General features: G+C 72.5%; 140 protein-coding genes, 2 tRNA genes and 4 pseudogenes (2 of these 146 cut by a window edge). 94 read left to right on the forward strand and 52 right to left on the reverse strand.

Annotated elements, in window-relative coordinates:
• The 17 genes from ACERZO_RS22615 to ACERZO_RS22695 form a co-directional block, all read left to right on the forward strand.
• Window positions 1–1,003: the 3' portion of a PhoH family protein gene (locus ACERZO_RS22615; RefSeq protein ID WP_372666717.1), read on the forward strand. 71 nt of this gene lie to the left of the window's left edge; the window shows 1,003 of its 1,074 coding nt (coding positions 72–1,074); its start codon lies beyond the left edge, outside the window; the stop codon is at window positions 1,001–1,003.
• Window positions 1,000–1,560, forward strand: coding sequence for an rRNA maturation RNase YbeY (gene ybeY, locus ACERZO_RS22620; protein WP_372666718.1), 561 nt, complete (start codon window positions 1,000–1,002; stop codon window positions 1,558–1,560). The genes ACERZO_RS22615 and ybeY overlap by 4 nt, the downstream gene beginning before the upstream one ends.
• A gap of 9 nt (window positions 1,561–1,569) precedes the next feature.
• Window positions 1,570–2,916: a hemolysin family protein gene (locus ACERZO_RS22625; protein WP_372666719.1), complete on the forward strand. Its 1,347-nt coding sequence runs from the start codon at window positions 1,570–1,572 to the stop codon at window positions 2,914–2,916.
• Window positions 2,909–3,247, forward strand: a complete 339-nt coding sequence (locus ACERZO_RS22630) for a cytidine deaminase (RefSeq protein ID WP_086679058.1) — start codon at window positions 2,909–2,911, stop codon at window positions 3,245–3,247. Before ACERZO_RS22625 ends, ACERZO_RS22630 begins: the two co-directional genes overlap by 8 nt.
• On the forward strand, window positions 3,244–4,140 hold the full coding sequence (gene era / locus ACERZO_RS22635; protein ID WP_372666720.1) for a GTPase Era: 897 nt from the start codon (window positions 3,244–3,246) through the stop codon (window positions 4,138–4,140). Before ACERZO_RS22630 ends, era begins: the two co-directional genes overlap by 4 nt.
• A 1-nt stretch (window position 4,141) precedes the next feature.
• Entirely contained in the window at window positions 4,142–4,447 is a 306-nt protein-coding gene (locus tag ACERZO_RS22640; protein ID WP_372666721.1) for a CD225/dispanin family protein, read from the forward strand.
• A gap of 32 nt (window positions 4,448–4,479) precedes the next feature.
• Complete coding sequence (locus ACERZO_RS22645) at window positions 4,480–4,794, forward strand: CD225/dispanin family protein (RefSeq protein ID WP_372666722.1); 315 nt, start codon at window positions 4,480–4,482, stop codon at window positions 4,792–4,794.
• A complete protein-coding gene (locus ACERZO_RS22650; protein WP_372666723.1) occupies window positions 4,791–5,240 on the forward strand; it encodes a DUF2752 domain-containing protein in 450 nt (149 codons plus the stop codon). The genes ACERZO_RS22645 and ACERZO_RS22650 overlap by 4 nt, the downstream gene beginning before the upstream one ends.
• A gap of 184 nt (window positions 5,241–5,424) precedes the next feature.
• On the forward strand, window positions 5,425–6,468 hold the full coding sequence (locus ACERZO_RS22655) for an RDD family protein (RefSeq protein ID WP_372666724.1): 1,044 nt from the start codon (window positions 5,425–5,427) through the stop codon (window positions 6,466–6,468).
• A gap of 70 nt (window positions 6,469–6,538) precedes the next feature.
• Window positions 6,539–7,003: a CD225/dispanin family protein gene (locus tag ACERZO_RS22660; RefSeq protein ID WP_372666725.1), complete on the forward strand. Its 465-nt coding sequence runs from the start codon at window positions 6,539–6,541 to the stop codon at window positions 7,001–7,003.
• A 60-nt stretch (window positions 7,004–7,063) separates the two neighbouring features.
• Complete coding sequence (gene recO / locus ACERZO_RS22665; protein ID WP_372666726.1) at window positions 7,064–7,825, forward strand: DNA repair protein RecO; 762 nt, start codon at window positions 7,064–7,066, stop codon at window positions 7,823–7,825.
• A 41-nt stretch (window positions 7,826–7,866) separates the two neighbouring features.
• Window positions 7,867–8,682 (forward strand): isoprenyl transferase, encoded by an 816-nt coding sequence (locus ACERZO_RS22670; protein ID WP_372666727.1) that lies wholly within the window; start codon window positions 7,867–7,869, stop codon window positions 8,680–8,682.
• Window positions 8,679–9,104, forward strand: a complete 426-nt coding sequence (locus ACERZO_RS22675; protein WP_372666728.1) for a YbjN domain-containing protein — start codon at window positions 8,679–8,681, stop codon at window positions 9,102–9,104. The genes ACERZO_RS22670 and ACERZO_RS22675 overlap by 4 nt, the downstream gene beginning before the upstream one ends.
• A 118-nt stretch (window positions 9,105–9,222) precedes the next feature.
• Window positions 9,223–10,224 carry a permease gene (locus tag ACERZO_RS22680; protein ID WP_372666729.1) on the forward strand — a complete coding sequence of 334 codons (1,002 nt, stop codon included), beginning with the start codon at window positions 9,223–9,225 and terminating at the stop codon, window positions 10,222–10,224.
• On the forward strand, window positions 10,221–11,012 hold the full coding sequence (locus tag ACERZO_RS22685; protein WP_372666730.1) for a TIGR03943 family putative permease subunit: 792 nt from the start codon (window positions 10,221–10,223) through the stop codon (window positions 11,010–11,012). The genes ACERZO_RS22680 and ACERZO_RS22685 overlap by 4 nt, the downstream gene beginning before the upstream one ends.
• Window positions 11,013–11,058: 46 nt before the next feature.
• Window positions 11,059–11,874 (forward strand): alpha/beta fold hydrolase, encoded by an 816-nt coding sequence (locus ACERZO_RS22690; RefSeq protein WP_372666731.1) that lies wholly within the window; start codon window positions 11,059–11,061, stop codon window positions 11,872–11,874.
• A 9-nt stretch (window positions 11,875–11,883) separates the two neighbouring features.
• The gene (locus ACERZO_RS22695; protein ID WP_372666732.1) at window positions 11,884–12,711 is read left to right on the forward strand and encodes a helix-turn-helix domain-containing protein; all 828 of its coding nucleotides are present in this window, start codon (window positions 11,884–11,886) and stop codon (window positions 12,709–12,711) included.
• Between the two features lie 6 nt (window positions 12,712–12,717).
• Here the strand turns inward: ACERZO_RS22695 and ACERZO_RS22700 are convergent, their stop codons facing one another.
• On the reverse strand, window positions 12,718–13,131 hold the full coding sequence (locus ACERZO_RS22700) for a Fur family transcriptional regulator (RefSeq protein WP_364456119.1): 414 nt from the start codon (window positions 13,129–13,131) through the stop codon (window positions 12,718–12,720).
• A complete protein-coding gene (locus ACERZO_RS22705) occupies window positions 13,131–13,493 on the reverse strand; it encodes an ArsR/SmtB family transcription factor (RefSeq protein ID WP_372666733.1) in 363 nt (120 codons plus the stop codon). The genes ACERZO_RS22700 and ACERZO_RS22705 overlap by 1 nt, the downstream gene beginning before the upstream one ends.
• 266 nt (window positions 13,494–13,759) lie before the next feature.
• Here ACERZO_RS22705 and ACERZO_RS22710 point away from each other — a divergent pair, with 266 nt between their 5' ends.
• The 12 genes from ACERZO_RS22710 (at window position 13,760) to ACERZO_RS22765 (ending at window position 26,974) form a co-directional block, all read left to right on the forward strand.
• The gene (locus ACERZO_RS22710) at window positions 13,760–14,845 is read left to right on the forward strand and encodes a hypothetical protein (protein ID WP_372666734.1); all 1,086 of its coding nucleotides are present in this window, start codon (window positions 13,760–13,762) and stop codon (window positions 14,843–14,845) included.
• Window positions 14,846–15,484, forward strand: coding sequence for a class F sortase (locus ACERZO_RS22715; RefSeq protein WP_372666735.1), 639 nt, complete (start codon window positions 14,846–14,848; stop codon window positions 15,482–15,484).
• A gap of 188 nt (window positions 15,485–15,672) precedes the next feature.
• Window positions 15,673–16,320: a class F sortase gene (locus ACERZO_RS22720; protein ID WP_372666736.1), complete on the forward strand. Its 648-nt coding sequence runs from the start codon at window positions 15,673–15,675 to the stop codon at window positions 16,318–16,320.
• Between the two features lie 83 nt (window positions 16,321–16,403).
• Window positions 16,404–17,792 (forward strand): glycine--tRNA ligase, encoded by a 1,389-nt coding sequence (locus ACERZO_RS22725; protein WP_372666737.1) that lies wholly within the window; start codon window positions 16,404–16,406, stop codon window positions 17,790–17,792.
• Window positions 17,793–18,056: 264 nt separating this feature from the next.
• Window positions 18,057–18,989, forward strand: a complete 933-nt coding sequence (locus ACERZO_RS22730; RefSeq protein WP_372666738.1) for an ABC transporter ATP-binding protein — start codon at window positions 18,057–18,059, stop codon at window positions 18,987–18,989.
• Window positions 18,986–19,723, forward strand: coding sequence for an ABC transporter permease (locus tag ACERZO_RS22735; RefSeq protein ID WP_372666739.1), 738 nt, complete (start codon window positions 18,986–18,988; stop codon window positions 19,721–19,723). The genes ACERZO_RS22730 and ACERZO_RS22735 overlap by 4 nt, the downstream gene beginning before the upstream one ends.
• Before the next feature lie 17 nt (window positions 19,724–19,740).
• Window positions 19,741–20,946 (forward strand): sensor histidine kinase, encoded by a 1,206-nt coding sequence (locus ACERZO_RS22740; protein WP_372666740.1) that lies wholly within the window; start codon window positions 19,741–19,743, stop codon window positions 20,944–20,946.
• A complete protein-coding gene (locus tag ACERZO_RS22745) occupies window positions 20,943–21,548 on the forward strand; it encodes a response regulator transcription factor (protein ID WP_372666741.1) in 606 nt (201 codons plus the stop codon). The genes ACERZO_RS22740 and ACERZO_RS22745 overlap by 4 nt, the downstream gene beginning before the upstream one ends.
• Window positions 21,549–21,572: 24 nt before the next feature.
• Complete coding sequence (locus ACERZO_RS22750) at window positions 21,573–22,226, forward strand: YdcF family protein (protein WP_372666742.1); 654 nt, start codon at window positions 21,573–21,575, stop codon at window positions 22,224–22,226.
• A 34-nt stretch (window positions 22,227–22,260) separates the two neighbouring features.
• A complete protein-coding gene (locus tag ACERZO_RS22755) occupies window positions 22,261–23,535 on the forward strand; it encodes a deoxyguanosinetriphosphate triphosphohydrolase (protein WP_372666743.1) in 1,275 nt (424 codons plus the stop codon).
• A 539-nt stretch (window positions 23,536–24,074) separates the two neighbouring features.
• Window positions 24,075–25,166 (forward strand): serpin family protein, encoded by a 1,092-nt coding sequence (locus ACERZO_RS22760; RefSeq protein ID WP_372666744.1) that lies wholly within the window; start codon window positions 24,075–24,077, stop codon window positions 25,164–25,166.
• Complete coding sequence (locus ACERZO_RS22765; RefSeq protein ID WP_372666745.1) at window positions 25,163–26,974, forward strand: glycosyl transferase; 1,812 nt, start codon at window positions 25,163–25,165, stop codon at window positions 26,972–26,974. Before ACERZO_RS22760 ends, ACERZO_RS22765 begins: the two co-directional genes overlap by 4 nt.
• On the opposite strand, the gene ACERZO_RS22770 is transcribed toward ACERZO_RS22765, so the two are convergent.
• Window positions 26,975–27,661 carry an alpha/beta fold hydrolase gene (locus ACERZO_RS22770; protein WP_372666746.1) on the reverse strand — a complete coding sequence of 229 codons (687 nt, stop codon included), beginning with the start codon at window positions 27,659–27,661 and terminating at the stop codon, window positions 26,975–26,977. It abuts the gene before it with no gap.
• 50 nt (window positions 27,662–27,711) lie between these two features.
• Here ACERZO_RS22770 and ACERZO_RS22775 point away from each other — a divergent pair, with 50 nt between their 5' ends.
• On the forward strand, window positions 27,712–28,251 hold the full coding sequence (locus ACERZO_RS22775) for a DinB family protein (RefSeq protein ID WP_372666747.1): 540 nt from the start codon (window positions 27,712–27,714) through the stop codon (window positions 28,249–28,251).
• 30 nt (window positions 28,252–28,281) lie between these two features.
• On the opposite strand, the gene ACERZO_RS22780 is transcribed toward ACERZO_RS22775, so the two are convergent.
• The 3 genes from ACERZO_RS22780 to ACERZO_RS22790 are packed head-to-tail and all read right to left on the reverse strand — an operon-like array spanning window position 28,282 to window position 29,642.
• Complete coding sequence (locus tag ACERZO_RS22780) at window positions 28,282–28,659, reverse strand: VOC family protein (protein ID WP_372666748.1); 378 nt, start codon at window positions 28,657–28,659, stop codon at window positions 28,282–28,284.
• Between the two features lie 4 nt (window positions 28,660–28,663).
• Window positions 28,664–29,008 carry a VOC family protein gene (locus ACERZO_RS22785; RefSeq protein ID WP_372666749.1) on the reverse strand — a complete coding sequence of 115 codons (345 nt, stop codon included), beginning with the start codon at window positions 29,006–29,008 and terminating at the stop codon, window positions 28,664–28,666.
• A 31-nt stretch (window positions 29,009–29,039) separates the two neighbouring features.
• A complete protein-coding gene (locus tag ACERZO_RS22790) occupies window positions 29,040–29,642 on the reverse strand; it encodes a TetR/AcrR family transcriptional regulator (protein WP_372666750.1) in 603 nt (200 codons plus the stop codon).
• A 101-nt stretch (window positions 29,643–29,743) separates the two neighbouring features.
• On the opposite strand from ACERZO_RS22790, the gene ACERZO_RS22795 reads away from it, so the two are divergent.
• A complete protein-coding gene (locus ACERZO_RS22795; protein ID WP_372666751.1) occupies window positions 29,744–30,421 on the forward strand; it encodes a carboxymuconolactone decarboxylase family protein in 678 nt (225 codons plus the stop codon).
• On the opposite strand, the gene ACERZO_RS22800 is transcribed toward ACERZO_RS22795, so the two are convergent.
• Entirely contained in the window at window positions 30,418–30,864 is a 447-nt protein-coding gene (locus ACERZO_RS22800; protein WP_372666752.1) for a MarR family winged helix-turn-helix transcriptional regulator, read from the reverse strand. The genes ACERZO_RS22795 and ACERZO_RS22800 overlap by 4 nt on opposite strands.
• A 24-nt stretch (window positions 30,865–30,888) precedes the next feature.
• On the opposite strand from ACERZO_RS22800, the gene ACERZO_RS22805 reads away from it, so the two are divergent.
• The 3 genes from ACERZO_RS22805 (at window position 30,889) to ACERZO_RS22815 (ending at window position 33,670) form a co-directional block, all read left to right on the forward strand.
• The gene (locus ACERZO_RS22805) at window positions 30,889–32,247 is read left to right on the forward strand and encodes an MFS transporter (protein ID WP_372666753.1); all 1,359 of its coding nucleotides are present in this window, start codon (window positions 30,889–30,891) and stop codon (window positions 32,245–32,247) included.
• A gap of 22 nt (window positions 32,248–32,269) precedes the next feature.
• Window positions 32,270–32,836, forward strand: a complete 567-nt coding sequence (locus tag ACERZO_RS22810; protein WP_372666754.1) for a carboxymuconolactone decarboxylase family protein — start codon at window positions 32,270–32,272, stop codon at window positions 32,834–32,836.
• A 63-nt stretch (window positions 32,837–32,899) separates the two neighbouring features.
• Window positions 32,900–33,670, forward strand: a complete 771-nt coding sequence (locus ACERZO_RS22815) for a hypothetical protein (protein WP_372666755.1) — start codon at window positions 32,900–32,902, stop codon at window positions 33,668–33,670.
• Here the strand turns inward: ACERZO_RS22815 and ACERZO_RS22820 are convergent.
• A complete protein-coding gene (locus ACERZO_RS22820; protein WP_372666756.1) occupies window positions 33,642–34,595 on the reverse strand; it encodes a sigma-70 family RNA polymerase sigma factor in 954 nt (317 codons plus the stop codon). The genes ACERZO_RS22815 and ACERZO_RS22820 overlap by 29 nt on opposite strands.
• Before the next feature lie 32 nt (window positions 34,596–34,627).
• Here ACERZO_RS22820 and dnaG point away from each other — a divergent pair, with 32 nt between their 5' ends.
• From dnaG to ACERZO_RS22835, 3 genes are read left to right on the forward strand one after another with little or no spacing between them, the layout of a single operon-like run.
• Window positions 34,628–36,547 (forward strand): DNA primase, encoded by a 1,920-nt coding sequence (dnaG, locus tag ACERZO_RS22825; protein ID WP_372666757.1) that lies wholly within the window; start codon window positions 34,628–34,630, stop codon window positions 36,545–36,547.
• A gap of 1 nt (window position 36,548) precedes the next feature.
• Complete coding sequence (locus tag ACERZO_RS22830) at window positions 36,549–37,070, forward strand: hypothetical protein (protein ID WP_372666758.1); 522 nt, start codon at window positions 36,549–36,551, stop codon at window positions 37,068–37,070.
• A 48-nt stretch (window positions 37,071–37,118) separates the two neighbouring features.
• Window positions 37,119–37,880 carry a trans-aconitate 2-methyltransferase gene (locus ACERZO_RS22835; protein WP_372666759.1) on the forward strand — a complete coding sequence of 254 codons (762 nt, stop codon included), beginning with the start codon at window positions 37,119–37,121 and terminating at the stop codon, window positions 37,878–37,880.
• Here ACERZO_RS22835 and ACERZO_RS22840 read toward each other — a convergent pair.
• Window positions 37,870–38,040, reverse strand: coding sequence for a hypothetical protein (locus ACERZO_RS22840; protein ID WP_257919844.1), 171 nt, complete (start codon window positions 38,038–38,040; stop codon window positions 37,870–37,872). The genes ACERZO_RS22835 and ACERZO_RS22840 overlap by 11 nt on opposite strands.
• Before the next feature lie 167 nt (window positions 38,041–38,207).
• Here ACERZO_RS22840 and ACERZO_RS22845 point away from each other — a divergent pair.
• Window positions 38,208–38,280: transfer RNA gene (locus ACERZO_RS22845), tRNA-Asn, on the forward strand.
• A gap of 304 nt (window positions 38,281–38,584) precedes the next feature.
• Here the strand turns inward: ACERZO_RS22845 and ACERZO_RS22850 are convergent.
• Window positions 38,585–38,998 (reverse strand): GlcG/HbpS family heme-binding protein, encoded by a 414-nt coding sequence (locus ACERZO_RS22850; protein ID WP_372666760.1) that lies wholly within the window; start codon window positions 38,996–38,998, stop codon window positions 38,585–38,587.
• Window positions 38,999–39,444: 446 nt separating this feature from the next.
• Between ACERZO_RS22850 and ACERZO_RS22855 the strand changes: the two genes are divergently transcribed.
• Window positions 39,445–39,747 (forward strand): putative quinol monooxygenase, encoded by a 303-nt coding sequence (locus tag ACERZO_RS22855; RefSeq protein WP_372666761.1) that lies wholly within the window; start codon window positions 39,445–39,447, stop codon window positions 39,745–39,747.
• A 219-nt stretch (window positions 39,748–39,966) separates the two neighbouring features.
• Here the strand turns inward: ACERZO_RS22855 and ACERZO_RS22860 are convergent, their stop codons facing one another.
• The gene (locus ACERZO_RS22860; RefSeq protein ID WP_372666762.1) at window positions 39,967–40,227 is read right to left on the reverse strand and encodes a pentapeptide repeat-containing protein; all 261 of its coding nucleotides are present in this window, start codon (window positions 40,225–40,227) and stop codon (window positions 39,967–39,969) included.
• Between the two features lie 246 nt (window positions 40,228–40,473).
• Window positions 40,474–41,592 (reverse strand): hypothetical protein, encoded by a 1,119-nt coding sequence (locus ACERZO_RS22865; protein WP_372666763.1) that lies wholly within the window; start codon window positions 41,590–41,592, stop codon window positions 40,474–40,476.
• 130 nt (window positions 41,593–41,722) lie between these two features.
• Here ACERZO_RS22865 and ACERZO_RS22870 point away from each other — a divergent pair, with 130 nt between their 5' ends.
• Window positions 41,723–41,989: a hypothetical protein gene (locus tag ACERZO_RS22870; protein ID WP_372666764.1), complete on the forward strand. Its 267-nt coding sequence runs from the start codon at window positions 41,723–41,725 to the stop codon at window positions 41,987–41,989.
• A gap of 3 nt (window positions 41,990–41,992) precedes the next feature.
• Here the strand turns inward: ACERZO_RS22870 and ACERZO_RS22875 are convergent, their stop codons facing one another.
• From ACERZO_RS22875 to ACERZO_RS22885, 3 genes are all read right to left on the reverse strand, one after another.
• Complete coding sequence (locus ACERZO_RS22875; protein WP_372666765.1) at window positions 41,993–43,309, reverse strand: DUF4474 domain-containing protein; 1,317 nt, start codon at window positions 43,307–43,309, stop codon at window positions 41,993–41,995.
• Complete coding sequence (locus ACERZO_RS22880) at window positions 43,306–43,614, reverse strand: hypothetical protein (RefSeq protein ID WP_372666766.1); 309 nt, start codon at window positions 43,612–43,614, stop codon at window positions 43,306–43,308. The genes ACERZO_RS22875 and ACERZO_RS22880 overlap by 4 nt, the downstream gene beginning before the upstream one ends.
• Before the next feature lie 178 nt (window positions 43,615–43,792).
• The gene (locus ACERZO_RS22885) at window positions 43,793–44,719 is read right to left on the reverse strand and encodes an alcohol dehydrogenase catalytic domain-containing protein (RefSeq protein ID WP_372666767.1); all 927 of its coding nucleotides are present in this window, start codon (window positions 44,717–44,719) and stop codon (window positions 43,793–43,795) included.
• 96 nt (window positions 44,720–44,815) lie between these two features.
• On the opposite strand from ACERZO_RS22885, the gene ACERZO_RS22890 reads away from it, so the two are divergent.
• On the forward strand, window positions 44,816–45,388 hold the full coding sequence (locus ACERZO_RS22890; RefSeq protein WP_372666768.1) for a TetR/AcrR family transcriptional regulator: 573 nt from the start codon (window positions 44,816–44,818) through the stop codon (window positions 45,386–45,388).
• Window positions 45,389–45,392: 4 nt separating this feature from the next.
• Here ACERZO_RS22890 and ACERZO_RS22895 read toward each other — a convergent pair whose 3' ends face one another.
• Window positions 45,393–48,071, reverse strand: a complete 2,679-nt coding sequence (locus ACERZO_RS22895; RefSeq protein ID WP_372666769.1) for a glycoside hydrolase family 9 protein — start codon at window positions 48,069–48,071, stop codon at window positions 45,393–45,395.
• Window positions 48,072–48,185: 114 nt separating this feature from the next.
• Window positions 48,186–48,929, reverse strand: coding sequence for an AraC family transcriptional regulator (locus ACERZO_RS22900; protein ID WP_372666770.1), 744 nt, complete (start codon window positions 48,927–48,929; stop codon window positions 48,186–48,188).
• 87 nt (window positions 48,930–49,016) lie between these two features.
• On the opposite strand from ACERZO_RS22900, the gene ACERZO_RS22905 reads away from it, so the two are divergent.
• Window positions 49,017–49,946 carry an NADP-dependent oxidoreductase gene (locus ACERZO_RS22905; RefSeq protein ID WP_372666771.1) on the forward strand — a complete coding sequence of 310 codons (930 nt, stop codon included), beginning with the start codon at window positions 49,017–49,019 and terminating at the stop codon, window positions 49,944–49,946.
• On the opposite strand, the gene ACERZO_RS22910 is transcribed toward ACERZO_RS22905, so the two are convergent.
• Complete coding sequence (locus ACERZO_RS22910) at window positions 49,936–50,634, reverse strand: TetR/AcrR family transcriptional regulator (RefSeq protein WP_372666772.1); 699 nt, start codon at window positions 50,632–50,634, stop codon at window positions 49,936–49,938. The two genes, ACERZO_RS22905 and ACERZO_RS22910, sit on opposite strands and share 11 nt — an antisense overlap.
• An 82-nt stretch (window positions 50,635–50,716) precedes the next feature.
• Between ACERZO_RS22910 and ACERZO_RS22915 the strand changes: the two genes are divergently transcribed.
• The 3 genes from ACERZO_RS22915 (at window position 50,717) to ACERZO_RS22925 (ending at window position 51,956) form a co-directional block, all read left to right on the forward strand.
• The gene (locus ACERZO_RS22915; protein ID WP_372666773.1) at window positions 50,717–51,259 is read left to right on the forward strand and encodes an RNA polymerase sigma factor; all 543 of its coding nucleotides are present in this window, start codon (window positions 50,717–50,719) and stop codon (window positions 51,257–51,259) included.
• Window positions 51,256–51,384: a hypothetical protein gene (locus tag ACERZO_RS22920; protein WP_372666774.1), complete on the forward strand. Its 129-nt coding sequence runs from the start codon at window positions 51,256–51,258 to the stop codon at window positions 51,382–51,384. Before ACERZO_RS22915 ends, ACERZO_RS22920 begins: the two co-directional genes overlap by 4 nt.
• A gap of 131 nt (window positions 51,385–51,515) precedes the next feature.
• Window positions 51,516–51,956 carry a hypothetical protein gene (locus tag ACERZO_RS22925; RefSeq protein WP_372666775.1) on the forward strand — a complete coding sequence of 147 codons (441 nt, stop codon included), beginning with the start codon at window positions 51,516–51,518 and terminating at the stop codon, window positions 51,954–51,956.
• A gap of 154 nt (window positions 51,957–52,110) precedes the next feature.
• On the opposite strand, the pseudogene ACERZO_RS22930 reads toward ACERZO_RS22925, so the two are convergent.
• The 5 genes and pseudogenes from ACERZO_RS22930 to ACERZO_RS22950 all read right to left on the reverse strand — a co-directional run.
• A pseudogene (locus ACERZO_RS22930) lies at window positions 52,111–52,257 on the reverse strand (flavoprotein); the annotation flags it as partial.
• A complete protein-coding gene (locus ACERZO_RS22935; protein ID WP_372666777.1) occupies window positions 52,258–53,895 on the reverse strand; it encodes a beta-1,3-glucanase family protein in 1,638 nt (545 codons plus the stop codon).
• Between the two features lie 421 nt (window positions 53,896–54,316).
• A complete protein-coding gene (locus tag ACERZO_RS22940) occupies window positions 54,317–55,105 on the reverse strand; it encodes an NAD-dependent epimerase/dehydratase family protein (RefSeq protein ID WP_372666778.1) in 789 nt (262 codons plus the stop codon).
• Window positions 55,105–56,103: a Gfo/Idh/MocA family protein gene (locus tag ACERZO_RS22945; RefSeq protein ID WP_372666779.1), complete on the reverse strand. Its 999-nt coding sequence runs from the start codon at window positions 56,101–56,103 to the stop codon at window positions 55,105–55,107. Before ACERZO_RS22945 ends, ACERZO_RS22940 begins: the two co-directional genes overlap by 1 nt.
• A complete protein-coding gene (locus ACERZO_RS22950; RefSeq protein ID WP_372666780.1) occupies window positions 56,082–57,527 on the reverse strand; it encodes an NDP-hexose 2,3-dehydratase family protein in 1,446 nt (481 codons plus the stop codon). The genes ACERZO_RS22945 and ACERZO_RS22950 overlap by 22 nt, the downstream gene beginning before the upstream one ends.
• Before the next feature lie 165 nt (window positions 57,528–57,692).
• Here ACERZO_RS22950 and ACERZO_RS22955 point away from each other — a divergent pair, with 165 nt between their 5' ends.
• Together ACERZO_RS22955 and ACERZO_RS22960 are read left to right on the forward strand one after the other, a co-directional pair.
• A complete protein-coding gene (locus tag ACERZO_RS22955) occupies window positions 57,693–58,913 on the forward strand; it encodes a macrolide family glycosyltransferase (RefSeq protein ID WP_372666781.1) in 1,221 nt (406 codons plus the stop codon).
• Between the two features lie 8 nt (window positions 58,914–58,921).
• Window positions 58,922–69,043: pseudogene (locus ACERZO_RS22960) on the forward strand (SDR family NAD(P)-dependent oxidoreductase); the annotation flags it as partial.
• A 74-nt stretch (window positions 69,044–69,117) separates the two neighbouring features.
• On the opposite strand, the gene ACERZO_RS22965 reads toward ACERZO_RS22960, so the two are convergent.
• Complete coding sequence (locus tag ACERZO_RS22965; protein ID WP_372666782.1) at window positions 69,118–69,333, reverse strand: hypothetical protein; 216 nt, start codon at window positions 69,331–69,333, stop codon at window positions 69,118–69,120.
• A 279-nt stretch (window positions 69,334–69,612) separates the two neighbouring features.
• On the opposite strand from ACERZO_RS22965, the gene ACERZO_RS22970 reads away from it, so the two are divergent.
• Together ACERZO_RS22970 and ACERZO_RS22975 are read left to right on the forward strand one after the other, a co-directional pair.
• The gene (locus ACERZO_RS22970) at window positions 69,613–70,584 is read left to right on the forward strand and encodes an ABC transporter ATP-binding protein (protein ID WP_372666783.1); all 972 of its coding nucleotides are present in this window, start codon (window positions 69,613–69,615) and stop codon (window positions 70,582–70,584) included.
• Between the two features lies 1 nt (window position 70,585).
• Window positions 70,586–71,416 (forward strand): ABC transporter permease subunit, encoded by an 831-nt coding sequence (locus tag ACERZO_RS22975; protein WP_372666784.1) that lies wholly within the window; start codon window positions 70,586–70,588, stop codon window positions 71,414–71,416.
• Between the two features lie 66 nt (window positions 71,417–71,482).
• On the opposite strand, the gene ACERZO_RS22980 is transcribed toward ACERZO_RS22975, so the two are convergent.
• Entirely contained in the window at window positions 71,483–72,655 is a 1,173-nt protein-coding gene (locus ACERZO_RS22980; RefSeq protein ID WP_372666785.1) for a macrolide family glycosyltransferase, read from the reverse strand.
• 86 nt (window positions 72,656–72,741) lie between these two features.
• Between ACERZO_RS22980 and ACERZO_RS22985 the strand changes: the two genes are divergently transcribed.
• Complete coding sequence (locus ACERZO_RS22985) at window positions 72,742–73,872, forward strand: acyl-CoA dehydrogenase family protein (RefSeq protein ID WP_372666786.1); 1,131 nt, start codon at window positions 72,742–72,744, stop codon at window positions 73,870–73,872.
• Window positions 73,872–75,290, forward strand: coding sequence for an amino acid adenylation domain-containing protein (locus tag ACERZO_RS22990; RefSeq protein ID WP_372666787.1), 1,419 nt, complete (start codon window positions 73,872–73,874; stop codon window positions 75,288–75,290). The genes ACERZO_RS22985 and ACERZO_RS22990 overlap by 1 nt, the downstream gene beginning before the upstream one ends.
• Window positions 75,291–76,015: 725 nt before the next feature.
• Here the strand turns inward: ACERZO_RS22990 and ACERZO_RS22995 are convergent.
• Entirely contained in the window at window positions 76,016–76,735 is a 720-nt protein-coding gene (locus ACERZO_RS22995; protein ID WP_372666788.1) for a class I SAM-dependent methyltransferase, read from the reverse strand.
• 8 nt (window positions 76,736–76,743) lie between these two features.
• Entirely contained in the window at window positions 76,744–78,336 is a 1,593-nt protein-coding gene (locus ACERZO_RS23000; protein WP_372666789.1) for a beta-N-acetylhexosaminidase, read from the reverse strand.
• A 243-nt stretch (window positions 78,337–78,579) separates the two neighbouring features.
• On the opposite strand from ACERZO_RS23000, the gene ACERZO_RS23005 reads away from it, so the two are divergent.
• Window positions 78,580–79,242 (forward strand): GOLPH3/VPS74 family protein, encoded by a 663-nt coding sequence (locus ACERZO_RS23005; RefSeq protein ID WP_372666790.1) that lies wholly within the window; start codon window positions 78,580–78,582, stop codon window positions 79,240–79,242.
• Window positions 79,243–79,455: 213 nt separating this feature from the next.
• Here ACERZO_RS23005 and ACERZO_RS23010 read toward each other — a convergent pair whose 3' ends face one another.
• Window positions 79,456–80,517, reverse strand: a complete 1,062-nt coding sequence (locus ACERZO_RS23010; protein ID WP_372666791.1) for an LLM class flavin-dependent oxidoreductase — start codon at window positions 80,515–80,517, stop codon at window positions 79,456–79,458.
• 221 nt (window positions 80,518–80,738) lie between these two features.
• Here ACERZO_RS23010 and ACERZO_RS23015 point away from each other — a divergent pair, with 221 nt between their 5' ends.
• The 9 genes from ACERZO_RS23015 (at window position 80,739) to ACERZO_RS23055 (ending at window position 88,877) form a co-directional block, all read left to right on the forward strand.
• Window positions 80,739–81,698: a hypothetical protein gene (locus ACERZO_RS23015; protein ID WP_372666792.1), complete on the forward strand. Its 960-nt coding sequence runs from the start codon at window positions 80,739–80,741 to the stop codon at window positions 81,696–81,698.
• A 14-nt stretch (window positions 81,699–81,712) separates the two neighbouring features.
• Entirely contained in the window at window positions 81,713–82,783 is a 1,071-nt protein-coding gene (locus tag ACERZO_RS23020; RefSeq protein ID WP_372666793.1) for a hypothetical protein, read from the forward strand.
• Window positions 82,783–83,841 carry an NAD(P)/FAD-dependent oxidoreductase gene (locus ACERZO_RS23025; RefSeq protein WP_372666794.1) on the forward strand — a complete coding sequence of 353 codons (1,059 nt, stop codon included), beginning with the start codon at window positions 82,783–82,785 and terminating at the stop codon, window positions 83,839–83,841. The genes ACERZO_RS23020 and ACERZO_RS23025 overlap by 1 nt, the downstream gene beginning before the upstream one ends.
• A 56-nt stretch (window positions 83,842–83,897) precedes the next feature.
• Window positions 83,898–83,976 (forward strand) — tRNA-Trp (locus tag ACERZO_RS23030).
• A 55-nt stretch (window positions 83,977–84,031) separates the two neighbouring features.
• The gene (locus tag ACERZO_RS23035; protein ID WP_372666795.1) at window positions 84,032–84,901 is read left to right on the forward strand and encodes an alpha/beta fold hydrolase; all 870 of its coding nucleotides are present in this window, start codon (window positions 84,032–84,034) and stop codon (window positions 84,899–84,901) included.
• 20 nt (window positions 84,902–84,921) lie between these two features.
• Entirely contained in the window at window positions 84,922–85,788 is an 867-nt protein-coding gene (locus ACERZO_RS23040; protein ID WP_372666796.1) for a VOC family protein, read from the forward strand.
• The gene (locus tag ACERZO_RS23045) at window positions 85,785–87,149 is read left to right on the forward strand and encodes a M20 family metallopeptidase (RefSeq protein ID WP_372666797.1); all 1,365 of its coding nucleotides are present in this window, start codon (window positions 85,785–85,787) and stop codon (window positions 87,147–87,149) included. Before ACERZO_RS23040 ends, ACERZO_RS23045 begins: the two co-directional genes overlap by 4 nt.
• Complete coding sequence (locus ACERZO_RS23050; protein WP_372666798.1) at window positions 87,146–88,297, forward strand: Rieske 2Fe-2S domain-containing protein; 1,152 nt, start codon at window positions 87,146–87,148, stop codon at window positions 88,295–88,297. The genes ACERZO_RS23045 and ACERZO_RS23050 overlap by 4 nt, the downstream gene beginning before the upstream one ends.
• Window positions 88,290–88,877, forward strand: coding sequence for a UbiX family flavin prenyltransferase (locus tag ACERZO_RS23055; RefSeq protein WP_372666799.1), 588 nt, complete (start codon window positions 88,290–88,292; stop codon window positions 88,875–88,877). The genes ACERZO_RS23050 and ACERZO_RS23055 overlap by 8 nt, the downstream gene beginning before the upstream one ends.
• Before the next feature lie 80 nt (window positions 88,878–88,957).
• Here ACERZO_RS23055 and ACERZO_RS23060 read toward each other — a convergent pair whose 3' ends face one another.
• Window positions 88,958–90,370, reverse strand: a complete 1,413-nt coding sequence (locus ACERZO_RS23060) for a UbiD family decarboxylase (RefSeq protein WP_372666800.1) — start codon at window positions 90,368–90,370, stop codon at window positions 88,958–88,960.
• Between the two features lie 190 nt (window positions 90,371–90,560).
• Here ACERZO_RS23060 and aceA point away from each other — a divergent pair, with 190 nt between their 5' ends.
• The 15 genes and pseudogenes from aceA (at window position 90,561) to ACERZO_RS23135 (ending at window position 184,473) form a co-directional block, all read left to right on the forward strand.
• Window positions 90,561–91,856 (forward strand): isocitrate lyase, encoded by a 1,296-nt coding sequence (gene aceA / locus ACERZO_RS23065; RefSeq protein WP_372666801.1) that lies wholly within the window; start codon window positions 90,561–90,563, stop codon window positions 91,854–91,856.
• A gap of 109 nt (window positions 91,857–91,965) precedes the next feature.
• On the forward strand, window positions 91,966–92,586 hold the full coding sequence (locus ACERZO_RS23070; RefSeq protein ID WP_372666802.1) for a hypothetical protein: 621 nt from the start codon (window positions 91,966–91,968) through the stop codon (window positions 92,584–92,586).
• Window positions 92,587–92,630: 44 nt separating this feature from the next.
• Complete coding sequence (locus ACERZO_RS23075; RefSeq protein WP_372666803.1) at window positions 92,631–92,903, forward strand: acyl carrier protein; 273 nt, start codon at window positions 92,631–92,633, stop codon at window positions 92,901–92,903.
• Window positions 92,904–92,933: 30 nt separating this feature from the next.
• Entirely contained in the window at window positions 92,934–94,283 is a 1,350-nt protein-coding gene (locus tag ACERZO_RS23080) for an NAD(P)/FAD-dependent oxidoreductase (RefSeq protein WP_372666804.1), read from the forward strand.
• 90 nt (window positions 94,284–94,373) lie between these two features.
• Window positions 94,374–95,801, forward strand: coding sequence for a cation:proton antiporter domain-containing protein (locus ACERZO_RS23085; protein WP_372666805.1), 1,428 nt, complete (start codon window positions 94,374–94,376; stop codon window positions 95,799–95,801).
• 8 nt (window positions 95,802–95,809) lie between these two features.
• Window positions 95,810–97,006, forward strand: coding sequence for a macrolide family glycosyltransferase (locus tag ACERZO_RS23090; RefSeq protein ID WP_372666806.1), 1,197 nt, complete (start codon window positions 95,810–95,812; stop codon window positions 97,004–97,006).
• A complete protein-coding gene (locus ACERZO_RS23095; RefSeq protein WP_372666807.1) occupies window positions 97,003–98,211 on the forward strand; it encodes a cytochrome P450 in 1,209 nt (402 codons plus the stop codon). Before ACERZO_RS23090 ends, ACERZO_RS23095 begins: the two co-directional genes overlap by 4 nt.
• A gap of 112 nt (window positions 98,212–98,323) precedes the next feature.
• Window positions 98,324–109,691: pseudogene (locus ACERZO_RS23100) on the forward strand (type I polyketide synthase); the annotation flags it as partial.
• A gap of 231 nt (window positions 109,692–109,922) precedes the next feature.
• A complete protein-coding gene (locus ACERZO_RS23105) occupies window positions 109,923–124,130 on the forward strand; it encodes a type I polyketide synthase (RefSeq protein ID WP_372666809.1) in 14,208 nt (4,735 codons plus the stop codon).
• Window positions 124,131–125,520: 1,390 nt separating this feature from the next.
• Window positions 125,521–138,846: a type I polyketide synthase gene (locus ACERZO_RS23110; protein WP_444843225.1), complete on the forward strand. Its 13,326-nt coding sequence runs from the start codon at window positions 125,521–125,523 to the stop codon at window positions 138,844–138,846.
• A gap of 47 nt (window positions 138,847–138,893) precedes the next feature.
• A complete protein-coding gene (locus ACERZO_RS23115) occupies window positions 138,894–163,217 on the forward strand; it encodes a type I polyketide synthase (protein ID WP_444843226.1) in 24,324 nt (8,107 codons plus the stop codon).
• A complete protein-coding gene (locus ACERZO_RS23120; protein ID WP_444843227.1) occupies window positions 163,214–172,213 on the forward strand; it encodes a type I polyketide synthase in 9,000 nt (2,999 codons plus the stop codon). Before ACERZO_RS23115 ends, ACERZO_RS23120 begins: the two co-directional genes overlap by 4 nt.
• 16 nt (window positions 172,214–172,229) lie before the next feature.
• Window positions 172,230–182,456, forward strand: a pseudogene (locus tag ACERZO_RS23125) (SDR family NAD(P)-dependent oxidoreductase); the annotation flags it as partial.
• Complete coding sequence (locus ACERZO_RS23130; protein ID WP_372666811.1) at window positions 182,453–183,211, forward strand: thioesterase II family protein; 759 nt, start codon at window positions 182,453–182,455, stop codon at window positions 183,209–183,211. The pseudogene ACERZO_RS23125 and the gene ACERZO_RS23130, both read left to right, overlap by 4 nt.
• An 11-nt stretch (window positions 183,212–183,222) precedes the next feature.
• Window positions 183,223–184,473 (forward strand): activator-dependent family glycosyltransferase, encoded by a 1,251-nt coding sequence (locus ACERZO_RS23135; RefSeq protein WP_372666812.1) that lies wholly within the window; start codon window positions 183,223–183,225, stop codon window positions 184,471–184,473.
• 53 nt (window positions 184,474–184,526) lie between these two features.
• Here ACERZO_RS23135 and ACERZO_RS23140 read toward each other — a convergent pair whose 3' ends face one another.
• On the reverse strand, window positions 184,527–185,720 hold the full coding sequence (locus ACERZO_RS23140) for an aminotransferase class I/II-fold pyridoxal phosphate-dependent enzyme (protein ID WP_372666813.1): 1,194 nt from the start codon (window positions 185,718–185,720) through the stop codon (window positions 184,527–184,529).
• A 264-nt stretch (window positions 185,721–185,984) separates the two neighbouring features.
• Between ACERZO_RS23140 and ACERZO_RS23145 the strand changes: the two genes are divergently transcribed.
• Both ACERZO_RS23145 and ACERZO_RS23150 read left to right on the forward strand, forming a co-directional pair.
• Window positions 185,985–187,199: a macrolide family glycosyltransferase gene (locus tag ACERZO_RS23145; protein WP_372666814.1), complete on the forward strand. Its 1,215-nt coding sequence runs from the start codon at window positions 185,985–185,987 to the stop codon at window positions 187,197–187,199.
• Window positions 187,196–188,254: a ketoacyl-ACP synthase III family protein gene (locus ACERZO_RS23150; RefSeq protein WP_372666815.1), complete on the forward strand. Its 1,059-nt coding sequence runs from the start codon at window positions 187,196–187,198 to the stop codon at window positions 188,252–188,254. The genes ACERZO_RS23145 and ACERZO_RS23150 overlap by 4 nt, the downstream gene beginning before the upstream one ends.
• Window positions 188,255–188,446: 192 nt before the next feature.
• Here ACERZO_RS23150 and ACERZO_RS23155 read toward each other — a convergent pair whose 3' ends face one another.
• The 4 genes from ACERZO_RS23155 to ACERZO_RS23170 form a co-directional block, all read right to left on the reverse strand.
• A complete protein-coding gene (locus ACERZO_RS23155; protein WP_372666816.1) occupies window positions 188,447–188,668 on the reverse strand; it encodes a hypothetical protein in 222 nt (73 codons plus the stop codon).
• Between the two features lie 15 nt (window positions 188,669–188,683).
• Window positions 188,684–189,376: a helix-turn-helix transcriptional regulator gene (locus ACERZO_RS23160; RefSeq protein WP_372666817.1), complete on the reverse strand. Its 693-nt coding sequence runs from the start codon at window positions 189,374–189,376 to the stop codon at window positions 188,684–188,686.
• 352 nt (window positions 189,377–189,728) lie between these two features.
• A complete protein-coding gene (locus ACERZO_RS23165; RefSeq protein WP_372667213.1) occupies window positions 189,729–190,844 on the reverse strand; it encodes a cytochrome P450 in 1,116 nt (371 codons plus the stop codon).
• A gap of 85 nt (window positions 190,845–190,929) precedes the next feature.
• Window positions 190,930–192,153 carry a macrolide family glycosyltransferase gene (locus tag ACERZO_RS23170; protein WP_372666818.1) on the reverse strand — a complete coding sequence of 408 codons (1,224 nt, stop codon included), beginning with the start codon at window positions 192,151–192,153 and terminating at the stop codon, window positions 190,930–190,932.
• 142 nt (window positions 192,154–192,295) lie between these two features.
• Here ACERZO_RS23170 and ACERZO_RS23175 point away from each other — a divergent pair, with 142 nt between their 5' ends.
• Both ACERZO_RS23175 and ACERZO_RS23180 read left to right on the forward strand, forming a co-directional pair.
• Window positions 192,296–193,267 (forward strand): ATP-binding cassette domain-containing protein, encoded by a 972-nt coding sequence (locus ACERZO_RS23175; RefSeq protein ID WP_372666819.1) that lies wholly within the window; start codon window positions 192,296–192,298, stop codon window positions 193,265–193,267.
• A 4-nt stretch (window positions 193,268–193,271) separates the two neighbouring features.
• Window positions 193,272–194,111, forward strand: coding sequence for an ABC transporter permease (locus ACERZO_RS23180; RefSeq protein WP_372666820.1), 840 nt, complete (start codon window positions 193,272–193,274; stop codon window positions 194,109–194,111).
• Window positions 194,112–194,199: 88 nt separating this feature from the next.
• Here the strand turns inward: ACERZO_RS23180 and ACERZO_RS23185 are convergent, their stop codons facing one another.
• The gene (locus tag ACERZO_RS23185; RefSeq protein ID WP_372666821.1) at window positions 194,200–195,426 is read right to left on the reverse strand and encodes a macrolide family glycosyltransferase; all 1,227 of its coding nucleotides are present in this window, start codon (window positions 195,424–195,426) and stop codon (window positions 194,200–194,202) included.
• A gap of 205 nt (window positions 195,427–195,631) precedes the next feature.
• On the opposite strand from ACERZO_RS23185, the gene ACERZO_RS23190 reads away from it, so the two are divergent.
• Complete coding sequence (locus ACERZO_RS23190; protein WP_372666822.1) at window positions 195,632–197,086, forward strand: ArnT family glycosyltransferase; 1,455 nt, start codon at window positions 195,632–195,634, stop codon at window positions 197,084–197,086.
• Between the two features lies 1 nt (window position 197,087).
• Here ACERZO_RS23190 and rfbB read toward each other — a convergent pair whose 3' ends face one another.
• The 3 genes from rfbB to ACERZO_RS23205 all read right to left on the reverse strand — a co-directional run bounded on the left by rfbB (window position 197,088) and on the right by ACERZO_RS23205 (window position 200,472).
• Entirely contained in the window at window positions 197,088–198,059 is a 972-nt protein-coding gene (gene rfbB / locus ACERZO_RS23195; protein ID WP_372666823.1) for a dTDP-glucose 4,6-dehydratase, read from the reverse strand.
• A gap of 19 nt (window positions 198,060–198,078) precedes the next feature.
• On the reverse strand, window positions 198,079–198,966 hold the full coding sequence (rfbA, locus tag ACERZO_RS23200; protein WP_372666824.1) for a glucose-1-phosphate thymidylyltransferase RfbA: 888 nt from the start codon (window positions 198,964–198,966) through the stop codon (window positions 198,079–198,081).
• Between the two features lie 225 nt (window positions 198,967–199,191).
• Entirely contained in the window at window positions 199,192–200,472 is a 1,281-nt protein-coding gene (locus ACERZO_RS23205) for a sensor histidine kinase (RefSeq protein ID WP_372666825.1), read from the reverse strand.
• 407 nt (window positions 200,473–200,879) lie between these two features.
• Between ACERZO_RS23205 and ACERZO_RS23210 the strand changes: the two genes are divergently transcribed.
• From ACERZO_RS23210 to ACERZO_RS23220, 3 genes are read left to right on the forward strand one after another with little or no spacing between them, the layout of a single operon-like run.
• Window positions 200,880–203,444: a LuxR C-terminal-related transcriptional regulator gene (locus ACERZO_RS23210; protein ID WP_372666826.1), complete on the forward strand. Its 2,565-nt coding sequence runs from the start codon at window positions 200,880–200,882 to the stop codon at window positions 203,442–203,444.
• Complete coding sequence (locus ACERZO_RS23215) at window positions 203,428–206,241, forward strand: AAA family ATPase (protein WP_372666827.1); 2,814 nt, start codon at window positions 203,428–203,430, stop codon at window positions 206,239–206,241. Before ACERZO_RS23210 ends, ACERZO_RS23215 begins: the two co-directional genes overlap by 17 nt.
• Window positions 206,242–206,243: 2 nt before the next feature.
• The gene (locus ACERZO_RS23220; RefSeq protein WP_372666828.1) at window positions 206,244–208,991 is read left to right on the forward strand and encodes an ATP-binding protein; all 2,748 of its coding nucleotides are present in this window, start codon (window positions 206,244–206,246) and stop codon (window positions 208,989–208,991) included.
• Window position 208,992: 1 nt separating this feature from the next.
• On the opposite strand, the gene ACERZO_RS23225 is transcribed toward ACERZO_RS23220, so the two are convergent.
• The 5 genes from ACERZO_RS23225 to ACERZO_RS23245 form a co-directional block, all read right to left on the reverse strand.
• Entirely contained in the window at window positions 208,993–209,640 is a 648-nt protein-coding gene (locus tag ACERZO_RS23225) for a response regulator transcription factor (protein WP_364462079.1), read from the reverse strand.
• A 104-nt stretch (window positions 209,641–209,744) separates the two neighbouring features.
• Window positions 209,745–210,638 (reverse strand): TIGR03619 family F420-dependent LLM class oxidoreductase, encoded by an 894-nt coding sequence (locus ACERZO_RS23230; protein ID WP_372666829.1) that lies wholly within the window; start codon window positions 210,636–210,638, stop codon window positions 209,745–209,747.
• Window positions 210,639–210,717: 79 nt separating this feature from the next.
• A complete protein-coding gene (locus tag ACERZO_RS23235) occupies window positions 210,718–211,485 on the reverse strand; it encodes an SDR family oxidoreductase (protein ID WP_372666830.1) in 768 nt (255 codons plus the stop codon).
• A 10-nt stretch (window positions 211,486–211,495) separates the two neighbouring features.
• Window positions 211,496–212,386, reverse strand: coding sequence for an NmrA family NAD(P)-binding protein (locus ACERZO_RS23240; protein WP_372666831.1), 891 nt, complete (start codon window positions 212,384–212,386; stop codon window positions 211,496–211,498).
• Between the two features lie 17 nt (window positions 212,387–212,403).
• A complete protein-coding gene (locus ACERZO_RS23245; RefSeq protein ID WP_372666832.1) occupies window positions 212,404–212,703 on the reverse strand; it encodes a putative quinol monooxygenase in 300 nt (99 codons plus the stop codon).
• A gap of 93 nt (window positions 212,704–212,796) precedes the next feature.
• Here ACERZO_RS23245 and ACERZO_RS23250 point away from each other — a divergent pair, with 93 nt between their 5' ends.
• The 6 genes from ACERZO_RS23250 (at window position 212,797) to ACERZO_RS23275 (ending at window position 219,661) form a co-directional block, all read left to right on the forward strand.
• On the forward strand, window positions 212,797–213,297 hold the full coding sequence (locus ACERZO_RS23250; RefSeq protein WP_372666833.1) for a winged helix-turn-helix transcriptional regulator: 501 nt from the start codon (window positions 212,797–212,799) through the stop codon (window positions 213,295–213,297).
• Between the two features lie 65 nt (window positions 213,298–213,362).
• Complete coding sequence (locus tag ACERZO_RS23255) at window positions 213,363–213,725, forward strand: DoxX family protein (protein WP_372666834.1); 363 nt, start codon at window positions 213,363–213,365, stop codon at window positions 213,723–213,725.
• Window positions 213,722–214,600: an RNA polymerase sigma-70 factor gene (locus ACERZO_RS23260; RefSeq protein ID WP_372666835.1), complete on the forward strand. Its 879-nt coding sequence runs from the start codon at window positions 213,722–213,724 to the stop codon at window positions 214,598–214,600. Before ACERZO_RS23255 ends, ACERZO_RS23260 begins: the two co-directional genes overlap by 4 nt.
• Before the next feature lie 383 nt (window positions 214,601–214,983).
• Window positions 214,984–215,439, forward strand: coding sequence for a hypothetical protein (locus ACERZO_RS23265; RefSeq protein ID WP_372666836.1), 456 nt, complete (start codon window positions 214,984–214,986; stop codon window positions 215,437–215,439).
• 70 nt (window positions 215,440–215,509) lie between these two features.
• A complete protein-coding gene (locus tag ACERZO_RS23270; protein WP_372666837.1) occupies window positions 215,510–217,804 on the forward strand; it encodes an ATP-binding protein in 2,295 nt (764 codons plus the stop codon).
• A 153-nt stretch (window positions 217,805–217,957) separates the two neighbouring features.
• Complete coding sequence (locus ACERZO_RS23275) at window positions 217,958–219,661, forward strand: SdrD B-like domain-containing protein (protein ID WP_372666838.1); 1,704 nt, start codon at window positions 217,958–217,960, stop codon at window positions 219,659–219,661.
• Between the two features lie 64 nt (window positions 219,662–219,725).
• Here the strand turns inward: ACERZO_RS23275 and ACERZO_RS23280 are convergent, their stop codons facing one another.
• From ACERZO_RS23280 to ACERZO_RS23315, 8 genes are all read right to left on the reverse strand, one after another.
• The gene (locus tag ACERZO_RS23280) at window positions 219,726–220,532 is read right to left on the reverse strand and encodes a hypothetical protein (RefSeq protein ID WP_372666839.1); all 807 of its coding nucleotides are present in this window, start codon (window positions 220,530–220,532) and stop codon (window positions 219,726–219,728) included.
• On the reverse strand, window positions 220,529–221,158 hold the full coding sequence (locus ACERZO_RS23285) for a hypothetical protein (RefSeq protein ID WP_372666840.1): 630 nt from the start codon (window positions 221,156–221,158) through the stop codon (window positions 220,529–220,531). The genes ACERZO_RS23280 and ACERZO_RS23285 overlap by 4 nt, the downstream gene beginning before the upstream one ends.
• Window positions 221,159–221,206: 48 nt before the next feature.
• A complete protein-coding gene (locus tag ACERZO_RS23290; protein ID WP_372666841.1) occupies window positions 221,207–222,136 on the reverse strand; it encodes a hypothetical protein in 930 nt (309 codons plus the stop codon).
• A gap of 313 nt (window positions 222,137–222,449) precedes the next feature.
• On the reverse strand, window positions 222,450–223,028 hold the full coding sequence (locus ACERZO_RS23295; RefSeq protein WP_208608335.1) for a GTP-binding protein: 579 nt from the start codon (window positions 223,026–223,028) through the stop codon (window positions 222,450–222,452).
• Window positions 223,009–223,380, reverse strand: a complete 372-nt coding sequence (locus ACERZO_RS23300; RefSeq protein ID WP_086680729.1) for a DUF742 domain-containing protein — start codon at window positions 223,378–223,380, stop codon at window positions 223,009–223,011. Before ACERZO_RS23300 ends, ACERZO_RS23295 begins: the two co-directional genes overlap by 20 nt.
• Window positions 223,377–223,802 carry a roadblock/LC7 domain-containing protein gene (locus ACERZO_RS23305; RefSeq protein ID WP_364461841.1) on the reverse strand — a complete coding sequence of 142 codons (426 nt, stop codon included), beginning with the start codon at window positions 223,800–223,802 and terminating at the stop codon, window positions 223,377–223,379. The genes ACERZO_RS23300 and ACERZO_RS23305 overlap by 4 nt, the downstream gene beginning before the upstream one ends.
• Before the next feature lie 52 nt (window positions 223,803–223,854).
• Window positions 223,855–226,266, reverse strand: coding sequence for a sensor histidine kinase (locus ACERZO_RS23310; protein WP_372666842.1), 2,412 nt, complete (start codon window positions 226,264–226,266; stop codon window positions 223,855–223,857).
• Window positions 226,267–226,783: 517 nt separating this feature from the next.
• Entirely contained in the window at window positions 226,784–227,077 is a 294-nt protein-coding gene (locus ACERZO_RS23315; RefSeq protein ID WP_372666843.1) for a hypothetical protein, read from the reverse strand.
• A 118-nt stretch (window positions 227,078–227,195) separates the two neighbouring features.
• On the opposite strand from ACERZO_RS23315, the gene ACERZO_RS23320 reads away from it, so the two are divergent.
• The 4 genes from ACERZO_RS23320 to ACERZO_RS23335 are packed head-to-tail and all read left to right on the forward strand — an operon-like array spanning window position 227,196 to window position 230,554.
• Complete coding sequence (locus ACERZO_RS23320) at window positions 227,196–228,587, forward strand: fatty acid desaturase (RefSeq protein ID WP_372666844.1); 1,392 nt, start codon at window positions 227,196–227,198, stop codon at window positions 228,585–228,587.
• The gene (locus ACERZO_RS23325; protein ID WP_372666845.1) at window positions 228,587–228,775 is read left to right on the forward strand and encodes a ferredoxin; all 189 of its coding nucleotides are present in this window, start codon (window positions 228,587–228,589) and stop codon (window positions 228,773–228,775) included. The genes ACERZO_RS23320 and ACERZO_RS23325 overlap by 1 nt, the downstream gene beginning before the upstream one ends.
• Complete coding sequence (locus tag ACERZO_RS23330) at window positions 228,772–229,926, forward strand: NAD(P)/FAD-dependent oxidoreductase (protein ID WP_372666846.1); 1,155 nt, start codon at window positions 228,772–228,774, stop codon at window positions 229,924–229,926. Before ACERZO_RS23325 ends, ACERZO_RS23330 begins: the two co-directional genes overlap by 4 nt.
• A 1-nt stretch (window position 229,927) precedes the next feature.
• Window positions 229,928–230,554 (forward strand): TetR/AcrR family transcriptional regulator, encoded by a 627-nt coding sequence (locus tag ACERZO_RS23335; RefSeq protein ID WP_372666847.1) that lies wholly within the window; start codon window positions 229,928–229,930, stop codon window positions 230,552–230,554.
• 1 nt (window position 230,555) lies between these two features.
• Here the strand turns inward: ACERZO_RS23335 and ACERZO_RS23340 are convergent, their stop codons facing one another.
• Window positions 230,556–230,686, reverse strand: partial view of a haloalkane dehalogenase gene (locus tag ACERZO_RS23340; protein ID WP_372666848.1) — the 3' portion only. 697 nt of this gene lie beyond the right edge of the window; the window shows 131 of its 828 coding nt (coding positions 698–828); its start codon lies off the right edge, out of view; its stop codon occupies window positions 230,556–230,558.

Consider the following 230,686-nt stretch of genomic DNA (forward strand, 5'->3'; position numbering starts at 1 on the left):
CTCCGTTCAGGCTGCGCAGTCCCGGTTCCCCATCCCAGATGCCGCCGCCCTCAGCCTGCTCGGCTCCCGCGACGAGAACCTCCGGGTCGCCGAGGAACTCCTCGCCGCCGACGTGCACGTCCGCGGCAACGAGGTCACCCTGACCGGCACCCCCGCCGACGTCGCCTTCGCCGAACGCGTCTTCGCCGAGCTCGTGCAGCTCGCGGGCGGTGGCCAGCAGGTCGGCCCCGACACCGTCCGCCGCACCATCGGCATGCTCTCCACCGGGGACGCCTCGCCCGCCGAGGTCCTCAGCCTCAACATCGTCTCCCGCCGCGGCAAGACCATCCGGCCCAAGACGCTCAACCAGAAGCGCTACGTCGACGCCATCGACAAGCACACCGTCGTCTTCGGCATCGGCCCCGCCGGCACCGGCAAGACCTACCTCGCCATGGCCAAGGCCGTCCAGGCCCTCCAGGCCAAGCAGGTCACCCGCATCGTGCTGACGCGCCCCGCCGTCGAAGCCGGCGAGCGCCTCGGCTACCTGCCCGGCACCCTGAACGAGAAGATCGACCCGTACCTGCGGCCGCTGTACGACGCGCTGCACGACATGGTCGAGCCGGAGTCGATCCCGCGGCTGATGCAGGCCGGCACCATCGAGATCGCGCCGCTCGCGTACATGCGTGGCCGTACGCTCAATGACGCCTTCATCATCCTCGACGAGGCCCAGAACACCACGCCCGAGCAGATGAAGATGTTCCTCACCCGGCTCGGCTTCGGCTCCAAGATCGTCGTCACCGGCGACATCACCCAGGTCGACCTGCCCAGCGGCCAGCGCAGCGGCCTCCGCGTCGTCCGCGACATCCTCCACGGCGTCGAGGACCTCCACTTCGCCGAACTGACCAGCCAGGACGTCGTCCGGCACCGGCTCGTCGCGAACATCGTCGACGCCTACGAGAAGTGGCAGGCCGTGCAGGACGCGCAGGAACAGCAGGGCAACGGCTGGAAGGGCACCCGGCGGTGAGCATCGAGATCGCCAACGAGTCCGGCGTCGACGTCGACGAGACGTCCATCGTCTCGGCCGCCCGCTACGCCCTCGACAAGATGGAGGTCAGCCCGCTCGCCGAGCTGTCCATCCTGCTGGTCACCCTCGACGTCATGGAAGACCTCCACGAACGCTGGATGGACCTCCCCGGCCCCACCGACGTCATGGCCTTCCCCATGGACGAGCTCGACTCCAGCCGCCGGCCCGACGCGCCCGACGCGTCCCCGGCGCTGCTCGGCGACATCGTGCTCTGCCCGGCGTTCGCCAAGGACCAGGCCAAGACCGCGGGCCACGCCCTGATCGACGAGCTGCACCTGCTCACCGTGCACGGCTGCCTCCACCTGCTCGGCTACGACCACGCCGAACCCGCCGAGGAACGCGAGATGTTCGCTCTCCAGAAGCGGATCCTCGGCGAGTACCAGGACGCCGTGGCCGCCCTCCAGAAGCAGGACGCCCAGCGCAGCTCCGACGACCGCGTCCTCGGCTTCGCCGGGCTCGACGCGTCCGCGGAACCCCCCGCCGGGGAAACGCCCTAGGCGTCAGCCATGGTCCAGCTCCTCTTCGCGATCGCGCTCGTGCTCCTCGCGGGCGTGTTCGCCGCGGCCGACGCCGCCATCAGCACCGTCTCGCAAGCCCGGGCCGACGGCCTCGCCCGGCTCGGGCTGCCCGGTGCCCGCCAGCTCTCCGCCGTCGTCGCCGAACGCCGCCGCCACATCAACCTGCTGCTCCTGCTGCGCCTCGGCTGCGAGCTCACCGCCACCGTCCTCGTCACGGTGTTCGTGGGCACCCGCCTGGCGCCGCTCGGCGTGGCCGTGCTCGTCGCCGCCGTCGTGATGGTCGTCGTCAGCTACGTCCTCATCGGCGTCGGCCCCCGCACCCTCGGCCGCCAGCACCCCTACCGCATCGGCCGCTACGTCGCCGGGCCCGTCCGCGTCCTCGGTTCCGTCCTCGGCCCGCTGTCCCGGCTGCTCATTCTCATCGGTAACGCCATCACCCCCGGCCAGGGCTTCCGCGAAGGCCCGTTCACCTCCGAAGTCGAGCTGCGCGAGCTGGTGGACATCGCCCAGGAACGCGGCGTCGTCGAGGACTCCGAGCGCGAGATGATCCACTCGGTGTTCGAGCTCGGCGACACGGTGGCCCGCGAGGTCATGGTGCCGCGCACCGAGATCGTCTGGATCGAGCGCACGAAGACGGTCCGCCAGGCCCTGGCGCTGGCGCTGCGCACCGGTTTCACCCGGCTTCCGGTGATCGACGAGTCCGTCGACGACATCGTCGGCGTCGTCAACATCAAGGACCTCATGGCCGGGTACATGGACCCGGACGGCGCGAGCACCGTCGTCAGCACGCTGATGAACGAGGCCTCCTTCGTCCCGGACTCCAAGCGGCTGGACGAGCTCCTCAAGGAGATGCAGCGTTCGCACAACCACATGGCGATCGCCGTCGACGAGTACGGCGGCACCGCCGGCCTGCTCACCATCGAGGACGTCCTCGAGGAGATCGTCGGCGAGATCACCGACGAGTCCGACGCCGACGAGCGCCCCGAGGTCGAGGAGCTGAGCGACGGCGCCGTCCGCGTGTCGTCCCGGATGAGCGTCGACGACCTGGGCGAGCTCTTCGGCATCGACCTCGAAGACCACGACGTGGAGACCGTGGGCGGGCTGCTCGCGGAACGGCTGGGTAGGGTCCCGCTGCCGGGGGCCGAAGCCGAGGTCGCCGGCCTTCGGCTGTTCGCCGAAGGGGGCAAGGACCGGCGCGGCCGCATGCGGATCACCACCGTGGTCGTCCACCCGGCCGACGCCGAGGCGATGACCGACCCGGCCGACCGCACGACCCGGCGCCGCACGCGCCTGCCCCACCCCGACGAACGCGACAGGAGCGTCGAACATGCCTGACCTCGAGGCGGAGGACCAGAAGCTGGTCGTCCTCGCCCGGTCCTCGCGCGCCCGCATCCAGGCCCCCGAAGGCGCCGCGGTCCGCGACACCGACGGCCGCACCTACGCCGCGGGCACGGTCGACCAGCCGTCGTTCAAGCTCACCGCGCTCCAGGCCGCGGTCGCCGCCGCGCTCTCCAGCGGCGCCGAAGGCATCGAAGCCGCCGCCGTCGTCAGCGAAGAAGGCCTGCTCAAGGGCGCTTCCGTGCACGCGGTGCGCGACATCGCGAAGTACGCGCCGATCATCCTCGCCGCCCCGGACGGCACGGTTCTCGAGGTGCTCGAGCGATGACGGAACACCGCTCCGGCTTCGCGTGCTTCGTCGGCCGCCCCAACGCGGGCAAGTCGACGCTCACCAACGCCCTCGTCGGCACCAAGGTCGCGATCACCTCCAGCAAGCCGCAGACCACGCGCCACGCGATCCGCGGGATCGTCTCGCGCGAAGACGCCCAGCTCGTCCTCATCGACACCCCCGGCCTGCACCGCCCCCGCACCCTGCTCGGCGAGCGGCTCAACGACATCGTGCACACGACGTGGTCCGAAGTGGACGTCGTCGGGTTCTGCGTGCCCGCCAACGAAAAGATCGGGCCCGGCGACAAGTTCATCGCCTCCGAGCTGCAGAAGATCGCCAAGCGGACGCCGGTCATCGGCGTCGTCACCAAGACCGACCTCGTCCAGCCCCAGCAGGTCGCCGAGCAGCTGCTCGCGCTGCAGGAGGTCATGGAGTTCGCCGAGCTGATCCCGGTGTCCGCGGTGGACGGCTTCCAGGTCGGCGCGCTCGCGGACCTGCTCGTCGGCAAGCTCCCCGAAGGCCCGCAGCTCTACCCGGGTGGTGAGCTCACCGACGAACCCGAGCAGACGCTGGTCGCCGAGCTGATCCGCGAGGCGGCGCTGGAAGGCGTCCGCGACGAGCTGCCGCACTCGATCGCCGTCACCGTCGAGGAGATGCTGCCCCGCGAAGGCCGCGACGACCTCATCGACGTGCACGCGTTCCTGTTCGTGGAACGGCCCAGCCAGAAGGGCATCATCCTCGGGCACAAGGGCGAGCGGCTGCGCGAGGTCGGCGCCGCCGCGCGCAAGAACATCGAGGCGCTCCTCGGCTCCAAGGTCTACCTCGACCTGCACATCAAGGTGGCCAAGGAGTGGCAGCGCGACCCCCGGCAGCTGCGCCGGCTCGGGTTCTGACGTGGCCGAGCAGCCGCGGCCGCCGGCCGACTACAACCCCGGGCCCCCGCCCGCGAGCCACCTGGTGTGGGGGATCGTCAGCGCGATCCTGTGCTGCCTCCCGTTCGGTGCCCTGTCGATCTACCAGGCCGCCAAGGTCGAAAAGCTCTGGGCACAGGGCAACCCGGAAGCCGCGCACGAAGCGGCCCGGGACGCTCGGCGGTGGGCGATCGTCGCCGCCGTCGCCGGCGCCGTCCTGTGGGTCGCGGCGATCGTGACCGTCGTGCTGCTCTTCGGAACGCTGACCGACGACACCGCGTCGAACTGACGCAGGCTCGGCGGCAGCAGGAGGCGATCCCGGTGTACCAGCAGTACCCGCCCTACGGCTGGGGACCCCACTACGGACCGCCGCCGGACAACAACATGGTCTGGGCGATCCTGTCGACGGTGATGTGCTGCATGCCGTTGGGTATCGTCTCCATCGTGAAGGCGAGCCAGGTCAACTCCCTGTGGTTCCAGGGCTTCCACGCCGAAGCGCACCGGGCCGCCGACGAAGCCCGCAAGTGGGCGATGTGGTCGGCGATCTCCTTCGCCGTGCTGATCGGGCTCTACCTGGCGGTCGTCTTCGCCCTGGTCGCCTTCGTCGGCGTCTCCGCCTGGACGCTGGTGCCATGACGACCGTCTACACGGGATACCCGGCCCGCGGAACCCGAGCGAAGCTGCGCGCCCTCGGCGCCCCGATGGCCGTCGTCGGCGGGCTCGGCGCGTGCTGCGTGGCCGTCTGGATCGGCGACCCGACGACCCCGGGCGGCTGGCTCCCGATCTGCCCGACCAAGGCGCTGTTCGGCATCGACTGCCCCGGCTGCGGCGGCATGCGGATGGCCTACAGCCTGATGCACGGCGACCTCCCCGCGGCCCTGCACTACAACGCCGTGTCGCTCGTCTTCGTCCTCCTCTTCGTCTGGAGCACGGTCGCCTGGACCGTCGGGCGGCTGCGCGGCCGCTGGGTGAACAGCTGGCTGCACTGGCGCTGGACGCCGCTGACCGCCGGTGTCGTGTTCGCCGTCTGGTTCGTGATCCGCAACCTGCCGTTCGCCCCGTTCACCAGCCTGCACGTCTGATTCGGACGGACGGGAACCGCTTCGCCACGCTCCGCGTCGGAGGCTCGTCCGGTTCACCCGGACAGTGGATGCCTGGGCAGCGCGGCCGCAGGTGAACCGAGTACGCTCCCGCGGACCAGTGCCGTATGTCCGGTGCGGTCCCGCGCGGAGTGCGTGGTGGAGTGACCAGCGAGGGGGAGACCCAATGACCGATCCCTACGGTCAGCCGTCCTTCGGGCAGCAGCAGCCCGGCGGCCAGCAACCGTTCGGACAACCGCAGCCCGGTCAGGCGCCGCCGCCGTACGGGCAACCCGCGCCCTTCGGGCAGCCGGCGCCGTTCGGCCAGCCGGGTACCCCGTTCGGTGCACCGCAAAACTACGCGAACTGGGGCCAGCGCGCCGTTGCGCTGCTGATCGACCAGGCGCCGGTCCTCGTCGTCTACCTCCTCGCGCTGATCCTCGTCCTCGCCGGCGCATACGGGCTCGGCGGGGCCCTCTACGGCCTGGGCGCGCTCGCCGGCATCGGCTGGTCCGTCTACAACCGGTGGATCCAGCAGGGCAACACCGGTCAGTCGCTGGGCAAGCGGATCGCCGGCATCAAGCTGATCAGCGAGCAGACCGGGCAGCCGATCGGCGCCGGGTCGGCGTTCCTGCGCGACCTCTGCCACATCGCCGACGGCGCGGCCTGCTACATCGGCTTCCTGTGGCCACTCTGGGACGACAAGAGCCAGACCTTCGCCGACAAGATCGTCGGGACGGTCGTGGTGCAGGCCGACGCCGCGGCCGGCCAGACCCCGTTCGGGCAGCAGCCCGGCGCGCAGCCCTTTTCGGGCGGCTTCCCGCCGCCGGGCCAGCAGCCCGGTCAGTTCGGCCAGCCCGCCCAGCCGTCGTCCGGTGGGTTCCCGCAGCAGCCGCAGTCCGGTGGCTTCGGCCAGCCCGCGCCGGGTGGTTTCCCGCAGCAGCAACCCGCTTCCGGTGGGTTCCCGCAGCAGCCCCAGCCGGGCGGCTTCGGCCAGCAGCCGGGCCAGCCGCTCGCCCCGCCGCCGGGTGGGGGGTCCGCCTTCGACGAGGTCGAGCGCACGCAGATGCTCCGCCCGGACTCCGCCGGGGGCGGCGGGTCCGCGTTCGACGAGCAGGCCGAGCGGACGCAGATGCTGCGCCCGGAAGGGCAGGGCGACGCCGGGGAAACCCAGAAGATCCAACCGGGCCAGTTCGGGCAGCCGCCGAACGACCAGCCGCCGCACCACTGAGGCACGCCTTTTTTCACACCACCGCCGGGGTGACCCGGCGGACGTTCACGAATAGTTGGGGTACCAGTTCATGACCAATCCCTACGGCCAGCAGCAGCCGCCCTACGGCCAGCAGCCCCAGTCCGGCGGGTTCCCGCAGCAGCAGCCCGGTTACGGCACGCCGTCGGGCGGGATGCCCGCGCCCTACGGCCAGCCCGCGCCGTACGGCCAGCCGCCGTCCGGTGGCTTCGGCGCGCCCGGCTACGGCATGCCCGGCGGCGGCGACATCAACGCCATCAAGGACTACAAGGGCTGGGCGATCGCCTCGCTCTTCCTGGGCGGCCTGATCCTCGGCATCTTCGCGATCATGAAGTCGAACGAGGTCGGCACGTACAAGATGCAGGGCAACTACATGATGGCGGAGCAGGCGTCGCGCACCACCAAGACGCTCTGCCTGATCTCCACCATCCTGGGCAGCATCGGCTGCGTCGTCGCGATCGTGGCGATCATCATCTCGGCGGTGGCCGTCAGCACCTGCTACGGCTACTACTGCTGACACCGGCTTTTCCGCGGGGCGCTCCACCCCGGCATCACCCCGAAGTGGGACGATGTCGGGGTGGTGAACCTCTACCGCGACACCGGGGTGGTGTTGCGCACGCACAAGCTGGGTGAGGCCGACCGGATCGTCACCCTGCTGACCCGGCGGCACGGCAAGGTCCGCGCCGTCGCGAAGGGCGTGCGGCGGACGTCGTCGCGGTTCGGGGCCCGGCTGGAGCCGTTCGGCCACGTCGACGTGCAGTTCTACACCGGCCGCACGCTCGACGTCATCACCCAGGTCGAGACCGTCGACGCGTTCCAGCTGCCGCTGGTCGCCGACTACCAGCGCTACACCGCGGCCAGCGCGATCGCCGAAACCGCGGACCGGCTCTCGGCCGAAGAGGGCGAGCCGGTGCTCAAGCTCTACCTCCTCGTCTGCGGCGCGCTGCGGTCCCTCGCCGCCGGGGAGCGCGACCCGTCGCTCGTGCTCGACGCCTTCTTCCTCCGCGCGATGTCCTACGAAGGCTGGGCGCCCGCGCTCACCGAGTGCGCCCGCTGCGGCCTGCCCGGCCCGCACGTCGCGTTCAGCGTTCCCGCCGGCGGCTCGATGTGCCAGGACTGCCGCGTCCCGGGGTCCGTGCACCCCGCGCCCGAGGTCCTGGACCTGCTCACGGCCCTGCTGCACGGCGAGTGGACGATGGCCGAGTCGACCCTCCCCGGCACCCGCCGCGACGCGAGCGGCCTGGTCGCGGCCCACCTGCAGTGGCATCTGGAGCGTCAGCTCCGGTCCCTTCCGCTGGTCGAGCGACGCGCCCGGGAGAGCGTGGTGCCCGGGCAGTAGGGTCGGGCCTGATCGGTTTCACCCATCCAGGGAGGCTCGCAGTGCTGCGCAGGGGACGCGAGAGCAAGGCGTCGCGGTACGAGCTGCGGGCCCCGGATCCGCACCCGTCCGGCGCGAAGCCGCCGGAGATCCCGCGCGAGCTGGTCCCGAAGCACGTCGCGCTGGTCATGGACGGCAACGGCCGCTGGGCCAACCAGCGCGGGCTGCCGCGGATCGAAGGACACAAGCGCGGCGAAGCGGTGATGATCGACGTCGCCGCCGGCGCGGTCGAGATCGGCGTCAAGTGGCTCTCGGTGTACGCGTTCTCGACGGAGAACTGGAAGCGCAGCCCCGAAGAGGTGCGGTTCCTGATGGGCTTCAACCGCGACACCATCCGCCGCCAGGTCGACTACCTCGGCTCGATCGGCGTGCGCATCCGGTGGGCCGGGCGGCGGCCGAAGCTGTGGGCGTCGGTGATCAAGGAGCTGCAGGCGGCCGAAGAGAAGACCAAGCACAACACGGCGCTGAACATGACGATGTGCGTCAACTACGGCGGCCGCGCCGAACTGGGTGACGCGATGCAGCGGATCGCGCGGGACGTCGCCGACGGCAAGCTGAACCCGGACAAGGTCACCGAGAAGACCATCGGCAAGTACCTGTACCAGCCGGACATGCCCGACGTGGACCTGTTCCTGCGGCCCTCGGGCGAGCAGCGGACGTCGAACTTCCTGCTGTGGCAGTCGGCCTACGCCGAGATGGTCTACCAGGACACGCTGTTCCCGGACTTCGACCGGACGCACCTGTGGCGCGCCTGCCTGGAGTTCGCGAAGCGGGACCGCCGCTTCGGCGGCGCGGTCGACCAGGCGGCTTCGTCGTGAGCGCGACCGAGGCGGCGGAGACCGCGGAACTGCTGACGCAGGCGAAGGACGCGCTCGAGCGGTACCTCGAGGTGCGGGTCGACGACGATGGCGCGCTGACGTTCGCCCACGGCGACGTCCCCTGCGTGATCCAGGCGACCCGGCTCGGCGAGGGCCTCACCGTGCTGTCGCTGACCTGCGTGGTCGGCTGGGACCTGCCGGACCACCCGGACCTGTCGGTCGCGGTCGCCGAGCGGGCGGGCCAAGGGCTCTTCGGCACGCTCGGCGTCGGGCATTCGGACGGCGGGCTCGACGTGACGCTGCGGTACGCGTTCCCGGCCGCGGGCCTGGACGCGGCGGCGCTCGGGACGTTGCTGATGCTCGTGGTGTCGACGGCGTCGCAGCTGCGCACCGATCTGCCGGGGATCGTGCCCGGCGAATAACCCACACGGGGCTTTTCGGCGCCGCGAAAGGTAAATTCCGGTCGGAAAACGGCTCTTTTCGACCGTTCGCGGCTGTGCGGTGCTCTCGGTGTCGGACCCGGCTGGCATCATCGCCGTCGTGAACATCGTTTCCGACACGCCCCGGCGCACCCGCCGGTTCCGGATCAGCTCGGTCGAGGTGCTGTGCGCGATCCTGCTGGTCGCGATCCTCGGCCAGGGCTGGCTGCAGCAGGCCTTCGACGTGCCCGCGCTGCGCACGGGCTCGACGGTGTTCGTCGCCGTCTGCGTGCAGGCGCTGCCGTTCCTGGTGCTGGGCGTGCTGATCAGCGGGGCCATCGCCGCGTTCGTGCCCGCCCGGGTGCTGGAGAAGGTGCTGCCCAAGCGGGCCGGGGCGGCGGTCGGCGTGGCGGGGCTGGCCGGCGTCGCGCTGCCGGGGTGTGAATGCGCTTCGGTGCCGGTGGCGCGCCGGTTGATGGGCCAGGGCGTGGCCCCGGCGGCGGCGTTGACGTTCCTGCTGGCGGCGCCGGCGGTGAACCCGGTGGTGCTGGTGGCGACGGCGGTGGCCTTCCCGGGCAACCCGGAGATGGTGCTGGCGCGCTTCGCCGGTTCGCTGGCGACGGCGATGGTGATGGGCTGGCTGTGGGCCCGCTGGGGCAAGCTGGAGTGGATCACTTCCCGGGCGTTGCGGCGGCTGCCGGAGGTCGCGGGCGGGCAGCGGTGGCGGGTGTTCGCGGAGACGGCCCGCACGGACCTGGTCGAGGCGGGCGGCTTCCTGGTGCTGGGGGCGCTGATCTCGTCGGCGCTGAACGTGCTGGTGCCGGCGCGCTGGTTCGGGGTGCTGGGCGACCAGCTGGTGCTGGGCATCGTGGTGCTGGCGGTGCTGGCGGTGGTCCTGGCGTTGTGCAGCGAGGCGGACGCGTTCGTGGCGGCTTCGCTGACGGCGTTGCCGCTGCTGCCGAAGCTGGTGTTCCTGGTGGTGGGGCCGGCAGTGGACGTGAAGCTGTTCGCGTTGCAGGCGGGGACGTTCGGGAAGTCGTTCGCGGTCCGGTTCGCGCCGGTGACGTTCGTGGTGGCGGCGGCGTGCGCCGTGGCGGCCGGACTGGTGGTGGGGCTGGCGTGAAGCGCGAGACGCAGAACATCCTGCTGGTGCTGCTGGGCGGCGCACTGGTGAAGATCGCGGTCAACGGCGACTACCTGCGGTACGTGAAGCCGGCGCAGCAGCCCTGGATCATCGCGGGCGGAGCGGTGATGGTGGTGCTGGGCGCGGTGGCGATCGTGCGCGATCTGCTTGCGGCGCGGGCGAAAGCGGCCGCCGTCGCCGAGCCGGATGCGCCCTCCGACCACGACTCCGGGCATGACCACGGTGGGCCTGGCTCTGCCGGCCACGACCACGCCGGCCACTCCCACGCGACGCGGTCCGCTTGGCTGCTGCTGGTGCCGGTACTGGCGGTCTTCCTCGTCGCACCGCCGGCGCTGGGCGCGGACTCGGTGATCCGCACGGAGGCCCGGGTCCCGTCGAGCGCGGCGGCCGCCAACGCCGCCGCGTTCCCGCCCCTGCCGGCCGGGAACGTCGTGCCGCTGACGGTCAACGAGTTCGTCAGCCGCGCGGGCTGGGACGCATCCGGCACCCTCGACGGCCGCACGATCTCACTGACCGGCTTCGTCGTGCACACGGGCGGCAACACGCTGCTGGCACGCTTGGTGATCAGCTGCTGCGCGGCGGACGCGTTCCCGGTGACGGTCCACCTCCGAGGCGGCGAAGCCGACCACCTCCCCAGCGACGCGTGGATCCAGGTGACGGGCCAGGTCGTCCCCGGCACGGCCACGAAGAACAACAGCTACACCCCGGACTTCACGGTGGCGTCGATCTCGACCGTGCCCGCGCCGAAGGATCCCTACGAATACTGACATTCGTCCAAGACGGGCGGCCGGCCGCACCCTTACCGTCCGGCGCATGGGTCTTCACGAAAGCACGGGTATGCACGTCGTCCACGACGGTCCGCGGGACGCGCCGCCCCTGGTGCTCGTCCACGGGTCGGGTGCTTCGAGCGCGTCCTGGGGTCCGGTGGCCGGCGTCCTCGCCGCCCGCCACCACGTCATCCGGGTCGACCTCCCGGGGTGCGGCCAATCACCGCCCGCGCCGTCGTACGCAGTGCCCGGGCAGGCCGGCCGCGTAGCCGCGCTGCTCGACGACCTCGGGCTGCGGCAGGTCGCGGTCGCCGGGCACTCCAGCGGCGGCTACGTCGCGACGTCGCTGCTGGAGCAGCGCCCCGATCTGGTGCGGTCGCTGGCGCTGGTCAGCACCGGCCCGAGCCTCGGCGCGCTCCTGCCGCAGCCGTGGATCGTCCGGGCCCTGTCGGCCCCGCCGCTCGGCCCGCTCCTCTGGCCACTGCGCTCGGATGCGTTGATCCGCAAGGGAATCCGCGCGACGACCGCGCGCCCGGTGGCCGTCCCGGACGACGCGGTCGCCGAGCTGAAGCACATCGGCTACCGCACGTTCCGGAAGATCCTGCGCGCCAACTCCGCGTACATCGCCGAGCGAAGCGTGCCCGATCGCCTCGCCGGGCTCGGCCGGCCCGTGCTGGTCGTGTTCGGAGCAGCGGATCCCCGCTGGAACCCGAAGTCGGCCCGTGAATACGACCGGGTGCCGGGCGTGCGTGTCGAGCTACTGCCCGGCGTCGGGCACATCCCCCTCCTCGAAGCCCCCGAGCCGACGAGCGACCTCCTGTTGCGCTTCGCGGCGACCGCCGAAGACGCTGCGCCGGCCTAAACTGCGAAGGTGATCGGCTGGCAGTGGGCGGACGTGGACATCGCCGTGCCGCGCCCGGAAGCCCGCCTCCCGGGGGTCGCGATGGCCGGGTTCCGGCAGCGGGTCGGCGGGAACGGGCGGATCGCGATGGTCGCGCATCCGTCGGTGACGCTGTTCCTCGACCTGAGCGAGGCCGGCGGCATCGTCCGTGAGACCGGCGGGACGACCCGGCAGGGCAGCTTCGTCACCGGGCTCCTCCCGGGCGGCCTCCGGACCGGTGGACGAGCCGGCGATTGCCTCCAGATCCGGCTTTCCCCGGCGGTCGCGGTGGCGGTGCTGGGTGTCTCGGCCGAGCTCACCGGCGCGGTGGCCACCCTGGAAGAGGTCTGGGGCCGGGACGCTGAACGAATCGAGGAGCGGCTGCGCGCGGCCTCTACGTGGGACGAACGCTTCACCATCGCGACGGACCTGCTCGCCCACCGTCTGGCGGAGGCTCCACGCCGGGTCGAGCCGGAGGTCGCCCGGGTGTGGCACCGGACGCTGGCCGCACGCGGCCGGGTGCGGATCGACGGCCTGGCCGAGGAGGTCGGCTGGAGCCGCCAGCGCCTGTGGTCCCGCTTTCGCACCCAGCTCGGGTTGACGCCCAAGCGAGCGGCCGGGCTGGTCCGCTTCGATCACGCAGCCCACCTCCTGGCGGCCGGAAATCCGGCGTCGAGTGTGGCAGTCCTGAGCGGCTACGCCGACCAGTCCCACCTCCACCGGGAGGCGCGGGCGATCACCGGCCTGACACCGGCCACGCTGGCCACGGCCCCCTGGCTGGCCATCGACGACGTGGCCTGGCCCTCGCCGACGCGCTGAACCGCGCTAGTGCTCGGCGCAGGTCCCGGTGATCTCCACCGTGTGCGAGATCTGCGAAAAGCCGTGCTCCGCCGCGATCTTCTCCGCCCAGCGCTCCACCGCCGGCCCCTCGACCTCTACCGTGCGGCCGCACAGGCGGCACACCAGGTGATGGTGGTGGTGCGCCGAACACCGGCGGTAGATCGCCTCGCCCGAATCCGTGCGCAGCACGTCGATCTCGCCGGCCTCCGACAGCGACTGCAGCGTGCGGTACACCGTCGTCAAGCCGATGCCGTCGCCGCGTTTGCGCAGCTCGTCGTGCAGTTCCTGGGCCGAACGGAAGTCGTCGATCCTGCTCAGCAGCTCGACGACCGCCGCCCGCTGGCGGGTCGATCGGCGGCCGGGCACCGGGGCCTGGCTGCGCGGCGCGGCGGCGTTCATCACTTTCCTTCCTGCACGTGCGCGACGGCGTCGACGACGATGTGGGCCAGGTGGTCGTCGGCGAGCCGGTAGACGACCTCGCGGCCGCGGCGCTCGCCCTGGACCACCCCGGCCGTCTTCAGCACCCGCAGGTGCTGGCTGATCAGCGGCTGCGCGACGTCGAGGGCGTCCACCAGCTCGTGCACGCACCGGTCGGCCGCGCGCAGCTGCAGCACGATCGCGATCCGGACCGGCGCCGCCAGCGCCCGGAGCAGGTCGCCCGCGTCCGTCAGGACCGACGCCGGCGGGTGCGCCGGTGCCGCGGCCGCCGGGGCGCACTCCGCGAGCCCCGGCTCGGCGTCACTCCCGGTCACCGTGGCCATTCCCGCCTCCACCCTCGTTGCCGCGACATGAATTCCGTAGTCATTGCCGATAACGGCTCGGCCCATCCTAGTGTTCCCCCGGACGCGCTCCCTTTCCGTCACCTCGCCTGCGGACTACGGCCGGTCGTACTACCCCATTCGGGTGAGTTCGTGGGATATTGCCTCTTCGGCTTCGCATGTAGTGGCCGACGGTGCAAGGTTGTCGCGGAGCGTTTCGTCGCTTCTCGTACGCTGGCGACCCGCCCGAGCAGACGCAGTGGGGAGACATGACCCGTTTCGTGACGAAAGCAGCCGTCCTGACGGCCGTCCTCTTCCCGCTGGCCGGCACCGGGGTCGCCGGGGCGCAGAGCCAGGCCGTCGACGAGAAGACCGGTCCCGTCTCCTTCGCCAACATCGCCTCGGTCCGGATCGGCAGCGAGGGCCAGCGCGGCGGCGCCCTGATCACCGAGACCCAGCGCTCGCCGCTGCTGCCCGGTCAGTCCAAGCTCGGCACCGACCGGGTCACGGTGCCCAAGGACGACGGCGAACGCGCCACCTTCGGCGGGCACTACCAGATCGACCTCGGCCGCTACAGCGGCGGCAACCCGTACCCGGCGGGCGTCGCGAGCCGGGACCACAACGTCGTCGCCGCGTTGCAGGCGACCACCGTGCCGACCGCCGTCGCGGAGACGAACTACGCGCTGCGCGACACCTGGCAAGGCGGCGCGAAGCCGTCCGACAACACCGTGCTGGTGCTGGAAGGCGCGAAGACGTCGGTGGACTGCACCGCGCCGGGCAAGCTCACCGGCACGTCGGCGGTGAACCGGCTGTGGGTGCGCCAGGGCGGCGGGCTCGGCATCGTCCCGATGCCCGGCGGCAACGCCGGCCTCGAGCTGAAGAACCTGCGGCTCGGCCCGCCCGGGGACATCACGAACGCCAGCAAGGACACCACCGTCTCCGACCTGCGGCTGACCCGCGTCGCCGCGTTCGACCAGCTGATCCGCCAGGACGGCTGGCGCGGTGGCGACTACACCGCCGTCGCCGGCTGGCGCGTCGAGATCACCACGCACGTCAAGGACGCCGCGGGCGCCGCGCTGCAGGACGTGCAGACGAACATCGTCCTCGGCGGGGTCAGCTGCTCGGTGCCGAAGGGCTTCGTCGCGAAGGCCGCGGGCAGCACCGGCGGCGGCACGGGCGCGACGCAGGCCCCGGTGCCGACGCAGGTCCCGGCCGGGTACCTGGGCGCGGCCGCGCCGGACACCGGCGGGGACGGCTCGCGCCTCCCGCTCGGCATCGGCCTGCTGTTCGGCGGGGTGTTCTTCGCGGCGGTCGCGCTGCTGCTCGGCAGGCGGCGCAAGACCGGGACGGACTAGGTGCTGCGCACCGGGCTGGCCGCCGTCTCGGCGGCGCTGGCCGTGGCCGCGTTCGCGGCCGGCGTCATCGTGCTGACCTGGCTCCCGCCGACGGCCACGCAGGCCGCCGCGCCGCCGCCCGGCTCGCTGCCGGGGGAGAACGCGGCCCCGGCCGTCCTGCCCGCCGACAGCGAGTCCGCCGCGCAGCAGCGCCCGGGCACGGTCCGGCTGCCCGACGGCGCGACCGCCCGCCTGGTCCGCACGGAGCTCACCGACCGCGGCGTGCTGCCGATCCCGCGCGGCCTGGGCGACGCGGCCTGGTGGGGCGCGAAGCTGGGCGCGGCGCAGGGGGCGGCGCTCCTGTCCGGGCACGTGAACTGGGAGGGGCAGCGAGGCCCGTTCGACGAGCTGTGGCGCATGCGCGACGGCGACGAGGTGAGCGTGGTCGACGCCCGCGGCGGCCGCTGGGTGTACCGGGTGGACGACGTGGTGACGCTGCCGAAGGAGACGCTGCCGGAGCAGGCCGCGAAGTGGTTCGCCCAGACCGGCCCGCACCGCCTGGTCCTGGTCACCTGCGGCGGCGACTACGTGGGCGGCACCGAGGGCTACGACGAGAACCGCCTGGTCACGGCCAGGTTGGTGACGCGCCCGACGGGCTGACCCGAGTCGCCGGGACCGGAGGGGCTCGCAGTCACTGCGGCGCCCCGGCAGCGCCGGACCGCCCCGGCTGCGCCGAAGCCGCCGCGCTACCCGCCCCGCGATCCCACTGCCGCGCCGATCCGCTGCAACCTCCCGCGCCCGCCACCGCATGTGAACCTTCGCAACGGCACGACCAGCGAAGGAGCAGCATGCAGGAGCGGAACCCGGCGGAGAAGAACGGCTCCGGCCGCTGGTGGATCGTCGGGGTCGCCGGCGCCTTCGTGGTCGCGGCGCTCGTCGCCACCCTGCTCATCTTCACCGGAAAGGATGAACCCGCCGGCGCGAACGGCACGCCCACGCCCGCCGCGCCCACCGCGGTCGCGGAGCAGCCCGCCACAACCGACACCGACCAGGCACCCGCGAACCTCGCCCTCCCCGGCGGCGGCACCGCGAAGCTCGTCCAGGAAGACCTCGACTCCAGCGGCGCCCTCAAGATCCCCGAAGGGCTCGACGAAGCCGCCTGGTGGGGCGCGAAGCTCGGCGCCGACCACGGTGTCGCCCTGCTCTCCGGGCACGTCAACTGGAAGGGCAAGAAGGGCCCGTTCACCGAGCTTTGGCAGGTCAAGCAGGGTCAGGAGGTCAAGCTGACCGACGCCGCCGGCGGGGTGTGGGTGTACCAGATCGACGCCACCGAGACCGTCCACAAATCCGAGCTCGCCGGGCGCTCGGAGCAGCTGTTCGACCCCGACGGCCCGCACAAGCTGCTCCTCGTCACCTGCGGTGGCGAGTACGTCGGCGGCAGCGAGGGCTACGAGGACAACCGGGTCGTGACGGCGTCGCTGGTGACCCGGCCCTAGCCTGCGCGAAAAGGGCTCGGCCCCGGCGGATACCCTGGACGTTCCAGTCGATAACCGTCCCCGCAAGCTTCCCGGAGCGTGGAGTGCCCACGAACACCATCGATACCGTAGTCAGCCTGTGCAAGCGCCGTGGTTTCGTCTTCCCCAGCGGGGAGATCTACGGCGGTACCCGCTCGGCGTGGGACTACGGACCGCTCGGGGTCGAACTCAAGGACAACATCAAGCGCCAGTGGTGGAAGACCGTGGTCCAGGGCCGCGACGACGTCGTCGGCCTCGACTCCTCGGTCATCCTGCCGCGCCAGGTGTGGGTGGCTTCGGGGCACGTCAACGTGTTCACCGACCCGCTGATCGAGTGCCTTTCGTGCCACAAGCGGTTCCGCGCCGACCAGCTCGCCGAGGAGTACGAGGCGCGCAGCGGCAAGCAGACGTCCGAGGACGACCTGTCCGACGTGCCGTGCCCGAACTGCGGCACGCGCGGCGAGTACACCGCGCCGCGGGACTTCAACATGATGCTGAAGACCTACCTCGGCCCGGTGGAGTCCGAAGAGGGCCTGCACTACCTCCGCCCGGAGACCGCGCAGGGCATCTTCGTCAACTTCTCGAACGTCCAGACGACGTCGCGGATGAAGCCGCCGTTCGGCATCGGCCAGATCGGCAAGTCGTTCCGCAACGAGATCACGCCGGGCAACTTCATCTTCCGGACGCGCGAGTTCGAGCAGATGGAGATGGAGTTCTTCGTCGAGCCGGGCGAGGACGAGAGCTGGCACCAGTACTGGATCGACGAGCGCACGAAGTGGTACACCGAGCTCGGCATCAAGGCCGAGAACCTGCGCCACTTCGAGCACCCGAAGGAAAAGCTCTCGCACTACGCGAAGCGCACCGTCGACATCGAGTACCGCTTCGCGTTCAACGCGGGCCAGGAGTGGGGCGAGCTGGAAGGCATCGCCAACCGCACCGACTTCGACCTGACCACGCACTCGAACCACTCGGGTCAGGACCTGTCGTACTTCGACCCGACGTCGAAGCAGCGGTACCGCCCGTTCGTCATCGAGCCGGCGGCCGGTGTCGGCCGGTCGATGATGGCGTTCCTGATCGACGCGTACTACGAGGAAGAGGTGCCGAACGCCAAGGGCGGCACCGACAAGCGCGTGGTGCTGAAGCTCGACCCGCGGCTGGCGCCGTTCAAGGCCGCGGTGCTGCCGCTGTCGCGCAACGCCGACCTCACGCCGAAGGCGAAGGCCGTCGCCGAGCTGCTGCGCAAGCACTGGAACGTCGACTTCGACGACGCCGGCTCGATCGGCAAGCGCTACCGCCGGCACGAGGAGATCGGCACGCCGTACTGCGTGACGGTCGACTTCGACAGCCTCGAGGACAACGCCGTGACGGTCCGCGACCGCGACACCATGGCGCAGGAGCGCGTCGCGATCGACAAGCTGGAGGCGTACCTCGCCGGCCGCCTGATCGGCTGCTGACACCGGAGTAGGTGGTCAGAGCCGGGCGCGGCGATTTCCAGCGGCGCCGGAGGGTGCGCTCGTGTCTTGAATGAGTCATTCAGGACGTCCGAAGACCTGAATGACTCATTCAAGACCTCTGCTGCCGAGCCGCTCGCGCTCGGGTAGAGGGCCGCCTGATCGGCTGCTGAACCACCCGGAGCCCGGGTACCCCTGACACCTGTCACGGTCAGTTCGTGACGCACGGTCTGGGGACCCGGGCTTCGTGCGCGGCAGCCTGGGGGCATGCGAGAAACAGACTCCCAGGCGGTGGCGGCGGGGGCCGCGGTCCACCTCACCGGCCTGCGCAAGCACTACGGCGACGTGCCCGCGGTCGACGGCGTCGACCTCACGATCGCCCCGGGCGAGGTGGTCGCCCTGCTCGGCCCGAACGGCGCCGGCAAGTCCACCACCGTCGACATGGTCCTCGGCCTGACCACGCCCGGCGCCGGCGACGTCCGCGTGTTCGGGCGCAAGCCGATCGACGCCGTCCGCGCCGGTCTGATCGGGGCGATGCTGCAGGGCGGCGCCCTGATGGACGACCTGACCGTCGCCGAGACCGTCGGCATGGTCGCAGGCCTGCACCGCAAGCCGCTGCCGGTCGCCGAGGCCCTGCGCGCCGCCGGTGTCGAGGAGCTGGCCGGCCGCCGCGCGAACAAGCTCTCCGGCGGGCAGAAGCAGCGCGTGCGCTTCGCCGTCGCCCTGGTCAGCGACCCCGACCTGCTGATCCTCGACGAGCCGACCGCCGCGATGGACGTCGGCACGCGCCGCGAGTTCTGGCAGTCGATGTACGCGTTCACCGAGTCCGGCCGCACGGTCCTGTTCGCCACGCACTACCTGGAAGAGGCCGAGGAGTTCGCCGACCGGGTGGTGCTGATGCGGCGCGGCCGGGTCGTGGCCGACGGGAGCGTCGCCGAGGTCCGCGCGCTCGCCGGCGGCCGGACGTTGCGGGCCGCGGTTCCGGGCGCCACCGACGCCGTCATCGCGGCGCTGCCCGGCGTCAAGGAGTTCGAGCTGCGCGGCGACCGCGTCGCGATCTCCAGCGGCGACTCCGACGCGACGCTCTGGGCGCTCAAAGCCGCCGTCCCGGCCGTGCACGACGTCGAGATCGGGGCCGTCGGCCTCGAAGGCGCCTTCCTCTCCCTGACCGCCGACGAGACCGCGGAGCCCGTGCGATGACTACCTACCTGCTCACCGAAATCCGGCGCAACTTCCGGCAGCCGCGGTTCCTGATCTTCGTCGTCGCGTTCCCGGTGCTGATGTTCCTGTTGCAGGCCAACGTCTTCACCAAGGCGGACGCGCCGGATCACGCGCAGATCGCCGCCGTGATCATGATCAACATGATGACGTTCGGGACGTTCGCCGCGGCCAACACCAGCGGCGGCAGGCTCGCCCTGGAACGCGCGCTCGGGTGGCAGCGGCAGCTGCGGCTGACCCCGCTCACCGGCACCGGCTACCTGGCGGGCAAGGGCCTTTCCGGCATGCTCGTCGGGCTGCCCGCGCTGATCCTCGTGCCGCTGCTGGCCGTGACCGTCGAGGGCGTGCACCTCGACGCCGCGGGCTGGGTCCGGATCTTCGCCGGCGTCTGGCTCGGCACGATCCCGCTGGTCCTGCTCGGGCTGCTGCTCGGCCAGTTCGGCACGCCCGATTCGATGCAGCCGGTCACCATGATCGTCACCCTCGGCATGGGTTTCCTCGGCGGCCTGTGGATCCCGATCGAGTCGATGCCGGGCTGGATGCACGACGTCGCGCAGCTCATGCCGACGTACTGGGTGCTGCAGGTCGCGCGACCCGCCGTGACCAGCGACATGGTGGTCTCGCTCCCGACGGCCGCCGGTGTGCTCGGGGCGTGGGCGGTCGTGCTCGGAGCGCTGGTGATCAGGCGTTACCGTAAGGACAGCGCCCGGGTCTGAGGGGCCGGAGGGGACAGATGGCCGAGGACGACGTGAACCAGCGGTTCGGGCTGGGCAACCACGCCACGTGGTGGGAGGACCCGCCGCCCAACCGGGGCCGGAGCGGGCCGGACAAGTTCCGGTGGCCGTTCCTATCGATTGTGTTCACCTTGCCCTACCTCATCCCCGTGACGAAGAAGCTGCTGGCCGTCGACCGGGTGACCTTCGGCGTGGTGGTGCTGTGGGTGCTCGTCTACAGTGTCGCGATCTCCTACGCGCTCTTCCCGGTGGCGTTCGACCGCGGCCGCCCGTTCCGGTTCGCCTACAGCGGGTGGATGCTCGTCCTGGGGCTCGCCGTGGTCGCCACGACGCACGCCAGCCCGTTCGTCCTGCTCTACGGCACCGCCGCGCTGGTGTTCCTGCTGCCGCTGGCCTGGGTGGTGCTGCTCGACGGCGCCGCGTTGCTGGTCGCGGCGGTGATCCTGCTGATCGGCGGCCGGTTCGCCGACAACTGGGGGGACCTCGTCACCGTCGGCTCGGTGACGATGGCGATGTTCTTCATGTCCAGCCTGGTCCGGGCAGTCCGACGGCTGCAGCAGGCCAACGAGGAGATCGCGACGCTCGCCGTGGCGAACGAACGCGAGCGCGTCGCCCGCGACCTGCACGACCTGCTCGGGCACAGCCTCACCACGATCACCGTGAAGGCGGGGCTGGCCCGGCGGGTGCTGGAGAGCTCGGGGGACATCCCGCGGGCGGTCGAGGAGATCCGCGAGGTCGAGGGCCTCACCCGCAGCGCGCTGTCCGACGTCCGCGCCACCGTCTCGGAGTACCGGGAGGTGTCGCTGTCGGCCGAGATCGTCGGCGCCCGGGCCGCGTTGCGGGCCGCGGAGATCGACGCCGACCTGCCGCACGCCGTCGACAACGTCCGGCCGGAGTTCCAGACGACCTTCGGGTACGTGCTGCGCGAGGCCGTCACGAACGTGCTGCGGCACTCCGGCGCCAAGCAGGTGAAGGTCCGGCTGGGCGGCACCTGGCTGGAGGTCGAGGACGACGGCACGGCCACCGAGGTCGTCCCGGGCAACGGCCTGCGCGGGCTCACCGAGCGGCTCGACGCGGTCGGGGGCACCCTGCGGGCGTCGGCGCGGCCCGGGGGAGGATTGCTGGTGCGGGCCGAGATCCCGCAGCCGGAACCCCGCGCGGCCGCCCCGGCCGTGCGCGCCGAACCCGCGGGAGGACTCGCTTGATCCGGGTGTTGCTGGCCGACGACCAGGCCATGGTGCGCGGTGCGCTGGCCACCGTGCTCGGCCTCGAGAACGACATCGAGGTGGTCGGGCAGGTCGGCTCGGGCGACGAGGTGGTGGCCGCCGCGCGCGAGACCAAGCCGGACGTCGCCCTGCTGGACGTGCAGATGCCGGGCAAGGACGGGCTCGAAGCGGCGGCCGACCTGCGAGCCGCGCTCCCGTCGTGCCGGGTGATCATCTGCACGACGTTCGGCCGGCCCGGCTACCTGGCCCGCGCGATGGCGGCGGGCGCGGCCGGGTTCGTCGTCAAGGACGCCCCGCCCGAGCAGCTCGTCGAAGCCGTCCGTCGAGTCCACAGTGGACTTCGGGTGGTGGACCCGGCGCTGGCCGCCGAATCGCTGGCCACCGGCGCCAGCCCGCTCACCGCGCGCGAGCGGGACGTGTTGCGGGAAGCCAAGGACGGCAGCACGGTGGCCGACGTCGCGCGCGCGGTGCACCTGTCCGAAGGGACCGTGCGCAACCACCTGTCCGCCGCGATCGGCAAGACCGGCGCCCGGACGCGGGCCGAAGCCGTGCGTGTCGCGGAGGAGCGTGGCTGGCTCTGAGCCGCCTCTGAAAGAATGGGCCGGGTGGGTACCGCTGAACGCACCGAACCGTCGCTCGCGAGCTGGGTCCGCCGGATCGCCTTCGGCACGGTCCTCGTACTGCTCGCGCTGGTCGGCGGCACGGCGTTCCGCGTCTGGCAGGTCGCGCGCGAGAACGACCGGACGCCCGCCGACGTCATCGTGGTGCTGGGCGCGGCCCAGTACAACGGGAAGCCGTCGGACATCTACGCGGCGCGGCTGGTCAAGGCGAAGCAGCTCTACGACGCGGGCGTCGCGAAGACGATCGTCACCGCCGGCGGCAAGAAGGCCGAGGACAACTTCACCGAGGCCCGCGCCGGCCAGCTCTGGCTGACCCGGCACGGCGTCCCGTCCGCCGCGACGCTGGCGGTGGGCGAGGGCAGCGACACGCTGCGCAGCCTCCGCGCGGTCGCGGAGCAGGTCCAGGGGCGCGGCTGGCACACGGCGGTGCTGGTCAGCGACCCGTGGCACTCGTTCCGGGCCCGCACGATGGCCGACGACCTGGGCCTGGACGCCTGGACCGCGCCGACGCACAGCGGGCCGATCGTGCAGGAGCGCGTCACGCAGGTCCGCTACATCGTCCGCGAGACCGGCGCGCTGCTGTACTACCGGCTGACGAAGACCCCGGCCGACGATCTCTTCGCCACGTTCCTGGGCTGAGATTTTTGTCGGTACCGCCGTTTAGGCTGGTCGGGTGGACTACACCGAGCACGACACCGCCCGCCTGCTGCCGGAGCCGGCGAAGGGCGCGGCGCTGCCCGGCACGCGTGAAGACGGGCGCAGCGCGTTCTCCCGTGACCGGGCCCGCGTGCTGCACTCGGCGGCGCTGCGGCGGCTCGCCGGCAAGACCCAGGTGGTCGGGCCGGGGGAGGGCGCCGAGGTCACCGGCGTCCCGCGCACGCGGCTGACGCACTCGCTGGAGGTCGCGCAGATCGGCCGCGGCATCGCCGACGAGCTGGGCGCGGACCCGGACCTGGCCGACACGGCGGGCCTGGCGCACGACATCGGGCACCCGCCGTTCGGGCACAACGGCGAACGCGCACTCGACGAGGTCGCGGCCGCGTGCGGCGGCTTCGAAGGCAACGCGCAGACGCTGCGGATCCTCACGCGGCTGGAGCCGAAGCTGCTGTCGGCCGAAGGTGACCCGGTGGGGCTCAACCTGACGCGCGCGTGCCTGGACGCGACCACGAAGTACCCGTGGCCGCGCAAGCCGGGGCAGGCGAAGTACGGCGTGTACGGCGACGACGTCCCGGTGTTCACGTGGTTCCGGTCCGGGGCGCCGGTGGAGCAGACCTGCCTCGAAGCCCAGATCATGGACTGGGCGGACGACGTCGCGTATTCGGTGCACGACGTCGAGGACGGGGTGCTGGCCGGCCGGATCAAGCTGCGCGTGCTAGCCCACCCGGACGAGCGCGCGGCGGTCGCCGAAGCGGCGGCCAAGCACTTCTCGTCGCTGTCGGTGTCCACTTTGGAGGATGCGGCGGCGGAGCTGCTGGCGTTGCCGGTGGTGGCGGAACTGGCTTCGGCGGAACCGGACGGCTCCCCGGGCGCGCAGGTGGCGTTGAAGAGACTGACGAGCGAACTGGTCGGCCGCTTCACGACGGCGGCGGTCAGCAGCACACGCGCGGAGTTCGGCGAGGGGCCGCTGGGGCGGTACCGGGCGCGGCTGTGCGTCCCGGACCAGGTGGCGGCCGAGGTGGCGCTGCTGAAGGCGCTGGCGCTGCGGTACGTGATGAGCGACCGCCGCCGGTTGGCGATGCAGGAGGGACAGCGGGAGCTGCTGGTGGAACTGGTTCACGCGCTGGCGAGGCGGGCGCCGGAGTCGTTGGACCCGTTGTTCGTGCCGGCCTGGGAGTCGGCGCGGGATGACGCCGGGTTGCTGCGGGTGGTGATCGACCAGGTTGCGTCTTTGACGGACGCGCAGGCCCACGCGTGGCATTCGTGGCACGTGACCCGCCACCACCGCTGACGGGCGCGGCCGGCCGCAGTGGGGGATTGAGGCCTGCCGTGCCGGATTGTGATCGGCCGCTGCTGTGGCGGGCTGCGGTGCGGGGTTGCGGGTGGCCGCTGCCGCGCCGAGTTGCGGTGGGCCGCTGTCGCGCGGGGCTGCTGCGGCGGTCGGCTGCTGCCGTTCCGGGCTGCCGTGCCGGGTTGTGATCGGCCGCTGCTGTGGCGGGCTGCGGTGCGGGGTTGCGGGTGGCCGCTGTCGCGCCGAGTTGCGGTGGGCCGCTGTCGCGCGGGGCTGCTGTGGCGGTCGGCTGCTGCTGTGCCGGGCTGCCGTGCCGGGTTGTGATCGGCCGCCGGCCCCGGTCGCGACGGTTGCCCGCAGCCAGAGCGGCGCCGCCGGGTGGCAAACCAGCGCGGGCCCTGGTCCGGGCGTCCTGCGTACCTGGCCGCGCGGTGGTCTTGGCACCCGGCTGTGCGATCAGCCGTGGGGGATTTGTCACCCTTGGGCGGAGTTCCGCGTGGTCGCCCGGCGGGGTCACGCGTTCCGGTACTCTCGCCCGCATGGCCACGGACAGCCACCTCCGGTTCGCCCTCGCCGTCCACCGGGCCCTCGGTGCCGAGGGCGGGAACACCTGTTTCTCCCCCTACTCGGTGGCCAGTGCGCTGACCTTGGCCGCGCGCGCCGCCCAGGGACAGACCCGGGAGGAGCTCGTCGCGCTGGTCGGCGATCCCGACGCACAGACCGTCCTGCTGCGCGAAGCCGCCGAACTCGTCGAAGAGAGCCGCGGCGAACAGGCCGAACTCGCCGTCGCCAACACCCTGTGGGCCGACGACCGGCTCCCGCTCGAAGACTCCTTCAAGGCGGCGCTGTCCGAGTGGCCCGGTGCCGCCGTCTCGAGCGCGCCCTTCGAGAAAGACCCCGAAGGCGCGCGTGCCCTGGTCAACGCCGATGTCGAGCGCACCACGCGTGGCCTCATCCCGCAGCTGCTGCCGCCCGGCTCGATCGACCGGGACGTCGCCGCCGTGCTCGTCAACGCGCTCTACCTCAAAGCCGCGTGGAAGCTGCCGTTCCGCGAGGCGAACACCTCCGACGCGCCTTTCCACGCGCCGTCCGGCACGCGGGACGTGCCGACGATGTGGCTCGGCGAGCGTGTCGGCTACGCGCACGCCGCCGGCTGGCAGGCCGTGCAGCTGGTCGCCGCGGGCGGGCTGCAGGCCGTCGTGTTGCTGCCCGACGGCGACCTCGCCGACGCCGAAGCTGCCCTCGACCAGGCCACGCTGACCAGCCTGCTCGACCAGGTCAAGGTCAAGCCGGTCGAACTCGCGCTGCCGAAGATCACGCTCGACATCCCCAGCTCGCTCACCGGCGTGCTGCGCGGGCTCGGCGTCCGCACGATGTTCACCGACGAGGCCGACCTGAGCGGGCTCTCCCCGGATCCGCGGCTCACCGTGTCCGAGGTGCTGCACCAGGCCGTGCTGCGGGTGGACGAACAAGGCTTCGAGGGGGCCGCGGCGACCGCGCTCACCATGCGCCTCACCTCGATGATCATCGACGAACCGGTCACCGTGACGGTGGACCGGCCGTTCCTGCTGCTGGTCCGGCACGCCGGCACCGGGGCCCTCCACTTCTTCGCCAGGGTGGTCGAACCGTGAGCTTGAAGTCCGAAGCCGTCCCCGAACTCGTTCCGCCCGCACCCGAACCACCCGAAGGCCCGAAGCGCTGGGCGTGGCAGGACTCCGCCATCACCGGCGGCTTCCTGCTCTTCACGATCCTGCTCTACAACGGGCTCTGGTTCGACCTCAAGCGCGGCTACCTCTGGAACGGCGCCGCCGACCAGAGCCAGTGGGAGTGGTACTCGACGGTCGTCGCGAAGTCCGTCCTGCACTTCCAGAACCCGTTCACGACGGACCTGCAGAACTACCCGCTCGGCGTCAACATGGCGGCCAACGCGGCGATGTTCGGCCTCAACATCCCGCTCGCCCCGATCACGCTGACCTTCGGCGCCACGCTGACGTGGGCGATCGTGCTCACCGCGGGCCTCGCCGGCACCGCGACCGGCTGGTACTGGGTCTTCTCGCGCCACCTCGTGCCGAACCGGACGGCGGCCGCGATCGGCGGCGCGTTCTGCGGCTTCGCGCCGCCGATGATCTCGCACGGCAACGCGCACCCGAACTTCGTCGTGCTGTTCGTGCTGCCGTTCATCGCGCTGAAGACGATCCAGATCGCGCACGGCGAACGGCCGGTCCGCAACGGCGTCTTTCTCGGGCTGCTCGTCGCGTGGCAGATCCTGCTCGGCGAAGAACCGCTGGCCATCTTCGCGCTCACCTTCATCGTCTTCGCCGTCGCCTACCTGATCCCGCACCGCGCGGAGATCCGCGGGATGCTGGCGCCGCTGGGCAAGGGGATCGGTGTCGGCGCGGTCATCGCGTTGCTGATCGCCGGGTTCCCGTTGTACTGGCAGTTCTTCGGCCCGCAGAGCTTCCACTCGCTGCTGCACGGATCGGCGGGCAACGACACGGCGGCGTTCACCCGCTTCGCGACGCAGTCGATCGCCGGCGCGCCGGAGGCGGCCGCGGACGTGTCGATGAACCGCACCGAGGAGAACGCGTTCTTCGGCTGGCCGCTGATCGTCCTCATGGTGGTGCTGACGATCTGGCTGTGGCGCGACGTCGTTTCGCGCGCGCTGGCGATCACGATGTACGTGATGGCCCTCCTTTCGCTGGGCATCGAAATCACGGTGGCGCACGACGACACCGGCATCCCCGGCCCGTGGAAGTGGCTGGGGCAGCTGCCGCTGCTGGACTCGCTGCTCGAGTCCCGGCTCGCGATGGGCTGCATCCCGGTGGTCGGCGGGCTCCTGGCGATCGCGACGCACCGCGTGTGGACGGCGGCGGCCGAACAACCGGAACCCCTCGAAGGCAAGCAACGGTTCCCCCTGAAGATGGTGTGGATCGGCGCGGTGGTGGCGGTGCTGCTGCCGATCGCGCCGACGGAGCTGGTGACGCACGAACGCCCGCTGTCGCCGCCCTTCTTCGCCGACGGGATCTGGCGTCAGTACGTCGGCCCGGGCGGCTCGCTGGTGCCGGTCCCGCTGCCGAGCACGGGCGAGGCCGAGCCGTTGCACTGGCAGGTCGACGCGGGCCTCGGGTACCCGATGCCGGAGGGGTACTTCGTCGGCCCGACCTCGCCGACCGACCGCCGCGGCCGCTACGGCGCCGTGCCGCTGCCGACGTCGGACCTGTTCGCCGAGGTGGAGAAGACGGGCCAGGCCGCGGACGTCACCGAAGCCGACCGCACTCAGGCCCTGGCCGACCTGCGCTACTGGAAGGCCGACGTGCTCGTGGTCGGGCCGCGGCAGAACCAGGAAGCGTTGAAGTCCACTGTGGAGCTCCTCCTTCGGAAGCCGGCGGAGTTCGTCGGCGGGGTGTGGATCTGGGACGTGCGTCCGCTGACGCCGTGATCACGCCTTCGCGGCGCCGAGCAGGATCGTGGTCAGCTCCTTCGGCTGCGAGAACATCGGCCAGTGCCCGGTGTTCAGCTCCACCAGCTCCCAGCGGTCGCTTTCCAGCAGCGCGACGACGTCCGGGCTCGGCGTTTCCCCGTCGAGCAGGCACTTGACGTAGGTCGCCGGCAGCTCGCCCAGCGGCCGCGCGAGCTCGGCCGGCTCGGTCAGCGCCGCAGCCGGGTGCGGGGTCGAACCCTCGACGAACCGGGCGATCTCGGCGTCCGAGAGTCCTTGGCCCGCACAGTCTTCCGCGGTCAGCGGTGGCCAGAAGCCGCGCTCGGTGAGCGCCGCGACCTGCGCCTCGGACCAGACGGACGTGAACGACTCCCCGTCCGCGGGCACGTTCGAGTCGACGAACACCACGCGCCGCAGCCGGTCGCCGATCCGCTCGGCCGCCTGCCCGGCGGGGATGCCGGAGTAGCTGTGCCCGACCACCACGACGTCCCGCAGGTCGCCTTGCGAGACGACGTCGACGATGTCCTGCACGTGCCTCGCTTGTCCCGCGGGCACTCCGCGTTTCTCGGCGACGCCGGACAACGTCACCGCGTGCGCACCGTGGCCCGCTTCGCGCAACCCGGGGACGACGTCGTCCCACGCCCACGAACCGAGCCAAGCGCCTGCCACCAAAACGAATTCAGCCATGCCGGGAAACCTAGCGGAGGGGTCCGACAATTTCGGTAGAGTCGGCGCCCGTGACCTCAGTGGACGACCAGGGGCGGACCGAGCCGCCCGTCGACGGCGACGAAGCCGCGATCCTGCTCGGCTTCCTCGACTTCCACCGCGACACGCTGGCGTGGAAGTGCGCCGGGCTGGGCGAAGCGGCCCTGCGCGCGACGCACCCACCGGCCACGCTGACGCTGGGCGGGCTGCTCAAGCACCTCGCGTACGTCGAGGACTACTGGTTCTCCTGCGTCTTGTTCGACCGCGAGCCGGCGCCGCCGTGGAACACCGTCGACTGGCGCGAAAACCCGGACTGGGACTGGGATTCCGCGGCGCAGGACTCGCCGCAGCAGCTCCGCGAGCTCTGGGCGGCGGCCGTCGCACGGTCCCGCGAGCGGTACGCGGAGGCGCTGGCGAACGGCGATCTTTCGCAGCCCTCGAAGCACACGCGGCGGGACGGGACCTCGCCGAGCCTGCGCTGGATCCTGGTCCACCTGATCGAGGAGTACAGCCGCCACAACGGTCACGCCGACCTCATCCGCGAGTCGATCGACGGCAGCACCGGGGAGTAGCTCACAGGGCTCCTCACGGGCCTGGCGGAATCAGCCGACGAAGAGGCAGAACGGGTGGCCCGCCGGATCGGCGTAGACGCGCAGCGGTTCTTCCGGGTCGTCCGCGTGGTCGGCCAGCAGCCGCGCGCCCAGGGAGAGCGCTCGTTCGTGCTGGTCGTCCAGCTCGGCGCGTGTTTCCACGGTCAGGTCGAGGTGCAGCATCTGTGGCCGCGGGCCGGCCGGCCACGTCGGCGCCGGCAGCGACGGAACCTGCTGGAACGCCAGCCGCGCAGTACCCGACGGGTCGAGCAGGACGGCCCAGTCGTCCGGGTCGCCCGGGCGGAGCGTGAACCCCAGCAACCGCCTATAGAACTCGGCCAGCGCGCGGGCGTCCGGCGCGTCGAGGACGACCTGGCGCAGCCGCGGCACGCGGTCACCCACGGCGGTGCGCGATCTGGAAGACGTTGCCGAACGGGTCGCGGACCATCGCGCGGCGGTCACCGTACGGCGTGTTCGCGGGTGGCTCGAGGCTCGTCGCGCCGCAGTCGAGGGCTCGGCGGTACGTCGCGTCCGCGTCGGGGACGTACACGTACAGGAACGCCGGGAACAGCGCGCGCTCGCCTTCGGCCGACACCATGACGAGCGAGTCGCCGATGCGGATCTCGGCGGGCCGCCCGCTTTCGACCTCGCCGGTGGCGCCGAACACCGACCGCAGGAACGCGACGGCGGCGACGAGGTCGCGCACCACCATCCGGGGGACCACCGTCTGGAGGGTCATACCCGCCCACCCAAGCCGGTTCCCCCGCTGATCACAAGTGCAGGCCGACCAGCTTCACCAGGAACCGGTCGACCTGCTCGACGGCCGGCGGCCACGGCAGGTCCGGCTCGTTGATCCGCTGGGCGAGCATGCCGTTGACGGCGGTCCGCAGGTCGATCGCGACGGTCGCGGCGTCGTCGGCCGGGGCGAGGCCCGCGTCCATGCACGCCTGGACCGCCTCGGTCGTGCGGGCGACCATGACCTCCTTGAACGGCATGCCGTGGCGCCGGTGGACCGCGCTTTCGTGCAGCACCTTGTAGAGCCCGGGGTGCTCGCGCGCCCACGCCGCCTGCGCCAGGATTCGGGCCCGGAGCGCGGCCGCCGGGTCCGGTGCTGCCGCCGCGGCGGCGTCGCCGGTGCCGACGAGTTCCTCGTGGCAGCGCCGCATCGCGGCCAGGACCAGCGCGTCGCGGTCCGGGAAGTGCAGGTAGACCGACGTCGCCGCGATCGACACCTCGCGCGCGACGGCTCGCAGGGAGAGCGCTTCGTCGTCGCCCAGCTCCTCGAGCATCCGCACGGCGGCCGTGACGATCTCGTCGCGCAGCAGTTCGCCTTGGCCGCGCGCGTTCGGACGGCGGCGGGTCGTCTCTTCCATCGAGGTCAGTGTAGCTGGACACCCATCGCGCTACAGGTGTAGCGTCAATTGCACTACAGCTGTAGCGCTACGTACGTTCAGCACACTGAGGGAGCACGATCTTGACCACCACCGAAACGAATCTCGACCGGCTCGCCGCGCTCGACCCGGCGTTCGCCGGGCTGGTCGGCGCCACCGCGCGCTACGTCCGGGCGATTCCCGAGCTGACCGAGCGGGAGAAGACGTTCCTCTGCGTCACGGCCGACGTCTGCCAGGCGAGCCTGGGCCTGGCGTTCACGGCCCACGTGCGAGCCGGGCTGGCCGCCGGAGTGTCCACTTCGGACGTTCGTGAGCTGCTACGGTTCGTCTCGTACGACTGCGGCTACCACGCCGCGACGGCCGGCGTCGAACGGATCACCGAGCTGGAAGCGGAGCTGGGCATCGACCCGGAACTGCCGGCGCCCGAACCGGTGCCGGACGGCCCCAGCCCCCTGCCGGAGGAGGTGCGGGCGCGGCTGAACGAGCTGGACCCGCACTTCACCGGGTTCTTCGAACTCCAGTCGCGGATGCGCGGCGGCCACGGGCCGGGCACGCTGAGCGAACGGGAGCGCGGCCTGGTCAGCCTCAGCGTCGACGTCCATTACCAGACCTTGCAAGACACGTTCCGCATCCACGTCGGACGCGCGCTCCGGGGCGGCGCGTCGCCGGAAGACGTGCGCGCGGCGCTGCGGTTCAACGCCCAGTTCGGCGTCACGCGGGCCTGGCACGCCTGGGAAGCGCTGAACGCGATTCTCGGCTAACCGAGGACTTCGTCCGCGAGCCGCGTCAGGTAGCCCGCGAAACGGTCGCGATCTTCCGCGTCCCAGTGGCCCACCAGCGCCTCGAACGCCTGACGCTGGTGGGCCTGCGAAGCCGCGAGAAACTCCTTCGCGGCTTCGGTGAGCGTCAGCACCGCGCGGCGGGCGTCGCGGGGGGACGTCGAGCGCACCACGAAACCGTCCCGGCCCGCTTCGGCGACCATCCGGCTGGCCACCGAGCGGTCGATACCCAGCTGGCGGGCCACGTCGGCGACCGTCACCTCGTCGCGCGCCGCGCTGTCGATCGCCTGGATCACGAAGAGGTTCGGCACCGTCCACGCCGGCGGGGCGTCCGCGTCGAAGCGTTCGACGACGTCCGGGGCCCACTGGCGGGCCCAGTGCCGGACCAGGCGGAAGAGTGCGGGACCCGCGCTTGATGCGTGCATAAGGCACGTTATAACGTGTGCTTTATGCACGCATCTCGGAACCTCGCCTTCTCCGGCCTGCTGCTCGGCATGGCCATGGCCCAGCTCGACGGCCTGATCGTCACCGCGGCCCTGCCGTCGATCGGCGCCGACCTGCACGCCCGCACCGGACTCGTCGCCGTGACCGCCGCCGGCCTGCTCACCCTGACCGTCGCGACGCCGCTGCACGGACGGCTCGGCGACCTCTACGGCCGCCGGGTCTCCTTCGCGGGCTCGGTCCTCGTGTTCGCCGCGGCCTCGGCGTGGTGCGCCGCCGCGCCCGACCTCGGCTCGCTGATCGCCGCCCGCGCGCTGCAGGGGCTCGGCGGGAGCGGCCTGATCGTCACGGCGATGAGCGCGCTCGGCGAGCTGTTCGAACGCGACGAGCTGCTTCGCCGTCAGGGCTGGCAGACGGCGGTGTTCGCGGCCGCCACCCTCGGCGGCCCGCCGCTGGGCGGCCTGCTCGCCGCGGGGCCGGGCTGGCGCTGGATCTTCCTCGTCAACCTGCCGTTGTGCGTGCCGGCGCTGGTGCTCGGCTTGCGCGGGTTGCCCGCGAAACCCCGTCGCGCAGGCGAAAAGTTCGACGTCGGAAGCAGCGCCCTGCTCGTGGCCGCCGGGTCGGCCGTCGTCGCGCTCGGCACCGTCGACGCCCTCGCCCATAGTCCACTGTGGACGCCGCTGCTGGCCGCAACCGCCGTGGCGACGGGCTTCCTGTTCGTGCGCAGGCAGCGTCGCGCGAAGAGCCCGCTGATCTCGCCGAAGGTGTTCGCGGACGCCGTCCTGGCGCGCGCGGTGCTGGTCAACGGACTGGCGGGCGCGGCGCTCTACGGCACCTTCACCTACGTCGCGCTCGTCGCGGCTTTGGGAGCCGACGCCGCCGCGACCGGGTTGCTGCTGGTCGCGATGACCGCCGGGCAGCTCGCGTTGTCCGCCTCCTTCGCCACGCTGGCCCGCCGGCACCCGGAAATGGCGGCGTGGGGCCGGTTCGGCTGCCTCGTCGGCACGGCCGGGCTCGCCGCGATCGCCGTCGCGGCTGCGACGGGTGGCAGCCCGTGGCTCCTCGCGCCGGGCCTGTTCGCGATCGGCGCGGCCTTCGCGGTTTGCACGTCCGCCTACACCGTCCTGGGCCAGACGCGGGCCCGGCGCGACCTGCTGGGCGTCACGCTCGGCTCGCTCACCTTCGCCCGGCAGGCCGGCGGGCTGGCCGGGGCCGCGGTGTTCGGCTGGCTCGCGCTGGCCACGACCGGCGGGCTCGGCGCCGCCGGCCTCACCGTCGTGTTCGCCTCCGCCGCCGCGATCATGCTCGTGGCCTGCGTCACCGCGCCCGCTGTCACGTCTTCCGAAGCGGTCTCGTCCTCCTCATGACCGCGAACGAAGGAGAACGCCGATGCCTCGCATCCCCGCGAAGAAGACGTCCGAAGCCGGCCTCGTGCTCAAGCTGATGTACCGGTTCGCGGGCCGCCGCTACGGCGCCGTGCCCGAGCCGATGGCCGTCGCCGCCCACCACCCGGCCCTGCTCCGCACCTACGCGGTGCACGAAACGCTGGCCGAGCGCGCGTCGAAGAAGGTGCCGGCGAACGTGCGCGAGCTCGCCGTCTACCGCGTCGCCACCCGGATCGGCTGTTCGTGGTGCGTCGACTTCGGCACCATGCTGCAGAAGCACGACGGCCTCGACATCGAACGGCTGAAGAAGATCGACGACTACGCGACCTCGCCCGCGTTCAGCCACCAGGAACGGCTCGCGATCGCCTACGCCGACGCGATGTCCGGCGAGCAGGTCACGGTGACCGACGAGCAGGTCGCCGAGCTCGAGCGCGAATTCGGCCGCGCCGGCGTCGTCGAGCTGACCTACCAGATCGCGCTGGAGAACTCGCGCGCCCGGATGAACAGCGCGCTCGGCATCGTCGACCAGGGCTTCACCTCGGGCGACGCCTGCCGCGTCCCGCTCCCGTAGGACACCGGGGATCGGACCCCGGGGGGACGCGCTGCCGGGGTCCGCCGCGGGACCGTTCCGGGCATGCACCTCGTCGCCAGTGAACGGATCAAGCTCTTCAGCATCGCCACGCCCTGGGTGTGCGGCGTCTTCGCGCTCGTCGCGCTGGTCTTCCCGGCCGCGCTCACGGCGCTCACCGCCACCGAGTCGCGGCTGCCGCCCACCGTCGCGAGCACCCAGTTCGGTTACCAGCTCGCGCTGGTCGCGGTGCTGCTGCTGGGGGCGCTCGCGGTGACCAGCGAGTACCACTCCGGCACGATCCACGGCACCTTCCAGGCCGTGCCGAGCCGGACGCCGGTGCTGCTGGCCAAGGCCGCACTCGTCGCCGGGTACGGGTTCGGGATCGGCGAAACGGCCGCGTTCGCGGCCTGGCTGGTCGCGCGGGTGCTCGCCCCGGACGCCGACCTGGCGCTGGACAGCGCCGCGGACTGGACGATCGTCGCCGGCACCGGCCCGGTGTTCGCGCTGGCCGCCGTCTGCGGGGTCGGCGTCGGCCTGCTCCTGCGCCACACCGCCGGCGCGGTGGCGGTGCTCGTCGCCTACCCGCTGATGGCGGAGAACGTCGTCCAGCTGATCCCGCGGGCCGGGCAGGCGATCCACCGGTGGCTGCCGCTGAACGCCGTCACGAAGTTCCTCAGCGGCACCGGCGAAGCGAACGCGGGCCGGGACGGCGGCAACGCCGCGGTGCTGTCCGACTCGCCGCTGCCCCCGGGCTGGGCGCTGGCCTACTTCGGTGCCTTTGCCGCGCTGCTGCTGGCGGGCGGGATCACGCGGGCTCGTCGCCGGGACGCGTGATCCGGGCCAGCTTGTCCGGGTTGACGACGTCGTAGATCGCCACGATCTTCCCGTCGCGGACGGTCATCGCCTGCACGTGCTCGTCGAGGGCGAAGAAGCCGTCCCGGCCCGGCTGCGGAGCGAGGTACACGCCCAGGTCGCCGTTGACGAGCACCGGCTCGCCGCGGGTGAGCACCCCAGGCGGGTACTTGCTCGTGAGGCCCACGAAGAACCGGGCGATCTTGTCCGCGCCGACGATGAGCTGGCGCGTGGTCCGGCCCTTGCCGTTCGAGTCGCCGATGAGCACGACGTCCGGGGCGAGCAGCTCGGTCATCGCCCGGATGTCCCCGGCCTGCAGCGCCACGACGAACTTCTCGAGGATCTTCGCCTGGTCGTCCAGCGGCACGCGTGGCGCCGGGTCGGCGTCGGCGAGCGCCTTGCGGCCGCGGGACGCGTACTGGCGCGCCGCGTCGACCGAGACGCCGAGCGCGTCGGCGATCTCCGCGAACGGCACCGAGAAGGCGTCGTGCAGCACGAACGCGACGCGCTGCTCCGGGGTCAGCTTGTCGAGCACGACCAGCGCGGCCATCCGCAGGCCGTCGTCCCGCACGGCGACGTCCAGGGGGTCCTCGCTCACCGGGCGGCCGAACGGCGTGACGACCGGCTCGGGCAGCCAGTTGCCGACGTACTTCTCGCGCTGGGCCGCGGCCGACTTCAGCCGGTCGAGGCAGATCCGGCCGACGACGGTGGTCAGCCAGCCCCGCAGGTCCCGGATCGCCGCGCGGCCGGCGTCGTCGAGCCCGGCCAGCCGCAGCCAGGACTCCTGGACGGCGTCTTCGGCGTCGGCGCGGGTCCCGGTCAGCCGGTAGGCGACCCCGATCAGGTGACCGCGGTGCGCGGCGAACTCCGTGGCGAGCGTGTCCTGGGCGGTGGGCGTGGAGGCCATGCCCCGAGTGTGCCGCAACGGGCGAGGATAGAGTGGACGGCGTGGCAGGACGGATTCGGGAGAGCGACATCGCGGAGGTGCGCGAGCGGAACCGGATCGACGAGGTCGTCGGGGAGTACGTGGCGCTGCGCCGCGCCGGTGGGGGCAGCCTGAAGGGCCTCTGCCCGTTCCACAACGAGAAGACCCCGTCGTTCAACGTCCGCCCGACGCACGGCACCTTCCACTGCTTCGGCTGTGGCGAGGGCGGCGACGTGATCAAGTTCATCCAGAAGATCGACCTGATCACGTTCGTGGAGGCCGTCGAGCGGCTGGCCGACCGGGTCGGCATCCGGCTCACCTACGAAGGCGGCGGCGCGACGATCCAGCGCGACCGCGGCAGCCGCAGCCGGCTGATCGAGGCGCACCGCGCCGCCCAGGAGTTCTACGCCGAGCAGCTGCTCACCGACGAGGCGCGTACGGCGCGGGACTTCCTGTCCGAGCGGGGGTTCGACGCCGCCGCGGCGAAGACGTTCGGCTGCGGGTACGCGCCCGGCGGCTGGGACAAGCTGACGAAGTTCCTGCTCAACCGCGGCTTCGAGGTCAAGGAGCTGCTCACCGCGGGGCTGTCCAAGGAGGGCCAGCGCGGTCCGATGGACCGCTTCCACCGGCGCCTGGTCTGGCCGATCCGCGACGTGGGCAACGAGGTCGTCGGCTTCGGCGCGCGGCGGCTGTTCGACGACGACCGGATCTCGGCGAAGTACCTCAACACGGCCGAGTCGCCGATCTACAAGAAGTCCCAGGTCATGTTCGGCCTCGACCTGGCCAAGCGCGAGATCGCGAAGCGGCACCAGGTCGTCGTGGTCGAGGGCTACACCGACGTGATGGCGATGCACGCGGCGGGTGTGCCGACGGCGGTCGCGTCGTCGGGCACGGCGTTCGGCGAGGACCACATGAAGGTGCTTCGCCGGCTGATGATGGACGACGATGCCTTCCGCGGCGAAGTGATCTTCACCTTCGACGGTGACGAAGCGGGCCAGAAGGCCGCGTTGAAGGCCTTCGAGGGTGACCAGACGTTCGCCGGCCAGACGTACATCGCGGTCGCGCCGGACGGCATGGACCCGTGCGAGCTGCGGCTGGCCAAGGGCGACAGCGCGGTGAAGGACCTGGTCGCGCGGCGGACCCCGCTGTTCGAGTTCGTCATCCGCAGCACGCTCAAGAACTACGACCTCGACTCGGTCGACGGCCAGGTCGCGGCGCTGCAGAAGACCGTGCCGATGGTGGCGTCGATCAAGGACCGCGCGGCCCGCGACGGCTACGCGTCGAAACTCGCCTGGTGGGTGGGCTGGCAGGACGTCGCCCAGGTGGTCAACCGGGTCCGCGGCAGCGCGGGCGCGACCGACAAGCGCGGCGGGGCGCCGTTGCGCCAGCCCGCGCGCGGCCAGCAGGCCGCCCCGGCGGCGAGCCCCTCCCAGGACGTGGCCCGGCCGGCGCCGAAGGACCCGCGGTTCGCCGTCCAGCGCGAGGCGTTGAAGGCCGCGCTGCAGCAGCCCGCGATCGCCGGGCCGGAGTACGACGCCCTGCCGCTGGAGGCGTTCACGCACCCGGTGTACGTGGCGGTTCACGAGGCGGTCCTGAAGGCCGGCGGCGCGGGTTCGGGCCTGACCGGCCCGGCGCTGCTGGACGCGGCGGCCCTGCACTGTCCGGAAGGGACGGTCCGGCGCGTGCTGTCCGAGCTGGCCGTGGAACCGTTGCAGGCCAAGGACGAAGTCGACTCGCGGTACATCTCGTCGATCCTCGCCCGGCTGCAGGAGGGGCTCGTCGGCCGGCAGATCGCGGAGATCAAGGGAAAGCTGCAGCGGCTCTCGCCGGTCGAAGCGCCGGACGACTACCGCGCGCTGTTCGGCGACCTCGTCGCGCTGGAGCAGTACAAGAAGTCGCTGGGCGAGCAGGCGGCCGCCAGCACGTGGAGCTGAGATGAGTTTCCTGCGCCGGTTGCTGGGCGACCGCACGCCGCCGGACTTCGCGGGTGCGCTGGACCCGGGCGAGGACGTCGTCGACAGCGCGGCCGTCGAGGGTGGTGGCTACCTGGTCGTGACGGCGCTGGGGCTGTGGATCCCGGCCGAAGGCGGGGCGCGGCGCGTCGGCTGGCACCTCATTGGGAAGGCGACCTGGGCGGACGGCGTCTTCACGCTGACGGAGTCGTCGGAGGTCGGCACGGCGGGCTCGGCGGTCGTGCTGGCCGACCTCCCGCCGGTGCGCTTCCGGCTGCCCGAGCCGGGCAAGGTGCCGCGCGAGGCCTACCAGCGCGTCGAGGGTTCGATCCGCTCGCGGCACCGGCAGGAGATCGGGTCCGGGGGAGCGTGGTTCGTGCAGCGCAAGGTGCCCGGCCGCGACGGCAGCGTCCTGCAGGTCCGGCCCGACCCGGGCACCGACGTCGAGCTGGTGACGGCCATCGCCGAGCAGGTCGCCGCGAAGCTGGCCAAGCCCGCCGAGTAGCAGTACGCTCGTACTCAGTACAGGCGTACTGTTTGCTGGGAGGCGGCCGTGTGGGATCCGGACAAGTACCTCGACTACGCCGACCTGCGGGCCCGGCCGTTCCACGACCTGATCTCCCGCATCGGCGCCACTGCTCCGCGACGCGTCGTCGACCTGGGGTGCGGCCCCGGCAACCTGACCGTTTCGTTGCGCTCACGGTGGCCTTCGGCGGCCCTGGAGTGCAGTGACAGTTCACCCGAAATGGTGGCGGCCGCCCGCGGCCGCGGACTCGACGCGTCCCTGCTCGACGTCCGCGACTGGCAGCCGGCGCCGGACACCGACGTCGTCGTGTCGAACGCCGTCCTGCAGTGGGTGCCCGACCACTCTTCGTTGCTCGGCCAGTGGGTCACCGCACTGCCCTCGGGCGCTTACCTGGCGGTGCAGGTGCCGGGCAACTTCAACGCGCCGTCACACGCGCTGACGAGGCAGCTGGCGGCGTCCCCGGCCTGGTCGTCCCGCCTGGCGGAGGTCGTCCTGCGCGAGGACGACGCGGTGTCGAGCCCCCTGGAGTACGCGAACCTCCTGGCCGACGCGGGCTGCGGCGTCGACGCCTGGGAGACGACGTACGTGCAGCCGCTGCGCGGGCCGTCGCCGGTGCTGGAGTGGATCGCGGGAACGGCGCTGCGTCCCATCCGGGCGGCCCTGCCGGACGCCGAATGGGGCCAGTTCCGCGCGGAGCTGGCCCCGCTGCTGGCCGAGGCGTACCCGACCCGCGCCGACGGGACGACGTGGTTCGAGTTCCGCAGGGTGTTCTTCGTGGCTACCGTTTGACCTTCTCGCTGATCTTGGCCCGCGCAACCCCGGCGGCGCCTTGGACCATGGGGTGGTCGACGACGCGGCGGTAGGTGCGCACGAGCTGCTCGTACCGCCCCCGGCCTGCCTTGGCGCCCAGCACGTACCCCAGGCCTGCCCCCAGCAGGAACTTCTTCATCCGCGTCCACGCCTTCCGTCAGTAGGTCGTCCGACTGTCCATTGTCCAGGAAAACGGCGGCGAGGGGGCGGTTGCGCCAAGTGGGGGGTGGGTGCTGAGGGTGCGAGGGCATGGGCTAAAGTTCTTCTCGTCGGACGGAGACGGACGGCACCGGAAGTGAGCAACATTCCCCTGTAGCTCAACTGGCAGAGCATTCGGCTGTTAACCGGAGGGTTCTTGGTTCGAGTCCAAGCGGGGGAGCAAAGCCCAGGTCACTGACCTGGGCTTTTTTGCTACCCACGAGTAGGGGCGATTTAGTGTCGCGAGCTGGGGCGACTGGTCTGCACGCACCGGTCCTGGCTGCATCAAGCTGTTCGCCGATCTGACCTGGCAAGCCGGTGCCGGTCGTCCGACGGAACTCGCACGACAGCTGGTCCTGCTCTACGACCGCGCCGGACTCGGCGCATTAGATGGATCGCGACATCGACTCCGGCACCTCAGCTCGCTCGGTCGCCGCGTCAGCCGCGCTGAGGCTTCGCCGATCACCGTACGGCGGGGACAGTCGTCAGAAAGCCGTCGCCGCCGCCTCGGCCACGGTCTGGTCCTGCTCACCGCTGCCGCCGCTGACGCCCACGGCGCCGACGATCCGGTCGCCGTGCCGCAGCGGGACACCGCCCGCGAAGATCATGACGCGTCCGTTGTTGGATACGTTGATTCCGAAGAACTGCTCACCGGGACCCGCGCTGGCGGCCAGGTCGGCGGTACTGATGTCGAAGGCCCGGGACGTGAAGGCCTTGTTGATCGAGATGTCGACGCTCCCGATCCAAGCCTCGTCCATCCGGACGTGCGCGACGAGGTTGCCGCCGGCGTCGACAACGGCGATGTTGCTGGGCGAGCCGATCTCGTCGGCCTTGGCCTCGCCCGCGGCGATGACTCGCCGGGCGTCCTCCAGCGACACGGACTCCGTCTTGATGGTCATAGCAAGGTCCCTCCTGCTGTGGGTACGTGGTGGCGAGCCCACAGCTTGGTGTCGTCCACCCCCGAGCGCCTCCGCCCACCGGGCCGAACCTCGCGTGCTCCGATGCGCACGGCGGGCCCAACTCAAGAACTACCCCAGCCGGGGACGCGTACGTGATCCACAACGCGCTGATCCACAACAGGCAGGCCACAGTGCCACGGTCGACTTCCGCGGCGACGTGAACCTTCGCGGCCATGCAAGTGCACCCCCAAAGGTGTGAATGAGCGAGGTGATTGTGCAGACCCCTACTTCCTGGGCTTCGACGCGTAGGAAGCCCTCAGCTCAGACCCGGCCCGACAGGTCAACAACCACGCTCGATATCGGGCCCGGCGGGCCGATGCGCCGCCCGCCCACACCACCCGATGCTGAAATCGGTCCGGAGATCGAACGAACCGCAGGAGGTCGACATGTCCGTCACAAAGGGACTGCTGGTGACGCTGGAGGCACAGCCGGGCAAGGAAGCCGACGTCGAGGAATTCCTCAACACCGGCCGCTCACTGGTCGAGGACGAGCCGGCCACCTACCCCTGGTTCGCCGTCAAGCTCGGACCGACGACGTACGCGATCGTGGACTTCTTCCCCGACGACGCCGGCCGCACGACCCATCTGCAGGGCAAGGTCGGCCAAGCGCTCGGGGCGAGGGCCGACGAGCTGTTCGCGAAGCCGCCTGACATCGCGCAGCTCGATGTGCTGGCCTCGAAGCTGACGTGAAGGGGGACCGAGGATAGCCCCGAGGCCCCTTGCCGAGTGCCGCGCCTTTCTGGTGGTGGCACCCGGACGGCGAAGCCGGCCACACCCCGGGGAGGGCTGACCACGGCCCGTGGCGCAAGCGTTCCGCGCCTGCATCTCGTACCCGCGTCCCTGCTCGTGTAGATCCCGGGACGGTTCTACGTAAAAGGGTCGGGAGGCGCCTCGTCATGCGGCGGCGTGTCAGGTGTCGTAGAGGCCCTGTCGGGTTGCTTCGCCAAACCAGGCGCCGCTGCTGAACGTCGCCCCGCCGAACCTGGCATCGCCGTTGAAGCTCGCCTCGTTGAACCAAGCGACACTGGTGAAGGCCGCCCGGCTGAACTCTGCGTTGCTGCTGAAGGTCGTCTTGTCGAACCAGACTCCGCTGGTGAAGGCTGCCCCGTCAAACCTGGCGTCGGTGAAGGTCGTCTCGCTGAACCCGGCGCGGCCGTCGAACGTCGCCACGCGGCTGTCGCCGTGCACGAAGAACCGGCCGGGCGGTCGGCGGTCCAGTCTTGGGTTGTGCCGGTTTCCGTCGTGTACGTGAACCGGTGTAGGTCGCTGCGCAACCGGACAGCCTGTCGAACTAGGGGCGATCCCAGCTAGATCGACTGACGTCGACTCAAAAAGACTCGAACCAATAATCCGGAGGGTTCTTGGTTCGAGTCCAAGCGGGGGAGCAAAGCCCAGGTCGCTGACCTGGGCTTTTTGCTATCCCTGAGCAGGGCGATCCTCCCGTCGGCGCCGGTTGCGTTCTTGGCGTTCTCGCTCGCGGCGGCTGTAGGTCGCGTTGCGGACGGTCTCTTCGTCTTCCAGGCTTGATCCGAGCGCGCCGGCGACGATGCCGACCGAGCTGCACAGCCACACGAGGTTCAGGTACGAACCCGCACCCACCGCGTGTCCCAGGGTCTGGGCGAAGTAGCCGCTGTCGATGAGGACGGCCGCCGCGAGCAGGGCGAGCACGTACAGGATCGCGTACATGCACGTCACCCCGATCGCCAGTGTGGTTGCGGTGGAGACGTTGTACAGCAGCGCTTTGCGGCGCTCGGCGGCTTCGGAAGGCCGGTCCCACAAGTGGTTGTACACCGTCAGCCACACCGTCATGACCAGGACGGTGACCACCGTGATCGCCGCCAGCCGCAGCGGGGACAGCGCGTCCGCGAGCTTCCAGAACGAACTGGTGATGATGCCGTAGGCGGCCGTCCCCGCCGCGGCCGCGGTGGCGCCCGCGAGGTGCGGTACCAGCCGCCACGGACGGTTGTCCCGCACCATCCCGGCCAGCAGCCGCAGCCGGCCGCGCAGGCCGACCAGAGCGAGGTGCGTCGCGGACGACTGACGTCCGCCGGACATGCGCTGGGTCGGGGCCAGCGCCTCACGCAATCGTGCCACCGCTCCTCGGGCACGATGGTCTCCGTCGATGCCGAGCCGCCGGGACACCAGCTGCCGCACCACGCGGACCAGCAACGCCCGGGCCCGGCGGCGCAGCAGGACGGCACCGAGCGCCGGCAGCGAGATCATCGCGACCCCGTGCTCGACATCGATCCCGGCGACGACGGGCTTCGTCCCCGCGCGCCGGGGCAGATCGGTGACCAGGACCAGCAGGTCCCAGCCGCGGTCCTGCCGGTGCCGCTGCGCCAGCGTGCGCATCGGGATGTCCCCGTCTTCGTCCAGCGGCAGCTGGTCCACTTCGTGCTCGACCCGCCACCGCGTCTCCCCGTTCACCCGGGCGGCGAAAATCCGGGGGAGATCGTCGGCGATCGTCGTGATCACCTGCTCCGGCAGTCCTTCGTCGGCCAGCACCCCGACGGCCACCTGGCGTGGCGCGTTCATGTGGTTTCCCCTCGCTTGGCGGCAGCCGCCGGTTTCCACGAGGGGTGCCGGCCAAACCACTCGGTTCGGTACCGAGGCCAGCTCAGCGTCGTAGGAACTCGAACCGCGCCGGTCCGTCTAGGCTGAGGGCATGACCGACTCGAGGCGGGGTTCCGGCGAAACGCCGGAGGAGCTGGCAAACGCGTTGCGGGACCGGGCCAGGAGCGCCGCCACGACGGCGTTGCGCACGGGCCTGGAAGACATCGAAGACCGGCACGGTCAGCACGTCGCTGACGAGGTCGCCGCGCTGGTCGACGTGGACGGGGTGTTCGCCGGCCTGAACGACCCGGCTCACCGGGGACGGCCGCAGCCGGAAGACGACGAGCCGTACGAGTTCAAACCGGTGGGCTCGCGGTAGGGGTCACTTCCGCCAGTCGTAGCTCAGCGTGGGCGGCTGGTCGGACCCCTTCGTGACGGTGAGGTGGTCGTCGGGGTGCGCGGCGGCGTACCGGACCATCTCGTCGTACATCCGGTCGCGCATCCCGACGTCCCGCACCTCGATCGTGGCGCGCTGGGCCAGGTGGAGCTCGCCGGCGTTCACGCCCGGGTCGTTGCGGATCGCCAGGTTCCAGAAGTGCTTCTTGTCGGTGCCGTCGGCGCCCTGGCCGTCGTTGGTGAAGTAGACTTGGCCGGTGTCCTTGTCGTAGATCGTCTGGGTCACCTTGATCTGGTCGTCACCCTGGGCGGCGTTGAAGTGCCCGTTGTTGTTCGGCGACTCGCTGGTGTAGAAGCCGACTTCCCCGCCGAACGCGTGGTTCGCGTACTTGCCCTTCCACAACTCCAGCCGGTACGTCTTCCCGGTCTCGGGGTCGGTGAACTCCATGTTGTCGCCGTCTTCACCGGTTTCGTCGAGGTCCATCCCGGCGAGCTTCCCGAGCTTGTCGTAGAAGTCCTTCCAGCCCAGGTAGCTCTGCACCGAATGCTCGCCGGTGGTGTAGAAGCCGCCTTCCGCGTTGTACCGGAAGCCGAGGTAGTCGTAGATCTTCTGCGCGACCTCGGGGTTCTGCATGATCTTGTTCCAGTCCTGGTGGAGCAGCGCCGCCTGTAGCTCCGGGTGCTTCTTCAGCAGCGCGAGCAGCCCGGGTATTTCGCGGAGCATGATCGCGCCGATCTCGGCGAGGTTCCGCTTTTCGGAGCCCGCGAGCTCCCACACCTGACCGGTCTTGAACCGCAGCTTCTGGCCCTCGATAAGCAGGATCGCGTCGTAGGTGGTGGTCACCCGTTCCAGGTCGGCCAGCAGGACGAGGGCCCGGGCCTTGACGGCCTTGTCCTGCGCCCAGGCGACGGCGAGGTCGACTTGGCGGATCCCGAAGCCGTGCCAGCCGTGGTCGAGCTTCTTCTGGAGGCTCTGGGCGTCCGCGCGCGTGTTCCGGGCTTCCTGCTGGGCCTTCGCCAGCGCGTCACGGATCGTCTCGAACGACTTGGCCGAGTCCTCGAGGTCCTGGGCCTGGTCGTCGCGGTTCTTCTTGAACGCTTCCAGCGATCTGAGCGCCGCTTCGCCGGCCCCGCCGTGCCAAGCCTCGCTCAGCTGGACGCGCACGCTCTCCAGCAGGGCTTTGGTGTCGGCGATGGTTTCCTTGGTGGCCCGGCAGGCCCGGGCGCGGTCGTCCAGTTCGGTGGTGCTGCCCTTCTCCACCTGGTCGGCGAGAGCGTAGATCTTGTCGAACACCGCCGTCACCGGTCGATTCTCCCGAGGCTGCTGTCGAGCGCTTTCAGGAAGGCGTCGCGGGCCCCGGAATCGGTGCTGTGATAGCTCTTCGCGGCCGTCTGGATGCTTTCGACCAGGTTGTCGACCTGCTGCTGCGCGGCGTCCAGGTCGTCCTTGCGCGTCGCCAGCCAGACGTCGTAGTCCCCGGCGAAGCCGGCGGCGCGCGCGGTGCTCCCGACGTTCGGCGATCCGCCGATGGACAGCGTCGGCGACGTGCCCGCACTGAGCTTGGCCGCCGCGGCGTTGATGTCCGCGACGTCGACCTCGAAACCCACCGGAACTCCCTCTCCGCCGCCCGAGTGACAGGCCTTGGCGGCAATGTAACAGTTTGCCGCAGGTCAGAGGCCGTGGTGCCGTTTTCGGTTCCCCGGTCGGTGGCCAGAACCGGACACGCGCACGGAGCGGCGGGCAGCCGCACGGGAGTTTCGAGGCCGCCCAGCAGGTCCGGCCCGATCAGCCGACCTGGAGGACGACCTTGCCGCCGGGACGCGGTGACTGGCTGAGCTCGATGGCCTCCCGCCAGCCGGTGAGGGGGATGACGCGGGCGACCGGGATGCCGAACCCGCCCTCCGCGGCGAGCTGGGCGCACTTCTCGACGACGTCGTAGCGGTGGCCGAGCGGTCCTTCGGTGAACGCGTCGCGGGCGCCGAGCTCGCGGGCGGCCGCGAGGTTGCTGATGGTCAGGACGTGCCGGGGGTCGGTGACCGTGCGGAGGAGTTCGGGAATCGTGGCGTCGTCGGGCGGTGACACGTCGAGGACGACGTCGACCGGGCCGCCCGCCAGTTCGCGTACCCGCTCGGCCATCCCCTCGCCGTAGGTGGTGATCTCGGCTCCGGTCGCGCGCAGGGCCTCGGTGTGGGTGGGACCCGCCGTCGTGAGCACGCGGGCGCCGCTCAAGCGGGCGAGTTGCACGGCGGCGAAACCCGTCGTGGTGCCGCCGCCGCTGACGAGGAGCGTGGTGTCGGCGGTGATACCGAGCAGGTCCAGGCCGAGCTGGGCGGTGTCCACGGCCATGGGCAGCGCGGCGGCGGCCGCGGGGGTCAGTGCGGGGGGCCGGGGGAACCAGGTGTCGAGCACCGCGTGATCGGACGCGCCCGCGGTCGGGCCGGTGAACGGGGCGGGGCCGAACACCGCGTCGCCGAGCCGGACGCCCGGCACGGCCTCGCCGACGGCGTCGACCGTGCCGGCGACCTCGAGCCCGACGCCGCGGGGCAGGTCGCCGGGGTAGAGGCCCCGGCACAGCGCCAGGTCGGCGGGGTTGACCGTGCAGACCTCGACGGCGACCCGGATCTGCCCCGGGGCCGGCTGGGGTGGCTCGGCGTCCTCGAGCCGCAGGACGTCGAGGGGCTCGCCGTTCCGGTGGAAACGCAGGGTGCGCATGACGATCTCCTGACCGTGACCGAGTGACAGCAGATGCTGTCGTCATTCGACGGTAGCACAGTGATGACAGCATCTGCTGTCGCTATGCTGAAGGGCATGGCTCGCTGGGAAGGCAACACCCGGGAGCGGCTCGAGCGCGCGGCGTTGGAGCTGTTCCGCGATCAGGGCTACGACCGCACCACCGTCGCGCAGATCGCGAAGCACGCCGGCTTGACCGAGCGATCGTTCTACCGCTGGTTCACCGACAAGCGGGAGGTGCTGTTCGCCGGCGACGAGCTGCAGGCCTGCCTGGAGGCGGGCATCGAAAAGGTGCCCGCCGGCACCGGCGCGCTCGCGACGCTGATGGCCGCGTTCACCGCCGTGCCCGACGTGCTGCGCCCGCCCGAGATGCTGATCGAGCTGCGCGCCGTCATCGCGGCCAACCCGCCGCTGCGGGAACGCAGCCTGATCAAGGAAGCGGTGCTGGCCGAGGTGACCGCCGCGGCGCTGTGCCGCCGCGGCCACGACGAGCACACCGCGCGGCTGGCCACCGCGCTCGGCATGGCGATCCTGGCGTCGGCCACCCGGCGCTGGGTGCTCGGCGAACAGGAGGACTTCCCGGCCCTGCTGGCCGGCAGCGCCGCGGACCTGCTCGCCGTCGCCGCCGACCTGCCGGGCGAACCGGAGTAGCCGATCAGGGCTCGGTGCCCCAGGCGAGGGCGCCGGCCTGGTAGGCCGTCGTGGTGGCGAGGTCGCTGAACGACGCCGCCGCGCGGTAGCTGTGGTCGTCGGCCTGGTTGAACGCCGCCCAGTCGGCCTTGGCGACCCGGATCTGGACCTCGCCGGTGTTCGCGCCGGCGGCGAGGGTGCCGCCGCTGAAGCCGACCTCGACGTAGGCGTCGGCTCCCGGTCGCGGCGTGCCGAGCTTCACCACCCTCAGCGAGACGTTGGCGCAGCCGACCACCGCGTAGTCGCACCAGATCTGGTAGCCCGGGTTGGTGGCGTCGCCGGTGAACCAGTACCGCGCGGTGACGCCGGTCAGGGCGACGGACGTGCTGCCCCGGTTCACGATCTGGAGACCGGTGCGGATCTGGTTGTCGGTGACGCCGCTGCTCGAGCGCTGCTGGACGGCGAGCGTGCCGGTACCGCCGCCGGTCGTCGTGGTCGTGACCGAGACCGAGCTCGCCGGAGAGCCGTTGCCGGCGGCGTCCCGCGCGCGCACCGAGAACGTGTACGCGGTGCCGGGGGTGAGGCCGGTGACCTGGTAACCGGTGGTCGTGGTGCTGCCGATCGCCGCGCCCGCCGAGTTCAGCACGTCGTACCCGGTGACGCCGACGTCGTCGGTGGCCGCGGTCCACCTGAGACTGACGCTGGTGCTGCTCGCGACGGCGGTGACGCCGGTCGGTGCCGACGGCGGGGTGGTGTCCCCTGTGGACGGTCCGGGCGGGCTGCCCCACAGCACGGTGGAGCCCTGCGCGAGCACCAGCCGCGAGGCGTTCGCGGGCGCGGAACCACTGGGCGCGAGGCCGGTGTGCGACCAGTCGTTGCCCGGGTCCCAGGTGCCGGCGCTGCTGATCCGGAACTGCACTTCCTTGCGGTAGCGGGACTGTCCGCCGGGCGCGACCCCGCCGGAGCACTGCACGTCGACGTAGTAGGTCGAGCCGGAGAACTGGCGCACGGCCGGCGCGTCGCACTGGTTGTACGCGGAGGAAACCGAGATCTGGCCGGGCGTGGTGGCGCCGTCGAGCGTGAAGTAGTAGCGCAGCGAGCCGGTGAAGGTGCGCGCCGGCCACGCCGACTTGTTGAGCACGTACGCCTTGACCTCGGTGAACGTGCCGCCGTCGGGTTGGTTGAGGGCGCCCTGCGCCAGGATTTCCGGGCCGTCGGGGGTTTCCGTCGTCGGGAAGGACGCTAGTGGCGCGCCGCCGTACTCGCCGTAGAGGCGCGCCAGCGCGCTGGTGAAGCCGGCGTTGTAGTCGAGGGCGACCTCGTTCATCGTGTAGTTGCCGCGGTCGTCGGTGTAGGCGTCGTTGGGCGAGGAGGGGCCGCCGACGAGCGCGCCGTACAAGGTGTGCCGGCTCAGCGTCGGCTCGGTCATGCTGTCGGCCCAGGAGCCGTGCGCGGTGCGGTGGTGCGGGTTGCGCGGCGGGTTGACGCCGAACCCGACCTCGAAGCTCGCGCCGCGGGGGTTGTCGCCCAGCGCGTAGTCGATCTGCCGGACGCCGAAGGCGTGGTACGTCGCCGCGCGCGTGGGATCGGTGGCGCGCAACCAGTCCGAGTACGTCAGCGCCACGAACGCGGTGTTCGCCGCGTACCGCAGCGAGCCCCACTGGTCGAGCACGGCCTGGCCGCCGGGGGAGTAGGGCACGCGCTGGCCGTTGACGCCGGTGGTCCACCAGTCCAGCCAGCGGTTGGCGTCGGCGACGTACTCGGGGTCGCCGGTGAGCTGGGCGAGCAGGACGTAGGCGCCGTAGGACTTGTCGTCCCAGGCCAGCGTCCAGCGGTAGGAGCGGGTGGTGGTCTGCGGTTCGGTGGACAGCTTCTCGTACTCGGCGCGCGCCTTGGTCAGGTAGGCGCTGTCACCGGTGGCCTTGTAGAGCCAGATCGCGCCCCACACCAGCTCGTCCTGGTAGCCGCTCCAGGACTTGTAGAAGTTCTGGGCGTCGGTGATGCAGTTCGAGTAGACGCCCCGGTGGTTGTCGGCGAACGAGTACAGCTGCTTGGCGTGCGTGAGCAGGGTGGCCGCGTAGGCGGGGTCGTCGGCTTGGAACACCAGTGAGCCGGAGGCCAGCTGCGCGGCGGCCTCGCCGGCGAGGTCCGAGCCCGGGCACGAGTCGTCGACGCGGTAGGCGGGCCGGGCCATGGTCATCGTCTCGGCGGGGCCCCACCACTTGTGGTCGTCGTCGCCCTTGCCGACCTGGCCGTACAGCACGTCGGGCTGCGGGTGCGCCTTGATCAGCCAGTCGGCACCCCAGCGCAGGTTGGCGAGCAGGTACGGCCACTGGCCGGAGTCCCGGTAGGCGGCGCGGTTTTCCAGCCCGCCCCAGGCGAGCATGGTCATGCTGGACTCGAACGGCAGCCCGAACTTGACGTGGTCGCCGGCGTCGTAGAACCCGCCGGTGAGGTCCAGGCCGGCGTCCTTGCCGTCGTCGAGGGCGGACGGGCCGCGCCAGGAGACCCGGTTGCCGCTGGGCAGCGCGCCGGAGCGCTGGGCGTCGTAGAACCAGACGGCCTTCTGCAGTGCCTCGCCGTAGTTGAACTTCCCGGCCGCGGCTGCGGGATCCGCGGACACGCCGGGGATCGCGAGGCTCACGCCGAGCACGAGCAGTGCGACGACCACCCGGGAAATCGCCTTCGTCATCGAAGTGCGCACGCCGCCTCCTGGCATCTGGGAGCGCTTCCAGATTGGAGGGTAAGGGATCGTGCTCGCCCAGTCGTGGTCCACTCGGATGAATGATGGGAGCGCTCTCAGAAATCGGCGGGTGTGTTACCGCATGGCGGCCCGGTAACGCCCCGGGGTCCGGCCGACGAGTTCGGTGAAGGCGTCGATGAAGCTGCCCGGGTTCGCCCACCCCAGCCGGATCGCCGTGTCGGTCACCGACGTGCCTTCGCCGAGTTCGAGCAGGGCCCGCTGGACGCGCAGCAGCGTGCGCCACTGGAGGAAGCCCATCGACAGCTCGCCGGCGAACAGCCGGCTGAGGGTTCGCTCGCTCGAACCGGTCCGGTGGCCCAGTTCCGCCAGCGTCGCCGGGCTCGCCGGGTCGGCGTGCAGCAGGTCGGTGACGGCCTTCAGGCGGGCGTCGCGCGGCTCCGGGAGGCGCAGGGGTTCCGGCTTGGCGCGCCCGAGTTCCGAGAGGACGACGTCCAGCAGCAGCCGGGAGCGGGGACTGTCGGCGGGCTCGCCGAGCTTCGCCAGGTACGCCTCGCGCAGCAGCGGACTCGCCTCGACCACCGACGGTTCCGCCGGCAGCTGCCCGGCCAGGTCCGCCGGGACCTGCAGCAACCGGATGTCGGTCCGGCCGTGCGACCGGCTGCTGTGGACGTGGAACGGCGGCACCCACGTGATGCGGTTCGCCGGCGCCACCCAGGTACCGGCGCGGGTCGACGTCACCAGTGCCCCGGACGCGGCGTACCGGAGCTGGCCGAAGTCGTGGAAGTGCGCCGGGACGACGTCGCCGTGCGCCAACGGCTCGCAGACCGCCGGATCGCCGGCGCGGACGAGTTCGATCATCGGCTTCCAGCCTAGCCTGGCGGGTTGTCGGAGAATCCTGGCGAGACACCGGTGGTCCGCCTGCGCGAGAACGGCCATCGTCGGGGTATGCGAGTCATCACCCAGCACGCGTTCGGGGGCCCGGAGGTCCTCACCATCGAGGACGCCCCCGCACCCCGGCCCGGGCCGGCCGAAGTCCTCGTCCGCGTCGAAGCGATCGGGCTGAACCCCCTCGAACCGCGCCTGCGCGCCGGCGAATTCCCGTTGCTCGGCCCGCCGCCGTTCGTCCTCGGCTGGGACATCAGCGGCGTCGTGGAAGAGTCGCCGCGGACGTGGCGGTTCAAGCCCGGCGACGAAGTGTTCGGGATGCCGCTGTTCCCGCGGGCGGCCGGCGGGTACGCCGAGTTCGTGGCGGCGCCGGCCCTGCACCTGGCGCGCAAGCCGGCGTCGCTCTCGCACGTCGAGGCGGCGGCGTTGCCGGTGGTCGGACTGACCGCCTGGCAGGGTCTCGTCGACCTCGCCGGAGTGTCCGAAGGCGACCGCGTGCTGGTCCACGGCGGTGGCGGCGGGGTCGGCCACGTCGCGATCCAGCTCGCGAAATCGCTGGGCGCGCACGTGATCACCACCGCGGGTCCGGCCAAGCGGGAGTTCGTCGAGGGATTCGGTGTGGACGAGGTGATCGACTACACGGCGGTCGACTTCACCGAGGTGACCGGCGACGTCGACGTGGTGCTCGACACGCTCGGCGGCGAAGCCGCGGAGCGCTCACTCGAGGTGCTCCGTCCCGGAGGCCACCTCGTGACGGCGGTCGCCGAGGAGGACGCGGAGCTCATCGCGAAGTTCGAGGCGGCCGGCATGCGCTTCAGCGGCATCGCGGTCGATCCCGATCCGGTCGCCCTGCGCGGTCTCGCCGGCCTCGTCGACCGCGGCGAGCTCCGGGTCCACGTGCAGGAGACCTTTTCGTTCGACCGCATCGCCGACGCGCACCGGCTGATCGAGCGGGGTCACCTGCGGGGCAAGGTGGTGCTCACCGTCTGATCCCCGGCGGCCGGGGCGGGGGCGGCAGCGGCAGGTGCGGGTCGAGCTCGATGCCGCCGGCGCGGAGCGAGTCGTCGATGATGCGCCAGATCCAGCGCGTGAGCAGGTCCGTGAGCTGGGTCCGCGTGACGCCGCGGGGGCTTTCGAGCCATTGCGCGGTGCAGGAGTCGACGAGTCCGACGACGCCGAAGGAAATGAGCTCGGCGATGCGCGCGTCCAGCTCGAACGTCGCCAGGTAGAACTCGAACACCTGCGTGAGCTGGCGCGCGATGACCGTCTTGACGTCGGAGATCGCGTCCCGCCCGCCGATCTGGGCGTGCCGGGTCAGGTAGCGGTAGAGGTTGCCGTTGCCGGCGAGCCAGCCGGTGTGCGCGTCGACCGCGACGGTGATCATCTGCAGCGCGCTGCCCTGCGGCTCCCACACCGGCAGGAGCGCGGTGGTGATGAGCCCGGTCGCCCGGTCGGCGATCGCCCGCTTCAGGTCGGTGGCGTCGTCGAAGTGCTTGTACAGCTGGGGCCGCGCCACGCCGGCGACCTCGGCGATGCGCTCGGTCGACACGTCGGGACCGTGCTCGGCGATCGCCCGCAGGGCCGCGTCGACGAACTCGTGCCGCCGGCGCTCCCGCTGCCCCGCCCAGCGGGCGGCCCGGCCGTCGCCGGGGCCGGGGCGAGCTGGAGGGGACGTCACTTCGGTGACCCTACCGGGGAGTTGGGTAGGGGCTACGCTTCTGTATCTGTTACTTTGAGGCCCGAGTTATCACGGAGCGTGGTTGCGCGGCGGATCGGAGTGCGCGATGTGGGGAGCGGTGGACGACGGCGGCCCGCCGGACGCCCGGCTGATCAGCGAGTTCCGCCGGGGTGACGCGGGAGCGGGCAGCCGGCTGTTCCGCCGGCACGCCGAACCCCTGCGCCGGCTCGCCGCGGACTGGGGCGGCCGACCCGCGGACTGGGACGACCTGGTGGCGGAGACGTTCACCTGCGTCCTCGCCGTGCTTCGCGCCGGTGGCGGGCCGCGGGAGAACCTCCGGCCGTACCTCGTGACGACGATGCGCGAGCTGGCCGCCCGGTGGGGTGGGCCCCGGCCGGGAGCCGACGAGCTGGTCGGGACCGCTTTCCACACCCTGCCGGCCCGCTGGCGGACGGTGCTGTGGAGCACCGTCGCCGAAGGGCGCACGGAGGCCGAGCTGGCCCCGGTGCTGGGGGTCTCGCCGACTGGGGTCGCGGTGCTGGCCGCGCGCGCCCGCGAGGCGCTGCGGCACGCCTACCTGCAGGCCCAGCGGTCGCCGGCAGCGGTTTCCGGGAACCGGCGATGAACCCCACCACCACGCCCATCTTCGACGCGGTGGTGGCCGAGACCGGCGTCCAGTGGCCGGGTCCTGCCACCGACGACGGCGAACCGACCTCTCCTGAGCCGCAGGTGACGCCCGTCAGCCCGTGAGCGGTTCGGTCACCTTTTCGGGGATGACTCACTCTTCTGGGTTAACTCAGCCGGCGGGTCCGGTGCCGTCGTGGCGTCACGGGCGGTGTCGAGCGCCCTCGCACTCCCGAGACCGACGGGAGGGCGGGCCAGTGGGCGATCGAAACCACGCCGACGGCGCCGTGCGCAGGCTGCGCGGCCGGTGGCGGCTGGCGAGCACCACCAGCGGGTGGCGCTTCCCGAGCGACTGGGCGGTGCCCGAAGTGGACACCGTGTGCAGCTCGGCGCTGTTCCGCGGCGATCTGACGGCGGCGCTGACCGTCCTCGGCCGGGCACGCGCGCGGACGGGCGCCGGGCTCGACGAGACGTTGTACGACGTCGCCGCGCTGCACACGGTGCTGGACGGCTGCGCGGACGCGGCGCAGCCCGCCATGCTCCGCGCGGCCGCGATCGGCTGGGCGAACGCCGTGGCGGCCGATCCGCGGCCGGCGACGGTGGCTCACCCGGAAGCCGCGCACGAACGCGCCCCGGCGCCGCCGCCCCGGCGGGTGGTTGCCGAACCAGGGAGGTTCCCAGCGCTCGAACGGGAGTAGCGCCGGGCTCGCCCCCTACGCGAGCCCGGCGCTCCGTCCCCGCCCGTGGAACCCCGCCGCCTCGCCGACGTGACGCCCTCGCGGCCCGGGAACACCCCCGCGGGGGATGCCGGGCACGGAAAAAGCCCAGGCCACCGGCCTGGGCTTTCCCACCGAGCGCCGGGTCCGGGTGCGGTCGCGGCTCCCCCGGCGCCCGCGAGACGCTGCGCACCGGCAACTCACTGCCCGCCGCCACCTCGGCGAGGCCGCCCGTCGACTCCAGCCGGCGGTGGGCCGTCGGCGTCAACGTGATCGCCGGGCGTTACCGCGTGAACGTGAACCAGTTGATGTTGACGAAGTCCGCCGAACCACCGGAGAACGTCAGGTAGACGTCGTGCACCCCGGTCGCCGAGCTGACGACGTTCGCCGGGACCGTCTGCCACGACTGCCAGCCCCCGTTGTTGGCGAAGTCGATCTCCGCGAGCACCGGGCCCGACACACTGTCGATCCGCGCGCGGATCGCGCCGCTCACCCCCGCCGCCGCGCCCGAGGCCAACCGGGCGACGAACTGGCGGGGCGAGGTCGAGCCGAAGTCGACCTTCGCGTACTTCAGCCAGTCGCCGTTGGCGATCCAGCCGACGTCCGTGCCGCCGCCCGCGTCGCTGCACGCCTCGTTCTGCGTGCCGCTCTGGGCGTTGTAGGCCTCCGCCTGGATCGTCGAGTACGCGCTCGTGCCGCCACCGGTCGGGGGCGTCGTCGTACCGCCACCCGCGCCCAGCGCCACCGTCCAGGACGTCGGGGCCGGGTCCTGCAGGTGGCCGTCCACCGGCCGGCTGCCCGTCGGGCCGACGTCGTCGTACGGGAACGCGTAGCCGATCGACGCGTGCTGGTGGACCAGGCGCGCGTAGTGGTTGGTCGTGGCGTCCTTGTAGTACTGCGAAGGCGCGACGCCGTCGGGCTGGTTGTTGCCGCCCGAGACCAGGAGGCTGCTGCGGTTGAGCGCGGCCGCGAGCCGGGCCGCGATCGCGCCGCGGGCGTCGCCGCCGGAGTTGTACAGCGGCCCGCTCGCGCAGCCGAAGATGTCGATCGCACTCGGCTTGGTGAAGGGCACGCCGTTGGTGTTGAGGCCGGCGAACACGATCGTGTCGCCGCTGACCGTGCCGGTGTACGACCCGATGCTGCCCTGCCCGTTGATCGTCAGCGGCGTCGAACGGTAGTGGTCCCAGACGGCGTTGAGGTAGCCGGTCCAGTAGCCGCCGAAGTCGGTCGGGGAGTGGCCCGGCGCGAGCACGCGCACCACCTTGCCGGACGAGTCGGTGACGACCAGCTGGTCCCACGGCGCCCCGTCGGCGGAGTGCTGGGCGCGCAGCCCGTCGGCGATGGCGCCGAGCGCGCCGTCGGGCAGCGGGCTGACCGACTGCGACCCCGCCGCGCCCGTCGTGGCCATGGACACCGGCAGCGCCACCATGTCGACGTAGCTGATGTTCGCGTAGAGGTTCGCGCTGTTGTAGGTGAACTCGGCGAACGTCCAGTTGGTCCGCCAGTTCGGGTCCGAGCTGGTGAAGCCGGGCTGCACCAGCCCGGGGCCCGGGTTGACGAAGAACTGGATCTTCTGGTCCGTCGAGAACCAGACGCGGCCGCCGATGATGTAGTCGCGCAGGGTCACCGTGACCTGGGACCCCGAGCCGTTGAGCGGAATGGCGTAGTCGGGGATCGGGGTCACCGGCGAGGACGGGTTGGGCAGCCGCTGGAACTGGCCGCTCGCCGTGACGAACCCGGGCCAGCCGGACGTGTCGGCGCCGCTGATGTAGGCGTAGACGGTGCCGTTGCCCGAATTGTTCTTCAGGGTCACCGGCAGGGACGCCGCGGCCCGCGCTTTCGGCGCGGTGGCGGTGGACCACAGCGACGCGCCGGCCACGGCGGTCAGACCGGCGGTGACGAAGGTACGCCTGGACAGCATGGCGCCTCCTCGGGGAGAGCGGCACGTGCGTGGCGGCGGCACGCGTCCGCGACGGTGGGGACGGCCGAACGCTAAGGACGCCCGAGCGGAATGGTCAAGACCATTCGGCGCGGTCGGGTACGGGCGGCCGGAGAGCCTGCCCGCTAGTACACCCACCCCCGGCTACTCCATTCGAGGGCCGGCTGCCTCCTCGTCGATCAACTTAGGTTGTCGCCGCCGATGACCTTTTCCGCTAGCCGCCGCACGTCCCGGCCCGGGAAGCTGGCTACCGGAGCACCGCGCCGAGGCGAGCGCGGCCGAAGACCCGGCGGGAGCACTCCCCCCTCCCGCCTGCGAGGTACGACGTCCGGCGCACCCAGCCCCCAGTACGGCGCGCCGGACGTCGTGCCGCTTCCGGGCCGTGGGAATCCACAAAGGACGATCAGCCGACGGTGGCGGCGGCCTTCAGGTGCCGGCGGGCGTTGCCGGCCAGCTCGTCGATGTTGCGGTCCAGCAGCGACTTCAGGTAGCCGGGGCCGATGCCGAAGTCGTCGAAGCCGGTGACCAGGCCGCGCAGCTTGTCGATCCGCACCTCGCCGCGCTTGGCCGGCATGTCGACCAGCTTGCGCTCGGCGCGGGTGCCGAGGCGCTCCTCCAGCCCGTCGACGATGTCCTCGATCGCCTCCGAGCGCCCGGACGCCACGTTGACGACCTCGTCGCGCACCCCCTGGGTGAGCAGCGAGTCGGTCATCCGCATCATGTCGCCGACGTCGAGCAGGTCGCGCGAGACCCCGGAGTGCAGCGTGACCGAGCCCGCGAGCAGCTGGCGGGTCAGGGACGGCAGCAGCTGGTGCGGCGACTGCCCGCGCCCGACGATGTGCGACAGCCGCAGCACGAGCCACCGCGCGCCCGAGAGCGCGCAGACGTGTTCGAGGCACAGCTTGTGCCGCCCGTACGGGGTGAGCGGGAAGACCGCGCCGCCCTCGCTGCCGACCGACTGGTCGGCGCCGTACATCCCGGTCGACGCGGTGGACAGGAAGATCACCGTGCGGCCGGCGGCGCGGCAGCGGTCGATGACGTCGTAGACCAAAGTGGACTCGCGCTGGAACGCCGACACGTCGTTGACGAGCACCGTCGAGACGCCCGCCGCGATGAGGGTGACGTCCGGGTGCCGGTCGCCGAAGTACCGCCGGGTGTGGTGCGCGATGAAGCCGTTCCCGATGATCTCCATCAGCCGATCACCGCCGCGGCGTGCGTCAGGACTTCGCCGGCGAGCCGCGCGGTGGCCACCGACGACGCCAGCCACGCGGCTTCGGAGTCGTCGCGCCCGGCCAGCGCCGCGACGGCGAACGAGCGCAGCGACAGCTCGAACTGGTGCGCCGGAGGCAGCCAGAGCTCTTCGACGTGGTCCTGTTCTTCGATGCGCAGCACGGGTTGCCGCCCCGGGGGCGGGGTGAAGGCGCGGTCGAGCGACAGCGCGGCGGCGCTGCCCCAGAGCTCGTACCGCGAGCGGTAGCTGTGCTGGAAACCGAAGTCGAGGGACGCGGTGACGCCGCTCGCCGAGGTGAGCAGCGCGTGCCCGGCGACGTCCACGCCGGTTCCGTCGAACTTCAGCGCGGCCCCGGTGACCCGGAGTTCGGGGCCCAGCAGGAAAAGCGCGGCGCGCAGGGGGTACACGCCGACGTCGAGCAGCGCCCCGCCGCCGAGGGACGGCTGGTAGCGGATGTCGCGGGCGGGCAGCGGCGGGATGCCGAACGACGCGGTGAACGTCCGGAGCTCGCCGAGCCGGCCGCCGTCGAGCAGTTCCCGCACCTTCGCGTGCTGCGGGTGGTGCACGAACGTGAAGTTCTCCCGCAGCACCAGATCCTGCTTCGCCGCCAGCTCGGCGAGGTCCTCGGCCTGGTCGAGCGTCAGCGTGAGCGGCTTCTCGCACAGCACGTGTTTCCCGGCCAGCAACGCTTTCCGCGTCCACTCGTGGTGCAGCGCGGTCGGCAAGGAGATGTACACGGCGTCGACGTCGGGGCTGTCCAGCAGCTCGTCGTAGCTCGACGCGATGACGCCGAACCGACGGGCGAAGTCCACGGCCTTCTGCGGCAAGCGGGCCGCGACCTCGGTCAGCTCCAGTTCGGCGACGCCGGCCAGCGCGGGCAGCGTGCGCCGCGCGGCGATCGACGAGCAGCCCAGCGCGCCCAGGCGCAGCGGCCGGTTCACCGCAGCCCCCGCAGGCACGCGATCAGGCTGCGGGCCTGCACGTTGACGTAGTGGCTGTGCCGCAGCAGCTCGTTGAGCTGGTTGAGGGTGAGCCACCGGAAGTCGGCGAGCCCGGCGTCCGGGAAGTCCGCGGGCACCTCGATGATCTGGTAGTCGCTGTAGGCGTGGTGGAACCGGCCGCCCTCTTCGGAGAGCTGGGCGGCGAAGAGCACTTGGTCGTCGCGTCTGCCCAGCACCGTGTCGAGGAACGGCGGCCGGTGCGCGGGCGGGGTGAGCACGTAGTTGTCCGGCGTGCACTGCACGGTCGGCGCGAGCTCGACGACGTCGAGGTAGCCGGGCTCGACGCGGGCGTTGAGCAGCGCGTGCAGCACCCCGTCGACGCGCTTGACCAGCAGCGCCACCACGCCCGCGCCGTGCGGGCGGACCAGCGGCTGCGTCCACCGCGCGACCTCGCGGCCGTTGGTGGTGATGTCGACGGCGATGATGCTGAAGAACAGGCCGAGCTCGTGGGAGATCTCGGCCGGCGTCCGGACCCAGTTCGCGACCTCGCCCAGGGGCAGCGAGCTCGTGCGCACGACGTGCTGGGCCTGGCGCGAGGTGATCCAGCTGAGCACCTCGGTGCGCGTGTGCAGGCTGCCGGTGTGCTGGGCCGACGAGCGCGCCACCGCCGCGGCGAGGTCGCTGGTGGCGTCGGTCTCGCGGCCTTCGAGCCCGGCCGGCATGCACGACAGCACCGTGCGGGCGTCCATGTTGACGAGGTTGTCCTGCTTGAGCAGCTCGTGCAGCTGGCCGAGGGTGAGCCAGCGGAAGTCGTCGGGCAGCTCGCCGTCCTCTTCGAACTCCGCGGCTTCGACGATCATGTTCCGGTTGCGCTTGCGGTAGAACCACGAACCCTGCTCCGACTGCAGGACGTCGGCGAGCACGGTTTCCGGGTCGGGGTCGCGGAAGTGGTCCAGGTAGGGGACCGGGCGGCCGCCGTGCACGCGGGTGTAGTTGCTCTTGGTCGCCTGGACGGTCGGCGAGATCTGGACGCCGTTGACGTTGCCCGGCTCCGACTTCGCCTGCATCAGGCAGTGCAGGACGCCGTCGATCTCCTTGACGAGGATGCCGAGGATGCCGATCTCCGGCTGGTTGATGATCGGCTGCGACCAGTGCGTGACGGGCCCGTGGTCGGTGTCGACCTCCAGGCCCTCGACGCCGAAGAATCGGCCGCTTTCGTGCCGCAGGTTGCCGCTGCCGTCCTCGAAGCCCCACTGGCGGAGTTCGCCGAACTCGATGCGCCGGACTTCGTGGCGGTGGGCCCGGTTGCGGTCGGCGATCCAGCCGGCGACGAGCGCGTTCGGGGTCGCGACGCCGTCGGTGGCGGCCGCCGACCTGGCCAGCCGGTGGGGCAGCGTCACGTCCGGTTTGCGGAGCAGGCCGGTTCCGGTGGGGCGCTCCATGGATTTCACCTCGCGTGGCCGGCGGACGGGATGTCCTAGTTGTAGCCGGGGAAATCTAGGAGGAATGCTGGTCTTCGGGCTGGCGTCGCGGGGACACTAGGCGATTCATTGGATTGCCTGTGCAGACGCCGGGGACCGGCCGCGCGCCGACCTAGGGTGACCGCCGTGGACGTCTCCGGCCGGCATGTCGCCTTCTTCGGTTTCCCGGGCTTCGGTCACCTCCGGCCGACGCTGCCGGTCGTGCGCGAGCTGCTCGCGCGCGGGCACGAAGTGTCTTATGTGGTCGCCGAGCGGTTCGCCGGCGTCGTCGCCGAAACCGGCGCGACGGTGCTGACCTACCCGTCCGCGTTCCCCAAGTCGATGCCCGACGTGCACACCGCCGACGACCTCGCCACGGTCCTCGCGCACTACCTCGACGAGGCCTACGCCCCGCTCGCCACCGCGTGGCCCGCGTTCGCGGACCGCCCGGTGGACCTCGTGGTCGAGGACGTGCTGAGCACCGACGTCGGCGGGCTCGTCGCGCGACGCGCCGGCTGCGGCGTCGTCCGGCTGTTCGCCGGGTTCGGCGGCAACGACGAGGTCCCGCTCAACGGCAGCGAGGTCGAGCTGGCCGGGCCGCCGCTCGACCCCGCGCACCCCGCGCTGGCGGCGTGCGGCGAGCGCATCACCGCGCTGCTGGCGGAGTTCGGTCTCGACACCCCTCCGGCCTTCCCGCCCGGCGGCGGGGAAGTCGTGGCGAACCTCGTGTTCGTGCCCCGCGCGTTCCAGCCGCGTGCCGAGTGCTTCGGCGACGAGTTCGTGTTCGTCGGCCCGACCGGCGACGACGGCGCGGTCGCCGAGAGCTGGGGTCCGCCGGGTGGGGACGTTCCCGTCGTCCTGGTGTCGCTGGGCACGTCGTCCAACAGCAACCCGGAGTTCTTCACCGCGTGCGGCCAGGCCTTCGCGGGCACCGGCTGGCGGGTCGTGATGACCACCGCCGGGCACGTCGGCGACGACGTCGCGGCGGCCATGCCCGACAACGTCGAGCTGCACTCGTGGCTCGACCACCGCGCGGTCCTCCCGCACACCGACGTCGTCGTCTGCCAGGCGGGCACGGGCTCCCTGATGGACGCGTTCGGCCACGGCGTCCCGGTGGTCGCCGTGCCGCAGCGCCCGGAGGCGCGGGTGACGGCGGCGCAGGTCGAGCGGCTGGGCCTGGGCCGCGCGCTGCTCGACGACGTGACCGGCGAGGACGTCCGCGACGCCGTGCTGGCCGTCGCCGCCGACGCGGCCATGGCCAAGGAGGTCGCACGGATGCGGGAAGCGATCCAGGCGTCCGGCGGCGCGAAACGGGCGGCGGACGTGCTCGAACGCGCGGTGCGGGCCACCGATGGGAAAAAGGCATGAGCGACGACGACAAGCTGCGCGGGTACCTCAAGAAGGTCACCGCGGACCTGTACCGGACGCGCGAGCGGCTGCGCGACGCGGAAGACCGCGAGCACGAGCCGATCGCGATCGTGGCGATGAGCTGCCGCTACCCCGGCGGCGTCCGCTCGCCGGAGGACCTGTGGGACCTGGTGGCTTCGGGCCGCGACGCCATCTCGGGGTTCCCCGTCAACCGCGGCTGGGACCTCGACGCGCTCTACGACCCGGACCCCGACCGCGCCGGGACGTGCTACACGCGTCACGGCGGGTTCCTGCACGACGCGGACCAGTTCGACCCGGAGTTCTTCGGCATCTCCCCGCGTGAGGCGCAGACGATCGACCCGCAGCAGCGGCTCCTGCTCGAAACGGCGTGGGAGGCGTTCGAGCGCGGCGGGATCGACCCGGCGTCGCTGCGCGGCAGCAGCACCGGCGTGTTCGCCGGGGTGATGTACAACGACTACGCGACGCGGCTGACGGACCTGCCGGCAATCCTGGAAGGCTATGTGGGCAACGGAAGCGCGGCCAGCATCGCGTCCGGCCGGGTGGCCTACACGTTCGGCTTGGAAGGTCCGGCGGTCACCGTCGACACGGCGTGCTCGTCGTCGCTGGTCGCGTTGCACTGGGCCGCGCAGGCGCTGCGGCGCGGCGACTGCTCGCTGGCGCTGGCCGGCGGCGTCGCGGTGATGTCGACGCCGGTGACGTTCATCGGGTTCAGCCGCCAGCGCGGCCTTTCGCCGGACGGCCGGTGCCGTTCCTACGCCGACGCCGCCGACGGCACGGGCTGGGGTGAGGGCGCCGGATTCCTGTTGCTGGAGCGGCTTTCCGACGCGCAGCGCAACGGCCATCCGGTGCTCGCGGTGGTCCGCGGCTCGGCCGTCAATTCCGACGGCGCGAGCAGCGGGCTGACCGCGCCGAACGGGCCGTCGCAGCAGCGGGTGATCCGCGCCGCGCTCGCCGACGCTGGTTTGTCCACTTCGGACGTCGACGTCGTCGAGGGCCACGGAACCGGGACGACGCTGGGTGATCCGATCGAGGTCCAGGCGTTGTTGGCGACGTACGGCCGTGATCGCGTGGGTGAGCCGTTGTGGCTCGGTTCGGCCAAGTCGAACCTCGGCCACACGCAGGCCGCGGCCGGCGTCGGTGGTGTCATCAAGATGGTCATGGCGTTGCGCAACGAGGTTCTGCCGCGCACGTTGCACGCCGAGGTACCTTCGTCCAAAGTGGACTGGGATGCTGGTTCGGTGCGATTGCTGCAGGAGGCCGTCGCGTGGCCGGCGGGGGAGCGTCCGCGGCGCGCCGGGGTCTCGTCTTTCGGGGTGAGCGGGACCAACGCGCACACGATCATCGAGCAGGCGCCTGCGTCTCAGCCTGCTGAACCCGGCGTTCCCGGACTGGTTCCGGTCGTCCTTTCGGGGAAGAGCCCCGAAGCGGTGCGCGATCAGGCCGCTCGGCTGCTGTCACGGGTGGACGATCTGCGACCGGTCGACGTCGGCTACTCGCTGGCCACCACGCGGGCCGCGTTCGAGTACCGCGCGGCCGTCGTCGCTTCGACAGCGGAGGAACTGCGGAATGCCCTGGCGTCGCCGGTGATCGGCGAGACCACCTCGGGCAAGACGGCCTACGTGTTCCCGGGCCAAGGGGCGCAGCAGCCGGGCATGGGACGTGAGCTGTACGCCGAGTTCCCCGTGTTCGCGCAGGCCTTCGACGAGGTCTGCGCGGGTTTCCCCGGCCTGCGGGAGCTGATCTTCGGCGGCGATGACCTGGACCGTACCGAGGTGACGCAGCCTGCGCTGTTCGCGGTCGAGGTTGCGCTGTACCGGCTCCTGGAGTCGTGGGGGCTGACACCGGACTTCGTCATGGGCCACTCGATCGGCGAGCTGGCCGCCGCGCACGTCGCCGGGGTGTTCTCGCTGGCTGACGCGTGCCGGCTGGTCGACGCGCGGGCGCGGCTCATGCAGTCGGTGTCCGCGGCCGGAGCGATGGCGTCGGTGCGCGCCACCGAGGACGAGGTGCGGCCGTTGCTGCGCGACGGCGTGGCGATCGCGGCGGTCAACGGGCCCGAAGCCGTGGTCGTCTCCGGGGACGTCGAAGCTGTCTCCGAGCTTGCCGCGCGGTTCGCGGGGTCGAAGCGGCTGCGGGTCAGCCATGCGTTCCACTCGCCGCACATGGACGCGATCCTGGACGAGTTCCGGGCGGTCGCGTCGACGGTTTCCTATGCGGCGCCGAAGATCCCGCTGGTGTCCAATGTGGCTGGTTCGGCGGCTGGCGTCGCCTCGGCGGAGTACTGGACCGAGCACATCCGCGCGACGGTCCGGTTCCACGACGGGATGCGCTGGCTGGCGGCGAACCGCGTGACGCGCTTCGTGACGCCCGGCCCCGGGGGCGCGACCGCCGCGATGGCCGGCGACTGCGTGCCGGACGCGTTGGTGGTTCCGGTCCTGCGCCGGGACCGCGACGAGGTGCGCACGTTCACCTCGGCCGTCGGCAGGCTGCACGTGGCCGGGTTCAGTCCCGACTGGGCGGCGGTGTTCGCCGGTCGCGGCGCGCGGTTCGTGGACCTGCCGACGTACTCCTTCCAGCGGGAGCGCTATTGGCTGGACGGCCAGCGGGCGGTCAAGCCGGCTGGTGCGCTGTACCGCGTCTCGCAGGTGGCGGTCTCGGCCGAGGCCGTCGACGCGGTGGACTGGCGCGAGCTGGGTTCCGACGTCCCGCCGGTGGTCTACTTCCGGTGCGAGGCCGAGGGTGACGTCGTTTCGGCTGCTCACGGGCTGGCGCGTGAAGTGTTGGAGCTGGTGCGGACCTGGCTGGCCGACGATCGATACCTTCATTCACGGTTGGTTTTCGTCACGCGGGGCCTGGCCGGGGCGGCGGTGCGCGGCCTGGTCCGGTCCGCGCAGGCCGAGCACCCCGGCCGGTTCGTCCTGGCGGACGTCGCCGGCTCGGTGCCCGGATCGTTCGTCGTGGAGGAGCCGGAAGTTTTCCACACCGGCGGTGAGATCACGGCGCCGCGGTTGGTCCCGTCCACTTCGGATGGTGTAGTACGTCTCAACGGGACGGTGCTCATCACCGGCGGGGCCGGCTCACTCGGAACCGAGCTGGCCCGGCACTTGGTCCGCGCGCACGACGTCCGACGGCTCGTCCTCGTGAGCCGGCGTGGGCAGGATTCGCCGGGTGCGCGGGACCTCCAGGCCGAGCTGGCTGCGGAGGGTGCCGAGGTCGTTCTGGCGGCCTGCGATGTCGCCGACCGGGAGGCCCTGGCGGGCTTGCTCGGCGAGGTCGGCCCGCTCGACGCGGTGGTGCACGCGGCCGGAGTACTGGACGACGGGGTCGTCTCGTCGTTGACGCCCGAGCGCCTCGAGGCGGTCCTGCGCCCCAAGCTCGACGCGGCTTGGCACCTGCACGAACTCACGGAAGGTTTGTCGGCGTTCGTCCTGTTCTCCTCGGCGGCAGGGGTCCTCGGAGGTGCGGGCCAGGGCAACTACGCGGCGGCGAACACGTTCCTCGACGCGCTCGCCGAGCACCGGCGGGAGCTGGGCCTGCCGGCGGTTTCTTTGGCGTGGGGCCCATGGGTGCCGGATGGCGGGATGACGGGGGAGCTGTCGGGCGCCGATATCGCCCGCATGCGCCAAGGCGGAGTCCGGCCGTTGCCGGCGCGTGCTGCGCTGAGGTTGTTCGACCGAGCCCTCGCCGCCCCCGATGCGCTGGTGGTGCCGATCGACCTGGACATCGACGAACTCGACACCACCCGGCCACTGCTCGCCCGGCTCGCCCAGGAACGGCCGACCCGGCTCGCCGACGCTCCCGCGCCCGCCGGCTTCCCGGGCTTGCTCGCCGGCCTCCCGGAAGCCGATCGACCGGCCGCCGCCCTGGACCTGGTCCGCGCCGAGGTGGCCGGGGTGCTCGGCCACGCATCCGCCGCCACCGTGCGCGCGGACCGGCCCTTCGCCGACTTCGGGTTCGACTCGCTGACCGCTGTCGAGCTGCGCAATGCCCTCGGTCGCGAAACCGGCCTGACCCTGCCCTCGACCCTCGTCTTCGACCACCCCACACCGCGTGCACTCGCCGACCACCTGCTTAGCGAGGTCGATCCCGGGACCGCCGTGCCACGGGCGCTCGCCAACCCCCGGCCCACCGAACCCACCGGCCCGCGCGAGCCGATCGCCATCGTCGGCATGAGCTGCCGTTTCCCCGGTGGCGTCAACACCCCGGAGCAGCTCTGGGACCTCCTCCAAGCTGGCCGGGACGTCATCTCCCCCTTCCCCGATGACCGCGGCTGGGACCTCGACCTCCTCTACCACCCCGACCCCGACCACCCCGGCACCTGCTACACCCGCGAGGGCGGCTTCCTCGACGACGCCGCCGGCTTCGATCCCGAATTCTTCGAAGTGTCCCCGCGCGAAGCCGTCGCCATGGATCCGCAGCAACGGCTGCTCCTGGAGACCGCCTGGGAAGCCTTCGAACGCGCCGGCATCGACCCGGCGGCCCTGCGCGGCAGCCGCACCGGGGTCTTCGCCGGGACCAACGGCCAGGACTACTCGACCCTCCTGCGCGACTCCGCCGACGACGTCGCCGGGCACCTCGGGACCGGCAATGCCGCCAGCGTCCTCTCCGGACGCGTCTCCTACACCTTCGGCCTGGAAGGCCCGGCCGTCACCGTCGACACCGCGTGCTCGTCCTCCCTCGTCGCGCTGCACCTCGCCGCGCAGTCGCTGCGGGCCGGGGAATGCTCGCTCGCCCTGGCCGGTGGCGTCACCGTGATGGCCACTCCTGCCGGATTCGTCGAGTTCAGCAGGCAGCGGGGGCTGGCCGAGGACGGCCGCTGCAAGGCCTTCTCCGACGACGCCGACGGCACCGGCTGGTCGGAAGGTGCCGGTATCCTGCTGCTGGAAAGGCTTTCCGACGCGCAGCGCCACGGGCGAAGGGTGCTCGCCGTGCTGCGCGGCTCGGCCGTGAACCAAGACGGGGCCAGCAACGGACTCACCGCCCCGAACGGCCCGTCGCAGCAACGCGTCATCCGCGCCGCGCTCGCCGACGCCGGACTCACTCCGTCCGAAGTGGACGCCGTCGAAGCGCACGGCACCGGCACCCGGCTCGGCGACCCCATCGAAGCCCAAGCCCTGCTCGCCACCTACGGCCAGGACCGCGACCGTCCACTGTGGCTCGGCGCCATCAAGTCCAACCTCGGTCACACCCAAGCGGCCGCCGGGGTGGCCGGCGTCATCAAGACGGTCCTCGCGCTGAACCACGAGGTGCTTCCGCGCACGCTGCACGCCGAGGTCCCGTCGGAACGCGTCGACTGGACCGCCGGGCACGTCCGGCTGCTGACCGAACCGGTCGTCTGGCCCGCCGCCGAGCGTCCGCGCCGGGCCGCCGTGTCCGCCTTCGGCTTCAGCGGTACCAACGCGCACGCCGTGCTGGAAGAAGCGCCGCCCGCCGTACAGTCCCTTGTAGACAAATCGACGGTCGAACTGTGGCCGCTGTCCGGCCACACCGAAGCTGCGTTGAGCGCGCAGGCCGCCGCACTGCTTCCCTTGGCTGAACAAGGCATCGACGGCATCGGCGCCGCGCTGGCCGTCCGCACGGCATTCGACCACCGGGCCGTCGTGGCGGCCCCCGACCAGGTCACCGCCGTGCGGAACCTCCGGCTGCTGGCCGAGGGTGGCGAAGGCGTCGTTCGCGGCCGCGTCACCGACGAAGGCCGCTCGGCGTTCCTGTTCACCGGCCAGGGCGCCCAGCGCGTGGGCATGGGACTCGCCCTGCGCGAGGAGTTCCCCGTGTTCGCGGAAGCCTTCGACGCGGCCTGCGCGCGGTTCGACCTCCCGCTGCACGAGGTGATCGCCGAAGGCGGCGAGCGGCTTGATCAGACGCAGTTCACCCAGCCCGCACTCTTCGCCGTCGAGGTGGCACTGTTCCGCCTGCTCGAGTCGTGGGGCCTGACGCCGGACTTCGTCATGGGCCACTCGATCGGCGAGCTCGCGGCCGCCCACGTGGCCGGCGTACTGACCCTCGACGACGCCTGCACGCTGGTCGCCGCGCGCGGGCGGCTCATGCAGGAACTGCCCGCGACCGGCGCGATGGTCTCCGTACGGGCCACCGAGGACGAGGTCCGGCCGCTGCTCACGGCGTCGGTGGACATCGCCGCCGTCAACGGTCCCGCGTCGGTCGTCGTGTCCGGTGTGGAGGAGGACGTCCTCGGCATCGCCGCGCACTTCACGCGGCTGGGCCGGGAGACGAAGCGGCTGCGCACCAGCCATGCGTTCCACTCCCCGCTGATGGAGCCGATGCTCGCGCGCTTCCGCGAGGTCGCCTTCGGACTGTCCTATTCGGACCCGAAGATCGGGATGATCTCAGACGCCACCGATCCCGAGCACTGGGTCCGCCACGTGCGGGACACCGTCCGGTTCGCCGACGGCGTCAGCTCGCTGGCCGCGAGAGGAGTCACGAGGTTCGTCGAGGTGGGGCCGGACGCCGTGCTCGCCGCCATGGTCGGCGACTGCGTCGAAGACCCGGTCTTCGTCACCGCGACCCAGCGGCGGAAGCGGCCGGACGTCGAGACCCTGCTGACCGCGGTCGCCGAAGCGCACGTGCACGGCTTCTCCCCGGACTGGGCCGCGCTGCACCCGGCCGGCGCCCGAGCCGACCTGCCCACCTACCCCTTCCAGCGCCGCCGCTTCTGGCCGGGCGCCGGGCGGGCCGGTGACGTCACGACCGCCGGGCTCGCCGCCAGCCCGCACCCGTTCCTCGGCGCGACCGCCGAGCTGGCCGGGTCCGCGGGAGTACTCGGCACCGGCCGGCTCTCGCTGCGCACCCACCCCTGGCTCGCCGACCACGGCATCGGCGGCGCGGTGCTCTTCCCCGGGACGGCGTTCGTCGACCTGGCCGTCGACGCGGGCGACCGCGCCGGCCGCCCGCAGGTCGAGGAGCTGACCCTCGGAGCGCCGCTGGTGCTGCCCGCGACCGGCGGCGTCCGGCTCCAGGTCCTGACCGGCGCCCCGGACGACTCCGGCGCGTGCTCGCTGACCATCCACTCGAGCCCCGAGGACGCGGCGCCCGACAGTCCGTGGACCCTGCACGCGACCGGCGTCCTCACCTCGGCGAACCCGGCGCGCGGCGACGACCTCACCGCCTGGCCGCCGCCGGGCGCTGAACTCCTCGACACCGACAGCCTCTACGACCGGCTCGCGGACAGCGGCTTCGGGTACGGGCCCGTCTTCCAGGGTTTGCGACGAGCGTGGCAGCACGGCGAGGACGTCTACGCGGAGGTCGAGCTGCCCGAAGACGCGGACGCATCGGCGTTCGGGCTGCACCCGGCCCTGCTCGACGCGGTCCTGCACGCGGCGGCCTTCCTGCCGTTCGCGCCCGCGCCGCACGGCCGGCTGCCGTTCTCCTGGCGCGGGGTCTCGTTGCACGCCGAAGGCGCGCGCGGCCTGCGCGTGCGGCTCACCAAGACCGGCGCCGAGTCCCTCGCGATCGCCGTCGCCGATCCCACCGGCCGGGCAGTGGCCACTGTGGACTCGTTGACACTGCGCGAGTTCCACCCGGACCAGCCGGCGGCCCGGCCGGACGCGCTGTACCGGCTCACCTGGCCGGCCCACGACGGAGACCACGAGAATCCGTCGTGGACAGTCGTCGGCTCGCTCGACGACGTCAACGACGTGCCGGACGTCGTCGTGCTGCCGTTCGCGTCGCGGCCGGTGCACGACGCGCTGTCCCTCGTCCAAGCCTGGCTCGCCGAAGGCCGGTTCGCCGAGGCGAAACTGGCGCTGCTGACCTCGGGCGCGGTCGTCGCCGAAGACGGCGACGGCCCGATCGACCCGACCGTCGCCGCGGTCTGGGGCCTGGTGCGCTCGGCGCAGTCGGAGCACCCCGGCCGGTTCGTGCTGATCGACTCCGACGGCTCGGCCGACCCCGCGGCCGCACTGGCGACGGGGGAGAACCAGGTCGCCCTCCGCTCCGGCGTGGCCCGGGTGGCGCGGCTGGCCAAGGAAACGGACGCGCTCACCGTCCCCAGTGGACCGTGGCGGGTCGACATCGCCGAGCGCGGCACCCTCGACGGGCTGACCGTAGTGCCCTGCCCCGAGTTCGCCGAGCCGGTCGCGCCGGGCGCGGTGCGGATCGCCGTGCGCGCCGCCGGTGTGAACTTCCGGGACGTCCTGAACACCCTCGGCATGTACCCGGGCCCGGCCACCTCGCCGGGGCTGGAGGGCGCCGGGGTCGTCACGGCGGTCGGCGCCGGCGTCACCCGGTTCGCGCCCGGCGACCGGGTGATGGGCCTGTTCGGCGGCGCGTTCGGGCCGGTGGCCGAGGTCGACGAGCGCATGGTCTGCCGGCTGCCCGCCGGGCTGTCGTTCGCGCAGGGCGCGTCGGTGCCGGTCGTGTTCCTGACCGCGCTCTACGCCCTGACCGACCTGGGCGACCTGCGGTCCGGTGAGAGCGTCCTGGTGCACGCGGCGGCGGGCGGCGTCGGCATGGCCGCGGTCCAGCTCGCACGGCTGCTCGGTGCGGACGTGTACGGCACCGCGAGCGCCGGCAAGCAGGACACGCTGCGGGCCTCCGGCCTCGAGGACGACCACATCGCGTCGTCGCGGACCCTGGACTTCGAGGCCGAGTTCCGCGCGGCGACGGGCGGGCGCGGCGTCGACGTCGTGCTCGACTCGCTCGCCGGGGACTTCGTGGACGCGTCGCTGCGGCTGCTGCCGCGCGGGGGCCGGTTCCTGGAGATGGGCAAGACCGACGTCCGCGATCCGGCGGAAGTCGCGGCCGCGCACCCCGGTGTCCGGTACCAGGCGTTCGACCTGGTCGAGGCCGGGTACGACCGGATCCGCGAGCTGTTCGACCGGCTGCTGGGCTGGTTCGAGGACGGCGCGCTGGCGCCGGTGCCGGTCACCGCGTGGGACGTCCGGCGCGCGCCCGCGGCGTTCCGGCACGTGAGCCAGGCCAAGCACGTCGGCAAGGTCGTGCTGACCGTGCCCGCCCCGCTCGACCCGGACGGCACCGTGCTGATCACCGGCGGCACCGGCGGCCTCGGCTGGCTGCTGGCCCGGCACCTCGCCGAGTCCGGCGTCCGGCACCTGCTGCTGGCGAGCCGGCGCGGCCCGGCGGCCGACGGCGTCGACGAGCTGCGGGCCGAACTGGCCGCGCTGGGGGCCGAGGCCACGATCGTCGCGTGCGACGCGGCGGACCGGCACGCGCTGGCGAAGGTACTGGCCGACGTGCGGCTGACCGCGGTGGTGCACGCGGCGGGCGTGCTCGACGACGGGCTCGTCGAAGCGCTTTCCCCGGAGCGCCTGGACACCGTCCTGCGGCCGAAGGCGCTGGCCGCGACCAATTTGGACGAGCTGACGCGGGACCACGATTTGTCCGCGTTCGTCCTGTTCTCCTCGGCGGCCGGCGTGCTCGGCGCGCCCGGGCAGGCCAACTACGCCGCCGCAAACGCTTTCTTGGACGGACTCGCCCGGCAACGGCGGTCGGCGGGACTGCCCGCGCTGGCCCTGGCCTGGGGTCCGTGGCGGCCGACCGGCGGCATGACGGCCGGGCTGTCCGACGCCGACGTGCGCCGGATGGCGCGGTCGGGCCTGCCGCCGCTGCCCGCGGACCAGGGCCTGGCGCTGTTCGACGCGGCGGTGGACGCGCCCGACGCGGTGCTGGTGCCGATGCTGGTGGACCCGCGCGCGCTCGGCTCCGACGTCCCCGAGCAGCTGCGCGGGCTGGTCCGGACCACCGTCCGGCGCCGGGTGGCCGAGGACGCGCCCGGCCGGCGGGAGGGTCTGGCGGCGATGTCCGCCGAGGACCGGCGGCAGGCGTTGCTGGACCTGGTGTGCGCGCAGGTCGGCGCGGTGCTGGGCTATGGCGACGTCGTCGACCCGACGCGGGTGTTCAAGGAACTGGGCTTCGACTCGCTGACGGCGGTGGAGCTGCGCAACCGCCTCACCGCCGCGACGGGCGTCCGGTTGCCGGCGACGCTGATCTTCGACTACCCGACACCGGCAGCGCTGGCCGGCTTCCTCGGCGAGGAATTGTTCCCGTCGACGGAGTCCGAAGTGGACGACGACCTGAGCGACCTGGACGTCGACGACCTGGTCCGGCTGGCCCTCGGTACCGACGAAGGCTGAAACGCCAAACGGCCGTCCTGGTGACCCCCCGACCGGGACACCAGGACGGCCGCCGGGACCGTCCGCAAGGGCTTTCAGGAAATGAAGAACCGACGCCGGCCCGCGGCCGTCGTCCTGCGGGATGTCGCGCTGCGGACGAAGAACGCCAGCCCCGCCAGAATCGTCACCGCGCCGCCGATCACGCCGATCGTGTGCTCGCCCGCGTTGAGGATGATCACGATCCCGCCCGCGACCAGGATCAGCCCCATGACGAGGGAAACGAACGGGCGGCCGCCTTGTTCTTTGGCCATGGGAAACTCCTCGATAACACTCGACGGTCAATTGCCTTTGATCGATTCAAGCACAGCGAGAACTGCGTTGTGAGTCCTCGAAAGTCGTCAGCCGATCATCGAAAGTTGACGTTCCCCGAGTTGCCGGTCGCACCGGGTGCTGGGAAGATCACGCGGGAACGGGGGTTGCAACTTTGGTTGCGCCGACAAGCCACCTTGTGCCGTAGCAGGACGGCCGTGGCAGCGGGTTCACTTGACCCAGGCACACCGGATCGATGTAGCGAAGTACGGAGCGGGCGCTTGATCACAGCACGAGATCTGACGAAGCGGTACGGGGACACCACGGCCGTCCACGGGCTGTCGTTCGACATCAAGCCCGGCGTCGTGACCGGGTTCCTGGGCCCCAACGGCGCGGGCAAGTCGACCACCATGCGGATGATCCTCGGCCTGGACGCCCCCAGCGGCGGCTCGGTCACCGTCAACGGCAAGGCCTACCGCGACCTGCCCGCGCCGATGCGCGAGGTCGGCGCGCTGCTCGACGCCAAGGCCGTCCACGGCGCGCGCACCGCCTACCGGCACCTGCAGTGGGTGGCGCAGGCCGGCGGCATCCCGCGCACGCGCGTCGACGAGGTGCTCGACACCGTCGGCTTGAGCGACGTCGCCGGCAAGAAGGTCGCTAACTTCTCCCTCGGCATGTACCAGCGGCTCGGCATCGCGACGGCGCTGCTCGGCGACCCGCCGACGCTGCTGTTCGACGAGCCGGTCAACGGCCTCGACCCCGAGGGCATCTACTGGATCCGGACGCTGATGCAGGACCTCGCCGCCGAGGGGCGGACGGTCTTCGTGTCCAGCCACCTGATGAACGAGATGGAAGAAACCGCCGAACACGTCATCGTGATCGGCCGCGGCGAGCTGATCGCCGACATGCCGATCACCGACTTCACCCAGCGCAGCGCGCGCAGCCACGTCCACGTCGTCTCGCCGAAGGCGACCGAGCTCGCCGAAGCTCTCGAACGGGCGGGCGCCAAGGTGACGAAGCTGGACGACGGCTCGCTCAACGTCGTCGGCCTGGACGCGCCGGAGATCGGCGACCTCGCGCTCGAGCGCCGGCTCGGGCTGCACGAGCTCACGCCGGTCCGCGCCAGCCTCGAGGCCGCGTTCATGGACCTCACCAAGGACAGCGTGCAGTACCGGTCGCACAGCGGCGCGCCGCCGGCGGAGGAGAAGGTGCTCGAGACGGTGCGGGCGCTCGCGTCGGAAGGGACGGACTGACATGACGACCGCAACCGCGTTGCCCGCCGCGAAGACCTCGCCGGGCATCACCAACACGCTCGCCGCCGAGTGGACCAAGCTCAAGTCGGTCCGGTCGACCTGGGTCGTCGTCATCTTCGCGGCCGTCGTCAGCGTCGGGTTCTCCGTGCTGTTCAGCTTCCTGACCGAGCAGGACTACCAGAACCTGCCCGCCGGCCAGACGACGGACTTCGACTCGGCGGGCACCGCCATGGTCGGGATGAACCTCGGGCTCATCCTGATCTCGGTGCTCGGCGTGCTGGCCGTGTCCGGCGAGTACTCGACCGGGATGATGCGCCTGACCCTGGCGATCACGCCGCACCGCGGCCGGGTCCTGATCTCGAAGGCCGTGGTCGTCGGGCTGCTGGCGTTCGTGCTCGGCACGGTGTTCGCCGCGGCGGCGTTCTTCATCGGGCAGCTGGTCCTCGGCATCAACCCCAACATCCCGACGCTCGGCCTCGGCGGTCCCGGCGTGCTGCGCAGCCTCCTCGGCTGGGGCGCGGAGTTCGCCGCGTTCGCGCTGCTGGCGCTGTCGTTCGGCGTGATGATGCGCAGCGCGGCGGGCGCGATCGCGACGGCGATCGGCTTCATCTTCGCCCCGGCGATCCTGGGCGCGCTGCTCCCGGCGTGGGTGCAGCGCGACATCCTGGCGTACTTCCCGGCGTCGGCCGCGGAGCAGCTGAGCACGGCCCAGCTCAAGACGGACTCGGCGACGTACCTGGGTCCGCTGACCGGCGGCGGGACGCTGCTGACGTGGGTCGCGGTGGCGCTGGTGGTCGCGTTCTCCCTGATGGGCAAGCGCGACTCCGGCTGAGGTTCTTCGGCCGGCCGGATGTAGTGAATGACTCATTCATGTCGCCAGGCGACATGAATGAGTCATTCACGTCGTTTCGGCGCAGGCGAGGATGCGGTCGGCTGCCGCGGCCGTGCCGCCGCTCTCGCGCGTGTGGTCGCACATCGCGCGCATCCGCGCGCTGATGCCTTCGGCCGCCGCGACCGCCAGGACCGCGTCGCGGATCGACTCCGGCGTCACCTCCTCGCGGGGCAGCCGCCGGCCGAGGCCCAGCTCCACTACCCGCTCGGTGTTGACCTCCTGCTCGCCGTGCATCGGCACCAGCACGAGCGGGGTCCCGCAGTAGAACGCCTCCATCACGCTGCCCATGCCCGCCGACGTCACGAACGCCGACGCGTGCCGCAGCACCGCCGGGTGCGGAACCCATTGCCGCGCCTCGACGTTCGGCGGCAGCTCGCCCAGCGACGCCGGATCCACCCCGCCGCCCAGGGTCATGACCACGTTCCAGGGCAGGGCAGCGAAAGCGCTTGCGCACTGGCGGAAGAAGCCCGGCTGGTCGTTGAACGCCGACGTGCCCAGCGACACCAGCAGCACCGGATTGCCGTTCGCCGGCGGTTCCCAGCCGGTCAGCGGCCGCTGCGGGCCGAAGCACGGCCCGGTGAACGTGTGCCGCGCGTCGAACGTCTCACCCGCGTACTGGAAGTCGCGCGGGATGAGGACCAGCTTGTGGTCACGGCCGTCGTCGAGGAACTCTTCCGCCGTCCGGCCGGGAGCTTCGGCCGCGAGCAGGTCGTGCAGGTCGGCAACGAAGTCGTAGGAGTCCTCTGTGGACTCCGGAGCCGGGTAACGCGCGACGTGCGCTGGCAGCGAGTAGTGCTCGTTGGAAGCGAAACACGCCGATAGCTGGACCGTCGGACACGGGACGTCGTGGGCGAGCACCCGGCCCGCGATCCACATCGTCGAGTCGAACGCGAGCACGTCGGGAGGGTTGTCGGCCAGGAGCTTCCGCACCGGCGCCAGCGGTGCGAGACAGCTCGAAGCGCCGGTCAGCGCCGCCGCCAGCCGGTGGGAACCCGGGTCGCCGGCCGGCTCGTCGTACCCGAGCGGACGCGCGCCGGTCGTCGCGATCCGGCCGGCGAACGCGCTGCCGGTCGCCACCGTGACCCGGTGGCCGCGCCGGACCAGCTCGCCGAGGACGTCCAAGACGGGGGTGACGTGCCCGTAACCGGGCAGGGTGCAGAGCACGACGTGTCGGGTCACACCGGCCATGCTCGCACCGCGCATTCAGGGATTTCGCCAGACAATCCGCCGTTAGCCTCGGGCGCGGACACTCGTGGAGGTGGCGGATGGACTTCGGCTGGACCGCGGATCAGCGGCAGCGCTACGACCGGACGGTGGCCGACACCCGGGCGGCCTTCCCGGCCGCGCCCGAGTACGCGTTCAGCCGCGAAAACTGGGCGCTGCTGGGCAAGTTCGGCGTCCTCGGCGCCAGCGTGCCCACCGGCCACGGCGGTGGCGGCCTGACCGCCCTCGAGACGGCGCGCGTGTTCGAAGCCGCCGGGCGGGGCTGCCCCGACACCGGACTCGTCTTCGGCGCGGCCGCGCACCTGTTCGCCTGCACCATGCCGATCGTCGACTTCGCACCGGAAGCCTTGCGCGAGCGGCTGTTGCCCGGCCTCGCGGCGGGCGATCTCATCGCGGGCAACGCGATGACCGAGCCCGAAGCGGGGTCCGACGTCGGCGCGCTGCGAGCCACGGCGACGCCGGTGGACGGCGGTTACCTGCTCAACGGCGTCAAGAGCTTCGTCAGCAACGGTCCCGTCGCCGACGTCCTGGTCACCTACGCGGTCACCGACCCGGCCGCCGGCCACTGGGGCATCACGGCGTTCGCGCTCGACGCTCGTTCGGAAGGGATCAGCCGCGGTGAGCCGTTCGGCAAGCTCGGCATGGAAGGCTGCCTGGCCTGCGAGATCACCTTCACCGACTGTTTCGTGCCCGCCGGCGCCGTCCTCGGCGAACCCGGCCAGGGCTCGGCGATCTTCCAGCACTCGATGGGCTGGGAGCGGGCCTGCCTGTTCGCGCTCTACCTGGGCGTCCAGGACCGGCTGATCGACCGCTGCCTCGAGCACGTGCGCGGCCGCCGCCAGTTCGGCAAGCGGCTCGCGGAGTTCCAGTCGGTGTCCAACCGGGTCGTGGAGATGAAGCTGCGGGCCGAAAGCGCCCGTCTGCTGCTGTACCGGGCGTGCTGGGCGCTGGACCAGGGCGAAGACGCGACGCTGTTCGCGGCGCTGTCCAAGCTCGCCGTGTCCGAGGGGACGGTGGCGAGCGCGACCGATGCGGTCCAGCTGTTCGGCAGCCGCGGCTACCTGCGCGAGCAGGGGATCGAAGCCGCGTTGCGGGACGCGATCGGTGGGACGATCTTCTCCGGCGCGTCCGACGTCCAGCGGCAGCTGGTCGCGATGGAACTGGGGTTGTGATGCTGCACGAGCTGGTCCTCGCCGCTGCCGAACGCACGCCGGACGCGCCGGCCGTGCACTGCGGCGCCACGACCGTGACCTACCGCGAGCTCGACGAGCTGGCCGACCGGCAGGCCGCCGGCCTGCGCGCCGCCGGGGTCCGCCACGGCGACCGCGTGCTGATCTGGGCCGAGAAGAGCGTCGAGGTGGTGGCGCTGATGCAGGCGTCGCTGCGGCTCGGCGCGGTCTACGTGCCGGTCGCGCCGTCGAACCCGGTCTCGCGGGTGCGGCTCATCGCCGAGAGCTGCACGCCCGCGCTGGTCGTCACCGACGCGGCCGGCCTCGCGGCCGACTGGGGGCCGAAGCCGCCGCCGCTCAGCTCGTTCGCCGCACTGTCTCTTGTGGACGAACCGGTGCCCGTCGAGCACGTCGGCCCGGACGAACCCGCATACATCCTCTACACGTCGGGCTCGACGGGCACGCCGAAGGGCGTCCTGATCAGCCACCGCAACGCGCTCGCGTTCGTCGGGTGGGCCGCGCGGGAAACGGGCCTGCACGCGGGGGACCGGCTGGCCAACCACGCGCCGTTCAACTTCGACCTGTCGGTGTTCGACCTCTACGGCGCGTTCTTCGCCGGGGCGTCGGTGGACCTGGCGGGCTCGGATCTGTCCTACTCGCCCGCGGAGCTGACGGACTTCCTGCACGGTCGCGGGATCAGCGTCTGGTACTCGGTGCCGTCGGCGCTGGTGCTGATGATGCGCCACGGCGGCCTGCTCGACCGGCCCGCGCCGGCGTCGCTGCGGGTCTGCGTGTTCGCCGGGGAGCCGTTCCCGATCGCCGGGGTGCAGACGCTGCGCCGCGCGTGGCCGGATGTCCGGCTGTTCAACTGGTACGGCCCGACCGAGACGAACGTCGTCACGAGCTACGAGGTGACGTCCGCCGACCTCTCGCGGACGGGAAGCCTGCCGATCGGGCGGGCGTGCTCGGGTGCGACGCTGACGCTGTCTTCCGAGGGAGAGATCGTCGTCGAGGGCCCGACGGTCATGCTGGGGTACTGGGGCGCGGCCCCGCAGCTGGGCGGCTACCGCACGGGCGACCTCGGCCGGTACGACGAGGCGGGCGAGCTGGAGTACGCGGGCCGCCGCGACGCGATGGTCAAGCTGCGCGGCCACCGCGTCGAGCTGGGCGAGATCGAGACGGCGCTGGCCCGCCACCCGGCGGTCGCCGAGGTGGCGGTGGTGGTCGCGGGCGCGGGCATCGACGCGCGGTTGCGCGCGGTGGTCGTCCCCCGGCCCGGCTCGCGGGTGACGCTGCTGGGGATGAAGGCCCACTGCGCGGCGCACCTGCCAAAGTACATGATCGTGGACGAGGTCGTCACGGCGGAGGAACTGCCCCGGACGGCGAACGGCAAGACCGACCGAGCCGCCCTCGCCCACTGACCCCCGGGGTCGAAAGACGTGAATGACTCATTCATGTCGTGGGGCGTCAGGGTCTCGGCGAAGTCGGATCGGTGCGGTCGGTCCGGTGACGTCATGAACGGGTCGTTCATCTCGTCGGATGTAATGAACGAGTCGTTGATGACCGTCGAAGCTCGGCATTCTGTCGAAGCGTCTCTTCGGCCTGGCGTTCCGTGGGCGGTGGTGCTGGGCGGAGTATCGCCCCGGCCGGCTGGTGGAGCCCTGGCGTCAGGTGACGTGAATGGGTCATTCATGGCGTTTGGGGTGGGGCGGAACAGCTGTTCTGCCAAAGCCCTTCCGGCACCCCGAAGCTGTCATTGTGACTACGGCCGGCAACACCGCGTCAAGGCGGGAAAGATGCCTTGACCCGGCGCTGCCGGCCGTGTTCTGGCTTCGGATCGGGGTGCGGGGGAGTCTGGGTTCTCGTCGGTGCCTGTTCTCGGGGGCCTCTCGCCTTTGGTGTCGGCTTTTGGGGCGAGACGGTGGGCAGTCAGCCGTTCAGGCGGCGGTTGGCGGATGGCATGAACGAGTCGTTCACCTCGCCGGATGCGATGAACGAGTCGTTCACGACCACCGAAGCTCGGCATCCCGCCGAAACGCCTCTTCGGTCCAGCGTTCTGCGGGCGGTGGTGCCGGGCGGAGCATCGCCCCGCCCGACCTTGCCGGAGCCCTGACGTTAGACGACATGAATGAGTCATTCACGTCACTCAAGCGGGGCGGGCCAGGACGTAGTGGGTCGGCAGCTGCAGCACCGAACCGTCGGCCAGCGTCTCCGTCGTGCGCAGCAGCAACTCGCCGCCGTCCACGACGCTGAAGCCGGCCACCTCGTACACCGTCTCCAGCTCCGCCTCGCCCGCCGCCGGCTGCAGACCGATGCCGAAGTAGATCGACACCCTTTCCAGCTTCGGCAGGTCGTTGGCGGGGTCGGCGATGAGCTGCTGCATGTACGTGTAGCTCGCCGGCGTCAGCTCCTGGTTGAACACGCACCCGCGCGCCCCGGCCAGCACCGCCAAGTTGCGCGCGCACGTCACCCGCTTCTCGACCGGCAGCTGGTGGATCACGCCCGACAGGTAGATGTTCACGTCGCCGTACCGCGACCGGAACGCCGCCACCGCCGCGGCATCCAGCACGTCCAGCAACTCGTACGAGACGTTCGAAGCGCCGTTCTCCGCCCGTGCCCGGTTCAGCGCGGCTTCCGCGATGTCGACGCCGATGACCCGGTCGTACAGCCCGGCCAGGTACCGGGTCTGGGTCCCGTTGCCGCAGCCGAGGTCGACCAGCGGCAGCGCCGGGTCGAAGTGGGCCTTGAACAGCTCGGCGTGCGCGGCCGCGCCGTCGGCGGGCTCGCAGTCCCAGAACGCCGCGCCCGCGCGGTCCGGGAGGTCCGTCCAGTAGGCCTCCCAGACCCGCCCGTCCTTGTTCGTCATGGCGGACCTCAGTTCTTCTGCCACGGGATTTCCGGTGCCGGGTAGAACTTCACGCCCGCCGCCGTCCAGCGCGGGCCCTGGGCGGCCAGCCGGGACGCGAACGACGTCCAGTCGTGGCTCGCCTGCGGGGACCAGCCGATCTCGGCGATCGCGGGCAGCCGCGGGAAGGCCAGGTAGCGGGCGTCGTCGAGGCTGCGCACGGTGTCCGTCCACAACGGAGCTTCGACGCCGTCGATGTTCGAGGTCAGCGCGCCGGGCACGACCGCCGTCGGGTCCCAGCCGTACGCCGCCTGGACGTTGATGTCGCCCGCCCACTCGAGGCCGAGGTCGCCGGCCGGGACGCCGGGTGCGTACTTCATGTCCAGGTACGTGTAGACGCACGGAGCCATGATCAGCTTCGCGCCCTTCTGGCTGGCTTCGCCGACCTCGTTCTGGGTGCCGTCGTAGATCCAGAACTCGCCGGTCGCGCCCTGCGGCGGGGTCGCGGTGAGCATCTCCGCCCAGCCCAGCAGCTTCTTGCCGAGTTTGGCCACCATCGGCGCGACCTTCGCCATGAACGCCGTGTACTGGGCGTCGGTGAGGTCCTGGATCTCGTCGCCGCCGACGTCGAGGTAGCCGCCCGGGGTCAGCGCCGCGACCTGGGTGAGCACGTCGTTGATGAACTTGTACGTGACGGGCTTGCCGACGCACAGGTCCGACCGCGGCGCGGGGGTGAGCCCGGTGTAGACCGGCCCGGCGACGCCGTCGCAGTTGAGCTCGGCGTAGGAGGACAGCGCCGCGCCGAAGTGCGACGGCATCTCGATCTCCGGCACGACCGTGACGTGCCGGCTCTGCGCGTAGGCGACGATGTCGCGGTACTGGGCCTGGGTGTAGAAACCGCCCGCGCCGCCGCCGGACCCGGTGCTCGCGCCCTTGGCGGTCAGGTTCGGCCAGCCGGTGATCTGCAGGCGCCAGCCCTGGTCGTCGGTCAGGTGGAGGTGCAGGTTGTTGACCTTGTACAGCGCGATGTCGTCGATGTACTTCTTGACGTCGGCCACCGGCAGGAAGTGCCGGGCGACGTCGAGCATGGCGCCGCGGTAGGCGTAGCGCGGGTAGTCGAGGATGTGGCCGCCGGGCACGGTGAGCGTCCCGCTGAGCGAAGCCGGCAGGAGCTGGCGCAGCGTCTGGACGCCGTTGAAGAGGCCGGCGGGCTTCGCGGCCCGGATGGTCACGCCGGACGCGGTGCTGTCGAGCTGGTAGCCCTCGGCGCCGACGCGGGGGTCCGCACCGCCGAGCACCAGCGAAATCCCGGGCAACGCCTTCGGCAGGGCGGGCGTGGTGAGCACCGGGAGCCGGAACCGGGTCGCCGGCCGCAGCAGCCCGGCGAGGTAGTCGCCGACCTGGCGGGCTTCGGCGCCACCGGAGGTGAACACCACCGCCTCCGGCCCGAGCCGGTAGCGGACGGCCGGGTCCGGCGTCACCGACACCGGCGCCGGCACGATCTGCTGGAGGGTGGAGACGGCCGGAACCGCCTGCGGTGCGGCGCCGGCGGGCACCACGGGGGCGAGCAGGCCGAGGAGGGAGAGGAACAGCGCCCCACGCCTGGCACTTCGAGCGGTCATGAGCCGTCCATTGCGGATAGTGGTGAGTGGTCCCTTTCTCTTAACCGCCCGCTCGGGCGCGAGTCCACCCGATCGGCCGACGTCTGGGGAGACTGCTAAGCCCGGTTACTCCGCACGCCGGAACAACTAAGGTTGTGAACCGACAACCTTCCGTCACCGGCTGTCAACCTTTGGCCGTTTTCCGCACCGGTCCCGATCCGTCAAGATCGAGTGGTACGCAAGCCACAGAAACGGGTGACCGACATGACCGACACGCCGACCTCCGTTCACTACCGCGCCTACCTGCTCGCCTACGACGTCGAGAAGGAAGACCTCTACGACCGCACGCGCACGGCGTTCCTGACCCGCGCCGGCGTGCTCACGGAGCTGGCGCTGCGCGGCAACATCGCCGACGAAGACGGCGACGCCGTGCTGGTGAAGTCCGACCCGACCGGCGACCCGGTGCTCGACCGGCTGCTGGCCCAGATCGGCACCGAGAAGCGCAGCTGGAAGTCGTGGATCCGGCACGACTACAAGGAGACCCTCGAGGAGATCGAGGAGCAGCTGGCCGAGCAGAAGCTGCTCGCGGTCGAAGAGAAGAAGGTCCTCGGCCTGGTCCCGAAGACCCACGTGACGCTGACCGACCCCGCGGTGGCGAAGGCCCTGCAGGAGCACGCGGTCGAGGTCCTGCACGGCTCGACCCCGGCGGCCGAGATCGGCGCGGACGACGCGGCGCTGGTGGCGCTGGCGGCGGCGGGCACGGTGCCGAGCGTGGTGACGCGCAAGGAGAGCAAGGGCGAGTACAAGGACCGCATCGAGGAGCTGACCGACCGCGTGGGCGAGGTGGCGCCGGGCCTGGAGAAGGCGCTGCGCGGCATCCGGTTGACGATGATCGCCGCCCAGGGCGGCCTCGGCTTCAGCGGCTGACGCACACATTCCTTGACGAGGACCCGGTGGCCGGTGGGGCTGCCGGGTCCTTCGTCGTCGCCGGCGGCTCGCTGTACGGAAGCAGAAGGTCCGCGGCTCTGCAGGCACAGGCAACAGGTTCGAACGAGCTCGGCTTCAGCGGCTGACCCCCTTACCGTACAACGGAAGGCCCGGTGACCTCGGTCACCGGGCCTGCCGCGCTCTCCAGGGGAGTCACGCGAACGCGGGCATCACCTTGTCCGCGAACAGGTTCAGCGTGCGGGTCATCGTCTCCGCCGACTGGCCGCCGAAGTCCAGGTTCCACAGGATCACGTCCGGCCCGAGCACGTCCCGGACCTCCTCGATCCGCCCGCGCACGGTGTCCGGCGAACCCACGACCGCCTTGGCCTCCAGCCCGTCGGTCTCCAGGTCGAAGCTGGCCATCTGACGCGCCATCGCCGTGTAGCCCTCGTACGCCGGCGATTCCACGTTGTGCCAGGACAGGATCGCTTCCTTGAACGCGTTGAACGACTTCACCATGTACGGCACCGCCAAGTCGCGGGCCTCTTCGTCGCTGTCGGCGATCAGCAGCGGGATGCTCACCGCGAACTTCGGCTTGCGGCCGGAATCGCCGTGGTGCTCCAGGAAAGCACTCCGGTACAGCTCGACGTACTCGCGCTTGCGGGCCATTTCGTTCAGCTGCGTCGAGCTGATCAGCAGGTTGAACCCCTTGCGGCCGGTCCAGTCGAAGCTCGCCGGGGTCGCCAGGGCGGCCACCCACACCGGCGGGCCCGGCTGCTGCACCGGCGCCGGGAGCGAATTCGCGTTCTCGTAGGAGAAGAACGGCGTGTCCTCGGTGACGTCCTTTTCGGACCACAGCCGGACGACGGCCTCGATCGTCGCTAGGAAGCGCTCGCGGCTGGTGTCCATGTCGACGCCGAACGCCTCGAACTCGTACGGCAGGAACGCCCGCGCGAAACCGACGTCCAGGCGGCCGCCGCTCATCACGTCGACCTGGGCCGCGTGCGCGGCGATCTGGATCGGGTGGTGGAAGGACGCCTGGATGCCGCCCGTCATCAGGCGGATCGACTGCGTGCGCGCGGCCACGGCCGACAGGAACGCCAGCGGGCTCGGCGAATACCCGCCGTACGAGCGCAGGTAGTGTTCGGTCATCTTGACGTAGTCGAGGCCGAGCCGGTCGGCGAGGACGCTGACCTCCAGCACGTCCTGGAAGTACTGCGAGGCGGACGTGGTCCGCGGATCGCAGTCCGGCAACAGCGAGACGCCATACTCCACGTTCTGATCCCTCCGACGGATGGGCTGTCGAGCCGCCAGCGTCGAGCCACCCGCCTCACCCGCGATACCCGCCCTAGCAAGCCAACCCTGGGGTAACCCTTAAGAACTCCGGCGCCCGGGGCTGGGGTTTTGCCTAGAGCCCGGGTGCTAGCCCGGCGTCGCGCGACCACCGGTCAGTAGCGTCGCGGCAGCCGCGTCGGATCGTGCGTAAGGGGAAATCGGTGACTCTGGGGTATCTCTTCGGTGCGAACATCTCCGATCCCGACCCGGAGCACGGCGCGCACCTCTACGAGGCCTACCCGGCGATGCGCCGGACGTACGAAGAGGTCCGCGACTGGACCGGAATCGAACCGCGCGTGCTGCTGCGCGGCGAGTTCGAGCCCCGGGGCGACCACGACCGGTTCAGCCTGGCCGGCATCCGGCTGGCCGCGCTGGCGTTCGGCATCCACGACGTCCTCGCCGAGTCCGACATCCACCCCGGCGTCGCGGGAGGGATCAGCCTCGGCGGCTTGATCGCGAGTTCGGTGGCGGGCGCGGTGGACCGGCGGACCCTGTTCGACCTGCTGCTGCGCGAGGCGAAGACGCCGTTGCCGGACCCGGCGCCCTCGGCCCAGGGCGCGGCCATCGCCTTCCTCCCGGTCACCGAAGACCCCACGTTCTACTACGGCGACCGACGTCCGGGTGTGTACCTCGGCGGCGACTTCGGCGTGCTCGCCGACGGCACCGCGCGGCTGCTCATGCTCAGCGGCACGGCCGAGGCCCTCGGGAAGCTCGTCGCGCAGAGCCCGCCCGGCATGGTCAGCGTCATCGACGGCCAGCCGTTCGCCGTCCACTCGCCGCTGCGGCAGTACGCGACCGACTTCATGGCGCCGACCGTGGCCGCGATCCCGGTGGCGGACCCGCGGATCCCGGTGTGCTCGTTCCTCGAAGAACGCGCGCTCACGACGGCCGACGAGGTCCGGGATCTGTTCCAGCGCAACAAGACCACGACGATGAGCCTGCCGCACGTCTGCGCCGGAATGAAGGGCCAAGGCGTCCGGCTCGCCTTCGTCCTCGGCCCGACGCTGCCCGCCGGTGTCCTCGACTTCCCGTTCCCCGTCGTGCGCATCACCGAGCCGCACCACGTCACCGAGGCCATGACGGCGATCTACGACTACGCCGTCGACCTCGTCGCCCCCTGAAGCAAGGAGAGACCGTGAGCACCCGCACGCACGAACGTGCCAGCCTGACCGACCACTGGTTGTCCCTCGACCTCGACGCGTGGACCCGGCACGTGGTGCGGCGGCACTTCAACCCGGAGCTCGGCAGCCCGTACTGGCTCAAGCGCGCCACCGAGCTGTCGTTCGACCCCATGGACATCACGCGCTACGACCAGCTCGCCGAGTTCGGCCCGTTCCCGCCCGGCGACCTGCGCGGCCTGGACCCCGGCGACCTCGTCCCGCGCATCGTGCCCCGCCCGCTGATCGGCCGCGTGTGGGAGTCCGGCGGCACCACCGGCGACCCGGTGCGCGTGTTCTACACCGAGGACATGATGACCCACCGCGTCGAGTGGCGGCGCTGGTCGTACCTCTTCGACGGCTACCGAGCGGGCCGCACCTGGCTGCAGGCGACGCCGAGCGGGCCGCACCAGATCGGCAACGGCGCGATCGAGCTGTCCGAGCAGCTGGCCGGGCTCGTCTACGGCATCGACATGGACCCGCGGTGGATCAAGCAGCTCATCCGCGCCGGCAAGATGAAGGAGCTGGGGGAGTACACCGACCACGTCCTGGGCCAGATCGTCGACATCCTGCGCTCGCAGCACGTCCACTACCTCAACACCACGCCCGCGCTGCTGCAGAAGCTCATCGCGCGGCAGCCGGAACTGGTCGCCGCGCTCGACGGCGTCCGTCTCGGCGGTACGCACATGAGCCCGCAGATGTTCCAGGACTTCGTCAAGGCCCTCGACGGCGGGCTCGTGCGGTCGGGCTACGGCAACACCTTCGGCAACGCCGTGAGCCTGCACCCCGAGGACGGCGGCGCGATCCTGCCGTACGCCCCGACCTACCCGCAGGTGACGATGTCCGTTGTGGACCCGGCGGACTTCCGGAAGAACGTCGACAATGGACAGTTGAAGCTCACCGTGCTGCACGAGGACCTCTTCCTGCCCAACCTGCTGGAGCGCGACGAGGCGACCCGCTACGACACGAAGGGCGAATGGCCGGTCGACGGCGTCTACAACGTACGCCCGCTGCAGGTGAGCCAGGCCGCGCCGGAAGGGCTCTACTGATGACGCCGAAGGTGGTCGTCATCGGCGCCGGCGTCATCGGCGCCGCGGTGACCTACCACCTGGCGAAGCGCGGGGCGCGGGTGCACTGCGTCGACCGCGCGGACCGCCCCGCGTCGGGCACCACGGAAGTCGGCTTCGCCACCGCGACGGCCTACCGGCGTTTCCCGAAGTCGTACTTCGAGCTGAACCAGGCCGGCATCGCCGAGCACGCGGCACTCGCCGGGGACTTCGCGCCCTGGTGGCACCGCACCGGCACGGTGGCGTGGACCGACGACGAGTCGTTCGCCGGCTACCTCGCCCAGCTCGAGGAGTGGGGCTGCCCGGTCGAGCGGTACCCCGCGGACGGCACGTCGGTGGTCTTCCCCGCGTCCGGACCGGTCGCCTTCCTGCCGGCCGAGGGCTGGATCGACGCGGTCGCCTTCACCCGCCACCTCCTCGACCAGGCCGTTTCCCACGGAGCCACGCTGGAGCTGAACGCCGAGGTCATGTCGGTGTCCGGCGGCGTCGGGCTCGCGGACGGCCGCCGGATCGAGGCCGACGTCGTGGTCAACGCCACCGGCTCGGCCGCGGACGAGATCGGCGCGCTGGCCGGCGCGCGCCCGTTCCTCGGCCCCCCGCGGCGCAGCCTGATCGCGCACCTGCTGGTGGACGGCGACCCGCTGCCGTACATCCTGCGTGCCCCCGAGGTCAGCATCCGCCCGGACGGGCCCGGGCGCGTGGTCCTGCGCTCGGACCGCGTCGACCGCGGGTTGCCCCCGCGTTCGGGGACGCCCGACCCGGAGTTCGTCAAGGACCTCCTGGACCGGGCGGCGAAGGTGGTGCCGCTGCTGGGGACCGCGACCGTCCGCACGGCCGAAGTGGTCGACGCGCGGTGTGCGCGGGACGAGCTGCCGAGCGTCGGGCCGCTGTCCGCCGTGCCCGGGTACCACGAGGCGGTCGCGAGCGCGGGCGTCACGCTGGCGCCGCTGTTCGGCAAGGCCCTCGCGGCCCGGATCGTCGACGGCGAGCCCGACTCGCTGGTCGACGTCTTCAGTCCCGACCGGTTCGGGGCAAGCTAGGAACTTCCCCAAAAGTTCCGTCGCACAATGATCTCGCACCGGGAAACCGGTCGCGAAGGGGTGTAGCTCTCAACTGGCCAGAGCAGCGGTTTCCAACACCGACGGTTGCAGGTTCGAGTCCTGCCGCCCCTGCCACGAACACCTGCGCCACCGGTCCCGGCCGGGCCCGCCGACCGTTGGGAGTACCGAGGTGACCATCTGGACCGAGCTGCTGGGCAGCCAGACCCACCTCCTCGGCGAAAAGTACCGGACGCGCGTCGTCGAAGCCGGTGACGGCGAGCCGCTCGTGCTCCTGCACGGCGTCGGCGGGCACGCCGAGGCCTACGCGCGAAACGTGACGCGGCTCGGCGAGCACCACCGCGCGATGGCGATCGACCTGCTCTGGCACGGCTTCTCGGCCAAGCCGGAGTTCACCCACGACGCCGTCGGCACGTACGTCGACCAAGTGCTCGACCTGCTGGACTCCCAGGGCATCGAACGTGCGCACCTCGAAGGCGAGTCGCTCGGCGGCTGGGTCGCGCTGACGCTGGCCCTGGAGCACCCCGACCGCGTCGGGAAGCTGGTGCTCAACACCACGGCCGGCATCAAGTGGAACCCGGGCTCGGTCGACGAGCGGCCCGCCGAAGGGCGCGAGGCCCTGCGCGCCCGGTCGCTGGCCGCGATCGGGAACCCGACGCCGGAGACCATCCGCACCCGGCTGGAGTGGCTGATGGCCACCCCCGGCCGCGTCACCGACGAGCTGGTCGAGGTCCGCCGCCGGATCTACGCCGACCCCGCGACCAACGCCGCGCTGCGCACGGTGTTCGAGAACTCCTTCGGGTTCGGCTCCGGGCCGAATCGCAGGATCTCCGAGGACCGGCTCGCGACGGTGAGCGTGCCGACGCTCGTGCTGTGGTCGGACCACAACCCCGGCAGCGGGCCCGACGTGGGCCGCCGGATCGCGAAACTCATCCCGGGTGCCGCCTTCCACTGCGTCGCCGACGCGGCGCACTGGCCGCAGTGGGAGCAGCCCGACGAACACGACCGCGTGGTGCTCGAGTTCCTGGGCAGCGCGGAGTGACCAGCAGGAGGACCGACCCCATGCGCATCCGCAGTCTCGCCTACGCCGGACTGTCCACAACGGACTTACCTGCCTGGGGGACGTTCGCCGCGGACGTCCTCGGCCTGCCCGGTCAGTGGATCGACGGCGAGCGCCTGCTGCTGCGCATGGACGAGCGCGTGTACCGCTTCGACGTCCGCCACGGCGACACCGAAGGTCTTTCCTGGCTGGGCTGGGAGGTGGCGAGCGCCGCCGACCTGGCCGCCCTCGAACGCGAGCTGGCCGCGGCCGGCGTCGCGGTGACCCGGGCGACCGCGGCGGAGTGCGCCGACCGGCGCGTCGCGGGCATGCTGTGGCTCGAGGACCCGTCCGGGCTCCGGCACGAGCTGTTTTACGGGCAGGAAGCCGACTTCCGGCCGCTGCGCCTGACGCGCGCGCTCGCCGGCTACCGGACCGGTGAGCACGGGATGGGGCACGCCGTCGTCGGCGTCACGAACTACGCCGAAACGCTGGCGTTCCTGGTCGACACGCTCGGCTTCGGCGTCAGCGACACGTTCAAGGGCTTCATCGCGTTCCTGCACTGCAACCCGCGCCACCACTCCATCGCGCTGGTCGAGACCGACGAGCCCGGCCTGCGCCACATCATGCTGGAGACCACGACGCTCGACGACGTCGGCTCGACCATCGACGTCGCCTACGACCGCCGGATCGTCACGCGGACGCTGGGCCGGCACAGCAACGACCGGGCCGTCTCGTTCTACCTCGAGACGCCGTCGGGGTGGGAGATCGAGTACGGCTGGGACGGTCTCGACGTGGACACCGAGACGTGGTCGACGCGGCAGCTGGCCGGGCCGACCAGCCTGTGGGGCCACCACCACGTGACCGGCACCGAGATCAAGACGTCATGACCCCGGACGCCATCGACCCGGACATCACGAAGCTGTCCGGGTGGCAGCGGGAGTGGGTCAAGGCCGCCCGCGCCGAGGTCGACGAGGACGAGCTGGCGCTGCTGTGCCAGGCGGCCACCGACATCCCCAGCCCGACCGGGTGCGAGCGGGAGCTGGCCGAGTACTTCCGCGACGTGATGACCTCGGCCGGGCTCGACAGCCGGCTGCAGTCCATCGACGAGCGCCAGGCCAACCTCGTCACCCGCGTCGGCACCGGCCGCGCGGGCGCGCAGCTGCTCCTGCTCGCGCCGCTCGACACCGCGTTCGCGCCGGGGCGGGAGGACGCGCCGTGGCTCGGCGAGCGGCCCCGCGACGACTTCACGCTGCCCGCGCAGCGGTTCGGCGACAAGGTCGTCGGGCTCGGTGCGGAGAACCCGAAGGCGTTCGCCAGCTGCGCGCTGGCCGCCGCGCTCGCGGTGCACCGCTGCGGCGTGCCGCTGGACGGGCAGCTGGTGGTCGCGCTGGTCGGCGGCAGCATGCCGGTGCTGGGCAGCGAGCTGTCGTCGCGGCGCAACTCGGGCATGAACGTCGGCACCCAGTTCCTGGTGGACCACGGCCAGTGCTCGGCCGACCTCGCGATCGTGCTCAAGCCGGGCTACTCGGTGGTGCACGAGGAGGTCGGGTTCGCGATCTTCCGCGTCGTCGTGCGCGGGTCGGTCGGCTACACCGGCAGCCGGCACAAAGGGCACTACACCAACGCGATCCTGGCCGCCGCCCGGATGATCGGACGGCTGGAGAGCTGGTTCGCCGACTACACCGCGCGCAATTCCTCGGGGCAGGTGGCGCCGCAGGGCGCGATCACCGCGATCCGGGCCGGCGATGGCACCAAGCCGGCGTTCAACCCGGCGACCTGCGAGTTCTGGGTCGACCTGCGGGTCAACCCGCGCACCACGGTGAACGACGTCGCCGGGCAGTTCGAGGCGGTCGTCGCCGAGCTGCGCGCGGCCGAACCCGCCGTCGGCGTCGAGGTCGAGCTGGTGGCGGGCCAGGCGGGGTCGGCCACGCCCGAGGACAGCCCGGTCGTCACCCGGCTGATCCGCGCCTGGGAGGACGTCGAAGGGCGGCCGCACGTGCCGGGCAAGCCGGGCAGCGGGCTGTCCGACGGCGGGGTGCTGCGCCGCCACGGCATCCCGACCGCGCGGATCGGCTTGCCACCGCCTGAGGCACCGAGCCCTTTCGAAGGGTTCTCCATGGGCGTCGCGGACCTGCCCGCCATGCGCCGGCTGGTCGACCTGCTCATCGGTGTCGTGGTGGACGTGACCACCCGGCAGCGGGCCGAACTGCGTGAACTCCCTGCGAGCAGTCGAGGAGAAGACCGATGACCGACACCGTCGGCGACGAGAAGACGGCGCGGCGGCAGGCGAGCGTCGGCGGTCCCGGCCGCCGGGACTGGTCGACCTGGCCGCGCTACGAGAAGGCGGCGCTCGGCTTCCGCGAGTACTGGTACCCGGTGGCGTGGTCGCGCAAGATCGGCCGCAAGCCGCGTGCGGTGCGGGTGCTCGGCGAGAAGATCATGCTGATCCGCGACGGCGGCGCGGTCCGCGCGTTGCACGACCGCTGCCCGCACCGCGGGGTCCCGCTGAGCCACGAGATGTCGTCGCAGGAGTTCCCCGGCACGTGGAGCTGCTGCTACCACGGCTGGACGTTCGACCTGGAGACCGGCGTGCTGGTCGCGGCGATCACCGACGGCCCGGAGTCGCCGATCTGCGGCAAGGTCACCGTCCGGACGTACCCGGTCGAGGAGGCCCGCGGCCTGGTCTGGCTGTGGCTGGGCGACGGTCCGGCTCGTCCGCTCGCCGACGACGTCCCGGAGGAGCTGCTGGATCCGGCCGCTCTGGTGGTCGGCCGGATCACCGTGCGCGAGGGCAACTGGCGCTTCGGCGCGGAGAACGGCTTCGACGACGGCCACGCGAAATGGCTGCACCGCAACGCGTTGTGGACCAAGCGCGTGAAGATGCCGGTGTGGAGCGAGATGAAGGTCATCCGCGACGGGCCGTGGATCACCCGCCGCAAGGACAAGATGCACTACAGCGCCTCGTTCCCCGGCCTGGGCGACTTCCCGAAGAAGAAGTGGTACCGCCGTCGTGAGGGCAACAAGACGAAGGTGTCGCTGCGGCTGCCGGGCACGCTGCGGGTGAAGTACGCGGAGTGGGCGCACTTCGAGTGGTGGGTCGCCGCGACCGCGGAGGACCACACGTACGTCCAGCTCGCCGTGATGAACCAGGGCAAGTGGCGCAACCGGAAGTTCTGGCTCTACTACTGGACGTGGGCGCGCTGGGTGTTCCACGGCATGTTCAACGACGAGGACCGGCTGATGGTGGAGGTCACCGACGCCCCGCCGGAGCGGCTGTACCGCCCCGACGTCTCGCTGACCGAGTGGCGGCGGATGGTCGAGGAGGAGGCGCGGCGGAGCCCCGCCGAGGTCGTCAAGGAGCAGCAGGCGGAGCGGAGGCGGGCGAAGCATGACTGAGCCGTTCCGGCTGGTGGTCGGCATGTCCGGCTCCAGCGGCGCGATCTACGGCATCCGGCTGCTGGAGATCCTGAAGGGCATGCCGGAGGTCGAGACGCACCTGGTGGTGACGCCGGCGGCCCGTCAGACGATCTCTTTCGAGACAGACTGGACGCCTGCGTCGGTCGCTTCCCTCGCCGACTTCACGTACCGGCCTGGGGACATCGCGGCGCCGATTTCGAGCGGGTCGTTCCCGATCGACGCGATGATCGTGCTGCCGTGCTCGGTGCGTTCGCTCGGGGCCATTGCCTGGTCGCAGAACGACAGTCTTTTGGTGCGTGCCGCCGATGTGACGCTCAAAGAGCGGCGGAAGCTCGTCGTCGCTTTGCGCGAGACGCCGTTGCACCTGGGGCACCTCCGCGCGATGACGCAGGTGACCGAGATGGGCGGGATCCTGGCGCCGCTGATGCCGGCGTTCTACGGCCGTCCGAAGTCGTTGGGGGACCTGGTGGACCACCAGGTCGGCCGGTTGTGCGACCTGCTGGGCATCAAGCCGCCGGACGAGCTGGTCGAACGCTGGCACGGTCCCACACCCCAGTGAAAAGGCCCCTTCCGCGGAAGGGGCCTTTCGTCTTGGTGGAAGATCGCCCGCACCGGCACCGTTGACGGTGCGGGCGACCTTCAGTCCAGATAGGACGCCGGAACGTCCTCCAGCAGCGCGCGGTGGTCCACTCGCGCCACCACCTCCGGCGGTACCCGGCACGAAGGCGGGAACACCGCCGGCGGCACGGGCTTCGTGCAGTCGAAGATCAGCTTCGTCTCCATCGGACCCTTCTCCTCCCGGTTGTGCCCGTAGGTCACCGGGTTGAGCTGGCCACCGAGGAAGCCCGGCATGATCGTCAGGTCGCGGTCGGCCTGAAAACGCGTCGCCAGGCACCACAGCGTTTCGACCTCGTTGAACACGTCCACATCGTCGTCCACCACGAACACGTGCTTCAGCAACGGGTCGACCGCCAGGGCCGCGCACGCCGCCAGCTTCGGTTCGCCCTCGACGCGCTTGCTCATCGACAGGTACAGGTGCGACCGCGCCATGCCCGACAGCGGCAGGTGCACGCCGGTCACCGTCGGCACCGCCTCCTTGACCCGGCGGTGGATGCTGCCCATCCGGGGCAACCCGCCGAGCATGCTGTGCTCGGTGTGGGCGTTGAAGACGTCGACGAAGATGGGCTTGCGGCGCATGGTGATCGCGGTGATCTTCACGTACGGCTGCGGGCCGGTGCGGGTGTAGAACCGCGGGTACTCCCCGAACGGACCCTCGACAGCGGTCGCGTCGGGGTCGGTGTCGATCACGCCCTCGATGACGATCTCCGCGCGGGCCGGCACCTCGAGGTCGACCGTCTTGCAGGGCACCATTTCCAGGGGTTCGCCGAGCAGGCCGCCGACGACGTCGAGCTCGCCGCCGATACCCTCCAGTTTGGACACCGCGCCCATCAGCAGTGCCGGGTGGTGGCCGATGACGAGCGCCACCTCCATCGGCTTCTTCTGCTCCCGAAGCTTCCGCAGCACGTAAGCCGTGTGGTGCGCCGGGTTCACCTGGATGCCGACCTGGTCGCGACCCTGCGCCTGGTGGCGGAAGATACCCGCGTTGATCTTGCCGCTGTCCGGGTCGCGGCAGATCGTCACCGCCGAGGTGATGTACTTGCCCGCGTCCAGCTCCTGGTGCTTGAGCAGCGGCAGCAGGCCGACGTCGATGTCGTCGCCGGTGAGCACGACCTCCTGCACCGGCGCGGCGTCCACGGTGACCGGTTTGATCCCCGCGCCCTCGCGCCGGGCGTACTCCGGCACCATGGAGTGGACGTCCGCGCCGATGCTGCGCGCGAGCCGCTCGTAGGTGCCGTGCAGGTTGATGAGCAACGGGATCTCGGAGCCGCCCACGTTCTCGAACAGCACGGCCGGGAACCCCGGGTAGGCCGGGTCGTCCTCCATGCGGTCGACGACGGCGGTGACCTCGAACTCGGGGTCGACGTGCTTGCGCACGACCTTCACCTGGTCCGGGTCCAGTTCGGCCAGGAACGTCCGCAGATCCTTTGCCATCAAACGCCTTCCGTTCGCGAGGTGGCTCGTGAACCGAGTATCCGCCCCGGTCACGGCGGCGAGCGGGCGCGCACGGCAAGAACTAGGGGAATGCTTCGTCCTGGCTCCGGGGTGGCGCTCGGCGGGGGTCGCGCGGTGCTAAATGGGTTCGTCCACGAAGCCGCGCGTCGTCGTACGTCAGGAGAACGACATGACCGTAACCGCAGCGCCGCCCCGCGAAGCCGCGGCGGCCGACCTGGCCCGGTCCTGGGCCGAGGACCCACGGTGGCGCGGAGTCCGCCGGGACTACTCCGCCGAGGACGTCCTGCGGCTGCGCGGCAGCGTGACCGAAGAGCACACGCTGGCCCGGCTGGGAGCGGAGCGGCTGTGGAGCCTCCTGCAGAGCGAGGACTACGTCCACGCGCTGGGCGCGCTGACCGGCAACCAGGCCGTGCAGCAGGTGCGCGCCGGCCTCAAGGCCATCTACCTCTCCGGCTGGCAGGTCGCCGCCGACGCGAACCTGTCCGGCCACACCTACCCGGACCAGAGCCTGTACCCGGCCAACTCGGTGCCGCAGGTCGTGCGCCGGATCAACAACGCGCTGCTGCGCGCCGACCAGATCAGCTGGGCCGAGGACGAAGAGGACGCGCCGCACTGGCTGGCACCGATCGTCGCGGACGCCGAGGCGGGCTTCGGCGGCGTGCTCAACGCGTTCGAGCTGATGAAGGGCATGATCACCGGCGGCGCCGCCGGCGTGCACTGGGAAGACCAGCTGGCCGCGGAGAAGAAGTGCGGTCACCTCGGCGGCAAGGTGCTCATTCCGACCAGCCAGCACGTCCGCACGCTGCAGGCCGCGCGGCTGGCCGCCGACGTCTGCGACGTCCCGAGCCTCGTCATCGCCCGCACCGACGCGCAGGCCGCGAACCTCATCACCAGCGACGTCGACGACCGGGACAAGCCGTTCCTGACCGGCGAGCGCACGCCCGAGGGCTACCACCGCGTCCGCGGCGGCATCGAGCCGTGCGTCGCCCGCGGCCTGGCTTACGCGCCGTACGCGGATCTACTGTGGATGGAAACGTCCAAACCGGACCTGGAGGTCGCCCGCCGGTTCGCCGAGGCGATCAAGGCCGAGTACCCCGATCAGCTGCTGGCCTACAACTGCTCGCCGTCGTTCAACTGGAAGCAGCACCTCGACGACGCGACGATCGCGAAGTTCCAGCGCGAACTGGGGCACATGGGCTACAAGTTCCAGTTCATCACGCTCGCCGGCTTCCACGCGCTGAACCATTCGATGTTCGCGCTGGCCCGCGACTACGCCGAAGAAGGCATGACGGCTTACGTCGAGCTGCAGGAGCGCGAATTCGCCGCCGAGGCGGCCGGCTACACGGCGACGCGCCACCAGCGTGAGGTGGGTACCGGCTACTTCGACCTGGTGAGCACGGTCGTGAACCCGTCGAGCAACACCGTCGCGCTGATGGACTCCACCGAGAAGTCGCAGTTCTACTGAGCATTTCCCCAGTCGGCTCCGTGCTAAAACCAATCGACGCCACATCCAGCCACGCGATAAATGGAATTCAGGACGGTCGCTCATGCGCATGCCCGAGAACCTCGAAGACATGGTTTACGGAGTCTATGGGACCACTGAAATCGCCGTGAAGCCCTGCCCGTTCACGCAGGCCGAGATCGACGAGCTAGAGACCACCAACGAAATGCTCATCTACGTGCCCCAGGAGATCTCCGAGGCGCAGATGATCGAGACCGGGAAGCTCAACACCAACTTCCGCTGGGAAGTCGAGCAGAACATGATCAAGAGCCCGATGACCGACGAGTCGCACTGGCTCGTCTGCTCGGCCTCGCCGATCCCGGAAATGCTCGGCCAGAGCACCCAGGCGATTTCCCGCGTCTACGACGAAGAGGGTCTCGACGGGATGGACTTCCGCCGCTACCTCGCCTTCGTGCTCACCTACCGCCACCTGACCAACGAATACCCGGACTACCGCCAGTGGTGCCTGCTCGTCGGCGGGCACTACGACCGCAGCGGGATCTCGCTGGTCGGCTTCGACAAGTTCGGCAACTTCGGGCACCACGGCTGGATGAAGAACTTCAAGGCCAAGATGTCCGGCGGCCGTTACGTCGCCTTCGCCCCGCGCAAGCACATCAACGCCGAGACCGTACTGCTCGAGCGCCCGCGCCGCGGGTCGCGCAACAAGGCCACGCACGACGCGGGCACCGACTGATCCGCCCGCGAACCTGGACCTGTGCCGTCACTGGAGGAAGAACCATGGCAGACGACGAGCGCGTGGACGTCACGCGAAAGCTCGTTGAGTTCGTCGAGAAGCACCTGCTGGACGGGAAGGACGTGGGCGAGCTGACCACGACCACGCCGTTGCTGGACTGGGGTCTGCTGAACTCGATCGAAACCACCCGGCTGGTCGCCTACATCCGCGAGGAGTTCTCCGTGCGCGTCCCGCCGACGGAGATGGTGGCCCGCCACTTCAAGGACATCGAAAGCATCGCCGACCTGGTGACGTCGCTGCGCGCGCCGGTCGCCTGACCCCCTTCCCGACCCAGAAACGGAGAACCCGTGTCCTACGACTACGACGTCGGCATCATCGGCGGCGGCCCGGCCGGCTCCACGGCGGCTTCCTACCTGGCCAAGGCCGGCCTTTCGGTGGCCGTCTTCGAGGGGGAGACGTTCCCCCGCGAGCACGTCGGCGAGTCCCTCGTCCCCGCGGTCATCCCGGTGATGCACGACATCGGCGTCATCGGGAAGGTCGAGGCCGCCGGGTTCCCCCGCAAGTACGGGGCCGCGTGGACCTCCTCCGACACCCGCCCGACCAGCACGCTGGACTTCGACGCCGGTTCGCACGGCCTCGGCGTGGCGGAGATCGCCTACGAGGAGCGCGACCAGGACGGCGTCGACCGCGTCTACGCCTGGCACGTCGACCGCGGCCAGTTCGACTCGCTGCTGCTCAAGCACGCCGAGGAGCTCGGCGCCAAGGTCTACCAGGGCGTCCGGGTCAACCGGGTCGACTTCACCGACCGCGACCGGCCGGTGCTGCAGGCCAAGATCGGCGAGCAGCAGCTCGAGGTCGCCGTCCGCGTCGTGCTCGACGCGTCCGGCCGGCAGACGCTGCTGGGCCAGCAGCTGAAGGTCAAGGTGCCGGACAAGGTCTTCAACCAGTACGCGGTGCACACGTGGTTCGAGGGCCTGGACCGCGCGTCGCTGGCGCGCCGGCCCGAGGACGCCGACTACATCCACGTGCACTTCCTGCCGCAGGAGAACACCTGGGTCTGGCAGATCCCGATCACCGAGACCATCACCTCGATCGGCGTCGTCACCCAGAAGGAGAAGTTCAAGGAGCACAAGGACGACCTCGAAGGCTTCTTCTGGAACTCCGTCGGCACCCGGCCGGAGATGCTGGACGCGCTGAAGAACGCCAAGCGCGTGCGGAAGTTCAAGACCGAGGGCGACTACAGCTACGGCATGAAGCAGATCGCCGGTGACTCGCTGGTGCTCATCGGCGATGCCGCCCGCTTCGTCGACCCGATCTTCTCCAGCGGCGTGAGCGTCGCGATGAACAGTGCGCGCCTGGCGGCCAAGGACGTCATCGCCGCGCACCAGGCCGGCGACTTCCGCCGCGAGCGGTTCGACAACTACGTGAACACGCTCCGCAAGGGCGTCAACATCTGGTACGACTTCATCTCGATGTACTACCGGCTGAACGTGCTGTTCACCGCGTTCATCGACGACGACCGCTACCGCAAGGACGTCATCCAGATGCTCCAGGGCGACGTCTACGACGCCGAGGAGCCGGCGGCGCTGACGGCGATGAAGGAGTACGTCGCCGCCGTCGAGGCCGACCCGACGCACCTGTGGCACGGGCACCTCGGCAGCCTGAAGGCCTCTTCTTCGGCACTGGCGCTGTTCTAGCCATCCCCGGGTCGTGAGTGAGAAACAGTGTTCTGACACTGTTTCTCACTCACGACCTTTTTTCCGGCAGCGTGATCGGAGAGGTCAGTCATGTCATCGCTCGACGAGCGCACCACCACCGAGCCCGACGCGCCCGCCGGGCCGCGGGGCCGCGCGTGGATCTCCTACCTGGCCATGGTCGTCCTGCCGGTCGTGGCCGCCTTCTTCCTGCTGCGCACCGGCGGCGGTGCCGGCCACGCGCCGACCGGGCACACCGGCGGCGCGGCCGACCCGGTGGCCAAGCTGCTGTTCGCCCTGCCGGTCATCTTCCTGGCCTGCCGGCTGCTTTCGGCGGTCGCGAAGCGGTTCGCGCAGCCGACGGTGATCGGTGAGATCTTCGCCGGCATCCTGCTCGGGCCGTCGTTCCTCGGCTGGGTGTGGCCCGCGGCCTACCACTGGATCTTCCCCGACTTCCTGGCCTCGACGATCAACACGTTCGCCCAGATCGGCCTGGTCATCTTCATGTTCCTGGTCGGCTACGAGCTCGACGTCGAGCTGGTCCGCCGCCGCAGCAAGGCCGCGGTGCTGGTGAGCCACGTCAGCGTGGCGATCCCGTTCCTGTCCGGGGTGCTGCTCGCGTTCGTCCTCCACCCGAGCCTCGGCGCCGGGGTCTCGCGGCTGCCGTTCGCCTTGTTCCTGGCGATCTCGATGAGCATCACGGCGTTCCCCGTGCTGGCCCGGATCATCACCGACCGCAAGATGACGAAGCTGCCGATCGCCGCGCTGGCGCTGAGCTGCGCCGCCGTCGACGACATCACGGCGTGGTGCCTGCTGGCGCTCGTCGTCGCGATCGCCGGCGCGACCTCGATGGCCGCGACCGCGCTGACCGTGGGGCTCACGATCGCGTTCTTCGCGCTGATGCTGTTCGTCGTGCGCCCGCTGCTGCGCCGGCTGTTCGCGCCGACCGAACGGGGCCAGAAGGCGTTGCCCACGACGGCGGTGGTGTCCGTGCTGCTGGCCGGGTTGCTGCTCTCCGCACTGGCCACCAACGCCATCGGCATCCACCCGATCTTCGGCGCGTTCCTCTTCGGCGCCGTGACGCCGCGCGGTTCGCTGCCGATCCGCCAGGCGACCGACCAGATGCACGCGCTGACCGTCACGCTGCTGCTGCCGCTGTTCTTCGTCTACACCGGACTCCGCACGAAGTTCGACCTGATCGGCTCCGACCCTTCGCTGTGGCTCTGGACGGCGCTGATCGTCGTGGTGGCGATGCTGGGCAAGTGGGGCGGGAGCCTGATCGCCGCGCGGTTGTCCGGCATCGGCAGGCGGGACGCGTGGTCGCTGGGCGCGTTGATGAACTGCCGCGGCCTCACCGAGCTGGCGGTGCTGAACATCGGGCTCGACCTCAAGGTGATCAGCCCGACGATGTTCGCGATGCTCGTGATCATGACGCTGGTGACCACCGTGGCCACCTCGCCCGCCCTGTCGTTCATCGAGCGCTACAAGCGCCGGCGCGCGGAACCCGCTCCCGCCGCGTAGGAGCGGTCATGCCCGACATCACGTTCCTGCCCTACCCGGCCTACGGGCACATGACGCCGGCGCTGCCGGTGGTCGCCGAGCTCGTCCGCCGCGGCCACCGGGTCACCTGCTTCACCTCCGCGGAGTTCGCGGACCGGGTCGCCGCGACCGGCGCCCGCGCCGCGGACTACGGCTGCGACCTGTCCACCGCGCAACCGGACATCACCAACGCCGATGAGGCCGCGCGGGCGCCGCTCGACCTGCTCGAACAGAGCATGGCCGTGCTGCCGGCCGTGGAGCGGCTGTCCACACCGGACTTGCTCGTCTACGACACGACGTTGTGGGCGCCCGGGCGGCTGCTGGCCCGGAAGGCGAACCTGCCCACCGTCCAGCTGTCGGCCACGGCCGCGTCGAACGAGCACTTCTCGCTGACGAAGGAGAACCAGACCTTCGGCGAGGCGGTCGACCCGGCGCACCCGGCGATCACGCGGTTCGTCACGCGGCTCGGCGAGCACCTGGCCGGGCACGGCCTCGGGGCGCTGACCCTGGAGGAGTTCTTCACCGGCGGCGACGAGTTCACGCTCGTGTTCCTGCCCCGCGCGTTCCAACCGGCCGGGCAGACGTTCGACGAGCGGTTCGCCTTCGTCGGCCCCTCGGTCGGCGAGCCCGCCGGTTCGTGGACGCCGCCCGCCGACGGCCGGCCGGTCGTGCTGATCACCCTGGGCACGACTGTCAACGACCGCCCGGAGTTCTTCCGCACCTGCGCCGAGGCGTTCGCGGACCTGCCGTGGCAGGTGGTGCTCACGCTCGGGAAGCGGGTGGACCCGGCCACGCTGGGCCCGCTGCCGTCCAATGTGGAGGCCCACCGCTGGGTCGCGCACCCCGACGTCCTGCCGCACTGCTCGGTGTTCCTCTGCCAGGGCGGGATGGGCAGCCTGATGGAAGCGCTGTACTTCGGTGTCCCCGTGATCGCCGTGCCGCACCACCCGGAGCAGCACATCAACGCCCGGCAGATCCGGCGGCTCGGCCTCGGCGTCTCCTTGGACAAGGACACGGTGACCGCCGGGAGCATCCGCGACGCGGTGCTCGCCGTCGACCGCGACGACGCCGTGCGCCGGCGCGTCGACCTGATGCGGCGTGAGGTGCACGCCGCCGGCGGGGCGGTCCGCGCCGCCGCCGAAATCGAGGCGCGGGTCGCGTCCCCGCCCGGAGGGAGCCGGAAGTGACCGAGCCGTTTTCGCTGCCCGTCAAGCGCAGCTGCCCGTTCGACCCGCCCGACGAGTACCGGACGCTGCCGGGAGTCAGCCCGCTCGCGTTCGAGGCCAGTCCCGGGCCGGCCACGGGCTGGCTGGTGACCAAGCTGTCGGACGTCCGCGCGGTGCTGTCGGACGCCCGGTTCAGCCACCGCAACGACCTCGTCGCGCTCGCCGTGCCGCCGCCGTTCCCGATGGACACCTACGAGCCGGAACCGGCCGCGCCCGGCGCGTTCCCGAAGATGGACGGCGCCGATCACGCGCGCTACCGGAAGCTGATCGCGAAGTACTTCACCGTGCGGCGCACCCGGGAACTGGTCCCGGCCGCCGAGCGCATCGCCGGCGGGCTGCTCGACGTGATGGCCGCGCGCGGCACGGAAGCCGAGCTGGTCACCGCGTACGCCGAGCCGCTGGCCACCCGGCTGATGTGCGAGCTGGTCGGTGTCCCGGAGGCGGACCGCGAAGAGCTGCTGCAGCACCTGAACGTCGTGGCCCGCATGCGGTACACCCTGGAGGAGCTGATCGCCGCGGTCACCGTCGTCGGCGGCACCCTGGAGCGGCTCGTCGACGCGGCCTTCGACGACCCCGGCGACGACCTGCTCGGCGAGCTGGCGAGCACCGGCGAACTCGACCGGCCGGAGCTGGTCAACCTCGCGTGGGCGCTCGTCGGCGGCGGCTTCGACACCACGACGAACATGCTGGCGCTGGGCACCTTCGCGCTGTTCGAGCACCGCTCGCAGCTGGAGCGGCTGCAGGCCGAGCCGGGTCTGTGGCCCAACGCCGTCGAGGAGCTGCTGCGCTACCTGACGGTCTCGCACCTCGGCGCGAGCCGAGCGGCGCTGGCGGACGTCGAACTGGGGGAGCACGTGATCCGCGAAGGCGAGACGGTGGTCGTCGCGCTGCCGGCGGCCAACCGCGACCCCGAGCGCTTCCCGGACCCCGACCGGCTCGACGTCGGCCGCGTGACCCAGGGCCACGTCGCGTTCGGCCACGGCGTGCACCAGTGCATCGGCCAGCACCTGGCCCGGTTCACGATGCAGGTGGGCTTCCGGGCGCTGTTCGAGCGCTTCCCGAGCCTTCGGCTCGCGGTGCCGGCGGACCAGGTCCCGCTGCGCGACGACATGCTCCACTACGGAGTCCACGCCCTTCCCGTCACCTGGGCGCGCCGAGTCCTTTAGGCACCGCACTAGACCTCACCTGTCCGTCGTGGACAGCGTTGCCGCGCCTGTGTTGCCGTGGACGCCCGAGCAGCCGTCACAGGAAGGAAGCCGCCCGCCGATGGAGCGTGAGATGACGGGTTTTGCGAGCACTCCGGGCGAGCCGGTCGCCGTGGTCGGGCTGTCCTGCCGCCTCCCCGGCGCGGACGGTCCCGACGCGTTCTGGCGGCTGCTGAGCGACGGCCGCAGCGCGATCACCGAGGTTCCCGCCGGCCGCTGGGACGCCGGGGAAACCGGGGTCCGCCACGGTGGGTTCCTCGACGCGGTCGACCGCTTCGACGCCGCCTTCTTCGGCATCTCGCCGCGCGAGGCCGCCGCGATGGACCCGCAGCAGCGGCTGGTTCTGGAACTGGCGTGGGAAGCGTTGGAGCACGCGGGAATCGTGCCCGCGAGCCTCGGCGGGAGCGCCGCGGGCGTGTTCGTCGGCGCGATGTGGGACGACTACGCCGCGCTCGTGCACGCGAGCGACGCGCAGGCCATCGGCCACCACACCATCACCGGCGTGCACCGCAGCCTGCTCGGCAACCGCGTCTCCCACTTCCTCGGCGCGCACGGCCCGAGCTTCACCGTCGACTCCGGACAGTCGTCATCACTCGTCGCCGTCCACCTGGCGGTGCAGAGCCTGCGCCGCGGCGAATGCCCGGTCGCGCTCGCCGGCGGGGTCAACCTGATCTTCGCGCCGGACAACGCCGTCACGACGGCTCGCTTCGGCGGCCTTTCCCCGGACGGGCAGTGTTTCACCTTCGACGCCCGCGCCAACGGGTTCGTGCGCGGCGAGGGCGGTGGGCTCGTCGTCCTCAAGACGCTGTCGCGAGCCCAGGCCGATGGCGACGAGATCCTCTGCGTCATCCGCGGGACCGCGGTGAACAACGACGGCGCCGGCGACGGCCTGACGGTCCCGGACGCCGACGCCCAAGCGGCCGCGGTCCGAGGCGCCCACGCCGACGCCGGAATCGAGCCGTCCGCGGTGGGGTACGTCGAGCTGCACGGCACCGGCACGAAGGTCGGCGACCCGGTCGAAGCGGCCGCGCTGGGCCGGGTCTTCGCCGCCGGGCGCACCGAGCCGCTGCCGGTCGGCTCGGTCAAGACGAACATCGGTCACCTGGAGGGCGCGGCGGGGATCGCCGGGCTGCTCAAGGCGGTTCTCGCGGTCCGGCACGCCACGTTGCCCGCGAGCCTCAACTTCTCGACGCCGAACCCGGCGATCCCCCTGGACGAACTGAAGTTGCGGGTGGTGGCCGAGCCGACGGGCTGGGACGGGCGCCGGATCGCCGGAGTCAGCTCGTTCGGCATGGGTGGGACGAACGCCCACGTCGTCCTCGAAGCGGCCGAGCCCGTCGCTCCCCGTGCGGTGCCGGACGCGGCGGCGCCCTGGCTGCTCTCGGCCCGCACCGCCCCGGCGCTGCAAGCACAGGCGGCGCGGCTGCTGTCGCATGTGGACGAACATCCGATACTGTCCCCTGTGGACATCGGCTGGACGCTGGCGGCCCACCGCACGGCGTTCGAGCACCGAGCGGTCGTCGACAGCCGGGACGGGTTGCGCGCGGTAGCGGACGGACTGGGCGTCACCCAAGGCGTCGCGGCCACGAGCGACGACCGCGTGGTCTTCGTGTTCCCCGGCCAGGGCGGGCAGTGGGCCGGGATGGCCGCCGAACTGCTCGACGCGTCGCCGGTGTTCGCCGCGCGGCTGGCCGAGTGCGCGGCGGCACTCGCACCGCACCTCGACTGGGACGTCGTCGACGTCCTCCGCCACGGGACGCCCTCCCTCGAGCGCACCGACGTGCTGCAGCCGGTGTTCTGGTCGGTCGCGGTGTCCCTGGCCGCGGAGTGGCGAGCGCGCGGGGTCGAGCCCGCGGCCGTACTCGGGCACAGCCAAGGCGAGCTGGCGGCCGCGGTCGTCGCCGACGCGCTGTCGCTGGAAGACGCGGCGCGGATCGTCGCGCTCCGGGCGAAGCTGCTGGCCGACCGGATGGCCGGCCACGGCGGCATGCTGTCGGTCGACCTGCCGGTCGCGGAGGTGACCGAGCTGCTCATGGCGTACTCCGGCCGGCTGTCGGTCGGCGCGGTCAACGGCCCCGCGACCACGGCGGTGTCCGGCGACCTCGACGCCCTCGACGAGCTGCAGGCCGAGCTGACCGCCCGCGAGGTGCGCACCCGCCGGATCGCGATCGCCTACGCGTCCCACTCCGCACAGGCCGAGCCGTTGAAGGACGAGCTGCTGCGGCTGATCGCCGGAATCCGGCCGCGGGCCTCGGCGATCCCGTTCTACTCGTCGACCGCGGGCGGCCGGCTCGACACCGAACGCCTCGACGCGGACCACTGGTTCGCGAACCTGCGGCGGCCGGTGCTGTTCGACCCGGCGGTGCGCGCGGCGCTGGACGCGGGCATCGGCGTGTTCGCCGAGGTCAGCCCCCACCCGGTCCTGGCCGGCGGCATCCTGGCGACGGCGGCCGACCACGACCGCCCGGCCGCCGCGGTCGGCACGCTCCGCCGCGGCGAAGGCGGCCCGGCCCGGTTCACGAAGTCGGTCGCCGAGCTGTGGACCCGCGGCGGCGGCGTCGACTGGACTTTCCCCGGCGGACAGCGAGTCGACCTGCCGACGTACGCCTTCCAGCGCGAGCGCTTCTGGCTCGACGCGGCCCCGGCCGAGGCCACCGGAGCCGCCGGAACTGTCGGTACCCCCCGATACACTGGAGACCGGGGGGCGGAGGCCCGCCCGGACGCAGGCACCCAGCCGCCCCAGGACCTCCTCGAAACCGTCCGCGTCCACACCGCGCTGGTCCTCGGTCACCCCGGCCCGGCCGCGATCGACCCCACGGCGTCGTTCAAGGACGTCGGCTTCGACTCGATCATCGGCGTCGAGCTGTGCGAGCGCCTGTCCACCGCGACCGGCCGCAAGATCCCGGCCACGGCGGTGTTCGACCACCCGACGCCCGCCCGGCTCGCCGCGATGCTGGCGGGCGCTGCCGAAACCCGCTCCGAAGGCACCACCCGCGCCGACGAGCCGATCGCCATCGTCGCCATGAGCTGCCGCTACCCGGGTGGCGTGCGCTCGGCCGACGACCTGTGGGACCTCGTCGCCGAAGGCCGGGACGTCATCGGGGGCCTCCCCACCGACCGCGGCTGGGACCTCGACGCGCTCTACGACCCCGACCCGGCCAAGGCGGGCACGTCCTACGCGCGCCACGGCGGCTTCCTCGCCGAAGTCGCCGATTTCGACGCGGACTTCTTCGGCATCTCACCCCGCGAAGCCCTGGCCATGGACCCGCAGCAACGGCTACTCCTCGAAACCGCCTGGGAGGCGTTCGAGCACGCGGGCATCGACCCGGCGTCCCTCAAGGGCAGCCGCACCGGCGTCTACATCGGCGCCACCAACTCCGAGTACGGCCCGCGCCTGTCCGAAGGCGGCGAAGGCGGGCACTTGCTCACCGGCACCACCGGCAGCGTCGCGTCGGGCCGGCTCGCTTACGTCCTCGGGCTGGAAGGTCCGGCACTGACCGTCGACACCGCCTGCTCGTCTTCGCTGGTCGCCCTGCACCTCGCCGTGCGCGCGCTGCTGGCGGGGGAGTGCACCCTCGCACTGGCCGGTGGCGCGGCCGTGATGGCCAGTCCCGGGATGCTCGTCGAGTTCAGCCGCCAGCGCGGCCTCTCCCGGGACGGCCGCTGCCGGGCGTTCTCGGCCGACGCCGACGGCACGGGCTGGGCCGAAGGCGCCGGTGTCGTGGTCGTGGAACGGCTGTCCGACGCGCGCCGCCACGGCCACCCGGTGCTCGCCGTCGTCCGCGGCACGGCGGTCAACTCCGACGGCGCGTCCAACGGCCTGACCGCCCCCAACGGCCCGTCCCAGCAACGCGTGATCCGCGCCGCGCTCGCCGACGCCGGAATGGCACCGTCCGATGTGGACGTCGTCGAGGCGCACGGTACCGGCACCCCGCTGGGCGACCCGATCGAAGCCCAGGCGCTCATCGCCACCTACGGCCAGGACCGCGAACGGCCGCTGCTGCTCGGCTCGCTGAAGTCGAACCTCGGGCACACGCAGGCCGCCGCGGGCATCGGCGGTGTGATCAAGATGGTCCAGGCCCTGCGCCACGGCGTCGTCCCGCGGACCCTGCACGCCGCCGAACCCAGCCCGCGGATCGACTGGTCCGCCGGCTCCGTGACCCTGGCCGCGACGGAGCAGCCGTGGCCGGAGACCGGCGCACCCCGCCGGGCCGGGATTTCCTCGTTCGGCATCAGCGGCACCAACGCGCACGTCATCGTCGAGCAGGTCCCCGAAGCCGCCCCGGCCCCCGCTACTGAGGATTCCCTGGGCGTGTGGGTCCTGTCCGGACGCTCCGAGAGTGCACTGGCGGACCAGGCGTCGGCGTTGACCGGCACCGAGCACGGCGTTGCCGAGGTCGGCTGGTCCCTCGCGACGACGCGGACCGCCTTCGAGCACCGGGCCGCGGTGGTCGGCGAACGCGCCGAACTGCGGACCGGCCTGCGCGAGATCGCCGCCGGGACGCCGGGCGCGTCCGTGGTCACCGGCGTCACCGGTCCCGCCGGACGCACCGTCTTCGTGTTCCCGGGCCAGGGGGCGCAGTGGGCCGGGATGGCCGCGAGCTTGCTCGACGAGTCGCCGGTCTTCGCCGCGCGGTTCGCCGAGTGCGAGGCCGCCTTGGCGTCCTTTGTGGACTTCTCGCTGCGCGACGGGGACCTGGACCGGGTCGACGTGGTGCAGCCGCTGTCGTGGGCGGTGATGGTGTCGCTGGCGGCGCTCTGGCAGTCCTACGGCGTCACGCCGGACGCGGTCGTCGGCCACTCCCAGGGTGAGATCGCCGCCGCCGTGGTCGCGGGTGGACTGTCGCTTGAGGATGGTGCTCGCGTGGTCGCCCTGCGCAGCAAGGCGATCGCGGCCGGACTGGCCGGTAAGGGCGGCATGGCTTCGATCGCGGCCGACGCCGAGCGCGTGGAAGCCCTGCTCGACGACCGGATCTCCATCGCGGCGTTCAACAGCCCGTCGTCGACCGTCGTCGCCGGTGACCCCGCCGCGTTGCAGGATCTGGTTGCGCGCTGCGAAAGCGAAGGCCTCCGCGCCCGGCTGATCCCCGTGGACTACGCGTCCCACTCGGCGCACGTGGAAGCGATCGAAGCCGAGCTGCGCGAGGTCCTCGCCCCGATCCGGCCGCGGACCGGCGAAATCCCGTTCTACTCGACCGTCACCGCCGAGCCCGTCGACACCGCGACCCTCGACGCCGGGTACTGGTACCGCAACCTGCGGCAGCCGGTGCTGTTCCACGAGACCGCCGACGTGCTCGCCGGCCGCGGGCACCGGTTCTTCGTCGAGGTCAGCCCGCACCCGGTGCTCGGCGGCGCGCTCCAGGACACCCTGGACGCGGCCGTCGTCGGGACGCTGCGCCGGAACGAGGGCGGTCTCCGCCGGTTCCTGCTGTCGGCCGCCCAGCTGTGGGCGCACGGCCACGACGTCGACTGGTCGCCCCTCCACCCGCACCGGCGCACGGTGAGCCTGCCGACTTATCCGTTCCAGCGGCAGCATTTCTGGCTCGAACCGGCGACCAAGCCCACCGACGACAACGGGGACCCGAAGGGCTGGCGCCACCGCATCGCCTGGCGCGCCTTGCCCGAGCCTGCCGCCGCACCGCTGACCGGCACCTGGCTCGTCGTCACGCCCACTCCCGGCGCCCTCGACGGACTCGGCGCCGACCTGGTCGAGGTGCTCGACACCGGCGACCGCGCGACCCTCGCCGAGAAGCTGACCGGACTGGCTCCCGACGGCGTGCTCGCCGTGCCCGCCCTCGACGACGACCCGATCGGCGCGGTCACCCGCGCGGCCGTCCTGGTCCAGGCCCTCGGGGACGCCGGCATCGACGCACCCCTGTGGTGCCTGACCAGCGGCGCGGTCGCCCCGCTCGACAACGGCCCGGCGCCGAACCCGGCGCAGGCCGCGGTCTGGGGCTTCGGCCGGGTCGCGGCGCTGGAGCACTCAAGCCGCTGGGGCGGGCTCGTGGACCTGCCCGAGACGTGGGACGGGGAAATCCTCGAACGTCTGTCCGCGGTGCTGGCGGGCGCGGAGGACCAGGTCGCGATCCGGCCGTCCGGCGTGTTCGTCCGCCGCCTGGTTCCGGCCGCCCTGCGCAAGGCGCCGGAACGGACCTGGGAAACGCGCGGCACGGCGTTGGTCACCGGCGGCACCGGCGCGCTGGGCCGGCACCTCGCCCGGTGGCTCGTCGCCCGCGGGGCCGAGCACGTCGTCCTCACCGGCCGCCGCGGCGCCGACGCGCCCGGCGTGGCCGAACTGCAAGCGGAGCTGGGCACGCGGATCAGCGTCGTGGCCTGCGACGTCGCCGACGTGGCCGCCGTCCGTGAACTCCTCGACGGCATTGACGATCTCCGCACGGTCGTCCACGCGGCGGGCGTCGGGACGCTCGCCGCGATCGCGGACACCGACCCCGACGCGATCGCCGACGTCCTGCGGGCCAAGGTGCTCGGCGCGCGGCACCTCGACGACCTGCTCGGCGACCGCGAGCTGGACGCCTTCGTGCTGTTCTCCTCGATCTCCGGGGTCTGGGGCGTCGCCGACCACGCCGCCTACGCCGCGTCCAACGCCTACCTCGACGCCCTCGCCGAACGCCGCCGCGCGCTCGGCCGGACCGCGCTGTCGGTGGCCTGGGGCCCGTGGGCCGGCGGCGGCATGATCGCCGAAAGCCTGCACGACGTCCTCGCCCGCCGCGGTGTGCCCGTCATCCAGCCCGAACCCGCGCTCGCGGGCCTCGGCCAGGCGCTGGACCACGACGAGACGTTCGTCGCGCTGGCCGAGATCGACTGGCCGGTGTTCGCGGAGGTCTTCACCGCCGTCCGGCCGAGCCCGCTGCTCGCCGAGCGGCCCGAAGCGCACGCCGGCGAAGAGCCCGCGGCCGCGTCCCGCTGGCTCGCGGGTCACTCCGGTCCGGAGCGCGAGAAGCTGGTGTCCACTGTGGTCCGGCAGCAGGTCGCGGCCGCGCTCGGGCACGCGAGCCCGGAGGCCGTCGACGTCCGGCGCGCGTTCAAGGACCTCGGTTTCGACTCGCTCACCGCGGTCGAGCTGCGCAACCGGCTGACCGCGGCGACCGGCCTGAAACTGCCGAGCACGTTGGTGTTCGACCACCCCACGGTCGCGAAGCTGACCGAGTACCTCCTGGCCGAAGTCACCCCGGAGTCCACAGTGGACGAGGTGCGGGTCGTCGCGGACGACCCGATCGCCATCGTCGCGATGGGCTGCCGTTTCCCCGGCGGCGTCACCTCGCCCGAAGAGCTGTGGACGTTGCTGGCCGGCGGCGTCGACGCGATCTCCGGCCTGCCCGCCGACCGCGGCTGGGACCTCGGCGCGCTCTACGACGCCGACGCGAGCCGGCCGGGCACCACCTACGCCCGGCACGGCGGGTTCCTCGACGGCGCCACCGGGTTCGACCCGGCGTTCTTCGGGATCTCCCCGCGGGAAGCCCTGGCCATGGACCCGCAGCAGCGGCTGCTCCTGGAGGTCTGCTGGGAGGTGTTCGAACGCGCCGGCATCGACCCGGCGACGCTGTCCGGCACCCCGGCCGGCGTGTTCGTCGGCCTGACCGACCAGGCCTACGGCTCCGGCGGCACCGAGGGCGAGGACTACCTGGTCACCGGCGCGGTGTCCAGCGTCGCCTCCGGCCGGATCGCCTACGTCCTCGGCCTCGAAGGCCCGGCCGTCACGGTCGACACGGCGTGCTCGTCGTCGCTGGTCGCCCTGCACCTCGCGGCCCAGTCGCTGCGCGCGGGCGAGTGCTCGATGGCGCTGGCCGGCGCGTCGATGGTGATGTCGACGCCGAGCCAGTTCCTCGGCTTCAGCCGTCAGCGCGGGCTCGCGCCCGACGGCCGCTGCAAGCCGTTCGCCGCCGCCGCCGACGGGTTCGCCCTCGCCGAGGGCGTCGGCGTCCTGCTGGTGGAGCGGCTGTCCGACGCGCGCCGCCACGGGCACCCGGTGCTGGCGGTGCTGCGCGGGTCGGCGATCAACTCCGACGGCGCGTCGAACGGCCTGACCGCGCCGAACGGCGGGTCCCAGCAGCGGGTGATCCGGGCCGCATTGGCCAGTGCCGGTCTGCGACCGTCCGAAGTGGACGTCGTGGAGGCGCACGGGACCGGCACCCCGCTGGGCGACCCGATCGAGGCGCAGGCGCTGATCGCCGCGTACGGCCCGGACCGCGAACGGCCGTTGCTGGTGGGGTCGCTGAAGTCGAACCTCGGGCACACGCAGACCGCGTCCGGGGTCGCCGGCGTGATCAAGGTGGTCGAGGCGATGCGCCACGGCGTGCTGCCGCGGACGCTGCACCTCGACGAGCCCACCGCGGAGGTCGACTGGTCGGCCGGGGTGGTCGAGCTGACGGCCGAGGACCGGGTGTGGCCGGCGACCGGCGCCCCGCGCCGCGCAGGCGTGTCGGCGTTCGGCATCAGCGGCACCAACGCACACGTGATCCTGGAGCAGGCACCCGAAGAGTCCCTTGTGGACGTGTTGCCGGACACGCTGGGTACGTGGGTTCTGTCGGCCCGTTCGGAAGCCGCCGTCCGCGAGCAGGCGGCGGCGCTGGCGGAGACCGGGCACGGCGTCGCCGAGGTCGGCTGGTCCCTTGTGAGCACCCGGTCGGCGTTCGAGTACCGGGCCGCGGTCGTCGGCGACCGGGACGAGCTCCTGGCCGGGCTGCGCGAGCTGGCCGCCGGGGCTCCGGTGACCACCGCGATCGACGGGGAGACCGTGTTCGTCTTCCCCGGTCAGGGTGCGCAGTGGGTGGGCATGGCGACCGGCCTGCTCGACGAGTCGCCGGTCTTCGCCGAGCGGATCGCGGAGTGCGCGGCGGCGTTGGCCCCCTACGTGGACTGGTCGCTGACGGACGTCCTGGGTGACGCGGAAGCCTTGGACCGGGTCGACGTCGTGCAGCCGGCGTCGTGGGCGGTGATGGTGTCCCTCGCCGCGCTCTGGCAGTCCCACGGCGTCACCCCGGACGCGGTCGTCGGCCATTCCCAGGGCGAGATCGCCGCCGCCGTGGTCGCAGGTGGACTGTCGCTCGAGGACGGTGCCCGGGTGGTCGCCCTGCGCAGCAAGGCGATCGCGGCCGGCCTGGCCGGACGTGGTGGGATGGCGTGGATCGCCGCCCCGGAAGCCGAGATCACGCCGTTGCTGGCACCGTACGACGGCCGGATCTCCCTCGCCGCCGTGAACGGGCCGGGCTCGGTCGTCGTCTCCGGTGAAGCCGACGCCATCGAAGCGCTGCTCGCCGAAGCGGGTGACCTGCGGGTCCGCCGGATTCCGGTGGACTACGCCTCCCATTCGGCCGCGGTCGAGGCGATCGAGGCCGAGCTGCGCGAAGCCCTCGCCCCGGTCCGCCCCCGGCCGTCGGCGATCACGTACCTCTCCGGCGTCACCGGCACGCCGATCGACACGAGCGCACTGGACGCCGGGTACTGGTACCGCAACCTGCGTCAGCCCGTCCGGTTCCACGACGCCACGAAGACGCTCGTAGAAGCCGGCCACCGGTTCTTCGTCGAGGTCAGCCCGCACCCGGTGCTCGGCGCCGGCATCGAGGAAACCCTCGACGAAACGACGGGTTCCGCCGCCGTCGTCGGCACCCTGCGCCGCAACGCGGGCGACCTCCGGCGGTTCCTGACCTCCCTGGGCCAGCTGTGGACGCACGGTCACGACGTCGACTGGTCGGTCCTCTACCCGGTGAAGCGCACGGTCCCGTTGCCGACGTATCCGTTCCAGCGGCAGCGGTTCTGGCTCGAACCGCGGTCCGCGACGGCGGTCGTCCGGTCCGCTGTGGACGACCTGCGCTACGACGTCCGGTGGAGCCCTTTGGTCACCCCGCGCGCCACCACCCTCGACGCGGGCTGGCTGGCCGTGGTGCCTGCCGACCTGGCAGTCCAGGATCTGCTCGGGCCGGACGTCCGCGTGCTCGAAGTGTCCACCGAGGACCGCGCCGAGCTGGCGCTCATGCTGGCCGCCGAAGCACCGCCCACCGGCGTGGTTTCCCTGCTGGCGCTGAACGACGACCCACATCCCGAACACCCCGTGCTGACGGTCGGGCTCGCTGCCAACGTCCTGCTCACGCAGGCCTTGGCCGACGCCGGGATCGCCGCCCCGCTGTGGTTCGCCACCCGCGGCGCCGTCTCGATCGACGCTACCGACCCGCTGACCAGGCCGGCTCAGGCGATGGCGTGGGGCCTCGGCGGCATCCTCGGGCTCGACCAGCCGGACCGCTGGGGCGGCCTCGTCGACCTGCCCCCGACGACCGACGCCACGACCGCGGGCCGGCTCGCGGCCGTGCTGACCGGCCACGACGGCGAGGACCAGGTCGCCCTGCGGCCTTCGGGGGTGTTCGCCCGCCGGCTGGTCCGCGCGGCGGCGTCCCCGCCCGCCCGCTGGCGGCCCCGCGGCACCGCACTGGTCACCGGCGGTACCGGCGCGCTCGGCGGCCACGTGGCCCGCTGGCTCGCCGCGAACGGTGCCGAGCACCTGGTGCTCGTGAGCCGCAAGGGCGACGCCGCCCCGGGAGCCGCGGACCTCACCGGCGAGCTGTCCGGGCTCGGAGCCAAGGTGACCGTCGCGGCCTGCGATGTCTCCGACCGCGACGCCCTGCGCGAGCTGCTCGCGGAGCTGCCGCCGGTGAACGCCGTGGTGCACACGGCGGGCGCGGTGGACGTCGAACGCCCGATCACCGCCGTGACCCTGGCCGACTTCGCCGAGCTGGCCGAAGCCAAGGTGCGCGGTGCCCAGCACCTCGACGAACTGTGCGGCGACCTGGACGCGTTCGTCCTGTTCTCCTCCGGCGCCGGTGTCTGGGGCAACGCGGGCCAGGCGGGCTACGCCGCCGCGAACGCGTACCTCGACGCGCTGGCCCACCAGCGGCGCGATCGCGGGGCACCGGCGACGTCGATCGCCTGGGGCGCCTGGGCGGGCGGCGGCATGGTGGACGAGAACGTCGGCGCTCAGCTCGAACGGCGGGGCGTTCCGATGATGCGCCCCGAGCTGGCCGTCACCGCGATCCGGCCGGCGGTCGACACCGGCGGTCCGACGAGCGTCGTCGCCGACATCGACTGGGCGAAGTTCGCCCCGCTCTACACCGCGGCGCGGCCGCGTCCGCTGCTGCGCGAGCTACCCGAAGCGCGGCAAGAATCCCCTGTGGACAGCGGCAGCGAGCTGGCGAAGCGCCTGCAGACGGCGTCGGCGAACGAACGCGAGCGGGTCGTGCTCGACCTGGTCCGCGGCGAGGTCGCGACGGTGCTCGGGTTCGCGAGCCGGGATGCCGTGCGGCCCACGCAGACGCTGAAGGAGCTCGGGTTCGACTCCCTGACCGCGCTCGACCTGCGCAACCGGCTCGGCGCGGCGACCGGGCTGAAGCTGCCCGCCACGCTCGTGTTCGACCACCCGACGCCCGACGCCGTCGCGAAGCACGTGCTCGAAGGGCTGTTCGCCGCGGACTCCGCGGCCGACGAGCTGGACCGGATCGAGGCCGAGCTCGCCGCTCTTCCCGCCGAGCTCGTCATCGCCCGGCTGCGGAAGCTGCTGTGGAAGCACGACGACACCGGCGGCGAGCCCGACGACCTCGAGCTCGACACGGCGACCGACGACGAGATGTTCGCGGCGATCGACCGAGAACTCGGAATCTCTTGACGTGACCGGACAACAGGAGCCGACGCAGATGCGCAACGAGGACAAGCTCCGTGACTACCTCAAGCGGGTCACGGCCGATCTGAAGCTGGCCAACCGGCGCCTGCACGACGTCACCGAGCGCCGCGCCGAGCCGATCGCCGTGGTGTCGATGAGCTGCCGCTTCCCGGGCGGGGTCGCCACCCCCGAACAGCTCTGGGACCTCCTGGCCGACGGCCGGGACGCCGTTTCGCCGTGGCCCGCCGACCGGGGCTGGGACCCGGACCTCTACGACCCCGACCCCGAGCGCGTCGGCCGCAGCTACGTCCGCGACGGCTGCTTCCTGACCGACGCCGCCCAGTTCGATCCCGCCTTCTTCGGCATCTCGCCGCGCGAAGCCACCGCGATGGACCCGCAGCAGCGGCTCCTGCTGGAGACCACCTGGGAGGCCTTCGAACGGGCCAACCTCGACGCGGCGGCCCTGCGCGGCAGCAAGACCGGCGTGTTCGTCGGCGCCAGCAACCAGGGCTACGCCGGCGGCATGGTCACCGCGCCCGAGGGGCTGGAGGGGTTGCTGCTCACCGGCGGCTCGGCCGCCGTGTTGTCCGGCCGGCTCGCCTACACCTTCGGGCTGGAAGGCCCGGCCGTCACCGTCGACACGATGTGCTCGTCGTCGCTGGTCGCCCTGCACCTGGCGGTCACCGCGCTGCGGGGCGACGAGTGCTCGATGGCGCTGGCCTGCGGCGCGACCGTGATGGCCAACCCGCGCAACTTCATCGAGTTCAGCCGCCAGCGCGGCCTGTCCGCCGACGGCCGGTGCCGGGCCTTCTCGGCCGACGCCGACGGCACGGGCTGGGGCGAAGGCGTCGGCGTCGTGCTGCTGGAACGGCTGTCCGACGCGCGCAAGCACGGCCACCCGGTGCTCGCGGTCATCCGCGGCACGGCGATCAACCAGGACGGCGCGTCGAACGGCCTGACCGCCCCCAACGGCCTCTCCCAGCAGCGCGTGATCGAGGCGGCGCTGGCCAACGCGCGGCTGGCCCCCGAGCAGGTCGACGTCGTCGAGGCGCACGGCACCGGCACCAAGCTGGGCGACCCGATCGAAGCGCAGGCCCTGCAGGCGACCTACGGCCGCGACCGCTCGCGGCCGCTGCTGCTCGGGACGGTGAAGTCGAACATCGGCCACACCCAGGCGGCCTCCGGGCTCGCCGGGGTGATCAAGATGATCCTCGCCCTGCGCGAAGGCGTCCTGCCGAAGACGTTGTTCGTCGGCGAGCCGACCCCGCACGTCGACTGGACCGCGGGCGCGGTCTCCCTGTTGACCGAACAGCAGGAGTGGCCCGAGACGGGTGCGCCGCGCCGAGCGGGCGTATCCTCGTTCGGCGGTAGTGGCACCAACGCGCACGTCGTGCTGGAGGGCGTCACCGAGGAACCCGCCGACGTCGAAGAATCCACAGTGGACACCGCGGTGTGGGTACTGTCCGGACGTTCCGAAGCCGCGCTGAAGGCCCGTGCCGCGGAACTGGCGTCGCTGCCGGACGCGAACATCGCCGACGTCGGCTGGTCCCTGGCCCACACGCGCTCGGCGTTCGAACACCGTGCCGCCGTGGTCGGCCGGGACCTGCCCGCGCTGCTCGCGGGCGTCCGCGAGATCGCCGAATCCGGTACGGCCGCGGGCATCGGCGGCGAGGCCCAAGCCGTCGGCGGCACGGTCCTGGTCTTTCCCGGCCAAGGTGCCCAGTGGGCCGGCATGGCCGTGGACCTGCTCGGCGAATCGCCGGTGTTCGCCGCCCGGATGGCCGAATGCGAGGCCGCTCTCGGATCCTTTGTGGACTGGAAGCTGACCGACGTCCTCGGCGACGCGGCGGCCCTGGAGCGGGTCGACGTCGTCCAGCCGGTTTCGTGGGCGGTCATGGTGTCGCTCGCCGCGCTGTGGGCGGCGCACGGCGTCACGCCGGACGCCGTCGTCGGGCACTCCCAAGGCGAGATCGCGGCCGCCGTCGTGGCCGGCGCGCTGTCGCTGGCCGACGGCGCCAAGGTCGTCGCGCTGCGCAGCAAGCTGATCGCCGGCCGGCTCGCGGGCCTGGGTGCGATGGCGTCGATCGCGGCACCGGAAACGCGGGTCGACGCGCTGCTCGCCGACGGGGTGTCCATCGCGGCCGTCAACGGGCCCGCGTCCGTGGTGATCTCCGGCGAGGTCGCCGCCGTCGAAGAAGTCCTGGCCCGCGCCGAAGCCGAAGGCCTGCGCGTACGCCGGATCCCGGTCGACTACGCGTCGCACTCCGCCGTGGTCGAGGTCCTCGAAGCCGAACTGCTCGAAGCCCTGGCGGACGTCGAGCCCCTTCCGCCGCAGGTCACGTTCGTCTCCAGCGTCACCGGTGAGACCGCGTCGAGCCTCGACGCCGCTTACTGGTACCGGAACCTGCGGCACCGCGTCCGCTTCCAGGACGCCACCAAGACCCTCATCGCCGAAGGGCACCGGTTCTTCGTCGAGTCCAGCCCGCACCCGGTGCTGGGCGGCGGCATCCAGGAGACCCTCGACGACGTGCTCGACCCCGGCGCGGCGGCCGTCGTCGGCACCCTGCGTCGCGGTGAAGGCGGCCTGACGCGGTTCCTGACGTCGGTGGCGCAGCTCTGGACGCAGGGCCACGACGTCGACTGGTCGGCCGTCCACCCACAGGGCCATCCGGTCGCTTTGCCGACATATCCCTTCCAGCGGCAGCGCTACTGGCTCGAGATGCCGGTCGAAGCCGCCGCGGCAGACGACGGGTTCTGGACCGCCGTCGAGGACGGTGCCCTCACCGACGAGCTGGGCGTCACCGCGGAAACGCCCTGGCAGGAGGTGCTGCCCGCGCTGACGGACTGGCGTCACCGCCGCACCGAGCTGTCCACTGTGGACCAATGGCGGTACCGGATCACCTGGCACCCGGTCGCCGAACCGGCGCCCGCGTTGACCGGCACCTGGCTGGTCGTGCATGCGCCCGACGTCTGCCTCGACGCCCTGGAGAAGGCCGGCGCGGTCGTCCGCACCCTGCGCGTCGACGAGTCCGACGACCGTGCGTCGCTGGCCGAGCGGCTGCGGGACGAGCCCGATGTCGCGGGCGTGCTCTCGCTGCTCGCACTGGACGAGCGTGAGCACGCGACGCACCCGGTGCTGTCCGAGGGACTGGCCGCGAACCTCCTGCTCTCCCAAGCCCTCGGCGACGCCGGGATCTCCGCACCGCTCTGGCTGGCGACGCAGGGGACGGCCGCCGTCGTGCCCGGCGACGAACTGCCGCACCCGGGCCAGGCCACGACCTGGGGCCTCGGCCGGGTGCTCGCCCTCGAGCACCCCGACCGCTGGGGCGGGCTGGTCGACCTGCCGGAGACCCTCGACGAGCAGGCCGCGACCCGGCTCTGCGCCGTCCTCACCGGAATCGGCGACGAAGACCAGCTGGCCGTCCGCAAGTCCGGGGTCTACCAGCGTCGCCTGCGTCGCGCGCCGGTCGAAGGCACCGCCCCCGAGTGGCGGACGAGCGGGACCGCGCTGATCACGGGCGGCACCGGCGGGCTCGGCGCGCACGTCGCCCGCTGGCTCGCCGGCCGCGGGGCCGAACACCTGGTGCTCACCAGCCGCCGCGGACCGGACGCTCCGGGCGCCACCGAGCTGCGAGAAGAACTCGAGGCGCTGGGCGTCGAGGTGACTATCGCCGCCTGCGACGTCGCCGACCGGACGGCGCTGTCTTCGCTGGTCAGTGACTTGCCGGAGATCCGTGCGGTGATCCACACCGCCGGCGTCGGCCTCCTGGCGCCGCTGGCCGACACGACGTTGCCCGAGTTCGAGGAGGGCGCCCGCGCCAAGCTCGCCGGCGCCCGCAATCTCGACACCCTCTTCGGCGAGGCCGACCTCGACGCGTTCGTGCTCTACTCCTCGGTCGCCGGCGTGTGGGGCAGTGGCGACCACGGCGCGTACGCCGCCGCGAACGCCTTCGTCGACGCCCTCGCCGAGAGCCGCCGCGCCCGCGGGCTCGCCGGAACCTCGGTCGCCTGGGGCATCTGGGCCGGCGACGGCATGGTCTCCGACGTCGTCGCCGACCAGCTCAAGTGGCGCGGGATCCCGTTCATGGCCCCGGAACCCGCGCTGCTCGGCCTCGGCCAGGTCCTCGACCACGACGAGCCGTTCCTCGCCGTCGCCGACATCGACTGGGAACGGTTCGTCCCGGTCTTCACGGCCGCCCGCCCGCGGCCGCTGCTGTCCGAAGTGCCCGAGGTCGCGGCCGTGCTGGCCGCCGCCTCCGAAGTCACCGAGGAGGAGACGGGCGCGGCGGGTGCGTTGCGCGCCAAGCTTTCCGCACTGTCCGAACCGGACCAAGAGCGCGAACTGCTGGGGCTGGTCCGCAAGCACGCGGCCACCGTCCTCGGGTACAGTGGACCGGAGGACGTCGACGCGTCCCGGGCGTTCCGCGAGCTGGGCTTCGACTCGCTGACCGCCATCGAGCTGCGTAACCGGCTTACCGCCGCCACCGGCCTCAAGCTGTCCGCGACGCTGGTCTTCGACTACCCGAACGCGACGACCCTCGCCCGGCACGTCCGCACCGAAGTCCTCGGCGCCTCCGCCCCCGAAGTGGTCGCGTCGGCGGTCGCGACCGACGAGCCCTTGGCCATCGTCGGCATGAGCTGCCGGTTCGCCGGCGGCGTCGGCAGTCCGCAGCAGCTGTGGGAGCTGATGCTGGCCGAAGCCGACGCGATCGGCGAGTTCCCCGGCGATCGCGGCTGGCACCCCGGCTCGCTCTACGACCCGGATCCCGACCGCGCCGGCCACAGCTACACCCGCGCGGGCGGCTTCCTCTACGACGCGGCCGAGTTCGACCCGGGCTTCTTCGGCATCAGCCCGCGCGAAGCCCTCGCGATGGACCCGCAGCAGCGCGTCGTCATGGAAGCCGCGTGGGAGGCCTTCGAAGACGCCGGGCTCGGCCAGGCCGCCGTCCGCGGCAGCCGCACCGGCGTGTTCGTCGGCGCCAGCGGCCACGACTACGGCTCCCGGCTGCAGAAAGTCCCCGAAGGCGTCGAAGGGCACCTGGTCACCGGCGGCACCGGCAGTGTCACCTCCGGCCGCGTCGCCTACACCTTCGGGCTCGAAGGCCCGGCGGTCACGATCGACACCGGCTGCTCGTCGTCGCTGGTCGCCCTGCACCTGGCCGGCCAGGCGCTGCGGTCGGGGGAGTGCGACCTCGCGCTGGCCGGCGGGGTCGCGGTGATGTCGACCCCGGCGCCGTTCGTCGCGTTCAGCCGCCAGCGCGCGCTGGCCGCGGACGGCCGCAGCAAGCCGTTCTCCGCCGACGCCGACGGCATGGGCCTGGCCGAGGGCGTCGGCATGCTGCTCGTCGAGCGGCTGTCCGACGCCCGGCGCAAGGGACACCGCGTGCTGGCCGTCGTCCGCGGCACCGCCACCAACCAGGACGGCGCGTCCAACGGCCTCACCGCCCCGAACGGCCCGTCGCAGCAACGCGTGATCCTTTCGGCGCTGGCCGCGGCCGGGCTCGAACCGTCCGATGTGGACGCCGTCGAGGCGCACGGCACGGGCACCACCCTCGGCGACCCGATCGAGGCGCAGGCGCTGCAGGCGACCTACGGCCGCGACCGTTCCCGGCCGCTGTGGCTCGGCTCGGTCAAGTCGAACATCGGGCACAGCCAGGCCGCCGCGGGTGCGGCCGGGGTCATCAAGATGGTCCTCGCCATGCGCCATGGCCTCTTGCCGCGGTCACTGCACTCGGAACGTCCGTCGCCGCACGTCGACTGGTCCGCCGGGGCCCTTGAACTGCTCACCTCGGCGACGCCGTGGCCGGACAAGCCGGGACCGCGCCGCGTGGGCGTCTCCTCGTTCGGCGTCGGTGGCACCAACGCGCACGTCGTCCTCGAACACGACCCCGCTCCCGAACCCGTCCTCGATCGTGCGCCGGTCGCGGGCCCGGTGCCGTGGCTGCTCTCGGCCCGTTCGGCAGCCGGTGTGCCCGCCCAGGCGGGGAAGCTGGCGGCGTTCGCGGCGGAAGCGGACATCGCCGACGTCGGCTGGTCCCTCGCTTCGACGCGGACCGCGTTCGAACACCGGGCCGTCGTGCTCGGCGAGGATCGTGCGGAACTGCTGACCGGCCTGCGTGCCCTCACCGCCGGAACGCCGAGCGCGTCGGTGGTCACGGGCGTCGCGGGTCCCGCTGAGCGGACGGTGTTCGTGTTCCCCGGCCAGGGGGCGCAGTGGGCCGCGATGGCCGTGGAGCTGCTGGACTCGTCGCCGGTGTTCGCCGAGCGGTTCGCGGAGTGCGCGGCGGCGCTGGAGTCCGTTGTCGACTGGTCGCCTTTCGACGCCCTGCGCGAGTCGGCGCTGGACCGCGTCGACGTCGTGCAGCCCCTGTCGTGGGCGGTGATGGTTTCGCTGGCCGCGTTGTGGCAGGCGCACGGGGTCACGCCCGATGCCGTGGTGGGTCACTCCCAGGGCGAGATCGCCGCCGCCGTCGTCGCGGGCGGACTGTCTCTTGCCGACGGTGCCCGGGTGGTCGCGTTGCGCAGCAAGGCGATCGCCGCCGGCCTGGCCGGCCAGGGCGGGATGGCTTCGATCGCGCTCGACGCCGAGCACGTCGAGAAGCTGGTCGCGGAATGGGCCGGTCAGATCTCGGTCGCGGCGTTCAACAGCCCGTCGTCCACCGTCGTGTGCGGGGAACCCGGCGCGCTGGACGAGCTGCTCGCCCAGTGCCAGGCCGACGGTGTCCGGTCCCGGTTGATCCCGGTGGACTACGCCTCGCACTCTGCGCGCGTGGAGGCGATCGAGGGCGAACTGCGGGACGTGCTCGCCGCGGTCGAACCACGCACGGGCGAAATTCCGTTCTACTCGACGGTGTCGGCCGAGCCGATCGACACCGCGACCCTGGACGCCGGCTACTGGTACCGCAACCTGCGTCAGCCGGTGTTGTTCGCGCAGACCATCGAGGCCCTTGGGCACGCGGTGTTCGTGGAGGTCAGCCCGCACCCGGTCGTCTCGGCCGCGATCGCCGAAGTCGTCCCCGGCGCGACCGCCGTCGGCACGCTCCGCCGGGGCGATGGCGGTTTGGCGCGGTTCCGCACGTCCCTGGCCGAACTGCACGTCCGCGGCGTCGACGTCGACTGGGCGCCGGTGTTCCCGGGCGCCCGCCCGATCCCGCTGCCGACCTACGCCTTCCAGCACCAGCGGTACTGGCTGGACGCTCGCGGTCACCGGCCGGCGTCGTCCACAGTGGACGACTGGCGGTACCGGGTCGAGTGGATCCCCCTTTCCGTCGCGTCCGGGACGGTCGTCGCCAACTGGCTGGTCGTGGCCCCGGCCGGATCTGACGCACAGGACCTCGCCGACGGGCTCGGCGGGCGCCTGCTGGCGCTGCCGTCCGATGTGGACCGCGCGCGGTGTGCCGAGCTGCTTCGCGAAGCGGGTCCGTGCGAAGGCGTGCTGTCACTCCTGGCCGGTCTCGAACCGAACCTGACGCTGCTGCACGCCCTCGGCGACGCCGGGATCGACGCACCGCTCTGGTGCGCCACGAGCGGCGCGGTCAGCACCGGCGCGGCCGACCCGATCCGCGCTACCGATCAGGCGCTGACCTGGGGCTTCGGCCGGATCGCGGCCATGGAGTACCCGCAGCGCTTCGGCGGCCTCGTCGACCTCCCGGCCGACCTCGACGCCCGCGCCGTCGCCCGTCTCGCGGCCGTACTCGGTTCTCCCGAGGAGGATCAGGTCGCCGTCCGCGCTTCCGGGGTCTTCGGCCGCCGGTTCGTCCGCGCGGAGCCGGCCGGCAGCGAACAGCCGTGGCACGTCTCCGGAACCGTGCTGCTCACCGGCGGCACCGGCGGCATCGGCGCGCACCTGGCCCGGTGGCTGGCCCGGGCGGGCGCCGAGCGGCTGGTGCTGACCAGCCGGCGCGGCCAGGACGTCCCCGAGCTGACCGCGGAACTCGCCGACCTCGGCACCGAGCTGACCGTCGCGACCTGCGACGTCGCCGACCGCGCTCAGCTGGCCGAACTCCTCGACGGGCTGCCGGACCTGACCGCGGTGGTGCACGCCGCCGCCGTGCTCGACGACGGCGTCATCGACAGCCTCACCCCGGAACGGATCGCGCGCGTGCTGCGGCCCAAGGCCGAAGCCGCGCGGCACCTGCACGAGCTGACCGTGGACCGCGAGCTGACGGCGTTCGTCCTGTTCTCCTCGCTGGCGGGCACGCTCGGCGGCCCGGGCCAGGCGAGCTACGCGGCGGCCAACACCTACCTCGACGCGCTCGCCCGCGAGCGTCGTGCGGCGGGCTTGCCGGCGACGTCGGTCGCGTGGGGCGCGTGGCGGGGTGGCCGCGGGGAGGGCCTGGCCGAGCAGGGCCTGCCGGCGATGGACCCGGAGCAGGCGCTCCTCGCGCTGCAGCAGGCGTTGACCGGGGACGAGACCGTGCTGGCCGTCGCCGACATCCGCTGGGACCGCTACCGCAAGACTCTCACCCAGGGCCGGCCGAGCGCCGCGCTGCTGGGCATCTCCGAAGGAGAGGCGCCGGAAGCCGTCGAAACCGGCTGGGCCCGGCGCCTGACCGGGCTCGACGTCGCCGGGCAGCACCGCCTCGTCCTGGAGCTGATCCAGGCCCAGGCCGCGGTGGCGCTCGGCTACCCGACACCCGAGTCGATCGAGCCGGATCGCGCCTTCCGCGACCTCGGCTTCGACTCGCTCACCGCCGTCGACCTGCGCAACCGGCTGGGCGAGGCCACCGGCCTGCGGCTGCCCGTCACGCTGGTGTTCGACCACCCGACCGCCGGCGCGCTCGCCGAGCACGTCCGGCGCGAACTGGCGGGGGACACCGCGACCGAAACCGTGGCTCCGGCGGTCGTGCACACCGACGAGCCGATCGCGATCGTTGCGATGTCGTGCCGCTACCCGGGCGGCGTCGCCGATCCCGACGACCTCTGGCGGCTCGTCGCCGAGGGCGTCGACGCGGTCGGCGAGTTCCCGGCCGACCGCGGCTGGGACCTCGACCGGCGCTACGATCCGGACCCGGACAAGCCGGGCACGTTCTACACCCGCGGCGGCGGATTCCTGCACGACGCGGCGGACTTCGACCCGGCGTTCTTCGGCATCGCGCCGCGCGAGGCCCCCGCGATCGACCCGCAGCAGCGGCTGCTGCTGGAGACGTCGTGGGAGGCCGTCGAGCGCGCCGGCATCGACCCTTCGGTGTTGCGCGGCAGCCGGACCGGCGTGTTCGTCGGCTCCAACTACCACGACTACGGCGGCCGGCTGCGGCACGCGCCCGGCGAGTTCGAGGGGCACCTGGCGACCGGCAGCGCGGGCAGCGTCGCGTCCGGCCGGATCGCCTACACCTTCGGCCTGGAAGGCCCGGCCGTCACGGTCGACACGGCGTGCTCGTCGTCGCTGGTGGCACTGCACTGGGCGGTCAAGGCCCTGCGGTCCGGCGAGTGCGACCTCGCGCTGGCCGGCGGTGTCACGGTGATCTCGTCGGTCGACACGTTCGTCGAGTTCAGCAGGCAGCGCGCGCTGTCGCCGGACGGCCGGTGCCGGGCGTTCTCGGCGGACGCCGACGGCGCGGGCTGGGCCGAGGGCGTCGGCATGGTGCTCGTGGAACGGCTGTCCGACGCCCAGCGGCGCGGGCACCCGGTGCTCGCCGTGGTACGGGGCTCCGCGGTCAACCAGGACGGCGCATCCAACGGCATGACCGCGCCGAGCGGACCCGCGCAGCAGCGCGTCATCCGCGCCGCGCTGGCCGACGCCGCACTGACACCGTCCGAAGTGGACGCCGTCGAGGCGCACGGCACGGGCACCACCCTGGGTGACCCGATCGAGGCCCAGGCGCTCATCGCGACCTACGGCCAGGACCGCGACCGTCCACTGTGGCTCGGCTCGGTGAAGTCCAACATCGGGCACACCCAGGCCGCGTCCGGCATCGCCGGCGTCATCAAGATGGTGCAGGCGCTGCGGCACGGCGTCCTGCCGCGCACGCTCCACGCCGAGACGCCGTCACCGCACATCGACTGGTCCTCAGGGCGGGTGCGGCTGCTGTCCGAGCCGGTCGAGTGGGCGGCGAACGGCCACCCGCGCCGGGCGGCGGTGTCGTCGTTCGGGGTCAGCGGCACAAACGTGCACACGATCCTCGAAGAGGCCCCGCCCTCGGCTGAGCCGGTGGAAGCCGCCACGTCGCAACGGTTCACGGCCTGGCCAGTGTCGGCCCGGTCCGAAGCCGCGTTGCGCGGCCAAGCGCGGCGATTGCTGGCGTTCACCGAGTCCGAAGTGGACGCTGCCGCCGTCGCCCGCTCCCTGGCCGCCCGCACGAAGTTCGCGCACCGCGCGGTGATCGTCGGCGAAACCCTCGGCGAACTGCGTGACGGATTGGCCGCGGACCGGCTCAGTGTGCGCACCGCGCGCACCGGCCGGACGGCGTTCCTGTTCACCGGCCAGGGCTCGCAGCGGCTCGGGATGGGCCGCGAGCTGTACGAGCGGTTCCCGGTCTTCGCCGACGCCTTCGACGCGGTGTGCGCGCACTTCGACGTCCCGCTGCGCGACGTCGTGTTCGGTGACGACGCGGCCCGGCTCGACCGCACGGGCTTCACCCAGCCCGCGCTGTTCGCCCTCGAAGTGGCGTTGTTCCGGCTCCTGGAATCGTGGAACGTCCACGCGGACTTCCTCGCCGGCCACTCGGTCGGCGAGCTGGCCGCCGCTCACGTCGCCGGGGTGTTTTCCCTGGCCGACGCGGCGAAACTGGTCGCCGCGCGCGGCCGGCTGATGGAAGCGCTGCCTTCGGACGGGGCCATGGTGGCGATCGCCGCCACCGAGGACGAGGTTCTCCCGCTGCTCGACGAGCGTGGGTCGCTGGCCGCGGTGAACGGGCCGGAGGCGCTCGTGGTCTCGGGCGAAACCGACGCCGTGCTGGCCGTGCGCGAGCACTTCGCCGCGCTGGGCCGCAAGACCAAGCGCCTCGACGTCTCGCACGCGTTCCACTCGCCGCTCATGGAGCCGATGCTCGTCGAGTTCGCCGCGGTCGCCGACGGGCTGACCTACCGGCAGCCGCGGATCCCGGTCGTGGCGTCCGGCGACGTCGCGACGCCGGAGTACTGGGTGCGGCACGTGCGGGAGACCGTCCGGTTCGCCGACGGCGTCCGCGAGCTGGTCGCCGGCGGCGTCACCCGGTTCGTCGAACTGGGGCCGGACGCGGTGCTCGCCGCGCTCGTCCCGGACTGTGCCGGCTCGGCGGAACCGAGCGTGGGATCGTTGCTGCGCAAGGGACACGACGAGGAGCGGTCGGTGCTGACCGCGCTCGCCGGGCTGCACACCGCGGGCGGCGACGTCGACTGGGCCGCCGTGCACGGCCGTGGCCGGCACGTCGAACTGCCGACTTACGCGTTCCAGCGCGAGCGGTACTGGCTGGACGCCCCGGCCGCGCCCGGCGACGTCACCGGTGCCGGCCTCAGCGAACCGGGCCACCCGCTGCTGGGCGCGTCGGTCGCGCTGGCCGGCTCCGACGGCGCGCTGTTCACCAGCCTGCTCTCGGCGACCGGCCACCCGTTGCTGGCGCAGCACGTCGTGCTCGGCAGTGTGCTGTTGCCGGGGACGGCGTTCATGGAACTGGCCGTGCACGCGGCGGACAAGGTCGGCTGCGAACGCGTCGAAGAGCTGACCCTCGCGGCGCCGCTCGTGCTGCCGGAGACCGGCGGCGTCCGGCTGCAGGTCGCGGTCGGCGGGCCGGACCGGTTCGGCGGCCGCTCGATCGACATCTACTCCCGCGCCGACGGCGCCATGGAGGACGAGCCGTGGACCACGCACGCGAGCGGCACCCTCGCCGCGGCACCCGTGCCCGCCGCCGGTGACCTCACCGGGGCGTGGCCGCCGGCCGGCGCCGAGCCGATCGACCTCGACGGGCTCTACGACCGTATCGCCGAGAACGGGTTCGACTACGGGCCCGCGTTCCGGGGACTGCGCCGGGCGTGGCGCGTCGGCGAGGAGATCTTCGCCGAGGTGGGCCTGCCCGAGCCGGAGGTTTCCGAAGCCGGCCGCTTCGGCCTGCACCCGGCGCTGCTGGACGCCGCCCTGCACACGGTCGCGCTGCGCGACGAAAGCCGCGCGGTCCTGCCGTTCGCGTGGGCGGGGGTGACCCTGCACGCCGGCGGCGCGTCGGCGTTGCGGGTGCGCGTCACCGGGCAGGGCGACGACACGGTCGCGCTGGCGGTGGCCGACCAGGACGGGCTGCCGGTGGCCACCGTCGGCTCGCTGACGCTGCGGCCGGTTTCGGCCGAGCAGCTCGACGTCGCGCGGTCGGCGTACCACGAGTCGCTGTTCCGGGTGGGCTGGGTGATGGCCCCGATCACGCCGGTCAGCCACTCGGCGGCCGAACGCTGGGCCGTCGTCGGGTTGGACGTCGGGGTCCGCGTCACCAAGGCTTTGGGGACCGCGGGCGTCCCGGTCGAGTCCTACCCGGACTTCGACGCGCTCGAAGCGGCCGTGGTGGCGGGTGCCCCGGTGCCCGAGGTGGTCGTGGTGACCAGCGGGCCGCACGACGACGAGGACGTCACGCGCGCGGTCCGGACCGCCACCCACGGCGCGCTGGACCAGGTGCAGGAGTGGCTGGCGAGCGCCTTGTTCGCCGGCTCGCGGCTGGTGTTCGTGACGAAGGGCGCGATCGCGACCCGGGTCGGCGAAGGCATCACGGACCTCGCGACGGCCGCCGTCGTCGGCCTGGTCCGCTCGGCCCAGTCGGAGAACCCGGGCCGGTTCGTGCTGGTCGACCTCGACGACCGCGAAGTGTCGTACGCGGCGTTGCCGTCGGCCGTGGCCTGCGGCGAGCCGCACGTGGCGGTCCGGATCGGCGCGATCCAGGTGCCGCGCCTCGCCCGCGTCCCGGCGACGAGCCCGGCGCCGGTCGCGGCGTGGGACCCGGAAGGCACGGTGCTGATCACCGGCGCGACGGGGACGCTCGGCACGTTGGTCGCCCGGCACTTGGTAACCGCCCGCGGCGCCCGGCGGCTGGTGCTGACGAGCCGCCGCGGCCCGGCCGCGGAAGGCGCTGCCGAGCTGGTCGCGGAGCTGACGGCGTGGGGCGCGGACGTCACGATGGCCGCGTGCGACGTCGCCGATCGCGATTCCCTGGCGGCGTTGCTGGCGGCGATCCCGGCCGAGCACCCGCTGACGGCGGTGGTGCACACGGCAGGCGTGCTCGACGACGGCGTGGTGTCGGCGTTGACGACCAGGCAGCTGGACACGGCGCTGCGCCCCAAGGTCGACGCGGCGTGGCACCTGCACGAGCTGACGGCGGGGATGAACCTGGCCGGGTTCGTGGTGTTCTCGTCCCTGGCGGGCACGTTCGGCGGCACGGGCCAGGCGAACTACGCGGCGGCGAACGCGTTCCTGGACGCGCTGGCGCACGTCCGCCGGGCGCAGGGCTTGCCCGCGTTGTCCCTGGCGTGGGGGCTGTGGGCCGAGCGCAGCGGGATGACGGGCAAGCTGGGGGAGGCGGACCTGTCCCGCCTGGCCCGAGGCGGCGTCGAGCCGATGCCGTCGGACGAGGGCCTGGACTTGTTCGACGTGGCGTGCGCGCTGGACGAAGCGGTGTTGCTGCCGGTCCGCCTGGTGGTGGAGGCGATGCGCGACCGGGTGGGCGAGGACGCGATCCCGGTGATCCTGCGCAGCTTGATCCGCACGCCGGTCCGCCGGGCGGTCCGCGCGGCGGTGGCCGACCCGGTGGACAGCTTGACCCACCGGTTGGCGGGGATGTCCGAGGCCGAGCGAGACGGAGCACTGCTGGACCTGGTCCGCACGCAGGCGGCAACGGTCCTGGGCTACGCGGGCCCGGACGCGATCGAGCCGGACCGAGGGTTCCTCGAGCTGGGCTTCGACTCGTTGAGCGCGGTGGAGTTGCGGAATCTCCTGGGAGCGGCAACGGGGTTGAAGCTCCCGGCGACGTTGCTGTTCGACTACCCGTCGACAACGGTGCTGGTGGAGTACTTGCGAGCGGAGCTGATCCCGGACGTCCCGGCGGCGATCCTGCCGGCGTTGGCGGAGCTGGACCGGGTGGAGTTCGCCTTGCCGGAGCTGCTGGCGGATTCCCAGGCCCGGGCGACGTTGGGGTCGAGGTTGCAAGAGCTGCTGTCCCGGGTGAACGGCGCGTCGGCGGGGGTGACGGCGGTGGCGGAGAAACTGGAGTCGGCAACGGACGACGAGATGTTCGCGCTGATCGACGAACTGGACCTCGACTGAGGTGACGCTCCCCAACCGGACGGCACGACCGGACCCCCCAGCCGGAACTCGTGCCGTCCGGGGCGGCGCTCTGCCGGCTGGCTGGTGCCGGCTCCGCTGCCCGAGTCCGCCCGGCCGACCGGCCGGGGCCCCGCCCTCCCGCGCAGGGCTCCGGCAAAGTCGCCCGCCTCGACCGCCCCGGCGCCGGACGACGGGTGTTGGTGCCCCGGCCAAACGTCTTGAATGAGTCATTCAGGACCTCGCACGCCCTGAATGACTCATTCAAGACAACCGGCGGCGAGGCCGCCGACCCGCGCCCAGCGGAATTTCCCAGGCCCGTCCTTGCCGGGACCCCGCCCGGCGGGCCGCCCCGCGCCCCACAGACCAGACCCCACCCATCCCTGGCAGGGTCCCGGCAGAGTCGGATCGGTGTGGTCGGTCTGGCGGCCGGTGACGTCATGAAAGGGTCGTTTACCTCGGCGGATGTGATGAACGAGTCGTTGATGACCGTCGAAGCTCGGCATTCTGTCGAAGCGTCTCTTCGGTCAGGCGTTCCGTGGGCGGTGGTGCTGGGCGGAGTATCGCCTCGGCCGACTTTGCTGGGGCCTTGGCGTCAGGTGACTTGAATGGGTCATGGCGTGTGGGGCGGGGCTTGGGGATGTGCATTCGGGTCGCGTGAGGTGGGGCGGGGGCAGCTGTCCTGTCAAAGCGCCTTCCGGCACCCCGAAGCTGTCATGGTGACTACGGCCGGCAACACCGCGTCAAGGCGGGAAAGATGCCTTGACCCGGCGCTGCCGGCCGTGTTCTGGCTTCGGATCGGGGTGCGGGGGAGTCTGGGTCCTCGTCGGTGCCTGTTCTCGGGGGCCTCTCGCCTTTGGCGTCGGCCTATGTGGCGTGGCGAGACGGTGGCAGTCGTTCAGGCGGCGGTTGGCGGATGGCATGAACGAGTCGTTCATCGCGTCCGACGTCAGGGTCCCGGCATAGTCGGATCGGCGCGGCCGGTCCGGGGGCCGGCGACGTCATGAACGAGTCGTTCACCTCGCCGGATGCGATGAACGAGTCATTCACGACCGCCGAAGCTCGGCATCCCGCCGAAGTGCCTCTTCGGCCCGGCGTTCCGCGGGCGGTGGTGCCGGGTGGAGCATCGCCCCACCCGACTTTGCCGGAACCCCGCCCTGCGGGCCGCCCCCCCGCCCCACAGACCAAACCCCACCCGTCCCTGGGGGCTGACCCCGCTCCAGCGTACCGCCCACCCCCGACGAACCAGCCGGAAAAAGCGACCCACGAGCCCAGTTGTCCACAACCACCCCGCCCTGTGGGCAACCTACCTCCCAACCCCCGACTCTAGGGTTTTGCGGGTCCCGCATGAGGTTCACTCGAAGCGACCACGCCGTGAACCCGGAGGTACCTGGTGGCACTGTCTGCGGACAAGGGCAACGACAAGGACAAGGTCGTCGAAGCGCTCCGGGCGTCCTTGCGGGACAACAAGCGGCTGCGCGAACAAAACGACCGGCTCACCAAAGCCGCCACCGAACCCATCGCCGTCGTCGCCATGGGCTGCCGCTTCCCGGGCGGGGTCGCCGGCCCCGACCAGCTCTGGGACCTCCTGAAGAACGGCAGCGATGCCATCGGCAGCTTCCCCGCCGACCGCGACTGGACCGCCGACGAACTCGCCGGCAGCAACACCGCCGAGGGTGGCTTCCTCGACCACGCCGCCGACTTCGACCCCGGCTTCTTCGGCATCTCACCCCGCGAAGCACTCGCGATGGACCCGCAGCAACGCCTCCTGCTCGAAGTCGCCTGGGAAACCTTCGAACGCGCCGGCCTGAACCGGGACGAACTGAAAGCCAGCGACACCGGCGTCTTCATCGGCTGCAGCAACCAGGCCTACGGCTCCACCGACCTCGACGCCCTCCCCGACGAGGTCCGCGGCCACCTCCTCACCGGCAGCGCCGTCTCGGTCGCCTCCGGCCGGCTCGCCTACACCTTCGGCCTCGAAGGCCCCACCGTCACCGTCGACACCGCCTGCTCGTCGTCGCTCGTCGCGCTGCACCTCGCCGTGCAGGCCCTGCGCGCGGGCGAGTGCTCGATGGCGCTCGCCGGCGGCGTCACCGTCATGGCGACGCCCGCCGTCTTCGTCGAATTCACCAGCCAGGGCGGGGTTTCCGCGTCCGGGCGGTGCCGGTCGTTCGCCGACACCGCCGACGGCACCGGCTGGGGCGAAGGCGCCGGCCTGCTGCTCGTCGAACGGCTTTCCGACGCACGCCAGAACGGCCACCCGGTGCTCGCCGTCCTGCGCGGGTCCGCCGTCAACTCCGACGGCGCCTCCAACGGCCTCACCGCCCCCAACGGCCTGTCCCAGCAACGAGTCATCCGCGCCGCGCTGGCCAACGCAGGTCTCAAACCGTCCGAAGTGGACGCCGTCGAAGCGCACGGAACCGGCACCACCCTCGGTGACCCGATCGAGGCGCAAGCCCTCCTGGCCACCTACGGCCGCGACCGCGAGCACCCCCTCCGCCTGGGTTCCATCAAGTCCAACATCGGGCACACCCAGGCCGCCGCCGGCGTGGCCGGGGTCATGAAGATGGTCCTGGCCCTGCAGCACGGCGAACTGCCGCGCACCCTGCACGTCGCCGAGCCGTCCACGCAGGTCGATTGGACACGCGGTTCGATCGAACTCCTGACCCAGCACACCCTCTGGCCCGAGACCGGCGGGCCCCGACGCGCCGGCGTCTCGTCGTTCGGCGTCGGCGGCACCAACGCCCACGTCGTCCTGGAAGCAGCCGAGCCCGCGCCGGAGCAATCCGAAGCACCGCAAGGCCCGACAACGTGGTTGCTGTCCGCCCGCACCGCCGACGCCCTCCAGGCCCAGGCCGACCTGCTGCGCAAGACCGTGAAAGACGAGCCACAAGACGTCGGCCTGACCCTGGCTACCCGCACCGCCTGGGAACACCGCGCGGCCGTGGTCGGGGATACCCTCGAGGATCTGATCCACGGCCTGGACGCGCTCGCGGAGGCGACACCCTCGGCCGAGGTGGTCCGGGGCGTCGCCGCACCGCCGGGCAAGACCGCCTTCGTCTTCCCGGGCCAGGGCGCCCAATGGGTCGGCATGGCCGTCGGCCTCTTCGAGCAGTCCCCGGTCTTCGCCGCCCGCCTGGTCGAGTGCGAGACGGCACTGAAGTCCCATGTGGACTGGAACCTGACCGACATCCTGGGCGACGCCGAGGCCTTGGAGCGGGTCGACGTCGTGCAGCCGGCCTCCTGGGCCGTGATGGTTTCCCTGGCCGCGCTCTGGCAGTCGGCGGGCGTTCGCCCCGGCGCGGTCGTCGGGCACTCACAGGGCGAGATCGCCGCTGCCGTCGTCGCGGGCGCACTGTCTCTTGAGGACGGTGCCCGCGTGGTAACGCTCAGAAGCAAGCTCATCGCCGAAAAACTGGCGGGCAAGGGCGGAATGGCATCGGTGGCGTTGCCGGAGGCCGAGATCGCCACGCGGTTGGACGGCCGGATCGGCATAGCGGCGGTCAACAGCCCCGGCTCGGTCGTGCTGTCCGGCGAGCCGGAGGCGCTCGACGAACTCATCGAAATCTGCGCAGCCGAAGGCATCCGTGCCCGCCGCATCCCGGTTGACTACGCGTCACACTCGGCGCACGTCGAGGCCATCGAGGACGACCTCCTGGCCGCACTCACCCCGATCACCCCGCGCGAAGCCACAATCCCGGTCTACTCCTCGGTGCTCGGCGACTGGGCCGGCCCCATGGACGCCGGCTACTGGTACCGGAACCTGCGCCGAACCGTCTTGTTCGACACGGCCGTGCGCGGCCTGGCCGAGGCGGGGTACACGACGTTCGTCGAGGTCAGCGCCCACCCCGTCCTCGCTGCAGCGGTCCAGGAGACCCTGGATGAGCCGGTCGTCGTCGGATCGCTGCGCCGAGGCGACGGCGGCCTGTCGCGCTTCCTGGCGTCCCTGGCCGAACTGTGGACGCGCGGCGCCGTCGTCGACTGGGCCGCCCTCTTCCCGGGCGCCCGTCCAGTCGACTTGCCCACTTACCCGTTCCAGCGCGAACGCTACTGGCTGACTCCGGCCCAAAAGGCGGCCGCGGCCGACGACGACTTCTGGTCCGCTGTGGACAGTGGCGACGCCGAAACGCTCGCCGGTTCCCTCGACGTCGACGCGACAACGCTCACCGATGTCCTGCCGGCCCTTACCCAGTACCGCAAGCGCCGTCACGAACAGTCCGTTGTGGACAATTGGCGGTACCGGATCACCTGGCGGCCCACGAAGCCGCAAGCGGACCTCACCGGCCGCTGGCTGGTCGTCGCCCCCGCCGGTCACCCGGCTGATGATCTCGTCGAGGGCCTGGCCGCGCACGGCGCCGAGCCAGTCCTGCTGACGGTCGAACCGGGCGCCCCGCTCCCGGACCTACCCACCGACGGCATCACCGGCGTCCTGTCCCTGCTGGCCTTCGCCGATGACGGCCTCTGCGCCACCATCGAGCTGGCTCGAGCCATCGAGACCGCGCCGCTCTGGCTGCTGACCCGCGGCGCCGTCTCCACCGGCCGCTCCGACCGACTGACCAGCCCGGACCAGGCGCAGGTCTGGGGCCTGGGCCGGGTCGTGGCGCTGGAGCACCCGGACCGCTGGGGCGGGCTCGTCGACCTGCCCGAAACGCTCGACGACCGCGCGCTCGCCCGCCTGGCCCGGGTACTCGCCGACGCGAAAGAAGACCAGGTCGCGATCCGCGCGGCCGGGGTGCTGGTCCGCCGCCTGGTCCCCGCTCCGGCCGGTGCGCCGCGAGGGGAGTGGCGGACCAGCGGGACCGCGCTGGTCACCGGCGGCACCGGCGCGCTCGGCGCCCACGTCGCCCGCTGGCTCGCCGCGGCCGGCGCCGAACAGGTCGTCCTGACCAGCCGCCGAGGACTCGCCGCGGTCGGCGCCGCCGAGCTGCGCGACGAGCTGACCGCGCTCGGCGTCGAGGTGACCGTCGCTGCCTGCGACGTCGCCGATCGGGACGCCTTGGCCGCCCTGCTGGCCGACATCGAACCCCGCGTCGTCGTGCATGCCGCCGGGGTGGGCCGCTCGGCCGCGCTGGCCGACCTCGACCGCGCCGAGGTCGCCGAGACGCTGCGCGCGAAGGTCGACGGCGCGCGGAACCTCGACGAACTCCTCGACGACGTCGACGCGTTCGTCCTGTTCTCCTCGAACGCCGGCGTCTGGGGCGGCGGCGGCCAAGCCGCCTACGCCGCGGCCAACGCCCACCTCGACGCCCTCGCGCAGCACCGCCGCGACCGCGGCCTGCCCGCGACGTCCGTGGCGTGGGGTGCGTGGGCCGGACCGGGCATGACCGGCGACGCCTCGGGCGAGCAGCTGCGCCGCCGCGGTGTCCGCGCCATGGACCCCGCGCTCGCCCTCACGGTGCTGCGGCAGGCCCTCGAAGCCGACGAGACCTTCCTGTCCGTCGCGGACATGGACTGGGCGCGGTTCGCCCCCGCCTTCACCGCCGCCCGCCCCCGGCCGCTGCTCGACGAGCTGCCCGAGGTCCGCCGGGTCCTCGACGAAACCACGACCCCGGATTCCCCGGCTCAGCACTACCTTTCCGGGCTGAGCGAGGCCGCGCGGGCCGAGGCGCTGCTCGACCTCGTCCGCGCCGAGACGGCCGCGGTGCTGGGCTATCCTGGTCCCGGCTCGGTCGAGCCCGACCGGGCCTTCCGCGATCTGGGCGTCGACTCGCTGATCGCCCTCGAGGTGCGCAACCGGCTCGTCGCGGCGACCGGGCTCAAGCTGCCCGCCGTCGTGCTGTTCGACCACCCGGACCCGCGGCGGCTCGCCGCGCGGCTGGGGCACGAGCTGATCGACGCCGGCCCCGTGGCGGCCGAGCAGCTCGTGTCCCGGGTGGACACCGACGACCCGATCGCCATCGTGTCGATGGCCTGCCGCCTGCCCGGGGACGTGCGGTCGCCGGACGACCTGTGGAACCTCGTCGCGGCCGGCGCCGAAGGCCTGACGCCGTTCCCGGTCAACCGCGGCTGGGAACTCGACGAGGTGAGGGGCGTCGGCGGGTTCGTCCACGACGCCGACGAGTTCGACGCGGCCTTCTTCGGCATCTCACCCCGGGAAGCCCTGGCCATGGACCCGCAGCAGCGGCTGCTGCTGGAAAGCGCCTGGGAGGTCTTCGAACGCGCCGGCATCGACCCGCGCTCGTTGCGCGGCAGCGCCGCCGGAGTGTTCGTCGGCTGCGGCACCCAGGGCTACGCGACCGGCCACACCGAAGCGCCCGAGGAGGTCGAAGGGCACCTGCTCACCGGGAACGCCGGTGCCGTCGTGTCCGGCCGGGTGTCCTATGTGCTCGGCCTCGAAGGCCCGGCGGTCACCGTCGACACGGCGTGCTCGTCGTCGCTGGTCGCGCTGCACCTGGCCGCGCAGTCGGTCCGCTCCGGCGAGTCGTCGATGGCGATCGCGGGCGGCGTCACGGTGATGGCGACGCCGGGCGCGTTCCAGGAGTTCGGCAGGCAGGGCGGCCTGGCCGGCGACGGCCGCTGCAAGGCCTTCGCCGACGCGGCCGACGGCACGGGCTGGGGCGAGGGCGCCGCCCTGGTCCTGGTCGAGCGCTTGTCGGACGCGCGGCGGCTCGGCCACCCGGTGCTGGCGCTGCTGCGCGGTTCGGCGATGAACCAGGACGGCGCGTCCAACGGCCTGAGCGCCCCGAACGGCCCGTCCCAGCAGCGCGTGATCCGCGCGGCACTGGCGAACGCGGGCCTCACACCGTCCGATGTGGACGCCGTCGAGGCGCACGGGACGGGCACGAGCCTGGGCGACCCGATCGAGGCCCAGGCGCTGCTGGAAACCTACGGCCGGGACCGCGAGCAGCCGCTGTGGCTCGGCTCGGTGAAGTCGAACGTGGGGCACACGCAGGCGGCGTCCGGTGTCGTGGGCGTGCTCAAGATGGTCCTCTCGATGCGCGAGAGGACGCTGCCGAAAACCCTCCACGTCGACCAGCCGTCGACCCGGGTGGACTGGACGACGGGCGAGGTCCGGCTGCTGACCGAGGCCCAGCCGTGGCCGTCCGGCGACCGGCCGCGCCGCGCCGGAGTGTCCTCGTTCGGGGTCAGCGGCACCAACGCGCACGTCATCATCGAGGAACCGCCGGCGGTTCCCACTGTCCACAGTGCCCCCGAATCAGGCGTGGTGCCGTGGGTCCTGTCGGGACGGACCGAGCAGGCCGTCCGCGACGCGGCGCGTGGACTCACGACCGTCGACGGCGACCGCCTGGACATCGCGTTCGCACTGGCCGCGCGTTCGACGTTCGAGTATCGGACTGTGCTGCTGGGCGACGACCTCGACTCGACTCCGCTCGTCCCGGCCGAGCCCGGGAAGACGGCCTTCCTGTTCTCCGGCCAGGGTTCGCAGCGGATCGGGATGGGCGCGGAGCTGTACGAGCGGTTCCCTGTGTTCGCCGAGGCTTTCGACGCGGTGTGCGTGCACCTTGACGCAGAGTTGGACCGTCCGCTGCGCGAGGTCGTCGTCGGCGATGCCGAACTCCTCGACCGGACGGGCTACACCCAGCCCGCGTTGTTCGCCGTCGAGGTGGCGTTGTTCCGGCTGCTGGAGTCCTGGGGCGTGCTCCCGGATTACGTGGCCGGGCACTCGATCGGCGAGCTGGCCGCGGCGCACGTCGCCGGCGTGCTGTCCCTCGCGGACGCGTGCCGGCTGGTGGCCGCGCGCGCGGGCCTGATGCAGGCGCTTGCCGCCGGGGGCGCGATGCTGGCCGTGCAGGCCACCGAGGCCGAGGTCACCGCCCTGCTGGGCGACGGCGTGAGCCTGGCCGCGGTGAACGGACCCGAAGCCGTGGTGGTTTCGGGTGACGTCGACGCGGTCGAGCGGCACTTCGCGGGACTGGGCCGCAAGGTCCGCCGGCTGGCCGTCTCGCACGCGTTCCACTCGGCGGCGATGGACCCGATGCTGGCGGAGTTCGCGCGCGTGGCCGGTGGACTTACCTACACCGCGCCGAACCTCCCGATCGTGTCCACTGTGTCCGGTCGCGTCGCCGGGGACGAGCTGCTGAGCCCGGACTACTGGGTCCGCCAGGTCCGCGAGACCGTCCGGTTCGCCGACGCCACCGAGACCCTCGCCGGACTCGGCGTCACGCGGGCACTCGAACTCGGCCCGGACGGCGTGCTCTCGGCGCTCGCCGGCTTCCCGTCGGCGCCCGTGCTGCGCAAGGACCGCGACGAGTACCGCAGCCTGCTCACCGCACTGGCCGACGCGCACACCCGCGGGCACACCGTCGACTGGACCGCGGTCCTGCGCGCGGCGCACCCGGGGTACGTTCCTCGCGCGGTCGCCTTGCCGACCTACCCGTTCCAGCGCACCCGCTTCTGGCTGGAGGCCGGGTCGACGCGCCGTCAGGCCCCGGTCGGGGAGTACGAAATCACCTGGCAGGCCGTCGCCGACCCGGGCGAGGTCACGCTGCCCGGAAACTGGCTCGCGGTAGTACCCGCGGGCGCCGGCCTGCATCTCCTCGACGACGTCCTCGAAGTCACCCCCGACGACGATCTCGCCGGGCTGCTGCGCGGCCGGGATCTTGCCGGAGTCGTGTCTGCTTTGGACGTCGAAGGTCAGCTCGCGCTGGCCCAAGCCCTCGGGGCCGCGGGGATCGACGCACCGCTGTGGTGCGTCACCCGCGGCGCGGTCGCGGCGGCCGATGGCGACGCGCCGGATCCGGCGCAGGCGATGGTCTGGGGGCTCGGACGCACCGTCGCCCTGGAACACCCGCACCGCTGGGGCGGCCTCGTCGACCTACCCGCCGACGTCGACGAAGCCGTGCTGGTCCGCCTCCGCACGGTCCTCAGCGGCGCGACCGGCGAAGACGAAGTCGCCCTCCGCGGATCCACGGTGCTGGCCCGCCGGTTGACCCGCCGCGTGGCCCGGCCGGTGACGTCGTGGCAGCCGAGTGGCACCGTCCTGGTCACCGGCGGTACCGGCGCGCTCGGCCGGCACGTCGCCCGCTGGCTGGCCGGCGCCGGGGCGGAGCACCTCGTCCTGACCAGCCGCCGCGGCCCCGACGCTCCCGGTGCGGCCGACCTGCGCGAAGAGCTGACCGCGCTCGGCGCCCGGGTCGACGTCCTGGCCTGCGACGTCACCGACCGCGCGGCGCTCGCTGCCACCCTGGACGCCGTCGGTGAGCTGACCGCCGTCGTGCACATCGCCGGGGTGCTGGCCGACGGCGTGCTCGAAGCCCTCACCCCGGAACGGCTCGCCGAGGTCGTCGACGCGAAGGCCGGCGCGGCCCGGAACCTGCACGAACTGACCGCCGGGCACCCTCTGGCCGCGTTCGTCCTGTTCTCCTCCTGCGCGGGCACCTTCGGTGCGGCGGGGCAGGCCAACTACGCGGCCGCGAACGCCTTCCTCGACGCGCTCGCCGAGCAACGCCGAGCCCAGGGGCTGGTGGCGACGTCGATCGCGTGGGGACCGTGGGCCGACGGCGGGATGGCCACGGCGGCGGCCGCCGAGGAGCACCTCGGCCGCACCGGGCTCGTCCCGCTACGGCCCGACCGGGCGATCGCCGCGCTGCGGGCCGCGGTCGAGAGCGGCGGCGCGGCCGTCACCGTGGCGGACGTCGACTGGGACCGGTTCGCGGCCGCGCTCACCGCGCACCGCCCGCGTCCGCTGCTCGCCGGCCTCCCCGAAGTCCGGCCCGCGGCGGCCACGGATTCCCTGAAGGACAAGCTCGCCACCACGGCGGACGCGGAGAAGCTGCTGTTGAAGGTGGTGCGCGAGCAGGTGGCGTCCGCGCTCGGCCACCGCTCGGCCGACGACGTCCCGGCCGGCCGGACCTTCAAGGAGCTGGGGTTCGACTCGCTGACCGCGGTCGAGCTGCGCAACCGCCTCGACACGGCCACCGGGCTGCGGCTCCCGGCGACGCTCGCGTTCGACTACCCGACCGCGACCGCGCTGGCGGCGTACCTCCGCGCGGAGCTGCTGGGCGCGGTCGACGAAGCGCCGGCAGCGGTGGCCCGGAACACCGACGAGCCGATCGCCATCGTCGGGATGAGCTGCCGCTTCCCCGGCGAGGTGCGCAACCCGGACGAACTCTGGGCCCTGCTCGCCGAGGGCCGCGACGCCGTCACGGAGTTCCCGGCCGACCGTGGCTGGGACACCGCCGCGCTCTACGACCCCGATCCCGACCACGCCGGGACGACGTATGTCCGCGAAGGCGGGTTCCTGACCGGCGCCGATCAGTTCGACGCCGAGTTCTTCGGGATCTCGCCCCGCGAGGCGCTGGCCATGGACCCGCAGCAACGGCTCCTGCTGGAAGCGTCCTGGGAAGCCTTGGAGCAGGCGGGCATCGACCCGCTGTCGGTGCGCGGCGCGCCCGTCGGCGTGTTCGCCGGGACCAACGGGCAGGACTACACCGCGGCCCTGCACTTCGGCGAGGAGAGCGTCGACGGCTACCTCGCCACCGGCAGCGCGGGCAGTGTCCTTTCCGGACGGATCGCCTACGAGCTCGGCCTGGAAGGCCCGGCGATGACGGTCGACACGGCGTGCTCGTCGTCGCTGGTCGCGCTGCACCTGGCCGCCCAGTCGCTGCGGTCGGGCGAATGCTCCCTGGCGTTGGCCGGCGGCGTGACGATCATGTCCACGCCCGGCTTGTTCGTCGAGTTCAGCCGCCAGCGCGGGCTGGCACCGGACGGCCGGTGCAAGGCTTTCGCCGACGAGGCCGACGGCACCGGCTGGGGCGAAGGCGTCGGCGTCGTGCTCGTCGAACGGCTTTCCGACGCGCGCCGCCTCGGCCACCCGGTGCTGGCGGTGGTACGAGGATCCGCGGTCAACCAGGACGGCGCGTCCAACGGCCTCACCGCGCCGAACGGACCGTCGCAGCAGCGGGTCATCCGGGCGGCGCTGGCGAACGCGGGCCTGGAACCGTCCGATGTGGACGCCGTCGAGGCACACGGAACCGGGACGACCCTGGGTGACCCGATCGAGGCTCAGGCGCTGCTGGCGACGTATGGCCGGGACCGCGAAGAGCCGTTGTGGCTGGGCTCGATCAAGTCCAACGTCGGGCACACGCAGGCCGCGGCCGGGGTCGCCGGCGTGATCAAGATGGTGCTGGCCATCCGCCACGGCGTGCTGCCGGCCACGCTGCACGTCGGCGAGCCGTCCCGGCACGTCGACTGGGACAGCGGCGCGGTCTCCCTGCTGACCGAGGCACGGCCGTGGCCTGAGCGCGAAGGTCCGCGACGCGCCGGGATCTCGTCGTTCGGCGTCAGCGGAACGAACGCGCACATCATCGTCGAGCAGTCGCCAGAGCACCCCAATGTGGCCTTGGTTGCGTCTGACGCACCCAAGGCGGCCTTCGGTGCGTCTGACGCACCGAAGGCCACATTGGGGCGCTCTGGGCCGGTGCCGTGGGTGCTGTCGGGTCGGTCGGCAGCCGCGGTTCGGGACCGGGCGGCCGCGCTGGTCGAGGTGTCCGGGGACGACGCCGAGGTCGCGTGGTCGCTGGTGAGCACCCGTTCGGCCTTCGAGCACCGGGCGGTCGTCCTCGCCGACCACCGCGATGGCCTGCGCGAGCTGGCCGCCGACGCGCCCGGGTCGTCCGTGGTCACCGGGACCGCCGGGGCCGCGGGCGAGACGGTGTTCGTCTTCCCCGGCCAGGGTGCGCAGTGGGCGGGCATGGCCATCGGCCTGCTCGACGAGCCCGTCTTCGCCGACCGGCTCGCCGAGTGCGCCGCCGCACTGGAACCGTACGTGGACTGGTCCCTGACCGACGTCCTGAGCGACGCGGCGGCCCTCGAACGGGTCGACGTCGTCCAGCCCGCGTCCTGGGCCGTGATGGTGTCACTGGCCGCGCTGTGGCGCTCGGCCGGCGTCGAACTCCACGCCGTCGCCGGGCACTCCCAGGGCGAGATCGCGGCCGCGGTCGTCGCGGGTGGACTGTCCCTCGAGGACGGTGCCAAGGTCGTCGCACTGCGCAGCAAGGCGATCGCCGCCGGGCTCGCGGGCCACGGCGGCATGGCCTCGGTCGCGCTCGGCGCCGGCCACGTCGCGGACCTGTTGCCCGACGGGGTCGCGATCGCGGCCTACAACAGCCCGACATCGACGGTGGTGTGCGGCGACCCGGCCGCCCTGGACGAGCTGATCGCCCACTGCACGGACAACGACATCCGAGCCCGGCGCATCCCGGTCGACTACGCCTCCCACTCGGTCCACGTCGAGGGCATCCGAGACGAACTCCGAACCGCCCTCGCGGACCTGCGGCCGCGCACCGGCGACATCCCGTTCCACTCCGCGGTGACCGCCGAACCGGTCGACACCGCCACCCTCGACGGGGACTACTGGTACCGGAACCTGCGCGAGCCGGTCCGCTTCCTCGACACCACCCGCACGCTCATCGAGCGCGGACACCGGTTCTTCGTCGAGGTCAGCGCCCACCCGGTGCTGCTCAGCGCGATCCAGGAAACCCTCGACGACACGCCCGGCGTGGTCGTCGGGACGCTGCGCCGCGGCGAAGGCGACCCGCGCCGCTTCCTGGCCTCGGTCGCCGAGCTGTGGACGCAAGGGCATGCCGTCGACTGGTCGGCGTTCGTCCCGCAGGCGCCGACGATCAGCCTGCCCACCTACCCGTTCCAGCACCGGCGCTACTGGCCGAAGCCCGCGCAGCCCACGGCGCCGGCCGGGAGCCCGCTCGACGAGCAGTTCTGGGCGGCGGTGGACCGCGAGGACGTGACGTCGCTCGCCGGCACCCTCGCGATCGCGCCGGAACCGCTCGGTGACGTCCTGCCCGCGCTCGCGTCCTGGCGACGCACCCGCGTCGAACAGTCCACTGTGGATGGCTGGCGCTACCGGATCGTCTGGAAACCCCTCGAAACACCCGAACGGTCGCTCACCGGTACCTGGCTGGTCGTCACGCCGGAAGGCGGCGAGCACCCCTGGCTCGACGCGGCGCCGCAGCTCTTCGAGTCCGTGGTCCCGGTGACCGTCGGCGACACCGACCGCGCCACGCTCGGCAAGCGCCTGGTCGACCTCGGTCCGGTCGACGGCGTGCTCTCCCTGCTGGCACTCGACCCGGCCGGGCAGCGCGGCGTCGCGAACACCCTGCTCCTGACCCAGGCCCTCGGCGACGCCGGGATCACCGCGCCGCTGTGGCTCGCCACGGCGGGCGCGGTCGCCACCGGCCGCGGCGAGGTGATCACCGACGCCGGCCAGGCCCAGATCTGGGGCCTCGGCCGGGTCGTCGGCCTGGAACACGCCGACCGCTGGGGCGGCCTGGTCGACCTGCCCGAGACCGCGGACGAGCGCGACCGGCGCCGGCTGGCCGGGATCCTGGCCGCGGCCGGCGACGAGGACCAGGTCGCCGTCCGGTCGTCCGGGGTGCTCACCCGCCGCCTGGTACCGGCCCCGCTCGGCGACGCCGCGGCGGTCCGCGACTGGCGACCGTCCGGGACCGTGCTCATCACCGGCGGCACCGGCGGGGTCGGCGCACACGTCGCCCGCTGGCTCGCCGGCCGGGGCGCGGACCGGCTGGTGCTCACCAGCCGGCGCGGCGAAGCGGCGCCCGGTGCGGCCGAACTCCGCGACGAACTGGCCGCACTCGGCACCGAGACGACGATCGCCGCCTGCGACGTCGCCGACCGCGCGGCCGTAAAGACGCTGCTCGACGGCCTGGCCGACGCGGGCACGCCGGTCCGGGCCGTGTTCCACGCGGCCGGGATCGTCCAGGGCACCGCGCTCGACGACACCGAAGTCGCCGAGCTCGCCGAGGTGGTGGCGGCCAAGGTCGACGGCGCCACCCACCTCGACGAGCTCCTGGACGACGTCGACGCGTTCGTCCTGTTCTCCTCCAACGCCGGCGTCTGGGGCAGTGGCGGCCAGGGCGCCTACGCGGCGGGCAACGCGTTCCTCGACGCGCTTGCCCAGCGCCGCCGGGACCGCGGGCTCACCGCGACCTCGGTCGCGTGGGGCGCCTGGCGGGGCGCGGGGATGGCGGGCGACCACGACGCCGAGGAACACCTGCGCCGCCGGGGCGTCGGCGCGATGCCGCCGGAGCGGGCGCTGCTCGCGCTGGGACAGGTGCTCGACAACGACGAAACCGTGCTCACCGTCGCCGACGTCGACTGGGACCGGTTCGTGCGCGGGTTCACCGCCGCGCGGCCGCGGCCGCTGCTCGACGACCTGCCCGCGGTCCGCCGGGCCCTCGAAGCCCAGCGGGCCGAACCGGAGGCGACACCGGAGTCGTTCCCGGGACGGCTGACCGGCCTGCCGCCGGTCGAGCAGGAGCGCGTGGTCCTCGACCACGTCCGCGACGCCATCGCCCGGGTGCTCGGGCACGCGGGCGCCGGCGAGATCGACGCGCAGCGGCCGTTCAAGGAGCTCGGCTTCGACTCCCTGACCGGGGTGGAGCTGCGCAACCGGCTGCGCGCGGCGACCGGGCTGAAGCTGCCCGCCACCCTCGTCTTCGACCACCCGACGCCGTCGGCGCTGGCCGGCTTCTTGCTCGCGGCGCTGGTCGGCGAAGAAGTCTCGCTGCTGACCGAGCTCGACCGGATCGAAACGCTGGTTTCAGGGGTTTCCCCAGAGGATGCCGCCTTTGGTCAAATCACCAGCCGCCTTCGGACCATGCTGGACAAGCTGGGGGAAGCGCGGGCGCCCGACGGCCGGCCGCGGGTCGCCCATCAGCTCGAAGCCGCGACGGACGACGAAATTTTCGACTTCATCCACCGGGAGCTCGGCAGGTCGTGACGACGCGGCGCCGGTAAACCGCACGAGAACCACAGGCGAGGGCGCTGGTGAACGAAGACAAGCTCCGGGACTACCTGAAGTGGGTCACGACCGACCTCGCCGAGACCCGGCAACGCCTCCAGGACCTCGAGGCGGGGGAGCGGGAGCCCATCGCGATCGTGGCGATGGGCTGCCGGTTCCCGGGCGGCGTGACCTCCCCGGAGGAGCTCTGGGACCTCGTCGAGAGCGGCGCCGACGCGATGACGCCGTTCCCGGCCGACCGCGGCTGGGACACCACCGGCGGCGACTACGCGCGCACGGGCGGGTTCGTCGACACCGCCACGACCTTCGATCCGGCGTTCTTCGGAATCAGCCCGCGCGAGGCCCTCGCCACCGACCCGCAGCAGCGGCTGCTGCTCGAAGTGTCCTGGGAGGTCTTCGAACGCGCGGGCATCGACCCCGCCTCGCTGGCCGGGACTTCGGCCGGGGTCTTCGTCGGCTCGACGCCGTCCGGGTACGGCGTGGGCAGCGAGACCGGCGAGGTCGCCGGCCATCTGCTCACCGGCAACGCGGGCAGTGTCCTGTCCGGCCGGCTCGCCTACAGCTACGGCCTGGAGGGGCCCGCGGTCACCGTCGACACAGCTTGCTCGTCCGCGCTGGTCGCCCTGCACCTCGCCTGCCAGGCGCTGCGCAAGCGGGAGTGCTCGCTTGCCCTGGCCGGTGGCGCCACGATCATGTCGACCCCGGCGGTCTTCCTCGAGTTCGCCCGCCAGGGCGGCCTCGCCGGCGACGGCCGCTGCAAGCCGTTCGCCGAAGCGGCCGACGGCACCGGCTGGGGTGAGGGCGTCGGCCTGCTGCTGCTCGAGCGCCTGTCGGACGCGCGGCGCCGCAACCACCCGGTGCTCGCCGTGGTCGAGGGTTCGGCCGTCAACTCCGACGGCGCGTCCAACGGCCTCACCGCGCCGAACGGCCCGTCGCAGCAGCGGGTGATCCGCGCGGCACTGGCCGCCGCCGGGCTGTCACCGTCCGATGTGGACGTCGTCGAGGCGCACGGCACCGGCACCACGCTGGGCGACCCGATCGAAGCCCAGGCGCTGCTGGCCACCTACGGGCAGCACCGCCCGGCGGACCGGCCGCTGCGCGTCGGCGCGGTGAAGTCCAACATCGGACACACGCAAGCCGCGTCCGGCGCGGCCGGCGTCATCAAGATGGTCCTCGCCCTGCGGCACGGGCACCTCCCGCGCACCCTGCACCTGGACGAGCCGACGTCCCATGTGGACTGGTCGGCCGGCGCCGTCGAGCTGCTGGGCGAGCCGATGCCGTGGCCGGAGCGCGACGCACCCCGCCGCGCCGGGGTGTCCGCGTTCGGCGTCAGCGGTACGAACGCCCACGTCCTGCTGTCGGAAGCGCCCGCGGCCGGCGAGACCGAAGAGCCGCCGGTCGCCGAGGGCCCTCTGCCGTTCCTGGTTTCGGCGCGCGGTAAGGCCGCGCTGCGGGAGCAAGCCGCGAGCATCAAGTCCGTTGTGGACAAAGCGGACTTGCGCGACCTCTCGTGGTCGCTGGCCACCGGCCGGGCAGCGCTGGACGACCGCGCGGTCGTCCTCGCCGACGGCCGTGACGAGCTGCTGCGCGGCCTCGACACCCTCGCCGCGGACGGTGTCGCCCCCGGCTTGGTGCGCGGTACGGTCCGGCCCGGGAAGCTGGCTTTCCTCTTCACCGGCCAGGGTTCCCAGCGAGCCGGCATGGGTAGCGAGCTGCACGCCCGGTTCCCGGTTTTCGCCGCCGCCTTCGACGAGGTGTGCGCGGAGTTCGACCGGCACCTCGACCGTCCGCTGCGGACGGTGATCGAGTCGGGGGAGCACCTCGACGAGACGGCGTACACCCAGCCCGCGCTGTTCGCGGTCGAGGTGGCGCTGTACCGGCTGGCCGAGTCGTGGGGGTACGTCCCGGACTACCTGCTCGGCCACTCGATCGGCGAACTGGTCGCCGCGCACGTCGCCGGGGTCCTGTCGCTGGCCGACGCGTGCACGCTGGTCGCCGCCCGCGGCCGGCTGATGCAAGCTCTGCCCGCCGGTGGCGCCATGGTCGCGGTCCAGGCGACCGAAGACGAGATCGACCTGGTCGACGGGCTTTCGATCGCCGCCGTCAACGCTCCGGGTTCGCTGGTCCTGTCGGGCGACGAGGACGTCGTGCTGGCCGCGGCCGAGCACTTCGCCGGGCTCGGCCGCAAGACCAAGCGCCTCGACGTCTCGCACGCGTTCCACTCCGCCCGCATGGACGGCATGCTCGCCGGGTTCCGCCAGGTCCTCGACGGTCTCACCTTCCACCCGCCGGCGATCGCGGTGGTCTCGAACGTCACCGGGACCCTGGCCGACCGGCTGACTTCGCCCGATTACTGGGTCTCGCACGTCCGGGAGGCCGTGCGGTTCGCCGACGGCATCGGCTGGCTGCACGAGGCAGGCGTGACCGGGTTCCTGGAGGTGGGTCCCGACGGCGCGCTGGCCGCGCTCGCCCAGGAGTGCCTGCCCGAGAGTGCCGCGGTCGCCGCGCTGTTGCGCCGCGACCGGCCGGAGCCGGCGGCCGCGTTGACCAGCCTGGCCCGGCTGCACGTCGCCGGCCACGGACCCGGCTGGTCGGCCGTCCTGCCCGGCGGCCGCCGGATCGACCTGCCGACGTACCGCTTCCAGCGTCAGCGCTACTGGCTGGAGCCGGCGCCCGCCACCGGAGCCGGCGACGACGCGTTCTGGTCCGCAGTGGACACCGGCACCCTCGCCGACGTGCTGAACCTGCCGGCGGACGCGGTCGGCGAACTGCTGCCCGCGCTGTCGGCCTACCGCGCCCAACGGCAAGAGAAGTCCACAGTGGACGCGTGGCGCTACGGGATCGGCTGGACGCCGGTGTCGCCCGCGCCGGCTCCGCTCACCGGGACGTGGCTGGCTGTCGTGCCGGAGGGCTTCGCATCACCGGTGCTCGACGCCCTCGTGAGCCGCGGGTTCGTACCCGTCACGCCCGATCGGCTACCCGAGCACGCCGACGGTGTCCTTTCGCTGCTGGCTCTGGACGGTGAGGCCGCCACGGCCCTGCAGCGCACCATCGAGCTGGTCCGCGGCGCGACCGCGCCCGTCTGGGTCGCCACGCAGGGTGCGGTCTCCACCGGGCAGTCCGACCCGCTGCGCGCCCCCGAGCAGGCCCCGCTGTGGGGTCTCGGCCGGGTCGCCGCGCTGGAGTATCCGCAGCTCTGGGGCGGTCTGGTCGACCTGCCCGCCGAGCTGGACGACCGCGCCCTCGACCGGCTGACGGCCGTCCTGACCTCGGGCGAGGACCAGGTCGCGCTGCGTGCTTCGGGCATCTTCGGTCGTCGGCTGCGGCGGACCACCGGCCCGGCGGCCGAGCCGTGGTCGCCGGCCGGAACCGTGCTGATCACCGGCGGCACCGGCGCGCTGGGCGCGGTCGTCGCGCGCACGCTCGCCGAGAGCGGCGCCGAGCACCTGGTGTTGGCGGGCCGCCGCGGCCTCGACGCCCCGGGCGCGACGGCGCTGCGGGACGAGCTGACCGCCCTCGGCACCCGGGTCACCGTCGCCGCCTGCGACGTCGGTGACCGCGACGCCGTCGCCGGGCTCCTCGACTCGCTGCCCGATCTCGACGGCGTCATCCACACCGCCGGCGTCCTCGACGACGCCGTGCTCGACGGCGTCACCGCCGAGCAGCTCGAGACCGTGTTCCGGCCCAAGCTCGACGCCGCCCGGCACCTCGACGAGCTGACCCGCGACCGCGCCCTGTCCGCGTTCGTCCTGTTCTCGTCGTTCGCGGGAAGCCTCGGTGCGGTGGGGCAGGCCGCCTACGCCGCGGCGAACGCCGGCCTCGACGCGCTGGCCGAGCAGCGCCGCGCCGCCGGGCTCCCCGCCACCGCCGTGGCCTGGGGCCCGTGGGGCGGCAGCGGCATGGCGGCCGACGACCTGGTCGCCGACCGGATGCGCCGGGGCGGCGTGCCGCCGATGGCGCCGCGCCTGGCCGTCGCCGCGTTGCGCCGCGCGATCGCCGGCGGAGAGCCGAACCCGATCGTCGCCGACGTCGACTGGGCGAAGTTCGTCCCCGGCTTCACGACCACCCGCCCCAGCCCGCTGCTCGGCGACCTGCCCGAGGCGCGGGACGCGATGCGCACCCCCGACGAGCAGCCCCTGGTCGCGCGGCTGGCGACTCTGTCCACAGAGGACCAGCAGGTGCTCCTGCTGGATGTCGTCCGCGCCCAGGCCGCTGCCGTGCTCGGCTATCCCGGGCCGGAGGCGGTCGAGGCCGGCCGGGCGTTCAAGGACCTCGGCGTCGACTCGCTGACCGCCGTCGAGCTGCGCAACGGCCTCGGCGCCGCGACCGGGCGCCCGCTGCCCGCGACGCTGGTGTTCGACTACCCGACCCCGGCCGCCGTCGCCACCTACCTGCGCGAAGAGCTGGCCGGAACGGCCACGGCTCCAGTCGTCACGCGGTCGGCCGTCGTCGAGGACGAGCCGCTCGCCATCGTGTCGATGGCCTGCCGTCTGCCGGGTGGCGTGCGGTCGCCCGAGGACCTGTGGGACCTCCTGGCCGGCGGCCGCGACGCCGTCACGACGTTCCCCGACGACCGCGGCTGGCCTCTGGCCGACCTGTACCACCCGGACCGCGGCCACGAGGGCACCAGCTACACGCGTCACGGCGGCTTCCTCGACGGCGTGGCCGACTTCGACCCCGGCTTCTTCGGGATCTCGCCGCGCGAAGCCCTGGCGATGGACCCGCAGCAGCGGCTGTTGCTGGAGACGTCGTGGGAGACGTTCGAGCGCGCGGGCATCGACCCGTTGTCGCTGCGGGGTTCCCAGGTGGGTGTCTACATCGGAACCAACGGCCAGGACTACGCGGCTTTGCTGCGCGAGGCCGGCGAAGGCAGCTCGGACGGGCACGCCGGGACGGGCAACGCCGGCTCGGTCGTCTCCGGCCGGATCTCCTACGTCCTGGGTCTGGAAGGTCCCGCCGTCACCGTCGACACGGCGTGCTCGTCGTCGCTGGTCGCGCTGCATTGGGCGGCGCAGTCACTGCGTTCGGGCGAGTCCTCGATGGCGCTCGTCGGCGGCGTCACGGTGATGACGACGCCGGGCGCGTTCCTGGAGTTCAGCAAGCAGGGCGGCCTGGCCGGCGACGGCCGGTGCAAGGCGTTCGCCGACGGCGCGGACGGCACGGGCTGGGGCGAGGGCGTCGGCCTGCTGCTGGTGGAGCGGCTGTCCGACGCGCGCCGCAACGGCCACCCGGTGCTCGCGCTGGTCCGCGGCTCGGCAGTGAACCAGGACGGCGCGTCGAATGGCCTCACGGCGCCGAACGGGCCGTCGCAGCAGCGGGTGATCCGGGCGGCGCTGGCGAACGCGGGCCTGGAACCGTCCGATGTGGACGCGGTCGAGGCGCACGGAACCGGGACGACCCTAGGTGATCCGATCGAGGCGCAGGCGCTCATCGCCGCGTACGGCCAGGACCGCACGCGGCCGCTCTGGCTGGGCTCGCTGAAGTCCAACATCGGCCACACGCAGGCGGCGGCGGGTGTCGCGGGGATCATCAAGATGGTCCTCGCGCTGGGGCACGGCCTGCTGCCGAAGACCCTGCACGTCGACCGGCCGTCGCGGCACATCGACTGGGACAGCGGCGCGGTGGCGCTGCTGACGGAGGCGCAGGACTGGCCGGAGGACGCCGGTCCGCGGCGCGCGGGCGTGTCGTCGTTCGGCGTCAGCGGCACGAACGCCCACGTCATCCTGGAAGGGGTCCCCGCGGTCGAGTCCCCGGCCGCGGCGGCGGGTCTCGTGCCGTGGGTTCTGTCCGGCCGGTCCGAAGCCGCACTGCGGGATGCCGCCCGTGACCTGTCGCGGCTGTCGAACACCGACATCGCGGACGTGGCTGCCGGTCTGGCCGGGCGCGCCGCGTTCGAGCACCGGGCCGTCGTGGTCGGCGCCGACTTCGCCGAACTGGCTGCTGGTCTGGAAACCCTCGCGGCGGGCGGGACGGCAGCCAACCTGATCCAGGGGGTTCAGGCCGCCGGCAAGTCGGCGTTCCTGTTCTCGGGCCAGGGCTCGCAGCGAGCCGGCATGGGGGCGGAGCTGTATGCGCGCTTCCCGGTGTTCGCCGATGCCTTCGACGCGGTCTGCGCGCTGGTGGACTCCGCGCTCGACCGTCCGCTGCGGGAGGTCGTCTTCGGTGACGTTTCGCTCTTGGACGAGACCGGATACACCCAACCCGCGTTGTTCGCGGTCGAGGTGGCGTTGTTCCGGCTGCTGGAGTCGTGGGGTGTCCGGCCGGACTACGTCGCCGGGCATTCGATCGGCGAGCTGGCGGCCGCGCACGTCGCCGGAGTGCTGTCCCTCGAGGACGCTTGCCGATTGGTGGCGGCCCGAGCGAGCCTGATGCAAGAGCTGCCCGGGAACAACACAGCGTCGCGAAGCGACTCCATTGAGGGTGGCGGCGGGGGCAAGGGCGGAGGCGCGATGCTGGCCGTGCAGGCCACCGAGGACGAGGTCGCCGCGGTCCTGAGCGACGGGGCGAGCTTCGCGGCCATCAACGGTCCACGCGCGATAGTCGTGTCGGGCGAGGTCGAAGCCGTCGAGTCGATCGAGCGGCACTTCGCCGAGCTGGGGCGCAAGGTCCGGCGGCTGTCGGTGTCGCACGCGTTCCACTCGGCGCTGATGGACCCGATGCTGGACGCGTTCGCGACGGTCGCCGACGGTCTCACCTTCCACCCGCCGAAGATCCCGCTGGTGTCCACTGTGTCCGGTCGCCTGGCCGGCGACGAGATCCTGACGCCGGTGTACTGGGTACGTCAGGTCCGCGAGCCGGTGCGGTTCGCCGACGCCGTCGACGCGCTGGCCGGGCTCGGCGTGACCGGATGTGTCGAGCTGGGTCCGGACGGCGTGCTCGCCGCCCTGGCGCAGGAGACCTTGCCGGCGACGGCGACGCTGCGCAAGGACCGGCCCGAGGAGCGGACGCTGCTCACCGCGCTGGCCCACCTCCACGTCGTCGGCCGCGGGCCGGACTGGACCGCAGTGGTACCACCGGCTCGGTTCGTCGTGCTGCCTGCTTATCCGTTCCAGCGCGAGCGTTACTGGCCGCGCATCACTGAGACCGCACCGGACGCCGGGTTCTGGACGGCGGTCGACCTGCCCGCGCTGTCGTCCACTCTGGACCCCGCGGAACTGGCCACCTTGGAAAAGGCCTTGCCTCTGCTCGCCCGGCGGCACCGTGAAATGTCCACTGTGGACAAGTGGCGGTACGCCGTGAACTGGCGCCCGCTTTCCGGGCCGGCCGGAATCGTGCCGGGCACCTGGCTGCTGGTCCTCCCGGAGCACGGCGTCGAGCCGGAGTTCGTCGATGCGCTGACGACGGGCCTCGACTGCGTTCCCGCGCGCTTGGCTGAACTGCCCGACGGCGACTTCGCGGGTGTGCTGTCCCTGCTCGCCTTCGACGATCGTCCGGCGCCGGACGCGCCCGCGATCTCGGTGGGGCTCGCCGCGACCCTGGAGCTGGTCCAGGCACTGGATGGCACGGCGCCGCTGTGGTGCGCAACCTCGGGCGCGGTCTCGGCCGGCGGCGAACCGGTCCGCAGCGCGACCCAGGCGGCGCTGTGGGGCTTCGGCCGCACGGCAGCGCTCGAGCACGCCGACCGCTGGGGCGGCCTGGTTGATCTGCCGGCCGCCCTCGACGACCGCACGGTTTCCCGGCTCGCAGGACTGCTCGGCGGCACCGAGGACCAGGTTGCGGTTCGCGACTCTGCTGTGTTCGCCGCGCGCCTGGACCGGGCACCGGCGAGGGTCGCCAAGCCGCGGCGGCCCGAGGGCGGCACCGCACGCCTGGAGCAGGCCGCCGAGTCGCGGGGCCGCGGCGATGTCGGTGATCAGGGCGCCGTCGCCGCCGAGTCGCGGCCGCCCGGAGACATCGATGATCAGGGTGCCGCACACCTGGACCGAGCACCCGCGTGGCGCCCCAACGGCACCGTGCTGATCACCGGCGGGACCGGCGCGCTCGGCGCCGAAGTCGCTCGCTGGCTGGCCCGCGCCGGCGCCGATCACCTCGTCCTGACCTCCCGCCGCGGCCTCGACGCCGCCGGCGCCCCCGAACTCCGTGACGAACTGACCGCCCTGGGCGTCACCGTGACTGTCGCAGCCTGCGACGTCACCGATCGCGAAGCCCTCGCCGCCCTCATCGCCGGCCTCGACGGGCTGCGGGCCGTCGTCCACGCCGCCGGCGTCGCCCAGTCCACGCCCCTCGCCGATCTCGACCCCGCCGAATTCGCCCAGTTCACCGCCGCCAAGCTCGCCGGCGCCGCGAACCTCGACGCCGTTCTCGGCGACCGCGACCTCGACGCCTTCGTCCTGTTCTCCTCCATCGCGGGCGTCTGGGGCAGCGGCGGCCAAAGCGCCTACGCCGCCGCGAACGCCTACCTCGACGGCCTCGCCCACCGGCGCCGCGCGGCCGGCCTCGCCGCCACGTCCGTGGCCTGGGGCCCGTGGGCCGGCAGCGGCATGCTCGCCGACGAAGGCGCGGAAGACCACCTGCGCCGCCGCGGCCTCCGGCCCCTCGCAACGGACTTGGCGATCACCGCGCTGCGGCAAGCTCTCGACGCCGGCGACACCGCCGTGACCGTCGCCGACGTCGACTGGGCGCGGTTCGCCCCCGGCTTCACCGCGGTCCGCGCCAGCGCCCTGCTCGGCGACCTGCCCGAGGTCCGCGCCGCGCTCGACGTCCCGGTCGAGGAGACCGGGCGCCGCGACCTGTCCGCCGACGAGCTGCTGGACCTCGTCCAGCGCGAAGCCGCGGCCGCTCTCGGGCACGCCGACCCGGCGTCCGTCGCCGTGGACCGGCCCTTCCGCGACCTCGGCTTCGACTCCCTGACCGCCGTCGAGCTGCGCAACCGCCTGAGCACGGTCACCGGCCTGAAACTGCCGTCGACGCTCGTCTTCGACCACCCGTCGGCCACCGTCCTCGCGGACTTCCTCGGCGCCGAGCTGTTCGGCGGCGACCAGGAAGTCCCGGCGCAACGCGTCCAGGAGGTCGACGAGCCGATCGCGATCGTCGGCATGAGCTGCCGCCTGCCCGGCGGCATCGAGTCGCCGGAGCAGCTGTGGCGGCTGCTGGCCGACGGCGGCGACGCCATCTCGGCCTGGCCCACCGACCGCGGCTGGGACGTCGAGGGCCTCTACGACCCCGACCCCGACGCCGAAGGCAAGAGCTACTCCCGTGACGGCGGCTTCCTCGCCGGCGCCGGCGAGTTCGACGCCGCCTTCTTCGAGATGAGCCCGCGCGAGGCCTTGGCCACCGATCCGCAGCAGCGGCTGCTGCTCGAAAGCTCCTGGGAGGCGTTGGAACGGGCGGGCATCGACCCACGGTCCCTCGCCGGGACCAGCTCCGGCGTGTTCGTCGGCGCGGGCGTCTCCGGCTACGCCGCCGGCCTGCGCGAAGCCCCCGAAGGGCTTGGTGGGCACCTGCTCACCGGCAACGCGGGCAGTGTCCTTTCCGGACGGATCGCCTACCACCTCGGCGTCGAGGGCCCGGCCGTCACGCTGGACACCGCGTGCTCGTCTTCGCTGGTCGCCCTGCACCTGGCCGCCCGCTCCCTGCGTTCGGGCGAGTGCTCCCTGGCGCTGGCCGGCGGGGTCGCGGTGATGGCCAACCCCGCCGCGTTCGTCGAGTTCAGCCGGCAACGCGGTCTCGCGCCCGACGGCCGCTGCAAGGCGTACTCCGACGCCGCCGACGGCACCGGCTGGTCCGAAGGTGCCGGGATGCTCGTGCTGGAACGGCTTTCCGACGCCCAGCGGCTAGGGCACCCGGTACTGGCCGTGGTGCGCGGCTCCGCCGTGAACTCCGACGGCGCGTCCAACGGCCTGACCGCTCCGAACGGCCCGTCGCAGCAGCGGGTGATCCGGGCCGCGCTCGCCGACGCCGGTCTCGCGCCGTCCGATGTGGACGCCGTCGAGGGCCACGGCACCGGAACCCGGCTCGGCGACCCGATCGAGGCGCACGCCTTGCTGGCCACCTACGGCCGCGACCGTGACCGTCCACTGTGGCTCGGCTCGCTGAAGTCCAACCTCGGGCACACGCAGGCCGCGGCCGGCGTCGCCGGGGTGATCAAGATGGTGCTCGCCCTCCAACGCGAGCTGCTCCCGAAGACCCTGCACGCCGGCCAGCCGTCGTCCGAAGTGGACTGGACGGCGGGCCGTGTCTCCCTGCTCACCGAGGCGATGCCGTGGCAGGCCAACGGACATCCGCGCCGCGCCGGCGTCTCCGCGTTCGGCGTCAGCGGCACCAACGCCCACATCATCCTCGAAGAGGCGCCCGCGACCGAACCCGAGCTGCCGCGGCCAAGGCGTACCGGGCTCGTGCCGGTGGCGCTGTCCGGCCGGTCGGAGTCGGCGTTGCGGGCGCAGGCCGCCCAGTTGCTCGGCCGGCCCGCCGGTGACGTCGGGGACCTGGCCTGGTCGCTGGCGGCGACCCGGTCGGCGTTCGAGCACCGCGCCGTCGTGCTGGCGGAAGACGCGGCCGGACTTCGCGCCGGGCTCGTGGCGCTGGCGGAGGGCACCAAGTCCGCCGGGGTGGTGCGCGGGTCGGCCGCGAAGGGCCGGACGGCATTCCTGTTCACCGGTCAGGGCGCGCAGCGGGCCGGCATGGGCGGCGAGCTGTACCGCGAGTTCCCGGTGTTCGCCGAAGCCTTCGACGCGGTGTGCGCGCAGTTCGACGGTTCGCTGCGGACGGCGATCGCCTCGGGGGAGCGGCTCGACGAGACGGCTTACACCCAGCCCGCGCTGTTCGCGATCGAGGTCGCGCTGTTCCGGCTCCTCGAAAACTGGGGCGTCCGGCCGGACTTCGTGGGCGGCCACTCGATCGGTGAACTCGCGGCAGCGCACGTCGCCGGCGTGTTCTCCCTCGAGGACGCGTGCACGCTCGTCGCCGCTCGTGCGCGGTTGATGCAGGCGCTACCCGAGGGTGGCGCGATGGTGGCCGTCGCGGCCACCGAGGACGAGGTCACGCCGCTGCTGACCGACCGCGTGTCGCTGGCCGCGGTCAACGGGCCGTCCTCGGTCGTGCTTTCCGGCGACGAAGACGCCGTCCTGGCGGTCGCCGCGAAGTTCGAGAAGACCCGGCGCCTGCGGGTGAGCCACGCGTTCCACTCGGCCCGGATGGACGGCATGCTCGCGGACTTCCGTGCGGTGGCGGCCGGGCTGACCTACCACGAGCCGGCGATCCCGGTGCTGTCGAACGTCACCGGCGCGGTGGCCGACGGGCTGACCGACCCGGACTACTGGGTGCGGCAGGTCCGCGCCACGGTCCGGTTCGCCGACGGCGTCCGCGCGCTGGCCGGCCGTGGCGTGACGCGGTTCCTGGAGCTGGGCCCGGCGGGGGTCCTCTCCGCGATGGTCGCGGAGACCTCGGACGCCGCGCGGGTCGCCGTGCCGGCGTTGCGGGCCGACCGGCCCGAGGCCCGCACGCTGCTCTCGGCGCTGGCCGAACTGCAGGTCGACGGCGGCAGCGTGGACTGGACCCGGGTCGTCGGCGACGGCCAGCGCGTCGAGCTGCCGACGTACCCGTTCCAGCGCGAGCGGTACTGGCTGGAGGTGCCGGACGTCGACGGCGACCCGGCGTCGCTCGGCCAGTCCGGGGCGTCGCACGGCTTGCTGGGGGCGGCCGTGGAGCTGGCCGGTGCGGACGGCGTCGTGCTCACCGGGTTGCTGTCGGTCGATACCGTGCCGTGGCTGGGCGAGCACCGGGTGCACGGCGAGATCCTGTTCCCGGGTGCCGGGTTCGTGGAGCTGGCCCTGCGTGCGGCCGACGAGGTGGGCTGCGACCAGGTCGAGGAGCTGGTCCTGGAGGCCCCGCTGGTCCTGCCGGAGCACGGTGGGGTACCGGTCCAGGTCCGCGTCGAAGCCGCGGACGGACCACGACGGGTGTTCGGCATCTACACCCGTGGCGACGGCTGGGTCCGGCACGCCTCGGGAACGCTCACCAGTGGACTGTCTACTTCGGACGCATTGACCCAGTGGCCGCCTGCGGGTGCGTTGCCGGTCGAGGACTTCTACTCGCGACGGGCCGAGGCCGGGTTCGCTTACGGGCCCACGTTCCAGGGGCTGCGAGCCGCGTACCGCGACGGCGACGACGTGTTCGCCGAGGTCGCCTTGCCCGCCGGAACCGCCACCGAAGAGTGGGGTGTGCACCCGGCGCTGCTGGACGCGGCGCTGCACGCGCTGGCGTTCGCCGGCTTCTCGGACGAGCTGCCGTTCTCGTGGTCGGGCATCAGCCTGCACGCGACCGGCGCGACCGAGCTGCGGGTCCGCCTGCGCCGGACGGGAAGCGCGGTCCAGCTGACGGTGGCCGACTCGACCGGCGGGCTGGTGGCCGTGGCCGAGTCGGTGGCCCTGCGGCCGGCGACCAAGCCGACGCCGGCCGCCACGCACCACCGCGTCGAGTGGGTCGTGAGTGAGAAACAGGGTTCCAACCCGGTTTCACACTCACGACCGGCCGCGGCGATCGGTGACCTTGGGCTGGGGGAGCTGCCTACCTACCAGGAGTTCGCCGAGCTGGCCGCCGCCGGTGAGGTCCCCGAGGTCGTGTTCGCGTCCTGCCGTCCCGACGACACCGACGACCTCACCTGGGCCGTCTGGGCTTCGGCGCAGCGGGCATTGGCGCTGGTCACGGCCTGGCTGGCCGACCCGCGGTTCGCCGGGTCGCGGCTGGTGTTCGTCACCCGCGGCGCGGTAGCCGTGACCGCCGACGAGGTACCGGACGTGGTGGAAGCCGCCGTCTGGGGTGCCGTCGAGCCGGTGCTGGCGGAGCACCCCGGCCGCTTCGCCCTCGTCGACGGCGTGCCCGTCGAGCCGGCCGCGGACCGGCTCGCGATCCGCGACGGAGCCGTCTACGAACCACGGACCACCGTCGTCACGCCGGACGCCTGGAAGCCCGAGGGGACCGTGCTGCTCACCGGGGCCTCCGGTGAACTGGGCGCCGCCGTCGCGCGGCACCTGGTCGAGGACCGAGGTGTCGAGCGGCTCGTCGTGCTCGGTGACGTGGACCTGCCGGACGCCGTGGTTTGCGACCCCGCCGATCGTCACGAACTGGCGCGGGCGCTCCGGGACATCCCGGACATCACGGCGGCCGTCCACATCGGACTCGCCGACGGCGTGGCCGACCTGCGCGACCGTGCCGACATCGCCTTCAACCTCGCCGAACTGGACGTCGACCTCGTGGTCCTGACCGCCGCGGGCGGCGAGGGCCTGGTCGCGGCCCAGACCGCGGTGCTCGAAGCCGTCGCGCACAGCGCGCTCGCGTACCGTCCCGGTGAGACATTCGCCCTGCTGGGCACGAGGGGCGCGCTCCGCGTCGTCGAAAACGCCCCGGCGAAGGTCAAGACCCGCCGGGTGGTCGCCCAGGTGGCCGACGCGGGCAACGCGCTGCACCAGAAGCTCGTCCGGCTGCCCGAGACCGACCGGCACCGGGTACTGCTCGACATCGTCCGGACCGAGGCCGCGCTCGTGCTCGGCCACGCCGGTCCCGAGGCGGTCGGCGCGGACCGCGCGTTCAAGGAACTCGGCGTCGACTCGCTGACCGCCGTCCAGCTGCGTACCGCGCTGAACACGGCCACCGGCCTGCGTCTACCCGCGACGTCGGTCTTCGACCACCCGACTCCGACCGCGCTGGCGAAGGCGCTGCACGCCGAGCTGTTCGGCGCGGAAGAACAGCACATCGAGGCCGTCACCCGCGTCGACGAGCCGATCGCCATCGTCGGCATGGCCTGCCGCTACCCCGGCGGCATCGCCGACCCCGACGACCTCTGGCGACTGGTCGCCGAGGGCGGCGACGCGATCTCGCCGTTCCCCACCGACCGCGGCTGGGACCTCGAGGCGCTCTACGACACCGATCCCGATGCACCGGGCACTTGCTACGCCCGCGAGGGCGGCTTCCTGCACGACGCCGGCGCGTTCGACCCCGGCTTCTTCGGGATCAGCCCGCGCGAAGCGGTCGCGATGGACCCGCAGCACCGCCTGCTGCTCGAAGTGTCCTGGGAGTCGATGGAACGCGCCGGGATCGACCCGGCCACCCTGCGCGGCAGCCGCACCGGCGTCTTCGCCGGTATCACCTACCAGGACTACGGCGGCCTGCTCGGCGCCGCGACCGACAGCTTCGAAGGCTTCCTCGGCACCGGCAACTCGCCGAGCGTGCTGTCCGGTCGCGTCGCCTACACCTTCGGCCTGGAAGGACCCGCGGTCTCGATCGACACGGCGTGCTCGTCCTCGCTGGTCGCGATCCACTGGGCGTGCCAGTCGCTGCGCGACGGCGACTGCACGCTGGCCCTCGCCGGCGGCGTCACGGTCATGTCGACCCCGGTCTCCCTGGTCGAGTTCAGCCGCCAGCGCGCCCTGGCCGCGGACGGCCGCAGCAAGCCGTTCTCGGCCGACGCCGACGGCGCCAGCTGGGCCGAAGGCGCCGGAATGCTGATGCTGGAGCGGCTTTCCGACGCCGAGCGCAACGGCCACCGCGTCCTCGCGGTGATCAAGGGCTCCGCGATCAACTCCGACGGCGCGTCGAACGGCCTCACCGCCCCGAACGGACCGTCGCAGCAACGGGTGATCCGGCGGGCGCTCGCCAACGCGCGGCTCGCACCGTCCGAAGTGGACGTCGTCGAAGCGCACGGCACGGGGACCAAGCTCGGCGACCCGATCGAGGCGCAGGCCATCATCGCCACCTACGGCCAGGACCGCGACCGGCCGGTGTACCTGGGGTCGTTCAAGTCCAACGTCGGGCACGCGCAGGCGGCCTCGGGCGTCGGCGGCGTGATCAAGATGGTCCAGGCCATCCGGCACGGCGTGCTGCCGAAGACCCTGCACGCGGAAGTCCCGTCCCCGCACGTCGACTGGGACGCGGGCGAGGTCAGCCTGCTCACCGAGACCCGGCCGTGGCTTTCCGACGGCCCGCGCCGGGCGGGCGTCTCGTCGTTCGGCATGAGCGGGACGAACGCGCACCTGGTCCTGGAGCAAGCCGAGGAAGCCACCGCGGAGGAGCACGAGACTCCGGTCGCGGTGCCGTGGCTGCTGTCCGGTCGAACCGCTGATGCGCTGCGTCGCCAAGCCGACCTGCTGTCCACAGTGGAGTCGGACATCGCGGATGTCGCGGTCTCCCTGGCCACCACGCGGTCCGCCTTCGAACACCGGGCCGTCGTGGTCGGCGCCGACCGTGACCAGCTGCTCAGCGGGCTGACCGACCCCGCCGTGCGCGGGGTCGCCGGGACGCCCGGCAAGACCGTCTTCGTCTTCCCCGGCCAAGGCTCGCAGTGGGTCGGCATGGCCCTCGAACTCGCCGAAACCGCGCCGGTGTTCGCCGAGCGGCTCGCCGAGTGCGCGACCGCGCTCGAACCGTTCGTCGACTGGCGGCTGACCGACGTCCTGGGCGACGCCGAAGCCCTGACCAGGGTCGACGTCGTGCAGCCCGCCTGCTGGGCGGTCATGGTGTCGCTCGCCGCGCTGTGGGAGTCCTACGGTGTCCGCCCCGACGCCGTCATCGGCCACTCCCAGGGCGAGATCGCCGCCGCCTGCGTCTCCGGCGGGCTCTCCCTGGAAGACGGCGCGCGTGTCGTGGCCCTGCGCAGCCAGGTCATCCGGACGTCGCTGGCGGGCCGGGGCGCGATGGCGTCCGTGGCCCGGCCGGCCGAGGACGTCGAGCTGCCGCCGGGCCTGTCCATCGCCGCGCTGAACGGCGCCGCCGCGGTCACCGTCTCCGGCGACCCGGAGCAGGTCGACGCACTCCTGGTCCGCTGCGCGGCCGACGGCGTCCGCGCCCGCAAGGTGCAGGTCGACTACGCGTCACACTCCACGCACGTCGAGGCGATCGAGGCCGAACTCCTCGACGTGCTGGCCCCGGTGGCCCCGCGGGAGGCGCGGATCCCGTTCTACTCGACGGTCACCGGCGACTGGCTCGACACGACCGAGCTGACGGCCGCGTACTGGTACCGGAACCTGCGGCAGCGCGTGCTCTTCGCACCCGCCACCGTGGCGCTCGGCGAGCAGGGCTTCGACGTTTTCGTCGAGTCCAGCGCACACCCCGTGCTGGGCACCGCCATCGCCGGGACCTTGGAAGACGCCGTGGTCACCGGCTCGCTGCGCCGCGACGAAGGCGGGCTCGCCCGCTTCCTGACCTCGGCCGGCGAGCTGTGGGTGCGCGGCGTCGACGTGGTCTTCCCCCTGGGCGGGTCCATTGTGGAGCTGCCGACGTATCCGTTCCAGCGGCAGCACTACTGGCCGACGCTGCCCGGCCCGGGCGACGTCGCCGCGGCCTCGGACGCCGCCGACGCCGGGTTCTGGTCGGCCGTCGAACGCGACGACGCCGGCGAGCTGGCGAAGACACTCGGCCTCGAACCGACCGCCGTCGAAGGTCTACTGCCCGCGCTGGCCGCGTACCGCAGGCAACGCCGTGAAGAATCCACAGTGGACAATTGGCGCTACCGCGTCGGGTGGCAGCCGGTCACGGTCGACGGCTCACCACGTCTCGGCGGCACCTGGCTCGTCGTGCGCCGTCCGGGCGACGAGACCTCGCTGCCGCTGGAGCACTTCGGTGCGGAGATCGTCACGGTCGAGGTCGAGCCCGGGATCGACCGGGCCGCCCTGGCCGAGCGGATCGGGGACGCCGAAGCGGCGGGGATCGTGAACCTGCTGGGGACCGACGTGTCCTACCGCGGGCTCATCGACACGCTGACCCTGATCCAGGCCGCCGGCGACGCTCCCTTGTGGACGTTCACTCGCGGCGCGGTGTCGACCGGCAAGGCCGACGCCCTCCGCAACCCGGCCCAGGCGCCGGTGTGGGGCCTCGGCCGCGTCGCCGCGCTCGAACACCCCGGCCGCTGGGGTGGCCTGCTCGACCTGCCCGCCGACCTCGACGACCGCGCCGTCGCCCGGGTGGTCGCCGCGCTCACCGGCGACGAGGACCAGGTCGCCGTCCGCGCGTCCGGTGTCTTCGCCCGCCGCCTCCTGCGGTCGCCGTCGAGCGAGACCCCGCCGGCCCGCGAGTGGACGCCGGAAGGCACGGTCCTGATCACCGGCGGTACCGGCGGGCTGGGCGCCAAGGTCGCCCGCTGGCTGGCCGGCCGCGGCGCCGAACACCTGGTGCTCACGAGCCGCCGCGGGCCGGACGCCCCCGGCGCGGCCGCACTGTGCGACGAACTCGTCGCGCTCGGTGCCCGCGCGACCGTCGTGGCCTGCGACGTCGCCGACCGCGACGCCCTCGCCGCGGTGCTGGCCGAGCACCCGCCGACCGCCGTGGTCCACGCGGCCGGGGTCCTCGACGACGGCGTCCTGGACGCGCTCACCCCGGACCGCCTCACCGCGGTGCTCAAGCCGAAGTCACTGGCCGCGTTCCACCTGCACGAGCTGACCAAGGACCTGAACCTGACGGCGTTCGTCTCCTTCGCCTCGACGGCCGGGGTCTGGGGCGGCCCGGGCCAGGGCAACTACGCCGCCGCCAACGCCTACCTCGACGCGCTCGCCGAGCACCGGCGCTCGCTCGGGCTGGCCGCGACGTCGATCTCGTGGGGCCCGTGGGCCGACACCGGGATGGCCGACGCGGCCGCCGTCGCCGAACGCCAGCGCCTCGGCGGCATCCAGGCGCTCGATCCGGAATTGGCGATCGCGGCGCTGCAGCAGGCGCTCGACCACGGCGAGACCACGCTGACCGTGGCCGGCGTCGACTGGGCGCGGTACGTGCCGTCGTTCACCGCCGTCCGGCCGAGCCCGCTGCTGCGCGGCATCCCCGAGGCCCGCGCGGCGATGGAGACCGCGGCGGAGCACACGCAGGGCGTGAGCGAGCGCGACGTGCTGGAGTTCGTCCGGACCCAGGTCGCCGGCGTGCTGGGCTACGGCGGGCCGGGGGACGTCGAGCCGAACCGCGCGTTCACCGACCTCGGCTTCGACTCGCTGACCGCGGTCGACCTGCGCAATCGCCTGTCCGCGGCCACCGGGCTGAAGCTGCCCGCGACGCTGATCTTCGACTACCCGACGACGACCGCGCTGGTCGCCCACCTCAAGACCGAGCTCGGCGAGCCGGCCGAGACGACGTCCACAGTGGACGTCACGCCGAAGGCCGTCGCGGACGACCCGATCGCCATCGTCTCGATGGCCTGCCGGTTCCCCGGCGGTGTGCGGTCGCCGGAAGACCTGTGGGCACTGCTGTCCGAAGGCGAAGACGCGATCACCGACTTCCCGGACGACCGCGGCTGGGACCTGGATGCGCTCTACGACCCGGATCCCGACCACCAGGGCACGTCCTACACCCGCCGCGGCGGCTTCCTCGACGGCGCCGGCCGGTTCGACGCCGCGTTCTTCGGCATCAACCCGCGTGAGGCCCTGGCCATGGACCCGCAGCAGCGGCTGCTGCTGGAGACGGCGTGGGAAGCCGTCGAGCGCGCCGGGATCGACGCGGCGTCGCTGCGCGGCGGCCCGGTCGGCGTGTTCGCCGGCTCGAACGGGCAGGACTACACCCCGCTGCTCGCGCTCGGTGACGACGAGGGCGTCGAGGGCTACACCATGACCGGCAACGCGGGATCCGTGGTGTCCGGCCGGATCTCCTACGCGCTCGGCCTGGAAGGCCCGGCCGTCACGGTCGACACGGCGTGCTCGTCGTCGCTGGTCGCGGTGCACCTCGCCGCGCGGGCGCTGCGGGCGGGGGAGTGTTCACTGGCGCTGGCCGGGGGCGTCACGATCATGTCGACGCCGTCCGGGTTCATCCAGTTCAGCCGCCAGCGCGGGCTCGCGCTCGACGGCCGCTGCAAGGCGTTCTCCGACGACGCCGACGGCACCGGCTGGGGCGAAGGCGCCGGGATGGTGCTCCTCGAACGGCTGTCCGACGCGCGCCGCAACGGCCACCCGGTGCTCGCCCTCGTCCGCGGCAGCGCGGTCAACCAGGACGGCGCGTCGAACGGCCTGACCGCCCCCAACGGGCCGTCGCAGCAGCGGGTGATCCGCGCCGCGCTGGCCGACGCCGGCCTGGCACCGTCCGAAGTGGACGCCGTGGAGGCGCACGGCACCGGCACGGTGCTGGGCGACCCGATCGAGGCGCAGGCCGTCCTGGCCACGTACGGGCAGGACCGCGACCGGCCGCTGTGGCTGGGCTCGGTCAAGTCCAACATCGGCCACACCCAGGCCGCCGCGGGCGCGGCCGGGATCATGAAGATGGTCCTGGCGCTGGGCCACGACCTGCTGCCGAAGACCCTGCACGCCGACGTCCCGTCGTCCCATGTGGACTGGACGGCCGGGGACGTGCGGCTGCTGTCCGACCCCGTCGAGTGGTCGCCGAACGGGCACCCGCGCCGGGCCGGGATCTCGTCGTTCGGCGTGAGCGGCACCAACGCGCACGTGATCGTCGAGCAGGCTCCGGAAGAGCCCGCTGTCACGGATTCGGCGTGGTCCGGTCCGGTGCCGTGGGTGCTGTCAGGCCGGTCCGAAGCCGCGCTGCGGGCGCAGGCCGCACAGCTCGCCGAACGGCTCGAAGAGAGAGTGCGGCCGGCCGACGTCGGCTGGTCCCTGGCGACGGGCCGGTCGGCGTTCGAGCACCGCGCGGTGGTGCTCGGCACCGAGACCGACGAGCTGCTGCGGGGTCTGCGTGACCTCGTCGACGGCCCTCTCCCCGGCCTGGCGAGTGAAGGCCGGATCGGGTTCCTCTTCACCGGGCAGGGCGCGCAGCGGCTCGGCATGGGTCGCGAGCTGTACGACGCGTACCCCGTCTACGCGGAGGCGTTCGACGCGGTCTGCGCGCACTTCGACACCGAGCTGGACCGGCCGCTGGCCGACGTCGTCTTCGGCGACGAGGACGTGCTGAACGAGACCGGCTACACCCAGCCCGCGTTGTTCGCGGTCGAGGTGGCGCTGTTCCGCCTGCTGGAGTCCTGGGGCGTGCGGCCCGAGTACCTGGCCGGGCATTCGATCGGCGAGCTGGCCGCCGCGCACGTCGCCGGCGTGTTCTCCCTCGTCGACGCGTGCCGTCTGGTCGCGGCGCGCGGCCGGCTGATGCAGGCGTTGCCGCGCGGAGGCGGGATGCTGGCCGTGTCGGCCACCGAGGACGAGGTCACACCGCTGCTCACGGACACGGTGAGCATCGCCGCGATCAACGGGCCGACGTCGATCGTGGTTTCCGGCGACGATCTCGACGGGATCGAGCGGCACTTCACCGCCCTGGGCCGCAAGACCAAGCGGCTCACGGTCTCCCACGCGTTCCACTCGCCGCTGATGGATCCGATGCTGGCCGAGTTCGCGAAGGTGGCCGAGCGGATCACCTACACCGAACCGAACCTGCCGATCGTGTCCACCGTGACCGGTGCGGTCGCGTCCGTGGTCGCGCCGGAGTACTGGGTCGGTCAGGTGCGCGCGGCCGTGCGGTTCGCCGACGCCGTCAAGACCCTGCACGGCCTGGGCGTCGACCGGTTCGTCGAAATCGGGCCGGACGCCGTCCTCACACCGATGGTCGAGGCGGCCGTGGCGGTACCGACCCTGCGCGCGGGGCGCGACGAGCGGGTCACCCTGCTGGCCGCGGTCGGCGAGCTGCACGTCCACGGGCAGAGTCCCGATTGGCCGACGGTGTTCGCCGGCACCGGCGCGCGCCGGGTCGACCTGCCGACGTACGCGTTCCAGTACCAGCGGTTCTGGCCGCACCTGACCGGGCTGCCGGTCGGTGACGTCACCGCCGCCGGCCTCACCGCGGTCGACCACCCGCTCCTCGGCGCGGCGGTCTCCGTGGCCGGTTCCGAGGAGGTGCTGTTCACCAGCCGGCTCGCGCTGTCCACGCACCCGTGGCTGGCCGGGCACGAGGTCATGGGTCAGATCCTGCTGCCGGGGACCGCGTTCCTCGAGCTGGCCGTCCGGGCCGGCGACCAGGCCGGCTGCGCCCGGGTCGAGGAGCTGACGCTGGCCGCGCCGCTGGTGCTGCCCGAGCGCGGCGGCGTCCAGCTGCAGTGTTCGGTGGGCGCGCCCGGCGAGGACGGGACACGGTCGTTCACCGCGTACTCCCGGACCGAGGGCGCTGACGACTGGGTCCTGCACGCCACCGGGCTGCTCGCCGTCGAAGCCGGTGAACCCGGTGAACCACTGACCGAGTGGCCGCCCGCGAAGGCGGAACCCCTGGCCGTGGCGGACTTCTACGACACGTACGCGGCCGGCGGCTTCGCCTACGGGGACGCCTTCCGCGGCCTGACCGCCGCCTGGCGCCACGGCGACGACGTCTACGCCGAGATCGCACTTCCCGAACCGGCGCGCGAAGACGCACGGCGCTTCGGGCTGCACCCGGCGTTGCTCGACGCCGCCCTGCAGGCCCTGCTCTACCTGCCCCTGGCCGGGTCCGGGCAGAGCCGGCTCCCGTTCTCCTGGTCGGACGTCACCCTGCACGCGTCCGGCGCCGCCGCGCTGCGGGTCCGCCTGAGCTTGGCCGGCCCGGACGCGCTGGCCTTGACCATCGCCGACACCGCGGGCAACCCGGTCGCCACCGTGGGATCGCTGGCCATGCGCCAAGTCTCGGCCGAACTGCTCACCGAGCCCAAGCGGCTGCACGACTCGCTGTTCCAAGTGGACTGGGTCCCGCTGACCGGCGGGTCCGAACCGGACACCGCGACCTGGGCCGTCCTCGGCCCGGACCCGCACAAGCTCGGCGTCCAGCTCGGCACGTCCGGTCCACTGACGTCCTATGTGGACATCGATGCCTTGATCGCCGAAGGCGGCACGCCACCCGAGGTGGTCTTCGCACCGCTCGTGCCGGACCGCGCGGCGGACCTGCCGGACGCGGTCCGCGCGGCCACCGGGCTCGTCTTGGACACCGTGCAGCGGTGGCTGTCCGAGGACACCCTCGAAGCGGCGAAGCTGGTGTTCGTCACCTCCGGTGCGGTGGCCCACCGCGGCGAGGTGACCGACCTCGCCAACGCCGCGGTCTGGGGTCTGGTCCGCTCGGCCCAGGCCGAGAACCCCGGCCGGTTCCTGCTGGTGGACGTCGACGGCAGGGAAGCGTCCTACGGCGCGATCCCCGCCGCCCTCACCACCGGCGAGCCGCAACTGTCCCTTCGCGACGGTGAACCGCACGCGGCCCGCTTGGTGCGCGCGGAAACCGCGGGCGGCGTGCTCGCCGCGCCGGCCGACGGACCGTGGCGGCTCGACGTCGTCGACAAGGGCACCCTCGAGAACCTCACCCTGCTGCCCTGCCCCGAGGTCGAGGGGCCGCTGCCGGACGGACACGTGCGGATCGCCGTCCGCGCGGCGGGCGTCAATTTCCGCGACGTCCTCAACGCGCTCGGCATGTACCCCGGCGAGGCCGGGCAGATGGGACTGGAAGGCGCAGGCGTCGTCACCGAGGTCGGCCCGGGCGTCACCGGGCTCGCGGTGGGCGACCGCGTGCTCGGCATGTTCCCCGGCGCGTTCGGCCCGCTGGCCGTCGCCGACCAGCGGCTCGTCGCGCGTGTCCCGGACGGCTGGTCGTTCGCCGAGGCGGCGTCCGTGCCGATCGTGTTCCTCACCGCCTACTACGCGCTGGTCGACCTCGGCCGCGTCCAGCCGGGGGAGACCGTGCTGGTCCACGCGGCCGCCGGTGGCGTCGGCATGGCCGCGGTCCAGCTCGCCAAGCACCTCGGCGCCGACGTGTTCGGCACGGCGGGCGCCGGCAAGTGGGACGCCCTGCGCGACCACGGCCTCACCGACGACCGGATCGCGTCCTCGCGCACCCTGGACTTCGAGGAACGCTTCCTCGCGGCCACCGACGGCCGGGGTGTCGACGTCGTCCTCGACTCGCTGGCCGGGGAGTTCGTCGACGCGTCCCTGCGGCTGCTGCCGCGCGGCGGCCGGTTCCTGGAGATGGGCAAGACCGACGTCCGGGACACCGGCGCCGTCGCCGGGGAACACCCGGGCGTCGCCTACCGGGCGTTCGACCTCATCGAGGCCGGCCCGGACCGGATCGCCGAAATGCTGCGGGACGTCCTCGACCTGCTCGGAAAGGGCGCCCTGCGGCCGGTGCCGGTCACCGCGTGGGACGTCCACCGCGCCCCGGCCGCGTTCAAGCACCTCCAGCAGGCCAAGCACGTCGGCAAGGTCGTGCTGACCGTGCCCGTGCCGCTCGACGCGCAAGGCACGGTCCTCATCACCGGTGGCACCGGCGGCCTCGGCGGGCTGCTGGCCCGGCACCTGGTCACCGAACACGGCGCGCGGCACCTGCTGCTCACCAGCCGCCGCGGTCTCGCGGCCGAAGGGGCGGCCGAGCTGCGGGACGAGCTGACGGCGCTCGGCGCGACCGTCACCGTGGCGGCGTGCGACGCGGCCGATCGCGACGCTCTGGCCGAGTTGCTCGCCGGGATCCCCGCCGAGCACCCGCTGCGCGCCGTCATGCACACCGCCGGCGTGCTCGACGACGGCGTCATCGGCTCCCTGGACGCGGCCCGCCTGGACAAGGTGCTGCGCCCCAAGGTCGACGCCGCCGTCCACCTCGACGAGCTGACCCGGCACGCCGACCTCACCGCGTTCGTGCTGTTCTCCGGGGCCGCCGGGCTGTTCGGCGGCGCCGGGCAGGCGAACTACGCGGCCGCGAACGCGTTCGTCGACGCCTTCGCCACGCACCGGCACGCCCTCGGGCTGCCCGCGGTGGCGCTCGCGTGGGGGCCGTGGTCGGCCGAGGCGGGCATGACCAGCGGCTTGACCGAGACGGACCTGAGCCGGATGGCCCGCGCGGGGCTCCTCCCGCTGTCCGCCGAACTCGGGCTCGCCCTCCTCGACGCGGGCGTCGCTTCCGGCGAGGCGGCCGTGGTGCCGATGCGGGTCGACCCGGCCGCGCTGGCGTCCTCGGGCGCGCCGCTGTTCCGGGAGTTCGCCACCGCTCCGGCGCGGCGGACGGTCGCAGCGGTCGCCGAGGCCCAACCCGCCGGACTGGCCGAGCGGCTGGCCGCGACACCGGTCGCGGACCGCGAGGACCTCGTGGTGGACCTGGTTTCCGGTCAGGTCGCCGCGGTGCTGGGCCACGCGTCCACAGTGGACACCGACCCGGGGAAGGCGTTCTCCGAGCTGGGCTTCGACTCGCTCACCGCGGTCGAGCTGCGCAACCGGCTCGGCGCGGTCGCCGGGACGCGGCTGCCCGCGACGCTGGTGTTCGACTACCCGACCGTCCGGGAGCTGGCCGGTTACCTGCTCGGCGAGATCGCGCCGTCCGCGACCGACGCTGTCGACGAGCTCCGCAGTTCCCTCGCCGCGCTGCCTGCGGGCTACGAAGGCCGAGACGAGATCACCGAGCGGCTGCGGTCCCTCCTCGACTGGTGGACCGGCGAACCGCGGCTGGACGACGAAGTGGCGGCGGCCTCCGCCGACGAGCTGTTCGACCTGATCGACAAGGAGTTCGGGGCGTGACCTCCGACAACGAGAAGAAGCTGCTCGACTACCTCAAGAAGGTCACCACCGACCTCCGCGCGGCGAACCAGCGGCTGCGCGAGGTGGAGGAGCGCGACGCCGAACCGGTCGCGGTGATCGGGATGAGCTGCCGGTTCCCCGGCGGCGTCCGCACCCCCGAACAGCTGTGGCAGCTGCTCGCCGACGGTGGCGACGGCATGGCGGGCTTCCCCGCCGACCGCGGCTGGCCCGCGGCGCTCTACTCCGGCGACGCCGAGCAGGCGGGCACCAGCTACGTCCGCGAGGGCGGGTTCGTCTACGACGCGGCCGAGTTCGACCCCGGCTTCTTCGGGATGAGCCCGCGCGAGGCACTGGCCACCGACCCGCAGCAGCGGCTGCTGCTCGAAACGGCGTGGGAGACCGTCGAACGCGCCGGGATCGACCCGCTTTCGCTGCGTGGCACCCGGGCCGGGGTGTTCGTCGGCGGCACGTCCACCGGCTACGGCTCCGGCCTGACCGCGCTGCCCGACGGCGTCGAAGGGCACCTGCTCACCGGCAACTCGACCGCGGTGATCTCCGGCCGGGTCGCCTACCAGCTCGGGCTCAAGGGCCCGGCGGTCACGGTGGACACCGCGTGCTCGTCGTCGCTGGTCGCGCTGCATTGGGCGGCCCAATCCCTGCGACGCGGCGAGTGCTCGCTCGCGCTCGTCGGCGGCGTGACGGTGATGTCGACGCCGGGCATGTTCCTCGAGTTCAGCCGCCAGCGCGGGCTGGCGCCCGACGGGCGGTGCAAGCCGTTCGCGGCCGCGGCCGACGGCACCGGCTGGTCCGAGGGCGTCGGCCTTGTCCTGGTCGAGAAGCTGTCGGACGCGCTCGCCAACGGGCACCCGGTACTGGCGGTGGTCCGCGGCTCGGCGGTCAACTCCGACGGCGCGTCCAACGGGCTCACCGCGCCCAACGGCCCGGCCCAGCAGCAGGCCATCCGGGCCGCGCTGGCGAGCGCCGGGCTCGCACCGTCCGAGGTGGACGTCGTCGAGGCGCACGGCACGGGTACCACCCTGGGCGACCCGATCGAGGCGCACGCGCTGCTGGCCACCTACGGCCAGGACCGCGACCGGCCGCTGTGGCTCGGCTCGGTGAAGTCGAACATCGGCCACACCCAGGCCGCCGCCGGCGTCGCCGGGGTGCTCAAGGTGATCCTTTCGATGCAGCACGGCCTGCTGCCGCGCACGGTCCACGTCGACGAGCCGTCGCCGCACATCGACTGGACGGCCGGGCGCGTCGAGCTGCTCACTGAGAACGTCCCGTGGCCGGCCGGGGAGACCCCGCGCCGGGCCGGCGTGTCGTCGTTCGGCATCAGCGGCACCAACGCGCACGTGATCCTGGAGAGCCACGACGACTCCGCGCCCGCCACGGAGACCGCTGTGGACGGCGTGGTTCCGCTCGTGCTGTCCGCCCGGTCCGCCGAAGCCTTGCGGGAGCAAGCCGTCCGGTTGCGTGCGCACCTGACGACGGGCCCGTCGCTGGCGGACACCGCGTTTTCGCTGGTCACCGGCCGGTCGGCGTTCGAGCACCGGGCCGTCGTGCTGGCCGGCGACACCGCGTCGGCGGTGACCGGATTGGACGCGCTCGCGGCCGGTGAGCCGTCGGCGTCCGTTGTGGACGGTGTCGTCGGCAAGGCCGGCAAGACGGCGTTCCTGTTCTCCGGTCAGGGTTCCCAGCGGATCGGGATGGGTGCCGGGCTGCGTTCGGCTTTCCCGGTGTTCGCGACGGCCTTCGACGAGGTGTGCGCGGGTTTCGGCGTTCCGCTGGCCGAAGTGATCTCGGGCGGGTCCTTGAACGACACCGGCCACACCCAGCCCGCGCTGTTCGCCGTCGAGGTGGCTTTGTTCCGGTTGCTGGAATCCTGGGGCGTGGAACCGGACTTCCTGGCCGGGCACTCCATCGGCGAACTGGCCGCGGCGCACGTCGCCGGAATCCTCTCGCTGGCCGACGCCTGCGAGCTGGTCGCCGCGCGCGCCCGGCTGATGCAGGCCCTCCCGGCCGGCGGGGCGATGGTCGCCGTGCAGGCGACCGAAGCCGAGGTCACGCCGCTGCTGGGCGAGCGCGTGAACCTGGCCGCGGTCAACGCGCCCGGCTCGGTCGTGCTGTCCGGCTACGAAGACGCGGTGCTCGCGGCCGCGGCCGAACTGGCTTCCCGCGGTCGCAAGACGAAGCGGCTCTCCGTGTCGCACGCGTTCCACTCGGTGCTGATGGAGCCGATGCTGGCGGAGTTCCGGCAGGTCGTGGCCGGGCTGACCTTCTCGGCGCCTCGGCTGCCGCTCGTCACGGGCGATGCCGCCGACCTCACCGACCCGGAGTACTGGGTGCGGCACGTGCGCGAGCCGGTCCGGTTCGCCGACCGGATGACCGCCTTGGCAGCCCGTGGTGTCACGCGGTTCGTCGAGGTCGGCCCGGACGGGACCCTCGCCGGGACGGCGAGCGTGCCCGTCGTGGCGATGCTGCGTGCTTCTCGTGATGAACGTGAGTCGGCGTTGTCGGCACTGGCCGAGCTGCACGTCCGGGGCGGTGCGCCCGACTGGACGGCCCTGCTCGACGGCGCCCGGCGGGTCGAGCTGCCGACGTACGCCTTCCAGCACGAACGTTTCTGGCTCACCTCGCCGGAGTCCACCGCGGCCGTCGACACCGACGCGGACGACTTCTGGTCTGCGGTCGAGCACGAGGACCTCGCCGCGTTGACCACGACGTTGGCCGTGCCCGCGGAGACGCCGCTCAGCGAGGTCGTCCCGGCACTGGCCGCTTGGCGCCGTCGTCAGCACGAAGAGTCCCTTGTGGACGGGTGGCGCTACCGGATCGCCTGGCGCCCGGTCACCGGGACGACCACGGCCCGGCTGTCCGGCCGCTGGCTTCTGCTCGCCCAGGAGGGCTTCGGCGAGCTGGCCGCGGGTCTGCGGGCCCGGGGCGCGGAGGTCGTCGAGCTGTCCGACGTCGCTCAGCTGGCGGACGAGCCCGCCGGAGTCCTTTCGACGCTGGCCGTCGAGGAGACGCTCGCGCTGATCCAGCGCCTGGGCACGCTCGGCTGGTCCGCGCCGCTGTGGTGCTTGACCCGGGGCGCGGTCTCGACCGGCCGCTCCGACCCCCTCGACCACCCGGAGCAGGCCCGGGTGTGGGGCCTCGGCCGGTCCGCCGCGGTCGAACACCCGCGCCGGTGGGGCGGCCTGATCGACCTGCCGGGGCAGCTCGACGACCGCGGCCTCGACCGGCTGTGCGGCGTGCTCGCCGACGGCACCGAGGACGAGGTCGCCATCCGGCCCTCCGGGGTGTTCGCCCGGCGGCTCGTACGTGCACCGCTGCCCGGTGACTGTCCCGAATGGACGGTCACCGGCACGGTGCTGATCACCGGGGGCACCGGTGCGCTCGGTGGCCACCTGGCGCGCTGGGCGCTCGATCGCGGCGCGTCGCACGTCGTGTTGGCGAGCCGGCGCGGCGCGATCGACCCTGCCGAGCCCGAGATCACCGTCGTGGCCTGCGACTGCGCCGACCGGGACGCGGTCACTGCGCTCGTGGACTCCCTGCCGGACCTGACCGCCGTGGTCCACGCGGCGGGCGTGCTCGACGACGGCGTGCTCGACGGGCTCACGCCCGAAAAGCTCGACCGCGTGCTGCGGGCCAAGGCGACCTCCGCCCGGGTGCTGCACGAGGCCACCGCGGATCGCGAGCTGTCGGCGTTCGCGCTGTTTTCGTCGCTGGCGGGGACGGTCGGTTCGGCCGGACAGGGCAACTACGCGGCGGCGAACGCGTACCTCGACGCGCTGGCCGCGTACCGGCGAGCCCGGGGGCTCCCGGCGACGTCGCTCGCCTGGGGACCGTGGGCCGACGCCGGGATGGCGGTCGACACCGCCGTCCGCGACCGGCTGCGGCGCGGCGGCCTCACGCCCCTCGACCCGGAACGCGCGGTCGCCGCGCTCGACCGGGCGCTGGCGGCCGGCGACGTCGCGGTCGCGCTCGCCGACGTCGACTGGCCCGTCTACGGCCCCGCGCTCACCGCTGTGCGGCCAAGCGGGCTGCTGACCGAACTCCCCGAGGCAGCCGGTGCTCCGGTCGTCGAGCTGTCCGATGTGGACATGCTGACCCTGGTGCGCCGTCAGGTCGCGGCGGTGCTCGGGTACACCGAAGAGGTCGCCGCGGACAAGTCGTTCAAGGACCTCGGGTTCGACTCGCTGACCGCCGTCGAGCTGCGCAACCGCCTCGGCGCGGCCACCGGCACGGACCTGCCCGCGACGCTGATCTACGACTACCCGACGGCCGCCGAACTGGCGGCGCACTTGGCGGGAACGTCGAGCGAAGCAACGGTGATCTCGCCGCCTACTCTGTCCACAGAGGACCCGATCGTCGTCGTCGCGATGGGCTGCCGGTTCCCCGGCGGCGTGCGGACGCCGGAAGACCTGTGGGAGCTGCTGGCTTCCGGACGCGACGCGGTCTCGGGCTTCCCCGCCGACCGGCACTGGGACCTCGCGGGGCTCGCGGCGGCCGGGGTCGTCACGGGTGGCGGCGCGTTCGTCGACGGCGTCACGGAATTCGACCCGGCCTTCTTCGGCATCTCGCCGCGGGAAGCGCTGGCGATGGACCCACAGCAGCGGCTCGTGCTGGAGACGGCCTGGGAGACCCTGGAACGCGCCGGCGTCGATCCGGCCGGCAACCCGGACGTGGGCGTGTTCCTGGGGACCAACGGGCAGGACTACCCGGCGGTGCTCGCGGGCTCGGGCGAGGACTTCGGCGGGTTCGTCGGCACCGGGAACGCGGCTTCGGTCGTCTCGGGCCGGGTGTCGTACGTGCTGGGCCTGAGCGGCCCGGCGGTCACGGTGGACACGGCGTGCTCGGCGTCGCTGGTCGCGCTGCACCTGGCGGCGCAGTCGGTGCGCGCGGGGGAGTGCGCGTTGGCGCTGGCCGGCGGCGTGACGGTGATGGCGACGCCCGGCGCGTTCGTCGAGTTCTCCCGGCAGGGCGGGCTCGCGGCGGACGGCCGGTGCAAGGCTTTCGCCGACGACGCGGACGGCACGGGCTGGGGCGAAGGCGCCGGTGTCGTGCTGGTCGAACGGCTGTCGGACGCGCGCCGGCTCGGGCACCCGGTGCTCGCGGTGCTGCGCGGCTCGGCGATGAACCAAGACGGCGCGTCGAACGGGCTCACCGCGCCGAACGGGCCGTCGCAGCAACGGGTCATCCTCTCCGCGTTGGCCGCCGCCGGGCTGGCACCGTCCGATGTGGACGCCGTCGAGGCGCACGGCACCGGCACCGCGCTCGGCGACCCGATCGAGGCGCAGGCGCTGCTGGCGACGTACGGCCGGGAGCGCGCCACACCGTTGTGGCTGGGGTCGCTGAAGTCCAACATCGGGCACACGCAGGCGGCGGCGGGAATCGCCGGCGTCATCAAGATGGTGCTCGCGTTGGGCCACGGTGTGCTGCCGAAGACGCTGCACGCGGACCGGCCGTCCCGGCATGTCGACTGGACCGGCGGCGCGGTGGCGTTGCTGACCTCGTCGCAGCCCTGGCCGGCCGGGGAGCGGCCGCGGCGGGCCGGGGTGTCGTCGTTCGGCTTCAGCGGCACGAACGCGCACGTCATCATCGAGGAGCCGCCCGCCGAAGCCCTCGTGAGTGAGAAACAGTGCTCTAACCCTGTTTCTCACTCACGACCGGCCGTGGCGGACTGCGTGGCGTGGCCGTTGTCGGCGCGGTCGGAGCCGGCGTTGCGCGAGCAGGCCCGCCGGCTCGCGGCCTTCGACTCGGACGCCGCTCCGGCCGACGTCAGCCTGACCCTGGCCGGCCGGGCGGCGTTCGACCACCGGGCGGTGGTGACGGGCGCGTCGAGGGCGGACCTGCTGGCCGGGCTGGCCGCGGTGGCGGCGGGCGGGAAGAGCCCGGGCGTGGTCACCGGAGTGGCCGTCCCGGGCGCGACAGGCCTGTTGTTCGCCGGGCAGGGTTCGCAGCGCGTGGGGATGGGGGCGGAGCTGTACGCGCGGTTCCCGGCGTTCGCGGACGCGTTCGACGCGGCGTGCGCGGTGCTGGACCCGTCGCTGGAGCGGCCGTTGCGGGAAGTCGTGTTCGGCGACGCCGAGGCACTCGACCAGACGGGGTACACGCAGCCGGCGCTGTTCGCTTTCGAGGTCGCGTTGTTCCGGCTGCTGGAGTCGTGGGGCGTCCGGCCGGACTACCTGGTGGGCCACTCGATCGGCGAACTGGCGGCGGCGCACGTCGCCGGGGTGTTCTCGCTGCCGGACGCGGGCAAGCTGGTCGCGGCTCGCGCTGGTCTGATGCAGGCGCTGCCGGCCGGGGGCGCGATGCTGGCGGTGCAGGCCGCTGAGCAGGAGGTTCTCTCGGTGGCGGCGGGCCGCGCGGACCTGGCGGCGGTGAACGGGCCGCGGTCGGTGGTCCTGTCCGGCGAGACGGAGGCGCTGGCGGAGATCGCCGCCGAGCTGACCGCGCGCGGGCTGAAGTCTAGGGATTTGCGGGTCTCGCATGCGTTTCACTCGGCTCGTATGGACGCGATGCTGGAGGACTACGCCGAGGTGGCGCGCGGGATCGGCTACGCCGGGCCGCGCGTGCCCGTCGTGTCCACGGTGACCGGGCGGGTCGCGGAGGAGCTGACGGACCCGGGGTACTGGGTCCGCCAGGTGCGCGAGCCGGTGCGGTTCGCGTCGGCGGTCGAGACGGTGCGGTCGGCCGGCGCGACGCGGTTGGTGGAGCTGGGGCCGGACGGGACGTTGTCGGCGTTGGCGCCCGCTTGTGTCCCGATGCTGCGCAAGGACCGGCCGGAGGTGTCGACGGCGCTGCTGGCGTTGGGGTCTTTGCACGTGAGCGGGCAGACGGTGGATTGGACGCCGCTGTCCCCGGGGGCGCGGTACGTGGCGTTGCCGACGTACCCGTTCGAGCGACAGGTGTTCTGGCCGGAGCCCGCGGTTCCGAGTGGGTCGCCTTCGGACGCGTGGCGTTACCGGGTGTCTTGGCGGCCGGTGGCGGATGGGCCGCAGGGTGGGTTGACCGGCCGGTGGCTGGTGGCGGTTCCCGCCGGGTTCGACGGAGACCCGCTGGTCAAGGGCGTGTTGGCGGCGTTGGCCGAGGCCGGGGCCGAGCCGGTGGCGATGACGGCCGGGGAGGGTGATCTCGACCGGGACGCGCTGGCCGGCCGGCTGCTGGGGATCGGCACCGAGCCGACGCCCGCCGCGCTCGGTGGTACCGGTGGCGGCCCGGCCGCCGGTGCCGAGCCGATGCTCGGCGGGACCGATCGCGACTGGGGCGCTGGTTCAGGGCCGGCGCCCGGCTCGCTCGGCGGGATCGGCCTCGGTCCGGCTGCCGGTGCTGAGCCCACGGCCCGCGCACTCGGCGAGGTCGCCGGCGTGCTCTCGCTCCTGGGCCTGGCCGTCCAAGCCACCCCGGACCACCCGTCCGTCCCCCTCGGGCTGGCGCTGAGCACCACCCTCCTCCAGTCCCTCGGCGACGCCGGCATCACCGCGCCGCTGTGGCACGTCACCTCCGGGGCCGTGGCCGTCGAAGCCGAAACCCTCGCCGAGCCGTTGTCCGCCGGGATCTGGGGCCTGGGGCGGACCGCCGCCCTCGAACACCCCGACCGGTGGGGCGGCCTCGCCGACCTGCCCGCAGACCCCGGCGGACCCGAGCTGACCAGCCTCCTCACCGCCCTCGCCGCGACCGACGGGGAAGACCAGCTCGCCATCCGCCCGCACGGCACCTTCGCCCGCCGGCTCGTGCGGGCCCCGGTCACCCCGACCGAACCGTGGACCCCGCGCGGCACCGTGCTCGTCACCGGTGGCACCGGCGCCCTCGGAGCCGAAGTCGCGCGGTGGCTGGCCCGCACCGGCGCGCCACACGTTGTGCTCGTCGGGCGGCGTGGCCCCGCCGCTCCCGGGGCCGCCGACCTCGAGGCCGAACTCAGCTCGCTCGGCACCAAGGTCACCATCGCCGCCGTCGACCTCGCCGATCGGAAGGCCGTCGCCGAGCTGCTCGACGAGCTGCCCGACCTCGACGCCGTCGTCCACGCCGCCGGGGTTCTCGACGACGGCGTCCTCGACTCCCTTACGCCGCACCGGATCGCGACCGTGATGCGAGCCAAAGTGGACTCCGCCCGCAACCTCGACGAGCTGACCCGCAACCGGGACCTCTCCGCCTTCGTCCTGTTCTCCTCCCTCGCCGCCACCCTCGGCGCGGCCGGGCAGGGCAACTACGTCGCCGCCAACGCTGTCCTCGACGCCCTCGCCGAACGCCGGGCCGGGCTCGGCCTGCCCGCCACCTCCATCGCCTGGGGACCGTGGGCCGGCGCCGGCATGGCCGCCGGGAGCAGCTCCCGCGCCGAACGCGGGGGGATCCGGCCGATGGCCCCCGCCCTGGCCACCGCCGCGTTGCACCGCGCGCTCACGGACAGCGAGCCGGTCCTCGCCGTCGCCGATGTCGACTGGACGCAGTTCCGCGCCAGCCGGCTCCTCGACGAGCTGCCCGAAGCCCGCCGCAAGGAGCCGGAGCAGGACTTCCGCGCGAAGCTCGACACCCTGACCGGGCCCGAGCGGGACCGCGCGCTGCTCGAGCTGGTGCGCGCCGAGGTCGCCGCCGTGCTCGGCTACGCCAGTCCGTCCACTGTGGACCCCGGGCTCGCGTTCAAAGAACTGGGTCTCGACTCGCTCACCGCCGTCGAGCTGCGCAACGAGCTCGCCGCCGTCACCGGCCTGGCCCTGCCCGCGACGCTCGGTTTCGACTACGCGAACCCGGCCGCGCTCGCCGCGTACCTCGGCCGCGAACTCGGGCCGGCCGACCCGGCCGAAGTCGCGGTCGAACGCATCGAAGCGGCCCTCGCCGGCCTGACCGCCGAGCAGGGCACCCGCGTCACCGCGCGGCTGCAGGCCCTGCTGAGCCGCCTGAACGCGGAACCGGTTGAAAGCGCGCGGCAGAAGCTCGAAACGGCCAGCGAAACCGAGATCTTCGACTTCATCGACAACGAGCTGGGGCTCGCGTGACGGGGGCGACGTGAACGAGGAGAAGCTGCTCGGTTACCTGCGCAAGGTCACCGCCGACCTGCACGAGACGCGGGAGCGGCTGCGGGCGGCCGAAGCGTGCGCGCCGGAGCCGATCGCCATCGTGGCCCTGGCCTGTAGGTTCCCCGGCGGCGTCGAGACGCCCGAGGACCTCTGGCGGGTCCTGGAAACCGGCACCGACACGCTGACGGACTTCCCCGACGACCGCGGCTGGGACCTCGACGCGGTCTACCACCCCGACCCGGCTCACCCGGGCACCAGCTACGTGCGCCAGGGCGGGTTCGTCCGCGACGCGGGCGCGTTCGACGCCGCCTTCTTCGGGATCTCGCCCCGCGAGGCCCTCGCCATGGACCCGCAGCAGCGGCTGCTGCTCGAAACCTCCTGGGAGGCCTTGGAACGCGCCGGGATCGACCCGCACTCCCTGCGGGGCGCGCCGGTCGGCGTGTTCGCCGGCACCAACGGCCAGGACTACCCGGGCCTGCTCAGCCTCGCTCCCGGCGTCGGCGACGGCTACGAGAGCACCGGCAACGCGGCCAGTGTCCTTTCCGGACGGATCGCCTACGCGCTCGGCCTGGAGGGCCCGGCCGTCACGGTCGACACGGCGTGCTCGTCGTCGCTGGTCGCACTGCACTGGGCGGCGCACGCGCTGCGCGAAGGGGAGTGCGACCTCGCGCTCGCCGGTGGCGTCACGGTCATGACGACGCCCGGCGCGTTCATCGGGTTCAGCAGGCAGCAGGGGCTGGCCGCGGACGGCCGGTGCAAGGCCTTCGCCGACACCGCCGACGGCACCGGCTGGGGCGAAGGCGCCGGCGTCGTCCTGCTGGAACGGCTGTCCGACGCCCGGCGCAACGGCCACCCCGTGCTCGCGCTCGTCGCGGGCTCGGCGATCAACTCCGACGGCGCGTCGAACGGGCTCACCGCCCCGAACGGCCCGTCGCAGCAACGGGTCATCCGCGCCGCGCTCGCCGACGCCGGGCTGTCACCGTCCGATGTGGACGCCGTCGAGGCGCACGGCACGGGGACCAGCTTGGGCGATCCGATCGAAGCCCAGGCCCTGCTGGCCACCTACGGCCGCGACCGCCGGACGCCGCTGTGGCTCGGCTCGATCAAGTCGAACCTCGGCCACACCCAGGCCGCCGCCGGGGTCGCCGGGGTGATCAAGATGACCCTCGCGCTGCGCAACGGCGTCCTGCCGAAGACCCTGCACGTCGATCGGCCGTCGTCCCGGGTGGACTGGTCGGCCGGTGACGTCCGCCTGCTGACCGAGCCGGTCCTGTGGCCGGACGAGGGGCGGGTGCGCCACGCGGGCGTCTCGGCGTTCGGCGTGAGCGGGACCAACGCGCACGTGCTCCTCGCCGCGCCACCGGCCGAAGAAGACCCAAAGCCGCAGGAAAGCCCGTCCGTCGTGCCGTGGATCCTTTCCGGACGGTCGGAAGCTGCCCTCCGCGCTCAAGCCGCACGGCTGGCCGGTGTCGAAGGCGACCCCGCCGGGATCGGGCTGGCGCTCGCCACGACCCGCTCGGCCTTCGAGCACCGGGCCGTCCTGATCGGTGACGCGGCAGAACTGGCCGAAGGAGTGCGTGCGCTCGCCAAGGGCGACGAGGTACCCGTCCGCGGCACGGTGACCGAAGGACTGACCGCGTTCCTGTTCACCGGCCAGGGTGCACAGCGCGCCGGCATGGGCCGCGAACTGCACGACCGCTTCCCGGCCTACGCGAACGCTCTCGACGAGATCTGCGCGGAGTTCGACCGCCACCTCGACCGTCCACTCAAGAGGGTCATCGAGTCCGGAGTGGATCTCGACGAGACGGCGTACACCCAGCCCGCGCTGTTCGCGGTCGAGGTCGCGCTGTTCCGGCTGGTCGAATCCTGGGGTGTCACACCCGACCACCTCGCCGGGCACTCCATCGGCGAACTGGCGGCCGCGCACGTCGCCGGCGTCTTCTCCCTCGCCGACGCGGCCGAGCTGGTCGCCGCGCGTGGCCGGCTCATGCAGGCGCTGCCGCGCGGAGGCGCCATGGTCGCCGTTCAAGCGACCGAAGCCGAAGTGACACCGCTGCTCACCGAGAGCGTCTCGCTCGCCGCCGTCAACGGCCCGGAATCCGTCGTGGTGTCCGGCGACGGCACCGAGAAGATCGAGCGGCACTTCGCCGACCTCGGCCGGCGGACCCGGCGGCTCACCGTCTCCCACGCCTTCCACTCGCCGCTGATGGACCCGATGCTCGCGGAGTTCCGCCGGGTCGCCGAGCGCGTCACCTACTCCCGGCCGCGGCTCCCGATCGTGTCGACGGTGACCGGGACGCCGCTCACCGACGAACTGACCACTTCGGACCACTGGGTCCGGCAGGTCCGGCAGCCCGTCCGGTTCGCCGCCGCCGTGGCGGCGCTCGCCGGCCTCGGGACCACCCGGTTCCTGGAGGTCGGGCCGCACGGCGTGCTCGCCGCCATGACCGAGGAGTGCCTGCCCGGCGCGACGACCGCCGCGCTGCTGCGCAAGGACCGCGACGAGGTCCGGACCGCGCTGACCGCCGTGGCGACCATGTACGTCCGGGGCGCGCGGGCCGGCTGGGGCGCGCTGTTCCCCGGCGCGCGGGCGTGCGCCTTGCCGACCTACGCGTTCCAGCGCGAGGCCTACTGGCCGGAGCTGCCGCGCCCGGTGGGCGGCACCACCCGCGACGCCCTGCTCAAGCTCGACTGGGTGCCGGTCGAGCGTGAGCAGGGTGTGCCCGTCCCGGCGACGTGGGCCGTGCTCGGCTCGGGGCATCGGGAACTCGCCGCCGCCCTGTTCGCCGAGCTGGGGGCATTGGCTTGCCACCCCGACCTCGACGGCGTCGCCGAGGCGGGCTCGCTGCCCGACGTCCTCGTCGCTCCGTTCGTCTCCCGGTCCGAAGTGGACACTCCCGGCGAGGCGGCGCGCCGCGCGCTGCATCTCGTGCGCTCCTGGCTGGCCGACGCCCGGTTCGACGGCCGCACCCTGGTCGTGCTGACCCGCGGTGCCGCCGTCGCCGAGGGCGTTGTGGATCTCGCGCAGGCCCCGGTGTGGGGCCTGGTGCGCTCGGCGGCGGAGGAGAACCCCGGCCGGTTCGTGCTCGCCGACGTCGACGACCCGGCGGCGGCGCGGTTGCTGCCCGCCGCGCTCGCCACCGGCGAACCCGAGCTCCTGCTCCGCGACGGCGAGATCCGCGTGTCCCGCCTGGCCAGGGCGTCCGAGCCGGGCACGTCCGCGTCCTTCGGTCCGGAAGGGACGGTGCTGATCACCGGCGGGACCGGGGCGTTGGGCGCGCAGCTCGCGCGGCACCTGGCCGGCCGGCACGGTGTTCGGCACCTGCTCCTCGTGAGCCGCCGCGGCCCGGCCGCCGACGGCGCCGCCGAGCTGGCCGCCGACCTCACCGAGCTGGGCGCGGAACCGGTCATCGCGGCCTGCGACGCCGCCGACCGCGACGCACTGGCCTCGCTCCTGGCGGCCATCCCGGAAGACCGGCCACTGACCGGCGTCGTCCACACGGCCGGGGTGCTCGACGACGGCGTCGTGTCCGCACTGACCCCCGAGCGCCTCGACACCGTCCTGCGGCCCAAGATCGACGCCGTCACGAACCTCCACGAGCTGACCGCCGGCTCCGAGCTGACGGCGTTCGTCGTGTTCTCCTCGATCTCCGGCACCCTCGGCCCGGCCGGGCAGGCGAACTACGCGGCGGCCAACGTCTGGCTCGACGCGCTCGCCCGCCACCGCCGCGACCAGGGCCTGCCCGGGCTCGCGCTCGGCTGGGGCCTGTGGGCGCAGGACGGCGGCATGACCGGCGGCCTCGCCGACCGCGACCGCCGTCGCCTGGGCGCCACCGGCATGATTCCGCTGTCCACTGTGGAAGGTCTCCGGCTGTTCGACGCGGCCTGCCACGGCGGCGAACCCGCGGTGCTGCCGATCCGGTTCGACTTCGACGTGCTGCGCGCCGCCCCCGCGCTACCCCCGATCTTCGCCGGGCTCGTCCCGCCGCGGCCGGCCGCCGAGCCCGCCGCCGACCGGCCGGCCGACGTGCTCGACGTCGTCCGCGGCGCTGTGGCGCTGGTGCTCGGCTACGCCGGCGCGGCGGCCGTCGAGCCGGACCGTGCGTTCAAGGACCTCGGCTTCGACTCGCTGACCGCCGTGGAACTGCGCAACCGGCTGGCCGCGGCCACCGGCCAGCGCCTGCCCGCCACGCTGATCTACGACTACGCCACCCCGAACGCCCTGGCCGCGCACCTGGCAGGCGACGCGGGCCCGGCGGCCCCGATCCCGGTGGCCCGGACCGGCGACGAGCCGATCGCGATCGTGTCGATGGCCTGCCGGTTCCCCGGCGGCGTCCGCACCCCGGACGACCTGTGGGCGTTGCTCGCCGGCGGCCGGGACGCGATCGGCGGCTTCCCGGCCGACCGCGGCTGGGACCTCGACGCGCTCTACGACCCGGACCCCGACAGCGAGGGCACGTCGTACGCCCGCGAAGGTGGTTTCCTCGACGACGCCGCGTTGTTCGACCCTGCCTTCTTCGGGATCTCGCCGCGGGAAGCCCTCGCGATGGACCCGCAGCAGCGGCTGCTGCTCGAGACGTCGTGGGAAGCCCTGGAACGCGCGGGGATCGACCCGGAGTCGCTGCGCGGTGCGCCGGTGGGCGTGTTCGCCGGGACCAACGGCCAGGACTACCCGGCGCTGCTCGCGTTGTCGCCGAAGAGCGCCGAAGGCTACCTGGGCACCGGCAATGCCGCTTCCGTGCTGTCCGGCCGGATCTCGTACGCGCTGGGGCTCGAGGGCCCGGCCGTCACCGTCGACACCGCGTGCTCGTCGTCCCTGGTCGCACTGCACTGGGCGATCCAGGCCCTGCGCACGGGGGAGTGTTCGCTCGTTCTCGCCGGCGGTGTCACGGTGCTGTCGACCCCCGGCTCGTTCGTCGAGTTCAGCCGCCAGCGCGGCCTGGCCCCGGACGGGCGGTGCAAGGCCTTCTCCGACGACGCCGACGGCACCGGCTGGGGCGAAGGCTCGGGAATGCTGGTGCTGGAACGGCTTTCCGACGCACGCCGCAACGGGCACCCCGTGCTCGCGGTCGTGCGCGGCAGCGCGGTCAACCAGGACGGCGCGTCGAACGGGCTCACCGCACCCAACGGGCCGTCGCAGCAACGGGTGATCCGGGCGGCGCTGGCGAACGCGGGACTCGAGCCGTCCGATGTGGACGCCGTCGAAGCGCACGGCACCGGGACGTCGCTGGGTGACCCGATCGAGGCGCAGGCGCTGATCGCGACCTACGGCCGGGAGCGCGACCGGCCGCTGTGGCTCGGGTCCATCAAGTCCAACGTGGGCCACACCCAGGCGGCGGCGGGCGTCGCCGGCGTCATGAAGATGGTGCTGGCGCTCCGCAACGGACTGCTGCCGCGGACCTTGCACGCCGATGTGCCTTCGTCCCATGTGGACTGGTCCGCTGGGGACGTGCGGCTGCTGTCGGAGCCCGTCCCGTGGCCGGACGCCGATCGCGTGCGCCGCGCCGGGGTGTCGTCGTTCGGCGTGAGCGGCACCAACGCCCACGTCATCATCGAAGCCGCCCCCGAAACAGCACCTTCACGGGAAAGTGCCGCCTCCGGATCGCTGACGGCGTGGAGCCTGTCCGGTCACAGCCCGGAGGCGCTGCGAGGTCAGGCCGAGCGGCTGCTCGGCCACGTCGACGCGCGTTCCGCCGAGCCCGCCCAGATCGGGACGGCACTGGCGGGCCGGACCGTCTTCGGGCACCGCGCGGTCGTCGTGGGTGCCGACCGGGACGAGCTGATCAAGGGCTTGGCCGCCGTGGCCGCCGACCGGCCCGCGGCCGGCGTTTCGACGGGCGTGCGAGCCGAGGGCGGGACCGCGTTCCTCTTCACCGGCCAGGGCGCGCAGCGGCTCGGCATGGGCGCCGGGCTGCGTCGCGAGTTCCCGGTGTTCGCCGACGCCTTGGCCGAGGTCTGTGCCGAGTTCGACACCCACCTCGACCGGCCCCTGCGCGAAGTGCTCGACACCGAATCCGAGCTGCTGGACCGCACCGAGTACACCCAGCCCGCGCTGTTCGCGGTCGAAGTGGCGCTCTTCCGCCTGCTGGAATCCTGGGGCGTCCACCCGGACCAGCTGGCCGGGCATTCGATCGGCGAACTGGCCGCCGCGCACGTCGCGGGCGTCTGGTCGTTGGCCGACGCCTGCACCGTCGTCGCCGCGCGCGGCCGCCTCATGCAGGCCCTCCCCGCCGGCGGTGCGATGCTCGCGATCGAGGCGACCGAGGCCGAAGTCGTCCCGACGCTGCCACCCGGTGTCGATCTCGCCGCCGTCAACGGACCCACGTCCGTGGTCGTCTCCGGTGCCGAAGACGGCGTCTCGGCCGTCGAACAGCACTGGGCCGGCCGCAAGACGCGCCGGCTGCGCGTCTCGCACGCCTTCCACTCGGCGGACATGGACGCGATGCTCGCGGACTTCGGCCGCGTCCTGAACAGCGTCACCTTCGCCGCGCCGGCCATCCCGGTCGTCTCGACGCTGACCGGGACGCCCGCGACCGAGCTGACGTCGCCGGAGTACTGGCTGCGTCAGACCCGCGGGACCGTCCGGTTCGCCGACGCCGTCGCCACCCTCGCCGGGCTGGGCGTGACCCGGTTCGCCGAGCTGGGCCCGGACGGCGTGCTCACCGCGATGGCCGCCGCCTGCCTGGACGACCGCGCACTGGCTGTCGCGCTGGTGCGCAAGGACGAACCGCGCGATCTGGTGACCGGCTTGGCGAAACTGCACGTCAGCGGCTCCACAGTGGACTGGGCCGCCGTCCTCGGTGGACCCGGCGACCCGGCGTCCCTGCCGACGTACGCCTTCCAGCACGAACGGTTCTGGCCCGAGTTCTCCCTGGCCCCCGCCGGGGACGTCACGCTGGCCGGCCTCGACCGCCCGGACCACCCGCTGCTGGGCGCGTCGGTCACGAACGCCGAAAACGGCACCGTGGTGTGCACGGGCCGGGTCTCGCCGCGCACCCACCCCTGGCTCGCCGACCACGTCGTCGCGGGCCGGACGTTGTTCCCGGGAACTGGCTTCGTCGAACTGGTCCTGCGCGCGGCCGAGCAGGCCGGCGCGGGTGGCATCGACGAACTGGTCATCGAGTCGCCCTTGGACCTACCCGGTGCGGGTGTGCAGCTGCAGGTAGTCCTCGACGCGCCGGACGAGTCGGGCACGCGGGCCGTCACCGTCCACTCGCGACTCGACGACGAGCCGTGGACCCGCCACGCCAGTGGCCGGCTCGCCGCCGAACCCGCTCCCGTCCCCGAAGACCTCGCGGTGTGGCCCCCGGCCGGCGCCGAACCCCTGGACCTCGGCGGCCTCTACAGCGCGGACAGCGAGTTCGGCTACGGTCCGGCTTTCCAGGGCCTGCGCGCGGCGTGGCGGCTCGGCGACGAGGTGCACGCCGAAGTGGCCCTGCGGCCCGAGGAGCACGCGGACGCGGCCCGGTCCGGTCTGCACCCGGCGCTGCTCGACGCGTCACTGCACGTCCTGGGCACGGTCGCCGAGTGGGCGGGCCGGAGCTACCTGCCGTTCTCCTGGAGCGGGGTGACGCTGCACGCGAGCGGCGCGACCGCGGTCCGGGTCACGGTCACGCCGAACGGCCACGACACGGTCAAGCTGAGCCTCGCCGACCCGGCCGGCCGCCCGGTGGCGTCGGTCGACGCGCTGGTGCTGCGGCCGCTGACCGACGGCCCCCGGCCGGCCCGGAAGGCGCCCGATTCGCTGTTCCGGCTGGACTGGCGGCCGGTCCCGGCGGTGCCGGTCGAAGGTGTCCGGCGGTGGGCGGTCCTCGGTGACGACGACCTCGAGCTCGGCGCGAGCGGCGTGACGTGCGAGTCCTATGTGGATCTCGACGCGCTCGGGACCGCGGTCGGGCTGGGCATGGCCGTGCCCGAAGCGGTGCTGGCCGTCCGGACCTCGGCCGCGGGCGTGCTGCCGGACGCCGCCCGGTCGGCCGCCCACGAGGTGCTGGCCCTGCTGCGGAAGTGGCTGGCCGACGAGCGCTTCGCCGCCTCCCGGCTGGTCGTGGTGACCCGCGGCGCGGTGGCCGCCGCGGCCGGCGACGCGGTCCCCGACCTGGCGGCGGCGCCGATCTGGGGCTTGGTCCGCTCGGCGCAGTCGGAGCACCCGGGCCGGATCCGGCTCGTCGACCTCGACGCCTCGGCGGACGCGCTGCCGGCCGCGGTCCTCAGTGACGAGCCGCAGCTGGCCGTGCGCGAAGGCACCCTGCTTGCCGCCCGGTTGACCCGCGCCAGCACCGAATCCGCCACCGGGAAACCGCCGTTCGGCCCGGACGGCACGGTGCTGCTCACCGGCGCCACCGGCAGCCTGGGCCGCGTGCTGGCGCGGCACCTCGTCACCGCGCACGACGTCCGGCGGCTCGTGCTGGCCAGCCGGGGCGCGGCCGACGCCGCCGATCTCCGAGACGAGCTGACCGCACTGGGCGCCGACGTGCGGCTCGCCGCGCGCGACACCGCGGACCGGGATGCGCTCGCCGCGCTGCTCGCGGAGATCCCCGACCTCGCCGCGGTCGTGCACGCCGCCGGGGTGCTCGACGACGGCGTCATCGACAGCCTCACCCCCGAACGGCTGGACACCGTGTTGCGGCCCAAGGTCGACGCCGCCTGGCACCTGCACGAACTGACCGCGGACCGGCACCTCTCGGCGTTCGTGCTCTTCTCCTCGGTGTCGGCCACGTTCGGCGCGCCCGGGCAGGGCAACTACGCCGCGGCGAACGCCTTCCTCGACGCGCTCGCCGCCCACCGGGCCGCCCGCGGGCTGCCCGCCCAGGCGCTGGCCTGGGGACTGTGGGAGACCGGGATGAGCTCCACGCTGGACTCCGCGGACCGGCAGCGGATGTCGCGCGGCGGCGTCCGCGCGCTGCCGGTCGAGCAAGGGCTGGCGTTGTTCGACGCCGCGACCGGCCTCGCCGAACCGGCGTTGGTCCCGGCGAAGCTGGACCTGTCCGGCGGTCCGGTCGCCACCGTCCTCGAGGGACTGACGCGCCCGGTGAGGCGGGCCGCGCAAGTCTCCGGTGGGGACACCCTGAGCCGCGCACTCGCCGGGAAGTCCGAACAGGACCGGGAAGCGGTGCTGCTGGACCTGGTCCGCGGCGCCGCGGCCACGGTGCTGGGGCACGGTGGTCCCGAAGCGGTGCGTCCGGACATCGGGTTCCTCGTCGCCGGGTTCGACTCGCTCACCGCCGTCGAGCTGCGCAACACCCTCGGCGCGGCCACCGGCCTCCGGCTGCCGCCGACGCTGGTGTTCGACTTCCCGACCCCCGAAGACCTCGCGGCTCACCTGCGAACTGAGCTGACCGTCACCGAGGAACCGAAGACGTCCACTGTGGACGCCGGGGACACGCTCGGCGCGTTGTTCCGCACGGCTTGTGAACTCGGCAAGATGAAGGAAGGCTTCGAGCTGCTGCAGAACGCGGCGCTGCTCCGCCCCACCTTCGACTCGGCCGCGGACCTGACGACGCCGCTCGGCTCGGTGAAGCTGGCGGCCGGCGAGCGGAGGCCGAAGCTCATCTGCTTCAGCTCGTACGTGGCGCTGGCGGGCGTGCACCAGTACGCCCGGTTCGCTTCGCCGTTCCGAGGTGACCGGGACGTCCACGCGTTGCCGGCACCGGGGTTCGTCAAGGGCGAGGCGCTGCCCGCCAGCGTCCGCGCGGTCGCCGAGGCGCAAGCCGACGCGGTACTGCGCGCCGCGGCCGGCGAGCCGTTCGTCCTGCTCGGCTCGTCCTCGGGCGGGATGCTCGCGCACGCCGCCGCCGAAGTCCTCGACGAGCGGGGCACGCCGCCGCTGGCCGTCGTGCTGCTCGACAGCTACCTGCCGCGCGCGGACTCACCGCTCGACCGGTTCCGCGACGAGCTGTTCGGCGGCATGTTCGACCGCGAAGAGGTGTTCGCGCCGATGGACGCCGCGCGGCTGTCGGCGATGAGCTGGTACTTCCGGCTGATGGCCGGCTGGGAACCCGCGAAGCTGCCGGTGCCGCTGCTGCTGGTCCGCTCGTCCGAGCCCCCGGTGGCCGACGCGCGGCTGGCCCCCGAGGAGTGGCAGACGCACTGGGACACCGCCGACACCGTCGTCGACGTGCCGGGCAACCACTTCACGATGGTCGAGGACCACGCCGCGACCACCGCCGAGACCGTGCGCGGCTGGCTCGGCACCACCCTCCAGGACGGAGTGCACGCATGACCGACGACCCGGAGCTCTGGCTCCGCCGCTACCACGACGCGGACGAGGGCGCCGTCCGGCTGTTCTGCCTGCCGCACGCGGGCGGCTCGGCCAGCTTCTACTTCCCGATGTCCGCCGGGCTCGGCCGCGCGGTCGAGGTGCTGTCCGTCCAGTACCCGGGCCGGCAGGACCGGCGGCTGGAGCCCGGGATCGACAACCTCCCCGAACTGGCCGACCGGCTCGCCGACGTGCTCGCGGAGGCGACGCGGGCGCCGTTCGCGCTGTTCGGGCACAGCATGGGCGCGACGCTGGCGTTCGAGGTCGCCACCCGGCTGGAACGGACCGGGGTGACGCCGCTGCACCTGTTCGCCTCCGGGCGGCGGGCGCCTTCCTGCCGCCGCGACGAGTCCGTGCACCTGCTCGACGACGACGGCGTCATCGCCGAGGTGCGCAAGCTCGGCGGCACCAACGCGGCCGTGCTGGGCGACGAGGAGATCCTGCGGATGGCGCTGCCCGCGATCCGCAACGACTACCGGGCCGCGGAGACCTACGTCCAGCGGCCGGGACCGAAGCTGGCCACGCCGATCACCGTGCTGACCGGCGACGCCGACCCGAAGACCACCCTCGCCGAGGCGCGCGCCTGGGCGGACCACACCGACGGCGAGTTCGAGCTGAAGGTGTTCCGCGGCGGGCACTTCTTCCTCGCCGACCACCAGCCCGAGGTGCTGCGGCTGATCTCCGCGCGGCTGGCGGGCACGCTGTCCGGCCACCACTGAAAGGCGAACCCGTGCGCGTGCTGTTCGTGACGCTGGACGAGAAGTCCCACCTGTACTGCATGGTCCCGACGGCCTGGGCGCTCGTCGCGGCCGGGCACGAGGTGCGGGTCGCGGCGTCGCCGGGGTTCGCCGACGTCGTCACCGGCACCGGGCTGACCGCGGTGCCGGTCGGCGCGGACAACACGATGCACGAGGGCATGAAGCAGAACCGCGACGCGCAGGAAGCCGACATCGCGAACTGGAACGACACCGATCCGGCGTCACACACCTGGGAGGCGCTGCACCAGCGCTACACGTTCACCGTGTGGGCGGGGTTCGCGATCTACAACGACGAGATGGTCGCCGACCTGGTCGCCCACGCGCGGGACTGGCGGCCGGACCTGGTCGTCTGGGACGCGCTGACCTACGCCGGCGCGATCGCGGCGAAGGCCTGCGGTGCCGCGCACGTCCGGCAGCTGTGCTGGGCCGACGTGTGGTGCGCCATGCGCCGGACGTTCCTGCAGGTGATGGCCGAGCAGCCGCCTTCGGAGCGGGAGGACCCGTTGTACGACTGGCTGGAGCTGACCGCCCGGCCGTACGGTGTGGACTTCGACGAGGAGCTCGTCACCGGCCAGGCGACGATCGACCCGCTGCCGGAGTCGTTGGGCGCGCGTTCCGGCGTCCGGCGGCTGCCGGTGCGGCACGTGCCGTACAACGGCCGCGCGGTCGTCTGGGATTGGCTGCGCGAACGACCGACACGGCCGCGGGTGTGCTTGACACTGGGTTCGTCCAACACGGACGCCTTCGGCGGCGACTACGTGTCCATTCCGGACATGCTGACCGCTTTATCTACTTTGGACATCGAGGTGATCGCCGCGTTGGTGCCCGCGCAGCGGAAGTTGCTGGACGAGGTTCCGGCCAATGTGCGGGTCGTGGAGTCGGTCGCATTGCACACGGTGCTCCCGAGCTGCGCGGCGATCGTGCACCACGGGGGGTTCGGCAGCTACGGGGCGGCGCTGGTGGCGGGTGTGCCTCAGCTGACGGTGACCACGCCGATCGCCGACCACCTGCTGCGGGCTCAGCGGCTGGTCGACGAGGGGGCCGGGTTGTTGTTCACGCACAACGGTTTTACGGCCGATGACCTGCGGACTTCGGTGGCGAGACTGGTGGGGGAGCCGGGGTTTCGGGCTCACGCCCAGCGATTGCGCGACCTGGCTTTGGGGCAGCCGACCCCGCACGAACTCGTGGCTGATCTGGGAAAGCTGGTGGCCGAAATGAAGTGAATGACTCATTCATGTCGCCAGACGACATGAATGAGTCATTCACGTCGTTGGGGTCAGGCGCGGGCGGCGAGGCGACGGCGGATCTCCGGCGCGTGCTCGATCGCGAAGGCGATGAGCGCCGAGACTTCGCGGACCTGCGCACTGGTGACCGAGGGACCCGTCGGCAGCGTCAGCACCCGGCGCGAGAACGCGTCGGTGGCCGGCAGCGAGACCGGCCGCTCGGTCCGGTACGGCTCGCACTCGTGCACGCACGGCGAGAAGTACCGCTGCGCCAGCACGTTGTCCGCGCGCAGCAGCTCGAGGATCGTGTCGCGGGACAGGCCGCACTCCTGCTCGTCCACCTTGACGACGTTGTACTGGTAGCTGTTGCGGTTGTCCTCGTCGTAGCGGTGCATCTCCAGGCCGGGCAGGCCGTCCAGCTCGGCGGCGTACTCCTCGTAGTGCGCCTGGTTGGCGGCGATGGTCGCGGGCAGCGCGTCGAGGGAGGTCAGGCCCATCGCCGCCGACGCCTCGCTCATCTTGGCGTTGGTGCCGGCGAACTCGGTGACGTGCTCTTCGCCCCAGCCGAAGTTGTGGGTGTAGCGGGCGAGCTGGGCGAAGTCGTCGTCGTTGGTGACGATCGCGCCGCCTTCGAAGGTGGTGACGACCTTCGCCGCGTGGAAGCTGAACATCTCCGCCTTGCCGAAGCCGCCGAGCGGCTGGGAGCCGAAGGTGCAGCCGATGCCGTGCGCGGCGTCGAAGAACAGGGTCAGGTCGTGCGCTTCGGCGATCTTCTCGAGTTCCTGGATGGCCGCCGGCTGGCCCCACAGGTGCACCCCGACCAGGCCGGTCGTGCGGTCGGTGATCAGGCTCTCGACCTGCTCGGGGTCGATGCACCCGGTGGCCGGGTCGAGGTCGCAGAAGACCGGCGTCAAACCGAGGTAGCGCATCGCGTGCGCGGTCGCGACGTAGGTCATCGACGGCATGATGACCTCGCCGGTCAGCCCGGCCGCCCGCGCCATCACCTCGAGGGCGATCGTGCCGTTGCAGGTGGCGACGCAGTGCTTCGCGCCGGTGTGGTCGGCGATCCGCGCTTCGAACTCCTTGACCAGCGGGCCGCCGCTGGTCAAGCGGCCGCTGTCCAGCGCCACTTCGAGCCGCTCGTAGAACTTCGCCCGGTCTCCGGTGCTCGGCTTCCCCACCACCAAGGTCTTCTCGAAGGCCATCGGGCCGCCGAACAGGGCCAGGTCGTCAACGCTCGTCTTCATGAAGGTCCTTCCCCAGGGGTTCGCGGACTGCCCTTACCCGCGATGACGTGCAGTTCGTTGCTTTTGAACGGCTGTTGAGTTCCCCCTCGACGCATCGTTCGCAGGATAGGGACGGCCCGCGCCGGCAACGGATTTCGCCGCGGAAGTCTGTGGAAGCCCCTAGTCGTCCCGGCGCGGCACCGTACGAAGTGGACTCGGGGGAAACCGCCAGACCTCGCGTGGTAGCCGGTGCGACCCGCGGGCCGGATCCCCGACGATGCGGTGGTGAGCAGGCACATCGCTGTCTTCAGCTTCCCCGCGTACGCCCACGTCGCGCCGGTCCTCCCGGTCGTCGCCGAGCTGGTGCGCCGCGGCCACCGCGTCACCTTCGCCGTGGTCGGCGAGTTCGCCGCGAAGGTGGCGGCGACCGGGGCCGAAGTGCTGCCCTACACCTCGACGTTCCCGTGGGCGACCGGGCTGGGCGACACCGCGTCCGACGGCTACGCGCTGCGGGCCATGCTGGCGTTCATGGGCGAGGGCCTGGCGCCGCTTTCGGCCGCCATGGCACGGTTCGCCGACGACCCGCCGGACCTCGTCCTGCACGACCTGGCGGCGTCCGAGACGGCGCGGCTGGTCGCGCGGAAGTGGTCGGCGCCGACCGTGCAGTCGTGCCCGGAGTTCGCCTCCAACGCCCATTTCCGGCTGAACGAAGCACAAGCCGAGTCCGACGCCGCGCAGCCGCCCGACCTGGCCGATCCCGAACTCGCCGCGTTCGTCGAGCACGCCCAGCGGCTGCTGGCCGCGCACGGACTGTCCGATGTGGACGCGAGCGGCGGCGAGCCGCCCTACCACCTCGTCTACCTGCCCAAGGCGTTCCAGATCCACGGCGAGACCTTCGACGACCGCTTCGCGTTCGTCGGCCCGTGCTTCGACCGGACGGTCGCGCCGGGGGAGTGGACGCCGCCGGCGGACGGGCTGCCGGTCGTCCTGATCTCACTCGGTACCTCGCGCAGCCGCGAACAGGTCGGCTTCTTCCGCAAGTGCGTGCGCGCCTTCACCGGGCAGCCGTGGCACGTCGTGCTGACGCTCGGGCGGTGGGTCGACCCCGCCGAGCTCGGGCCGCTGCCGGAAAACATCGAGGCGCACCCGTTCGTCGCGCACGCGGCGCTGCTGCCGCACACCCGCGTCTTCGTCACCCACGGCGGGCTCGGCAGCACCATGGAGGCGCTGCACTACGGCGTGCCGATGGTGCTGACCCCGTCCCAGAGCGACCAGGTGGTGACCGCGGCCCGGGTCGCCGACCTCGGGCTGGGCCACGTGGTGTCGCGGACCGAAGTCACCGAAGCGGAACTGCTCGACGCCGTCACCAGGACCGCGTCCGATCCGGTGGTCGCCCAGCGGGTCCGGTGGATGAGTGAGCAGGTCGCGCTGGCCGGCGGGGAGATCCGCGCGGCCGACGCCGTCGAGTCGTGGCTGCGGGCGAAAGTGGAGGCGAAGTGAAGCTGGCGGACGTCTACCTCGCCGGGATCGGCACCTACGTGCCCGAGACCACCGGTGTCGGGCACGCGATCGAGCAGGGGTGGATCACCGCCGAAGACGCGGAGGCCTCCGGGCTGACCGGCGCGGCCTGCGCCGGCGAGACCCCGGCCCCGGACATGGCGCTCTGGGCCGGGCAGCAGGCCGTCGCCCGCGCGGACGTCGACCCGGAAGCGCTGGACGTGCTGCTCTACGCCGACAACTACCACTCGGGCCCGGACGGCTGGTTCCCGCAGTTCTGGCTGCAGCGGCACCTGGTGGGCGGCGACCTGCTCGCCGCCCAGCTGCGCCAGGGCTGCAACGGCATGTTCGGGGCGCTGGAGCTGGCGGCGACGTACCTGATCGCGCGCGGCGGCGGGACGGCGATGACGGTCGCGTCGGACAACTCGACGTCCCCGCTGGTCAACCGCTGGCGCTGCCTGCGCCCGGACTTCATCATCGGCGACGGCGCGACGGCGGTCGTGCTGAACACGACGTCCGGCTTCGCGCGGCTCAAGTCGGCCAGCTCGATCACGGTGCCGGAGCTGGAGGGCATGCACCGCGGCGACGAGCCGATGTTCCCGCCGGGCGCGACCATCGGCCGGTTCATGGACTTCGCCGAACGCATCGACTTCTTCGGCTTCGAACACCGCGACACGATGCTGCACAGTGGGCTCAACCTGCTGAAGACGCGGTCGGAGCTGATCGACCGCGTGCTGGCCGAGGCGGGCATCGGGCTCGACGCGGTCAGCCGCATCGCCTACAACCACGGCTCGCGCAAGTACGTCGAGGACGGCCTGCTGACGATGCTGGGGATCCCCCTCGAGAAGTCGAACTGGGACTTCGGCCGCGGTCTCGGCCACCTCGGGGCGAGCGACCAGGTGGCGTCGCTGGCGAACATGCTGGGGACCGGGCAGCTGGCGCCGGGCGACCACGTGCTGCTGGTCGGGATCGCGCCGGGGGTCAGCGTGGCCGGTGCGGTCGTGGAGATCCTGAACGTGCCGGAGTGGGCCGAGCCGGTGGTACCCCGGGCCCGCTGACGCAGGCTGCGGTCGTCACCGTCGGTGCGACCGCCGTTGCCATAGGGTAGCCGTCACGCAACGGTGGTGGAAACTGACCAACAGTCGGTGGGTCGGCCGTGCGATTCGGTCAAACACCCCGAAAAACGCGGATCGGGCGGGTCGAGGTCTCCCTCGGCCCGCCCGATCCGTTCGCCTCGTCAGTCCGCCGGCTCAGCCGCCGGAGCCGCCGCCGTACGCGCCGCCCAAAAGGCGGCTGCGGCGCTTGCGGTTCTTTTCGTCGTCAGCCTTGGCGTTGTCCGCCTTGGTGTCCGCCGGCTTCTTCTTGGAATCGTCTTCCTTTTTCCCGAAAATTCCCACCAGTTCATCCCTTTCCGGCAATTTGGAAATCGAACCGTGCCCTCGCAGGATAGCGCAGGGGATCTTCGCCCGCACACCGCTGAAAGCGGCTCAGCGGATGTACTGCGGGGTCACCTTCGGCGGCCACTGGCCGATGCAGAGGATGCCCTGCGAGTACGCCTTGGAGACCAGCGCCGAGCGGTTCGGCGACTTGAACTGCCGCAGCATCGCACCGACGTGGTACTCGATGCCCTGCCTGCTCAGGTAGAGCTTCGACGCCAGCTGGACGGTCGAGATCCCGGCGGCGACGCCTTCGAGGACCTTCGCGTCGAGCTCGCTGAGCAGCTTGGTCTTTTCGACGGCCGGCCTCGGGGTCTCCGCGGTGCGGTCCGGTTTGATCAGCACGACGATCGTGGTGACCTGGCCGGTGCGGCTGCGCACCGCGATGCCCGTCAGGCCGCCGGAGAGCACCGGCTGCGCGGGCCGCACGCCGACCAGGCGCGCGCTGAAGCGGTCCCGGCGGCCTTCGTTCAGCCGCGCCAGCTGCTGCAGCGTGAACTGCTTGGCGCTCGGGTGCACGAAGTCCACAAAGCTCTGTCCGAAAACGTCGGACGCGGTGCGCCCCAGCTGCCGGAGGAAATCGCCGTTGGCTTCGATGACCCGGAGATCGGGACCCAGATTCGCGATGCAGACGTCCGACATGTCGAAGGAGGGGACGTTCTGGTTCTGTCTTTCGGCGACGGCGGGGAGGCCGTGCGGTGCGCCGACCGGCCGGTCGACCACGGAATCGAGACGCGTGTTCATCGAGTTCGAACCCCCAGATTCGGTTCTACGTTCGAGGCAGTGCCCACGGACAAAAGACGTCGACGACCCTCGAGCTCCCCTCAAGAGGGTCCACGGCGGCGGTCCGGGCGGTTCTTCTCACCACCCCAGCGGAAACCTCGAGTTCCTTCCCCAGAACGATCCTCGAGCCCACCCGGACACCCAGCCGCTTCGGTCCGTTTCGTTGGAAACAAACCAAACGACGTCTCGTACGCTAGCCAACGGGGTATGGCCCGTCAATGCCGGCCCGGCGGTTCGGCGCTAACACTGTGGTCCGCCCGAGCGCAGGTACGGCACCCCCGGCCCGGCCTTCGGTCGGTGCGGTTCCGCAGGGTCAGCGACCGCTGCCGAAAGTGGTCGTGACCGGCAGTTGCTGCACACCGAAGACGCCTCCGGCGTGGAACGGGACCTCCGCACCCGGGGCCACCCGCAGGTGCTCGAACCGCTCGAACAGCAGCTCCAGCGCGACGCGCCCCTCCAGCCGCGCGAGCGGCGCGCCCAGGCAGAAGTGGATGCCGTGCCCGAACGCCGCGTGCGAGTTCGGCTTGCGGTGCAGGTCGAACCGCGCGGGGTCGGCGAACTCGCGCTCGTCGTAGTTGGCCGACACCACCCACGCCCAGACGATCGAGTCGGCGGGGATGACCGTGCCGGCCACCTCGACGTCGGCTGTGGTCACCCGGACCACCCGGGGGAACGGCGGCCGCAGCCGCAGCACCTCCTCCACCAGCGGCTCCACCAGCGCCGGGTCCGCCCGGACCCGCTCGTAAACACCGGGCGCGTCCTCCAGGCAGAGCAGGACGTTGCCGAGCAGCATGGTGGTGGTGACGTGGCCGGCGAGCAGCAGGAGCGCGGTGAAGTTGCCGACCTCCTCGTCGGTCAGCCGCTCGCCGTCGATCGAGGACTCCACCAGGCGGGTCAGCAGGTCGTCGCGGGGCCGCGCGCGCCGGTCGGCGATCTGGGCGCCCAGGTACGCCTCCATCTCCTCGATGGCGACCGCCAGCTTCTCGCCTGTGCTCGGGTCGTCGACCTGCAGGGCCATCAGCGCCTCGGCCCAGCCCCGGAACAGCGCGCGGTCGCCGGCGGGCACGCCGAGCAGCTCGGCGATGACGATCACCGGCAGCGGGTAGGCCAGCACGTTGACCAGGTCGAACGCCGTCGCGTCCGGCTCGACCGCGGCCAGGAGCTCCCGGGTGACCTCGGTGATCCGCGGTTCGAGGTCGGCGACGACCTTCGGGGTGAACGCCTGGCTGACCAGGCGGCGCAGCTTGCGGTGTTCGGGCGGGTCGATGACCAGCAGGGTGCCCGGCGGCGCCTGGTCACCGGGCGAGGTCAGACGGGTCGTGTCCGAAGAGAACAGCTGCGCGTCGGTGCTGACGCGGCGGACGTCGGCGGACCGGAACACGTGCCACGCCCCGGCATCGTCGCGCCAGACGGGGGTGTCCGCCCGCATCTTTTCGAGCCAGGTCAGCAGGGCGGCCCCGCCGTCCGGGGCGATCTCCGGGGCGGCGGTCGGCTCGGTGGTGTCCACTTCGGATTCACTCCTGGGGTCGGGCGGTCAGTCGGGCCTCGACGCGGTCCGCGGCCGTCGCGGCGCCCCCGGCGTCGGTGATGTGCTCGCGCATCCGGGCCACGCGCTCGTGCGCGGCGGCGTCCTCGGCGAGGCCGGTGACGGCCGCCCGCAGCGTCTCCGCGTCGACGCCGGCCGGGTCGACCCGGACCCCGAGGCCGAGCTCGGCGATCCGGTCGGCGACGATCTCCTGCTCCAGCGTGCGCGGCACGACAACCGGCGGGACGCCCAGCGCGAGGGATTCCATGGTGCTGCCCATCCCGGCGTGCGAGACGAAGCCGCTCGCCCGGCTCAGGACGGCCGGCTGCGGCACCCACGGGTGCAGCTCGAAGTTCGGCGGCACCGGGCCCAGGTCGGCCGGCGAGACCAGGCGGCCGATCGTCAGCACGACGTGCCACGGCGTCCCGGCGAACGCTTCCAGGCACGAGGCGAAGAACTCGCGCTGGCGGTGGTAGCCGAAGCTGCCCATGGCGATCAGCAGCACCGGCCGGTGGTCCGGCGGGGTCCAGCCGCCCGCGCGGTCGCCGAGGCACGGCCCGACGAAGGCGAACCCGTCGTCGAAGGTGTCGCCGCCGGGCTGGAACTCCCGCGGCAGGAACACGAGCTTGGTGTCTTCGCCGCCTTGGGCGAACTCGGCCGCGGACGTGCCCGGCAGGTGCTCGGCGAGCGCGTCCTCGACCACGGCCGCGGCTTTGGCGAGCGCGGGGTGCGCCGGATCGGGTGCGGGGACGTTGCCCGCCATCGACGCGTACGGCGAGAACCGTTCGTTCGCGACGAACGTCGAGCACAGCAGGACGGCCGGGATCGTCCACTTGCGAGCCAGCAGCCGCCCGGTGGGGTAGCCGAAGGCGTCGTACAGGAAGACGTCCGGCCGGTCGCGTTCGAAGGCGCCGAGCGCGGTCCGCAGCGGCGCGAAGCCTTCCAGCGCCTGGGCGAGCCCGGCTTCCGCCACGACGTCGCCGGTGATCTCCTCCGGGATCGCCACGGTGTCCCAGGACTTCGGCACGTGCGACTCGTACGGCAGCACGGTGGCCCCGGTGGCGCGCACGGCGTCGGCGTACTGCCCGGCGACGACGTAGCTCACCCGGTGGCCGCGCCGGACGAGCTCGGCCGCCACGGGCAGCGTCGGGTTGACGTGCCCGTGGGCGGGATAGCTGAGGAAGGCGACGTGGCTTCCCGGCGGGGGAGTCATGGTTCGAGGTTCGGCCCCGCCCGGGACCGGCGTCAACCATGTCTAGGCGAACCCCTCGGGTCGCGCTTCCGTGCGGGGAAAGGGGTTTCCCGGTGTGCTAACTGTAGCGGTGTCCGATCCGGCGCAGCGGAAGGAAACGGCCGTGACCCTGTTCGTCGAGGCCGAGGGGATCACCAAGACCTTCGGCAAGGTCCGCGCGCTGGACGACGTCAGCCTGCAGGTGCCGCGCGGCACGGTCTGCGGCCTGCTGGGCCACAACGGCGCCGGCAAGACCACCTTGGTCAACGTGCTCACCACGCTGGTGACGCCGACGTCCGGCCGGGCCAGCGTCGCGGGGCTGGACGTCCAGCGCGACGCCGTCGCCCTGCGCAGCCGCATCGGGCTCACCGGCCAGTTCGCGTCGGTGGACGAGCAGCTGTCCGGCTTCCGCAACCTGATCCTCATCGCCCGCCTGCTCGGCGCCTCCACCAAGGCGGCCAAGGAACGGGCCGACGAGCTGCTGACCGCGTTCGGCCTGCGCGATGCGGCCGGCCGCCCGGCCAAGACGTACTCCGGCGGCATGCGGCGGCGGCTCGACCTCGCCGCCAGCCTGGTCGGCCACCCCGACGTGATCTTCCTCGACGAGCCGACGACCGGCCTCGACCCGGCGGCCCGGATCGCCATGTGGGAGATCGTGGAGCAGCTCGTGCGCGACGGCTCGACCGTGCTGCTGACGACCCAGATGCTCGACGAGGCCGACCGGCTCGCCGACAAGATCGTCGTGCTGGCGCAGGGAAAGGTGATCGCCGCGGGCACCGCGGCGTCGCTCAAGGCGCAGGTCGGCAAGCGCACGGTGACCCTGACCCTGGCCGACCTCCCCGACGCCGAACGCGCCGCGGACGCCGTGCGGACCGCCGGGCTGGACCCGCGGGTGTCCGGAGTGGACGAACTGGCCGGGCTCGCGCTGACCGTACCGGTGGAGAAGTCCACCGACCTCGTGCGCGTGGTCCGCGCGCTCGACGACGTCGCGGTCGAGCCGGTCGAGCTGGCCCTGGTCGACCCGCGGCTCGACGACGTGTACCTCGCCCTGTCCGGCGGGCCGCGGGATCCCCGCACCGAAACCGAGAGGCTCTGACCCGATGAGCGCACCGACACTGTCCACTTCGGACTCGGAGCCCACGGTGGCCGGACCGGCGCCGTGGCGCGGTACCTCCGTGCCGATGCAGATCGCCATCCTGACCGGCCGCTCGCTGCGCGCGGTCGTGGCGTCGCGGGCGCTCGTGCTGCTGGGCCTGCTGCAGCCGCTCATCGTGCTGATCCTGTTCAGCCAGGTGTTCGCGAGCCTGGCCGGCACCAGCTCGTTCCCGGCCGGGGTGTCCTACATCGACTACCTGATGCCCGCGGTGCTGGTGATGGGCTCGCTGTCGGTGGCGCTGCAGTCGGGCGTCGGCCTGCTCGACGACATGCGCAACGGCGTCGTGGCCCGCTTCCGCACGCTGCCGATCGCGTCGGCGTCGGTGCTGGTGGCCCGCAGCCTCGCCGACGTCGTGCGGCACGCGCTGCAGCTGGCGATCATGCTGGTGCTGGCGGCGACGCTGTTCGGGTTCTCGCCCGGCGGCGGCTTCACCGGCGTGCTGCTGGCGTGGCTGATGTGCATCGCGGTGGGCTGGTCGCTGTCCTGGATGTTCATGGCGATCGGCGTGTGGATCACCAATGTCGAGGTGATGCAGGGCGTGACGTCGATGGTGATGTTCCCGCTGATGTTCGCGTCGTCGGCGTACGTGCCGCTTTCGTCGTTGCCGGCGTGGCTGCGCGCGGTGGCGACGGTGAACCCGCTGACTTACTCGGTGGACGCGTCCCGCAACCTGGCGCTGGGCAACCCGGTCGGCGTGGGCGGCCTGGCGGCCCTCGGCGCGGCCGGTTTGATCGGCTTGACGGGCGCGATCGTCGCGACGCGGGGCTTCCGCCGCTCCGCCTGACCCCCCCGGCCCCGGACGTAGTGAATGACTCATTCATGTCGCCAGGCGACATGAATGAGTCATTCACGTCTTTTAGGCGGCGGACTGCTTACTTGAGCAGGGCTTCGAGGGCATCGGCGGCCGCGGCGGCGCCGCCGGCCTGCTCGATCTCCTTGGCCATCAGCGCGAGCCGGGCGGACAGCGACTCATCGGCCGCCAGTGCCTCGACCGCCGCGTGGATCGCCGCGCCCGTCGCGGACGTGACCGGGATGTGCGTACCCAAGCCCAGTTCCGCGACGCGGTGGGCGTTGGCCAGCGTCTCGCCGCTGTGGGAGACCGCCACGACCGGGACCTCGTAGCGCAGTGCCTCCAGGACGCTGCCCATCCCGGCCTGGCAGACCAGCGTGGACGCGTACCGCAGCACCGACGGGTGCGGCATCCACTCGTGCGCCTCGACGTTCGGCGGCAGCTCGCCGAGCGCGGCCAGGTCGGCGCCGCGGCCCAGCGTCAGCACCACGTGCCACGGCCGGCCGCGGAACGCCTCGATGCAGCCGGTGAAGAAGCCGAGGTCCTTGCTCATCGACGTGCCCAGCGAGATCAGCACCACCGGCCGGCCGTCGCCCGGCGGGGTCCAGTGGCCCTCCAGCGCGCGGCAGTCCGCGGTCGGGCCGACGAAGCGGTACCGCGGGCCGTACGTCCCGCTCCCGTAGTGGAACGCCTGGGGGATGTAGACCAGGCGGAGTTCGTCGCCGGCGGCGGAGAGGCTGTCCGTCGCCAGCCGCGGGTGCAGGCCGTACCGCGTCAGCAGCGCCGAGACGCCCGCGCCGAACTCCTCGCCGAACCGCGCCAGCCGCGGGTCCCGGTGGTCGAAGTCGGTGGCGGCGGGGTGGTCCTCGGGTGGCTGGGGCGCGCCGGGGATCTCGTCGGCGTCGTTTTCGATGAAGACAGGGCAGCTTTCGGCCAGCGGGACGTCCCACGCCCGGGCCAGCACCCGGGCGGCGTTCCCGCTGATGGTGTCGTGGACGATCAGGTCGGGCCGGTCACCGGCGAACCGCTCCAGCGCGGCCTCGAGCGGCGCGAAGCCTTCGCGCATGAGGTCGATGATCATCGTGACCGCGTCTTCGGCGCTGTCCACTTTGGTCACCGCCGCGGGGAATTCCGAGCGGTAGGGCAGGACCTCGGCGGAGCTGTCGCGCAGCAGGTGCGCGAACGGCTCGGCGACGGCGAACGTGACCCGGTGGCCCCGCTCGGCGAGCGCTTCGACCGGGCCCAGCACCGGGTTGATGTGCCCGACGCCGGGAAAGCTGAAGAAGGCGATGTGCCGACCCTGGGTCATGGTCGCAGTATCACGGGAAAGCCCTGATCAGCGCCGGTTCGCTGGCGAAGTCTAGGGAAATCGCTACCCTCGCTTTCCGTGCTCAAACCTCACTTCCGAGTGACTACGAAGGTTGCGGATGCGCGCGGCGTGATCGACTTTCGTTGTGCGGAATGAGCACTCTCGGCCGCAGAGATCGCCAGGTCGGGGCGGGTCTACTCGATGTATGACCCTTACCGGAGAGACCACCGACACCCGCACGGCGTTCGCGCGGACCCCGGTTCTCCTGATCGCGGGAGTCGCCGGCGCCCTGCTCCTCGTCGCCAGCCGCAACTACGGGTTCTCGTTCGACGAGGCCTACTTCGTGGTGGCCGGCCGCGACCACCCCGCGTGGGGCTACTTCGACCAGCCGCCGCTGCTGCCGTTCCTCGCCGCCGGGCTGGACCACCTGTTCCCCGGTTCGCTGCTCGCCCTGCGGCTGCCCGCGACGCTGGCCGCGGTGGGCGGGATCGTGCTGAGCGCGCTGACCGCCCGCGAGCTGGGCGGCCGCCGGGTCGCGCAGACCGTCGCCGCCGCGGCGTACGCGATGTCCGGCGCGACGCTCATCTGCCACTACCTCGCGACCTACTCGATCGACCCGTTCTTCTGGTCGCTCATCCTGTTCCTGGTCGTGCGCTGGACCCGGGTGCGCGACGACCGGCTGCTGTTCGCCGCCGGGCTCGTGACGGCCGTTTCGCTGCAGACGAAGTTCCTGGTCCCGGCGCTGTGGGTGGCGCTCGCCGCCGCGTCGCTGGTCTTCGGGCCGCGCGACCTCGTCCGCCGGCCGCCGCTGTGGGCGGGCGCGCTGGTCGCGACGCTGACCACCGTGCCGACGCTGCTCTGGCAGGCCGCGAACGGCTGGCCCTACACCCGGATGTCCGAGGTCGTGTCGGCCGAGTTCCCCGGCACCGGCGCGTTCCTGCTCGAACTGCTGTCCGGGCCGGGCCTGGTGATCGGCGTGCCGCTCGCGCTGTTCGGCTTCGCGCGGCTGCTCATCGGACGGGAGCACCGGTTCCTCGGCGTCGCGTTCCTGCTGCTCGTCGTGGCCTACCTGCTGACGTCCGGCCGGTCCTACTACGTCTACAGCCTGTACGCGCCGCTGTTCGCCGCCGGTGCCGTCGGCCTGCAGGACGTCAAGTGGCCCACGGCGGCGAAGGCCGCCGGCTGGCTGCTCGCCGCGGCGTCGGTCGTCCAGGCGCTCGTCGCGCTGCCGATCTACCCGAAGTCGTGGGCCGAGCGCATCCCCGACGTGCCGCTGGTGCCGTTGACCGCCAAGGTGTTCGTGCAGTCCGACGGCCAGCTCGGTCAGCTGTCCGATGCGGTCGTCCAGGTGTACCGGTCGCTGCCGCCCGCGCAGCGCGCCCGGACGGCGATCATGACCGACAGCTACGCGTTCGCCGCCGACCTCGAGCTCTTCGGCGCCGAGCGCGGTCTGCCGTCCGTCTACAGTGCACACCGCGGGTACTACTACTTCGGTCACCCGGACGAGAACGTCGACAGCGTCCTGTTCGTCGGCGACGCGGGCCCGGCGGCGGCCGGGGCGTTCGCTCACCGCCAGGACGTCGTGCCGCAGCTGATGACCGTCCTCAGTGGACGGAACATCGCGTGGGACGTCCTCTGGCCGCGGCTGCGCACGCAGTGACTCAGCCCTTGAGCGGTTCCCACCAGCCGCGGTTGTTCTTGTACCAGTCGACGGTGTCGCGCAGGCCGGTATCGATGCCGACCAGCGGGGTGTAGCCGAGTTCGGTGGAGATCTTGGTGATGTCCACCGAGTAGCGGCGGTCGTGGCCCTTGCGGTCCTCGACGGGCCGGATCGCGGTGTGGTCCCGGCCGGTGATCGCGAGGAGCCGTTCGGTGAGCTCCCGGTTGGTCAGCTCGGTGCCGCCACCGATGTTGTAGACCTCGCCCGCGCGGCCCTTTTCCGCGACCAGCTGGATGCCGCGGCAGTGGTCGTCGACGTGCAGCCAGTCGCGGACGTTGAGACCGTCGCCGTACAGGGGAACCTGGAGGCCGTCGACGAGGTTGGTGACGAACAGCGGGATGACCTTCTCGGGGTACTGGTACGGCCCGTAGTTGTTGGAGCAGCGCGTGATCGAGGCGTCGAGCCCGTGGGTCGTGTGGAAGGCGCGGACCAGGAGATCGGAGGACGCCTTCGACGCCGAGTACGGCGAGTTGGGGGCGATCGGGTGTGTCTCGGGCCAGGAGCCTTCGTCGATGGAGCCGTAGACCTCGTCGGTGGAGACGTGCACGAACTTGCCGACCTCGCGCTCGAGCGCGGCCTGCAGCAGCGTCTGCGTGCCGAGGACGTTGGTGCGCACGAACTCCGCCGACCCGGCGATCGAGCGGTCCACATGGGACTCGGCGGCGAAGTGCACCACGAGGTCGGTGCCGGTCAGTTCCCGCTCGACCACTTCGGCGTCGCAGATGTCGCCGACGACGATCTTGAGGCGCTCGTCGCCGGCGACCGGCGCGAGGTTCGCGCGGTTGCCCGCGTAGGTGAACTTGTCGAGCACGACCAGCTCGTCGGGCTCGAAGCCGGCGTACTGTCCGGAAAGGACGTTGCGGACGTAGGCCGAGCCGATGAACCCGGCACCGCCGGTGACCACCATGCGCATGGGAAGGATCCTCCGGGGTTCAGACCGCGGTGAGCGGCCGCGCGCGGCGCGCGAAGTCCATGACGTACTCGCCGTAGCCCGAGCTGCCGATCCGCTCGCCCAGCGCGTAGCACTGGTCGGCGTCGATGAAGCCCATGCGCAGCGCGATCTCTTCGAGGCAGGCGATCTGCACGCCCTGGCGGGCTTCCATCGTCTGCACGTACTGCCCGGCGTCCAGCAGCGACTTGTGCGTGCCGGTGTCGAGCCAGGCGAAGCCGCGGCCGAGGTCGACGCAGGCGGCGCGGCCCCGGTCGAGGTAGACGTTGTTGACGTCGGTGATCTCCAGCTCGCCGCGCGCGGACGGCGTGAGGTTCTTGGCGATCTCGACGACGTCGTTGTCGTAGAAGTACAGGCCGGTGAGCGCCCGGTTCGACTTGGGGTGGGCGGGTTTTTCCTCGATGGAGACGAGGTTCCCGTCGGCGTCGCACTCGCCGATGCCGTGCCGGTGCGGGTCGGAGACCTCGTAGCCGAAGAGGACGCAGCCCTTGAGGTCCTGGGTGGCGGCACGCAGGACGTCGGAGAAACCCTGGCCGTGGAAGATGTTGTCGCCGAGGATGAGGGCGGAGGTGTCGTCGCCGACGTGCTCCTCGCCGATGATGAAGGCCTCGGCGAGCCCGTTCGGGTGGGGTTGTTCGGCGTAGCCGAGCTGGAGCCCGAGCTCCGCGCCGTCGCCGAGCAGGCGCTTGAACGCGGGCAGGTCGTGCGGGGTCGAGATGAGCAGGATCTCGGTGATGCCGGCGAGCATCAGGACCGAGAGCGGGTAGTAGATCATCGGCTTGTTGTAGACCGGGACGAGCTGCTTCGAGACGCCCAGCGTGACCGGGTGCAGCCGGGAGCCGCTGCCGCCGGCCAGGATGATGCCTTTCATGGGGGCTCCACGTTCTGGGTCGGGAGGTTCGCGTCCGGCCCCGACCCTAAGCGGGGGAGGAGTAGGAGAACGCCCAGTCCTGACGCGGGGTTTCCCGGGGCGCGGGCGGTCGGCGGACGTAGTGAATGACTCATTCATGTCACTGGGCGACATGAATGAGTCATTCACTACGTCGCCGCGGGGTGGGAGCGGCGGCGTGCGGCGGGGTGGGTCAGCGGCGCGGGGTCAGCGGTGCGCGGACTTCTGCCGCGTCTCCGTCGTGGGTACGTACGCCGGCAGGTCCGCCGCGATCCGGAACCCGCCGTCCGGCGTGGACCCGGCCTGCAGGGTCCCGCCCACCAGTTCTACCCGGTGGCGCAAGCTCGACAACCCCAACCCGGACCCACTACCCGCCAATACCTCATCCGGCCGGCGCCGCGGCCGGGTGTTGATCACCCGGATCCCGACCCCGTCCGGCCGGTACCGCAGCTTCACCCGGATCTCCGCGCCTGCCGCGTGCTTGCGGGCGTTCGTCAGTGCCTCCTGGACTATCCGGTGGACCGTGCGCGCGATCGTCGGGGACATCTGTGAACGCTCGCCCTCGATGTCCAGCTCCACCGGGATCCCCGCCGACACGGACTCCGCCACGAGCGTCGCGGGATCCGGGGTCGGCTGCGAGGGAACGCCGGGGCTCGGGCTCGCCATCCGCTCGGACAGGTCGGCCGATGTCGTGTTCAGCACCCCGACCAGGTCGCGCAGCTCGTCCAGCGCCATCGCGCCGCGGGCGCGGATCTCCTCCGCCGCCTTGCGGACCTCGGGTTCCTTCGAACTGATCCCGAGCGCTCCCGCGTGCAGGACCATCAAGCTGAGGCCGTGGGTCAGCACGTCGTGCATCTCCGCCGCCAGCCGGCGGCGCTCCTCGAACCGGGCCTTTTCGGCCAGCAGGTGCGTCTCGCGCTCGGCCCGCTCGGCGCGGTCGCGCAGTTCCTGCAGCAGCTGCCGGCGCGCGTCCAGGTAGAGCATCACCGCCGCGGGGCCGATCGTGCTGAGCAGGCCGACCGGGGTGAGCGTCCAGCTGGGTGCCCACGGCTCGCTGCCGATCACGGCCAGCGCGCCGACGAAGCCGAACGCCACCCGCGGGGGTGTCCGCCGGACCAGGAAGATCACGATCACCGGTGTGATGCGGGGCAGGATCAGCGGGCTGGCCGGGTCCTCCGGGGAGAGCAGGCCGGGGGCGAGCGAGTCGGCCAGCACCGTCGCGAACGTCACGGCCAGCGCGATGCTCGCGACCGTCTTGGGGAACCGCCGCAGCCCGAGCACCGACACGTCGACCAGCAGCTGCAGGACGAGGTCCGCGCGGGGGCCGGCCCGGCCGGTGGTGGGGTGGCTGTTGAGGCAGATCGCCACGTCGAGCGCGCCGAAGATCACCGCCAGGCTGAGCAGGGTCGCCAGTTCGCGCTTGGGACCCACCCGCGTGCCGAAGTGCTCACGCAGCGTGGTTGAACCGGGAGTGGTGACGTCCGACACGGGCTCCACGGTAGCTTCCGGACCCCTGTTCCGACGGTCGACCGCCGGACTAGCGACGAAAGTTGCCCGCAGGACGGGGAGGTGACAACTTTCGTTGGTAGCCCGTCACCCCGTCGGCCCACGGACGCCCGAAGGGCACCTCAAGTCTTGGTTAAATGTCCAGTTTCGGGGTCTGACTAATGCTACAAGTATGTCACCCGTACGGGTGGTGGCCTTCGCTGACAGCAACGGTCACTCCTGGTACGGTCACTCCACAGTGGAGGAAGTGGCGCGCATCGGGCACCGACGGTGGTTTCTCTCCGGCGGCGGTGTCGATAAGTGTTCGGACGGTCAGATCCTTCGGCGGCTCTGGGGGCTGCGGGAAAAGGCTCGGTTTTGCCGAGCTTGCAGGAAAGGTCGATGGCGGCATGTCGGATCCCACTCCGAATCCGGTCTTCGCCCGGGATCCGGGCGCGCTGTCCCGGTGTGCGGTACTGGCGTGGACGGAGTCCGCGCAGGCCGTGCTGGTGGACGGGGTGCCCGGCGGGGGCGTCCGGGCTCTGCTCGCGGGCCTGGAATCGGAAAAACCGGGCCAGTCTGCGAATATTTTTCGCTTTTGCGCCGAATCGGCGGGTGAACCGGCCGAGTTCCACGCGCTCACCGAACTGTTCACGAAGAACCACGATCCCGGCGGCGCCATTCGGCGGACCCTGGAACTGCCCGCGGAAGACGGTTCCGGATTGCACCGGAAATTCCGTACTCTGCGGTCGCTGCTCTTGGCCGGGCCATTGCGGAAAAAGAATCCGGCCATCGTCGTCGAAGAAGCGCAGTGGTGCGACGAATCGTCGCTGCGATTCCTCGACTTCCTGCTGCGGTGCGGCCGCGGAGAGCGGTTTCTCATCGTCCTCTGCCGCCGTCCCGACGAGCCCGGCCCCGGGGTGTGGGCCCTCGGGCAGCTCGGGGCGCAGGACCGGTGCCACCGCTGGGAAGTCGCCGCGCCGAGTCCGGTCGACGCGCTCGCCGGCCTGCCCGCGCAGGCCCGGACCGTGGCCACCGCCCTCGCGGTGCTCGACGAACAGAACGTGACGAGGGTGGCCGCTTTGTGCGGGCTGCCCGCGCGCTCGGTGCGGATCGCGATCGACGCAATTCGACACGCGAATCTCTTCACCGGTTGCGTGCTCGACCGCTCGGTCCGATCCCGCCTGCTCGCCGAAACGCCCGCCGGCGAACTCGCCCGTATGCATTTGCATGCGGCCCGGATGCTCAACGACGACGCGCGCCCCGCCGCCGAAGTCGCCCCGCACCTCGGAGCGCTGCCGCGGCTCGACGAGCGCTGGATGGTCGACCTGGCGCTGGAAGCCGCGGCCGTCGCGAAGGACCCGGCGACCGCCGTCGCCCACCTGTCCCGCGCGGCCGCCGCCGAACCGGCGCGGCTCGACGTCCGGCTGGCGCTCGCCGCCGCCCGGCTCGGCCTCGACCCGGACGCGGCGATGACGGAGCTGCGCACGGCCGCCGGCCACGCCCGCGACCCGCGTGACCACTGCGCCATCGCCGTGCTCTACGCGCTCGCGGCGACCGCACCGGACGCCACCGGCCACCGGGCCCCCGTCGGCGGCCTCGTCGACCGGCTGGCCCAGCGGTTCGCCGTGGCGTCGCCCGCGGTGCCCGTGGCGGCCCTCGCCGCCGCGGCCACGACCCGGGAGGCCGCCCGCGGCCTGCTGCGGGACCGGGCCGCGACCGCCCCCCGCGCGGCCGCGGCCCGCCACCCCGGCGCCCGGGACCTCGCCGACCGGGCCGCCGCGCTCGCGCTGACCGGCCGCGGCACCGAGGTCGCCGCGGCCTGCGCGCGCGCCGTCGTCCGGATGCCCGCGGCGGCCGCCTCGAGCGACGACCTGCTCGCCGCCGCCCGGACCCTGCGGCTGGTCGACGACGCGCCGAACACCGTGCGGGCGCTCGACCGCGCGGTGGCCGAGGCCGCGGTGCGCGGCGACGGGCCGGCGCTCGGCCGGGCACTCGCCGCCCGGTCCCGGATACTGCGCGAAAGCGGCGACCGCGACGGCGCGCTCGCCGACGTCCGCGTCGCCGTGCTGGCGAGCGCCGGGCAACGCCCGGGCCTGCTGGTCCGGACGACGCTGGCGACCGCCCTGCGCGACGACGGCGAACTGGCCGCCGCCGAACGGCTGCTGCACGCCGTGCGCCCGCAGGAACTGGAGGCCGCACCGGCGGACCGCCACCTCTGGCTGCTCGGCCGGGCGCGGGGCCGCGCGCTGTGCGCCGACGTCGACGGCGCACTGGACCTGCTGCTCGAGTCCGGCCGGGGACAGGCCGAAGCCGGCATCGGCAACCCGGTGTTCGCGCCCTGGTGGTTCACCGCCACCCTGCTGCTCGCCGGCGCGGGCCGGCACCGCGAAGCGGCCGGCTACGCCGAACGCGGGCAGGAGCTCGCCGCGAGCTGGCCGACCGCGACGGCCCGGGGCCTGGTGCTGCTCGGCCAAGGCGCCGGGGCGTCGGGGACGCGGGCGGTGGAACTGCTGGCCGAGGCGAGCCGGGTGCTGGCGACCTCGCCCTGCCGCGTCGAGTACGCGCGGTCGGAATACCTGCTGGGTAAGGCGTTGACGCTCGTCGGCGACCGCAAGACCGCGCGCCAGCACCTGCGCCAGGCCGCGCTGCTGGCCGCCGGCTCGGGGTGGCGTTCGATCGGCGTGCTGGCCAGGGAGCTGCTCGAGGAGTCCGGCGGCCGGCTGCGGAAGCCGCGCGCCGACGTGCTGACGCTGCGCGAACGCGAGGTGGCCGACCTGGTCGCGGGCGGCGCGAGCAACCGCGACGTCGCGAGCGCCCTGTTCGTCTCGCCGCGGACCGTCGAGCTGCACTTGACCAACGTCTACCGGAAGCTGGCCGTGGACAGCCGCGCCGAACTGGCCGCGGCGCTGCGGGCGAGCGCGGGACCGGCCGTCCCGGAAGCCGCGAAGAGGACGCATGGGCTCGCCGGGTGAGGACGAGGAGGCCGTGGTCTCCGGGGTGCCGTACCAGCGCGGCGTCTGGGGGACGCGGCTGGCCGAGCGCGACGAGGAAGCCGCGCTGCTGACCGGGCTGGTCGGCGACCTGCGCGAGGGACGGTCGGCGGTCGTGACGGTCACCGGCGCGCCGGGTTCCGGCCGCAGCGCGCTGCTGGCGTCCCTGGTGGCGACGGCCCGGGACGCCGGGCTGCCGGTGGCCCACGTGCCGTGCTGCCCGTCGGACCGGACCGAGCCGTTCACCGTGCTGCACGAGGTGTTCGCCGGGCTCGGCGTCGCCCTCCCGGCGCTCGCGGACCCGCCGGACGAGCGCGAGCTGTGCCGGGTCCTCTACGCCGGGCTCGGCGGGCGGCCGCTCGTGCTCGTCGTCGACGACCTGCACTGGGCCGACGACCCCACCCGCGCGTGGCTGCGCGTGCTCTCCGGCCACCGCGCGGACGTTCCGGTGCTGCTGGTGGTCAGCGAGACCAGCGGGCTGGACACCTGGGAGCCCGCGACGGACGCCCACGGCCTGCGGCTGCGGCCGCTCGGCGACGCCTCCGTGGCCGCGCTGGTCCGCGTGCGGCTCGACGGCGCCGACGAGCGGGTCGTCGAGCACGCCGTGCGCGGCAGCGGCGGGAACCCGGCGGTGCTGAGCGAGGCGCTCGCCCGGCTGGACATGGATCCCGCCGGCACGCCGGAACCGGCCGGGCTGTTCACGCGCGTCGCCGCCGAACGGCTGCTGCGCCTGGTCGACGGCCTGCCCGCCGGGCTCCTCGCCGTGTTGCGCGCGGTCGCGGTGTGCCCGGAAGGATTCGGGCCCGCGCTGCTGGCCGAGCTCGCCGGCTGCGCGCCGGAGGAGTTCGCCGCGGACCTCGCCCGGCTGCGGGCGCTCGGCCTGCTCACCGCGGACGGCAAGCTCGCCGGACCGGACGTCGGCCAGCGCGCGCTCGGCGGGATGACCGAAGACGACCGCGACGCGTTCTTCGCCCGCGCGGCGAAGCTGGGGCACGAACACGGCGTTGCGAACGCGGCCATCGCGGCGATTCTGCGCCGGACCCGCGTGCTCGGCGAGCCGTGGGTGGTGGACGTCCTGCGCGCGGCCGCCCGGCTGGGTCCGGGCGGCGGCCGGGACGGGCAAGCGACGGCGTCGCTTCGCCGGGCGTTGCGGGAACCGCTCGAACCGGCGCAGCGCGCGGCCGTGCTGATCGACCTCGGCGCCGGGCAACTGCTGCTGGACCAGGAGGCGGGCGACCGCCACCTCGCCCAGGTCCTGTCCGAAGTGGACGGTCCGGGGCTCGGCCGGTACCGGCTGCTGGCGGCGGACCTGCTCAACGCGCGCGGCGGCCTGAGCGCGCGCACGCTCATCGCCGCGTTCCGCCGCCCCGACGTCTCGGCGGCCGAGCGCGACGCCCTGGCCGCCCTGTACTGGCTGGCCGACGGCGAACCGCAGGACCGGTCCGCGGTCGGCGGCTACGGCATGCCGCCGCTGCCCGAACGGCCGGCCGACCCGGCGCGGGCCGCCGTGGCCGCGCTGCTGCGCGCCCGGCGCGGCGTGCGCCCGGCGCGGGTGCGCGGGCTCGCGCGGGCCGCGCTGGCGCAGCCGATCGCGGACGCCTGCTCGCTGACCGTGCGCGCCGCGGCGGTCCGCGCGCTGAGCCTCACCGGGGACTTCGGCGAAGCCGACGGCCACGGCCGAGAACTGCTCGCGGCGGTGCGCCGCCAAGGCGCCCGCACGCTGATCGCCCGCGCCCTCGTCGACCGGGCCGAACGGCACCTCGCGGCGGGACTCCTCGACGACGCGGAGGCCGATCTGGCCGAGGCGCACGAGCTGGTGCCGCCCCGGCACTGGCACTCGGTGCTGCGCGCCCGGGTCGTCGCGGTCGAGGCGCGGGTGCACCTCGAAGCCGGCCGCCCCGACCTCGCCCGGCGGACGCTCGAGCGCGACCACGTCGAGCCGGGACCCGGGCTCGGCAGCGCGTTCCTGTTGTACGCCAAGGGAACGACGCTGCTCGCCGAGGAACGGCCCGACCAGGCGCTCGCCCCGCTGCGCGAGTGCGGCCGCCGGCTTTCCGCGCGTGGCTGGGAAAACCCGGAGCTGCTGCCCTGGCGCTCCGCCGTGGCGCGCTGCCTGGTGGCGGGCGGCGAGCGGGCGGCCGCCCGGCTGCTGCTCGGCGAGGAGCTCGCCGCCGCGAACGCGTGGGGCACCCGGGCCGCCGTCGGCGGGGCGCACCTGGCCGCCGCGCTCACCCTCGGCCCCGAAGACCCGGGCAGCGCCGGGCACCTGGCCCGGGCGGCCGGGCTGCTGGCCGGCACCGGCAGCCACCTACGCCACGCGACGGCGCTGGTGGAGCTGGCCGCGGTGGCCGATGGCCAGGTTGAGGATGTGGCCGGGCCGGTGGTCGGTGGCGGTCGTCTGTGGCAGGCGGCGGGAGTGGCCGCGGTGGCCGATGGCCAGGTTGAGGACGTGGCCGCGCCGGTCGTGGAGCCCGCCGAGGACCTCCTCGCGCGGGCGGGCGCGCTGGCGGCGCGGTACCGCTGGCCGGCCGTTCTCGCCCGGCTGCGGGAACTGACCGGGGCCGACCGGCTGCCCGTGCTTTCCGAAGCCCAGCGCCGGGTCGCGGAGCTGGCCGCCGCGGGCACCTCCAACGCCGAGATCGCCGACCGGCTCGACGTGACCCGGCGGACGGTCGAGCTGCACCTGACCAACGTCTACCGCAAGCTGGGGATCGGGGGCCGGCGCCAGCTCGCCGAAGCGCTGACCGCCGCGGGGCGGCCGGGCGGTGGGGAGGGGTAGGGGTGACGCTGCCGGAACGCGAGACCGAGCTGCGCCTGCTGTGCGGCGCGATCACCGCGGCCGGGGCGGGGGAGGGCTCGGTCACGGTGCTCACCGGGCCGCTCGGCGTGGGCAAAACCGCGCTGCTCAAGGAAGTCCTGCGGATCGCGGAGGCGCGCCCCGGCGCGCTGCGGGTGCTCACCGCGTCGGCGAGCCGGACCGAACAGGACTTCGACTTCGGAGTGGCCTGCCAGGTGCTCGAGCCGGTGGTCGCCGGGGCCGCCGAGCGCGACGCGGAACGCTGGTTCGCCGGTACCGCTTCGGCGGCGCGGTGGCTGTTCCCCGGCGCCCCGGGCTGGCCGGGGTGGGAACCGGACGGCCACAACGACGTGCTGACCACGCACGGCCTGGTCGCCCTGCTCGCCGCGGTCGCCGCCGACCGGCCGCTCGCCGTGCTGGTCGACGACCTGCACCTCGGCGACCGGCAGTCGCTGACCTGGCTGCGGCAGTGCGCACGGCGGATCCGCGACCTGCCGTGCGCGATCGTCGTCGCGGTCCGCGAAGGCGACCCGGGAGCCGACCGGCCGGCGCTGCGCGAGCTGTGGGAGCTGGCGAAGACGCGGATCCGGCCGCCGAACCTGTCGGAGGCCGGCGTCGCGGCGGCGTTGCGCGCGATGTCCGACGACCGGGCCGGCGACGCGCGGTTCGTCGCCGCCTGCCACGCGGCGAGCGCCGGAAACCCGTTGTACCTCACCGAAGCCGTGCGCGGGGACCACCGCACCGGACCGTCGCTGCTGAAAGAACGGCTCGCCGCCCAGCTCGCCGTGCTGCCGCCGGCCGTCGGCGAGTGCGCCAAGGCGATCGCGGTGCTCGGCGGCCACGCCGAGCCGTGGCTGGTCGAGCGCCTCACCGGCGGTGACTCGGTGGCCGTCGCGGAGGCCGTGCGGGTACTGGGCCGGCTGGGCGTCCTCGGCTCGGCGTCCCCACCGCGGTTCGCCGCGCCCGTCGTGCGGGCCGCGGTCGAAGCGTCGACGACGGCGCCGGAGGACCTGCGGCTGCGGGTGCGCGCGGCGACGGTCTTCCACGAGGCCGGGTTCGCCGCGGAGACGGTCGCGGCCCAGCTGCTCGAAGTGCCCGCGCCCTCACCGGCGCCCTGGATGCCGGAGGAGCTGCGCACGGCGGCCGACGCGGCGACCCGGCGCGGGCAGCATGAGACGGCGGCGCGCTACCTGCGCCGCGCGCTGCTCGACCTGCCGCCCGACGGCCCGGAGCGCGGCTGGCGGCTGGTGGACCTCGCGCTCACCGAAGCCGCGTTCGACGTCCCCGCCGCGATCCGGCACCTCACGCAGGCGGTCGGGCTGCTGCCCACCCCGCGCGAACGGGCCGAGGCGGTCACCCTGCTGCCGCTGTCGGCGTTCCTGCGGCCGGAAGCCGCCGTCCTCGTCGGGCGCGTCCGGCCGGAGGACGCGGGCGCGCAGGCCGGGCTCCGGCTGGAGGCGCGGACCCGGCTCACCCGCTGCGAAGACCCGGTGCTGCTGGCCGGCGCCGTCGACCGCCTGCGCGAGCTGGGCCCGGAGCCGCCGGTCGGCACGCTCGCCGAGCGCGAGCTGCTGGCGGTGCTGCTGCACGCGGCCGCGCTGAGCGCCGGGATGCCCGCGCGGACCGTGGCCGAGCTGACCGAACGGTTGCTGCGCTGCGCCCCCGCGTCGTCCACGGAGTTCGCGGGCACCGCGCCGCTGCTGATCATCTGCGCGTTCGCCGCGGGGTCGACCGGGCAGCCGTCGTCCTGGCTGGAGAGCGCGGTCGGGGAGCCGGCCGAGGGGCGGTCGGCGTCGCTGGTCGCGGCGCGCGCGGCCGAGCTGGCCCAGAGCGGGCAGCTGACCCGGGCCCGGTCCACGGCCTGGGAGGCGTACGAGCTGATCGGCGGCGACCTGGCCGAAGCGGCCGAATCACTGGTGATGGCACTCGTTTCGGTCGCGATCATCGCCCGGGACGAGCGGCTCGCGGCCACGCTCGTCGAGCACTTCGACGAGCCCACGTCGACGCGGGCCGGCCTGCACGTCCGGGCCGCGCTGCTGATGCTGCGCGGGGCGGTGGCGGCGGTCGAGGACCCCCGCGGCGCGCTGGCACGGTTCCTCGACTGCGGCGCGGCCCTGCACCGCGCGGGCTGGCGCAACCCGGCGTTGTTCCCGTGGCGGACGTGGAGCGCCTGGCTCCAGCGCCGGCTCGGCGACCGCGTCTCGGCCGGCGAGCTGATCGAGGACGAAGTCCGCTGGGCCCGCCGCTGGGGCGCGCCGGTGGCGCTCGGCCGCGCGTTGCGGATCAAGGCGTCGCTGACCTCGGGTGCCGAAGCCGACGACGTGCTCGCGGAGTCGATCGAGATCTCCCGGGCGTCGGGGGACCGGCTGGAGCTGGCGCGTGCCTTGCTGGCGGAGGGCGCGTCGCTGCCCGACGGCGCCGCGGCGGGCGACCGGTTCCGCGAGGCGTACCGGCTCGCCGAAGGCTGTGGCGCGCCGTGGCTCACCGGCCGGTCGGCCGAGGAGAAGACCGCGGCGGGCCTGTCGGTCGCGCTCAGCGAGGCGGAGGGCCGGGTGGTCGCGTTCGCCTTGGACGGGCTGACGAACGGCGAGATCGCGGCCGAGATCAACGTGAGCCGGCGGGCCGTCGAGAAGCATTTGACGAACTGCTACCGGAAACTGGGGATCTCGGGCCGCACGGAACTCGCCGAAGTGTTCGGCGCGTGGGGTTTCGGGGCCCGCAGCAGCGCGTGACTCAGCCCGCGAGACCCGCTTCGTGCGCCAGAAGACCGGCCTGGGTCCGGTTGGCGCACCCCAGCTTCGTCAGCATCCGCGAGACGTAGCTCTTCACCGTCGCTTCGGACAGGTGCAGCTTGGCCGCGATGGCGGCGTTGGACATGCCTTCACCGAGGCAGACGAGCATGTCCAGCTCGCGGTCCGTGAGATCCGCCGTGCGTTCGCGAGCTTCCTGCGAGCGTTCGTGTTCGCCGGCCGACGCCGAGACCATCCGGCGCGCGGCTTCCTTGGACAGCACCGTGTGCCCGTCGGCCGCGACGCGCACGAGGCCGATCAGGTCCTCCGGGGGCGTCGACTTGAGCAGGAAGCCCGACGCGCCGGCCCGCAACGCCTTGAGGACGTAGCTGTCGGTGTCGAACGTCGTGAGCGCGACGAGGGCGGGCGGGTCGGGGAGCTTGACGATCCGCTCGATCGCGGTCAGCCCGTCCACGCCGGGCATCCGCAGGTCCATCAGCATGACGTCGGGCCGGAAGCGCCCGGCGGCTTCGACGGCTTCGGCGCCGTCCTGCGCCTGCCCGACGATGTCGATGTCCTCGGCGGAGGTCAGCACCGTACGCAGGTGCGCGAGCACCATCGGCTCGTCGTCGACGATCACCAGGCGGATCACGCTGTCGTCTTTCCCTTGGGTGCGCACACCCCGCAGTATCGCATTGACCGGGCCCGCACCGCCTCCGAACGCGGAACCCGCCGGGGCGGGTTCCGCGCCGTGCGTCAGCCCTTGGCGACCAGGTCCAGCAGACGGCCGGTGAGGTCGAGGTGCTCGTCCACGCCGCTCGTCAGGTAGGTCAGGTCGACGAAAGTCTGGTCCGGCTCGAGGATCCCGGCGATCTTCGTCACCGACTCCGCGATCTGCTCGGCTTCCGTGCCGGGCGCGGCGTTCACGCGCAGCGCCACGCCGAGCGCCTGCGGGTCGCGCCCGGCCTGCTCGGCGTCGGCCCGGATCTTCGCGAGGGTGGAGGTGAGCACGTCCGCGGGGAACTGCTCGGGCACCGACCAGACCGGCAGCCAGCCGTCGGCCCGCTCGGCGACCCGGCGCAGCGACTTCTCGCCGAAGCCGGCGAGGTGCACCGGCGGCTTGCGCACCGGCTTGAGGTTGACGTGGGACTCGGCGATGGCGTAGCCGACGCCTTCGTGCGACACGGTCTCCTCGGTCCACCACTTCTCGAGCAGGTCGAGCAGGTCGTCCAGCCGCTTGCCGCGCTCGCTCATCGGGATGCCGACGGCCGCGTACTCGTCGGGCGACCAGCCGATCCCGAGGCCGGGCAGCAGCCGTCCGTTGGAGGCGACGTCGAGGCTGGTGAGCAGCCGCGCGAAGTTCGCGGGCTGGTACTGGGTGGCGTTGATGGTGCTGGAGCCGAGGATCGCCGTCTCGGTCACGGCGGCAGCGACGGCCAGCGCGGTGAACGGGTCCTGGGCGGTGTGGAACTCCTCGGGCATGGTGTCGTAGCCCGGGTAGGGCACGACGGGGGCGACCGGCGAAAGCAGCCGGTCACCGACCCACAGACTGGCCGCCCCGGCCTGTTCGGCTGCGCGGGCGTACCGCGCGATCCCGCCCGGTGTGGCCGCCGCCTTGCCGAAGACCGGAAGGCTGAAACCCAAGTGCATGAATTCTCCCCTGGAGAGCGAACGGATCCTTGGTGATCCTCTGCCCAGTAGTACTCCCGTTTAGTTGCTCGTTCAAGCACTACCAGTCGATCTTCGCGAACAGGAACGGTTCGTTCTCCGGCGCTTCCTTCCGGGCCCGCAACGCTTTTTCTGCGGGCGCCCCGGCCGGCACGCGCAACGGCGGTTCGGCGTGCTCGATCGTCTCGGCGACCGTGACAGCAACCTCTTCGGGTGTCACGACTTCGCCGCGCAGGGCGGCGAGCTGGTCGTACAGCGGGAGGTACGGGTCTTCGTCGGCGAAGAAGACCTTGGCGCGCTCGGCGCCGCCCGAGGACACCGCGCCGGGCTGGACGATGCTCACCTTGACGCCGAAGTGGCGCGTTTCGACGGCGAGTGTCTCGGCGATCGCTTCGAGAGCCCACTTGCTGGCCGCGTACGGGCCGATGATCGGCAGCACGAGCCGGCCCTGGATGCTGGAAACGAAGACGAGGTGGCCCGAGCCGCGGACGCGCATCGCAGGCAGGACGGCCTGGGCGATCCGCAGCGCGCCCAGCGTGTTGAGCCGGAAGAGCCGGTCGACCTCGTCGAGGGGCACGGTTTCCAGTGGCGCGCGCACGGTCTGGCCGGCGTTGCTGATCAGGACGTCGACTTCGCCGGCGTCTTTCACCGCCTGGTCGACGCTTTCCTGATCGGTGACGTCCAGCCGCAGCCGCCGGTCGACGGGCAGGTCGTCGAGCGTCCGCGGATCGCGTGCGGTGGCGACGACCCGGTGCCCGCGGCGGGACAGTTCGAGCGCGATCGCGCGGCCGATGCCCTTGCCCGCGCCGGTGATGAGGACGGATGCCATGGGTTTCTCCTCAAGCCACGAAGTAGGGGCCGTTGCCGGCGAAGGATTCCTTGTTCGCGAGCACGAACTGCTCGACCGAAAGCGGGGCCTGGCCGCCGACCTGCTCGACGACGTCGTTGGTGCCCGCGAAAACGCCGTTCCGGTAATCGACGGCGACGTTGCCGAGGTGCTGGATCAGGTGTGCCGGCAGCCCGCGCGCGGCCATCGACGCGGAGAACTCTTCGACGCTGATCGGCTCGTAGCGCACCGGGATGCCGAGCGCGCCGGCCATGATCTCCGCGATCTCGCGGTGGTTCAGCTCGACCGGGCCGTGGAGCGAGTAGGCGGCGCCGGCGTGCGGCTCGGGATCGGCGAGGACCGCGGCGATGACGCGTCCCTGGTCGGCCGCGGCGATCGGCGCGTGCCGGCCTTCGCCGAAGGGGAGACGCAGGAGGCCTTCGCCGTCGCGCAGTTCCCACCACGAGGTGAGCCACTCGGCGAAGAACGTCGGCCGCAGGTGGGTGGTGAGCAGGCCGGTCCGGTCCAGCACGCGCTCGGCGAGCCAGTGCTGCCGCGCCGCGTTGCTGCGAGCCTCGCGGCGGGCGGAGATCTGGGACATGTCCACGATCGAGCGGACGCCGGTTTCCGTTGCCGCCTGGGCGAAATTGACGGTCGCGTCGAGCAGGCCTTCGCGGATCGGGTAGCAGAAGTAGGCACCGGTGACGCCGTCGAGCGCCGCGGTGACGGCGTCGAGGTCGAGGAGATCGGCCCGCACGACTTCGGCGCCGGCCGCGGCGAGCGCGCGCGAGCGGTCGTCGTCGCGGCGGACCATGGCGCGGACGCGGTGGCCGCGGGCGAGCAGGTGCCCGACGGTGGCGCCGCCGGTCTTGCCGGCCGCGGCGGTCACGAGGAAGAGGGACATCGGAACTCCTTTGCGGGTCAGGCCGGATCGCCGACGACGGTGCCGCGCATGAGCCACGTCGGGCCCTCGGCGTAGGTCGCGGCCTCGGCGAAGAACGCGCCGAAGTGGGGACCGGCGGCGTGGGCGGTGAACGCGTCGGCGTCCGCGTAGACCTCGTTGAGGTAGAAGACGTCGGAGTTCCCTTCGTCCGCGATGACCTCGAACCGGCGGGAGCCGGGCTCGTTCGCGAGGGAGTCGCGCGCGGTCTTCGCGGCCAGGCGGACGAAGTCGTCGTGGTGGTCCGGCGGGACCGTGAAGGAGACGAGGAACTGGAACACGATGCACCCTCCTGGTGTCAGTTCATTCACCGAACTACCACACCGTAGCACGAACCAGTTCAATGAACGAACTGCCGCGTGTACACTGGTCCCATGGCCCTCCCCAGCACCTACGCGGATCGCAACTGCTCGCTGGCGCGCTCCCTGGAGGTCGTCGGGGAGCGGTGGACGCTGCTGATCGTCCGCGACGCCTTCTTCGGCGTCCGGCGGTTCGGGGACTTCGCGGCCCAGCTCGGGATCCCGCGCGCCGTCCTGACCAGCCGGTTGAAGGCCCTCGTGCAGGAAGGCGTCCTCGTCCGCGAGAACGCCGAATACCGGCTCACCGACAAGGGCCTCGCGCTCTGGCCGGTCGTGCGCGCGCTGATGGGCTGGGGCGACGCGTTCTACTCCCCGGACGGCGAAAAGCGCACCACCCGCCACGACGCGGACGGCGGCCGCCTCGACGCGGACGGCCGGTGTGAACAATGCGGCGTCGTCGTGCCGGTGCCGGAGATCCGCATCGAGCCCGGCCCGGGCTACCGGCCGGCCGCGGACCCCGACCCGGTGTCGGCCGCGATGAGCACGCCGCGGCGGTTGCTCGAGCCGGTCGTGTGACGCGCGTCATGCCCTGTCACAGCGACCGGGCACCCGGTGTCTTGAGGCCGACCGAAGGAGACCTCATGAACACCGCACTCTGGATCGCCGCCGCGTTGCTCGCCGTCGTCGCTCTGACCGGGGGCGTCAGCAAGACCTTCGTGCCCCGGGCCAAGCTCGCCGCCCACCCGGGCGGCGCGTGGACCGGCGAACGCAGCGCCGGGTTCGTCAAGACGCTCGGCGTCCTCGAACTGCTGGCCGCCGCCGGGCTGGTCCTGCCCGCCGCGCTCGGGATCGCCCCCGTGCTGGTCCCGGTGACGGCCGTCTGCTGGGTCCTGCTCATGATCGGGGCCATGCTCACCCACCTGCGCCACGGCGAAGCGAAGTTCGTCGCGCTGAACCTGACTTACCTCGCCATCGCGGTCTTCGTTGCCTGGGGGCGCGCGTGACCGCCACCGAAACCTTCGTCGCGCACCGGAACCTGCTGTTCACCGTCGCCTACGAGATGCTCGGCTCGGCGGCCGACGCGGAGGACGTCCTGCAGGAAACCTGGCTGCGCTGGGCCGACGTCGACCTCGCGGAGGTCCGCGACGAGCGCGCCTACCTGGTCCGCATCACGACGCGGCTGGCGCTCAACCGGCTGCGCACGATGAAGCGGCGCAAGGAGGCCTACGTCGGCCCCTGGCTGCCCGAGCCGCTGCTCACCGCGCCGGACGTCGCCGAGGACGTCGAACTCGCCGAGAGCGTGTCGATGGCGCTGATGCTGGTCCTCGAGACGCTGGCGCCGACCGAACGCGCGGTCTTCGTGCTGCGGGAGGTCTTCGAGTTCGGCTACGACGAGATCGCCGCCGCCGTCGGCAAGACCCCGGCCGCGGTCCGCCAGATCGCGCACCGCGCCCGCAAGCACGTCGACGCCCGCCGCCCGCGCGAGCCGGTCTCGGCCCGCGAAACCCGCGCGGTGTTGGAGTCGTTCCAGCGCGCGCTGGCCACCCGCGACTTCCAGGGCCTGCTGGACGTGCTCGCCCCCGACGTCGTCCTGCTCAGCGACGGCGGCGGCGTCAAGCAGGCGGCGCTGCGGCCGGTCGCGGGCGCGGACAAGGTGGTCCGCTTCATGTCCGGCGGCATCGGCCGCACGGACGCGGTGCTCACCAGCGGCCTGACGGTGGTCAACGGCAACCCGGGCCTGGCGCTGCACCTGAACGGCGAGCTCGACGGCATCATGGCGGTCCGCCTCGACGCCGGCCGCATCACGGGGCTGTACTACGTGCGCAACCCGGAGAAGCTGACGCGCGTCGAGTCGGAGACCCCGCTGACCCTGCGGTGAGCGCTCGGCCAGGACGCGGACCGCGCGGTGATCGAGGTGCTTCCCGCGCCAGTGGCCGAGGTTGGCCGAGCTCGTCGTTACCGCCGCGCACGGCCGACGCGAGCGCCAGGTCAAGGCGCCGGCGTGTCCGCCGTCGAAGCTCGGCCACGCCGCCAGGTCGTGCGGGGCGGTGACCGTGGAGAACAGCCGCCTCCGCACTTCGTCCGGGGCCGTCTCCCAGCTGGCCGGCCGCGCGCACCGCCGCGGCGCCGGAGGGTAGCGCCGCGGGCGCGGCACGTGACCGCCGGGACAGGTATGGGTTCAGGTACTTGTACGGGTGCGGCCCCGCGCGCCGCGGCGCAAGCTTGACCGGCCCCCGATGACCGCAGGAGGTCGGAAAACCCATGGTGCACGGCCGGTCGCGTCCCCTCCTCCGGGTCGTTTCCCCCGCGAGCTCCCCGGAGCCGCGACCGGCCGCCTCGGGCTCGCGCGACCGCTACGCCGACCTCGACGACCGGCGGCTGGCCGCGATCCTGGCCGCGGAGGACACGGCGGAGGAGCACGGCCTCAACCCGCACACCCGCAGCACCTGCTACGTCCACCGGTGCTGGGCGCACCAGTGCGTCGGCGACCCGCTGCACGTCCTCGTCGTCACCGGGCACCGGTGGTGCCGCCGCTGCGAGTGCCCGGTCGACGTCGCCGTCGACGAGACCCCGCCCGGCGCGGTCCACCTGTTCTGCCCGCGCTGCGGCCAGGCGGGTTCGGCGGCCAACCGCGAAGTCCGTCAGGCCTGCCGCACGAGCCTCGCCGCGATGCACGGCGGCCACACGCCGACCCTCTACCGCATCCCGGACGCCTGACACCCGCGAGGTTGCTTCCTCCGAGGGGCTCGCATTGACCGGCCCGCGCGGACGTCCTTACGGTGCTCGGGTGGGCAAGGCCGGCACGACGCGGGGGAAGGGCAACCTGCCCGCCGACACCACGAGCTTCGTAGGGCGCAAGTCGGACGTTTCCGAGGTCAAGCAGCTGCTGACGCGGGCGCGGCTGGTCACGCTGACCGGGGTCGGCGGCGTCGGCAAGACGCGGCTGGCCGTCCAGACCGCTGCCGAGCTCTCGCGCGCGTTTCCCGACGGCGTCTGGCTGGTCGAGCTCGCCGGGCTGCAGGACCCGGCGCTGGTCGCGCACACCGTGCTCGAGGCGCTGGGCGTCCACGACGAAACCGGCCGGAAGCCGGCGGCGGTGCTGGCCGAGCACCTGCGCGACCGGCGGCTGCTGGTCATCCTGGACAACTGCGAGCACGTCCTCGACGCGTGCGCGACGCTGGCGCACGACCTGCTGCGGGCCGCGCCGGGCCTGCGACTGCTCGCGACCAGCCGTGAGCGGCTCGCGCTGGCCGGCGAGCACCTCTGGCCGGTGTCTCCGCTGCCGCTGCCCGAGGCCGGCCGCCCGCTGCCCGGCGGGGCCTGGCTGCACTACCCGGCGCTGACGCTGTTCGCCGAACGCGCGGCCGCCGTCGACCCCGGGTTCGCCGTCACCGCGGAGAACCAGGAGCGCGTCGCGCAGGTGTGCCGGCTGCTGGCCGGCATCCCGCTGGCGATCGAGCTGGCGGCCGTCCGGCTGCGGGTGCTGACGCTGGCGGAACTGGAGTCCGGGCTGGACGACTGCTTCCGGCTGCCCGGGACGGTGAAGCGCGGCGGCGAGCCCCGGCACCAGACGCTGCTGGCGGCCGTCGACTGGAGCTTCGCGTTGTGCAGCCCGGCCGAGCGGCGGCTGTGGGCCCGGACGTCGGTGTTCGCCGGCGGCTTCGACCTGCCGGCGGCCGAGCGCGTCTGCGCGGGCGAGGACGTCCGCGCCGGGCTCGCCGGGCTGGTGGAGAAGTCGGTGCTGATCCGCGAAGCCGGGCGGTTCCGGCTGCTGGAGCCCTTGCGGCAGTTCGGCCGGGCCCAGCTGACCGAGTCCGGGGAAGCGGCGGAGGCCCTGCGGACGATGCGGGACCACTACCTCGAACTGGCCGTCTGCGGCGAACGGGGGTGGTTCGGGCCGGAGCAGGCGGAGGTCTTCCGCCGGACGCGGGTGGAGCACGCGAACCTGCGCGCGGCGCTGGACTACAGCCTGACGGTGCCGGGCGAGCTCGAAACCGGCCTCCGGCTCGCCTCGACGCTCTGGTACTACTGGGCCGGCTGCGGGGTGTTCGGCGAAGGCCGCCACTGGCTCGACCGCGCGCTCGCGCTGTCGCCCGAACCGGGTGCGTCGCGGGCGAAAGCGTTGTGGGTCAACGGTTACGTGGCGACGCTGCAGGGCGACAACGCAGGCGCGATCGCGATGCTGGAGGAGTGCCGCGCGTACGCGCGCCGGGCCGGCGACGAGGTAGCGCTCGCGTACGCGACCCACCGGCTCGGCTGCAACCTGCTGGTGGGCGACGACATCGGCGACGCGAAGGCGCTGTTCGAGGAGGCGCAGGCGCGGTACCGGCAGCTCGGCGAGCTGAACAGCAACGTGATGCTGGCGGGCATCGAGCTGGCGGTGGCGTCGGTCTTCCTGGGCGACCTCGACCGCGCGGGCGAGCTGTGCGAAGAGGCGTGCGCGACGGGCGACGCCCACGGCGAGCAGTGGGCCCAGGCGTACGCGACGTTCGTCCAGGCGCTGGTGGCACTGGGCCGCGGCGACTTCACCCGCGCCGCCGAGCGCGGCCGGCAGTGCCTGCGCGTCAAGCGGAAGTTCCACGACCTGCTGGGAATCGTGCTGGCGATCGAGGTCCTGGCGTGGAACGAAGCGGCCCGAGGCCACTGGGAACCGGCGGCGACGATGCTGGGATCGGCCCAGCCGATCTGGCAGGCGGTCGGCTTCCCGATGTTCGGCTCGCGGTATTTCGGGGCCCCGCACAGGCAGTGCGAGAGGTCGGCTCGCCGGGCATTGGGCGACGGCCCGTTCACGGCGGCCTTCCGCCGCGGCGGCGAGTTCGGCTTGGAGGAAGCGATCACGTACGCATTGGGTGACGCGACGCCGTCGCCGGTGCCCGGTCCGTCGAGGGTGACGCCGTTGACGGACCGCGAGCGCGAGGTGGCGGTGCTGATCGCGGACGGGCGGTCGAACCAGGAGATCGCGGACAAGCTGGTCATTTCCCGGCGGACGGCGGAGGGCCACGTGAACCGGATCCTGCGGAAGCTGGGATTCGATTCACGCAGCCAGATCGCCGCCTGGGCGGCGCAGGTCTCGCGGCTTTAGCCGAGCCGGCTGAACAGGGCCGGCATCCGTAACAAGGAGCCGATCAGCCGCGACCTTGGCTGCGCATCGCACAACGCGAAGCTCGGCACCTCATGGCCCGTCCCCGGCCGCGCCGAACCCGGGAATCCTGGTGCGCCAGGGGAAGGGCTCACAATGATGCGAAGAATCCACGCGGTTCCACGTGGCCTGCTGGTGGTGTTTTCCGTCGTCCTGCTCACCGTATTCGGCCTCGCGCCGACGGCGTCAGCGGCGGTCCTGTGGCCCGACGAGCAGGCGATGATCACCACGAGCACCTACCGATCCACCTACGTCTACGACGTCGGCGTCGGGAACGCCATCTCCGCCGAGCAGTTCGCGCAGCCGGCGGTCACCGCGTTCTACCGCGCGCAAGGCGGCTTCGACCGGAACTTCATGTACTGGGCGCCGATCGTGGCGATCGACCGGCCCCACGAAGGCTGGAAGGCGTGCACCGGCAACACCGGTGGCCTCTGCCAGGACGTGCGTGACGGGAACCAGCTGATCGACGCCGAGATCGCGACCGGCCAGATCCACGTCAAGTACTGGAACGGCGCCTTCATCGGAGTGGCCTGCGGCAACTGGAACCACGGCGGCACCGGTCCGGTTCCGGTGATCAGCGGCGCGAAGTACGAGGACGTCAACGGTGACGGCGTCCGGCAGGCCGGCGAACCGGGCCTCGCCGGCTGGACGATCGACCTGTCCTACCACGGCACGGTGGTGGAAACGGCCACGACGGACGCCGCAGGTGGTTACTCGTTCTCCTTGGACGCCGAACGGTTCCCGGTCGCCGCGGGCACGTACACCCTGTCGGAACGTCCGCAGCCGGGGTGGGTCCAGTCCCACGCGCCGGCGCCCGTCACCGTCGGCTACGGCGCCGGCGCGGCGAACTTCGGCGGCAACGACTTCGGGAACTACCGGCCGGCGACGATCGGCGGCCGGAAGTTCGACGACCACGGGGCCGACGGCAGCGGCACTGGCGATCCCGGGCTGGCGAACTGGACGTTCGACCTGGACAACGGCGCGACCGCGGTGACCGGGAGCACGGGCGAGTTCGCGTTCGCGGGCCTGCGGCCGGGCACCTACACGGTACGGGAACGGCAGCAGCCGGGGTGGCGGCGGACGACGCCGGCCTCCGGGGCCACGACCGTGACGGTCACCAGCGGCCAGGTCGCCGGGGGCGTCGACTTCGGCAACGTCTGCCTCGGCGCGATCGCGGTGACCGCACCGGCCGGTGTGGCGGTCCGCGTCGACGAGGCCGGTGTCCCCGGCATCCTCGCGAACGATCCGCCGGCCCCGCGCACCGCGTCGGGCACCGCCACGGTTTCCGGTCTGCTGCCCGGCACCTACCGGGTGACCCTGACCCTGCCCGACGGCGTCTTCACCACCGACGCGGACCTCACGTCGCTCGACGGGAAGTTCGCGATAGTCAAGACGATCACGGTCGCCGAGTGCGGCACGAGTCCGGTCGCGCCCCCGTTCGTGACGTCGCAGCCGGGCAAGATCACCGGCGGCGTCCGGATCCTGGTGCCGGGCGGGACCGCCACCGCCGGGTTCGAGTTCATGCAGCGTGGCGACGGCCCGCGCGGCACGCTCGAGTACAACGACCACGGCAACGGCATCGACATCCACACCTCGGACATCACCGGGATCTCGGCTTCGGGCGGGGATGCCTACGTGTTCGGGCACGCCGTGGTGGGCGGCATGACGTACGGTTTCCGGCTCCACCTCGTCGACGCGGGTGAACCCGGCACCGGCGACCGCTTCGAACTCCAGGTGGCGAACGGGTACTCCGCCGGGTTCGGCCAGACGCTGAACGGCGGCAACGTCCAGGTCCACTGAGACCGCCGTGCCAGTGTCGTGAGTGGTAATTCGGGTTCCGACCCGGATTACCACTCACGGGGGCTTACGCGAGCCGGCTGTCCCAATCGGCGAACGACGCCACCAGGTCCTCCGGCGCCCCGATGTCCTTCAACCGCCGCAGCTGGTCCTCGATGTAGTACCGGTACAGCGGAACCAGCCCCGCCGCCAGCTCCGGTCCCAGCTCCTCCGCGTCCAGCGGGTGCCCCTCCCGGACGCGCAACGCCAGCCGCACCAGCGACTTCGCCGGGGCGTCCGGCTGGGCCAGGTACCACTCGATCGCCTCGTCGTTGTTCGCCGCGCGGCCCGTCTCCAACGTTCCCGAGTACAGGAACCGGACCGGGAACAGCACCGCCTTCGTGAACCACACCGTGTCCACCAGGAGCCGCTGCGGCGAGCGGAACTCCGCCGTCACCTCCGGCGTCGCCAGCACCGCGATGGCGAAGGAAGCGCTCTCCAGCAACAGCTCCGACGCCGATGGGCGGGCGATCTCGGCCAAGACGTCCGAGCCCAGCAGGACCACGCCGTGGTCGGCCAGCTGCAGTCGGTCCATCGCCGGGAAACGCCCGTCGTCCCTGCCTTCGCGCAACGCAGGCAGGGACGCCCAGAACACCGAAAGCTTGCGGTGCAACGGGCTTCGCTCCTGCAACGCCGTCGTCGTGTCCGCGATCGACGCGCCGTCGGCGTCGGCCAGCACCAGGGCCAGGTCGATGTCGCTCGCCGCCGGGGAGTAGCCGCCGTAGGACAGGCTGCCCAGCAGGTACGCGCCGATCAGGCGCTCTCCCAACGCTTCCTGGTACGCACGGGCCGCTTCGGCGGCGACTTCGCGAGCGGCCGCTTCGGGGTTCGTCATGCGGCCACCGTATCGCGGCGGGCGCACTCGGCGATGCGGTCCGAGACGACGCCGATCACCTGCCACGCCCGGTCGAGCACCGTGACGACGTCGTCCACCGTCCAGTCGTTGCGCCGGCGCAGCAGTTCGTAGCCCATCTCGAGGTGCTCGACGTCGGCTTCGTCGTGCAGGTCGAAGTATTCGTCCTCGGGGAACGCCCGCGTGCCCGCCTGGCTGAACACCAGGCTGCCCGCTTCCAGGGCCAGGTGCGCCAGCACCGCGCGCTGCACGCCCGGCAGGATCCCGAACTGGTCGACGAACCACGACGCGCCCGCTTCGATCACCGGGTCCCAGACCAGCTGCCGGTCGTCCGCGCGGCTGCGGGCGAGGATCTTGTCGTGCCCGATCTCCTCTTCCTGGTGCTCCAGGGCCAGGGCGCGCAGCTCCGGGTCGCTCTCGAACGTGACGCGGGCGCTGATCATCCGCTGGAAGGCGTTCGACCACGGCTGCAGGTAGGTGAGCACGGCCTTCTTGGTGTCGTCGGTCGTGCTCGCGTCGGTCAGCAGCCGGATCAGGTCCGACGCTTCGTACTCCCGTTGCCGCTGCTCGTTGTGCCGGGCCACGCGCTCGACGTCCTGCTGGGTCACGATCGGCTCCTTACCGTGGTGCTTCGGGAGATCATCTTTCCTGGCACGCTAAGCAAGATCAACAGGCGTCGGCGACCGGTCGTACACGGGGAACCGGAAGTACGTGGTGACGTCGCCGCGGCGGCCCGCTGTGCGGTAGCTCACCAGCTCGAGGATCCGCGTCCGCGTCAGCGGTCCCGGTGCCAGCGCGGCGGTGAGGAGGCGGAACCGCCCGGGGTCGACGCCTTCGCGGTGCAGCAGCGCGGCCGTCCGTTCGACGGCTTCTTCGTCACTGGCAGCGAGATCGGGCAGGCGCAGGTAGGTCGTGGACTCGGCCGCGCGGTCCAGCCCGGACCGGAACGCCAGGCAGCTCAACGCCGCTTCACCAGCATCTTCCCGGTCCCCGGCCAGGGTTTGGTACGCGCCGCGCGCGTCTTCGGCGTCGTGGCTCAGCGCCACCGCGGCGACGCGGTTCACTTCGGCGAGGCCGGCGCCGTGGTTGCGGTAGTAGACCTTGACCCGTGCCTCGGCCTCGTCGGCCAGGTCCACTGCGAAGAACTCGATTTCCCGGCTGCCTTCGACGGCTTCGATCCGGCGGCGGGCGTCGTCCCACGCGCGGGCCATGCCGAGCCGGTCCATCGCTTCGGCCACCGCGATCTCGCGGTGCGCGTGCGGCCACGGGTAGAGCCCGAAGTAGGTCTTGTGCACGATCCGCGACGGCGGGCGCCAGGCGATCGAGTGCCACAGGGGAGCGGGCGAGGGCCGGCCGCCGCGCACGGTGAACGTCTCGTGCACCCGGTGCAGCCTGCGGAAACCGCTCTCCGGCGGCGGCGCCACGTCGTGGCCGAGCCCGTCGAACAGCACCCGCAGCTCGGGGTGCGGCCCGGACCAGTTCACCGACATCTCGGCGGGGAACCCGTCGTCCGCCACATAGGACGGCTGGGCCGGGGTGGCGCCGATCCGTTCGTGCGCCCACGGCGGCAGCAGCGCGCGCAGCATCCGCGTGGTCCGGACGGACTGCTCGACCGGAACTTCGAGCGCTTCACAGGCCGTAGCCCAAAGCCCGCACAGAAAGTCACCGAAGAGACGACCCCGAGCCGGGTAGTTTTCCCTTATATATTCAGGAAACTCCGGCTCACGACTCGTCACGTCCGGATGCTATCAGTTTGATGCTTGCTCAACTAAAAAGCTGCACCCGGGTGGTCGAACCAATTGGGCCATGTGGGTTTGCCGGTGTCCGACGTGGACACGCTCGGACACATCGGACACCGGCGCCGTCCGAGGTGGACAGGGACAGGACAAACCGCAGGTCTCAGACCGGCGCGGGCACGATCGTCATGGCGTGCTTGACCAACCGGATGAGCGCGAGCTTGCTCGAGTCCCTGTCACGCGCGTCACACATGACGATCGGCACCCGGTCCGGGACGACGAGGGCCTCGCGGATCTCGTCCGCGGTGTAGCGCGGCGCGTTGTCGAAGCAGTTCACCGCCACGACGAACGGGATCTTCCGGCGCTCGAAGAAGTCGATCGCGGCGAAGCTGGTCTCCAGGCGCCGGGTGTCGACGAGCACGATCGTCCCGATCGCGCCGCGCGCGAGGTCGTCCCACATGAACCAGAAGCGCGCCTGGCCCGGCGTCCCGAACAGGTACAGCACGTGCCGCGGCGAGATCGTGATCCGGCCGAAGTCGAGCGCGACCGTCGTCGTGGTCTTGCGTTCCACGCCCGACAGGTCGTCCACCCCGGCGCTCGCCTCGGTGAGCACCTCCTCGGTGGTCAGCGGCGGGATCTCGCTGACCGAACCGACCATGGTGGTCTTCCCGGCGCCGAAACCGCCGGCGATGATGATCTTGACCGGCGTGGGGACCAGTTCGTCAGTACTTGATGAGGCCATCGAGAACCGCCTGGAGTGTTTCGAGGTCCGGCGACTGCGCCGGGTGGTGGGCAGGGGAGCGCGTGATCACGAGGCCGCGTTCGATGAGGTCGCCGACGAGCACGCGCACGACCCCCAGCGGGATCTTCACGTAGACCGCGATCTCGGCCACGGACACCGGGTGCCGGCACAGCTGCACGATCGCCTGGTGCTCCGGGCCCAGCCCGGCCGGCTCCTGTTCCGACCGCAGGGTCATCACCTGCGTGGAGAGGTCCAGCCGCGCGTTGTCCGCGGGCGTCCGGCCGCTGGTGATCGTGTAGGGCCGGACGAGCGGCCCGGCGGCCTCGTCGTACCAGCTCTCGTCCCCGCTCACGTGGCCTCCCGCAGGATCTGCGCCGCCTCGCGCGGCGCCGACACCATGTAGTCGCCGACCCGTTTGACCAGGCGGCTCATCTCGTAGGCGATCATCTCGACATCGACGTCGTCCGCGGCCAGCACGGCGAGGCAGGCGCCCTGCCCGGCGGCCGAGACGAACAGGTAGCCGCGCTCCATCTCGATCATGTTCTGCAGCACGGGGCCGCGGTTGAACTGCTTGCTCACCCCCTTGGCCAGGCTCTGCAGGCTGGAGGCGATGGCCGACAGCTGGTCGGAGTCGTCCTTGCCCATGCCGGCCGACTTGCCGATCAGCAGCCCGTCGGCGGACAGCACGATGGCGTTCTGCGCGCCGACCACGCGGTTCACCACGTCGTCGAGCAGCCAGTTGAGATCGGGTTTGGGGTTCCCGTACTCGTTCATGCGTCAGAGACCTTGACTTTCCTCTGTGGACATTCGATGTGCTGTCGCGGACTTACGCATCGTCCGACCCGACCCGGCCCCGGCGAGTGCCCTTGTGGAACGCGGCGAGGGTCCGCGCGGTCCCCTCGCCGGGCGCGGCGACGTCCTCGTCGCCTTCGTCGGGTTCGTTTTCGAGCTGGGCGACGAGGTTCTGCTGGGGCTCGCGCCGGGGCAGCCGGGGCCGGTCGTCGGCCGTCGGGGGCGGCGTCGCGGAGGTCTCGGCGGCCGGCGGCTCCGCGACCGGCGGCGCCGCGGCGGGCACCGCGGGCAGCGGGTCGGGCGGGGTGAGCGCGCGAGCCGGGTACGGCCTCGGCTTGGCCTCTCGCTTCATCGGGATCTGGCCGCTGAACGAGCTGGGCGTGTCCATGGAACCTGGTGCGCTTTCTGCTGCCTGCGGCGCGGGCGCGCCCACCGGAGCCAGCACCGCGGTGGTTTCCGCGGGGGAGGACCCCGGCTCGTCGGAGTGGTCCCCCTGCCGGCCGGCCAGGTGCTGGGACGGGATGAGCACGGTGGCACGCAGGCCGCCGTAGCGGGACGGGTCGAACGTGACGGTCATGCCGAGCTTCGACGCCAGGCGCGCGACCACGAAGAGGCCGAGGCTGGAGTCGGCCCGCAGCGCCATCGCGTCGAACTCGGGCGCCTCGGCCATCATCGCGTTGGCCCACTCGCGGACGCCGTCCTTCATGCCGAGCCCCTGGTCCGACACGTCGACGACGACCCCGCGCGCGACCGCGCGGCTGGTCACCTCGACCGGCGACCCGGGCGGCGAGAACGACGTCGCGTTGTCGACCAGCTCGGCGACGAGGTGGATCGTGTCGGCCACCGCGGTGCCGACGATCGCGACGTCGGGCACCTGCTCGACCTGGACCCGGGCGTACTGCTCGGTTTCCGACACGGCCGCGCGCAGGACCTCCATCAGCGCCACCGGCTTGCGCCAGCGGCGGCCCGGCTGCTTGCCGCCGAGGATGATCAGGTTCTCGGTGGTGCGGCGGGCGCGGGCGGCGAGGTGGTCGAGCTGGAACAGCGAGGCCAGCTGCGTCGAGTTGTCCTCGCGGGCTTCCATCTCGTCGAGGATCTGCAGCTGCTGGTGGACCAGGACCTGGTTGCGGTGGGCGATGCCGAGGAACACGTTGTGCACGCCGCTGCGGGCCTTCGCCTCGCTCGCCGCGGCGTTGACCGCGGTCAGCTGGGCGGTGTTGAACGCCTCGGCCACCTGCCCGATCTCGTCGCGGCCGTGGTCGAGCTGCGGGAGCTCTTCCTTGAGGTCGACGGGTTCGCCGTTCTTCAGCCGCTCCACGATGTTCGGCAGCCGGTTGCGGGCGAGGTCGAGCGAGTCGTTGCGCAGCCGGGCGAGGCGGGTCATCAGCGCGCGGTCGACGAGCGAGCGGGACACCCGCACGGCGACGATGATCGCGGCCAGTGACGCGAGCAGCGCCAGGATGCTGCCGATGATGACGTTGCGCAGCTGGGCGTCACCGGAGTCGATCGCGGCCGCGGAGACCTTGTCCGCCTGGGTGATCGCGAGGTCGTTGAGGCCCTGGGCGACCTGGGTGGTCGTGTTCAGCCAGTCCGTCTCGGACACCGGCACGGAGTTCTGCTCGCTCGGCGACCACGGGCCGTGCTTGACGATCGCCTGCTCGGCGGTGGCCAGCTGCTGCCACGCAGCGCTCTTGGTCAGCGCCTGGTACTTGTCGCGGACGCTCGCGTCGAGGAACGGCTCGATCTGCGTCAGCTGCGTCCGGTAGGTCCCGGACAGCTGGGCGAACTGCGCGAAGTCGTCGGGGGCGAAGGTGCCGGCCGAGAAGGCGGTCGAGACGAGCGACGTCTCGCGCGACATGGCGTCACCGGCGCGGAACACCGAGGTCGCCGTGATGCCGCCGGTCGCGGCGTCGGCGTCGGGCACGACGCGGGCCTGGGTGTCGAAGAGGTTGGACGCGGTGTCCATCACGCCGTTGTAGTAGCCGTTGACCTGCGCGCGGTCGATGCTGCGGAAGGAGATCTGCGAGCGCAGCACGGGCAGCTGGTCGAACTGGGACTTCAGCGCGTTGACCTTGGCCGCGATCTCGTCCGGCGCGTTGGAGATGGTCGCGGCGAACGCGTCCTTCAGGGCGCCGAGCTTTTCGTCGGTGGCCTTCTGCTGCTGCTGGAGCCGGCCCGGGCCGAGCGCGGGGTCGTCCAGGTACTGCAGCGCGGTCTGGCGTTCCTTCTGGAACTCGGCCAGCGCGGTGGCGGCGGGGATGGAGACCTCACGCACCGACGCCGCGACCAGCCGGACGTAAACGCCGTTGAAGAGGAAGTAGGAGGAGACCGCGATCCACAGCACGAGCAGCGTCACGCTGGGAATGAGAACGGTCCTGGTCAGCCTTTTGCGGATCGACTTGTCGTACGGCTTGTCCGACTCGTCCTGGGCGTCTTTGTTCTGCACGGCGGTTCACGAACTCCTGAGTGACGGTCGGCGAAAACTCCGGACCCGGACGAGGAAGCGGACACGACGATGGGACACAGCGGCCGCCGTCACCCGTCTTCGCCTCACCCTCCGTGTTGCCGCGGAATCGATCAGGGTCCGTTTTTTACCACGAACCACTGAACGGCGGTGGTGCTGACCCGGCGTCCGGACGGGTGTCCGCCGGACGGCGAACGGTGTTTACCGACCGCGTCCGGTTGATTACCCGCATTTCCTCTGGTAACGGCCCCGAGACGGTTTTCGCGGTGTTGCACGCTGGGCCGAACGGGTGAAAGTGAATTCGTCCGGTCCGCCGCGCCGAGGCGTTCGCAGGGCGGGAAAAAACGGGCACGACGGTTGCCTGGAGGTGCTCCGCAGCGGGCGACGCTCGGTCACGGGCGGGAGAAGATGATCTTCGTCACGGAAGCCGCCGCGGGCGGCGAAATCTCTGCTGTCGTGGAAATAGCGTGGGCCCGGGTGCTGCGCCGCGGGTATGGGCTCAGCCGGCGTCCGGCTCGCCGAACCCCACGTCCTCCCGCGTCTCCGGCAACGGCCGCCGCGGCTCGCGGACTCCGCTCGGGTCTCCGCCGCCGCTCACCCACACCGTCACCGTCGCCCAGCGGGCCACGCGCACGCCCGCGGCAGGTAACTGTGCCACCACCACGCCGTTCATCAACGGGTGCGGGCTGTCGGGATCGGGGCCCTGCAACAGCAATCCCGTGTCATGGCCGGACAGCCACGCGTCGAGCGCTTGCCGTCCCCGGAAGTCCGGCACCACGACCAGCTCGTCCACTGCTCCTCACCCGCTCTCCAGCGTAGCGAGCCGCGCAAGATTTACATCGGAAGAACTATTGTCAAGCGCGATGGACATCACCTACAGTCCTGTAAACCAGCCAACGGAGGAGGGTGTCATGACCGCAACCGTGCCCGCCGGGTCGACCGAGCTGTGGCGCGACCGCAAGCGCTACCTGTGGCTGATCGGCCTGGTCGTCCCCTCACTGGCGTTCCTCGCCATCGGCCTGCACGCCGCCACCGGCTGGGGCGCGTGGTTCTGGATCGGGCCGGTCGTCATCCTCGTGATCGTGCCGCTGATCGACCTCGGCGCCGGGCTGGACCGCAGCAACCCGCCGGACGACGTCATCGAACGGCTCGAGAAGGACCGCTACTACCGCTGGATCACCTTCGCGTTCCTGCCGATCCAGTACGTGGGCTTCGCCGCTGCCTTCTGGCTGATCGCCCGGGGCGACCTGACCGTCGCCGACAAGATCGGGCTCGCGATCTCCATCGGCTGCATCGGCGGGATCGGCATCAACACCGCGCACGAACTCGGCCACAAGAAGGAGAGCCACGAGCGCTGGCTGTCGAAGATCGCGCTGGCGCAGAGCTTCTACGGCCACTTCTACATCGAGCACAACCGCGGCCACCACGTCCGCGTCGCGACGCCGGAGGACCCGGCGAGCAGCCGCGTCGGTGAAAGCTTCTACCGCTTCTGGCCGCGCACGGTCTTCGGTTCGCTGAAGTCCGCGTGGCGCTTGGAGCGCAAGCGCTACGCCCGCCGCGACAAGCACCCGTACCGCCTCGGCAACGACGTCCTCAACGCCTGGCTGATGTCCTTGGTCCTCTGGGGCGCGATGGTCGCGTGGCTCGGTGTCGGCATCCTGCCCTACCTGGTGATCCAGGCCGTCGTCGGATTCTCGCTGCTGGAGGTCGTCAACTACATGGAGCACTACGGCATGCTGCGGCAACGCGTCGGCACGGCGGGGAAGCGACGCTACGAGCGCGTGGATCCCAGCCACAGCTGGAACTCCAACAACATCGCCACCAACGTCCTGCTCTACCACCTGCAGCGGCACAGCGACCACCACGCCAACCCGACCCGCCGCTACCAGACCCTGCGCGACTTCGCCGAGTCGCCGGTGCTGCCCACCGGGTACGCCGGGATGATCGTGCTCGCGCTCGTCCCGCCGCTGTGGCGCCGGGTGATGGACCCGCGCGTGCTCGCCCACTTCGACGGCGACATCTCCCGCGCGAACATCCAGCCTTCTAAGCGCGAGAAAATCCTTGCGCGGTACGGAACCCGCGTCACCGCCGTCGTCCCCGAGCACGCCGACACCCACGGCGACGCCACCGAAGGCGGCATGTGCCCCGGCTGCGGGTACGTCTACGACGAGAAGCTCGGCGACCCGCGGGAGGGCTTCCCGGCCGGCACGCCGTGGTCGGCGATCCCGGACTCCTGGTGCTGCCCCGACTGCGGGGTCCGCGAGAAGGTCGACTTCGTCGCGCCGGGCCGGGTGGGTGCGTGATGCGGATCGACGCGGACCGCGCGAAGTGCGACGGCCTCGGCATGTGCGAGGCGATGGCGCCGGACTTCTTCGAAGTCGGCGAGGACGGCACGGTCGTCGTGCTCGACGAGCAACCCGGCGAAGAGCACCGCCAGGACGTCGCCGCGGCGGTGGACGCCTGCCCGGTACTGGCGTTGAAGCTGGCATGACGCTCGTCGTCGTGGGTGCCTCGCTGGCCGGGCTGCGCGCGGTGGAGTCCGCGCGCCGCACCGGGTACCGCGGCCGGATCGTCCTCGTCGGTGCCGAGGAGCACCTGCCCTACGACCGGCCTCCGCTGTCCAAGGCGTTCCTCGACGCCGACGGCCCGGCAAGCGTCGAGCCGTTCCACGCCGAAACCGTGCTGCGGGACGAACTCGGCGTCGAGCTGATGCTGGGCGCTCCGGCGGAAAGCCTCGACACCGACGCGCGCGAAGTCGCGGTCGCCGGGACGGCCGTGCGCTACGACGCCCTGGTCGTCGCCACCGGCTCGACCGCACGCAGCCTGCCCGGCGCACGCACGCTCCGGACGGCCGAGGACGCCGTCGCGGTGCGCGCCGCGCTGGACGCCGGTGCCCGCACGGTCGTGATCGGCGCCGGGTTCATCGGCTCGGAAGTGGCGTCGGCGGCCCGCAAACGCGGGTTGCCGGTGACGATCGTGGAGGCGTCGGCCGTCCCGCTCGCCCGCGCGGTGGGGGAGACCGCCGGGGCGCGGCTGACCGCGTTGCACCGGGAAGCCGGCACCGAACTGCGGCTCGCCACCGAGGTCACCGGCGTGACCGACGATGGCGTGCACCTGGCGGGCGGCGAAGTCCTGCCCGCGGACCTCGTGGTCGCCGGCATCGGCGCCGTCCCGGCCACCGGCTGGCTCGAAGGCGGCGGGCTGACGCTGCACGAGCGCGACCGCGGCGTGGTGTGCGACGCGACGCTGGCCGCGGGCCCACCGGGCGTCTACGCGGCGGGAGACGTCGCGCACGTGCCGAACCCGCTCTTCGACGGCCTCGGCATGCGGCTCGAGCACTGGACGAACGCGGCCGAGCAGGGTTCGGCCGCCGCGCGGCACGCGCTCGACCCGGCGTCGGCCCGCCCGCTGGAAGCCGTGCCGTACTTCTGGTCCGACTGGTACGGCCGGCGCATCCAGTTCGTCGGCACCCCGCACGCCGACGAGGTCGTGTCCGCGGGCGGGGTGACGCTCTACCGCCGCGGCGACCGGATCGCCGGCGCGCTCACCGTCGACCGGCCGCGCGAGATCATGAAGTACCGCCGCCGCATCGCCTCACGGGCTCCGTGGGGAGAGGCGCTGGCCTTCGCGGGCGCCGCCTAGAATGGCGATCATGAGTGCGGCACTTCCGGCGGCGCCCGAGGGTGGTCAGCACCGGCAGCCGATCATCACCGCGGCGATCGAGCTGACCGCGCGGTCGGGCTGGCAGGCCGTCACGATGGCCCGGCTGGCCGAGGTCGTCGGCGTCAGCCGCCAGACCGTCTACAACGAGATCGGCTCCAAGGCCGCGCTGGCCGAAGCGATGGTCACGCACGAGCTGGGCCGGTTCCTCTCGGTCGTCGACGCCGCGTTCGCCCGCCACGAGGACGACCTGGTCGAGGCGATCTACGACGCCGTCCGCGCGGTCCTCGAGCTGGCCGACGACAACACGCTGCTGCGCGCGATCGCGTCCGCGACGCACGGCACCGCCTCGGAGCTGCTGCCGCTGCTGACCACCGAGGCGGGGTCGCTGCTGACGCAGGCGAAGGCGATGCTCACCGCCCGCGTGGCGGCCTACGACCCGCCGTTCACCGACGAGCAGCTCGCCGTGGTCATCGACGTCGTCGTCCGCACGGTGCTGAGCCACGTGATGCAGCCGTCGGACACCCCGGCCCGCACCGCGGACGCGCTGGCGTGGCTCGCGGCCCGCGTCCTCGGCGTGGACGCGACTCCGCCGCTGCGGCACCGCTGATTCAGCGGAGGCCGTGCCGGTCCAGCCACGCCGCGACCTCGGCGGCGATCTCCTTCGGCCGATCCTCCTGGGCGTGGTGCCCGGCTTCCCCGCACGCGACGACGTCGAGCGCGGCGACGTTCTTCCGGCACC

Source organism: Amycolatopsis kentuckyensis, from assembly GCF_041679295.1.
GTDB lineage: Bacteria > Actinomycetota > Actinomycetes > Mycobacteriales > Pseudonocardiaceae > Amycolatopsis > Amycolatopsis kentuckyensis_A.

Coding starts and splice junctions, on each gene's coding strand:
- ACERZO_RS23170 (WP_372666818.1), bottom strand. CDS start 192,153: ATGACTCCCCCGCCGGGAAGCCACGTCGCCTTCCTCAGCTATCCCGCC.
- ACERZO_RS23000 (WP_372666789.1), bottom strand. CDS start 78,336: ATGACCGCTCGAAGTGCCAGGCGTGGGGCGCTGTTCCTCTCCCTCCTC.
- ACERZO_RS23280 (WP_372666839.1), bottom strand. CDS start 220,532: ATGACGAACCCCGAAGCGGCCGCTCGCGAAGTCGCCGCCGAAGCGGCC.
- ACERZO_RS22760 (WP_372666744.1), top strand. CDS start 24,075: ATGGCCACGGACAGCCACCTCCGGTTCGCCCTCGCCGTCCACCGGGCC.
- ACERZO_RS23050 (WP_372666798.1), top strand. CDS start 87,146: ATGACCGACACCGTCGGCGACGAGAAGACGGCGCGGCGGCAGGCGAGC.
- ACERZO_RS22855 (WP_372666761.1), top strand. CDS start 39,445: ATGTCCGTCACAAAGGGACTGCTGGTGACGCTGGAGGCACAGCCGGGC.
- ACERZO_RS22905 (WP_372666771.1), top strand. CDS start 49,017: ATGCGAGTCATCACCCAGCACGCGTTCGGGGGCCCGGAGGTCCTCACC.
- ACERZO_RS22850 (WP_372666760.1), bottom strand. CDS start 38,998: ATGACCATCAAGACGGAGTCCGTGTCGCTGGAGGACGCCCGGCGAGTC.
- ACERZO_RS22710 (WP_372666734.1), top strand. CDS start 13,760: ATGACCCGTTTCGTGACGAAAGCAGCCGTCCTGACGGCCGTCCTCTTC.
- ACERZO_RS23275 (WP_372666838.1), top strand. CDS start 217,958: ATGATGCGAAGAATCCACGCGGTTCCACGTGGCCTGCTGGTGGTGTTT.
- ACERZO_RS22800 (WP_372666752.1), bottom strand. CDS start 30,864: ATGCACGCATCAAGCGCGGGTCCCGCACTCTTCCGCCTGGTCCGGCAC.
- ACERZO_RS23140 (WP_372666813.1), bottom strand. CDS start 185,720: ATGAAGACGAGCGTTGACGACCTGGCCCTGTTCGGCGGCCCGATGGCC.
- ACERZO_RS22995 (WP_372666788.1), bottom strand. CDS start 76,735: ATGACGAACAAGGACGGGCGGGTCTGGGAGGCCTACTGGACGGACCTC.
- ACERZO_RS23325 (WP_372666845.1), top strand. CDS start 228,587: ATGCGGATCGACGCGGACCGCGCGAAGTGCGACGGCCTCGGCATGTGC.
- ACERZO_RS22740 (WP_372666740.1), top strand. CDS start 19,741: ATGGCCGAGGACGACGTGAACCAGCGGTTCGGGCTGGGCAACCACGCC.
- ACERZO_RS23070 (WP_372666802.1), top strand. CDS start 91,966: ATGGTTTACGGAGTCTATGGGACCACTGAAATCGCCGTGAAGCCCTGC.
- ACERZO_RS23045 (WP_372666797.1), top strand. CDS start 85,785: ATGACCCCGGACGCCATCGACCCGGACATCACGAAGCTGTCCGGGTGG.
- ACERZO_RS22950 (WP_372666780.1), bottom strand. CDS start 57,527: ATGGAGCGCCCCACCGGAACCGGCCTGCTCCGCAAACCGGACGTGACG.
- era (WP_372666720.1), top strand. CDS start 3,244: ATGACGGAACACCGCTCCGGCTTCGCGTGCTTCGTCGGCCGCCCCAAC.
- ACERZO_RS23025 (WP_372666794.1), top strand. CDS start 82,783: ATGACGCCGAAGGTGGTCGTCATCGGCGCCGGCGTCATCGGCGCCGCG.
- ACERZO_RS22785 (WP_372666749.1), bottom strand. CDS start 29,008: ATGACCCTCCAGACGGTGGTCCCCCGGATGGTGGTGCGCGACCTCGTC.
- ACERZO_RS22985 (WP_372666786.1), top strand. CDS start 72,742: ATGGACTTCGGCTGGACCGCGGATCAGCGGCAGCGCTACGACCGGACG.
- ACERZO_RS22705 (WP_372666733.1), bottom strand. CDS start 13,493: ATGGCCACGGTGACCGGGAGTGACGCCGAGCCGGGGCTCGCGGAGTGC.
- ACERZO_RS23320 (WP_372666844.1), top strand. CDS start 227,196: ATGACCGCAACCGTGCCCGCCGGGTCGACCGAGCTGTGGCGCGACCGC.
- ACERZO_RS22650 (WP_372666723.1), top strand. CDS start 4,791: ATGACGACCGTCTACACGGGATACCCGGCCCGCGGAACCCGAGCGAAG.
- ACERZO_RS22935 (WP_372666777.1), bottom strand. CDS start 53,895: ATGCTGTCCAGGCGTACCTTCGTCACCGCCGGTCTGACCGCCGTGGCC.
- ACERZO_RS23060 (WP_372666800.1), bottom strand. CDS start 90,370: ATGGCAAAGGATCTGCGGACGTTCCTGGCCGAACTGGACCCGGACCAG.
- ACERZO_RS23305 (WP_364461841.1), bottom strand. CDS start 223,802: ATGAACGAGTACGGGAACCCCAAACCCGATCTCAACTGGCTGCTCGAC.
- ACERZO_RS22990 (WP_372666787.1), top strand. CDS start 73,872: ATGCTGCACGAGCTGGTCCTCGCCGCTGCCGAACGCACGCCGGACGCG.
- ACERZO_RS22690 (WP_372666731.1), top strand. CDS start 11,059: ATGGGTCTTCACGAAAGCACGGGTATGCACGTCGTCCACGACGGTCCG.
- ACERZO_RS23290 (WP_372666841.1), bottom strand. CDS start 222,136: ATGCTGCGCGCGCTGCTGCCGCCGTGGGCGCACGAACGGATCGGCGCC.
- ACERZO_RS22940 (WP_372666778.1), bottom strand. CDS start 55,105: ATGGAGATCATCGGGAACGGCTTCATCGCGCACCACACCCGGCGGTAC.
- ACERZO_RS22790 (WP_372666750.1), bottom strand. CDS start 29,642: ATGGAAGAGACGACCCGCCGCCGTCCGAACGCGCGCGGCCAAGGCGAA.
- ACERZO_RS23180 (WP_372666820.1), top strand. CDS start 193,272: ATGAGCGCACCGACACTGTCCACTTCGGACTCGGAGCCCACGGTGGCC.
- rfbB (WP_372666823.1), bottom strand. CDS start 198,059: ATGCGCATGGTGGTCACCGGCGGTGCCGGGTTCATCGGCTCGGCCTAC.
- ACERZO_RS23160 (WP_372666817.1), bottom strand. CDS start 189,376: ATGAACACGCGTCTCGATTCCGTGGTCGACCGGCCGGTCGGCGCACCG.
- ACERZO_RS22720 (WP_372666736.1), top strand. CDS start 15,673: ATGCAGGAGCGGAACCCGGCGGAGAAGAACGGCTCCGGCCGCTGGTGG.
- ACERZO_RS22770 (WP_372666746.1), bottom strand. CDS start 27,661: ATGGCTGAATTCGTTTTGGTGGCAGGCGCTTGGCTCGGTTCGTGGGCG.
- rfbA (WP_372666824.1), bottom strand. CDS start 198,966: ATGAAAGGCATCATCCTGGCCGGCGGCAGCGGCTCCCGGCTGCACCCG.
- ACERZO_RS22730 (WP_372666738.1), top strand. CDS start 18,057: ATGCGAGAAACAGACTCCCAGGCGGTGGCGGCGGGGGCCGCGGTCCAC.
- aceA (WP_372666801.1), top strand. CDS start 90,561: ATGACCGTAACCGCAGCGCCGCCCCGCGAAGCCGCGGCGGCCGACCTG.
- ACERZO_RS23040 (WP_372666796.1), top strand. CDS start 84,922: ATGCGCATCCGCAGTCTCGCCTACGCCGGACTGTCCACAACGGACTTA.
- ACERZO_RS22815 (WP_372666755.1), top strand. CDS start 32,900: ATGCACCTCGTCGCCAGTGAACGGATCAAGCTCTTCAGCATCGCCACG.
- ACERZO_RS22830 (WP_372666758.1), top strand. CDS start 36,549: ATGAGTTTCCTGCGCCGGTTGCTGGGCGACCGCACGCCGCCGGACTTC.
- ACERZO_RS23265 (WP_372666836.1), top strand. CDS start 214,984: ATGGTGCACGGCCGGTCGCGTCCCCTCCTCCGGGTCGTTTCCCCCGCG.
- ACERZO_RS23165 (WP_372667213.1), bottom strand. CDS start 190,844: ATGCGGGCGGACACCCCCGTCTGGCGCGACGATGCCGGGGCGTGGCAC.
- ACERZO_RS22840 (WP_257919844.1), bottom strand. CDS start 38,040: ATGAAGAAGTTCCTGCTGGGGGCAGGCCTGGGGTACGTGCTGGGCGCC.
- ACERZO_RS23250 (WP_372666833.1), top strand. CDS start 212,797: ATGGCCCTCCCCAGCACCTACGCGGATCGCAACTGCTCGCTGGCGCGC.
- ACERZO_RS23295 (WP_208608335.1), bottom strand. CDS start 223,028: ATGGCCTCATCAAGTACTGACGAACTGGTCCCCACGCCGGTCAAGATC.
- ACERZO_RS22900 (WP_372666770.1), bottom strand. CDS start 48,929: ATGATCGAACTCGTCCGCGCCGGCGATCCGGCGGTCTGCGAGCCGTTG.
- ACERZO_RS22870 (WP_372666764.1), top strand. CDS start 41,723: ATGACCGACTCGAGGCGGGGTTCCGGCGAAACGCCGGAGGAGCTGGCA.
- ACERZO_RS23090 (WP_372666806.1), top strand. CDS start 95,810: ATGCCCGACATCACGTTCCTGCCCTACCCGGCCTACGGGCACATGACG.
- ACERZO_RS22735 (WP_372666739.1), top strand. CDS start 18,986: ATGACTACCTACCTGCTCACCGAAATCCGGCGCAACTTCCGGCAGCCG.
- ACERZO_RS22890 (WP_372666768.1), top strand. CDS start 44,816: ATGGCTCGCTGGGAAGGCAACACCCGGGAGCGGCTCGAGCGCGCGGCG.
- ACERZO_RS23330 (WP_372666846.1), top strand. CDS start 228,772: ATGACGCTCGTCGTCGTGGGTGCCTCGCTGGCCGGGCTGCGCGCGGTG.
- ACERZO_RS22805 (WP_372666753.1), top strand. CDS start 30,889: ATGCACGCATCTCGGAACCTCGCCTTCTCCGGCCTGCTGCTCGGCATG.
- ACERZO_RS23335 (WP_372666847.1), top strand. CDS start 229,928: ATGGCGATCATGAGTGCGGCACTTCCGGCGGCGCCCGAGGGTGGTCAG.
- ACERZO_RS23005 (WP_372666790.1), top strand. CDS start 78,580: ATGACCGACACGCCGACCTCCGTTCACTACCGCGCCTACCTGCTCGCC.
- ACERZO_RS23215 (WP_372666827.1), top strand. CDS start 203,428: ATGGGCTCGCCGGGTGAGGACGAGGAGGCCGTGGTCTCCGGGGTGCCG.
- ACERZO_RS22885 (WP_372666767.1), bottom strand. CDS start 44,719: ATGCGCACCCTGCGTTTCCACCGGAACGGCGAGCCCCTCGACGTCCTG.
- ACERZO_RS22810 (WP_372666754.1), top strand. CDS start 32,270: ATGCCTCGCATCCCCGCGAAGAAGACGTCCGAAGCCGGCCTCGTGCTC.
- ACERZO_RS23130 (WP_372666811.1), top strand. CDS start 182,453: ATGACCGACGACCCGGAGCTCTGGCTCCGCCGCTACCACGACGCGGAC.
- ACERZO_RS23240 (WP_372666831.1), bottom strand. CDS start 212,386: ATGTCCCTCTTCCTCGTGACCGCCGCGGCCGGCAAGACCGGCGGCGCC.
- ACERZO_RS23185 (WP_372666821.1), bottom strand. CDS start 195,426: ATGACCCAGGGTCGGCACATCGCCTTCTTCAGCTTTCCCGGCGTCGGG.
- ACERZO_RS23210 (WP_372666826.1), top strand. CDS start 200,880: ATGTCGGATCCCACTCCGAATCCGGTCTTCGCCCGGGATCCGGGCGCG.
- ACERZO_RS23230 (WP_372666829.1), bottom strand. CDS start 210,638: ATGCACTTGGGTTTCAGCCTTCCGGTCTTCGGCAAGGCGGCGGCCACA.
- ACERZO_RS22655 (WP_372666724.1), top strand. CDS start 5,425: ATGACCGATCCCTACGGTCAGCCGTCCTTCGGGCAGCAGCAGCCCGGC.
- ACERZO_RS23075 (WP_372666803.1), top strand. CDS start 92,631: ATGGCAGACGACGAGCGCGTGGACGTCACGCGAAAGCTCGTTGAGTTC.
- ACERZO_RS22700 (WP_364456119.1), bottom strand. CDS start 13,131: ATGAACGCCGCCGCGCCGCGCAGCCAGGCCCCGGTGCCCGGCCGCCGA.
- ACERZO_RS22820 (WP_372666756.1), bottom strand. CDS start 34,595: ATGGCCTCCACGCCCACCGCCCAGGACACGCTCGCCACGGAGTTCGCC.
- ACERZO_RS23235 (WP_372666830.1), bottom strand. CDS start 211,485: ATGGCATCCGTCCTCATCACCGGCGCGGGCAAGGGCATCGGCCGCGCG.
- ACERZO_RS22660 (WP_372666725.1), top strand. CDS start 6,539: ATGACCAATCCCTACGGCCAGCAGCAGCCGCCCTACGGCCAGCAGCCC.
- ACERZO_RS22630 (WP_086679058.1), top strand. CDS start 2,909: ATGCCTGACCTCGAGGCGGAGGACCAGAAGCTGGTCGTCCTCGCCCGG.
- ACERZO_RS22965 (WP_372666782.1), bottom strand. CDS start 69,333: ATGGCCAAAGAACAAGGCGGCCGCCCGTTCGTTTCCCTCGTCATGGGG.
- ACERZO_RS23255 (WP_372666834.1), top strand. CDS start 213,363: ATGAACACCGCACTCTGGATCGCCGCCGCGTTGCTCGCCGTCGTCGCT.
- ACERZO_RS22975 (WP_372666784.1), top strand. CDS start 70,586: ATGACGACCGCAACCGCGTTGCCCGCCGCGAAGACCTCGCCGGGCATC.
- ACERZO_RS23055 (WP_372666799.1), top strand. CDS start 88,290: ATGACTGAGCCGTTCCGGCTGGTGGTCGGCATGTCCGGCTCCAGCGGC.
- ACERZO_RS23190 (WP_372666822.1), top strand. CDS start 195,632: ATGACCCTTACCGGAGAGACCACCGACACCCGCACGGCGTTCGCGCGG.
- ACERZO_RS22625 (WP_372666719.1), top strand. CDS start 1,570: ATGGTCCAGCTCCTCTTCGCGATCGCGCTCGTGCTCCTCGCGGGCGTG.
- ACERZO_RS22865 (WP_372666763.1), bottom strand. CDS start 41,592: ATGAACGCGCCACGCCAGGTGGCCGTCGGGGTGCTGGCCGACGAAGGA.
- ACERZO_RS22920 (WP_372666774.1), top strand. CDS start 51,256: ATGAACCCCACCACCACGCCCATCTTCGACGCGGTGGTGGCCGAGACC.
- ACERZO_RS23085 (WP_372666805.1), top strand. CDS start 94,374: ATGTCATCGCTCGACGAGCGCACCACCACCGAGCCCGACGCGCCCGCC.